Genomic DNA, 228,212 nt, shown 5'->3' on the forward strand with positions numbered 1-228,212 from the left:
TGACCCTCTCCGAACGCTGGCTGACCGTCCCCGAGCTCGTGGAAATGTTCAGCACGAGCCCCGGACGGATCCACCGACTCTTCGAGCAGAAGACCCTCCTCGCCGCCCGTGTCGGCGGTGTGCTGCGGGTGCCGGTCGAGTTCCTCGAGGACGGCGAGCCGATGCCCGAACTCCGCGGCACGCTCATCGTGCTCGGCGACAACGGCTTCACCGACGACGAGGCGGTGCGCTGGATGCTCACCGTCGACGACGCGATGGGCACCACGCCGATCGCGGCGCTGCGCGCCGGTCGCAAGGCCGAGGTGCGTCGCGTCGCCCAGTCGCTGCTCTAGACGCGTTCCGGTCGGACAGGAGGCCCGGTGCCAGCTGGCACCGGGCCTCCTGTCCGCCCCGCATGTGCGACGCGCCAGCGGCGCGCGGCGCCAGCGCCGGGCGAGCCTGCGAGGCCGGTGGATCGAGAGGTGTCTAGGACGACCGGCGGCTGACCGTGTCGGCCAGGGACGCGAGCTGCTCGCGTGCCGACGGCGTCAGCGGCGACGCGTCGAGCGCCGCCTTGGCACGCTGTACGTGCCGATCGATCGACCGTTCCACGGCGGCCACGGCGCCGGACTCGGTGAGGGTCGCCCGGAGCATCCGCACCTGCTCCTCGTCGAGGTCCGGGTCGCCGAGGAGCTCGTCCAGGAGCTGCCGCGGCCCACTCGCCAGGGTCTTGCGCGCAGAGGCGATGAGGACGGTGCGCTTGCCCTCGCGCAGGTCGTCGCCCGCGGGCTTCCCGGTGACCTCGGGGTCACCGAACACGCCGAGCATGTCGTCGCGCAGCTGGTAGGCCACGCCGAGGGGGAGTCCGAAGGCGCGGAGGCCCTCGAGCTGGGAGTCACTCGCGCCGGCGACCAGGGCACCGATGACCAGGGGTGCCTCGATCGAGTACTTCGCCGACTTGAAGACGATGACGCGCTGGGCGCGGAGCAGGTGCTCGGACTCGTCGATGACGGGCCAGGCGGTCTCCTCGTGCACGTCGAGGTACTGCCCCGCCGTGACGTCGAGGCGCATCGCGTGGAACTCCTGGCGGACGATGCGGGCCCGCACCGGGTCGAGGAGCGCGAGGCCCTCGTCGAAGACGGAGTCGCTCAGCGAGAGCAGCAGGTCGCCGAGGAGCAGCGCCGAGTTCGTGCCGTACTGCCCGCGGTCGCCGACGAAACCGGACTCCTCGTGCAGGGACTCGAAGCGGCGGTGCGCGGCCGGACGCCCACGACGGGTGTCCGAGCGGTCCATGATGTCGTCGTGCACCAGGGCGGCGGCGTGGAAGACCTCGAGCGCGGCGGCGACCGTGACGATCGCTTCGGCGGTGGTCTGCCGGGACCCCTCGGCCAGCGGGTCGAACGAACCGGAACGGCCCGCCACCGACTGCCATCCCCAGTAGCAGAACAGGGCCCGGAAGCGCTTGCCGCCGGACAACAGGTCTCGGGCGTACCGGTCGAACGGCGCGAGGTCGGGGCTGATCGCGAGGAGCCGCTCACGCTGCTCGTCGAGTGCCCGGTCGATACGCGCCGATACGAGGTCCACTAATCGCGTACTCTCAGCCACGATCCCTACCCTAGTGGAGTGGTCGAGGCATAGAATCGGTCCACCCAACCCGCGTTTTTCAACCCCGCGTCGATCCCAGGAACAGAGGGAACCAAGATGCCGCTCTCGGAACAGGAGCAGCGCCTTCTCGAAGAGATGGAGCGCAGCCTCTACCAGAACGATTCCGATTTCGTGGCTCGTGTCACACGTCGACAGGGTCGTCCGACGTACACAGCCATCACCCTCGGGGTCCTCGGCGCACTCGCCGGGATCGCCGTCGTCATCGTCGGCCTGGTCATCAAGGCGCCGCTGCTGGGCATCCTCGGCTTCGTCGTGATGCTCGCCGGTGTCCTGTTCGCGCTGCGCCCGGGCATGCGTGCCCCGAAGGCGAAGCCCGCTCGGCCGGGCAAGCCCGCATCCGGTGGCTCGGCGCGTCCGTCTGCCAGTGGTGGTGGTGGTGGTGGCGGGTCCTTCATGGACCGCATGAACGACCGCTGGGACAAGCGGAACGACCAGGGTCAGTAGCTGACCGGAGCCGGTCGGGCTCCCTCCACACTCCTCCACGGGGTCGGCCTTCGGGCCGGCCCCGTTTCGTGTTCCCGGGGGCGGGCGGGTTCGGGCCGGGGCCGGGGTCGGGGCCGGGGCCGCGGGGCGGAGCCGGAGCCGCGGGGTGTGCGCGCGAGGTGTGCGTGCGGGTGGTCACGACATGCCGTGCGCAGGTCGCCGGGGGGTCACGAACTGTCGGCTGGGGGGCGCGCGAGCGACGGTTCGTGACCACTCGGCGTCGCGGCGGCGGCACGTCGCGACCACACGCCGACCGGCGGCCGGGCGTGGTGGAGCCGACCGTGCGACCGCGGCGCGCCCCGACGTGCTCCACCGGCTGCGAAAGTCCTCCACTTTCCTCCACGCCCGCTCCTGCCGCCCGGAACCGCATGGATCCGGGCTTTTCGGGCTGCATCTGCGGGATGCATTCCTGGGCGCATGCCCCCAGTAGGGGTGTCGAGGGCCGAAAAGGGTGCGGAATCCTGGTCCGGGGGAGGGGAGTGGAGTAAAGTGGGGCTTGCAACGGTCCGGTGGAGCGGAGGGGAGGCCCGACGTGCTGCTCGGTACTCATGCCCCGAAGCTCGACGAGAAGGGTCGCGTGATCCTCCCCGCCAAGTTCCGGGACGAACTGTCCGGCGGGCTCGTCATGACCCGCGGCCAGGAACGCTGCGTCGTGGTCTTCAGCGCCCGGACGTTCGAGGAACTCCACGAGCGCATCCGGACCGCTCCGATGACGTCGAAGCGCACCCGGGACTACATGCGCCTGTTCCTCTCGGGGGCCAGCGCGGAACAGCCCGACAAGCAGAACCGCGTGACGATCCCGCAGAACCTCCGCGAGTACGCGGGGCTCGAGCGGGACCTCACGGTCATCGGCAGCGGTGACCGTGCCGAGATCTGGTCCACCCCCGCGTGGGAGGCCTACTACGCCGAAGCCGAAGAGGCATTCGCCGACAACGACGAGGAGGTGATCCCGGGGATCTTCTGATCCGCGGATCGGGACTCCCAGCCGTGAAGCCCTGACATCACTTCCCCGGTGTCAGGTCGCATGGATGGGGATCCGGACCCACGGCCCAGGAGACGAGGGGCTGCACATGGCCGACAACGACAACGAGACGCCACGCTTCCCGCACACGCCGGTGATGCTCCAGCGCATCGTCGACCTCTTCACGCCGACGCTCGAGGGCCCGGGCAAGGTCGTCGTCGACGCCACGCTCGGCATGGGTGGTCACTCCGAGGGCCTGCTCGAGCGGTTCCCGGAGCTCACGCTCATCGGACTCGACCGCGACACCGACGCCCTCGGCATCGCGGGGGACCGTCTGTCCCGCTTCGGTGACCGCGTCCGGCTCGTGCACACCGTGTACGACGGCATCGTCGACGCCATCCAGGGCGAGGGCTTCACGAAGGTCGACGGCGTGCTGTTCGACCTCGGTGTGAGTTCGCTGCAGCTCGACCGGGCCGAGCGCGGGTTCGCGTACAGCCAGGACGCCCCGCTCGACATGCGGATGGACCGGACCGAGGGGCAGACCGCCGCCGACGTCCTGGCCACCTACGACGAGGGCGAACTGCGTCGCATCTTCCAGCGCTACGGCGAGGAGAAGCTCGCCGGCCGCTACGCACGAGCCATCGTGGAGCGGCGGGCGACGAAGCCGTTCGAGATGTCCGGCGACCTGGTCCAGGTGCTGCACGACGCGACCCCGGTCGCCGTCCAGCGCCAGGGGCACCCGGCCAAGCGCGTCTTCCAGGCGCTCCGCATCGAGGTGAACGCCGAACTGAGCGTGCTCGAGCGGGCGATCCCGGCGGCCCTCGACGCCATCGCGGTCGGTGGCCGCATCGTCGTCGAGTCCTACCAGTCCCTCGAGGACCGAATCGTCAAGCGGGCCCTGGTGGAGCGCACGAAGTCGAGCGCCCCCGCCGACCTGCCGGTGGAGCTGCCCGAGCACGCCCCCACCTTCTCCCTGATCGTCAAGGGCGCTGAGCTGGCCGACGAGGCCGAACGCGCCGCCAACCCCCGAGCAACCCCCGTGCGACTGCGCGCGGCCGAGCGGATCCGGAACTGACATGAGCACGAACCTCGCACTCGTCGACCCTGCGGTCGTCCCGTCGCGGGCCCCGCGCCCCGACCGTCAGCACCGCCCCGAGCTGGTCGAGGTCACCCCCACCGCGGCCCAGCGCCGGGCCCGTCCCCGCATCGGGTACGCCGTCGTGGCCGTCGCCGCGCTCGGGATCCTGCTGCTGGCCCAGCTCGGCATCAGCATGGTGCTCAGCCAGGGCGCCTACACGCTCAACTCGCTGTCGACGGAGCAGACCAACCTGTCCCGCACGCAGCAGTCCCTGTCCGAGGAACTCCGGGTGCTGGACTCGCCGCAGAACCTGGCCCGCAACGCGCAGGCGCTCGGGATGATCGCGAACTCCACGCCGGTGTACCTGGACCCGAAGACCGGCCGGGTGTACGGCACGCCGACCCCGGCGAAGCCCGACGAGGCAACCGCGTCCACCGAGAACCAGGTGCCGAACTCCCTGCTGAACGACGTGCCGCTGGCCACCCAGCCGGGCGCCACGTCGACGAGCAAGGAGACGGGCAACACCGGCGACCCCGCCGCAGGCAGTGCCGCCGCAGGCAGCACCGCCGCTGACACGTCCGCACCTGCCGCGTCTGAGAAGACCAGCGGCGCCAGCGCGTCGGACCAGGGGACGGCGAAGTCGTCCGTAGAGTCCGACGCGAACCCGCTCCAGGCACCCTCCACCCGGTGACCGGCGGGTCCGCCGCACCCTCAGCACCGCCCGGGAAGGACCGCACCGCGTGACGAAGACGATCCGCAACCGACGCCTGCGCTACAGCATCGTGATGCTCGCCGTGATCGCCCTGGTCGGGGTGTTCGTGGTCCGGCTCGTCGACATCCAGGTCGTCCAGGCATCGGTGCTGAACGAGGCGTCGGCCCAGAAGCGCAGCATCCCCGTGACGATCTACGGCACCCGTGGCGCGATCGTGGACCGCAACGGCACCGAACTCGCCGACAGCGTGACCCGGTACAACATCACGACCTCGCCGCGCCTGGTCAAGCAGTTCAAGGGCAAGCTCGGCGGCACCCGCATCAAGGACGTCAGCGTCAGCACCGCACTCGACGCCCTGGCGAAGGCCTCCGGCGGCGACGTCGCGACCATGCGGAAGAACATCGCCGCGAACCCGAAGTCCGACTTCGCGTACCTGATCAAGGGCCTCGACGTCCGGCACTACGAGGCCGTGGTCGACCTCGGCATCCCGTGGATCTACAAGGAGCAGCAGGCGTCGCGGGTCTACCCGACGGCTGCGACGACGGGCAACCTGACCGGGTTCATGGGGACCGACGGCGCCCAGGCCGGCCTGGAGTACGCCTACGACCAGTGCCTGGCCGGCACCAACGGCTCGGAGACCTACGAGCGTGGCGAGGACGGCGTCCAGCTGCCCGGCAGCACCGTGACCACGAAGAAGGCCAAGGACGGCGGCACGCTCGAGACGACGATCGACAGCGACCTGCAGTACATGGCGCAGCAGACCATCGCGTCCGCCGCCAAGACCCTGCAGGCGGAGTCCGCGACGGCCACCGTCACGAGCGTCAAGACGGGCGAGTTGCTGGCGGTCGCCGACTACCCGACCGTGGACCCGAACGACGTCGACGCCACGACCGACAAGGGTGCCTTCGGCTCCCGGGCCCTGACGGCGTCGTACGAGCCGGGTTCCACGATCAAGGCCGCGATCGCCGCCGCGCTGATCGACCAGGGCAAGTCGACTCCCACCGACCAGGCCGTCGTGCCGTACTCGCGCACGTTCCCCTGGGGCGGCACGATCCACGACTCGGAGTTCCACCCCACCGAGAACCTGACGCTGACCGGAATCCTGCAGAACTCGTCGAACGTCGGCATCACCGAGCTCGGGGCACGGCTGACGGCCCAGCAGCGCTTCGACTACATGAAGAAGTTCGGGCTGTTCGAGCCGGAGACGGCCATCGACTACCCGGGCCAGCCCTCGATGGACTACGGCACGAGCCCGAACTGGGACCAGCAGACGAACATCAACTCGATGTTCGGCCAGGGCATCTCGACGACGGCCGTGCAGGTCGCGAGCGTGTTCCAGACGATCGCGAACGACGGCGTCCGGATCCCGCTGCACTTCGTCAAGGGCTGCACCACGGCCGACGGCAAGACGATCGACGCGCCCGACGTGCAGAAGCAGCGCGTCGTGTCCGCAGCCGCCGCCACGCAGGTCACCGACATGCTGCAGAGCGTCGTCACGGGCGGCACGCTGGTGGGCATGAAGCCGATCTCCGGCTACAACATCGCCGCGAAGACCGGCACCGCCGAGGTGGCCGAGGGGTCGCAGGGCTACGGCGGTCAGCGCATCACGTCGGTGGCCGGAATGGCACCCGCCGAAGACCCCCAGTATGTTGTCACGGTGACGTTCACGAAGCCGCAGACCAACAAGTGGTCCAGCGGAGCGGCTCCGGCGTTCCGCACACTCATGTCCCAGGTGCTCGAGAAGTACCGAGTAGCCCCCTCCGCGTCCGAGGCGAAGCTCTACCCGTCCACGTGGTGAGGAAGAAGGAACACTTGTCCGCACGGATCCCCCCGGTCCTCCGACCCGAACACCCGACCCCGAGGGCCGTCGCCGAACTCGCGAACGCGTTCGGTCTGCGTGTCGTCGGCTCGGTCGACACCCTCGAGACCACCGGCGTCACGCTGAGTGCCACCGAGGTGCAGCCGGGTGACCTGTTCGTCGGCGTGCACGGCGCGAACCGGCACGGCGCCCAGTTCGCGACCGAGGCCGCCGAGCGCGGCGCGGTCGCCGTCCTGACCGACCAGGACGGCGTCGCACTCGTCGAGCCGTCCGGCCTGCCGGTGCTCGTCGTCGACGATCCCCGCGCAGCCCTGGGCGACGTCGCCGCGTGGGTCTACCGCACCCACCCCGACGAGGCCACCGACCTGCCGCAGCTGTTCGCCGTCACCGGCACGAACGGCAAGACGAGCACGTCCTACATCCTCGAGGGCATCCTCAAGCAGCTCGGCCTGGTGACCGGCCTGAGCTCCACCGCCGAGCGCCACATCGGCTCGCTCAGCGTGACGAGCCGCCTGACCACGCCCGAGGCCAGCGAGATGCACGCGCTCCTCGCCCGCATGCGCGAGAGCGAGGTCCGCGCCGTCGCCGTCGAGGTCAGTGCCCAGGCCCTCAGCCGTCACCGCGTCGACGGCATCGTCTTCGACGTCGCGGCCTTCACGAACCTGTCGCACGACCACCTCGACGACTACGCCGACATGGAGGAGTACTACCAGGCGAAGCTCCCGCTGTTCCAGCCCGAGCACGCCCGCCGCGGCGTCGTCTCGCTGGACACCGACTGGGGCCACCGCGTGGTGCAGGACTCCCGCATCCCGGTCACCACCATCACGGTGCACCCCGACGTCGAGGCCGAGTGGCACGTCGACATCGTCGAGGCACACGCCGCCTACACCGAGTTCCGCCTGACGGGTCCCGAGGGTCGCGAGCTCACGACCCGTGTGCCCCTGATCGGCTGGCACATGGCCGCGAACGCCGCACTGGCGATCGTCATGCTGGTCGAGGGCGGCTTCGAGCTCGGTGCCATCGCGCACGCGCTCGAGAGCAACCACCGCCGTTACCCCGACGAGGACGGATCGGGCGACCGTGAGCGTGACGGTGCGTCCGAGCGCGTCTCCGCCATCGAGTGCTACCTGCCCGGTCGCACCGAGCGGGTCTCCGGCGAGCACGGGCCGAGCGTCTACGTCGACTTCGGCCACAGCGCCGACGCCTTCGAGAACACGCTCGCCGCGGTCCGGCAGTTCACCGCCGGCAAGGTGCTGATGCTGTTCGGCGCCGACGGTGACCGCGACACCACGAAGCGTGGCGACATGGCCCGCGTGGCCGCCGCCGGCAGCGACATCCTCGTCGTCACCGACCACCACCCCCGCTTCGAGGACGCCGCGTCGATCCGGAAGACCCTGGTCGACGCCGCACGCGCCGCCTACCCGGACCACGAGATCCACGAGGTCAGCCCGCCCGAGGCCGCGATCCGCACCGCGGTGGGCCTGCTCGGTGAAGGGGACTCGATCCTCTGGGCCGGCCCGGGCCACCAGGACTACCGCGACATCCAGGGTGTCCGAACGCCGTACTCCGCCCGCGACGAGGCCCGTGCGGCCCTCCGCGAGGCCGGCTGGGAGCCGAACTCCGGTCCGGCGGAGGACGTCCGATGATCGCCATGACCCTCGCCGAGATCGCCACCGCGGTCAGCGGCGAGCTGATCGGCGGCGCCCAGGCAACCGACGTCGCCGAGCCCGGCGACCTGGTCGTCGAGGGCTCGGTCGAGACCGACTCCCGCCTGGTCCGTCCCGGCAGCGTCTTCTTCGCCCTGCCCGGCGAGGTCACCGACGGCCGGCGCTTCGTGCCCGCCGCGGTCGACGCCGGTGCCGCCCTGGTGATCACGCCGGAGCGTGTCGACACCACCGCGCCGCAGATCGTCGTCACGGACGGCTACGAGGCCCTCGCTGCGCTCGCGCACGAGGTCGTCACCCGTGTCCGCATGAGCACCGCGGACCGCGTCGACGCCGACGGTCGCCCGGCACCCCTGCGGGTCGTCGGCATCACCGGCTCGAACGGCAAGACGAGCACGAAGAACATGCTCCGCACGATCCTCGAGCAGCACGGCGCGACGATCGCACCCGAGGGCTCGTTCAACAACCACGTCGGCGCACCGATCTCGATGCTCCGCGTCACGTACGACACCCGGTACCTGGTGGTCGAGATGGGCGCGAGCGGCGTCGGCCACATCGCCAAGCTCGTGTCGATCGCCGAGCCCGACCTCGGTGTCGTCCTCAAGGTGGGCCTCGCGCACGCCGGCGAGTTCGGCGGCATCGAGGCGACGCAGCGCGCGAAGTCCGAGATGGTCACCGATCTGCCCGAGACCGCCACGGCCCTGCTCAACGTCGACGACGACCGCGTCGCGTCGATGCGCGACCTGACGGCCGCGCGCGTGGTGGGCTTCGGCACGTCGGCCGAGGCCGACTACCGCATCACCGGCATCGAGACGGACCGCAGCGGCACCCGCTTCACCCTCACCGTTCCTCCCGTCCGCCCCGAAGGCGACCGTCCGACGGACGCAACCCTGTCTGGAGGCCCGGATCACGTCGACGTGCGCCTCGCGATCCTGGGTGAGCACCACGCGATGAACGCGTCCGCCGCGCTCACCGTCGCCCACCTGTGGGGCGTCCCGCTCGCCGACGGCGCCGCGGCGCTCGCGTCGATGACGCGCGCCGAGCGCTGGCGCATGGAGCTGCTCCAGGGCGGCCCCGAGGGCGTCACCGTGATCAACGACGCGTACAACGCGTCGCCCGACTCCACCGCGGCGGCGCTGCGGACCCTGGCGCAGATCGTGCGCCCGGGCGAGCGGACCGTCGCCGTGCTCGGTGAGATGGCCGAGCTCGGTGAGTTCTCCGTCGAGGAGCACGACCGCATCGGTCGGCTCGTCGTCCGCCTCGGCATCGGACAGCTCGTGGTCGTCGGCCGCGGCGCGATGCCCATCCACCAGGCCGCCACCCTCGAGGGATCGTGGGACGGCGAGTCCGTGTACATCGAGGACGTCGACGACGCCGTCCGTGCCATGCAGGAGATGCTCCGCCCCGGCGACGTCGTCCTCGTCAAGTCCTCGAAGTCTGCCGAACTGCGATTCCTCGGCGACCGCCTCGGAGGTGTCACCGAATGATCGCGCTCCTCATCGCCGGCGCCACGTCGCTGGTGTTCACGTTGCTGCTCACCCCGTTCTTCATCAAGCTCTTCCACCGTCTCGGGTGGGGGCAGTTCATCCGTGACGACGGCCCACAGTCCCACCACACCAAGCGCGGCACCGCCACGATGGGTGGCATCGTCCTCATCATCGGTGCGGTGATCGGGTACTTCGTGGGCCACCTGATCGGAGGCGACTCGATCACGCTGTCCGGCCTGCTCGTGCTGTTCCTGATGGTCGGGCTCGGGTTCGTCGGCTTCATCGACGACTTCCTCAAGGTCCGGCGTCAGCGGAGCCTCGGGCTCGGTGGCTGGGCGAAGATCCTCGGCCAGGTCATCGTCGGCGTCATCTTCGCCACGATCGCACTGGTCGTACCCACGTCGAACGGCAAGCCCCCGGCATCCACGATGATCTCGGCCGTCCGCGACGTGCCGTGGCTCGACTTCATGGCGCTCGGCACCGTCATCGGCACGGTGCTGTTCCTCGGCTGGATCGTCCTGCTGACGGTGTCCACGTCGAACGGCGTGAACGTCGCCGACGGCCTCGACGGCCTGGCGACGGGATCGAGCATCCTGGCGATCGGCTCGTACGTCATCATCGGTTTCTGGCAGTCGAACCAGATCTGCGGCGGGACCCGGCTCGACTCGGACACCGCACACGCCTGCTACACCGTCGCGAACCCGCTCGACCTCGCCGTGGTCGCGGCCGCGGTCTGCGGTGGGCTCATCGGGTTCCTCTGGTACAACACCTCGCCGGCACAGATCTTCCTCGGCGACACCGGTTCGCTCGGCCTCGGTGGTGCCCTGGCCGGCCTCGCGATCCTCAGCCGCACCGAGCTGCTGCTGGTCCTCATCGGTGGCCTGTTCTTCATCGTCACCGGTTCGGTCATCCTGCAGCGTGCGTACTTCAAGATCACCCACGGCAAGCGCATCTTCCTGATGAGTCCGCTGCACCACCACTTCGAACTGAAGGGGTGGGCCGAGGTGACGGTCGTCGTCCGCTTCTGGATCATCGCCGGACTCTTCGTCGCGGCGGGGGTCGGGCTCTTCTACCTCGAATGGATCGCAAGCGTTGGTTGACCCGGTGTCCTCGTCGTCCCGTCTCGAGTCCCTCGACAGCTGGCACGCCGAAGGGTGGAAGGGGCTGAACGTCGCCGTCCTCGGCCTGGGTGCCACCGGGTTCTCGGTCGCCGACACCCTCGTCGAGCTCGGCAGCGAGGTGACGGTCTACTCGTCCGACGCCCCGGCCGACAGCGTCGAGCTGCTCGACGTCATCGGTGCGCGGTTCCTGCAGACGCCGCTCGACACCGTGCCGGACGCGCTCGTCGCGCAGGCGCCCGACGTCGTGGTCGTGTCGCCGGGGCTGCCCCCGCACAACGCCACCGTGCGGTGGTCGGTGGCGAACAGCACCGTCTGGGGCGACATCGAGCTCGCCTGGCGTGTCCGCGACAAGGTCGTCCGCGGCCCGGTCGCGGCCCCGTGGATCACGATCACCGGCACGAACGGCAAGACCACGACGACGCAGCTGACGACCGCGATGTACGAGGCCGGCGGACTGCGGGCCGTGGCGTGCGGGAACATCGGCGTGCCGGTGCTCGATGTCGTCCGCGACCCGGTCGGGTACGACGTGCTCGTCGTCGAGCTGTCGAGTCACCAGCTGCACTACATGGCGACATCCGGCGACGGTGCCGTGGTGCCCCTCGCGAGTGCCTGCCTGAACATCGCCGACGACCACCTGGAGTGGCACGGTTCCGCCGAGGCGTACCGCGCGGCGAAGGCCAAGGTCTACGAGCGCACCGTGATGGCGTGCGTCTACAACACCTCGGACGAGGTCACCCGGCAGATGGTGCAGGAGGCCGACGTGGTGGAGGGCTGCCGAGCGGTCGGCTTCACCCCCGGTGTCCCCGCCCCCGGTGACGTCGGCATCGTCGAGGACGTCCTGTGCGACCGGGCCTTCAACGAGGACCGCCGCAACAGCGCACTCGAGCTCTCGACGGTCGCCGACCTCGAGGCCGCCGGGCTCGCCAGCCCGCACATGACCATGAACGTCCTGGCCGCCGCTGCGCTGGCGCGTGCCGGCACCGTCCAGCCGAGCGCCATCCAGACGGCCGTCCGGGCCTTCCGTGCCGACCACCACCGCACCGAGCTCGTCGCAGAGTCCGCGGGCATCGCCTGGGTCGACGACTCCAAGGCCACGAACCCGCACGCCGCCACCGCGTCCCTGGCGTCCTTCGACACCGTCGTGTGGATCGTCGGGGGCCTGTTCAAGGGCGTCGACATCGACGGCCTGGTCGAGCGCTTCGGTCCGGACGTCCGCGCCGTCGTCGTCATCGGGACCGACCGGGCCCCGGTGCTCGAGGCATTCGCGCGACACGCGTCCGCGGTCCCCGTGCTCCAGGTCGAGACGACGGACACTGATCAGGTCATGCGCGAGGCGGTCCGGCATGCCGCATCGGTCGCGAGGCCGGGCGACACGGTCCTCCTCGCCCCGGCGGCGGCGTCGTTCGACCAGTTCGGCTCCTACGCCGACCGGGGGCAGCGTTTCGCTGCCGCGGTCAACGAACACCTGGGAGGAGAAGTCGATGGCGACGACACCGACGGATCTTCCGAACAGCCGTAACGGCCGGACCGCGTCGACCCCACGACGGACGAACGGCGCGATCGTCGCCGTCAAGAACGTCTTCGTCGCGGAGTCCAGCACCTTCTACACGATCCTCGGCGTCACGCTGTTCCTCGTCGTCTTCGGCGTCGTCATGGTGCTGTCCTCGTCGAGCGTCGAGGAGTACGCGGCGACCCACGACTTCTTCGGGGCGGCTTCCCGCCAGGGCCTGTACGCCGTGCTCGGCGTGCCGCTCATGCTCATCGCGAGCCGGGTCCCGACCAGGATCTGGCGGAAGTGGGCGATGCGGCTGCTCGGCGCGGCGCTCGTGCTGCAGCTGCTCGTGTTCACCCCGCTCGGTCTCGACATCCAGGGCAACCGGAACTGGATCAAGCTCGGGTCGTTCACCGCGCAGCCGTCCGAGGTCGTCAAGCTCGGCCTGGTGCTCGGCATCGGCGCGATCCTCTACGTCAAGCGGGAGAAGCTCGACGACTGGAAAGAGGTCTTCATCCCGATCGGGATCGCCTCGATGCTGTCGCTCGGGCTCGTGGTCCTGGGTGGCGACCAGGGCACGGCGATGGTCATGCTCATCCTGGTCTTCGGCGCCCTGTACATCGGCGGTGTCCGCGCCCGGCACCTGCTCGTCGGCCTGGCCGCGTTCGCCGTGATGCTGCCCTTCGTCACGATGGCGTCGGCCTCGCGGTCGACGCGCATCAGCGCATGGCTCTCCGGGTGCACCGACTCCAGCCAGTACCAGGACATCTGCTGGCAGCCCGTGCACGGCATGTGGGCGCTCGCGTCCGGCGGGGTGTTCGGCGTGGGCCTCGGCAACTCGAAGGCCAAGTGGTCGTGGCTGCCCGAGGCGGACAACGACTACATCTTCGCGATCATCGGCGAGGAGCTCGGCCTGATCGGTGCCGTCGTGGTGCTGAGCCTGTTCGTCGTGCTCGCCGTCGGCATGATCAAGATCATCCGGCAGTCCCGCGACCCCTTCGTCAAGACGGTCACCGGCGGCATCCTCGCGTGGATCATCGGCCAGGCACTCATCAACATCGCGGTCGTGCTCGGCCTGCTGCCGGTGCTCGGTGTGCCCCTGCCACTCATCTCGGCCGGTGGTTCGGCCCTCATCATGACCCTGGTGGCGATCGGCGTCGTGCTCTCCTTCGCCCGCGACCTGCCCGGCAAGAACGACCCCGGCCTGACGAACGCCCCACTCGGCCGGACCTCCACGAACGGATCACTGCGGTGAGCAAGTACCTCTTCGCCGGCGGCGGCACCGCCGGCCACGTCAACCCCCTGCTCGCGGTCGCCGACCGGCTGACCGAGCAGGAGCCCGGCGCCGAGGTCCTCGTGCTGGGCACCGCCGAGGGCCTGGAGTCCCGCCTCGTCCCGATGCGCGGCTACGAGCTGCTGACGATCCCGCGCCTGCCGTTCCCGCGGAAGCTGAACAGTGCGGCCCTGCGCTTCCCGCAGCGCTTCGCGGCGGCGGTCAAGCGGACCGAGCAGATCATCCGCGACCACGAGATCGAGGTGGTGCTCGGTGTGGGTGGCTACGCGGCCGCTCCGGCGTACATCGCCGCCCGCCGCACCGGCACCCCGATCGTCGTGCACGAGCAGAACGCGAAGCCCGGGCTGGCGAACCGCCTCGCCGCGTTCCTCACCGAGCACGTCGGCCTGACCTTCTCGAACACGCGCCTGCGCCACGGCCGCGTCGTGGGCATGCCGCTCCGTCGCGAGATCGAGTCACTCGACCGCCGTGCCTCCCGTGCCGAGGGGCTCGCCGAGTTCGGGCTGGACCCGGACCGGCCGGTCCTGCTCGTCACCGGTGGATCCTCGGGCGCGCGGAGCATCAACCGGACGATCAACCAGACGGCCGCCGCGATCGTCGGTGCCGGCTGGCAGGTCCTGCACGTCGTGGGCGCCGCGTCGGACATCGGCCCGAGCGACCTCGAGGGCTACCACGTGCTGCCGTACTGCGACCGGATGGACCTGGCCTACGCGGCGAGCGACTTCGTCGTGTCGCGCGCCGGCGCCGGCATGGTCTGCGAGCTCACGGCCGTCGGACTGCCGAGCGTGCTCGTGCCGTACCCGGTGGGCAACGGCGAGCAGCGTCACAACGCGAAGGACGTCGTCGACGCCGGGGGAGCCGTCCTGGTGGCCGACGGGGAATTCGACCGCGACTGGGTGACGTTCCAGTTGCTGAGCATCCTGCAGGACCGCTCCCGCATCGCGGACATGACCGTGCGGGCGGGCAGCGTGGGCCACCGCGACGGCGCCGACCGGATGACGGACCTGGTCCTCGACGCCGCGAAGGCGGCCCCCAGCACCACGGAGGAACGATGACCATCAAGCCGGACCTGACCCAGCCGATCCCGGACGACCTCGGCACGGTGCACTTCGTCGGCATCGGCGGCTCGGGCATGAGCGGGATCGCCCGGATGTTCCTCGCGGCCGGCCACCGCGTGACCGGCAGTGACTCCCGCGAGACGGAGACCACCGGCACGATGCGCGACCTCGGTGCGACGGTGCACATCGGGCACGACGCCGCGAACGTCGGCGAGGCGGACAGCATCGTCGTCACGAGCGCACTGTGGCCGGACAACCCCGAGCTCCTCGAGGCCCAGCGCCGCGGCCTGCCGGTCCTGCACCGGTCGCAGGCCCTCGCCGCCCTGATCGCCGAGCACCGCCTGGTCGCGGTCGCCGGTGCGCACGGCAAGACCACCTCGACCGGCATGATCGTCACCGCCATGGTCGAGCTCGGTCTCGACCCGAGCTTCGTCAACGGCGGCGTCATCCAGTCCCTCGGCACCAGCTCGGCCCCGGGGTCCAGCGACCTGTTCGTCGTCGAGGCCGACGAGTCCGACGGCTCGTTCCTGCTCTACGACGTCGCGGTGGCCCTCGTCACGAACGTCGACGCCGACCACCTGGACCACTACGGCAGCGAGGAGGCCTTCACCGAGGCCTTCGTCGAGTTCGCCGCGAAGGCGAGCCAGCGCGTCGTCATCTCGAGCGACGACGCCGGTGCGAAGACGGTCACGGCCGGCATCCGCCAGCGCCCGGACGCCCCCGAGATCGTCACCTTCGGCGAGGCCGGCGACGCGGACGTCCGCATCGAGGGCATCACCGAGTCCGCCGGCGTCGAGGTCGACTTCCGCGCGGAGGGTCAGGCGTACCACCTGACCCTCCGCGTGCCCGGCCGGCACAACGCGATCAACGCCGTCGGTGCCTTCGCGGTGCTGACCGGTCTCGGCGTCGCCCCGGTCGACGCGATCCGCGGGCTCGAGGCGTTCGGCGGCACCCAGCGCCGCTTCGAGCTGCACGGGGTCGAGCGCGGGGTCTCGGTCTACGACGACTACGCGCACCACCCGACCGAGGTGGCCGCCGCGCTCAAGGCCGCCCGCAACGTGGTCGGGGACGGCCGCATCATCGCGATCCACCAGCCGCACCTGTACTCCCGCACCCGTCTGATGGCCGGCGACTTCGCCAAGGTGTACGAGGAACTCGCCGACCACACGGTCGTGCTCGACGTCTACGGCGCCCGCGAGGACCCGGAGCCCGGCGTGACCGGTGCCCTGGTGCAGGAGCGCTTCGCCGACCAGTCGCGCGTCGAGTTCCTGCCCGACTGGGACGACGCTGCGGCCCGTGCGGCCGCGGTCGCCCGGGACGGCGACATCATCATGACGCTCAGCTGCGGCGACGTGTACCGGATCATCCCGCAGGTGCTCGACGCCCTGGGCACCGACGGAGCGTCGTCCCGGTGAAGCGCCCCGAGGGGTTCGACGAGGGGGACGCCCGCCAGGACGCCCCGGCCGAGGCTGCGGAAGCGCCCCGGCAGCGTCGTGGTCCCTCGAAGCCGCGGCTGCCGTTCCGCGGCCGCGTCGCCGACGACCGGGAGGCCCGTCCCGCGTCCGACGAGTCGGCTGCGGCCGTCGAGACCCCCGCCCCCACCACCCCGGGCAGCACTCCGGCACCCGGTGCCTCCGGCACGCGCCCCCCAGCGGTCGGTGAGCCCCCGAGTGTCGGGGCGCGACGGCCGTCCGTGGGCGCACATCCGACCACCGATGCCGCCGACTCGACGCGCGACCGCGTCGGCGCCCTCGCGGGCGCGGCCGGCCGCCGCGTCGGCGCCGGCTTCGGGGCCGTCGCCGACCGCCTGCGCGAGTACACACCGGACGAGGACCACCGCGACCCGCGCCCCGACGCGGGCAACGCGCCCCGAGGAGACGGGGCGCGACGACCGTCCGGGGGCGCGGCAGGCAGTGCACGCGACCACGACGCGACCGTGACCGACGTCCTCGACGCGAGCGGTGCCTCCCGGACGGAACAGCACGCCGAGGCGCCCATCGGGGCGCGGGTGCGCGCCGCGGAGACCGCCCGCGAGGCGCGCATCGCGAAGCGTCGCCGTCGCCTGCTCGAGCGTGCCGAGGTCCGCCGGTTCACCCGGCGCAGCCGGCACCGTCGCGCCGCCTGGATCACGGCGGCGAGCGTCGTCCTGGTGCTCGGGGTCTCGATCCTGGTCGCGGTGTTCTCGCCGCTGATGGCGCTCCGCACGATCGAGGTCAAGGGGACCAACCGCGTCGACGAGACGGCCCTGCGCCAGGCGCTGTCCGACCAGATCGGCACCCCCTGGCCCGGCTCGACTTCGACGCGATCAAGCGCGACGTCGCCGGGTTCCCGCTGATCGAGAGCTACGTGACCGAAGAGGCGCCGCCGCACACGCTCGTCGTCACGGTCACCGAGCGCACGCCGGTGGTCGCCGTGCGGTCCGGCAGCACGTTCGACCTCGTCGACCCCGCCGGCATCGTCGTGCAGTCGTCGCCGAAGCGTCCGGCGACGATGCCGCTCGCCGACATCGCCCGTGCACGCCTGGGCTCCTCGAGCTTCCGCACGATGACCGAGGTCGTGCTGGCGTTGCCGTCGACGGTCCGGTCCCAGGTCACCCGCGTCGCCGGGTCCACCGCCGACGACGTCACCCTGACCCTCAAGGACGGCTCGACCGTCGTGTGGGGGAGCCCGGACGACTCGGACGCGAAGGCCGCGCTGCTCGCCGCGTTGGTCAAGGACCACGAGGCGCGGAACCCGGGCGTCGTCGTCGAGTACGACGTGTCGGCACCGGACAACGGCGTGATCCGCGCGAAGGACTGAATTGCCGGACCTGATCGGCGACACGCGGCGTGGCGGGGCGACAGTGCGCCGAACGCACCCGTAGCGTCGAAGCCAGCACCACATCTACCAGCATTGCCCCTGAACTTCAAGTAGAGGTTGAGGGTTCTACCGGAGGCCTGACTGACGTGACCACGAACCACAACTACCTCGCCGTCATCAAGGTCGTCGGTGTCGGCGGCGGCGGCGTCAACGCCGTCAACCGCATGATCGAGCTCGGTCTCCGTGGGGTCGAGTTCATCGCGATCAACACCGACGCCCAGGCACTGCTGCTCAGCGACGCCGACGTCAAGCTCGACGTCGGCCGCGAGATCACCCGCGGGCTCGGCGCCGGCGCGGACCCCGAGGTCGGCCGTCGTGCCGCCGAGGACCACGCCGAGGAGATCGAAGAGGCCCTGGCCGGCGCCGACATGGTGTTCGTCACCGCGGGCGAGGGCGGCGGCACCGGCACCGGTGGTGCTCCGGTCGTCGCGCGCATCGCGAAGTCCATCGGCGCACTGACCATCGGTGTCGTCACGAAGCCGTTCAGCTTCGAGGGCAAGCGCCGGCAGTCCCAGGCCGAGAACGGCGTCGCTGGCCTCAAGGACGAGGTCGACACGCTCATCGTCGTGCCGAACGACCGCCTGCTCGAGATCAGCGACCGCGGCATCTCCATGGTCGAGGCGTTCGCCACGGCCGACCAGGTGCTCCTGGCCGGCGTGCAGGGCATCACCGACCTCATCACCACCCCCGGCCTGATCAACCTCGACTTCGCCGACGTGAAGAGCGTCATGCAGGGTGCGGGTTCCGCGCTCATGGGCATCGGTTCGTCGCGCGGTGCCGACCGTGCGATCAAGGCGGCCGAGCTCGCCGTCGCGTCGCCGCTGCTCGAGGCCTCGATCGACGGTGCGCACGGCGTGCTGCTCTCGATCCAGGGCGGCTCGAACCTCGGCATCTTCGAGATCAACGACGCCGCTCGTCTGGTGCAGGAAGCCGTGCACCCCGAGGCGAACATCATCTTCGGTGCGGTCATCGACGACACCCTGGGTGACGAGGTCCGTGTCACCGTCATCGCCGCGGGCTTCGACGGTGGCGAGCCGGCGCAGCAGCAGAAGGAGCGTCGCTCCAGCTACGTCGACCCGGAGTCGAGTGTCTCGGCACCCGTCGCCGCTTCGACCGGCGCGATCGAGGACTCCACCACGTCGAGCCCGTCCTGGGCCTCGCAGGAACACCAGCCGCCGGTGCAGCGCGCCGCCGACCCGGCGTTCGACGACGACGACGAGCTCGACGTCCCCGACTTCCTGAAGTAACCCGCCCGTGGTAGCCGACACGCGCCTCCAGACCTCGTCTCACGACGACGGACTGGAGGCGCGCGTTGCGTCCGTCCGGAGGGGCATCGCCGACGCAGCGCGCGCCGCAGGGCGCTCGGCCGACGAACTCACGCTGATCGTCGTCACGAAGTACCACCCGGCGTCCCTCGTGCGCGAGCTCGCCGCACTCGGCGTGACGGACGTGGGGGAGAACCGCCACCAAGAGGCACAGGCCAAGGCTGCGGAACTCGCCGACCTCGACCTGACCTGGCACTTCATCGGGCAGCTGCAGTCGAAGAAGGCCCGGCAGGCCCGGCGGTACGCCCACGTCGTGCAGTCGCTCGACCGCGGATCCGTCGTCGACGCGTTCGCCCCGACCGAGGCCGAGCCGGAACCGCCGGTCATCGACGGGTTCGTGCAGGTGAACCTGACCGACGACCCCGGCCGTGGTGGGGTGCAGCCGGACGACGTCGAGGCGATGGTGGAGCGCGTGCTGGCCACCGGGACGATCCGGTTGCGGGGCGTGATGGCCGTCGCACCCCTCGACGAGGAACCCCGTGCAGCCTTCGCCCGGCTCCGTTCGATCTCCGAGCGGGTCGTGGCGCTCGAGCCCGGTGCCACCGACATCTCGGCCGGCATGAGCGGGGACTACGCCGAGGCGATCCTCGAGGGCGCGACACACCTGCGGATCGGCACCGCAATCACGGGAAACCGGCCGCTCGCACCCTAGCCTCGTTGCAGGGCACCACGAGCACGAACCCCGGAGGAACCATGGCCAACCCGCTGAAGAAGACGATGGTCTACCTCGGCCTCGCCGACGAGGAACTCGACTACGAGGACGAGCAGCAGGCCGAGCCCGCGCGCCAGCAGGCAGCCCCTGCTCGCCAGGCCGCAGCGGCTGCTCCGGCGGCCGCCGAACCGCAGGAGACCCCCGCCGCGGCAGCAGCCCCGGTGGCCGTTCCCGCAGCGGCGCCGGCTCCCACCAAGACGCACACCCACCAGCGCGGCGCCCAGGTCACTCCGCTCCGCCGCTCGCACACGACCGCACAGAAGGCGACCCCGGTCCAGGAAATGAACGAGATCCTCACCGTCCACCCGCGCGAGTACAAGGACGCCCAGTCCATCGCCGAGAGCTTCCGCGACGGCATCCCCGTCATCATCAACCTCTCGCAGATGACCGAGGGTGACGCTCGACGCATGATCGACTTCGCCTCCGGTCTGTCGCTCGGGCTGTTCGGCAAGATCGAGCGCGTCACCAACAAGGTCTTCCTCCTGTCGCCGGCGCACGTCGCAGTGAGTGGTGAGCCTGCTGAGGTAGAGTCCGACATCGAGGCGAACTTCTTCGCCCAGTCCTGAGCCGTACCCGGCACACCCGCCCCTGAGCGTCGTCTGACGACGCTCGCCCGAGACGAGCGAGCCCCATCGTGTCCGTGATCCTAGGGATCATCTCCCTCGCGTTGCTCCTGTACTTCTTCGTGATGTGGGGGCGCTTCGCGCTCGACCTCGTGCAGAGCTTCAACCGCTCCTGGCGTCCGCGCGGGGGCATGCTCGTGGTGTCCGAGTTCGTCTACACGATCACGGATCCGCCCATCCGAGCGGTGCGACGGGTCCTCCCGCCGCTCCGCCTGGGGCCGGTGGCGCTCGACTTCGGCTGGACGATCGTGATGCTCGTCGTCATCATCGCCCGGTTCGTGGTCGCCGCCCTGGCACGCGGTATCTGAGCGGACTCCCGTCCGCGACACGCGCCACGCCAGGCGCGCGGCACGGTTCCGCCCCATCGTCGGTGTACGGTGGTCGGGATCGATGCCCGCTCCGGTGGCGCATCCGCACCGCACGGTACGACTGGTAAGTTCGGTCGCACCGCATGCGGTTCCACACGTTCAGCAGTTCTATTGAGGTGACGGCAATGGCTTTGACGCCGGAAGACGTAGTCAACAAGCGGTTCCAGCCGACGAAGTTCCGCGAGGGCTACGACCAGGACGAGGTCGATGACTTCCTCGACGAGGTCGTGGTCGAGCTCCGTCGCCTGACCGCGGAGAACGACGAGCTCCGCCAGCGCCTGCAGGCGGCCGAGTCGGCCCCGCAGTCGGCGCAGGCCGAGCAGCCCGCTCCTGCAGCGGAACCGGAGCCCACGCCGGCACCGGTCGAGGCAGCACCGGAGCCCGCTCCGGTCGCCGCGGCCGCTCCGGTCACGACGGTCCCCGCCGACGAGGACACCGAGGGCACCACGAACCTCCTGACCCTGGCGCGTCGCCTCCACGAGGAGCACGTGCGCGAGGGCATCGAGAAGCGCGACGCGCTCATCGCCGAGGGCACCGCCCAGGCGGCTCGCCTGGTCTCCGAGGCCGAGGCGAAGCAGCGCCAGATCATCGCCGACACCGAGAACACGAACCGTCAGCGTGTCGCGGTGCTCGAGCAGGAGCAGCGCCAGCTCGAGGGCAAGATCGACGAGCTCCGGACGTTCGAGCGCGACTACCGTGCGCAGCTCAAGAGCTACATCCAGGGGCAGCTCTCCGAGCTCGACTCCTCGGGCGAGCAGTCCGGTCTCACCCCGGCGCCGGCTTCGGCGCAGGGCTTCGGCAACTGACGTTGTCGCGACCAGCATCACGAGCGAAGGTCAGTGTCCGCGCTATCGCGGCACTGGCCTTCGCCGCTGTCGTGGTGGTGGCGTTCGACCAGGTCGCCAAGACGCTGGTCGTCGCGAACCTGCCGTACGGCACCCCCGTGCCGGTCCTGGGCGGGGCGTTGCAGTTCCTGTACGTCCGGAATCCGGGGGCCGCGTTCTCGTTCGCGGTGAACATGACCTGGGTGTTCTCGGTCATCTCGGCCGCGGTCGTCGTCGCGATCATCGTGTACTCGCGTCGCATCCGGTCGATGTGGTGGGCGATCGTGCTCGGCATGCTGCTCGGCGGTGCGCTGGGCAACCTGCTCGACCGGCTCTTCCGTGAACCCGGGTTCGGTCGGGGGCACGTGGTCGACTTCATCTCGACCCCCTGGATGATGCCGGCGATCTACAACGTCGCCGACTCCTTCATCTGCATCAGCATGGTGGTCTTCGTGCTGCTGGTGATCCTCGGGGTGAACCTCGACGGCACCCGCACGCTCTCGGCCAAGCGCCAGGCGCAGCTCGACGCGGCGGAGCCGGCCGACCCGGCGCAGCCGCTCGACGGTGGGGCCGCGTTCTCGTCGACCGACGCTGCTCTCGACGAGCCGACCCGTGCCTCCAGGCCGAACGACGCCGGCCGTCGCGACACGCTGGGCCACGACGCCACGTGACCGAATCGCGTTCTCTTCCCGTGCCCGACGGGCTCGCCGGTGAGCGCGTCGACGCAGCCATCGCGAAGCTCCTCGGCTTCAGCCGTTCGTTCGCGGCCGACGTCGTCGCCGCGGGCGGCGTCCGCGTCGACGGCGTCCCCGTCGACAAGTCGGACCGCCTGCACGCCGACTCATGGCTCGAGGTCGAGTGGACCCCGAAGGAGCCGCCGCGCATCGTGCCGGCAGCCGTGCCGGGCATGACGATCGTGCACGACGACGAGGACATCGTCGTCGTGGACAAGCCCGTCGGGGTCGCCGCGCACCCCTCGCCGGGGTGGGACGGGCCGACCGTGCCCGGGGGCCTCGCCGCCGCCGGGTTCACCATCGCGACCTCCGGGGCCGCCGAACGCGCCGGGATCGTGCACCGGCTGGACGTCGGGACCTCGGGCCTGATGGTCGTCGCGAAGACCGAGCTGGCGTACACACACCTCAAGCGGGCGTTCAAGGAGCGCACGGTCGAGAAGGTCTACCACGCGCTCGCGCAGGGCCACCCCGACCCGACCTCCGGCACGATCGACGCCCCGATCGGTCGGCACCCGTCGAGCGACTGGAAGTTCGCGGTCACGTCGGAGGGCAAGCCGAGCGTCACCCACTACGAGACGCTCGAGGCCTTCCGCTCCGCGACCCTGCTCGAGGTGCACCTGGAGACCGGGCGCACGCACCAGATCCGGGTGCACATGGCCGCGACCCGCCACCCGCTCGTCGGCGACACGATGTACGGTGCCGACCCGGTGCTGGCGGCCGAGCTCGGGCTGACCCGCCAGTGGCTCGACGCCGTCCGGCTGGGCTTCGACCACCCCCGCACGGGCGAGTGGGTGTCGTTCGAGGCGCAGTACCCGGACGACCTGCAGGCAGCGCTGGAGCAGATCCGGAGCGCGTCGCTCTGACACACCCGGCCGCTCGTTCCGAGGGGTCACGACGTGTCGGCTGCGGAGCCGTCAGGCGACGCCTGCTGCACACGCGGCGGCGCGCATGCGGCGTGTCCTGGCCCCTCGGCGGCGCGCGCCGCGTGTGTCGCGATCCGATGCCGGTCTGGAGGCGCGGTGCGGGCCCGCCCCGAGCCTCCCGTCCGCCCCGCCCGGCCGCTTTCGCCGCGGGGTCACGAAGTGTGGGCTGCGGAGTCGCCAGGCGACGCCTGCTGCACCCGCGGCGGCGCGCGTGCGGCGTGTCCTGCCCGCTCGGCGGCGCGCGCCGCGCGTGTCGCGATCCGATGCCGGTCTGGAGGCGCGGTGCGGGCCCGCCCCGAGCCTCCCGTCCGCCCCGCCCGGTCTCTTTCGCCGAGGGGTCGCGAACTGTCGGCTGCGGAGCCGTCAGGCGACGCCTTCTGCACCCGCGGCGGCCCGCGTGCGGCGTGTCATGCCCGCTCGGCGGCGCGCGCCGCGCGTGTCGCGATCCGATGCCGGTCTGGAGGCGCGGTGCGGCCCCGCCCCGAGCGTCCCGTCCGCCACGACGCGCGCGGGAATGTGGGCGGCCGCAGTTAGGCTGTTCCCACCCCGCAGCACACCGTACGAACCGGAGGTTCCGTGTCGGATTCCGACTCCTTCGTCCACCTGCACGTGCACAGCGAGTACTCGATGCTCGACGGCGCCGCCAGGCTCTCCGACCTCGTGGCGGAGACCGCCGCGCAGGGGATGCCCGCCGTGGCGGTGACCGACCACGGCAACATGTTCGGCGCCTTCGAGTTCTGGAAGGCCGCCAAGGCCGGTGGCGTCAAGCCCATCATCGGGACCGAGGCGTACATCACGCCCCGCACGCACCGCTCCGACAAGACCCGTGTCCGCTGGGGTGACGGCGGCGGCGACGACGTGTCCGGTGCGGGCTCGTACACGCACATGACGATGTTCGCCGAGAACACCACCGGCATGCACAACCTGTTCCGGTTGTCGTCCAAGGCGTCGCTCGAGGGCTACTACTTCAAGCCCCGCATGGACATCGAGCTCCTGCAGGAGTACCACCAGGGCATCATCGCCACGACGGGCTGCCCCTCGGGGGAGATCCAGACGCGCCTGCGCCTCGGCCAGTACGACGAAGCGGTGCAGGCCGCCGCCGACTACCGCGACATCTTCGGCAAGGAGAACTACTTCGCCGAGGTCATGGACCACGGGCTCGAGATCGAGCGCCGGATCATGAGCGACCTGATCCGCCTGGCGAAGGACCTCGACATCCCGCTGGTCGGCACGAACGACCTGCACTACACGCACGCCCACGACGCCAAGTCGCACGCGGCACTGCTCTGCGTGCAGTCCGGTTCGACCCTGAACGACCCGAACCGCTTCAAGTTCGATGCCGACGAGTTCTACCTGAAGACCCCGGCGCAGATGCGACACGTCTTCCGCGACAACCTCGAGGCCTGTGACAACACGCTGCTCATCGCCGAACGCTGCAACGTCGAGTTCGACACCTCGGCGAACTACATGCCGAAGTTCCCGGTGCCCGAGGGCGAGACCGAGCACTCCTGGTTCGAGAAAGAGGTCGCGAAGGGGCTGGAGTACCGGTACCCGGGCGGCATCTCGAAAGAGGTCCAGGACCGCGCCGACTACGAGGTCGGCATCATCAACCAGATGGGGTTCCCTGGCTACTTCCTGGTGGTCGCGGACTTCATCAACTGGTCCAAGAACAACGGCATCCGCGTCGGTCCGGGGCGTGGCTCCGGTGCCGGCTCGATGGTGGCGTACGCGATGCGCATCACCGACCTCGATCCGATCCGGCACGGTCTGATCTTCGAGCGGTTCCTCAACCCGGACCGCGTCTCGATGCCCGACTTCGACGTCGACTTCGACGACCGGCGCCGCGGTGAGGCGATCAAGTACGTCACCGAGAAGTACGGGTCGGAGCGCGTGGCGCAGATCGTCACGTACGGCACGATCAAGGCGAAGCAGGCGCTCAAGGACTCCTCGCGCGTCCTCGGGTTCCCGTTCGGCATGGGCGAGAAGCTCACCAAGGCGATGCCACCGCCCGTGATGGGCAAGGACATCCCGCTCACCGGGATCTTCGACAAGGACCACCCGCGCTACAAGGAAGCCGTCGACGTCCGCACCGTGGTCGAGACCGACCCCGAGGCGAAGACCGTCTTCGACACCGCACTCGGGCTCGAGGGGCTGAAGCGCCAGTGGGGCGTGCACGCGGCCGGCGTCATCATGTCGAGCGACCCGCTGATCGACATCATCCCGATCATGAAGCGGGAGCAGGACGGCCAGATCGTCACGCAGTTCGACTACCCGGCAGCGGAGTCGCTCGGCCTGATCAAGATGGACTTCCTGGGGCTCCGCAACCTCACGATCATCAGTGACGCCCTCGACAACATCAAGACGAACCGGGGGACCGAGCTCGACCTCGAGAACATGGGGCTCGAGGACCCCGAGGCGTACGCGCTCCTGCAGCGCGGTGACACCCTCGGCGTGTTCCAGCTCGACGGCGGGCCCATGCGCGGCCTGCTGCGGCTGATGAAGCCCGACAACTTCGAGGACATCTCCGCGCTCATCGCCCTGTACCGTCCGGGGCCCATGGGTGCGAACTCGCACACGAACTACGCGCTCCGCAAGAACGGCGAGCAGCCGATCACGCCGATCCACCCGGAGCTCGAAGAGCCCCTGAAGGACATCATCGGCACGACCTACGGCCTGATCATCTACCAGGAGCAGGTCATGGCCATCGCGCAGAAGGTCGCCGGGTTCTCCCTCGGCCAGGCGGACATCCTCCGCCGCGCGATGGGCAAGAAGAAGAAGTCCGAGCTCGACAAGCAGTACGCGGGCTTCCAGCAGGGCATGAAGGACAACGGCTACTCCGACGCGGCGATCAAGACGCTGTGGGACATCCTGCTGCCCTTCTCCGACTACGCGTTCAACAAGGCGCACTCGGCGGCCTACGGTGTGGTGTCCTTCTGGACCGCGTACCTCAAGGCGCACTACCCGGCCGAGTACATGGCGGCCCTGCTGACCTCGGTCGGTGACGCCCGCGACAAGCTCGCCCTGTACCTGAACGAGTGCCGGCGCATGGGCATCAAGGTCATGCCGCCGGACGTCAACGAGTCGATCGGCTTCTTCGCCGCAGTCGGTGACGACATCCGCTTCGGCATGGGCGCCATCCGCAACGTCGGGTTCAACGTGGTCGACGACATCGTCAAGGCCCGGACCGAGAAGGGTGCGTTCGAGTCCTTCCACGACTTCCTGCGCAAGATCCCGATCTCGTCGGCGAACAAGCGCACGGTCGAGTCGCTCATCAAGGCCGGTGCGTTCGACGAGTTCGGGGACACCCGCCGTGCCCTGGTGGAGATCCACGAGGGCGCCGTCGAGGGCGCGGTGAAGGTCAAGCGTGACGAGGCCCACGGCAACGTCGGGTTCGACTTCGACTCGCTCTTCGCCGAGGCCGCCGAGGACACTCCGAGCGCCGCGGTGTCCCAGGTGCCGGACCGGCCGGAGTGGTCCAAGCGCGACAAGCTGGCGTTCGAGCGGGACATGCTCGGGCTCTACGTGTCCGACCACCCGCTCGCCGGGCTCGAGATCGAACTCGCGAAGCACCAGTCGATCACCATCGCCGACCTGCTGACCGCCGACGACTCGATCGAGGGTGAGACGGTCACCGTCGCCGGCCTGCTGACGAGCGTGCAGCACCGGGTGGCGAAGACGAGCGGCAACCCGTACGGCATCGTCGACATCGAGGACTTCGGCGGGCAGATCGGGGTGATGTTCCTGGGCAAGACGTACCAGGAGTTCGGCCCGTCCCTGGTGGCCGACTCGATCGTCGTCCTGCGCGGCCGCGTCAACGTCCGCGACGACGGCAAGGCCCTGCACGCGGTGAGCATGTTCCAGCCGAACGTCGGCGACGCGATGGGTTCCGGCCCGCTCACCCTGTCACTGCCCGAACGGCAGGCCACGACGACCACGGTGACGGAACTCGCCGCCGTGCTCGGCCGTCACCAGGGCGACACCGAGGTCCGGCTGAAGCTGCTGAAGGACGACGTGGCACGCACCTTCGAGCTGCCCTTCCCGGTGAACCTCACCCCGGACCTGTTCGGCGAGCTGAAGAGCCTGCTCGGACCCCGCTGCCTGGTCTAGGAGCGTCGACCATGGCCGGTCCGCCGCTGCCGCCGGGCCCGGACGTGCTGCGGGCGTTCGGCGTGCACGACCGCCCGCTCGAGCGGCTCGGCGGCGGCCGCGGGCTGACGTGGCGCGCCGGGGACGTCGTGCTCCGGCCGTCCGGCGACCCCCTGGAGGCCCGGTGGCGGTCCGCCACGCTGGCCCGGCTCGTCCACACGGCCGGGTTCCGGACCCCGCGTCCGGTCGCCGCCGAGTCCGGGGACTGGATCATGGACGCCGGCACCGGCACCGGCACCGGCGACGGCGGGTGGGAGGCCTGGGGATGGGTCGACGGCCGGACCGACCCGACCCGCGTGGACCACGTCATCGCCGCGGGCGCTGCCTTCCACCGGGCCGTCGCGGACCTGCCGCGTCCCGAAGTCCTCGACCAGCGTGACGACCCCTGGAGCCGGGCGGACCGGATGGTCTGGGGCGACGCACCCCTGCCGGACGATCCAACGCTGGACCGCCTGGCGGCGACGTTCCAGCCGGTGACGTCCCCGTCCCAGCTCGTCCACGGTGACCTGCTCGGCAACGTGCTCTTCACGCCGGGGGAGCCACCCACGGTGTTCGACTGGGCGCCGTACTGGCGCCCGGCGGGCCTCGGTGCCGCGATCGCCGCGGTCGACGCCGTGACCTGGCACCGGGTCGCCGTCGGCCGGCTCGGCGTGCTCGGGACCGGCGTGCCGGAGTGGCCGCAGCTGCTCGTCCGTGCGCTGGCGTTCCGGATCGCCACGCTGCACCTGCTCGACGCGTGGGACACCGACCAGGTCGCCCACCACCGGCCCGTGGTCGACGCGGTCGTGCAGCACGCCGCCGGTACGCTGGAGGCCTCATGATGCAGCGAATCGACCTCCGCGGCGGCCTCCCCGCCCGTGCCGAACTCCTCCGACTCATGCCCCGTGCCGCGGGTGACGTGTCGCACGCGGTCGACGCCGCGCGCGAGTTGATCGAGGACGTCCGACACCGTGGGGCCGCGGCCCTGCGCGACCAGGCCGAGCGCTTCGACGGTGGGGCCCCCGCGAACGTGCGGGTGCCCGCCGCCGAGATCACCGCCGCGGTGGCCGGGCTCACCCCCGAGGTCCGGGCGGCCCTCGACGAGGCGATCTGCCGCGTCCGTGCCGCGAGTGCCGCGCAGATCCCCGCTCCGTCCGTGACGACCCTGGCCGACGGCGCCGAGGTCCACCAGCGCTGGCAGCCGATGCGCCGTGTCGGGCTCTACGTGCCCGGCGGCAAGGCCGTCTACCCGTCCAGCGTCGTGATGAACGTGGTCGCCGCCCAGGTCGCGGGCGTGCCCTCGATCGCCCTCGTGTCGCCGCCGCAGCGCGACCACGGCGGCGCGGTGCACCCGACGATCCTCGCCGCGGCGGGGCTGCTCGGCATCGACGAGGTCTACGCGATGGGTGGTGCCGGAGCCGTCGGCGCGCTGGCGTACGGCGTCGCCGAGCTCGACCTCGAGCCCGTCGACCTGGTCACCGGGCCGGGCAACAACTACGTCGCCGCCGCCAAGCGCCTGGTGCGCGGTGTGGTGGGCATCGACTCCGAGGCCGGGGCGACCGAGATCCTCGTGATCGCGGACGACACCGCCGACGCGGGGTTCGTGGCCGCCGACCTGATCAGCCAGGCCGAGCACGACGAGCAGGCCGGCAGCGTGCTGGTGACGACGTCCGCGGCGTTCGCCGACGCGGTGGAAGCCGCCATCCCGGAACGCACGGCGGTGCTCGGGACAGCTGCGCGCCTCCAGACCGCCCTGGACGGGCCGCAGTCCGCGATCGTCCTGGTGGACTCGCTGACCGACGCCGCGACCGTGAGCAACGCGTACGGGCCGGAACACCTGGAGATCCAGACGGTCGACGACGACGCCGTGCTGGCCGACATCGACGCCGCCGGTGCGGTGTTCGTCGGACCGAGCACGCCGGTGAGCCTGGGGGACTACCTGGCCGGGTCGAACCACGTGCTGCCGACCGGCGGCCAGGCCCGCTTCGGGTCCGGACTGTCCGCGTCGACGTTCCTGCGACCCCAGCAGATCGTCCGGTACACGCCCGAGGCCCTGGCCGAGGTGGCGCCGCACATCGTCGCCCTGTCCACCGAGGAGCAGCTCCCCGCGCACGGGGCCGCCGTGACGGAGCGCACGAACCGATAGCCTGGGGAACGACATGTTCTGCCCCTTCTGCCGCCACCCGGACTCCCGCGTCGTCGACTCACGGACGAGCGACGACGGAACCTCCATCCGCCGCCGTCGACAGTGCCCCAACTGCGGTCGACGGTTCTCGACCACCGAGACCGCATCGCTCAACGTCGTGAAGCGCAACGGCGTCACCGAGCCGTTCAGCCGCGACAAGATCGTCTCCGGTGTGCGCAAGGCGTGCCAGGGGCGCCCGGTCACCGACGGCGACCTGGCCGTCCTCGCGCAGCGCGTCGAGGAGACCGTGCGCTCCTCCGGGTCCAGCCAGATCGACGCGAACGACATCGGCCTCGCGATCCTCGCGCCCCTGCGGGAGCTCGACGAGGTCGCGTACCTGCGCTTCGCGAGCGTCTACCAGGCGTTCGACTCGCTCGAGGACTTCGAGGACGCCATCGGCCAGCTCCGTCGCGACCACCACGGGACGGCCGACAGCGCCGCCGGCTCGTCCGCACCGTCCGGCACACGCGCGTGAGCGGCATCGCCGAACGGATCGTGCGCGGCGGGTACCGCGTCGTGTTCCGCTCCGTGTTTGCGAACATGGACCCGGAACGCGCCCACCACCTGGCCTTCGCCGTCATCGCTGGGCTGCCTCGCGTGCCGTTCCTGAGCGGGGTCGTCGAGCGGTACTGCCGCCCGTCGGCAGCCGACGGCATCACCACGATGGGCATCCACTTCCCGTCGCGCTTCGGCCTGGCGGCGGGCTTCGACAAGGACGCCCGCGGCATCGCCGGGCTCGGCCTGCTCGGCTTCGGCCACGTCGAGGTCGGCACCATCACCGCAAAGCCGCAGCCCGGCAACGAGCGCCCGCGCCTGTTCCGACTGATCGGCGACCGCGCCCTGATCAACCGCATGGGCTTCAACAACCACGGCGCGGCTGCGGCCGCCCGACGTCTCGAGCGCGCCCGCCGCAACCCGGGCCGGCCCGTGATCGGCGTGAACATCGGCAAGAGCCGGGTCGTCTCGGTCGAGGACGCCATCGACGACTACCTCGAGTCCACCCGCCGCCTGGCGACGTTCGCGGACTACCTGGCGGTCAACGTCAGCTCGCCGAACACGCCCGGCCTGCGCGGACTGCAGGAACTCGACCAGCTCCGACCGCTGCTCTCCGCGGTGCGCGACGGCGCGGGGCGCACCCCGGTGCTCGTCAAGATCGCACCGGACCTGACCGACGAGCAGATCGACGCGATCGCGGGCCTGGCGGTCGAGCTCGGCCTGTCCGGCGTGATCGCGAACAACACGACCACCGCGCGCGAGGGACTGACGGCCGACCCGTCCGACGTCGAGGCGATGGGTGCCGGTGGACTCTCCGGTGCGCCGGTCGCCGCGCGTTCGCTCGAGGTCCTGCGTCGGGTCCGCGCCGCCGTGCCGGCGGACTTCTGCGTCATCGCCGTCGGTGGCGTGACCACCGAGCAGGACGTGCAGGACCGCATCGACGCCGGGGCGACGCTGGTGCAGGGCTACACGGCGTTCCTCTACGAGGGGCCGACCTGGGCAGCGCGCATCAACCGGCTGCGCCGACGTCGGCTGCGTCGCGCCGCGCGCTAGTCGCGACCACCATCCGGACGGGAGGCCCGTGGCGACGCCGCCACGGGCCTCCCGTCCGTCCTGGGGCGCGCCTGCGCATCGGGTGAGCAGAACACGCCGTGGCTCGCCAGTCGACCCGTCGTGTTCTGCTCACTCGATCACCGATGCGGAGCGGGGGAGCGGGGAACAGGGGAGCGGGAACGACGAAGCGCCGCCCGGCAGGCCGGGCGGCGCTTGGTTCGTGTGCGTGTGGCTAGAGCGTGGGGTACTCGCCGCGCCGGACCTGGGGCTTCGGCAGCCGCAGGAACCGCAGCTGCCACGCCCGCGTCAGGATGTAGAGGAACGTGCCGCGCTGGAAGTCGCCGAACTTGGTGGTGAGCTTGCGGCGGAGCGACAGCCAGAGCACCACGCAGTCGATGACGAACAGCGCCACGAACGCCCACACCAGCAGGAGCGAGTAGGACGCGACCACGGTCTGCGCGGCGGCGAACCCGACGATGAGGAACAGCACGAGCACGGGCATCATGACCTCGCCGACGTTCCAGCGGGCGTCGATCCAGTCGCGGACGAAGCGTCGCTGCTCACCGCGGTCCTTGGCCGGCAGGTAGCGCTCCTCGCCGTTGGCCATGCCGACCCGTGCGCGCTCGCGCTCGGAGTTGAGGCGTGCACGGGCTGCCTTCTTGTCGACCGGCGTGTTGCCGACGAGGGGGCGGCGGTTCGCTGCCTCTCGCTCGCGGCGGGACGGCGTCGGGCGGCCCTTGCCCTGCTCGAGGAGCTCGGCCTCGGTCGGGTTGACGGTCGTGTTGGTCTTGGGGGCTGCCTTCGCCACGGTGCGTTCCTAACGGCGGTGTGCGTGCGGGATCTCCTCTAGATTACCGGGCATGACCGACAGCCAACAGCACAGCCCCGCGACCGACCCTGCGCTCCTCGACGCCCTGCGCGAACACGTCCAGGGGGCCCTGCCCACGACGATCGCCGACCTGTCCGCCCTGGTACGCCTGCCGTCGGTCTCCTGGTCGGCCTTCGACCCGTCGAACGTGCGCGCGAGTGCCGAGGCCGTCGCGGACCTGGCGCGGTCGACCGGGGTCTTCGGCCCGGACGACGTCCGGATCGTGCGGTCGGCAGTGTCCGGCTCGACCGCCGACGTCGCCGAGGCGGACGCCGAGACCGAGCTCGGCCAGCCGGCGGTGCTCGCGGTGCGCCCGGCGCGGAACGGCAAGCCGACGGTGATGCTCTACGCCCACCACGACGTGCAGCCGCAGGGCGACGAGGCCCTGTGGGAGACCCCGCCGTTCGAGCCGACGCTCCGCGGTGACCGCCTGTACGGTCGCGGCGCCTCGGACGACAAAGCCGGCGTGATGACCCACATCGCCTCGCTCCGCGCGGTGCACGCCCAGTTCGGCGACGACCTCGACCTCGGGATCGTGCTGTTCGTCGAGGGCGAGGAGGAGTTCGGCTCCCGCTCGTTCCGCACCTTCCTGCGCGAGCAGAAGGAGCACCTGGCCGCCGACGTCATCGTCGTGGCGGACAGCGACAACTGGTCGACCGAGGTGCCGTCGATCACGGTGTCGCTGCGCGGCAACGTCACCTTCAAGCTCACCCTGACCACGCTCGAGCACGCCAGCCACAGCGGCATGTTCGGGGGAGCGGCCCCGGACGCGATGATCCCGATGGTGCGGCTGCTCGCCTCGCTGCACGACGCCGACGGGTCGGTCGCCGTCGAGGGGCTGGCCTCGTACGAAGCCGACGTGCCGGAGCGCACCGAGGACGAACTCGCCGTCGACGCCGCACTCGTTCCCGGTGTGCGCCCGATCGGTACCGGCGCCGTGCTGTCCCGCATGTGGTTCCAGCCGTCGATCACGGTGACGGGCATGGACGTGCCGAGCGTCGCGAACGCCTCGAACACCCTGCTGCCCACGGTCTCGGCACGGGTCTCGGTCCGCGTCGCCCCCGGCCAGGACGCCCGCGAGGCCGCCGCTGCCGTCGAACGGCACCTGCGCGAGCACGTCCCGTTCGGCGCACGGATGGAGGTCACCGAGCCGGACAGCGGCGACGGATTCCTCGTCGACACCGCCGGCTGGGCCGTGCAGGAGGCCCGCACGGCCATGCGCGAGGGCTGGGGTGCCGAGGCGGTCGAGCAGGGCATCGGCGGGTCGATCCCGTTCGTGTCGGACCTGGCTGCGGAGTTCCCGGACGCGCAGATCCTGGTCACCGGCGTCGAGGACCCGGACACCCGCGCGCACAGCCCGAACGAGTCGCAGCACCTCGGCGTCCTGCACCGTGCCATCGCGTCGGAGACGATCCTGCTCGCCAGGCTCGCGACGCGCAGCTGAGGGTGCTTACAATCGAGGCCAGGCGCGGTGACCAGCACCGCCCGGAGGGAGACGCGCGATGAGCGACACCATCACCGAAGCACCGGCGACCGAGACCCCGTCGCACGGCGTCCTCCTGAGCGACGCCGCTGCCGGCAAGGTGGCGAGCCTGCTCGAACAAGAGGGCCGCGACGACCTGCGCCTGCGCCTCGCCGTCCAGCCCGGTGGCTGCTCGGGCCTGATCTACCAGCTGTACTTCGACGAGCGCATGCTCGACGGTGACGTCACCGCCGAGTTCGACGGGGTCGAGGTCGTCGTCGACAAGATGAGCGTCCCGTACCTCGACGGCGCGACGATCGACTTCGAGGACACGATCCAGAAGCAGGGCTTCACGATCGACAACCCGAACGCGCAGGGCAGCTGCGCCTGCGGTGACAGCTTCCACTGATCGCCAGCGATCCGACACGCGAGCGGGGAGCGACCGGAACGGTCGCTCCCCGCTCGCGTTCGTGTGACCGGACATGGCGCGCCGGGGCGCGGCGGAACCGGGGGGAATCGTGCCCGCCGACGTGCGGATCGAGGCCAGAACCGTGGCGTGTGTGCGCGAGCGGTGGCGAGCTGCGAGTAAGCTAGGAGTGTTCCAATCAAGCTGGGAGCCAGCCAAGCGCCGCCTTCGTGCGGCTCGCCGTCGGACACGACGGGCTGACCTTCCGAAGCTCACGTCTTTTGCGAGAGGTAACAGTGCGTTCGAATCGCCGTATACGTTGGGCGGCCGTCCCGGTGGCCGTCGGTCTGGTCATCGCACTGGCTGGCTGCACGCAGCAGCAGATGAACGGATGGCTCCCCGGCACGGAGGAGACGAAGAACGTCACCAACCACACGAGCCGCATCGTCGGCCTGTGGACCACCAGCTGGGTCGTGCTCCTCGCCGTCGGTCTGATCGTGTGGGGCCTGATCATCTGGGCCGCGATCGTCTACCGCCGCCGGAAGGGCCAGACCGGCCTGCCCGTGCAGATGCGATACAACATGCCGCTCGAGATCTTCTACACGATCGTGCCGCTGATCCTGGTGCTCGGCTTCTTCGCCTTCACCGCGAAGGACCAGGCCGCGATCGAGAAGCCCTTCGCCGACCCCGACGCCACCGTGCACGTGTACGGCAAGCGCTGGGCGTGGGACTTCAACTACATCAACAAGGACAACCCCGAAGAGAGCGTCTACTACCAGGGCATCCAGGCCCAGGAAGAAGAGAACGCCAAGGGGGCGATCGACGAGTCGCAGCTGCCGACCCTCTACCTGCCCAAGGGCAAGAAGGTCGCGATCGAGCTCTCGTCGCGCGACGTCGACCACTCCTTCTGGGTCATCGACTTCCTGTACAAGAAGGACATGCTCCCGGGCAAGACCAACTGGGAGTACTTCATCCCGGAGAAGCTCGGCACGTACCAGGGCAAGTGCGCGGAGCTCTGCGGTGAGTACCACTCGCTGATGCTCTTCCAGGTGAAGGTCGTCACGCCGGCCCAGTACGAGGCGTACCTCGGCACCCTGAAGGACCAGGGCAAGGTCGGCCTGCTCGGCAACGAGTACAACACCAACACCAACGAACCGAACAACAAGGCGCCGGTCGAGGCGTCCAGCGAGAACAAGTAGGGGCTCGTCAGATGACAACGTCACTCGTCGGCCAACCGACCCAGACCGCTTCGCCGGACTTCCAGGCGTCGAAGGTGGGCCGGAAGGGCAACATCGTCGTCCGGTGGATCACCTCCACCGACCACAAGACCATCGGGTACATGTACCTGATCGCGTCGTTCGTCTTCTTCCTGCTCGCAGGTGTGATGGCCCTCGTGATCCGTGCCCAGCTCTTCGAACCCGGCCTGCACGTGGTCGCGACGAAGGAGCAGTACAACCAGCTGTTCACGATGCACGGCACGATCATGCTGCTGATGTTCGCGACGCCGCTGTTCTCGGGCTTCGCGAACGCGATCATGCCGCTCCAGATCGGTGCGCCGGACGTCGCCTTCCCGCGACTCAACGGGTTCGCCTTCTGGCTCTACCTGTTCGGTTCGCTCATCGCGGTCGGTGGCTTCCTCACCCCGCAGGGCGCTGCCTCGTTCGGCTGGTTCGCCTACGCGCCACTGAGTGACACGACGTTCACACCAGGGCTCGGCGGGACACTCTGGGTCTTCGGCCTGGGCATGACCGGCTTCTCGACGATCCTCGGTGCGGTGAACTTCATCACCACGATCATCACGATGCGCGCCCCTGGTCTGACCATGTTCCGCATGTCGATCTTCACGTGGAACACCCTCGTGACCGCGCTCCTCGTCCTGATGGCCTTCCCGGTCCTCGCGACGGCGCTCTTCGGCCTCGGTCTCGACCGTGTGTTCAACGCCCAGATCTTCAACCCGGCCAACGGCGGGGCCCTGCTCTGGCAGCACCTGTTCTGGTTCTTCGGGCACCCCGAGGTGTACATCATCGCGCTGCCGTTCTTCGGCATCGTGTCCGAGGTCTTCCCGGTGTTCAGCCGCAAGCCGATCTTCGGCTACAAGACCCTGGTGTACGCGACCATCTCGATCGCGGCCCTGTCGGTCACGGTGTGGGCACACCACATGTACGTCACCGGTGGCGTCCTGCTCCCGTGGTTCTCGCTCATGACGATGCTCATCGCGGTCCCGACCGGCGTGAAGATCTTCAACTGGGTCGGCACGATGTGGCGCGGTTCGGTCACGTTCGAGACCCCGCTGCTCTGGGCCCTCGGGTTCCTGATCACCTTCACGTTCGGTGGTCTGACCGGTGTCATCCTGGCGTCGCCGCCGCTCGACTTCCACGTGTCCGACTCGTACTTCGTCGTCGCGCACTTCCACTACGTGGTCTTCGGCACCGTCGTGTTCGCGATGTTCTCCGGCTTCTACTTCTGGTGGCCGAAGTGGACCGGCAAGATGCTCAACGAGCGTCTCGGCAAGATCCACTTCTGGCTCCTGTTCATCGGGTTCCACACCACGTTCCTCATCCAGCACTGGCTGGGCGTCATCGGCATGCCGCGTCGGTACGCGACCTACCTGCCGAACGACGGCTTCACGTGGATGAACCAGCTGTCGACGATCGGCTCGATGATCCTCGCGATCTCGTTCCTGCCGTTCATCTTCAACGTCTACGTGACCGCTCGGAACGCACCGAAGGTCGCCGTGAACGACCCGTGGGGCTACGGCCGCTCGCTCGAGTGGGCGACCTCCTGCCCGCCGCCGCGCCACAACTTCACGTCGATCCCGCGCATCCGTTCGGAGTCCCCGGCGTTCGACCTGAACCACCCCGAGGCCGGTGTGCCGATCGGTGTCGGTCCCGCGAAGGACGCCCCCGATGCCCCGACCTACGACGCCGCGAAGGGCGAGGTGAAGTAACGCCATGCGCGCGAACACCAACCTGTTCTGGATCCTCTTCGGGTTCTTCATCCTCGCGGACGCCGCGTACACGATCTGGGCGATGCTCTACTACGGTCACCCGGAGTGGGTCGGCACCGTGGCGATCGGCCTGACGGGCATCATGTCGGCGTTCATCGCCTTCTACCTCGGCAAGGTGATGTCGTCGCAGGGCGGCGTCCTGCCCGAGGACCGCCCGGACGCCAACATCGAGGACGGCGACGCCGAACTCGGGCACTTCAGCCCCTGGTCCTGGTGGCCCATCCTGCTGGCCGCCGCGGTCGCCGTGTGCTTCCTCGGCGTGGCAGCCGGCCTCTGGATCGTCCCGATCGGTCTCGTCCTCGTGGCGATCACCCTGGTCGGCTGGGTCTACGAGTACTACCGCGGCAACTTCGGGCACTGACCCGGCGCTGCAGCGCACCTGACACTTCGGGCGGCACCAGAACGGTGCCGCCCGAAGTGCGTCCGGGCACAGATCTCCGGTTCGGATCCGGAACAAACGGGCCCGCCCGCGACTTGACTGGAGCGGACCTCCCACCACAGCGAAAGGAGTCACCTCAGGTGACCGACAAGCGCACCCTCATCATCTTCGGCGCGACGGGCGACCTCGCCTCCCGCCTGCTCCTGCCGGGCCTCGGCACGTTCCTGCAGAGCGGCCGTGCCGTCCCCGTGCAGCTGATCGGCACGGGCCGCAGCGAGCGCAGCCCCGAGAAGTGGAAGGACATCGTCACGCAGTCCTTCGCGTCGCAGGACGTCAAGGGGCCGGAGGTCGACGCGACCATCGAGTCGACGCAGTTCATCCAGGGCGACCCCACCGACCCGAAGCACCTCGAGGCGCTGTTGGCCGCGGCCGACTCCGAGCCGATCCTGTACTTCGCGCTCCCGCCGCAGATCGCCTCCGACATCTGCGAGGCGCTCCAGCACGTCGAGCTCCCCGAGGGCACGACCCTGGCCTTCGAGAAGCCCTTCGGCACCGACGTCGCGAGCGCCCAGGCCCTCAACGAGACGGTGCTCAAGCTCGTCCCCGAGGACCGCGTGCACCGCACCGACCACTTCCTCGGCCGCACCACGGTGCTGAACATCATCGGTCTGCGCTTCGCGAACCGCCTGTTCGAGCCGATCTGGAACGCCGAGAACATCGAGAAGGTCGACGTCTTCTACGACGAGACCCTCGGTCTCGAGAACCGCGCCCAGTACTACGACGAGGCCGGCGCGATGGTCGACATGATCCAGTCGCACCTGCTGCAGATCCTCGGCCTGGTCACGATGGACGCCCCGTCCGCGATCGACGCGGTCGAGTTCCGCTCGTCGCTCGCCCGGGTCCTGCGCTCCACGCGTCTGAAGGGCGACGACGCGAAGATCGCGTCCCGCCGTGCGGTCTACACGGCCGGCACCATCGACGGCAAGGAACTGCCCTCGTACCAGGAAGAGGACGGCGTCGACCCGTCGCGCCAGACGGAGACCCTCGCCGAGATCTCGGTCGAGGTCGACACCGCCCGCTGGGCCGGCGTCCCCTTCACGCTGCGCTCCGGCAAGGCCCTCGGCGCCAGCCGCAAGGAGGTGCTGATCACCTTCAAGCCGGTCACGCGCCTGCCCTCCGGCCTGAGTGGTCGCCCGAAGACCGACACGCTCCGCATCGTCCTGAACCCGGACGAGATCGAGCTGACGGTGTCGGCCAACGGTGGCGGCAACCCGTTCGAGATGGGGCAGGTCACCCTGTCGTCGTCGTTCAGCGACGGCGAGCTCACCCCGTACGGCGAGGTCCTGAACGGCATCTTCCACGACGACCCGCTGCTCTCGATCCGCGGCGACGTGGCCGAGCGCTGCTGGGAGATCGTCGAGCCGGTCGTCGCCGCCTGGAAGGCCGACGAGGTCCCGCTCGAGGAGTACCGCGCCGGTTCGCGCGGCCCGGCGGACTGGGAGTCGTCGTCCTGACGGACGCGTTCTCGACGTCCTGAACGGACGCCCTGACGGACGGGAGGCCCGGCGCCAGCTGGCACCGGGCCTCCCGTCCGTCTGTGGGTCGCGTGCAGAGCACCGCGAGACGCCGTCGTGTCGGCGAGACGCCGCCAGATCCGGCGGCGTCTCGACGTTGTCGAGGTGTGGTGCGAAGACGACGGCGTCTTCGCGGGGTGGAGCGACGCGTCAGGCGGGGGAGCCGGCTCGCTCACCCTCGCCGGTCCACGAGCGGGTGCCCCCGTCGTGCACGGACAACCGTGTGCGGTGTCCGACGGCGGCTCCCCGGGCGCGCTCGATGGCGTCGGCCGCCGACACCAGGGTGAGGTGCGACAGCACCTGCGGGGTGTTGCCGATGTGGTGGCCCGTGGCGACGTCGATCTCCTCGGAGAGCATGCCGACGTCGTTCGCGTACCCGACCAGCACGTCCATCAGGCGCTCGGCGTCGTCCACGCGGCCCGAGGCGGCGTACTGCTCCACCAGCCAGAACGAGCACGCCAGGAACGGGTGCTCAGCGCCCGACAGGCCGTCGAAGCCCGCGGTCGTGCGGTAGCGGAGCACGAGGCCGTCGTCCCCGACCCGCAGGTCCTCCTCGATCGCGCGCACCGTGCCGGTCATCCGGGGGTCGTCGGCGCGGCAGAAGCCGACCTGCGGCAGGACGAGCAGGCTGGCGTCGACCTCGCCGGTGTCGTAGTGCTGGCGGAACGATCCGCGCTCGGCGTTCCAGCCGTGCTCCTCGATCTCGGCGCGGACCGTGTCGCGCAACGTCCGCCAGCGGTCGACGGGACCCTCGAGGCCGAACTCCTCGACCGCGGCGACCCCACGGTCGAAGGCGGCCCAGATCATCACCCGTGAGTGTGTGAAGCTGCGGCGCGGACCGCGCATCTCCCAGATGCCGTTGTCCGGCTCCTGCCAGTGCTCCTCGACGTAGCCGAGCAGGGCCCGCTGCAGCGCCCACGAGTCGGCGTTCTCCTCGACCCCGAGCTCGCGGGCGTCGTGCAGCGCGGACAGGACCTCGCCGAAGACGTCGCCCTGGTACTGCGTCGAGGCACCGTTGCCGATGCGGACCGGGGTCGACCCGAGGTACCCGGGCAACTCGGGGATCTCGCGTTCGGGCAGTTCGCGTTCGCCGGCGATCCCGTACATGATCTGCACGTCCGCGGGGTCGCCCGCGATGGCCCGCAGCAGCCAGCCCCGCCAGTGCGTGGCCTCGTCCCGGTACCCGTGGGCGATGAGCGAGGCGAGCGCGAGGGACGCGTCGCGGAGCCACACGTAGCGGTAGTCCCAGTTGCGTTCGCCGCCGGGGTCCTCGGGCAGGCCCGTGGTCGCGGCGGCGACGACGCCACCCGTCTCACCGTGGGTCATCGCGCGGAGGAACACCAGCGACCGGCGGGTGGCTGCCGCGTACCGGCCGGTGGTCTTTGCGGGCGCGGTCCATCCCGTCCACCACGACAGGGTGTGGGCGAGGGCCGCGTCGACGTCGAGGGGTTCCGGCGGTTCGCGGTGCGACGGGTACCAGGTGAGCACGGTGTCGAGCACCTCGCCGTCGTGGATCGTCGTGACGGCGGTGTGCCGGTGGTCGTCGGCACGGAACCGCGGCCCGCGCACGATCACCGAGCCGGGGCCGGCCGTCGCGAGGAGCGCCGGTTCGTCGTCGTCCCCGATCTGCCGGATCCACGGCAGGGCGCGCGAGTAGTCGAACCGGATGCGCAGGGTCTGGCGCATCTCGACGGTGCCGCGGAGGCCGCGGACGCGGCGCACGATCGACGGCCGGTGCGCCCCGACGGGCATGAACTCGGTGACCTCGACCACGCCGTCGCGGGTGGTCCAGACGGTGGAGAGCACGAGCGTGTCCCCGCGGTACCGCCACCGGGCGGTGGCGTCACCGTCGACGGGGCGCAGGGTCCAGTGTCCGTGGTCCTCGGTGCCGAGCAGCGAGGCGAACGTCGACGAGCTGTCGAAGCGCGGCAGGCAGGCCCAGTCGATCGTGCCGTCCCGGCCGACCAGGGCAGCGGTCCCGGTGTCGCCGATCAGGGCGTGGTCCTCGATGCGGTTCGGCGGGGTGGGCGGTGCTTCCGGCTCGGTGCTCATGGACCGATCGAACACCCGCTGGCCGTGCGCCGCGGTCCGCGACGGGTGGCCCTGGCCGAGACCGTTGTGAGGGGTCGCTCAGGCCGGTTCGGAGGCGTCGGAATCGATGATGCCGATGCGCGCGAGCTCGCTCCAGAGCCCGGCGCCGTCCGGGGCGTAGACCCACGGCGCCGAGGAGTCGCGGGAGCGTTCCTGCGCCCGCGAACGACCACCGGCCAGGACCGCTTCGCTCGTGGACAGCTGCCGGATGGCGACGCCCGCGACGTTGTCCGGGTGCTCCCGCGAGAAGTCGCCGTAGAGGCTCTCGTCGTGCTGGCCGTCGTCGCCGACCAGGAGCCAGCGGATGTCCGGGAAGTCCTGGGCGAGCCGCCGCAGGTTCTGCTGCTTGTGCAGCTGGCCACTGCGGAAGAACCGGTCGTGGGTGGGGCCCCAGTCGGTGAGCAGCAGCGTGCCGGACGGGTACATGTTGCGCGACAGGAAGCGCTGCAGCGTCGGCGCGACGTTCCACGCCCCGGTCGACAGGTACACGGTCGGCGATCCCGGGTGCTGCGCCAGGATCCGCTCGTAGAGCACGGACATGCCGGGTACGGGGCGGCGGGCGTGCTCGGTGAGCACGAAGGAGTTCCAGGCGGCCAGCATGGGGCGGGGGAGCGAGGTGACCATCACGGTGTCGTCGATGTCGGACAGCAGCCCGAAGCGGGTGTCCGGGTGCACCACGAACACGTCGGCCTCGACGTCACGGCCGCCACCCGCCGACAGTCGCACCGTGCGCCAGCCGGGCTCGAGGTCGATCGGGACGATGGTGTCGACGACGCCGCCACGGTCGGTCTGCACCACGTGCGAGACCCCGCCGGCGGTGACGGTGACCTCGGCGTGGTCGACGGCGACGCTCGTGAAGCTCTTCCAGCCACGGACGCCGGCGTAGGAGACGTCGGAGGCGAGACCGCGGCGCGTCAGCAGCACGCGGCAGAGGATGCGGACCCATCCGGGTGCGCCGTAGCCGGTGTACGGGACCACCGTGGGGACCAGGCCGCGGCGGCGTGCACGGTGCTCGCGGAACTCCTGGACGGCGTCCTCGATGCGGGCCGCGCGGTGCAGGAGCGGCTCGGCCAACGACGGCTCGTGGGGCGTCGGGTCGGGCATGGCGTCATCCTCCCACGGGCGGCTGACGAAACCCGCGCGCTGGACAGAACTGGTGCGTCGCAACTGGTGAGTCGCAGCCACGTTCCAGGTCCGTTCTGCGAAAGTTGTCCCCGTCACGCCAACGAACCGCGCTGGAGCGCAAGAGGAGAACACGTGCTCGTCACCGAGGTAACGAACGCTCTGCCGGGGGGATCATCACTGCTCAGGAACGAGCCGGTCCAAGCCCGCAGTTCGGCGCGCCTCGCCGGCCTCCTCGACGCCGCTGCCGCGGTGATCGACGAGATCGGGTTCGAGCGGCTCACGACCGCCATGGTGGCCGAGCGCGCGGGGGCGTCGATCGGCACCGTCTACCGGTACTTCCCGGACCGCATCGCCGTGGTCGAGGCGCTCGCGATCCGCTGCACCCAGCGGCTCGCCGCCCGCTTCGTCGAGGCGCTCGACGCCAGCGGCGCCGAGACCTGGCAGGACGCCAACGACGCGCTCATCGACCTGACCGCCGAGATGTACCGCACCGAGCCCGGCTTCCGGGCGATCCGGTTCGGCGACCCGGCGGACACCGGGACCGGTGACGCGGAAGACCGCATGGGTGCGCTCGGCGCAGCCGTGGGCCAGATCATGCGCGACCGTTTCGGTCTGCCGGACGACGAGCACGTCACCCGTGCCTGGGTCGTCCTCGCCGAGTCCGGTCACGCGGTGCTGGCGCGGGCACACCGCGACCGTGAGCACCCCGACACCGAGCTGATCGAGGAGTACCGCCGGATGAACCGCACCCACCTCGAATCGGTGATCGCCGCCTCCTGACGACCCCGTCGAACCGGCGCGACACGCCGGTGACCGAACCGACCCGCCCGTGTCCTCCGAACAGGAGGCGCGGGCGTCGTCGTCCCCCGACACATCGCGCTGAACCGGTGGTGGTCCCACGATCTCCCGGTCGTCCGGAACCCGTCACGCGGCGTCGTGACCGAACCGATGTCGGCACCCCCGGGTACTCTCATCCGAAGTCGGGCTACCTCCGAACAGAAGGGCACCCCATGATCGAGTTCCGCTCGGTGCGCAAGACCTACCCGGACGGCACGACTGCGGTCGAGCACTTCGATCTGGTCATCCCGTCCCGGACCACCACCGTCTTCGTCGGATCCAGCGGCTGTGGCAAGACCACGCTGCTCCGCATGATCAACCGCATGGTCGACCCCACCTCCGGCACCGTCGAGATCGACGGGTCGGACGTCGCCGGGATCAACCCCGTCGAGCTCCGTCGCCACATCGGGTACGTCATGCAGAACTCCGGACTGCTGCCGCACCGCAAGGTCGTCGACAACATCGCGACGGTCCCGCTGCTGACCGGCGTCTCCAAGGCCGATGCCCGCAAGCGTGCCCTCGAACTCATGGACACCGTCGGACTCGACCGCGCGTTCGCAGACCGCTACCCGTCGCAGCTCTCCGGCGGCCAGCAGCAGCGCGTCGGGGTCGCCCGCGGGCTCGCCGTCGACCCGAACATCCTGCTCATGGACGAGCCGTTCGGGGCCGTCGACCCCCTGGTGCGCAACGACCTGCAGGACGAACTCATCCGGCTGCAGCGCGAGCTCGGCAAGACCGTCGTGTTCGTGACGCACGACATCGACGAGGCGTTCAAGCTCGGCGACCAGGTCGTCATCCTCAAGAAGGGCGGCGAGATCGCCCAGCAGGGGACGCCGGCCGAGATCCTCGCCGCACCCGCTGACGACTTCGTCGCGACGTTCATCGGCGCAGGCCGCGGGCGCCGTGCGCTGCGGGTCGAGCAGACCCCGACCGGTCCGATCGTCGTCGACGGCGAAGGGCGTGCAGCCGGTGTGCTGACGGGCCCCGTCGGGGTCGTCGACGCCGCCCAGGCCGTGCCCCAGTCCGACACCCGAGCAGCAGAGGCCGGAGCGTCGCACGACGCACCGGGTGCTCCGGCGCAGGGTGGGGGCACCCGGTGAAGTGGGTGCTGGCGAACCTCGACACGATCTGGGACAACACGGTCTCCCACCTCGCGATCGCGATCCCGCCGATCATCGTGGCGTTCCTGCTGTCGATCCCCATCGGGTGGCTGGTCGTCCGACTGCAGCGGCCCGGTGGGTCGCGCTTCGCGTCCGGGGTGGGGAGCAGCATCGTGACCCTCGCCGGTCTGCTGTACGCGATCCCGTCACTCGCGCTGTTCGTGGCGCTGCCGGGCATCATCGGCACCGGCCTGCAGAGCCCGATCAACGTCGTCATCGGCCTGACCCTGTACGGCCTCGCACTCATGGTGCGGTCCACGGTCGACGGGCTGACCTCGGTCGACGCCGAGACCAAGTCCGCCTCGACCGCCATGGGCTACTCGCCGGCGCAGCGCTTCTTCCGCGTGGAACTCCCGCTCGCCGGTCCGGTGCTGCTGGCCGGGCTCCGGGTCGTCGCGGTCTCCACGATCTCGCTGACCACGGTCGGCGCGGTCCTCGGGATCCCGAGCCTCGGCCTGCTCTTCACCGACGGCCTGGGTCGCGGGATCTACGAAGAGATCCTCTCCGGCATCGTCATGGTGCTCGTGCTCGCGTTCGCCATCGACGGCCTGCTGGTGCTGCTCGGGCGACTGGTGATGCCGTGGACCCGCACGAGCTCGGTGTCGCGTCGTCAGTCCCGTCGGGTCCTGCAAGCAGCGGAGGTCTCCTCGTGATCATCGGACAGGCCTTCGCGTGGGTGTTCGACCCCACGAACTACGGCGGCTACAACGGCATCCCCACGCGCGTGTGGGAGCACGTGTGGATCACCCTGCTCGCGGTGCTCATCGCGGCGGTCATCGCGGTGCCGGTCGGCTACGCGATCGGGCACACCCGCCGAGCACGCGGTGTCTCGATCGCGGTCTCCGGCGGGGTGCGTGCGCTCCCGACGCTCGGTGTGCTCTCGCTCTTCGGCCTGCTGCTCGGCATCGGGCTGCAGGCACCATTGCTCGCGCTCGTCATCCTGGCGATCCCGTCGGTGCTCGCCGGTGCCTACTCCGGCATCGAGTCCGTCGACCCGGGTGTCGTCGACGCCGCGAAGGCCCAGGGCATGACCGGGTGGCAGATCCTGTGGAAGGTCGAGATCCCACTCGGGCTCCCGCTCCTGATCGGTGGGATCCGCGCAGCGGTGCTGCAGGTCGTCGCGACCGCCACGCTCGCCGCGTACGTCGGGGCCGGTGGCCTCGGCGGCTACTTCTTCCTCGGCCTGAAGACCCAGGACTACGCCGAGATGCTCGGCGCCTCCATCCTCGTGATCGCCCTCGCGATCGCGTTCGAGATCGTGTTCGCCGTGCTGCAGCGGGCGGCGGTGCCGAAGGGCACCGCGGACCCGTCGGCCCGACAGCGTCAGGGGTCGCGAGAGCGAGCCCGCAATCCACTCCCGGAAGGAAATCCCTCGTGATCACAGCACCCAAGATCCGCGCCGGAGTCGCCGCCGCGATGGCGGTGGGCGTCGTCGCCGCCCTCGCCGGCTGCGCGTCGAGCGACCCGCTCGACAGCGGCTCCAGCAACTCGTCCGACTCGAAGACCATCGTCGTCGGCTCGCAGCAGTACTACTCGAACGAGATCATCGCCGAGCTCTACGCCCAGGTCCTCGAGAAGGACGGCTTCGATGTCAAGCGCAACTTCAACATCGGGCAGCGTGAGGTCTACATCCCGCAGCTCGAGAAGGGCGCCATCGACGTCATGCCCGAGTACAGCGGCAACCTGCTGCAGTAGCTTCGACAAGGACTCCGACGCGAAGACCGCCGACCAGATCGACGACGGACTCGACAAGGCCCTGCCGAAGGGCCTCCGCGTCCTCGACGAAGCCGAGGCGACCGACCAGGACAGCTACACCGTCACGAAGAAGTTCTCCGAGGACAACGACGTCACGAGCCTGGCCGACCTGAAGAACGTCGACGAGAAGCTCACCGTGGGTGCCAACTCCGAGAACCAGACGCGGCCGTACGGGCCGAAGGGGCTCAAGTCGGTCTACGGCGTCGACGTCGACTTCAAGGCGATCGAGGACGGCGGCGGCGCCCTGACCGTCAAGGCGCTCAAGGACGACACCGTCCAGCTGGCTGACATCTACACGGCCGACCCGAGCATCAAGGCGAACGGCTTCGTCACGCTGAAGGACCCGGAGAACCTGATCCTGCCGCAGAACGTGGTGCCGGTCGTCTCGAAGAAGGTCAACGAGAAGGCTGCCGACGCGATCGACTCGGTCAACGAGAAGCTCACGACGGATGCCCTGATCGAGCTCAACACCAAGAGCACGGCCGACAAGGAGAAGGCGTCCACCATCGCCGAGGACTGGCTCAAGGCCGAGGGTCTGCTGTAGCCACAGCTCCACGAACGAAGCGACAGGCGTCGGGTGTCCACCCGGCGCCTGTCGTCGTTTCCGGACCGGGCGAAGCGAACATCCGTGCCGCACGGTTGTGCCGTGCAGGGGCTTTGCACGTTTGTGCACGCGAGGGTTCTACAAGTTGTCGAATCGACGGACGTCGCGATAGCGTTGGGGTGTCCCAAGGGCTGTGACACCTGATGTATCCGTTCCACAGGAAGCAACTGACGTGCACGAACAGCGCGCGGCCACCCGTCTCGGAAACGCCGCATGAACGACCTCCTCGATCCGCTCCTCTTGTCGCGGTGGCAGTTCGGTCTGACGACCATCTACCACTTCCTCTTCGTCCCGTTGACGATCGGCATGGCGGCCGTGGTGGCCGTGTTCCAGACCGCCTGGTACCGCACCGGCCGCGCGCACTACCTGCAGCTCACGCGGTTCTTCGGACGGATCTTCCTCATCAACTTCGCCATGGGCGTCGTGACGGGCATCGTGCAGGAGTTCCAGTTCGGCATGAACTGGTCGAACTACTCGCGCTTCGTCGGTGACGTCTTCGGCGCACCGCTCGCGCTCGAGGGCATCCTGGCGTTCTTCTTCGAGGCGGCGTTCATCGGCATCTGGATCTTCGGTTGGGACCGCCTGCCGAAGGCCCTGCACCTGGCGAGCATCTGGTGCGTCAGCGCGGGCACGATCATGTCGGCGTACTTCATCATCGCGGCGAACGCGTTCATGCAGCACCCGGTCGGCTTCGCGATGAACGAGGCCAAGGGGCGCGCCGAGCTCACCGACATCTGGGCGGTGCTCGGCAACAAGGTCGCGCTGGCCGCGTTCCCGCACACGCTCTTCGCCTGCTTCATGGTCGCCGCGGCGGTCATCATCTCGGTCGCTGCCTACCACCTGGCCCGCAACCAGAACCTCGAGACGATGATGCCGGCGCTGAAGTTCGGCATGTGGACCATGCTCGCGGCCGGGGCGCTCACCGTCCTGACCGGCGACCAGCTCGGTCTGACCATGGTCGACACGCAGCCGATGAAGATGGCGTCGGCCGAGGCGCTGTACAACACGGCCACCGGCAAGGACGCATCGTTCTCGATCTTCACGCTGGGCACCCCCGACGGCGTCCACGAGCTGTTCTCGATCCGGGTGCCGTACCTGCTGTCGTTCCTGTCGACGCACACGTTCAACGGCACGGTCGAGGGCATCAACGACCTGCAGGCGCAGTACACCCAGGTCTACGGCCCCGGCGACTACAAGCCGATCATCTGGGTCACCTACTGGTCGTTCCGCTGGATGATCGCCCTGGGCGTCGGTGCGGTCATGGTCTCGCTCGTCGGACTCTGGCTGACCCGCAAGGGCCGGTTCCCGACGCAGCGCTGGGTGTGGCGCATCGCCACCTGGACGGCGCCGCTGCCGATGGCCGCGATGATCGTCGGCTGGGTCTTCACGGAGATGGGCCGCCAGCCGTGGCTCGTGTTCGGGCTGCTCCGGACGAAGGACGGCGTCTCCCCGAACGTGACCGGACTCGAGGTCCTCATCTCGCTGCTGGTCTTCACCGCGATCTACGGCACGCTGGCCGTCGTCGAGTTCAAGCTCATCAAGAAGGTCGCGCAAGAAGGCCCCGCCGACCCGGACGAGGTCGACGAGGAGACCGGCGAGGTCAAGCACGAAGTGACGGTCTACTAGGAATGGACGCTGCCTGATGGATCTCCCCGTTCTCTGGTTCGCGATCGTCGGCGTCTTCTTCGTCGGCTACTTCGTCCTCGACGGATTCGACTTCGGTGTCGGCATGTCCCTGCCGTTCCTCGGCAAGGACGACACCGACCGTCGGGTCCTGATCAACACCATCGGCCCGGTCTGGGACCTCAACGAGACCTGGGTCATCGTGGCCGGCGCCTGCCTGTTCGCGGCGTTCCCGGAGTGGTACGCCACGATGTTCTCCGGGTTCTACCTGGCGCTGTTGCTCATCCTCGCCGCGCTCATCGCCCGAGGGGTGTCGTTCGAGTACCGGCACCAGAACAAGCACCTCGAGTGGAAGCGCCGCTTCGACCTGATGATCATCGTCGGCAGCGCCGTGCCGTCGTTCCTGTGGGGCGTCGCGTTCGGCAACGTCGTCCGTGGCATCCCGATGGACGCCGGGCACAACTACACCGGCACGATCTTCGACCTGCTCAACCCGTTCGCGCTGCTGACCGGTGCCGCGACGCTGCTGGTGTTCTTCACCCACGGTGTCGTCTTCGTCGCGCTGAAGACCGAGGGCGACATCCGCGAACGCGCCAAGCGCCTGGCGACCCGGGCCGGCATCGTCTCGATCGTCGTCGGCGCCACGTTCCTGGTGTCGATGGCCTTCGTCCGCGCCACCCCGGCCTCGCTGGTGCTCTCCGTGGTCGCCGCCCTGGCCCTGGTGCTCGCGGTGCTCTGCAACGCCTGGGGCAAGGAGGGACGCGCCTTCACCCTGATGGCAGTCACCATCGCCGCGATCGTGCTCGCGATGTTCACGGCGATCTTCCCCGACGTGATGCCCGCTTCGAACGACGTCGCGAACAGCCTGAACGTGTACAACGCCTCGTCCGGGTCGTACACGCTGAGCGTGATGAGCTGGGTCGCGCTGATCTTCGTGCCGCTGGTCTTCGCCTACCAGGCCTGGACCTACTGGATCTTCCGCAAGCGTGTCTCCCGCGCCCAGATCACCGCGGCAGCGCACTAGGCATCCGACGATGAAGCCCCTCGACCCCCGACTCCTGCGGCTGTCCCGGACCGCGCGCGGCTTCATCGTCGCGGCCGCCGGCACGGGGGTCCTGCGCACGCTCGCGACCATCGGGATCGCGTGGGGGATCGCCGCGGCCGTCACCCTCGGGGTCGACGCCGTGCACGACGGCACGGTGCCGGCCGCGTTCGGGCAGGCGCTCGCCCTGCTCGGCGGGGCGTTCGTCCTGCGGGCAGTGGCGGCGTGGGCCACCGACGACCTGGCAGCCCGCGCCGCGGCGAAGGTGAAGAGCGAGATGCGCACGACGGTGCTCGCCCGTGCCGCCGAGCGCGGTCCGTCGTGGCTCGCCGGCCGGTCGAGCGCTGGCTTCGCCACCACGCTCGGCCCCGGACTCGACGCCCTCGACGCCTACTTCGGCCGGTACCTGCCGCAGCTCGCGCTCACCGCGATCGCGACGCCGGTGCTCCTGGTCGCGATCGGCGTGGGCGACCTGACCAGCGGGCTGATCATCCTGTTCGCCCTGCCGGTGATCCCGGTCTTCATGATCCTGATCGGCCTGGCCACGCAGTCGCTGCAGCGGAAGCAGTCGGACGCCCTCGCGAAGCTGGGTGGCGCCTTCACCGAGGCGGTCGAGGGGCTCGCCACGCTCAAGGTCTTCGGTCGTGCGCGCCGCCAGGTCGGTCGCATCGGGGCGGTCACCGACGAGTACCGCCGCGGCACGATCGGCGTGCTCCGGCTGTCGTTCGTGAGCGGCTTCGCGCTCGAGCTCGCCGCGAGCCTGTCCGTCGCACTGGTCGCCGTCTCGATCGGCATCCGCCTGGTGGACGGCTCGCTCGGCCTCGGCGCCGCGATGTTCGTGCTCGTCCTGGCACCCGAGGCCTTCGCCCCCATCCGCCAGGTCGGCGCGGACTTCCACGCCGCCCAGGACGGCGTCGAGGCGTCGGCCGCGGTGCTCGACGTCCTGGCGGACGACGCCGACGACGGTGACGCCCCGGCCCCGGCCCCGGCCCCGGCCCCGGGCCGCAGCATCCGGGTGCACAGCGGCGGGAGCGAGACCGACACCGACGGCGCCGAAGCCGCCACCGCCCTGGACGTCCGCGGGCTCACCGTCCGCCGCGCCGACGTCGTGATCGGGCCGTTCGACCTGCACGCCGAACCGGGCACCGTCGTCGTGCTCGCCGGCCCGAGCGGCTCCGGCAAGTCCAGCATCATCGCCGCACTCCGCGGTGTCCTGCCCCACGACGGCACCGTCACCGTGCCCGGCCCGGCCAGCGCATCCGTCGCCGAGCGCACCACCTGGGCCGACCAGCGGCCACGTCTCGTGCGCGGGACGATCGCCGAGAACGTCGCGCTCAGCGCGACCCCGGACGACGCCGACGTGCGCACCGCGCTGGGCGACGCGGGGCTGGGACTCGACCCGGGCCTCCCGGTCGGCGCCGGTGGCAGCGGACTGTCCGGCGGCCAGGCGCAGCGCGTCGCCGTCGCCCGCGCGCTGTACCGCGTACGCCGCGCCGCCACACCCCTCGTGCTGCTCGACGAGCCGACGTCCGCACTGGACGCCGAGGCCGAGGCGCGCGTCGTCGCCGCCGTCCGTGGCCTGGCGGCCGGCGGCGCCGTCGTCGTGGTCGCCAGCCACCGACCGGCGGTCGTCGCCGCGGCCGACGTCCGCGTCGACATCGCGGTCGGCGGATCCGTGACGGTCCGCAGGGGGGTGCGCGCATGAGCCGGGAGGCCCGTGGCGGCTCCGTCCTGCGGCTCGCGATGCCGCACGGGTCGGGTTGGGCGAAGGCGGTCGCCGCCGGCTCGCTCAGCGCCGTCTGCGCCGTCGCGCTCCTCGCCGCCAGTGGCTACCTGATCACCCGCGCCGCCGAGCACCCGCCGATCCTGTACCTGACGCTCGTGATGGTCGGCGTGCGTGCGTTCGCGCTGGGGCGCGCCGTGCTGCGCTACGTCGACCGGCTCGCCGGGCACGACGCCTCGTTCCGGCAACTGGCCGTGGTGCGGACCGAGATGTACCGGCGGCTCGCGTCGATCGCGCCCGCCGGGCTCGGCCGCACCGGTCGCGGAGACCTCATGACGCGCCTGGTGACCGACACCGACCGGCTGCAGGACCTGCCGATCCGCGTCGTCGGCCCGCTCGTGTCCGCCGGGGTCGTCGCGGTGCTGTCGGTCGTCGCCGTGGCGCTCGTGTCGGTGCCGGCCGCGCTCGTGCTCGTCCTCGCGCTGGCGGTCGCTGCCCTGGTCGGCACGATCGTCACCCGGTCGATCGCCGAGCGCTCGGACCGCGAGACCGCCGCCGATCGTGGTCGTGTCGCCGACCTCGTGCTCGACACCGTCCGCACGCTCGACGTCTTCGCCGCCTACGGCACGCTCGACGAACGGCTCGCGCACATCGCCCGGCTCGATGCCGGCGTCACCCGGGCCGTCCGGCGCCGCGGCACGGTCGAGTCGCTCGTCGGTGCCCTGGTCGGACTGGTCGGTGGCGGTGCGGTGATCGGGATCCTCGCCGTCGGTGCCCCTGCCGTCGTGTCGGGTGCGCTCGACGGTCCGCTCTGGGCCCTGGCGGTCTTCGTGCCGCTCGCGCTCTTCGAGGTCGTCGGGACCGTCCCGCTCGCCGTCCTGACGCTCCGCCGGGTGCGTGCTGCCGCCGACCGGGTCGAGCAGGTGGTGCCCGCCGAGGTGCCCGCCGGCATCGTCCCCGAGCCCGACGAGGACGCCGACCCGGCGTCGCTCGTGGTCGAGGGGTCGGTCACGCTCGCCGTGCAGGACCTGACCGTCCACTGGCCCGGCGCCGCCGAGCCGGCGGTCGACGGGGTCTCGTTCACGCTCACCCCCGGCGAGGTCGTCGTCCTGCAGGGGCCGAGCGGCGCCGGCAAGTCCACGCTCGTCGACGCGCTCGTCCGGTTCGTGGAGCACGACGGCTCCTACACGCTCGACGGCGTCGAGGCGCGGGCGATGCACCCCGACGCCGTGCGGGCCCGTGTCGGCCTGATCGAACAGGACCCGTTCGTGTTCGACCAGTCGGTGCGGCAGAACCTGCTCTTCGCCCGCGAGACCGCCACCGACGACGAGCTCCTCGCCGTGCTCGACCGGGTCGGCCTGGGGGACTGGGTCGTCCGACGGGGTGGGCTCGACGCCTCGGTCGGGGAACGCGGCGTGCTCGTGTCCGGCGGGCAGGCGCACCGGCTCGCCCTGGCCCGAGCGCTGCTGCACGCGTTCCCGGTGCTGGTGCTCGACGAACCGACCGCCGACGTCGACCCCGACCTCGGCGACTCGGTGCTTCGCGACCTCGTCACCACCGCCCGCGCAGCGGGTCGGTCGGTCGTCATCGTGTCGCACGTCCCGGTGGCGCCGGACCTGGTCGACCGCACCCTGCGGATGCGGGACGGACGCCTGCTCGCCGGGTGAGCCGAGGGGCGGACGCGGGACGGGCCTCCCGGCTTGTATCGTTGACGACCGTGACCACCGACCAGCACGCCGAGGACCCGAACGCCTACGACTTCCGTCGTATCCAGGAGAAGTGGCAGCCCCGCTGGGAAGCGCTCGGGCTCTTCACCACGGACCTCGACGACACCCGTCCGCGCAAGTACATCCTCGAGATGTTCCCGTACCCGTCCGGCGACCTGCACATGGGGCACGCCGAGAACTGGGCGCTCGGTGACTTCGTTGCGCGCTACTGGCGCCAGCAGGGCTTCAACGTGCTGCACCCGATCGGATGGGACTCGTTCGGGCTGCCCGCCGAGAACGCGGCGATCAAGCGCGGGGTGGACCCGAAGGACTGGACCTACGCGAACATCGAGCAGCAGAAGGCGTCCTTCAAGCGCTACGCGCCGTCGTTCGACTGGACCACCGAGATCCACACCTCGGACCCCGAGTACTACAAGTGGAACCAGTGGCTGTTCCTGAAGATGTACGAGAAGGGCCTGGCCTACCGCAAGGACAGCTGGGTCAACTGGGACCCGGTGGACCAGACCGTGCTCGCGAACGAGCAGGTCCTCGCCGACGGCACCTCGGACCGCTCCGGCGCCGTCGTCGTCAAGAAGAAGCTCACGCAGTGGTACTTCAAGATCACCGAGTACGCCGACCGGCTGCTCGACGACCTGAACCAGCTCGAGGGGCGGTGGCCGGCGAAGGTCATCGCGCAGCAGCGCAACTGGATCGGACGCTCGGTCGGCGCGGACGTCGACTTCGTGATCGAGGGCCGTGACGAGCCCGTCACGGTCTTCACCACCCGCCCGGACACGATCCACGGGGCCACGTTCCTGGTCGTCGCACCGGACTCCGACCTGGCGGCTGAGCTGGTCGCCGACCCGTCGGTGCCGTCCTCCGTCCGTGACGACTTCGACGCCTACCTGACGGCGACACAGAAGACGTCCGAGATCGACCGGCAGAACGCCGACCGCCCGAAGACCGGTGTGCCGCTCGGCCGTTCCGCGGTCCACCCGCTGACGGGGGAGCGCCTGCCGATCTGGGCCGCCGACTACGTGCTCGCCGACTACGGGCACGGCGCCGTGATGGCCGTGCCCGCACACGACCAGCGCGACCTCGACTTCGCGCGGGCGTTCGACCTGCCCGTCAAGGTCGTCGTCGACACCAACGCCGCCGTCACCGGCGCGATCCCGGTCATCCCCGAGGGTGCGACGCTCGACGACTTCGACGTGCCGACCCTCGACCCGGTCGCCACCGGCGAAGCGCTGACCGGCCAGGGCCGGATGATCAACTCCGGGCCGCTCGACGGCATGTCGAAGCAGCACGCCATCACCGCGGCCATCGCCCTGCTCGAGGAGCGCGGCACCGGCCGTGCCGCCAAGACCTACCGCCTGCGCGACTGGCTCATCTCGCGCCAGCGTTTCTGGGGCACCCCGATCCCGATCATCCACGGCGCCGACGGCACGGAGCACCCGGTGCCCGAGGACCAGCTGCCGATCGTGTTGCCCGACACCGAGGGCCTCGACCTCAAGCCGAAGGGCACCTCGCCCCTCGGCGGCGCGACCGACTGGGTGAACGTCCCGAACCCCGTCGACGGCACCCCGGCCCTCCGCGACACCGACACGATGGACACCTTCGTCGACTCGTCGTGGTACTTCCTGCGGTTCCTGTCGGCGCAGGACGACACCCAGGCGTTCGACCCGGCTGCCGCGCGGCGCTGGGCCCCGGTCGACCAGTACATCGGCGGCATCGAGCACGCGATCCTGCACCTGCTCTACGCCCGCTTCGTCACGAAGGTCCTGTTCGACCTCGGGTACCTCGACTTCACCGAGCCGTTCTCGGCGCTCCTCAACCAGGGCATGGTGCTGTCCGGCGGCTCGAAGATGTCGAAGTCGAAGGGTGGCGTCTCGCTCGGTGACGAGCTCGACGCGAACGGCGTCGACGCGATCCGCCTCGTGATGGGCTTCGCCGGTCCGCCCGAGGACGACATCAACTGGGAGGACGTCTCCCCGTCCGCGTCGGCACGGTTCCTGGCGCGCGCGTACCGGCTGGCGCTCGACGTCACGTCGTCGCGCGACGCCGTGTGGGCCGACGGCGACCGGGCACTCCGCCAGGTCACCCACCGGTTCCTCGCCGACGCCCCCGGCATGATGGAGGCGTTCAAGTTCAACGTCGTGATCGCACGACTGATGGACCTGGTGAACGTCACCCGCAAGGCGATCGACAGCGGCCCCGGCGCCGGTGACCCCGCCGTGCGTGAGGCCGTCGAGACCATCGCCCTCGCGTTGAGCGTCTTCGCGCCGTACACCGGCGAAGAGATGTGGGAGCGGCTGGGCTACGAGGCCACCGTCGCCACGTACGGCTGGCGGAAGGCCGACCCGACGCTGCTCGTGCAGGAGACCCTGACGGCCGTCGTGCAGGTCAACGGCAAGGTGCGTGACTCGTTCGAGGTGTCGAAGTCGATCGAGGCGGACGAGCTCGAGCAGCTGGCGCGGTCCTCGGCGAACGTGCAGCGGTACATCGGTGACCGCGAGATCGTGAAGGTGATCGTCCGGGCTCCGAAGCTCGTGAACATCGCCATCAAGGGGTAGCGACCGTCGCTGGCATCGTCCCTCACAGCGGGGGCGTTCGCGGCACCCGTCCACGGGTGCGACCTCCGGAGCCCGGCCGACGCGCCGGGCTCCGTAGCGTTCGGGGCATGTCGTCCCCGTCGCCCTCCGGACCCTGGTGGTCCCGCCTTGCGCTGTCACCACGGGCAGCCGTGGTGTTGGCGGCGGTCGTGGTGGTGGTCGCCGTCGTCGTGGTGCTCGTCGGGGCGCTGGTGTCGGGTGGCGGCGAGGGGACCGGGGGAACCGGTGGGGTCGTCGTGCGTGGGGCGCCGACGGCCAGCGCGGGTGGGGCGTCAGGCGCGCCGTCACCGTCTGCCGGTGCGTCTGCCGGTGCTGCTCCGTCCGCTCCTGGTGCCGGGCGCGTCGTGGTGCACGTGCTCGGTGCGGTGCGGCGGAGCGGTGTGGTCGAGCTGCCGGCAGCGAGTCGTGTCGGTGACGCCGTCCGACGTGCCGGTGGGGCGACGGACGACGCCGACCTCGACCGCCTGAACCTGGCCCGGGTGCTGACGGACGGCGAGCGGTTGTACGTGCCGCGGGTCGGCCAGCAGGAGGTGCCCGAGGCGCTCGGACCGGTGACGGGAGGTGGCACCGCCGGGTCAGCAGGCGACACCGACGCCGCCACCGGGGCTGGCGAGACCGGGGCCGAGGGGTCGGTCGTCGATCTGAACACCGCCGACCAGGCCGCCCTCGAGACCCTGCCCGGCATCGGCCCCGGGCTGGCCGGACGGATCATCGCCTGGCGGGACGAGCACGGTCGGTTCGGCTCGGTCGAGGACCTGCTCGACGTCAGCGGGATCGGTGACGTGCGGTTCGCCGAGCTGCGCGATCGCGTGCGGGTCTGAGGCGCGCGTGCAGCTCGCACCGAGCGCGATCGACCTGCGGGTCGCGGCGCCCGTCGCCGTCGTGTGGATCCTGACCGCCCTGCTCACCGGAGCGCCCCACGTCGCCCCGGTGGTCGCCGGGGTCGCCGTGCTCGTGACCGGTGTGAGCGGCATCGCGCTCCGCACGCGACGCTGCGGCGGGGCCGTGCGGGGCGTCGCCGGGCTGGTCCTCGTCGCCGGGGCGCTGGCCACGCTGCTCGCGGTGTCGGTCACCGTGGGGGATTCCCGACGGGCCCCGGAGGGACTGCGTGCCCTCGTCGCCGGTCCGGACGCCGGGCGCGTCGAGGTCGAGGCGGTGCTGTCCCGCGACCTCGTGCCGGGGGACCGCTCCGTCACCGCCACGCTCGTGCGTGCCGACGGGCTCGACGGGCTCCGCGCGCCGGTCCGGCTCGTGCCCGACCTGCACGGTGACGCACCCGGTGCCGTGCTGGCGGCCGGGGCTCGGGTCACCGGGTCCGCCGCCGTGCAGCCCGACCAACCGGGATCGGCGACCGCCTTCGTGGCGTTCCTGCGCGGGACACCGTCATCGGAGCCCCCCACCGGGCTGCTCGGCGCCACCGACACCGCCCGACAGGCGTTCGTCCGGGCCACGGCCGACCTGCCGCAGCCGGGGGCGGCACTGCTGCGGGGGCTGGCGATCGGCGACCGTTCCGGCCTCGACCCGGGGACCGAGGCGGCGATGGAGACCTCGGCGCTGACGCACCTGACGGCGGTGTCCGGGGCGAACTGCGCCGTGGTGGTCGGGCTGGTGGTCGTCCTCGGCCGTGCCTGCGGGCTGCCGCGCGGGCTCCGGGCCGCGGTGGCCGTCGTGGTGCTCCTGGCGTTCGTCGTCCTGGTGCGGCCCGACCCCTCGATCGTCCGGGCGACGGTGATGGCGATCGTGGTGCTGGTCGTGCACCTCGCCGGCAGACCCGTGCGGGGCGTGCCGCTCATCGCACTCGCCGCGATCGGCATGCTCGTGGTGGATCCCTGGTTCGCGCGGTCGTTCGCGTTCGCCCTGTCCGTGCTCGCCACGAGCGGCATCGTGGTGCTCGGCCCACCGCTCACCGAGCTGCTGGCGCGTCGCGTGTGGCCGCCGGTCGCCGCCGCACTGGCGATCCCCGTGGCGGCCCAGGTGGCGTGCTGGCCCGTGACGATCCCACTGTCGGCAGCGCTCCCGACCTACGCGGTGCCGGCGAACCTGCTGGCGGAGCCGTTCGCGCCGGTCGTCACGGTGATCGGACTCGCCGCGTGCACCGTCGCACCGGTGTGGCCGGCGGGTGCCCAGGCGCTCGCGGCCGTCGCGTGGGTGCCCGCTGCTGCCGTCGGGGGCATCGCGCACGGGGCGGCCGCCCTGCCGCACGCCTCGGCGCCGTGGCCGGCCGGAGTGCTCGGTGTGGCAGCCGCCGTGCTGGTGTGCGGCTGCATCGCGACGGCCGTGCTGGTCCGGGGCCGGATCGGCTCCCGAATGCTGCTCGCCGCAGGGTCCGTGCTCGTGGTCGGTGTCGCAGCGGTCTCCGTCCCGGTGCTCGTGGTGCGCGGCTCCGTCCCCGGCGACTGGTCGGTGGCCGCGTGCGACGTCGGGCAGGGTGACGCCGTGCTGCTCCGCGGCGGCGACGCCGTTGCCCTCGTGGACACCGGCGACGACGAGGAACGGCTCCTGGCGTGCCTGGACCTGCTCGGGATCAGCCGGATCGACCTGCTCGTCCTGACGCACTTCGACCGCGACCACGTCGGCGCGGTGGGAGCCGTGGCGGACACGGTCGAGACCGCCCTGGTCGGACCCGTCGGCCGCGCGTCGGACGGCCGGGTGGTCGACGACCTGCTGAGTGCGGGCGTGGACGTCCGGACGGCCGACGACCGGGTCTCCGGCACCCTCGGGCCGCTCGCCTGGCGGGTCGCGTGGCCCCTGGCCGGCACCCGTGACGCCGGCAACGACGCGAGCATCGTGCTGGTCACCGGGCCGGCGGACGGCAGTGCCTGCGCCACGTGTCTGACCGGGGTCTTCCTCGGTGACCTGGGGGAGTCGTCGCAACGCCGGCTCCGGAACTCCGGGGGACTGCCGGCGGGGCCGATCGACGTCGTGAAGGTGGCGCACCACGGCTCGGCGGACCAGGACCCGCAGCTCTACCGGGGGCTCGCCGCGCGCGTCGGGCTGATCGGGGTCGGCGCGGACAACACGTACGGGCACCCGACCGCGTCGGCCCTCGACGTGCTCGATGCCGCCGGCACGCTGCCGCTCCGCACCGATCAGCGCGGAACCGTCGTGCTCGCTCGGTCCGGCGCCGACGAGGTGCGGGTGTGGACGGAACGCTCGCCGTCGGCGGCCGCCCGTAGGATCGACGGTGCACCACTCGACCCGGCACCGTCCGGGCCGGCACCACCGGAAGGACCACATGGCCGCCAAGAAGCCCGCGCGCGCCGCAGCGAAGATCGACCAGGTGCCCTGGTCGGGGATCCGTCCGGCGCCCGTCGTGCTCATCACCGGGCCCGAAGCGTTCCTCGCCGACCGCGCCCGCGGTGTGCTGAAGGACCTGCTGCAGGGCGAGGACCCCGCGCTCGAGGTGCACGACCTCGAAGCCGACCAGTACGCCCCCGGGCTGCTCGCCACCCTCGCCAGCCCGTCGCTGTTCGGCGAGCCGCGACTGGTGCAGGTGACCAACGTCGAGAAGTGCACCGACGCCTTCATCACCGAGACGATCTCGTACCTGCAGGCCCCCGCCGACGACGTCACCCTGGTGCTCCGGCACGGCGGCGGCATGCGCGGCAAGAAGCTCCTCGACACGATCCGCAGCGGCGTCGGCGGCGGGGTCGAGGTGCTCTGCGACGAGCTCAAGCGCGAGACCGACCGCATCGACTTCGTGAACGCCGAGTTCCGGGCCGCACGACGCCGGATCGCCCCGTCCGCCGTCCGTACCCTGGTGACCGCGTTCGCCGACGACCTCGCCGAACTGGCCGCGGCGTGCCGGCAGCTCCTGGCGGACGAGGCCGAGGAGATCACCGACAAGGTCGTCGACAAGTACTACGGCGGCCGCGTCGAGACGAACGCGTTCAAGGTCGCCGACATCGCGCTCGCGGGTCGGTCGGCACCGGCGATCGTCGAGCTGCGCCACGCCCTGGCCACCGGCGAAGCCCCCGTGCCGATCGTCGCCGCGTTCGCGAGCAAGATCCGCACGATGGCGAAGGTCAGCGCGTTCCGGGGCCCGAGCGGGCAGGCGGCCTCGGCGCTCGGCATGGCGCCGTGGCAGGTGCAGCGCGCACAGCGTGACGTCGCAGGCTGGAGCGAGTCCGGGTTGGCGAACGCGATCATCAGCATCGCCGAAGCGGACACCGCGGTGAAGGGCGGCTCGCGCGACGCGCACTACGCGCTCGAGGTCATGGTCCGCACCATCGCCCGACGCGGCGAGCCCCGCTGAGGCGAGTCGCGCCTCCCGGCCTTCCCGCGCCCGTCGGCCGGCGCTTCGTGAGCAGAAGGGGTCGGGTCCGCCATCGCGACCCGACCGTTTCTGCTCACGAAGCGAACCACACGCGCGCAGCGCGCACAGCGCCCCACGCACGACGAAGGCCCCGCACCAACGGTGCGGGGCCTTCGGACCAGAAGGGTCAGGGCGTCAGAGCGACGAGACCTTCTTCGCGATGGCCGACTTGCGGTTCGCGGCCTGGTTCTTGTGGATGACACCCTTGCTCACGGCCTTGTCGAGCTTCTTCGACGCCAGGGCCAGGGCCGCGACGGCCTTGTCCTTGTCACCGGCGGCGACGGCGTCGTTGGCACGACGGATGTGCGTCTTGAGCTCCGACTTGTACGCCTTGTTGCGCTCGGTGGCCTTGAGGTTGGTCTTGATGCGCTTGATCTGCGACTTGATGTTCGCCATGAATTGCTCCTGCTCGTCTCGTACGGGTGGGCGCGACCGCAGGGTAGAGGGGCCCTTGGTCGCATCGCGTTCCACCCGTGGGCGGGGAACGCGGAAGCCAGCCACCAACACTACCAGGCCGCGGGGCCGCCACCAAAGCACGAAACACCGCCGGATCGGCGGAAGCCCGCGGCCGACCGCGCCGAAACGCCGTGGCAACACGCAGCGGATAGCGTGACGGACATGCCCTCCCTCGCACCGCGCATCGACACCGTGCCCGCCTCCGGCATCCGGAGGGTCTTCGAGCAGGCGGCCCTGCTGCAGTCGAGCGGCACCGACGTCACGATGCTCGTGATCGGCGAGCCGGACGTCCCGGTGGCGCCGCACATCGGCGAGGCGGCCCGTCGTGCGTGGACCGAGGACCGCACCGGGTACACCCCGAACGGCGGGATCGCGCCGCTCCGCGAGGCCGTCCGCGACAAGCTCCGCCGTGAGAACCGGATCGAGGCCGACCTCGAGCAGATCTGGATGACGATCGGCGCGACGCAGGCGCTGTTCCAGGCGATGACGCTCACCCTGAGCCCGGGTGACGAGGTGCTCGTGCCGGACCCCGGCTACACGACGTTCACGATGAACGCCCACATCATCGGGGCGACGCCGGTGCCGTACCGGCTGGAGCCGCAGCACGGGTTCGAGCCCGACCTGCCGGCCCTCGAGGCGGGCGTCACCGAACGCACCCGGGTGCTCGTCGTGAACTCGCCGTCGAACCCGCTCGGTTCGGTGTTCGGCGAGGAGACCCTCCGTGCGCTCCTCGCCTTCGCGAAGCGGCACGACCTCTGGGTGATCAGCGACGAGGTCTACGAGTACTTCACCTACGGCACCCGCCACGTCAGCCTGGCCGCGCTCGACGAGGACGACCGCGTGTTCTCGGCGTTCTCGCTGAGCAAGACGTACGCGATGACCGGTGTCCGTGTCGGGTACCTCGTCACCCCGAAGGGCCTCGGCGCGACGATGCGGACCACGCAGGAAGCGATGATCAGCTGCGTCGCCGAACCCGACCAGTACGCGGCCCTCGCGGCGATCGTGGGGGACCACTCCGCGGTGCGCGACGCCCGGGAGCACTACCGCGCGAACCTCGAGGTCGCGAAGGAGACGCTCGACGCCGCCGGCATCCGGTACCTCGACCCGCGCGGGGCGTTCTACCTGTGGATCGACATGTCGCACGCTTCCGACGGCGACATCGCCGAGTGGGCGCTCGGGTTCCTGCAGCGTGAACGGGTCGCCGTCGCGCCGGGCAGCGCCTTCGGACGCTCCGGCGAGGGGTGGATCCGCGTCTGCCTCGCAGCCACCGCGGACGACCTGCGGCGCGGCTTGGGCGCGCTGCCGGCTCCGGCGCACGCGGCCGTCTGACGCGGTCCACACGGCGGGGAGGCCCGGTGCCGGTCGGCAGGACGGCGCACGGTGCGCGGTCCTCCACCTGGTGCTAGGATGCTCGCCCCGTGCCGCGCAGCATCCGGTCACCGGGGGGTCAACGGCGCACGGACCCGCCGACCTCGCACCGTGCGGGGTCCGGCACGCCGACGCGAGAGCGCACCGGAAGCGGATCAACCGCGCACCGTGCGTAGCGGACGCGCGCCGTGCCTCCAGGGCGGGTGAAGCGTGGGAGACTGTTGCGACCGTCCGACCCACCTGAGGAACCGTGAGCCCACAAGCATCCGCTCCGCTGGAGCCCGCAGCGACCCCGGCCGACGCGATCCGCAACTTCTGCATCATCGCGCACATCGACCACGGCAAGTCGACGCTGGCCGACCGCATGCTGTCGATCACCGGCATCGTCGAGGACCGCGCGATGCGTGCGCAGTACCTCGACCGCATGGACATCGAGCGCGAGCGCGGCATCACGATCAAGTCGCAGGCCGTCCGCATGCCGTGGGAACTCGACGGTGAGACCTTCGCGTTGAACATGATCGACACCCCCGGGCACGTCGACTTCTCGTACGAGGTCTCGCGGTCCCTGGCGGCGTGCGAGGGCGCCATCCTGCTCGTCGACGCCGCGCAGGGCATCGAGGCGCAGACGCTCGCGAACCTGTACCTGGCGCTCGAGAACGACCTCGAGATCATCCCGGTCCTCAACAAGATCGACCTGCCCGCGGCCGAGCCGGACAAGTACGCCGCCGAGCTCGCGCAGCTCATCGGTGGCAAGCCCGAGGACGTCCTCCGGGTCTCCGGCAAGACGGGCGTCGGCGTGTCCGAGCTCCTCGACCTGGTGGTCCGCCGCGTGCCGGCCCCCGTCGGCGACGCCGAGGCCGCGCCCCGCGCGATGATCTTCGACTCGGTCTACGACAGCTACCGCGGCGTCGTCACCTACGTCCGCATGATCGACGGCACCATCTCGCCCCGCGAGAAGGTCCAGATGATGTCGACCAAGTCGACGCACGAGATCCTGGAGATCGGGGTCTCGAGCCCGGAGCCGAAGCCCACCAAGGGCCTGTCGGTCGGCGAGGTCGGCTACCTGATCACCGGCGTGAAGGACGTCCGCCAGTCGAAGGTCGGCGACACCGTCACCAGCGCGCAGAAGCCCGCGACCCAGGCACTGCCCGGCTACACCGACCCGAAGCCGATGGTCTTCTCGGGCCTGTACCCGATCGACGGCAGCGACTACCCGGTGCTCCGCGAAGCGCTCGACAAGCTCAAGCTCTCCGACGCCGCACTGGTCTACGAGCCGGAGACCTCGGTCGCGCTCGGCTTCGGGTTCCGCTGCGGGTTCCTCGGGCTGCTGCACCTCGAGATCATCACCGAGCGGCTGTCCCGCGAGTTCGGCCTCGACCTCATCACCACCGCCCCGAGCGTGATCTACGAGGTCACGACCGAGGACAACGCCGTGACCGAGGTCACGAACCCCTCGGAGTTCCCGACCGGGCGCATCGTCGAGGTCCGCGAGCCGATGGTCCGCGCCGCGATCCTGGCGCCGAAGGACTACGTCGGCGCGATCATGGAGCTCTGCCAGCAGCGCCGTGGCTCCCTGCTCGGCATGGAGTACCTCGGCGAGGACCGCGTCGAGATCCGCTACGAGATGCCCCTCGGCGAGATCGTCTTCGACTTCTTCGACCAGCTGAAGAGCAAGACGCAGGGGTACGCATCGCTCGACTACGAGCCCACCGGCGACCAGGCCGCCGACCTCGTCAAGGTCGACATCCTGCTGCAGGGCGACCAGGTCGACGCGTTCAGTGCGATCGTGCACCGCGACAAGGCGTACGCCTACGGCACGCTCATGACCGAGCGGCTGCGCAAGCTCATCCCGCGCCAGCAGTTCGAGGTGCCGATCCAGGCCGCCATCGGCGCCCGCATCATCGCCCGCGAGAGCATCCGAGCCATGCGCAAGGACGTCCTGGCCAAGTGCTACGGCGGTGACATCACCCGCAAGCGCAAGCTCCTCGAGAAGCAGAAGGAGGGCAAGAAGCGCATGAAGACCATCGGTCGGGTCGAGGTCCCGCAGGAAGCCTTCATCGCGGCGCTCTCCGGCGACGTCGAAGAGAAGAAGAAGTAGCGCCGGTTCAGCCGGTGTGGCGGGCGCGGGCCCGCAGGGCGGCCAGGCCGAGAGCCGGGAGGCTCGCCGCAGCCAGTCCCGCCAGTGCGGTCCGCAGGATGGCCCAGTGGGCAGCCGCGTCGAAGTCGGTCTGTCGGCCCGAGGTGACCCCGGCGGCCACGGCGCCGACCACCATCGCGAGGGTCACCACCGCGAGGGCGAGCGGGAGCCGTCGGCCCGGGTGACGACGCACCGCGGACACCAGCGCGGCACCGAACAGCAGCACCCCGGCGCCGGCACAGCTGGCCCCGACGGCGGCGATGAGGTTCGCGGTGTCGAAGCCGGTCCACGCCTCGGGGGCGAGTGCGACGGCGGCGTACCGGGCGGGGGACGCCGCAGCCGAGGTCGTCACGTCCACCAGCACCCGGGCGGCGGCCGCCAGGCCGAACGCGACGAGCGTGAGCACGGCGAGGGCAGCGGTCCGGCGGTCGACGGACCGCGGGCGGGCGGGGGTGGTGTGGGGCACCTGCTGACGATAGCCGCGTGGCGGGCGCTTGTCGGGCCTCCAGTTCGGGGCGCACCGGCGCCGCGCCGGTCGGGCGGAGCTGAGAGGGGATCGGTTCGATCCGGGGCGGCCCGCCCAAGTAGCATGGCGGCATGAGCATCCGCGGGAGCTACCGGACCGCCCTGACGTACGGCGCGGTGGGGGCGACCCAGGCGTCGGACCTCATGACCTACCCGCCCGAGGGCTTCACCCCGGCCGAGTCGCGCGCGCGGATCGGACACGGCGACCAGCGGTTCGAGACCGCCGTGGTGCAGGCACTGACGTGGCAGATCCAGGAGCGCAGCGGCGTGCGGGTCCGCGTCGAGGAGCAGCCCGACGACGACGAGGTCCGGTACAACCCGGTGACCTTCGACGACGACGGCGTGCCGATCGCTCCGGCGTCCATCGGGACGCCCCGGGTCGAGAAGTTCGCACCGGACGGCACACCGCTGCTGACGGCGGGCACGAGCGCGACCCTGACGATCCACGCCTTCGGGCAGACCGTGCTGGCACCGGTGCGGGTCGTGTCGATCATCGACGAGCACGACCGCAAGGGCTTCGCGTACGGCACGCTCGAGGGGCATCCGCTCTCCGGCGAGGAGTCGTTCGTCGTCGAGCGCACCCAGGACGGCTCGGTGTGGCTGCAGATCCGGCAGTTCTCGCAGCCGTCGAGCGCGAAGTGGCGTTTCGTCGCGCCGTTCGTACGCCGGCAGCAGAAGGTCATGGCGGAGAAGTACCTGGCGGCACTGCGGGGCGACTAGGCGCCGGGGCGCGCCTGTCGCGCCGGGGCCGCGCCTGTCGCGCCGGGGCCGCGCCTGTCGCGCGGGGGTCGTTGCCGTCGCGCCGGGCGCGACGCGCGTGGGTCGTGGCCGTCGCGCCGGGCGCGTCCGGCCACTGCTCAGCGCAGCGGCGGGAGCGCGGCGATCGCGTCCTCGATGAGCGCCGCGTCCTGCTGGCAGTCGCGCGCGACCGTCACGGCGTTCGTGTGCCGGAGCGCGTCGACGTCGTAGATGCCGGTCGCCACGGCCAGGAACGGGATGCCGGCGGCGTCGGCTGCCTCGCCGTCACGCGGGGTGTCGCCGACGATCACCGCCCGGGTGCCGACCAGGTCGGCGGCGGCACGGTGGGTGACCCCCGCCCGATCGACCTCGGTGTCGCCGAAGTACGAGTGCTCCCAGTCGAAGCCGTCGGGGTCGAACCCGGCGCCGGTGAGCTTCACCCGGGCGCGGTACTCCGAGTTGCCGGTGAGCAGCCCGTTGCGCCACCCGAGCTCGGCGAACCGGGTCAGGAGCGCCTTCGCTCCGGGGACGGGGCTGCGGTGGTCGCCGGAGGCGTGCCGTTCGGCGGTCAGGTCGTGCAGGTGCCGACTGACCGTGGGGATAAGGGTGTCCTCGAACGCGTGGGCGCGCACGTGCTCGGCGATGAGTCCGGCGTCGGTCCGGCCGTGCTGGTGCCCCACCCGCAGGGTGAGGTCGCGGCCCACCGCCCGCTCGAGGGCCAGGTGGTAGAGGTTGCCCGGGGACGACGCGTTCATCACGAGGGTGCCGTCGATGTCCCACAAGACCGTGGTGGGGACGGGATGGTGCTCCATGGCTCCCATCATGACGGACAATGGACTCCATGCCGAGTGCTCTCCCGATCGCCGATCCAGCACCCGCGGACGGCCTGATCACGCCGTGGGCGGCAGCGGGCCCCGCCACCGGCCCCGGCGCTGCTCCCGCCGCCGGTGACGTCCCGTTCGGCGTCTACGTGCACGTCCCGTTCTGCCGTGTGCGCTGTGGCTACTGCGACTTCAACACCTACACGGCCTCCGAGCTCCGCGGCGTCCGTCGCGACGACTACGCCGGCCACGCCGTGCGCGAGATCGAGTGGGCCGCGACCGTGCTCGACCGTTCCGGCGTGCCGCGGCGCCCGGTGTCGACCGTGTTCTTCGGCGGCGGGACCCCGACCATGCTGCCGGCGTCCGACCTGGCGATGATCCTGCGGGCGATCGACGACACGTGGGGCATCCTGCCCGGGGCCGAGGTCACCACCGAGGCGAACCCAGACTCCGTCGACGCGGCGTCGCTCGAGACCCTGCGGGCTGGCGGGTTCAACCGGATCAGCTACGGGATGCAGTCCGCGGTGCCGCACGTGCTCGCCACGCTCGACCGAACGCACGACCCCCTGCGGGTCCCCGTCGTCGTCGACCTCGCGAAGCAGCAGGGGCTCGACGTCTCGCTCGACCTGATCTACTCCACGCCGGGGGAGTCGCTCGCCGACTGGCGGACCTCGCTCGACGCCGCGATCGCGTGCGAGCCCGACCACGTGTCGGCCTACTCGCTCATCGTCGAGGACGGCACCGCGATGGGCCGCATGGTCGCCCGCGGTGAGCTCCCCGCCCCCGACGACGACCTGGCCGCCGACATGTACGAGCTCGCCGACCAGGTGCTCGGTGACGCCGGCTACTCCTGGTACGAGGTGTCGAACTGGGCGCGCGGCGACGGGCACGCGAGTCGCCACAACCTGTCCTACTGGAAGGGCCACGACTGGTGGGGCGTCGGCCCCGGTGCGCACTCCGCCGTCGCCGGTACCCGCTGGTGGAACGTCAAGCACCCGGCCGCCTACGCGAACCGGGTGCTGTCGGGGGAGTCGCCGGCCGCCGGCCGCGAGACCATCGACGACGAGACGCGGTACGTCGAGCGCCTGCTGCTCGCCGCGCGGGTCCGCGGGGAGCTCGCCACGAGCGAGATCCGCCAGGAGGCCCGTGGCCGGGTCGCCGGCCTCATCGCACGCGGGCTCGTGGACGGGTCGGCCGCGGTGCGGGGACGCATCGACCTGACCCTGCAGGGTCGGCTGCTCGCCGACGCGGTGGTGCGGGAGCTGCTCGACTGAGCGGCGTGCGCACTGCTTGCTGCCGAGTGCGTGCCGCTTACTGCTTGATGAACTCGATCGAGAGCGGGTAGCGGTAGAACTGGCCCTGGTTCGCGGCGATCGCGGCCATGATGCTGAAGATCAGCGACACGATGCCCGCGGCGAAGATGATCAGGAGCCCGACCCCGAACACCGAGGTGAGGGAACCGACCACGTAGGCGATCGCCATCGTGATGTGGAAGTTCAGGGCGACCCGGGTGTGCTCGCGGATGAAGCCGCCGCGGTCGCGCAGGACCAGGTAGGCCACCAGCGGTGCGACCACGGTGAAGAAGATGCCGCCGATGTGCGTCAGCGTCGCCCAGAGGCGCTGGTCCTCGGGGCTCATCGGCTGGGGCGGGGTGTACCCGGAGGGGTACTGGGGCCCGCCGGGGTACTGGGGGCCGCCGGGCTGCTGCGGCCCGCCGGGGCCGGGGCCGTACTGGCCCCCGGGCTGCTGGGGGCCACTGGGCTGCTGGGGCCCGCCGGGCTGCTGCGGCCCGCCGGGCTGCTGCGGCCCGCCGGGCTGCTGCGGCCCGCCGGGCTGCTGGTCGGAAGGGCCGCCGGGCTGCTGTCCGTAGGTCATGGCGGAAGCGTATCGGCCGACCGCCCGGAAGTCCCGGGCCGTCAGCGGTCGGGCGTAGGATCAGCAGTCGACACGTCCGAGTGCCAGGTCGATCGGGAAGGAGACGCTCGTGGTCAGTGAACGCAGCCTCGAGGTCCTCAAGGCCATCGTGCGCGACTACGTGGCGTCGCGTGAACCCGTCGGGTCGAAGACCATCGTCGAGCGGCACGCCTTCGGGGTCAGCGCCGCGACCATCCGCAACGACATGGCCCTGCTCGAGGACGAACAGCTCATCGCGGCCCCGCACACCTCGTCCGGTCGCGTACCGACCGACAAGGGATACCGCCTCTTCGTGGACCACCTCGCCGGTGCCCGTCCGCTCTCCAGCGCGCAGCGGCACGCCATCGAGACCTTCCTCGGCGCCCCGAACGACCTCGACGAAGTCCTCGGGCGCACCGTCCGGCTGCTCAGCCAGCTCACGAACCAGGTCGCCCTGGTGCAGTACCCGTCGATGGTGCGCGCCCGCGTGCAGCACGTCGAGCTGGTGCGGCTCGGTGACGCCCGGCTGATGGTGGTGCTCATCACCGACACCGCCCGGGTCGAGCAGCGCGTGGTCGAGACCGACGTCGCGCTCGACGAGGACTCGCTCGGCGAACTCCGCACCGTGGTGAACGGCGCCACGGTGGGGCTCCTGCTGCAGGACGTCCCGACCGCACTCCGGGCCGTGCCGCAGCAGCTCCGCCCCGACGCCCAGACGCTCGGCGGGGTCGTCGTCGCCACGCTCATCGAGCAGGTCGCTGCGAACCGGCAGGACCGCCTGCTGATGGCCGGTGCGGCGAACCTGGCGAAGAGCGAGCAGGACTTCTCCGGCGGCCTCTTCCCCGTGCTCGAAGCGATCGAGGAACAAGTCACCCTGCTCCGCTTGTTCGGGGAGATGCAGGTGGACGACATCGCGGTGGCGGCCAGCATCGGCGTCGAGAACGCCGAGTACGGGCTCGACGCCACGAGCATCGTCGCCGGCGGCTACCTGGCCGGTGGCGAGGTGGCCCGACTGGGCGTCCTCGGACCGACCCGGATGGACTACGGCACGAACATGGCGGCCGTCCGGGCCGTCGCCCGGTACCTGTCCAAACTCCTGGGCGAACATTGACCAACCGACCGAACCCAACCGACTGAGGGATACGTGGCAGACCACTACGACGTCCTCGGCGTCCAGCGAGACGCCTCCGATGCCGACATCAAGAAGGCCTACCGCCGCCTGGCGCGTGAGCTCCACCCGGACGTGAACCCGGCACCCGACGCCGCCGAGCGCTTCAAGGACGTGACGCACGCGTACGACGTGCTGAGCGACCCCGAGCAGCGACGCCGGTACGACGCCGGACCGCAGGCCGACAGCCCCTTCGGAGGCGGTGCTGGCGGCTTCAGCGACATCTTCGACGCCTTCTTCGGTGGTGGCGGTGGCGGCGGACGTGGCTCCGGCCCCCGCAGCCGTGCCGAACGGGGGCAGGACGCCCTGCTCCGCATCGAGGTCGACCTCGACGAGGTCGTCTTCGGCACCCACAAGGACGTCGAGGTCGACACGGCCGTGCTGTGCGAGACCTGCCACGGCTCCTGCTGCGCACCGGGCACCAGCCCGCGCACGTGCGACATCTGCGGCGGTTCCGGGCACATCCAGCGCCAGGTCCGGTCGCTCCTCGGCAACGTCGTGACGAGCGCCCCGTGCGGCACCTGCCGCGGGTACGGCACCGTCATCCCGAGCCCCTGCCCGACCTGCCAGGGCCAGGGCCGCGTCCGCGCCCGTCGCACCGTACCGGTGGACGTCCCCGCCGGCGTCGACTCCGGACTGCGGCTGCAGATGCCGGGCCAGGGCGAGGTCGGTCCGGCCGGTGGCCCGTCCGGTGACCTGTACCTCGAGATCCGCGTGCGCCACGACGACGTCTTCAGCCGCGACGGTGACGACCTGCTGGCCACGCTCGAGGTCGGCATGACCGACGCCGTCCTCGGCACGACCACCACCATCGACGGCCTCGACGGTCCGGTCGAGCTCGAGATCCGACCCGGTGTGCAGAGCGCCGACGTCCTCGTCATCAAGGACCGCGGCATCACGAAGCTGCGCGGGAACGGCCGCGGTGACCTGCGGGTCGGCGTGCAGGTCGTCACCCCGACCAAGCTGTCCCACAAGGAACGGCAGCTGGTCGAGCAGCTGGCGAAGTCGCACAAGACGACGGCTCCGCAGCTCGCCCGGTTCCAGCAGGGCATGTTCGGCAAGCTCCGCGACCGTTTCTTCAACCACTGATGGCGTCGCTGTACCTCGTCGACTCGCTCGACGTCGTCGTCGGCGACACGGTGTCGCTCGACGGCGCCGAGGGCCGGCACGCGGTCTCCGTCGCGCGGGTCCGGGTCGGCGAGGTCCTGCGGATCGCCGACGGTCGGGGCACCGTGGTGTCCGGACCGGTCACGGCACTCGGCAAGGACACGCTGGAGCTCGCGGTCGAGACCCTCGAGCACCAGGACGCACCGCGTCCGTCGCTGACGCTGGTGCAGGCACTGGCGAAGGGCGGCCGCGACGAGATGGCCGTGCAGGCGGCGACCGAGATCGGTGTCGACCGGGTGGTGCCGTGGTCGGCTGCGCGCAGTGTCTCCCGGTGGGACGGCGCGAAGGTCGAGAAGGGTCGTGCGCGGTGGGCCGCCATCGCGCACGAGGCGGCGAAGCAGGCGATCCGTCCGCGCGTCCCTGCGGTGGCACCGCTCGCGACGACGGGCCAGCTCGTGTCGGCCCTCGGAGCAGGGACCGCACTCGTCGTGCTCGACCCCACCGCGACCGTGCGGCTCGCCACCTGGGAACCACCGACGGACGCCGAGGACATCGCGCTCGTCGTCGGACCCGAAGGCGGCATCGACGGTGCCGAGCTCGACCGGCTCGAGGCCGCCGGTGCGGTGCGTGTCCGACTCGGCGACAGCGTGCTCCGCACCTCCACCGCAGGACCGGCGGCACTCGCTGTCCTGCAGGCGCGACTGGGCCGCTGGTGAGCCGGACCCCGCCGTCGGACGCGTCCTACGATGGAGCCATGAGCACCAGCACGCCCAGCGTCTTCTCCAAGATCATCGCGCGCGAGATCCCGGCGACCATCGTCGCCGAGGACGACCGTGTCATCGCGATCGAGGACATCGCGCCCAAGGCCCCCGTCCACGTGCTCGTCGTGCCCAAGACGGAGCAGTACGCGAACGTCGCGGAGCTCGCCGCGGGGGACCCCGACCTCCTGGCCCACGTGGTCGCCACGGCGCAGCGCATCGCCGACGAGCGCGCCGACGGCCAGTTCCGACTCGTCTTCAACACCGGCGAAGCCGCCGGTCAGACCGTGTTCCACGTGCACGCGCACGTACTCGCAGGTGAACTGCAGGAAGGCACCCTTGCCGGATAACGAACCAGCACAGCCCACCGCCGCCGACGAACAGCCCGTCTCCGTCTCGCTCCAGGTCGACGGCATCGCCATGGTGCAGCTGCTCGGCCCCCAGGACCGACTGCTCAAGACCGTCGAGCGCCAGTACCCGGGTGTCCGGGTGGTCGTCCGTGGCAACGAGGTCACGCTGACCGGCCCCGAACGCGACGTCGCCCGCGCGAAGGCGCTCGTCGACGAGCTCGTCGGCATGGTCAAGCGCGGGCAGGAGATCGGCCCGTCCGACATCCCGATGTCCGCACGGATCCTCGACGACGACCGCAAGCCGTCCGACACCTTCGGCACCCCGATCGTCTCGAGCCGCGGCAAGTCCGTCCGGCCGAAGACCGACGGGCAGCGTGCCTACGTCGACGCCATCGACGAGCACACGATCACGTTCGGCATCGGCCCGGCCGGGACCGGCAAGACCTACCTGGCGATGGCGAAGGCCGTGCAGGCGCTGCAGCGGCGCGAGGTCAACAGGATCATCCTGACGCGTCCCGCGGTCGAGGCCGGCGAGCGGCTCGGCTTCCTGCCGGGCACGCTCACCGACAAGATCGACCCCTACCTGCGGCCGCTCTACGACGCCCTGAACGAGATGATGGACCCGGAGCTCGTCCCGAAGCTCCTGGCGGCCGGCACCGTCGAGGTCGCCCCGCTGGCGTACATGCGTGGTCGGACCCTGAACGACTCGTTCGTCGTGCTCGACGAGGCGCAGAACACCACGCCCGAGCAGATGAAGATGTTCCTGACCCGTCTCGGGTTCGGTTCGAAGATGGTCATCACGGGTGACATCACCCAGGTCGACCTGCCGGGCAACGTGTCCGGTCTCCGGCTCGTGACCCGCATCCTCGACCAGGTCGAGGACATCCACTTCGCCCGTCTCGGCAGCGAGGACGTGGTCCGCCACACCCTCGTCGGTCGGATCGTCGACGCCTACACGGTCTACGACGAAGAGCGGCTCGCCGAGCAGGCCGGCCAGCGCCCCGGCGGCCGCGGAACCGCTCCGGTCGGCAACCCCGACGGCGCCAACCGCGCCGAGCGTCGTGGGCGCCCGCCGCAGGACCGTGCACGGCCCCCGTACCCCCAGAACGACGCCCGAGGAGGCAACCGGTGAGCATCGAGCTCAACAACGAGTCCGGCGTCGAGGTGGACGAGGCCGCGATCCAGCGGCTCGCCGCGTTCGCCCTGGACGCCATGCACGTCCACGCCGACGCGGAGCTCGCGATCGTGCTGGTCGACGAGGGCGCGATGGAGCAGTTGCACGTGCGGTGGATGGACGAGCCCGGCCCGACGGACGTCCTGAGCTTCCCGATGGACGAACTGCGGCCCGGCACCGAGGACGACCCGACGCCGGCCGGACTGCTCGGCGACATCGTGCTCTGCCCGCAGGTGGCCGAGGAGCAGGCGAAGACCGCCGGGCACTCGAGCACCGACGAGATGCTCCTGCTCACCTGCCACGGCATCCTGCACCTGCTCGGCTTCGACCACGCCGAACCCGACGAGAAGGCCGAGATGTTCGGCATCCAGGGCGAGATCCTGACCGCGTTCGCCGCCCAGCACCGAGGGCGGTAGCCGATGGTCGTCGTCGCCGGACTCCTCGCGGTGGCGCTGGGGCTCGTCGTGCTCGGCGGGCTCCTCGCCGCGAGCGACGCCGCGCTCTCCGTGGTGTCCCGTGCCGACCTCGAGGAGATCGCCAGGGGCAACAAGCGCCGTCGGTCGATCGAGGCGATCGCGGACGACGTCGGCGCGCACGTGAACGCGCTGAACTTCTTCCGGGTGCTGGCCGAGACGGCCGCTGCTGTGCTCGTCACGATCGCGCTGGTGCGTGCCTTCGACAGCTGGTGGGTGGCGCTCGTCGTCTCCGCCGCGATCATGACCGCGGTGTCGTTCGTGCTGGTCGGGTCGAGCCCGCGGAGTGTCGGGCGGGCCCACGCCGAGCGACTCATCGGTGCCACCGGCGGCATCGTCCGCGGGGTGCGCATCGTGCTCGGACCGCTCGCCGGGCTGCTCGTCCACATCGGCGACCGGGTCACCCCCGGCCGCGGCCGGAGCGCGTCCACGGTGTCGAGCGAGGAACAGCTGCTCTCCCTGGTCGACGAGGCCACCGAGAGCAACGTGCTCGAGGACGAGGACCGCGAGCTCATCCACTCGGTGTTCGAGTTCAGCGACACCCTGGTGCGTGAGGTCATGGTGCCGCGGACGGACATGCTCACCGTCGACGGCGCGGACACCCTCGGTGTGGCCATGGAGCAGTTCCTCGCCGCCGGTGTCTCCCGCATGCCGGTCACGGGCAAGGACAGCGACGACGTGCGCGGTGTCCTGTACCTCCGCGACGTCGCGCGGTCGCTGTACGAGCGGCCGGCGTCCCGTGGTGAGCGGGTCAGCCGGCTGCTCCGCCCCGCCGAGTTCGTGCCGGAGTCGAAGCACGCCGACGACACCCTGCGGCACATGCAGCTCGCCAAGAACCACCTGGTGCTGGTGGTCGACGAGTACGGCGGAGTCGCCGGACTCGTGACCATGGAGGACCTCATCGAGGAGCTCGTCGGCGACATCTCCGACGAGTACGACCGCGCCGTCGTCGACCGCACCGAGGTCGAGCCGGGTGTGTGGCGGATCTCCGCACGACTGCCGGTCGACGAGCTCGGCGACCTGTTCGGCATCGAGCTCGACGACGACGACGTCGACACCGCCGGTGGGCTGCTCACCAAGGAGCTCGGACACCTTGCCGTGTCCGGCGAGACCGTCACCGTGTCCGGCGTCGTCCTGACCGCCGACCGTGTCGAGGGCAAGCGCCGCCACCTGATCACCGTGCTCGCCGAGCGCACCCATGCCCTGGCCGACGTCGAGGACGCCTTCGACGACGCCGAAACCACCACGACGGGAACCACGCACGCATGACCGACCCCGACACCACCCCAGCCGGCTCGGACAAGCCCTACCGCGCGGGCTTCGTCTCGTTCGTCGGCCGTCCGAACGTCGGCAAGTCGACGCTGACCAACGCCCTGGTGGGCGAGAAGGTCGCGATCACGTCGTCGAAGCCGCAGACCACCAGGCGTGCCATCCGCGGGATCGTGCACCGGCCCGACGGGCAGGTCATCATCGTGGACACGCCGGGCGTGCACCGTCCGCGCACGCTGCTCGGCGAACGGCTGAACGACCTCGTCCAGTCCACGCTGGGCGACGTCGACGTGATCGGGTTCTGCGTGCCGGCGAACGAACCCGTCGGTCCCGGCGACCGGTTCATCAACGACACGCTCGACCAGTACCCGCGCGCCAAGAAGATCGCGATCGTCACCAAGATCGACAGCACCTCGAAGGACCGCGTCGGCGAGCAGCTGCTGGCCGTCTCGAAGCTCCGCGACTGGGACGCCGTGGTGCCGACCTCGGGCACACGGGGCATGCAGCTCGAAGACCTGCTGGGCGTCGTCACGAGCCTCTTGCCCGAGTCTCCGCAGCTGTACGACTCGAGCGCGGTGACCGAGGAGACCGACGAGGAGCGCATCGGCGAACTCATCCGTGAGGCGGCGCTCGAAGGTGTCCGTGACGAGCTGCCGCACTCGCTGGCCGTCGTCATCGAGGACATCGTCGAACCCGACGAGGACGACGACGCCGACGGGCCACTGCGCATCTTCGCGAACCTGTTCGTCGAGCGCGACAGTCAGAAGGCGATCGTCATCGGGCACAAGGGCGAGCGTCTCAAGGACGTCGGCTCGCGGGCCCGCGTCGAGATCGAGTCGCTGCTCGGTGGCCGGCACGTCTACCTGAACATCCGCGTGAAGGTGGCCAAGGAGTGGCAGCGTGACCCGAAGCAGCTCGGACGCCTCGGCTTCTGATCGTCGGACCCCTGCAGCCCGGGTCATCCGGGCGAGGGACGCGCTGGTGAGCGGTCCGCCGTACCGTGGACGGGTGTTCCGTCCGATGCTCCGTGCGCAGGTCATCACCGACCTGGTGATCGCCGTGCTGCTCGGCGGCCTCGTGCTGATCGCCAGCGGGCGCGGCATCGACGGTCCGCTGTCGGTGATCACGGTCGTCGGCATGACCGCCGCCCTGGCGCTCCGTCGGTCGTCACCGGGGCTGGCACTGGCCGTGGCGTGGGTGTTCGCGGTCTTCGAGATGGTCACCCTGCAGGTGCCGGACGTCTCGAACGCGTTCATCGCCGGCGTGATGTACACCACGAGTGCGTACGGCAGCCGTCGTGTGCGGCTGGCCGGACTCGTGTCGGCGATCGTCGGTTCGGTGACCGCGGCGGCCTACCTGGGCTTCGACGACTACCAGAACCGGCTCACGTACGAGACCGCCTCGACCCCGCTGCAGGAGTCGCTGCAGGTCACGTTCTCGTTCTTCGCCGTCGTCCTGCTCCTGCTCCTGTTGCCCTGGCTCGCCGGGCTCGTGGTCCGGACCCGTCGGTCGGCGAGCATGAGCCGCGAAGCCCAGCTGCTCGCCGAGCGTGACGCCGCGCGGGCCGACCGGGCCGTGGCCGTCGAGCAGGAGCGTGTCCGGATCGCCCGCGACATGCACGACATCGTCGCCCACTCGCTCGCGGTCGTCATCGCGCAGTCCGACGGTGCCCGGTACGCGCTGAAGGCCGACCCCGCCGTCGCCGATCAAGCGCTCAGCACCATCTCGACCACCGCCCGGCGGGCGCTCGGCGACGTCCGTGAACTCCTCGGCGCGCTCCGGCACGAGCAGGGGACCGCGCCGACGCCCGAGATCGACGACATCGACCGGCTCGTCGACGAGATGCGCCAGCTCGGGCTCGACGTCCGGGTGGAGCGCGAGGGCGACCCCGGCGGGCTGCCGACCACCACGCAGCTCGCGGTGTACCGGATCGTGCAGGAGAGCCTGACGAACGCGTACAAGCACGGCGAGCCGGGCTGTCCGGTGCACGCCGCTCTGACCTACCGACCGGACACGGTCGAGATCGCCGTCGTGAACCGCCGAGCCGACGACGGTGTCCGCGGCCCGGGCACGGGCCACGGACTGGTCGGCATGCGCGAGCGCGCCGTGATGACCGGTGGCACGATGACCGCAGGAGCCCGGGGCGACGACTTCGCGGTCGCCGTCCGGATGCCGACCGTCCCGGCCAGTGGGCAGATGCCCCGCGGTCGCATCACCCCCACCGAGCAGGAGCGCAGCGCCCGATGACCACGACCCCGACCGACGATCATGCGATCCGCGTTGCCCTCGTCGACGACCAAGCGCTCTTCCGCACCGGCATCCGGATGCTCATCGACTCGCAGCCCGACCTGCGGTTCGTCGGCGAGGCCGGCGACGGGGCCGAGGGGGTCGAGCTCGTCCGCCGGACCCGCCCCGACGTGGTGCTGATGGACGTCCGGATGCCCGTGATGGACGGCATCACGGCGACCGGCCACATCGTCGAGCAGTCCGGCACCGACGGCGCGAAGGTCCTCGTGCTGACGACGTTCGACTTCGACGAGGCCGCCGCCAAGGCCATCCGTGCCGGAGCGAGCGGGTTCGTGCTCAAGGACGCCGACCCCGAGTTCCTGCTCGCCGCGGTCCGCACCGTGCACGCCGGCACCGCGGTGTTCGCCGCCTCGGCGACCCGTGAGCTCCTGCGACGGTACGACGACTCGGTCGGACGCGCCGCTGCGGTGCCCGCGGCCTTCTCCGACCTCACCCCGCGTGAGCGCGAGATCTTCGACCTGGCCGCCCGCGGCTTCAGCAACAGCGAGATCGCCCAGCACGAGTACGTCAGCGAGGCGACCGTGAAGACGCACATCTCGCGGGTCCTGACGAAGCTCGAGCTCCGCGACCGGGTCCGTCTCGTCGTCTTCGCCCACGAACACGGGCTCGTCACCAAGGCCGACTGACGCCGGGTCATCCCGACGGATGACCCCTCCACAGACAACCGAGCCGAGCGGACGATCCACAGGAGCCGTCCGAGCGACGCGTGACGGGGCCGGCGGCGGCCATCGTGGATGCATGACCACCAGCCACGCTCCGATCATCCGCCTCGACCACGTGTCCAAGCACTACGGCGACGCCGCCCGACGCGTCACCGCGCTCGACGACGTCAGCGTCGACATCGGCGCGGGGGAGTTCACCGCGGTGATGGGGCCGTCCGGGTCCGGCAAGTCGACGCTCATGCACGTCGCGGCCGGCCTCGACGCCGTGACCACCGGCCGGATCCACATCGACGGCGTCGACATCACGGCCCTGGGCGACAAGGACCTCACCGAGCTGCGCCGTCGTCGACTGGGCTTCGTCTTCCAGTCGTTCAACCTCGTCCCGACGCTCGACGTCAGCGAGAACATCCGGCTGCCGTTCCTGCTCGGTGGGCACAAGCCCTCGCGCGAGGAGACCGCCTGGATCGACCGTCTGGTCGAGATGCTCGGACTCGGCAACCGGCTGACCCACCGGCCGCACCAGCTCTCCGGCGGGCAGCAGCAGCGCGTCGCCATCGCGCGGGCCCTCGCCTCGCGACCGGCGGTGGTCGTCGCCGACGAGCCGACCGGTGCCCTCGACTCCCGCACGGGTCGCGACGTCCTGTCGATCCTGCGCGGTGCCGTGCAGGAATGGGGCCAGAGCGTCGTCATGGTCACGCACGACCCGGTGGCCGCCGCGAACGCCGACCGCATCCTGTTCCTGGCCGACGGCCGGATCGTCGCCGACCGCCCGGCGATGGACGCCGGCGCGATCTCCACCACGATGCTCGGGATGGAGGCGGCAGCGTGAACGGCGTCCGCTCCTTCGCCCCCACCGTCCTGGTTGCTGCCCTCGGCACCACGTTCGGTTCCGCCCTGGTCATCGCACCGGGCATCGTCACCGAAGCGCTCCGAGCAGCCGGCGTCGCCGACCTCGGGCCGATCAAGGCGATCCTGTCCGTGGTCGGGTGGTTGTTCCTCGGCATCGCGCTCTACGTCGGCGCGATCGTCACCGCGAACACCTGCGCCACCCTGATCGCCGGGCAGACCCGGATCATCGCGCTGCAGCGGCTCGTCGGGGCGACCGGAGCCACGCTCCGTGCGCGGATCACCCGGACCGGTCTGGTCGTCGGCGTGCTCGGCGGGGTCATCGGTGCCGTCGTCGGGACCGCACTCTCGGCACTCTTCGTCGTCGTCCTGCGGGGCAACGGTGTCCTGCCCGACACCGAGTACACGTACGTGCCGTGGGAGCTCGTCCTGCCGGTCGTTGCCGTCGTCCTCGCCACCTGGGGCGCCTTCGCCTCCGGGTCGCGTCGCGTGCTCACCGTCACCCCGCTCGAAGCGCTCTCGTCGTCCGTCGAGCCCAGCCACGACGACGTCCGGTCCGGTACCGCCCGCAAGGTCTGGGCGATCGTGCTCATGGCCGGCGGTGCGCTGCTGATGGCGCTCGGGCTCGCCGTCAGCTCGGTGTCCCCGGTCGCGGTCCTGCCGGCGGCGCTGGGCGGGTTCGTCTCCTTCGCCGGGGTCGCGGTCGGGGCGACGATCGTGATGCCGCCCGTGCTGCAGCTCATCGGGCGCATCGGCTCGCACGACCCGGTGGTCCTGCTCGCCGGGCGCAACGCGATGCGGGCGCCGGGGCGGTCCTCGCGGGCGACCATCGGGCTCGTCATCGGTGTCACCCTGCTCGTCACCTTCGCGGTGGCGCTCGGGATCATGCAGCACGTGCTCGAGACCCAGATGCGCGCGTTGAGCGAGGGGAGTGCCACACCGGCGATGATCGAGGCGCAGCGTGACCTGTTCGTGCAGATCAACGCCGTCGTCAGCGTGATCGTCGGGTTCTCCGCCGTGATCGCCGCCGTCGGGGTCGTGAACGCCCTGGCACTCGGGGTGCTCCAGCGTCGACGCGAACTCGGGCTGCTCCGCGTGCTCGGCCTGACCGGTGCCCAGGTGCGCCGGATGATCGTCACCGAGGCCGTGCAGATGGTCGTCGCGGCCGTCGTCTCGGGTCTCGCGCTCGGCACCCTGTACGGCTGGGTCGGCGGGCAGACGCTCCTCGGCTCGCTCGGGACTCCCGTGTCGCCGGTGCTCCCACCGCTGACGATCGGCATCGTGGTGGTCGGCGCGCTGGTCCTGGCGGTCGTCGCGACCATCGCCCCGGTGCGCCGCGCGATGCGCGTCCCGCCGACCGAGGCGCTCGCGGTCGACTGACCCGGCGCCCTCGGCGCACCACACGACGAGACGGGAGGCCCGGTGCCAGCTGGCACCGGGCCTCCCGTGTCGTCGTGGCGTCACGCCGACGTCCTCTGCACGGCGCGGCCACGCCGCTCACGTCCGCCGAGTGGTCTCGAACTGTCGTCTGGACGCGGTCCGGGCGACAGAACGTGACCACTCGGCGACCGACCCGCGGCATGTCGTGACCGCTCGGAGCTGCTCGGAGCCACTCGGCAACCCGCTCGGCACGCCAGCCTGCATCCCCGCTCGAGCGCGCCGAGGTCCTGCGTCACACGCTTGCGCCAGCCCGCTGCTCCGGTGCTACCGTGGGTCCCGATGTACTCCGCACTGCTCCTCCTTCGCTGCCGCGACGAGGCCTGACACTCCGGCCCACCTCGTCGCGGAGTCCGTCGTGGCCGCACTGACCAGAGCCCACGAACACCGGCTCACGAACCCGCGACGAAAGCGAAGAACGATGCAGAACACGCAGCAGCCCTCCGGGATGCCGATCCACAAGTACGTCCCCTTCCACGAGCAGATCGCCGTCGAGCTGCCGGACCGCACGTGGCCCACGAAGCGCATCGACAAGGCCCCGCGCTGGTGTGCCGTCGACCTGCGTGACGGCAACCAGGCCCTCATCGACCCGATGGACGCCGAGCGGAAGCGCGCGATGTTCGACCTCCTCGTCCGGATGGGCTACAAGGAGATCGAGGTCGGGTTCCCGAGCGCCTCGCAGACCGACTTCGACTTCGTCCGGTCGCTGATCGACGAGGGCGCGATCCCCGACGACGTCACGATCCAGGTGCTGACCCAGGCGCGTGAGCACCTCATCCAGCGCACCTACGAAGCGATCGACGGCGCGAAGCAGGCCATCGTCCACCTGTACAACTCCACGAGCATCGTCCAGCGCGAGGTCGTCTTCCGCACCGACGTGCAGGGCGTGGTGGACATCGCGGTCACCGGCGCGAAGCTGTGCAAGGCTGCCGAGGCGACGCTGCAGCACGACACGACGATCTACTACGAGTACTCGCCGGAGTCCTACACGGGCACCGAGCTCGAGGTCGCGCTGGAGATCTGCAACGCCGTGCTCGAGGTCTTCGAGCCGATGCCCGAGCGCAAGGTCATCATCAACCTGCCCGCCACCGTCGAGATGGCCACGCCGAACGTCTACGCCGACTCGATCGAGTGGATGTCGCGCCGCCTCGCCCACCGCCAGGACGTCATCCTGTCGCTGCACCCGCACAACGACCGCGGCACCGCGGTCGCCGCCGCCGAGCTCGGCTACCTGGCCGGCGCCGACCGGATCGAGGGCTGCCTGTTCGGCAACGGTGAGCGCACCGGCAACGTGGACCTGGTCGCCCTCGGGATGAACCTGTTCACGCAGGGCATCGACCCGGAGATCTCGTTCGCCGACATCGACCAGGTGAAGCGCACCGTCGAGTACTGCAACCAGCTGCCGGTGCCCGAGCGCCAGCCGTGGGCGGGTGACCTGGTGTACACGGCGTTCAGCGGCTCGCACCAGGACGCCATCAACAAGGGCTTCGAGGCGATGAAGGCGAAGGCCGCCGCCGCGGGCAAGGACATCGACGAGATCGCGTGGGCGGTGCCGTACCTGCCCGTCGACCCGAAGGACATCGGCCGGTCGTACGAGGCCGTCATCCGCGTCAACTCGCAGTCCGGCAAGGGCGGTGTGGCGTACCTGCTCAAGACCGACCACGCCCTCGACCTGCCCCGCAAGCTGCAGATCGAGTTCTCCGGCGTCGTCCAGCGGCACACCGACACCGAGGGTGGCGAGTTCTCGTCGCAGCGCATCTGGGACGTGTTCCAGGACGAGTACCTGCCCGCGTCGATCGACGACGAGAAGTGGGGCCGCTACGAGCTCACCAAGACGGCGACGTCGAGCGACTTCGAGGGCACGACCTCGCTGTCCGTGGCTCTCCGGGTCGACGAGGGCGCGGTCACGGCCGAGGCCGTCGGCACCGGTCCCATCGACGCGTTCCTGAAGGTGCTCGCCGAGCAGGGCGTCCAGGTCACCCTGTACGACTACTCCGAGCACACGATGAGCGCCTCCGGTGACGCCAAGGCCGCGTCCTACGTCGAGCTCGACGTCGACGGCGTGCGCCTGTGGGGCGTCGGCATCGACGCCGACATCTCGACGGCGTCGCTCAAGGCGATCGTGTCCGCGGTGAACCGCGCGGTGCGCGCGGGTGCCGCGGCCGGTGCCGACGCGCCGGAGCTCGTCTCCGCCTGAGACGCAACCAGACAGGAGGCTCCCCACCGGGCACGGCCTGATCGCCGCTGGCGCGTCGACCAGGTACCGGCCGGTGTGGGCCCAGGTGTGGGTCCGTCCCGCACCGCGCCTCCCGTCTGTGCGCACGTTCACTGCCTGACGCAAGACGCCGTCGTGTTGCCGAGGCGCCTCCGAAAGTCGCGGCGTCTCGACGAGTGCGCGGCGTCCGGCGAAGACGTCGGCGTCTTGTCGCAGTGCCCCCGCCCGGCACCGCACGCGGCTGTCGGCGGGGCGGGGGATACTGGGGACATGCCGCTGTACCGGGACGAGTGCGTCGTGTTGCGCACCCACAAGCTCGGTGAAGCCGACCGCATCGTCACGATGCTCTCGCGGCAGCACGGCAAGATCCGCGCGGTGGCCAAGGGCGTGCGGCGGACGGCGTCGAAGTTCGGCAGCCGGCTCGAGCCGTTCATGGTCGTGGACGCCCAGTTCTACGAGGGCCGGTCGCTCGACATCGTCACCCAGGCGGAGTCCCTCGGTGCGTACGGGGCCCAGATCGTCGCCGACTACGGCGCGTACACGGCGGCCAGCGCCATGGTCGAGACCGCCGACCGACTGAGCGAGGCCGACGCCGGGCTGCAGCAGTACCTGTTGCTCGTCGGGGCGCTCCGCTCGTTGTCCCGCGGCGAACACCAGTCCAGCGCGACCCTCGACTCGTACCTGCTCCGCGCGATGAGCATCGCAGGGTGGGCGCCCTCGTTCAGCGACTGTGCGGTGACGGGGGAGCCCGGCCCGCACTCGGCCTTCGTGGTGCAGCTCGGTGGTGTCGTCGCCGACCGTGCGGCGCCCCCGGGGACTCCCCGGCTCGACCCGGCGACGCTCGGTGTGCTCGGCTCCCTGCTGGCGGGTGACTGGGCGACGGTGGACGCCACCGACGAGCGGACGCGTTCGCGGGCCTCCGGCGTGGTCGCGGCCTACGCCCAGTGGCACCTGGAACGATCGCTCCGGTCCCTGCCGCACGTCGACCGCTCCGAGCACCCGATGCCCGTGCCCCAGACCCACGGCGGACCCGAGGCGACAGCGCGCGCGGTGGCCTCGACCCCGGCACCCGCCGTGCCCGACCCCGATCCCGCTGTCGAAGGAGCCCCCACCGCATGAGCCCACGCCGCCCCGACGACGTCGAACCGTTCCGCCCGATCGACTGGACCGGCGAGACGCCCCCGGCGATCCCGGCCCGGTTCGTGCCGGAGCACGTGGCCATCGTCATGGACGGCAACGGCCGGTGGGCGAACGGCCGCGGTCTGACGCGGATCGAGGGGCACAAGGCGGGCGAGGCGTCGTTGCTCGACGTCGTCGCGGGCGCCATCCAGATCGGCGTCGGGCACGTGTCGGCGTACGCGTTCTCGACGGAGAACTGGAAGCGCTCCCCGGAAGAGGTCCGGTTCTTGATGGGCTTCAACCGCGACGTCATCCGTCGGCGCCGCGACCAACTGCACCAGTGGGGCGTCAAGGTGCGGTGGGCCGGTCGGCGTCCGCGACTGTGGCGGAGCGTCATCGACGAGCTCGAGACCGCCGAGCGGATGACCGCGGGCAACGACGTCCTGACGCTGACGATGTGCGTGAACTACGGCGGCCGGAACGAGATCGTCGACGCGGTGCGGGGCATGGCCGAGGACGTCGCCGCCGGTCGCCTGAAGCCGAGCCAGGTCACCGAGAAGGCCCTGGCGAAGCGGCTCTACGTGCCGGAGATGCCCGACGTCGACCTGTTCCTCCGGAGCTCCGGCGAGCAGCGCACGAGCAACTTCCTGCTCTGGCAGTCCGCCTACGCCGAGATGGTGTTCCTCGACCGGCTCTGGCCGGACTTCCGCCGCACCGACCTGTGGGGTGCGATCGAGGAGTACGCCAGCCGCGACCGTCGCTACGGCGGTGCGGTCGACGCGCCGACGGCGTAGTCCGAGCCGAGGCGGACGCCGGGCCGGGGCCGAGTCTCGGATCCGCGGACAGGCTGCGCCGTCTGAGCGGCGCGGAATGTCCGCGCAGCCGAGACTCGGCTGCGCGCCACACCTCAGCCCGGCAGCGCCCCGTCGAGCAGGTGCGCCGCCGACCGCACGGCGTCCAGCGCGGCCAGCACGCTGGGGACCCGCTCGGCCCCGCGCGCCACGACGACCTCGACGCGTCGGGCCAGGTCGTCGTCCACCGGATCGATCGCGACACCCGCGGGGATGACCGTCGTCGCGAGTGCCAGCCGGGGGAGCAGCGCCACCCCGAGCCCCGCGGCGACGAGTCCCACCACCGCGGCCGCGTTGTCCGTCTCGAGCACGATGTCCGGCGTGAACCCCGCGCTCGCACACGAGGCGAGCAGGTGGCCTCGGCAGCGCGGGCAGCCCCCGATCCACCGGGCGTCGTGGTGGGACGCGAGGTCCACGACGGTGGAGCCGACGGGGCGGCGTCGTTCCGCGCCTCCCGGCTCGACCGGCGTCACCAGGGCGAGCGGATCGCGCCCGAGCGCCCGGGTGACGAGCCCGGGGTCCGGCGCCGACCCGATCTCGTCCCCGACGTAGGTGAACGTGAGGGCGACGTCGACCGCACCGCCGCGCAGCAGGTCGAGCGCCTCGGGCGGTTCGACCTCGACGTACGAGGTCGTCACGCCCGGTGCCGTCGCCGCCAGCCGGGCGAGCACGGCGGGCACGAGCGCCGAGGACGCGCTCGGGAACCCGGCGAGGCGCACCCGACCGCGGCTGAGCCCGCCGACGGCGTCCAGGTCCTCGCGCGCGGCGGTGAGTGCGGCCTGGACGTGCAGGGCGTGGTCCGCGAGCACCTGGCCGGCGTGGGTGAGTGTCGCCCCGCGTCCGCCCCGCAGCACCAGCGCGTGCCCGAGGCGTTGCTCGGCCCGGGCCACCAGCTGGCTGACGGCGGGCTGACTCGACCCGATCGCGGCGGCGGCGCGGGTGATCGACCCGCCGTCGGCCACGGCGCGCAGGACCCGGAGCAGCTGGGGATCGATCTCGTCCATCACGCAATGTTATCGGTGGCACAACGAGCCGGCCCTGGTGTGATGGGGCGGGAACCGGGACGCTGTCCGCATGGACTCCTTCCCGGCCGGCCGTGGCTACCTGGCGGCGTGCACCGCTGGCCTGCCGACCCGCGGCACCCTCGCCGCCCAGCGAGCCGACCTCGACGCGTGGTCCCGTGCGGAGACCTCACCGGCCCGGTACGGGGCCCTGGTCGAGGAAGGCCGCACGCTCTTCGCCGCGCTGGTCGGCGTCCCCGCGGAGCGCGTCGCGACCGGTTCGCAGACCTCGGTGATGGCCGCCGTCGTCGCCGACGCGCTGCCGGACGGTGCCGAGGTGGTCGTCCCCGACGGCGACTTCAGCTCGGTCGTCTTCCCGTTCCTCGCGCAGGCGCACCGCGGCATCCGGGTCCGGAGCGTCCCGCTGGACCGGCTCGCCGCCTCGGTCGGACCCGACACGGCCCTGGTCGCGTGGTCCGCGGTGCAGTCCGCCACCGGTGTGGTCACGGACCCCGACCCGGTCGTCGCCTCCGCGCGACGCGTCGGTGCCCTGACCCTCTGCGACCTCACGCAGGCCGCCGGCGTCCTGCCCGTCGACGCCGCACCGTTCGACGTGACGCTCACGCACACCTACAAGTGGCTCTGCGCACCGCGCGGCGTCGCCTTCATGACGCTCTCCGACACCGCCCTCGGTCGGCTCCGCCCGGTGCAGGCCGGCTGGTACGCGGGAGCGGACGTCTGGTCCTCCTGCTACGGCCCCGCCATGCACCTGGCCGACGACGCCCGCCGCTTCGACGTCTCCCCGGCCTGGCAGGCGTGGCCCGGCGCCGTGGCCGCGCTCGAGCACGCGGTCGCGCTCGACCAGCATGCGGTCTGGAGGCACGCCACCGGTCTCGCGGATCGGCTGTGCGACGCCCTCGGGTCGCCTCGGCAGGGCGACGGGCAGGGCGACGGGCAGGCGATCGTGACGTTCGCGGACGCCGACGGTTCGGCCCTGCGGGCCCTCACCGCCGCCGGGCTCACCGCCTCGGGGCGTGCCGGTCGGCTGCGCATCGCGTTCCACCTGTGGAACGACGAGTCGGACGTGACCGACGTCGCGGCCGCGCTCGGCGGGGTGGGGCCGACCACGTCGGCCAGGTGAGCGCGGCGGGCGGACGCGGGGCGGGCCTCCCGGCCGACGATCGCCGGTAGTCTTGCCCGGACCGTTTCCGCACCGAGCACCCAGCTCGGCGACCTCTGGAGCACCCTTTGGCACAGCCCTCCCGTCTCGACAGCGTCATCGCCCTGGCCAAGCGCCGCGGCTTCGTCTTCCAGTCGGGTGAGATCTACGGAGGCTCCCGCTCCGCGTGGGACTACGGGCCCCTCGGTGTGGAGCTCAAGGAGAACATCAAGCGCCAGTGGTGGCAGCGGTTCGTCCGCGGCCGCGGGGACATGGTCGGCCTCGACTCCGCGGTGATCCTGCCCCGCAAGGTGTGGGAGGCCTCCGGCCACGTCGCGACCTTCACCGACCCGCTGGTGGAGTGCCTGCACTGCCACCACCGGTTCCGCGAGGACCACCTGATCGAGGCGTTCGTCGCCAAGAAGGGCCGCGACCCCGAGGGCCGCATGGCCGAGATCGCCTGCCCGAACTGCGGCACCCGCGGCGAGTGGACCGAGCCCCGCGAGTTCTCCGGGATGCTCAAGACCTACCTCGGCCCGGTCGAGTCCGAAGAGGGCCTGAACTTCCTGCGCCCCGAGACCGCCCAGGGCATCTTCGTCGACTTCGCGCAGGTCGTCACGACCAGCCGTATGAAGCCCCCGTTCGGCATCGGCCAGGTCGGCAAGGCGTTCCGCAACGAGATCACGCCCGGCAACTTCATCTTCCGCACGCGGGAGTTCGAGCAGATGGAGATCGAGCACTTCGTGCCGCCGGCCGAGGCGGGGGAGCACTACGAGCAGTGGATCGCCGACTCGGTCGCGTTCTACACCGACCTCGGCATCGACCCCGAGAACCTGCGTCGCTTCGACGTGCCGGACGGCGAGCGGGCGCACTACTCCGACGCCACCGCCGACATCGAGTACCGCTTCGGCTTCACCGGCTCGGAGTGGGGCGAGCTGATGGGCGTCGCGAACCGCACCGACTTCGACCTCAACAACCACATCGAGTCGTCCGGCCAGGACCTCCGGTTCTTCGACCAGGCCGCCAACGAGAAGTACGTGCCCTACGTCATCGAGCCGTCGTTCGGCCTGACCCGTGCGCTCATGGCGTTCCTGCTCGACTCCTACCACGAGGACGAAGCGCCCAACGCGAAGGGCGGCGTCGACAAGCGCACCGTCCTGCGCCTCGACCCGCGCCTGGCCCCGGTGAAGGCCGCCGTCTTGCCGCTGTCGCGCAACGAGCAGCTCTCGCCCGTCGCCCGCGGCCTGGCCGACGACCTGCGCAAGAACTGGAACGTGGACTTCGACGACGCCGGCGCGATCGGCCGTCGCTACCGTCGCCACGACGAGATCGGCACGCCGTTCTGCATCACGGTCGACTTCGACACGCTCGAGGACAAGGCCGTCACGGTGCGCGAGCGCGACACCATGAGCCAGGAGCGCGTCTCGCTCGACCAGCTGCAGGGGTACCTCGCGCAGCGGTTGCTCGGCGCGTAGGGGTTCCGCGGCTCCGCAAGACACCGGTGTTCGTGCGTTGCACACCCGCAATCGGGTGTTCGACCTGCGAACACCGGTGTTCTGCTGCCGGCGCCGGGAATGCGCGGCGCACGAGCGCGTTGGGATCAGCATGAACGACTCCGTGAAGGTCGATGTCTGGTCGGACATCGCCTGCCCCTGGTGCTACATCGGCAAGCGCAAGTTCGAGGCCGGCGTCGCCGCGTTCGGCGCCTCGGCGGACGGCCGCCCGGTCGAGGTCGAGTACCACTCCTTCGAGCTCAGCCCGGACACCCCCGTCGACTTCGAGGGCACCGAGGCCGAGTTCCTGTCGAGCCACAAGGGCATGCCCGTCGAGCAGGCGCAGCAGATGCTCGACCAGGTCACGGCGATCGCCGCGGGCGTCGGGCTCGACTACGACTTCGAGGCGATGCACCACACCAACACCGTGAAGGCCCACCAGGTCATCCACCTCGCCAAGCAGCACGGCAAGCAGCTCGAGATGGTCGAGCGCCTGTTCACCGCCTACTTCGAGCGCGGCGAGCACGTCGGCCAGGAGTCCTCGCTGGCCGACCTGGCGGCGGAGATCGGCCTGGACCGCGACGAGGTCCTCAGCACCCTGCGCGACGACGCCCAGCTCGCCGCCGTCCGTGCCGACCAGGCCCAGGCGCAGGCCTACGGGATCAACGGCGTGCCGTTCTTCGTGATCGACGGCAAGTACGGCGTCTCCGGTGCCCAGGACCCCTCGGCGTTCGAGCAGGTGCTCCGCCAGGTGGTCGCGCTCCGCGAGACCACGCCGGAGGAGGTCGCCTCGGCGGCCGAGCGCGCTGCGGACGACGCGAGCGCGGACGTGGCGGCGACCCGATGACGGACGCGACGCGCCCCGGCCTGCTCACGCTGGTCACGGCCGGCGGTGCGCCGGTCTGCGACGGTGATTCGTGCCTGATCGACGCCGGATCGTTCGCCGGTGCCGAGGGCGACTGGACCGAGGTGCCGGACTGACGCTTCCGTCGGTCGCGCGTCGCGCGCCGGTGGTCCCGCGCCCCCGTGCGGTCGTTGCGCCCCGACCCTGCGGGGCGCGACGGCTGTGCGGGGGCGCGATCCGTCGGTCGCCAGGCCGATCAGTCGCGCTGCGGTTCTTCGTCGGTGATGTCCGCGACGGTCGCGCCGTAGGCGGCGACGAGTGCGTCCGCGTCCACGAAGGCGCTCGCGCCGTGGCGTCCGGCGCCCAGGGCGACCCTGCGTCCGACGATGCGCTCGTCGGCGTACACCGGCAGGTCACCCGTGGCGCCGATCGGCGTGATGGTCCCGCGTTCGTAGCCGGACGCGCCGAGCGCGGTGGCAGCGTCGGGCATCGAGAGCTTGTTGACCCCGACGACGGTGCGCAGCTTCTTCCAGGCGATGCTGCGCCCGCCCGGCACCAGGGCGAGCAGGAACCCGCCGTCGTGGCGCTTCACCACCAGGGTCTTGACGATGTCGCCGGGTTCGATGCCGAGCAGTTCGGCGGCCTGGTGCAGGGAGTCCGCGGCCGGGCGCTCGACCACCTCGACCGGCAGGCGGCGGGCCTGGGCGTCGGCGTCGAACCGGGTGCTGGCGTCGGTCGTCATGTGGAGAACGCTACCGGCGCGCACCGACGTGGGAAGATGGGTCAGGTATGACGATCACACAAGCACCCGCCTCGCGAGTCGGCGGCCCCCTGCGCATCGGCCCGATCGAGGTCGACGTGCCGGTCGTGCTCGCGCCGATGGCCGGGATCACGAACATGGCGTACCGCCGGCTGTGCCGCGAGTACGGCGCCGGGCTCTACGTGTGCGAGATGATCACCTCGCGGGCGCTCGTCGAACGCACCCCCGTGTCGATGCAGCTCATCCAGCACCACGAGTCCGAGACCCCGCGGTCGATCCAGCTGTACGGCGTCGAGCCGAACACCGTGGCCGAAGCGGCGTCGATCCTGGTGGGCGAGGACCGTGCCGACCACATCGACCTGAACTTCGGGTGCCCGGTGCCCAAGGTCACCCGCAAGGGCGGCGGCGCGGCCCTGCCCTGGAAGCTCGACCTGTTCCGCGAACTCGTCACCAAGACCGTGCGCGCCGCGGGCGACGTCCCCGTCACCGTCAAGATGCGCAAGGGCATCGACGAGGACCACCTGACCTACCTCGACGCCGCCCGCATCGCGCGTGACGCCGGGGTCGCCGCGGTCTCGCTGCACGCCCGCACCGCGAACGAGCACTACTCCGGGCACGCCGACTGGTCGGCGATCGCCACGCTGAAGGAGACGGTGACCGACATCCCGATCCTCGGCAACGGGGACATCTGGTCGGCCGCCGACGCCCTCCGGATGATCGACGAGACCGGCGCCGACGGCGTGGTCGTCGGGCGTGGCTGCCTCGGCCGCCCGTGGCTGTTCGGCGACCTGGCCGCGGCGTTCCGTGGCGAGGGCCTGCGCTACATGCCGTCCCTGGGCGAGGTCGCCGACGGGTTCCGCCGGCACGCCGAGCTGCTCGTCGAGTTCTTCGGCGACGAAGAGCACGCCTGCCGCGACATCCGCAAGCACGTGGCCTGGTACTTCAAGGGGTACCCGATCGGCAGCGACGTCCGGTCCGGCCTGGCGATGGCGTCGAGCCTGCAGGAGATCGACGACTTCCTCGGCCAGCTCGACCACGACGCGCCGTACCCGGGTGCCGACGCCGAGGGGCCGCGCGGTCGTGCCGGTCACCCCAAGCGCACCGCCCTGCCCGACCGCTGGCTCGAGAGCCGCGACGTCGACTCCGAGTTCCGCAAGGTCCTGGCCGCCGCCGAACTGCACCACAGCGGCGGATGAGCGCCACCGCCTCGTACGGCCCGGCCGACGCGGAGCGCTGGCTCCCCGAGGAGCACGGCAACCGCCGCTCGGACTTCGCCCGTGACCGCGCCCGACTGCTGCACTCCAGCGCGCTCCGGCGTCTGGCCGCCAAGACCCAGGTGCTCAGCCCGACCGCGGGGCTCGACTTCGCCCGCAACCGGCTGACCCACTCGCTCGAGGTCGCGCAGGTCGGTCGCGAGCTCGCCGACTCGCTCGGGCTCGACCCCGACGTGGTCGACACCGCCTGCCTGGCGCACGACATCGGACACCCGCCCTTCGGGCACAACGGCGAGACCGCGGTGAACGCCTGGGCGAGCGGCATCGGTGGGTTCGAGGGCAACGCGCAGACGCTCCGGTTGCTCACGCGGCTCGAGCCGAAGGTCTACGGCGTCCGGCCCGGCGCCGGCGCCGACGTCGACCGTCCGTTCGGGCTCAACCTGACCCGCGCATCGTTGGACGCCAGCTGCAAGTACCCGTGGCCCGCTGCGCAGGGGGTGTCGGAGTCGTCGTCCGGGCGCACCAAGTTCGGCTTCTACGACGACGACCACGACGCCTTCGAGTGGCTCCGCGCCGGTGCTCCGCGTCGTCAGCGGTGCATCGAGGCGCAGGTCATGGACCTCGCCGACGACATCGCGTACTCCGTGCACGACTTCGAGGACGCCGTCGTCGCCGGGTTCATCGACGTCGCGGCCCTGGGGGACCGCGTCGGCGAGAACGACATCGTGACCGCCATGCACGCCTGGGTCGGCGACGACCTGAGCCGCGACGAGCTGCTCGAGGCGTTCGACCGCCTGCGTGCGTTGCCCCTGTGGATGACCGCGTACGACGGCTCCCGCCGTGACGCCGCACGCCTGAAGAACCTGACGTCGCAGCTGATCGGACGCTTCGCGCGCACCGCGACGGCCGCCACCCGCGAGTCCTACGCCTCGGGGTCGCTCGTGCGCTTCGCCGCGTCGGTCGTCACCCCACCCGAGATCATCGGGGAGATCGCGGTGCTCAAGGGCATCGTCGCGGCCTTCGTGATGACCCAGGGCGACCGTCAGCCCGTGTACGAGGACCAGCGCCGCGTGCTCACCGAACTGCTCGACGCACTGGCGGCCACCGGTGCGTCCGACCTGGAGCCGGGGTTCGCCGCCGACTGGCACGCCGCGGACGACGACGCCGGCCGACTGCGCGCCGTCGTCGACCAGGTCGCGAGCCTGACCGACCAGGGCGCCTTCGCCTGGCACCGACGTCTGGTGGTGGGTGACCGTGAACCGGTCCACATCGCCGTCTGACCGGTCCGCCGACGTCGGTCCCACGAACTAGGATCGAGGGGTGGCTGGCAGGATCGCGCGGAACGACATCGACGAGGTCCGCTCGCGTGTCAACATCGCCGACGTCGTGGGCGACTACGTCACGCTGAAGCACGCGGGCGTCGGGTCGATGAAGGGCCTCTGCCCCTTCCACGACGAACGCTCCCCGTCGTTCCACGTCCGGCCCCAGGTCGGCCGCTACCACTGCTTCGGTTGTGGCGAGGACGGCGACGTCTTCAGCTTCATCATGGCGCAGGACCACACCACCTTCGCCGAGGCCGTCGAGCGCATGGCCGCGAAGATCGGCTACACCCTGCACTACGAAGAGGGCGACGGGCCGCGCACCGACTACAACACCCGCGCACGGCTGATCGCCGCGAACGAAGCCGCGCTCGAGTACTTCACGGGGCAGCTCACCACGGCTGCCGCCGACCCCGCCCGCCGGTTCCTGGGGGAGCGCGGGTTCGACCCCTCGGCCGCCCAGCACTTCGGCGTCGGCTTCGCCCCGAAGTCCTACGACATGCTCAAGGACCACCTGCGCGGGCGCGGCTTCACGATGGAAGAACTCGTCTCCGGCGGTCTCGTCAGCCAGGGCGACCGCTCGCCGTACGACCGGTTCCGCGGGCGCCTGATGTGGCCGATCCGCGACGTCACCGGAGCCACCATCGGGTTCGGCGCGCGCCGCCTGCTCGAGGACGACAAGGGCCCCAAGTACCTCAACACGCCCGAGACCCCGATCTACCACAAGAGCCAGGTGCTCTACGGGCTCGACCTCGCCCGCCGCGACATCTCGAAGCAGAAACAGGTCGTCATCGTCGAGGGCTACACCGACGTGATGGCCTGCCACGTCGCGGGCGTCACGACCGCGGTCGCCACCTGCGGCACGTCGTTCGGGGTCGACCACATCAAGGTGCTGCGGCCGATGCTCGGTGACCTGGCGGGCGCCGACCCGAACGCCAACGGCGAGGTCGTGTTCACGTTCGACCCGGACGAAGCCGGGCAGCGTGCCGCCTCGCGTGCCTTCGCGGAGGAACAGCGCTTCGCGGCGCAGACCTACGTCGCCGTCGCGCCCGGCGGACTCGACCCGTGCGACCTCCGGTTGGCGCGCGGTGACGACGCCATCCGCCGACTGGTCACGAACAAGCGCCCGATGTTCGAGTTCATGATCCGCCGCACCCTGGACGGCCACGACCTCGAGACCGTCGAGGGGCGCGTCGGTGCCCTGCGTGCGGCCGCGCCCGTGCTCGCCGGTATCCGTGACCGCTCGCTGACGCAGGGCTACGTGCGCGAACTCGCCGGGTGGCTCGGCATGGAGATCCCCGAGGTCCGTCGGTCGGTCGAGACCGCCCGACGCCGTGCGGGGTCCGGGCAGGACGACCGGTCCGCAGGCTCGGGGCGCGACGGCCGTGCCGGAACCGGCACCGACGCAGCCGACACCCCCGACGAGCCCGTCGCCGGGATCCGCTCGCTGCCGAACGACCCCATCAGCCGCATGGAGCGCGACGCCGTGATGGCGATGGTGCAGCAGCCCACGTCCGTCGGGGCACCGATGCTCGGACTCGCTGCGTCGGCCACGTTCTCGACCCCGATGCTCGCCGCGGTGCGGGACGCCGTCGTCGCGAACGTCGACGTCATCGGTGCGGGGGACTGGCTCGACCGGCTGCTCGCCGACGTGCCCGCGCCGCTGCGCACCCTGACCCACGAGCTCGCTCTCGCGCCGATCCCAGCGCGCAACGCGGAGGACCTGGCGGCGTACTGCCGGAGCATCGTCGTGGCCCTGGTCGAGCGCGACCTGCTCGCCCGCAAGGCCTCGTTGCTGGGGCAGCTGCAGCGTGCCGACCCGCACGAGCAGGCCGAGCGTCGCGCCGAGATCCAGCGGCAGCTCGTCGACATCGACGGGCAGCGGATGCGGTTGCGCGCCGACGCCGAGGCGTCCTAGCCGCTCGTCGCGCGGCTTGTGGCCGGGGTGAGCCGACGTGCCCGCGTCCGGTCGCACGACACGCCGCGCGTGCGTCGCCGGGGGCGCGTGAACTGTCGTGCGGCGGGCCCGCGGGCGGCGGTCCGTGCGGCCCCGGGGGTCCGTGCGTGGTCAGGACGTGCCGCTCGTGGTGCGTCGAGTGGTCGCAGACCGTCGGCTGGTCGGGGTCCGGCCGACGGGATGTGACCGCGCGGGGTGGGGCGGGCGGGGAGTCGTGACCGGTCGGCGGGGGTGCGGGGCGTGGTCAGGACGTGCCGCTCGTGGTGCGTCGAGTGGTCGCAGACCGTCGGCTGGTCGGGGTCCGGCAGACGGGACGTGACCGCGCGGGGTGGGGCGGGCGGGGAGTCGTGACCAGTGGGCGGGGGTGGGAGGAATCGGCGGCGCCGGGACGGGCCTCCCGGCCGGGGTGCGCGGGGTGCGCGGGGTCGCACGACACGCGCGCGTGCGTCGCCGGGGGCGCGTGAACTGTCGTGCGGCGGGCCCGCGGGCGGCGGTCCGTGCGGCCCCGGGGGGTCCGCGCGTGGTCAGGACGTGCCGTGCGTGAGGCGTCGAGTGGTCGCAGACCGTCGGCTGGGCGGGGTCCGGCCGACGGGACGTGACCGCGCGGGGCGGGGCGGGTGGCGAGTCGTGACCGGTTGGCGGGGATGCGGGGCGTGGCGGGAGGGGGACGAGCCTCCGGGCGGGGCGGGCACCTCGACGAGGTCGCGCGAACCGGTGCACGACGGACCAACAACCGGCAGTCCGTGCGACCTCGATCGCCCGAACACCCAGGTTGCACCGCGCAACTTTCGTGCGTGACGCGCCGCTCGACTCCGGCGGAATCATGCATCACGCGATCAGCCCGTGCATTACAGCGGTGTAAACAAATCGCCCCCGGTTCGTTCTGTTCCGTGACAGGGTGATACCAATGAGCGTTCCTGGCCGGGCACACAGACGTTCCACCCTCCGGCACAGGACTCTTGCAATCATGACCAGAGAGGCAGCGGACATGGCATCCGTGACCAAGTGGGGCAAGCGCGGCATCGCGCTCGGCGCCGGTGCAGCAGCGACGGCGCTGGTGCTGACCGGCTGCGCGAGCAGCAGCGTGAGTGACACCGAACTGAACGGCCTGAGCATCGGGACGACGGACAAGATCACGTCCCTCGACCCGGCCGGTTCCTACGACAACGGCTCCTTCGCCGTGCAGAACCAGGTGTTCCCGTTCCTGATGAACACACCCGTGGGGAGCCCGGACGTCGAGCCGGACATCGCCACGAAGGCGGAGTTCACGAACCCGACCACCTACGAGGTCACCCTCAAGGACGGGCTCGAGTTCGCCAACGGCAACAAGCTCACGTCGAGCGACGTGAAGTTCTCGTTCGACCGCGAACTGAAGATCAACAACGAGAACGGTCCGCAGTCGCTGCTGGCCAACCTCAAGAGCATCGACACCCCGGACGACACCACCGTGGTGTTCAACCTCGACCACGCCGACCAGACCTGGCCGCAGGTGCTCTCGAGCCCCGCGGGTCCGATCGTCGACGAGGACGTCTTCAGCGCCACGAAGCTCACCAGCGCCGACGACATCGTCAAGGGCAAGGCCTTCGCCGGGCAGTACCAGATCAGCTCCTACAAGGAGAACGACACGATCCAGTACAAGACGAACCCGAAGTACGACGGCCTGCTCGGCAAGGCGAAGACCGACGAGGTCACCGCCAGCTACTACACCAAGGAGACCGACCTCAAGCTCGCCGTGCAGAAGGGCGACGTCGACGTGGCGTACCGCTCCCTGACGCCGACCGACATCTCTGACCTGCGGGGAGACGACTCCCTCAAGGTCACCGACGGCCCCGGCGGCGAGATCCGCTACGTGGTCTTCAACTTCAAGACGCAGCCGTTCGGCACCGGGCAGGACGACGCCGACGAGGCGAAGGCCCTGGCCGTGCGTCAGGCGGCTGCCGACGTCGTCGACCGTGCCCAGCTCGCGAAGGAGGTCTACAACGACACCTTCACCCCGCTGTACTCGATGGTCCCGGACGGCCTGACCGGCGCGGTCCAGCCGTTCAAGGAGATGTACGGCGACGGCGACGGCGGCGCAGACGTGTCCAAGGCGAAGAAGACACTGTCGGACGCCGGCGTCACGGGCAAGGTGCAGCTCGACATCCAGTACGCGCCCGACCACTACGGTTCGGCGTCGGACGACGAGTACGCGCTGCTCAAGCAGCAGCTCGAGGACTCCGGCCTGTTCACCGTCAACATCCAGTCGACGGTCTACACGACCTACGCCCAGGAGCGCACCAAGGACGCCTACCCCGTCTACCAGCTCGGCTGGTTCCCGGACTTCTCCGACGCCGACAACTACCTGTCGCCGTTCTTCACCAAGGAGAACTTCGTCCAGAACCACTACGACGACCCGGAGATCCAGGACCTCATCGCGAAGGAGCAGGCCGAGTCCGACCCGGACAAGCGTGCTGACCTGATCGAGCAGGCCCAGGAACGCGAGGCCACCCAGATCTCGACGCTGCCGCTGCTGCAGGGCAAGTCCGTCGCGGTCGCCGGCAAGGACGTCAAGGGCCTGACCCTCGACGCCTCGTTCAAGTTCCGGTACGCCACCCTGAGCAAGTAGCACCAAGCCCCACGTGCAGGCCGCGGGCGTTCCCACGAGGGACGCCCGCGTGCCTGTGCAACGGCGACGAAAGGCACCCACCCCGTGACCCTCAGCACTCCCGAGGCAACGCAGGACGTGAACGGCACCGATCCCACCAAGCCACAGGCACAACGCAGTGCCAAGAACAGTGGCGGCGGACTCGGCCGGTACATCCTCGTCAGGTTCCTCCTCATCATCCCGACCGTCTTCATCCTGGTGACGCTCGTGTTCTTCCTGATGCGCGTCATCGGGAACCCGATCACCGCGTCGGTCGGCGGCCGGCTCACGCCGAGCCAGCTGCAGGAACGCCTGCACGCCGCCGGGTACGACCGACCGGTGCTCGTGCAGTACTTCGAGTACCTCGGCAACATCCTGCGCGGTGACTTCGGCACCTCGTCGACGGACAACCGTCCGATCACCGACATCATCGTCACGTACGGCGGCGCGACCGCGGAGCTCGTGTTCTACGCGCTCATCGTCGCGCTGGTGCTCGGCATCCCGCTCGGCATGCTCGCCGCGTACACCCGCGACAAGTGGCCGGACGTGCTGCTCCGTGCGCTGGCGATCCTGACCTACGCCACCCCGGTGTTCTTCGGCGGCCTGCTGCTCAAGCTCGTCTTCTCGGTGTGGCTCGACTGGTTGCCCCTGGGCGACCGCGCGTCGACCCGGGTGTCGCTCATCCTCGACGGCATCCCCGGCGCGAGCGGGATCTACATCGTCGACGCGCTCCGCACCGGCAACGCCGAGGTCATCGGTGACGTGCTCCAGCACGCCGTCCTGCCCGCGCTGACGCTCGGCCTGCTCACCGCCGGCATCTTCCTGCGCCTGGTGCGCGCGAACATGATCGGGTCGCTCGGCTCCGAGTACGTCGACGCCGCCCGGTCCCGCGGTGTGCGCGAGTCGCGCTTGGTGCGCACCCACGCGTTCCGTCCGGCGCTCGTGCCGATCATCACCGTGATGGGGCTGCAGATCGCGATGCTCCTGGGCGGCTCGGTGCTCACCGAGACGACCTTCGGGTGGCGCGGCCTGGGCTTCGAACTCAACCAGTACCTGTCGGCCCGTGACTTCGTCGCGGTGCAGGGCATCGTCGCGATGCTGGCGGTGATCGTCGCGGTGACCAACTTCATCGTCGACGTCGTCGCCGCCCTGATCGACCCGAGAGTGAGGTTCTGACGATGGCCGACACCACCCTCGTCGACCGCCACGAGCCGCTCTGGAAGCGGCTCCCGGTGGTGGTCCAGCTCCGCAAGAGCACCGGCTGGCAGCGCGCGATGCTCATCGTCGGCGTCGTCATCTGCGCCCTGTACCTGCTCGTCGCGGTGTTCGCCCCGCTCCTCGCCCCGTACGGCTTCGGCCAGCTGCAGGGCGCGGACGGCGAGAGCTTCCCCCGCACTGGCGAACCGAGCGCCGAGCACATCTGGGGCACCACGGTCGGCGGCTTCGACGTGTTCAGCCGTGTGCTCTACGGCGCCCGCACGGCCGTACTCGTCGTCATCGTCGCCGTGATCGTCTCGATCATCGTCGGCGTCCTGCTCGGCATGGTCTCCGGGTACCTGGGCGGCTGGCTCGACCGCGTCCTGGTGGTCGTGGCCGACGCCATCTACGCGTTCCCGTCGCTGCTGCTCGCGATCATCGTGTCCATCGTGATCTCCGGCGGCAACTCGAGCTACTCGGGCGGCATCATCGCCGCGGCGATCTCGATCACCGTCGTCTACGTGCCGCAGTACTTCCGCGTGGTCCGTGCCGAGGCCGTCCGGCTGAAGAACGACGCCTTCGTCGAGTCGGCGCGCGTGATGGGCACGAACCCGTGGCGCATCATGACGCGCCACGTCCTGCGGAACTCGACGCGTTCCCTGCCGCTCATCCTGACGCTCAACGCGAGCGACGCGATCCTGACCCTGGCCGGCCTCGGCTTCCTGGGGTTCGGCATCGGCCCGACGTCCGGCGCCGAGTGGGGCTACGACCTCAGCCGCGCGCTCTCCGACGTCGCGAGCGGCGTCTGGTGGACCGGGGTGTACCCGGGTGTCGCGATCGTGGTGCTCGTGCTCGGCGTGACCTTCATCGGCGAGAGCCTGAACGACATCTCCGACCCCCGCCTGCGTGCACGCCGACGGCTGAAGCAGCTGGTGTCGACGAGCGACGCGCGCGGCACCGAGGCAGCGCGCGACGCGCGCCACACCCCCGACGGCAAGGCATCGCCCGACGCCGACGCAGCGCCCGACACGCGGAACGACACGGAAGGGACGGGCGCATGACCCCGACCACCCGCCTGCAACCGGGCGACACCACCACCGAACCCGTCGTCGTCGTCGACGACCTGACGGTCACCTTCGCGACCGACGGCGGCGCCGTCGACGCGGTCAAGGGCGTCAGCCTCGACGTCCGCCCCGGCGAGGTCCTCGCCCTGGTCGGCGAGTCCGGCTCCGGCAAGTCCGTCACGGCCCGCAGCATGCTGCGGCTCATGCCGGAGACGGCGACACTCGGCGGCGCGGTGCTGCTCGACGGCACCGACGTGGTGAGCGTCGGCGCGCAGAAGCTCCGCAGCCTGCGCGGAACGGCCGGGGCGATGGTGTTCCAGGAGCCGTCGACCGCGCTCAACCCGGTCTTCACCGTCGGGTGGCAGATCGCCGAGGGGCTCCGTGCCCACGGCGGCGTGTCCAGGAAGGAAGCACGGGCGAAGGCCATCGACTACCTCGGTCGCGTCGGGATCCCCGACCCCGAGACCCGCGTCGACCACTACCCGCACCAGTTCTCCGGTGGGCAGAAGCAGCGCGTGGTGATCGCGAGCGCCCTTGCCCTGGAGCCGAGCGTCATCATCGCCGACGAGCCCACGACCGCGCTCGACGTCACGGTGCAGGCCGAGATCCTCGACCTGCTGCGCCGGTGCCGCGACGAGTTCGGCACGGCGATCGTCGTCATCACGCACAACATGGGCGTCGTCGCCGACCTGGCCGACCGCGTCGCCGTGATGTACCAGGGCGAGATCGTCGAGGAGGCGACGGCGACGGCGCTCTTCGCGACGCCGCAGGCCGACTACACCAAGCGGCTGCTCGCAGCGGTGCCGCGGCTCGAAGCGTCGACCGGGGTGGCCCGGCGTGCCGCGATCTCCGAGGACGTCACGCCCCTGGTCGAGGCGAAGGGGCTCGAGATCGAGTACCCCGGCCGGCTCGGCTCGCCGGCGTTCAAGGCCGTCAAGGGCGTCGACCTGGCGATCCGTCCCGGTGAGGTCCTCGGCCTGGTGGGGGAGTCCGGTTCGGGCAAGACCACCATCGGCCGCGCCATGGCCGGTCTGACGAAGGTCACGGGCGGCTCGCTCACGGTCCTCGGCGCGGAGATGCTCGGGTACCGCGAACGCGACTTCAAGCACCTGCGCAAGGACATCGGGTTCGTGTTCCAGGACCCGGCGACCTCGTTCAACCCGCTGCTGACGATCGCCGAGTGCGTCGCCGAGCCGCTGGTCGTGCACAAGGAGGTCTCGAGCCCCCGCGCCGCGCGCAAGCGGGTCGACGAGCTGCTCGAGGCCGTCCAGCTGCCGGCAGCGTACGGCGACCGCTACCCGCACGAGCTCTCCGGTGGGCAGCGCCAGCGCGCGTCGCTCGCCCGGTCGCTGGCGCTCCGGCCGAAGCTGCTCATCGCCGACGAGCCGACGAGCGCGCTCGACGTCTCGGTGCAGGCTCGGGTGCTCGAGCTCTTCCTCGAACTGCAGCAGGACCTCGGCTTCGCGTCGCTGTTCATCAGCCACGACCTCGCGGTCGTGGGCGCGCTGTCCGACCGGATCGCCGTGCTCTACCGCGGCGACCTGGTCGAGACGGGCACGACGGCCGAGGTCCTCGGCGCCCCGCAGCACCCGTACACGCAGCGACTCCTCGCGTCGCTGCCGGTGCCCGACCCAGCGGAGCAGGCGGAGCGACGGCGTACGCTGGAGCGACTGGAGAACGTCGGGTCCTGACCCGACGTGACCCACCCGGGAGGCCCGGCCGACGTCGTCGACGAACGCCGCGCCTCCAGGGTGGTCACCTCCACTGCTGTACGCACGACGGGCCTGCCAGGGCGGCCCGTCGCGAACCGTCGCCAGGGGGCGGCGTGGAAGGGGACCCATGATCGCGGTCAACGGACCGGCGGTCGTCGCGGACGACGTGTCGATCGAGTACCGGGGCGGACGCGGGGGCGAGTCCATCCGGGCCGTCGACGGCGTGAGCCTGTCGGTGCGGCAGGGGGAGATCCTCGCCCTGCTCGGCGAGTCGGGGTCGGGCAAGTCGACCTTCGCCGCCGCCATCGCCGGTCAGCTCGGATCCCACGGCGAGGGCGAGGGTGCGCTGCGTCGGCACATCGTCGGCGGCGAGCTGACCGTGCTCGGGCAGAAGACCCGGGGCCTGCGTCCCTCGTCGCGCAAGCTCGAACGGCTGAGCGGCCGGATCGGCTACCTGCCGCAGGACGGCGCGGACCGGCTCAGCCCGGACCTGACCGTCGGCGAGGCCGTGGCCGAACCGATCTACGCACGCGACCGCCGGTTCGACCGGCGTGAAGCGGGGCTCATCGTGGCTCGGCTGCTCGACGCCGTGCACCTGCCGCTCGGGACGATGCGCCTGAACACGTGGGAGCTCTCGAGCGGTCAGCGCCAGCGGGTGGCGCTGGCGAAGGCGCTCGTGCTCGAACCCCAGCTGCTGGTCGCCGACGAGCCCGCGCGCGGTGTCGACGTCCTGGTGCGGCAGTCGGTGCTCGAGGCCCTGGCGACCCTGCAGCGCGGACGACAGTTCTCCGCCGTCGTCGTGTCGAGTGACCTGCGCGAGGCCCGTGCGCTGGCCGACCGCGTCGCCGTGATGGCCGATGCCCGGCTCGTCGGGCTCGGCACCTTCGACGAGGTCCTCGACAACCCCGTCGACCCCTACGTGAAGACCCTCGCGTCGACCGCGGCGCGTGGTGTGAAGCGCCGTCCGGCGCCGACGACGGCCCGCCGCTCGTCCGCGCCGCGCCGTCCGCTCGCCGCCGGCACCGGCCCGCGCACCGACCGTCAGGAGAACGCATGAGCACCCCGACCCAGGGCCCGCGCGGCCACCGTGCCGTCGTCCCCACCTCGGGTGCGCCGCTGCCGGTCGAGGCCCCGCAGGCCGGTCCCGTCGCCGTGCTGCCCGAGCCGACCGACCTGCACGTGGACGCCGTCACCGCGGCCGGTGGGACCGTCGCGCCGCTCGACGCCGACACCCGCGGGATCGTCTGGCTCGACCCCCACGACCCGTCCGGCCTGGCCGACGCCCTGTCGTCCGTGCCCGGCGTCGGTTGGGTCCAGCTGCCGTTCGCCGGCGTCGACGCCTTCGCGCACCTGATCCAGGAGCACGGCGACCGCGTGCTGTTCACCTCGGCGAAGGGCGCCTACGCGGAGCCCGTCGCCGAGCACGCACTGGCACTGACCCTCGGCACGCTGCGGGTCCTGCAGCAGCGTGCCCGTGCGTCGTCGTGGGCGACCGAGCCCGAGGGCGTCTCGCTGTACGGGCGGAACGTCGTCGTCATCGGTGCCGGCGGGATCGCGCTCGAGTACCTCCGGCTGCTCGCGCCGTTCGACGTCGAGGCCACCGTGGTGCGTCGCTCGCCCGACCCCGTACCGGGAGCCGCTCGGACCGTCACCACCGACGAACTCGATCAGGTCCTGCCCGACGCCGACGTCGTGATGATCGCGGCGGCGATGACCTCGGGCACCGCGAAGCTCTTCGGCGAGCGGCAGTTCCGGCTCATGAAGCCGTCCGCTCGGCTCGTGAACATCGCGCGCGGCGGACTCGTCGACACCGATGCCCTGGTCGCCGCGTTGCGTGCCGGGGAGATCGCTGCGGCGGGACTCGACGTCACCGACCCGGAGCCGCTGCCCGACGGCCACCCGCTCTGGTCCGAGCCCGGCGCGGTCATCACCCCGCACCAGGCCGACACCCCGGAGATGGTCGCGCCCCTGCTCGCCGAGCGCGTCCGGCTCAACACCACCGCCTTCCTCGGGGGTGCCGGCGAGGGCTTCGTCGGCGTCGTCGACCCGGTCGCCGGGTACTGACTCCGGGCGCCCACCGCGCGGCGCGCCCGGGCGGCGTGTCCGATGCGGTGGCGGGCCTCAGGGTCCTGCTATGCTGTTACCCGTTGTTCGCACGTCATTCGCCAGCGGACAGTGATCCTCGATAGCTCAATTGGCAGAGCAGCCGGCTGTTAACCGGCAGGTTGTTGGTTCGAGTCCAACTCGGGGAGCGACAGGTCCTCACCCCTCGGGGTGAGGACCTTTTGTGTTCCCGACGGTCCGAATGCCCTCGTCGGGCCCAGCGGGGCGCGCTGCTAGCCTGGGCGGGCGCACCCAGAACCACGGAAGGCCACTGTTCGATGTCGTTGACCCACGAGTCCGCCACCGGACGTGTGACCGGTGACCGGTCCACGGGTCTGCTGGACCGGGCCAACCGCGTGCTCTCCTCCCGCACCGCGTTCGTGGTCGTGCTCGTGGCGTTCCTGCTCGTCGGCTTCCTGTTCGCCGTCACGATCCACGTCCCTGCTTCGGCGGCCCCGGACGAGCGTCGGCACATCGGCAACATCATGCTCTACGCGGCTCGCCCGTGGAACGCCGGCCCGTTCCTGCAGGACGTCGACGCGTCGAAACTGTGGCTCGGCGAGGTCACGCGCTTCCCGGCGTACCTCTACTACTACCTGATGTCGTTCCCGGCGAAGGGGACGCAGGCGCTCGGGCTCCACCTGGAACAGACCGTGATGGTGCTGCGGAGCATCGACGTCCTGGCTGCCGGCGCCGGTCTGTACGCCCTCCGTGCGATGTTCCGGAACGCCGGGGTCCCGACGGCGATCGGCCTGCTCGCCACCGTGGTGACCGCTTCCACCGGCCGCTACGCCTGGCAGGCCGCCACCATCAGTTACGACGCGCCGTCGATGGCCGCCTTCTTCCTCTTCGCCGCCGTCGCGGTCAAGGTCGCCCGTGGCGGTGGACTGCGAACGCTCGCGTGGCTGGTCGTCACCGCGATGCTGGCGCTCATGTTCAAGCTACTCCCAGGCGCCGCTCGTGCTGGCCGGAGCCTTCTTCGCCGTGCTGTTCCGGTACCGCGTCGACGGTTTCTCGTGGCTCCGGCACCCCGTGCGTCGAGCCGTCTCGGGCTTCCGCGAACGGCCGTGGCGGTCCGTCGTCCTGGTGGTGATCGGCGGCGCGTTGCTCGCCCTGGTGCTCGAGCGCTTCGGTGTGAACCTGCTCGTCTACCGGGCACTCAACCCCGACTGCGCCGAGATCCACAGCCGCGACGCGTGCATGAACTTCGGCATCTTCCGTCGGAACTACAACGCGGTCCGGACCCACGACCTCGAGGTCGCCGCCGGCACGCTCGAACCGTTCCGGCCGGTCTCCTTCCTCTGGATGTGGATCACCACCTACTTCCGGTCGCTCTTCTTCTTCTGGGGTCCGTCGCTGCCCTGGCGCCCGAACACCGCCGTCGTGCTGTTCGGCGCCGTCGCCAGCGTCGGTGCCGTGGCGATCGCGGTGACCCAGATGCGCCGGGTGCTCCGGAACGCGGCCATGTGGTGGCTGGCAGCCGTCCCCGTCGCCTACACGGTGGCGGTGCTGTGCTTCAACGCCGCGACCGCGGTGAACCTCCGGCAGGACTTCGCGTTCTCGGGCCGCTACCTGTTGCCGGTGCTGCCGATGATCGCGGCCGTGGTGCTGCTCGGTCTCGCCTCGTGGATCCGACGGCTGCACGGACGCGCGGCCACCGTGGCGTGGGTCGTCGTGATCGTGGTGGGCGTCGTGCTCTTCGTCTTCTACAACCCGATCAGCGCCTTCTTCCCGTACGCCAACTCGGCGGCCTGGTACTCGAGCTGGGCCCGCGACGTCCTGCCCCAGTGGCTCACGGGGGTGCGCTCGTGAACCGCGCCGCACGGTTCCGCGGCGTCGTCGTGGCTGCCCTGACCATCCTGTTCTTCGTCGTCATCGGCGTCGCGGCCTTCGCGCGAACCGGGGGGACCAGCGCCGGGGAACGCCAGATCGGTTCGTGCACGGTCCGCACGGCGCCCGAGCCGGGTGCCGTGACGACCTGCCCGGAACAGGACCTCGCCGGTGTGCGCTTCGCCACCGTCGACCTGCGTCTGGCCGACCTGCACGGCGCGGACCTGCGCGGTTCGGACCTGCGTGACAGCGTGCTCTACGGCGCCGACCTGCAGGGGGCGAACCTGCGCGGAGCGGACCTGCGTGGTGTCGACCTGTACAGCGCGGACCTGCGGGGGGCGGACCTGCGTGACGCCGACCTGGGCAGCGCGGACCTGACGGTCGCCGACATCAGCGGGGCGCAGATCGACGGCATCGACCTGAGCAAGGCGAAGCTGGCCGGTCTGACCGTCACGGGGACGCCACTGGAACTCGCCGACCGGACGCTGCAGAGCCCCGACGGCAAGCCGGTGACCGTGCCCATCCGGCTCGACCTGCCGCGCGGGGTGTCGTCGACGAGCTGCGTCCGACAGGACGTGCAGGCTCCGGTCGGCACCACCCAGGTGCGCTGCCGGATGAGCACCGATGCCGACCGCGGTGGTCGGCTCGACCAGCGCGCGACGATCACGGTCACCGGCCCGACACCCTGACCGACGTCGCTCGTGCGGCTGGTACCCGGCGGATGCTGTTAGCGTTCACAGGTGCCCCGTTCTCGTTCCCCTCGATCCGCCCTGCTGGGCGTCGTCGTGGCGGTGACGGCGGTGCTCACCGGCTGCAGCAGCGTCGGCCCTGACACAGATGCGTCCGAGGACCCGACGAGCTCGGACACCGGGCTGGGTTCAGGCGCGTCACCGGTCGTCTTCGCGTTCGTCTGCGGCGGGGACGGCGCTGACCGCGCGAGCTACACGACCTACGCAGCGGTGTGGGAAGCCGCGCGTGCCGACTGCTCGGCGAAGCGGCTGACCGGCTCGGTGCCGTCGAGCCAGCAGCAGTCCGCGGTGACGGCGGCGCGCGGTGACGCGACCCTGGTCGAGCTCGCGAGCGCCTGCGCGGTGCGCGACTCGGCGCCGTGGACGTCGGCGGTCGCCGACGAGCGCGGTGCCCACGTGGCCGAGGGGCTCCTGCGGTACTGCCCGGGGCACCCGGAGACCGACCGCCTGCGGGACGCGCTGGCGGCGTACCGGGGCTGACCCGGGCCTCCAGACCGACCGCCTGACCCACGACCGACCGACGGCCGCGGGACGGGCGTCAGCCCTCGGGGTGGTCGCGACCGGGCAGCCAGGACTGGCCGGGGCCGCCCCAGCTGCTCTTGCGGATCGCCTTGGCGACCTGCTTGCCGTAGGGGTGCACGAGACGGTCGGCGTAGAGCCAGCCGTCCAGGTGGTCGTACTCGTGCTGGAAGATGCGGGCCAGCCAGCCGTGCGCCTCGACCTCGAACGGGGTGCCGTGCTCGTCGGAGGCGCGCAGCAGGGCGCCCTCGGAGCGGCGGAGCGGGAAGCGCTCGCCCGGGATCGACAGGCAGCCCTCGGACTCCTCGTCCTCGTCGAGCTCCTCGACGGACTCGGGGACCGGGGGCGTGGTCCACAGGACGGGGTTCACGGCGGCGCCCCGGTGCAGCACGTCGTCGTCGTCGGTGTAGGAGTACACGAACAGGCGCTTGCCGACGCCCACCTGCGGTCCGGCCAGGCCGACGCCCGGTGCCAGGTCCATGGTCTCGAGCATGTCGGCGACGAGGGAACGGAGGTCGTCATCGAACGCGGTGACCTCGGCTGCACGCTCGTGCAGGACGGGTTCGCCGGTGATGCGGATCGGGAGAACGGCCATTCACCCAGGTTATCCGGCGGGGGACGGTAGCCTCGACGCGTGACGACGGACCTCCAGCTGCCCGACGCCGTGAGCAACCTCACGCCGTTCCAGGCGCTGATGATCCCGGTGGCCCTGGTCGGTGCCGTGTTCCTGTCGCTGGGGGCGCAGTTCCAGAGCCGTGGGGTGCAGCGGGTCGAAGCGCGTCTCGGTCGGCAGTCGAAGGGGCTGAGCGTCCGCCACGTGGTGGGGCTCGTCTCGAGCGGCTACTGGGTGCTCGGCACGCTCATGCTCGGCATCGCGGTGGTGCTGCAGCTCATCAGCATCACGTTCGCGCCGCTGATCGTCGTGCAGCCGCTGGGTGCCGTGGCGCTGGTGATCACGACGTGGTTCTCGTCGCGTGCGTCGGGGATCCCGCTCGGCCGTCGTGCTCGTCGTGCCGTGTGGACGTGCATCATCGGTGTCGGCATCTTCGTCGGGATCGCGGCGTTCGTCGGGCACGAGAGCGCGATCACCCGCCAGCAGCTCGTCACCGTGCTGGTGATCCTGGCGGTCGTGCTGGTGCTGGTGCTCGTGTCGTTCCGCCTGGTCGCCAAGCGCCGGAACGCCCTGTACTACATCGTCGGCGCCGGCGTGCTCTACGGCTTCGTGGCGACGCTGGCCAAGGTGGTGCTGAACCGGTTCGTGAACCACACCTTCGACTGGTTGACCGTGCTCGCCATCGTCGGCGTGGTCGTCGCGGCGTCGCTCGGCGGGTACTTCGTGCAGAACGCGTACTCCAGCGGCTCGGCCGACCTGGTGATCGCGGGGCTGACCGTCATCGACCCGATCGTCGCGGTCGGCATCGGCGTGATCGTGCTCGGCGAGGCAACGGGGGCGCCGTGGTTCGCGGTGGCGGGGTTCGTGGTCGCCGCGGGCATCGCCATCACCGGGGTGTTCCTGCTCGCCAAGCACCACCCCCAGACCCGGACCTGACGGCCGCGGCGCGCTCGGCGCTCGGCGCCCGGTGGTCGCGGCGCTCATCCGCGCGGCTGACGCGACCGTCGATCCTGGTGCGATAGCGTCACAGCCGACCAGCCATCGCCCACGAGAGGACGAACTCAGCCGTGTCAGGAGACGCCACCACCGCCACCGCCGGACCGACGGGTGCGACGGGCGGTCACCGACCGCTGCGCGTGCTGATCGCAGCGGACACCTTCGCCCCCGACGTCAACGGCGCCGCGACCTTCGCCGAGCAGCTCGCCGTCGGACTGGCCGAGCGCGGGCACGAGGTGCACATCGTGGCCCCGGCGTCGAGCCGCCACTACGGCACCTTCGACGAGGAGCACCACGGCGTCACCCTCGTCGTGCACCGCCTGAAGTCGTACAAGTGGCCGCTGCACCCGTGGCTGCGCTTCGTGTGGCCGTGGAGCGTCCGGAAGTGGACCGCCCCGATCCTCGACGCGGTCAAGCCCGACGTGCTGCACATCCAGTCGCACGTGGTCATCGGTCGTGGCATCGTGCACGAGGCGAACGACCGCGGCATCCGGGTCATCGCGACGAACCACTTCATGCCGGAGAACCTGCTCGAGTACACGCCGTTCGGCAAGTGGACGCTGCCCCTCGCGCTGAAGATCGCGTGGAGCGACGCCGCCAAGACCTACCGGCTGGCCGACACGATCACGACGCCGACCAACCTGGCCGCCGACTACCTGCGGAAGGCCATCGCCGGCCAGCAGGTCCTGGCGATCTCGTGCGGCATCGACGCGTCCCGCTACGTCGCGCGCGAGGGGCGCCCGGTCAACAACGACATCGTCTTCGTGGGCCGGGTCGCCCCGGAGAAGAACCTCGACGTCCTGGTCCGTGCCGTGGCGCTGCTGCCGGCCGAGCTGGCCACGACCCTGACCATCGTCGGCGACGGCGAGATGATCCCGAAGCTCACCGCACTGGCGAAGGAGCTCGGGCTCGAGGACCGCGTGCGGTTCCTGGGCTTCGTCTCGGACGAGCGCAAGCAGGAGGCCCTGACCAACGCGACGGTGTTCGCGATGCCGTCGACGGCCGAGCTGCAGAGCATCTCCTCGCTCGAGGGGATGGCGTCCGGGCTCCCCGTGGTCGCCGCCGACTCGATGGCGCTCCCGCACCTGATCGACGGCAACGGGTACCTGTTCGCCCCGGGCGACGTCGACGACCTGGCGGCGAAGCTCACGACGGTGCTCACCGCCCCGGAGTCCGACTACGTGGCGATGCGGGAACGCAGTCTGGCCATGATCGAGGCGCACGACATCAACCGCACGCTGTCGACGTTCGAGTCGCTGTATCGTGGTGAGCCGGTGGCCTGAGGGCCTCCGGCGAGGGGCGGTAGCCAAGCTGGTCAAGGCAGTCGGCTCATAACCGAACGATCCGCGGGTTCGAGTCCCGCCCGCCCTACGTGCACATGCCAAGGAAGCGCGACACGTCGCAGGACGACCACGCACCGACACCGAACGTCACCTTCGAGGTGACCCGTGGCGGTACCGGCGTGCGCGTGAACGCGTTCCGGCTGGGGTTCATGGGCGCCATCGGGGTCCTCGTCGCCCTGCTCGCCGGGTCGATCATCAACGAGCTGAGCACGGTCCTGGTCTACATCGGGGTCGCGCTGTTCCTGGCGCTCGGCATCGACCCGCTCGTGTCGTTCCTCGAGCGGATCATCCCGCGGTGGGCGGCCATCACGATCGTCGTGGTCGGGGTGCTCGGGGCCTTCGCCGGCATCGTGTTCGCGGTGGTGCCGATCCTGGTGGACCAGGCGTCGAACCTGATCCAGAACTTCCCCGAGATCGTGCAGGACATCTCGCAGCAGCAGTGGGTGCAGGACCTGTCGAAGCAGTTCGCCGGGTCGTTCGACATCGACCACGCGCTGCAGTCGCTGCAGTCCTTCGTCGAGAAGCCGGGCAACCTGCTCAGTGTCGGCGGCGGGATCCTGGCGGTCGGCAGCGGGATCCTGTCCGGTGTCACCGGGGCGCTCATCGTCATCATCCTGATGCTCTACTTCCTCGCGTCGATGCGGGGCATGAAGCGTGCGGCGTACCGGTTCGTCCCGGCGTCGCGTCGTCAGAACTTCATCGACGTGAGCGAGCAGATCACGCAGGCGGTCGGTCGCTACGTCGTCGGGCAGGTGTCCCAGGCGCTCATCAACGGCATCCTCAGCTTCTTCTTCCTGCTCATCATCGGGGCGCCGCTGCCGGTGCTGCTCGCGTCGTTCGCGTTCCTCGGTTCGCTCATCCCGCTCGTCGGCACGTTGGCCGCCGCGATCGTGATCTCGTTGCTCTGCTTCTTCGCGTCACCGGCGACCGCCCTCGCCGCGGCGATCTACTACCTGGTGTACATGCAGGTCGAGGCCTACCTGATCTCGCCGCGCATCATGTCGCGAGCAGTCCAGGTACCCGGTGCGCTCGTGGTCATCGCCGCCGTCGCGGGCGGCACCATCGGCGGTGTGCTCGGCGCGCTCGTGGCCCTGCCCGTCGCGGCGTCGGCCATCATCATCGTGCAGAAGGTCATCTACCCCCGCCAGGAACAGTCGTGACGCGCGGCGACGGCGCGACCGCCGCGGTCGCCGCCTTCGCCGAGCACGTCGACGAACGTGACCGCTGGGCGCGCAGTGCTCGCGGACCGCTCGCCCTGGTGAACGCGCAACACGTCGACCACCCGCAGCCGGTCTGGCCGGTCCCCGGCACCTGGGCTCCGGCGCCCGGCGGACTCACCGTCACGGCCGACGCGTCCGACGGCGTCGTCGTGGACGGCGTGCCGGTCGACGGGACGGTGCTGGTCGCGGGGGACACCGCCGTCGTCCCGTCCACCGTCGCGTTGCCGGACGGCTTCGCCGGCACCGTCACCAGCGACACCCTGCGTGTCTGGGACCCGTCGTCCGAGGCGATCGCCCGGTTCGCGCACATCGCCCGCTTCGCGCGGTCCGGCGACCGGGTGACGTCCGGCACGTACGTCCCGCTGGTGGACGACGGTCGGGAGGCCCGTGGCAGCGTCCGCGACGCCGCCGGCGACGCCCTGCCGGTTGCCGGACACGTCGAGACCGTCGTGGACGGCGCCACGGTGCGGTTCGTCGCTGTCCGGTCGGCCGCGTTCCGCGGAGTCGCGAGACTGCAGCTCATCGTGCAGGACGCCACGAGTGCCCTGGCCGAGGACGACCCGAGCAGCAGCTACTCGATGGGTCGGTTCCTGTACCTCGACGACCCCGGCGCCGAGTCCACGGTCGAGCTCGACTGGAACCTGCTGGTCCTGCCGCCGTGCGCGTTCTCGTACCAGTACGCCTGCCCGATCCCTCCGGAGGAGAACCGTGTCCCCGTGCCGATCACGGCGGGGGAGCGGCACCCGGTCGACGCGAGCGGTGCCGTCCTGCACTGAACCCGGTCGGGTCCTTGCCGTTCCCAGGCGTGGCGCTGCATAATGGGCGTGTCCCGTCGGGACATCACAATCGCATACCGATGGTTCCGTGGCCCCTCGGGTCAGGATCCTCCGCACCAGGTCGATGGGGAAGTCGCACCTGACGTATCGGAGGAACCGTGAACGGAACGACGACAGGAGTGCTCTACGTGCACTCCTCACCCCGCGCGCTCTGCCCGCACGTCGAATGGGCAGCAGGTCGCGCGATGAACCGCGCCGTGAACTTCTCGTGGCTCGACCAGCCCGCACAGGACGGTGCGCGTCGGACCGAGTTCACGTGGACCGGTGCGGTCGGTGCCGGTGCCGCGATCGCCTCTGCCCTGCGCGGGTGGGAGCACCTGCGGTACGAGGTCACCGAGGAGCCGACGAGCGCCTCGGACGGTGGTCGCTGGATGCACACGCCCGACCTCGGGGTGTTCTACGCGCAGACCGACGTCACGGGCAACATGGTCATCCCCGAGGACCGGGTGCGCTACGCGATGGAGGTCGCGGGCAGCAACGCCCTCGAACTGCACCGTGAGTTGCGACTGGCCCTCGGGCAGGCCTGGGACGACGAGCTCGAGCCCTTCCGCCACGCCGCCGAGGGCAACCCGGTCGTCTGGCTGCACCGCGTCGGCTGACCCGGACTCGCCACACGCCGGCGTGTCGGGTGCGCCGGACGCCGGCGTGTCGCCCGGACACCGCCACAGACTCGAGACGCCGCCGAATACGGCGGCGTCTCGTCGTTCCCAGGGCGCGGCAGCGACACGACGGCGTGTGGACGGGGGGCTGACCCGGGCACCGGAACGACGGAAGCCCGCCCCGATGACGCGGGACGGGCCTCCTGGCAGGTGCTGCCGTGACTAGACGCTGCGGAACGCGACCACGGCGTTGTGTCCGCCGAAGCCGAACGAGTTGCTGACGGCGAGCAGGTCGCCTTCGGGCAGCGCACGCGGTTCGCGGGCGACGTCCATGACGATCTCCGGGTCCTGGTCGTGCAGGTTGATCGTCGGCGGCGCGACGCGGTTGTGCAGCGCGAGGACGGTGAAGACCGCCTCGATCGCACCGGCACCACCGAGCAGGTGGCCCGTGGACGCCTTGGTGGCCGACACCACGACGTTGTCCAGGTGGTCGCCGAAGACCCGACGCATCGCGTGGTACTCGGCGACGTCCCCGACGGGGGTCGAGGTGGCGTGCGCGTTGACGTGCACGACGTCCTCGATGCTCGCGTCGGCGTGCTCGAGGGCCTGCAGGACCGCACGGGCGGCGGCGCTGCCCTCGGGGTCCGGCGCGGTGATGTGGAAGGCGTCCGAGGTGATGCCGGAGCCGGCGACCTCGGCGTAGATGGTCGCGCCGCGGGCCTCGGCGTGCTCCTTCGACTCGAGGATGAGCGCCGCGGCGCCGTCACCGAGGACGAAGCCGTCACGCGTGACGTCGTAGGGGCGCGACGCGGTCTCGGGGGAGTCGTTGCGGCGCGACAGGGCCTGCATGGCGGCGAACGCGGCCAGCGGGAGCGGGTGCAGCGCGGCCTCGGCGCCACCGGTGATGACGATGTCGGCGTCGCCGTCGGCGATGTGCCGGTAGGCCTCGGCCAGCGACTCGGTCGACGAGGCACACGCCGACAGGTAGGTGCGGGCGCCGCCACGGGCGCCGAACTCCATCTCGATGGCGGCGGCGGGACCGTTCGCCATGAGCATCGGGACCGTCATCGGCAGGACGCGACGCGGGCCCTTCTCGCGCAGGGTGTCCCAGGCGTCGAGCAGCGTGTTCACGCCACCGATGCCCGTTGCCCAGTCGACGATCAAGCGCTCGGGGACGACCGACTCGTCGTCGATGCCGGCGTCGGCCCATGCTTCGCGCGCTGCGACGAGCGACAGCTGCGACGAGGGGTCGAGGCGCTTCGACTCGGGGCGGGTGAGCTGGTCGGTGAGGAAGGTGCGCGCCTGGCCGGCGAACTCCACGGGGAGTTCGAGGTCGGCGTAGCGGGGGTCCTCGATGCGGGTGATGCCGGACTTGCCGGCGAGCAGCGCGTCCCAGGTGTCCGGGGCGGTCGCGGCGAGGGGTGAGATCGCACCGATCCCGGTGACGACGACGGTCTTCTTGGTCATGGGACGACGTGTTCTTTCGTTGGGGTGAACAAGATGAACGCCGCGGCCCGCAGGGGTCCGCGGGCCGCGGCGCTCAGGAAGCTCGTGTCAGGCCTGGGCCTTGACGATGTAGTCGACCGCGTTGCCGACGGTCTTGAGGTTCTTGACCTCTTCGTCCGGGATCTTCACGTCGAACTTCTCCTCGGCGTTGACCACGATGGTCATCATCGAGATGGAGTCGATGTCGAGGTCGTCCGTGAAGGACTTGTCGGCGGCGACGGTGTCGGTGGCGATACCGGTCTCGTCGTTGATCAGCTCGGCCAGGCCGGCGAGGACTTCTTCGTTGGACAGGGCCATGAGTGTTCTCCTTGAAGGGGGGTGTCGTTTGACCGTTGACCAGCCTAGGGCACGCGGGGTCCGGGTGCGCGGAGGCTCGTCGGGATGGGGACCGGTCGCGCGGGTGCGCGACCGGGGTGGGATCAGGGGAGGACGACCACCTGGGCGCCGAACACGAGTCCAGCGCCGAAGCCGATCTGCAGGGCGAGACCGCCCGACAGGTCCGGGTGCTCCTCGAGCAGGCGGTGCGTGGCGAGCGGGATGCTCGCGGCGGAGGTGTTGCCGGTGGTGGTGATGTCGCGGGCGATCGTCACCGTCTCGGGCAGGCCGAGCTGCTTGGCGAACTCGTCGATGATGCGGATGTTCGCCTGGTGCGGCACGAAGGCTGCGAGGTCCTCGGGGCGGACCCCGGCGGTCTCGAGCGCCTGTCGGGCGACCTTGACCATCTCCCAGACGGCCCAGCGGAACACCGTCTGGCCGGCCTGGCGCATGGTCGGGCGGGGTGCACCGGCCTCCCACTCGTTGTAGGTCGCGGTCATGCCGATGGCGTCCCACTTCGAGCCGTCCGAGCCCCAGATGGTGGGGGCGATGCCCGGGAAGTCGCTCGGGCCGATCACGGCGGCGCCGGCACCGTCCCCGAGCAGGAACGAGATCGAGCGGTCGGTCGGGTCGACGACGTCGCTGAGCTTCTCGGCCCCGACGACCAGCACGTGGTCGGCGAGCCCGGACTTGATGAACGAGTCGGCCTGGGCGATGCCGTAGGCGTACCCGGCGCAGGCGGCGCTGATGTCGTACGCGGCGGCCGGGGTGGCACCGATGCGTTCGGCGAGCAGCGACGCCATCGACGGGGTGGCGACGGTGTGCGTGACGGTGCTCACGAGCACGACGCCGATCTGGGACGGCTCGATGCCGGCCTTCTCGATCGCCTCGCGTGCGGCGGTCTCGGCGAGGTCGACGGCTTCGACGTCCTCGCCGGCACGCTTGCGGGTGATGATGCCGGTGCGCTGGCGGATCCACTCGTCGGACGAGTCGATCGGGCCGACGAGGTCGTCGTTCGGCACGACGTTCTCGCCGCGGGCGGCGCCGAACGCCAGGATCCGGGTGAACTCGTGGCCGCGGCGCTGCTGGAGCAGCGGGCGCGCGGATCCGGTCGGGAGGCCCGTGGGGGCGTCCGTCGGGGTGGTCGGGTCGGTCATGCGGTTGCGTCTGCTTCCTGGCCCGCGCGCTGCAGCAGGTCGATCGCTGCAGGCAGGTCGTCGGGGGTCTTGATGGCGACGGTCGGCGTGCCGCGGAGGCCGCGCTTCGCCAGGCCGACGAGGGCACCGGCGGGTGCGAGCTCGATGATGCCGGTCACGCCGGCGGCGGAGAAGGACTCCATGACCGCGTCCCAGTGCACGGGGTTCGCGATCTGCTGGACCATCAGGTCGACGAAGCGTCGGCCGTCGTCCACCCGGGAGCCGTCGGCGTTGGTCCAGATCGGCAGGGTCGGGTCCTGCACGGCCGCGGCGGCCGCCACCGGTGCGACCCGCTCGACGGCGGGCGCCATGTAGCGGGTGTGGAACGCGCCGGCGACGGCGAGGGGGATGACCCGGGCCTTGGCGGGCGGGGCTGCGGCGAGGGCGGCGATGGCGTCCGCGGCGCCGGCGACGACGGTCTGGCCGCCACCGTTGTGGTTCGCGGGCACCAGGCCGTGCTCGGCGAGGGCGGCGGCGACCGCATCGGCGTCGCCACCGAGGACGGCGGCCATCGAGGTCGGTTCGAGCGCTGCGGCGTCGGCCATGGCCCGGCCGCGCTCGGCGACCAGGGCGACGGCGTCGGTCGGCTCGAGGATCCCGGCGACCGCGGCGGCGGTGAACTCGCCCACCGAGTGTCCGGCGACCCCGCCCACCAGGGCACGACGGCCCTCGGCGAGCAGTGCGTCGGCGGTCACCAGGCCGGCGGCCACGATGAGGGGCTGTGCGAGCGCGGTGTCCTTGATGGTGTCCGCGTCGGAGTTCGTGCCGTGCTCGGCGAGGTCGACGCCGATCGACTCCGACCATTGCCCGACGCGTTCACGAACGGTGGCGTCCTCGAGCCAGGGGGCGAGGAAGCCGGGGGTCTGGGAGCCCTGTCCGGGCGCGACGACGACGATCACCGGACAATCCTCGCGTTCTCGCCCCACAGGGCACGTGTGGACTTCCCACACGAATCCCGGTGGGACATTGTCGGTTCTCTACGCCCCGGCGCGTCAGCGTCGGGGTGTGATGCGGCGACGGCCGGTCGCGGACTCCGACATCGCGCCGAGGATGAGCGCCGACTGCACGATCAGGGCGTCCCGGGCGTTCGTGGCGTCCCAGCCGATGATGTCGGCGACGCGGCGCAGGCGGTAGCGCACGGTGTTCGGGTGCACGAAGAGCTCCCTGGCGGTGGCCTCGAGCGAGCGGCCGGTGTCCAGGTAGCACCACAGCGTCTGCAGGAGCTCGGTCGACTGGTCCTTGAGCGGGACGTAGATGCGCTGGACCAGGGCCGAGCGGGCCAGCGGGTCACCGGCCAGGGCGCGCTCGGGGAGCAGGTCGTCGGCGAGGGCCGGACGGGGGACACCGCGCCAGGCACGCGCGACGGCGAACCCGGCCAAGGCGGCCTTCGCGCTGGTCGAGGCGTCGACGACCCCGGGGACCTCGTTGCCGAGGACCAGGTGGCCGTCGCCGAACAGCGGTTCGAGGGCCTGCGCGATGGTCGTGAAGGAGACGGGCTCCTCGCCCTCGGGCACGTCGTCACGCGGGGTGGCGCGACCGATGACCACGACGAGCCGCGATCCCTGGACCCCGACGAGCACGTCGGCGTCCATGTGCCGTGCGGTGCGACGGACCTGGTCGACCTCGAGCTGCTTCGGCGCGGTGCCGACGAGCACCGCGACCTCGCCGTGCCCGTGCCACCCGAGGGCGGCGATGCGGGACGGCAGTTCGTCGTCGTACTCGCCCGAGAGGATCGAGTCGACAACGAGGGCTTCGAGCCGGGCGTCCCACAGGCCCCGGGCCTCGGCCGCGCGGGCGTAGACGTCGGCGGCCGCGAACGCGATGTCACGGGAGTACTTGAGGATCGCCTCCTGCAGCATCTCGTCGTCGGCGGCGCGTTCCTCGACCACGGTGACGACGACGCGGATGAGCTGCAGGGTCTGCTGCAGGCTCACCGAGCGCAGGAGCTCCCGTGGGGCGGACCCGAAGACGTCGGCCGCGGCGATCCACGGCGTCGACGCAGTGCCCTCGAGCCAGCTGATGAACGACGTGATGCCGGCCTGGGCGACGAGGCCCACGGCGGAGCGGCGCCCCGGTGGCATCTCGCTGTACCAGGGGAGGGTTTCCTCGAGCCGCTTGATGGTCGCGGTGGAGAGTTCTCCGGACACCTGACGGAGCCAGGAGAGCGCACGCTCACGCGCGCTCTCCTGGCTCTCGTGGTCCGGGCGGACCGTCGTCACGGGGTGATCAGCTCTCGCCGCCCGCGCTGCCGGTGGTGCCGGCGGTCACGTCGTGCAGGCGGTACTTGTCGATCGCCTGCTGGACGAGCGCGCCGTCGACCTTGCCCTGGCGGGCGAGCTGCTGCAGCGTCCGCACGACGACCGAGGGGCCGTCGATGTGGAAGAAGCGGCGAGCGGCCGGACGGGTGTCCGAGAAACCGAAGCCGTCGGCACCGAGGGTGGCGTAGTCGGTCGGCACGAACGGACGGATCTGCTCCTGCACCAGGTGCATGAAGTCGCTCACGGCGACGACCGGTCCTTCGGTGCCGAGCAGACGCTCGGTGACGAACGGCGTGCGGGCCGGCTCGTTCGGGTTGAGGAACGCCTGCTGCTCGGCGGCCACACCGTCGCGGTACAGCTCACCCCAGCTCGTGACGCTCCACACGTCGGCCGACACGCCCCAGTCCTCGGCGAGGAGCTGCTGCGCCTCGAGGATCCACGGCACGGCGACACCGGACGCGAGCAGCTGGGCCTTGGGGCCGTCGTGCTCGCTCGGCTTGAGCAGGTACATGCCCTTGAGGATGCCCTCGACGTCGACGCCCTCGGGCTCGGCCGGCTGCACCAGCGGCTCGTTGTAGACCGTCAGGTAGTACATGACGTTCGGGTCGGCGTGCTTCGGCGAGCCGTCCTCGTTCGTGCCGTACATGCGGTCGAGGCCGGCCTTGACGATGTGGCCGATCTCGTAGCCGTACGCCGGGTCGTACGAGACGACGGCCGGGTTCGTCGTGGCGAGGAGCGGCGAGTGGCCGTCCGCGTGCTGCAGGCCTTCGCCCGTCAGCGTGGTGCGGCCGGCGGTCGCGCCGATCATGAAGCCACGGGTCATCTGGTCGCCGGCGGCCCAGATGGCGTCGCCGGTGCGCTGGAACCCGAACATCGAGTAGAAGACGTAGACCGGGATGAGCGGCTCGCCCTGCGTCGAGTACGAGGTACCGACCGCGGTGAACGCCGCCAGGGCGCCCGCCTCGTTGATGCCGACGTGGATGATCTGGCCCTGCGGGCTCTCCTTGTAGGCGAGGAGGAGTTCGCGGTCGACGGACGTGTAGTGCTGGCCGTTCGGGTTGTAGATCTTCGCCGACGGGAAGTAGGCGTCCATGCCGAACGTGCGTGCTTCGTCCGGGATGATCGGGACCACGCGGTCACCGAAGTCGGGCGAGCGCAGCAGGTCCTTCAGCAGGCGGGCGAACGCCATGGTCGTGGCGACCTCCTGCTTGCCGGAGCCCTTCTTCACGACCTGGTACTTCGAGTCGTCCGGCAGCGTGAACTGCGTGTACTTCGTGCGACGTTCCGGCACGTAGCCACCGAGCGCGCGTCGGCGCTCGTGCATGTACTGGATCGCCTCGTCGTCGTTGCCCGGGTGGTAGTACGGCGGCGTGTAGGGGTTCTCTTCCAGCTGCGCGTCGGAGATCGGGATGCGCATCTCGTCGCGGAACTGCTTGAGGTTGTCGAGCGTGAGCTTCTTCATCTGGTGGGTCGCGTTGCGGCCCTCGAAGCTCGGGCCGAGGCCGTAGCCCTTGACCGTCTTCGCCAGGATGACGGTCGGCTGGCCCTTGTGCTCGGTCGCGGCCTTGAAGGCGGCGTAGACCTTGCGGTAGTCGTGGCCACCGCGCTTGAGGTTCCAGATCTGGTCGTCGGTGTAGTCCTGGACGAGCTCGAGCGCCTTCGGGTCGCGCCCGAAGAAGTTCTCGCGCACGTAGGCACCGTTCTCGGCCTTGTACGTCTGGTAGTCGCCGTCCGGCGTCTGGTTCATCAGGTTGAGGAGCGCGCCCTCGGTGTCGCGGGCGAGCAGGTCGTCCCACTCGCGGCCCCAGACGACCTTGATGACGTTCCAGCCCGCACCGCGGAAGAACGCCTCGAGCTCCTGGATGATCTTGCCGTTGCCACGGACCGGACCGTCGAGTCGCTGCAGGTTGCAGTTGATGACGAAGTTCAGGTTGTCGAGGCCGTCGTTCGCAGCGACCTGGAGCTGGCCGCGGGACTCGACCTCGTCCATCTCGCCGTCGCCCAGGAACGCCCAGACCTGCTGGTCCATGGCGTCCTTGATGCCGCGGTCCGACAGGTACTTGGCCTGCTGCGCCTGGTAGATCGCGTTGATCGGGCCGATGCCCATCGACACGGTCGGGAACTGCCAGAAGTGCGGCATGAGGCGCGGGTGCGGGTACGACGACAGGCCGCCGCCGGCGTGCGACTTCTCCTGCCGGAACCCGTCGAGCTGGTCCTCGGACAGGCGCCCTTCCATGTAGGCGCGGGCGTACATGCCGGGGGAGGCGTGGCCCTGGAAGAAGACCTGGTCGCCACCGGAGGGGTGGTCCTGCGCGCGGAAGAAGTGGTTGTAGCCGACCTCGTACATCGCGGCGCTCGACGCGTACGTCGAGATGTGCCCGCCGACCGCGATGCCCGGACGCTGCGCGCGGTGCACCGTGATGGCCGCGTTCCAGCGGATCCAGCGGCGGTACCGGCGCTCCAGCTCTTCGTCGCCGGGGAACTCCGGCTCGTTCTCCGGCGCGATGGTGTTCACGTAGTCCGTCGTCGGGACCATCGGCACACCGAGGTGCAGTTCCTTGGACCGCTTGAGCAGGCTCAGCATGATCTCGCGACCGCGCTGGTGTCCGTGGGTCTGGACCAGCCCGTCCAGGGACTCACGCCATTCGGCGGTCTCCTGCGGATCCTGGTCGTTCGCCCCGGTGCTGTACGGGTCCTGGTCGTTCACCGTCACCCTTGACCTCGTTCGTTCTCGTGGTGGTGGACATGGTGGCTCCGGTGGTCGGGTCGCGACCGGCTGGGGCCCCGTCCACTCTAGGCCCCAGGACCGACGCTGATGCTGATGGTGACGTGCAGGTGGACGGGTGCTTGCATTCGCGTGTCGTCGGCGTAGCATGGCCGATCGTGCACACGCGATCCGCGGCGCACGGACCCGACGGGCACACCCCACGCCCGAGGAAGAAGCACACGTAGCGATGGCACTGGAGATCGGCTCACTCGCGCCGGACTTCGAGCTCCCGAACCAGTTCGGTGAGCACGTCCGACTCAGCGACTTCCGCGGCAACCGCCCGGTCGCACTCGTCTTCTTCCCGCTGGCGTTCTCGTCCGGGTGCACGAACGAGCTCTGCACCCTGCAGGACAACATCACGATGTTCCAGGACCAGCGCATCGAGCTCCTCGGCATCTCGGTCGACTCGAAGGCGACGCTGCGGTCGTTCGCCGAGACGAACGGCTACGACTTCGAGCTGCTCGCCGACTTCTGGCCGCACGGCGCGGTCTCGAAGGAGTACGGCGTGTTCCTCGAGCACAAGGGCTTCGCCACCCGCGCGACCTTCGTCATCGACGTGCAGGGCCGCATCAAGGCCTCGATCATCACCGAGCCCGGCCTGCAGCGCGACGTGGCCGAGTACAAGGCGGCCCTCGACCGGCTCGCCGCCTGCTCGGCACCCGTCCCCGTCGGCTAGCGTTCCGAATCCCTGCTGACGGACGCATCCGCGTCGACGGTCGGACAGGAGGCCCGGTGCACGCCATCGACACCGACCCGCGTGGTCGCGGGGTCGCCTCCGACGGCTACGCCCCGTACCCGGTGCGCGTCACGCCCGGCGCCTGGGGCCTGACCCGCACGGTCGTCGACACCCCGACCGGCCCCGTCGTGGTGCACCACCGCGTCGGCCCGGACCCGCTCCTGCTGCTGCACGGCATCGCCGGCTCCTGGTCGACGTGGACCCCGCTGCTGCGCGCCGCGGACGGCATCGGTGCCCGCGGACTGGTGCTCGTCGACCTGCCCGGCTGGGGGTCCTCGCCGGCCCCCGACGGTCCGTTCGGGCTCGACGCCGTCACGGCTGCCGTGACCGCGGTCCTCGGAGCACTGGACCTCGGTGCGGTCGACGTCGTCGGGCACTCCATGGGCGCGTTCGTCGGGTTGCACCTGGCCGTGGTGGCGCCCGAGCGGGTCCGGTCGCTCGCGCTGGTGTCCGGCACGACGGTCGCGACGGCCGGTGCAGCTCGGCACCCCGTCCGGGCGCTCGGCACCCTGCCGGCGTTCACCTTGCTGCGAGCCGGCCTGACGGTGACCGGTGGCGCCGCTCGTCCGCTGCTCCGGGGGATCGCCCGGATCGGCCTGCTGCCACTCGTCGCGGCGCCGGTGTTCACGCACGTGCGACGCCTGGACCCGAGCGTCCTGGCAGCCTTCGTGGACGAGCTCCGGCCGGAGCAGTTCACCGAGGCGGCACGGTCGGCGGCGGCGTACGACGTCGACCGGTGGCGCGCGATCACCTGCCCGGTGACGGCGATCGCGGGCCGCGACGACGTGTTCGCTCGCGTCTCGGACCTGGCCGCACTGCGGGCGCTCGTGCCGCAGACCCGCACGGTGCTGCTGGAGGCGTGCGGGCACTTCGCCCACGTCGAGCGTCCCGACGCGGTCGCGCACGAGCTCGGGTTCGTCTGAGCTCCTGCACGCCGGCCTGCCGCACGGTCGGCAGCCGTCAGGCGGGCACGGGGAACGTCGCCGCGACGCGGGAGCGCACCTCGGCCTGCACCGCCTGCCGCATCACGGGCGAGAACAGCGAGTGGTCGCCGGCCTCGACCCGCACGACCGACAGGGCGCCACGGCGGCCGGTGCCGGTGTAGCGACGCACGGCCTTCTGCCCGCCGAGGCGGTCGAACAGTGCGGCGTCGTCCGGGGCCACGATCACGACCACGTCGGTGCCGTGCTCGACGAGGGGGCGCACGTGCTCGACGACGCCGCCGACCCGGTCGCGTCGGGCGATGCGGTCGCGGAGGGCCTTCGGCACCAGGGCGTTGTAGCGGTGCCGGATCCAGAGCCGCGTCGGTGAGGGGGCGTCGATCGCGCGGACGGCGTCCTCGTAGCTCCCGGGGGCCGCGGGATGCCGCCGGTAGTCGTTCGGGCTGATCTCGACCACGAGGCGTGGGGCCTCCTCTGCCGAGCGGCCCGCGAGCCAGGCACCGGCGCACATGCCGACGAGCACCAGACGGTCCGAGGGTTCGCCGAGGGCGGTGACGACGGCGGACTGGTCCTCGACCCACTCCTGGGCGAACAGGAAGCTGCGCTCGTCCTCGTGCACGGCGCTGCTCTCGCCCGTGCCGCGGCGGTCGACGCGGACCACCCGAGCGCCGTCGCGTGCCAGGGCCCGAGCGAGTCCGACCTGGTAGTCGGTGGCGCCGACGCGGTGCTCCGCGGCGCCGTTGTGCAGGACGACGAGCGGGGCGTCGTGGTGCTGCGCGGACGACACGGTCTCGACGGCGAACAGCCGCTCGGGGCCCAGGCGGACGATCCGTTCCGAGACGCGGCCGTCCACGTCGAGGACCTCGTCGAGCTCGGGCGGGGCGACGGGTGCCGCAGCGGTGGGTGCCCAGGCACCGAGCCAGGCGACGGCGGTGTCGATGGCGGTGCCGGGGATCCGGGCGTGGATGCTCGTGCCGTCGAGCAGCTCCGGGCTGCCGGTGACCTCGGTCACCTCGACGCCACCGAGGGGCTTCGGCGCACGGGCACCCGGACGGACCAGGGCGACGGTCGGTCCGGTGCGCGGAGCGAACGCCAGGGCGGACAGTGCGGCGGCCTCGTCGGTGTCGACCTCGATGCCGATGAGGCTCTCGACACCGTCGACGACCCGATCGGCCCCGATGGTGATCGTCGCCAGGGCACGCTGTCGGCGGAGCCAGCCCCTGCCGGACGCCGGGGCGTCCCAGACGAGCAGGCCGTCGGTCGTCTGGGCGGCAGCGGCGGCGACGAGTGCGGCGGACGCCAGCCCGACGAACGCGACGTCCCGGATGCCCGCCGACCGGAGCAGCGCAGCGGCGTGGCGCGCGGACCGGACCTGCGCGTCGGACGTGGTGTCGGGTGCGCCGTCACCACGTCCGGACGGGTCGTAGCGCACCGAGGCGATGCCACGGGCCTCCAGGCGGTCGGCCAGCAGGCGGAGCGTGCGGTACGCGATGACGCCCTCCTGCCCGAGCGGCGGGCAGATCACGACACCGGCGCGCGCGGCGGCGGGGAGCTGGACCGCGGCGCGGATCGCCGGCGATCCGGACCAGCCGTGCAGCGTGGTCACAGTGCCAGGGCGGCGCGGGCGGACGCCGGCCAGGCGTCGAGGTCCGTGCCGTGGGCGGCGAACAGGGCGATGGTGATGCGTTCCAGGCCGAACGCGATGCAGGCGCTGTGCGCCACCTGCCCGTCCTCGGTGCGCAGGCCGAACGAGGTACCGAAGTGGTCCTCGTGCAGGTTCGCGGAGCTGATCGCGGTGGCGTCGTGGTCGGCACCGTAGACCTTCGTCACGAACTCGAACTTCAGGGCCTGCTCGACCTGGTTGCGGGCGAGCATCTGCCCGACGCGGCCGAAGAAGGGGTCGTTGGCGGGGACGACGTCGATCTCGAGCCCGAACGACTCGAGCAGGGAGCGCATCACCGGGATGCTGCCGTCGCGGTGGGCCGCTGCGGACGCGGGGGTGCCGACGTGCACGAACTCGTGCATGTGGAAGGCCTGCAGGCGCATCGGGTCGAGCGAGGGCTCCCGGCGGAAGGAGTCGCCCAGGACGTCGAGGAACCGGCCCTGCTGCGGCACGGTGTCGCCGATGAGGCCGTAGACGGGGTGGCAGACAGCGGGGGTGAGCATGAGGTCGGCCGGCTCGAGGAAGCCCTCCCAGCGCTCACCGCGCTCGCGGGCGGCGAGCAGCGCGCGGTGGGTGCGGTCGTCGCCCGTGAACCCGGAGATCGACGCGGCGAGGTCCGGGAACGACGCGATGTAGTCGGTGCGCTCGAACGACGCGAGCGGCTCGACCGGCGGGAAACGCAGGACCTCGGCGCCGAGGTGCTGCTGGCTGCGGACCGCTGCGGCGTCGACCGCGGCGGAGACGCGCTCGAAGACCCCGGTGCGGCCGTAGAGGCCGGGCGTGCCGAGGTCGAGGAGCACGCCGTCGGTGAGCAGGCGGGCGCGGAGGGCGGCGCGGGCGGCGTCGAGCGCCGTGGCGGTGTCCGTGCCGGCGGTGTCCGCGGTGTCCGCGGTGGAGGCGTCGGTGGTGTGCGTGGTGGTGTCCGTGGTGGTCACAGGATCACTCCCGTCATGATGGCCAGGTCGGCGTCGTTCCCCAGGAGACGGTCGTTGCTCACCATGACGGCGGCACCGTGGGCGTCTCGGAGGTGGCGGGCGATGCTCATCGGACCCGATGCGGCGTAGCCGGCGATCCCGACGATGCGCAGCGCCTTCGTGACGATGTCGGTGACGCGCTCGGACGCACCGATCTTCAGGGCGTTCGCGGCGAGGGCGTACGCGCTCGAGGCCAGCACGTCCGGGTCGTCGGCGGCGGCGTCGAACCGTTCGGCGGCGTGGCGCACCGAGTCGGCCAGCGCCTGCAGGTCGACCAGGAGCTCGGCGAGCCGGAGGGCACCGGGCGGGGTCGTGCCGACGGATGCCCGGGCCTGCTTGCGGACGGCGCTGCGGGCACGTTCGGCGGACGACACGGCGATGCCGAGCCAGACCGAGGCCCACAGCACGTGCGACACCGGCAGGACGGTCTGGGCGGAGATCGCGGCGTAGTCGTCGCGGAACACCCGGTCGGTCGTCGTCTCGGTGTCGAGGATCCACCCGTTGCTGCAGGTGCCGCGGAGCCCCATGGTGTCCCAGGTCGACGTCTGCGACAGGACCATCGTGTCGGTGCGGCAGATGAGCAGTCGCTGGTCCGAGGCAGGGGCGTCCGGGTCGCGTCGCGCGGTGACGAACACCGCGTCGGCCTCGGTGGCGTAGGAGATCACCGGCGCGTCCTTGCGCAGGCGGATCCGGCCGTCGTCGGTCGGCTCGATGGAGCAGGTGGAACGCCGGGCGTCGCCGCCGACGCCGCGCTCGGTCGTTGCCGACGCGACGAGTGCCCCGCCCCGGACGGCCTCGATGGTCTCGAGCACGCCGGCACCGTCGCCGCCGTGCCGCCAGAGCGCCATGACCTGGCCCTGGTGCATCGCGAACACCATGCCGGTCGCGGCACAGGCCCGACCGAGTTCGGTCGCGATCGCCGAGAGCTCGGCCACGGAGGCACCCTCGCCACCGTGCTCGGTCGGCACCGCTGCCGCGAGCAGGCCGTACTCCCGCATCGCGGCGATGGCCTCACGCGGGGGCCGGGCGTCGCGGTCGACCTCGTCGGCGAACTGCGCGGCGACCTCGGCCACCGCGCTCGCACGCTCGGCGAACCGGTCGACGACCGACGGTGCCGGCAGGACCAGCGTCACGAGGCGAGCTCCGCGGCGAGCTCCGCGGCGGCGGTGATCGACTCGACGCTCGCGAAGGTGGACCGGTTGAGCACGGAGTCGGGGAACTCGACGTCGAGCTCGGACTCCACCGCGAGCATCACGTTGACGGTCGCGTGCGAGGTCAAGCCGAGGACGTAGAGGTCGGCGGTCGACGCGACGTCCCACGCGTCGACCGTCAGCCGGCCGTGCTCGGCGAGGGCGCGGCGGACGGCCTGGTCGGTGGCCGGTCCGGCGATCGTCGCGGTGGCGCTGGAGGGGTTCGGGTCCTGTTCCATGACTGCAACCGTAAAGAGGAACAGCCCTCGGGAAACCGCCGTGCGGATGCGGGAAACCGCACCCCTGTCACGCGCCCCGGGTCACCACTCGGACAGGGCCACCGCCGTCGCCACCGCAAGCCCCCGTTCGTGCGCCAGCGAGATCGCGATCGGGCCGCACCCGATCGACTCCGCCAGCGCTGCCGCCGCCCCGGAGAGCGTGACCGTGGGGGCGCCGGCGGCGTCGAGCACGACGGCGACGTCACGCAGCGGGATCGCCTGGTCCGGGGCCGGCCGGAGCAGCTTCACCACGGCCTCCTTGCCGGCGAACCGAGCCGCCAGGCGCTCCGGGTCGTCACCGGTGTCGGCGCGCTCCCGGACGGTGAACACGCGGTCCAGGTACCGCTCGCCGTGGGCCGCGACGGCGTCGACGACGTCCTCGACCGCGGCGAGGTCGGTCCCGGTCCGGATGGTCTGCACGAGGAGCAGGGTACGCAGGAGTCCTCCACCGTGCATGCCCCGACGGGCATGGCGGACGGCAGGGGTTCGTATGATCGTCGCCAGGGACCACCGAGGGGGAACGATGGCATCACCGTGGACGGGCATCATCGAGGACGCGCGGCACTACCCGTCGCCGCACAACTCGCAACCGATCGTCGTGCGCGTCGAGGACGACCACACCGCGACCGTGTTCTACGACCTGCGACGGGGGCTGCCGGCGGAATCGTTCGGCATCCCGTTCGGGCACGTCTGCGCCGGGGTGTTCCTGGCCGGGCTCGACGTGGTGGCGCGGGCGCACGGGTTCACCGTGCAGGAACAGCTCGACCACGCCGAGATGGACTTCGGTCGGCTCGGCGCTGGTGCCGAGGACCACCTGCACCGGCTGGGCACCGTGACGTTGCGTCCGCACGTGGTCACCGCCGACGACCGGGAGGCCCTGGCCGGCTTCCTCGCCCGGCGCACCTCACGCAGGCCCTACGACTCGACCCTGGTGGACGCCACCGCGATCGAGGCCGCAGCCGCCATCGCCTCGGCGGCCGGGCAACGCTTCCGCACCACCGACGACCGTGCCACCGTCGACGAGATCGTCCGTGTCAACCAGGAGACCCTGTTCGACGACCTGCAGCACGACGCTGTGCACGACGAGATCCTGCACTGGCTGCGGTTCTCGAAGCGACAGGCAGCGGCCACCGGCGACGGACTGTCCGCCGAGACGATGCTCATGCCCGGCCCGGTGCTCCGGTTCGCCATGGAGCACCGCGGACTCTGGCAGGCACCGGGCATCGGCGGGGTCTTCCGCAGGGTGTACCTGTCCACCATGCGGGGCGTCCGACAGCTCGCCTGGCTCGAAGGGCCGTTCAGCACCCCGGCCGAGTACGTCGAGGCCGGCCGGGTGTTCATGCGCATCTGGCTCGAGTTCTCCGCACGCGGCATCGCGATGCACCCCTTCGGCACCGTGATCACCAACCCGCGGTCACACGCCGCGTTCGTGGAACGCGCGGGCGTCGACGAGTCCGACGGGCGGATGGCCTGGATGCTGTTCCGCTTCGGACACAGCGACCCACCACCCCTGGCACACCGCCGCCCCGCAGCAGCGATGACCGTCGGGGGGACCCGGTGAAGCGGGCAGCGGTGTTCACGGTGGTGTGGGTGGTCGAGACCTTCGTCGCACTGTTCATGCCCCGCGTCGGCACCCACAAGCTCCTGCTCACGCCCGGCATCGAGCCGCTCCGCTGGACCCTCGGACGCTGGCGCGCCTGGCGGACCGCGGAACGGGCCGCCAAGCGGGTCCCCGCCTACCGGGCGTTCCTGGCGGAGTCCGGACGCGCCTCCAGGCTCGACACCCGCGGCGGGATCGCCGCGGCGATCTCCGGACTGCCCGAGATGGACAAGGACACCTACGTCAAGCGCTGGAGCATCCCCGAACGCTGCATCGACGGCCGCCTGCCCCGACGCGGCGTCGTCGTCGACGAGTCCAGCGGATCGAGCGGCACCCCGACCAGCTGGGTGCGCGGCCCCGACGAACGCCAGGCCACCCGACAGCTGCTGCAGCTCGGGTTCTCCCGCACCGCCAAGGACCTGTCGAAGCAGCCGTTCGTGCTCAACGCCTTCTCGCTCGGCGCCTGGGCCACCGGGATGAACGTGACCGCCTCGCTCACCGAGTCCTCCATGATCAAGTCGATCGGCCCGGACCGCGACAAGATCGTGCAGACGATGCGCGAGTTCGGCACCGACTTCACCTACATCATCTGCAGCTACCCACCGTTCCTGAAGGCCCTCTTCGAGGACGACCGGCTCGACTGGAGCCAGTACACGATCGTCGCCGCGTTCGGGGGCGAGGGCATCAGCGAGAACATGCGCGCCCACATCGAGCAGTACGCGCAGGCCGTCCTCGGCTCCTACGGGGCGAGCGACCTCGAGATCAACCTCGGCATCGAGACACCGTTCAGCGTGCAGCTCCGCCGGGCGATCGCCGCCTCACCGGAACTCTCCGCCGCCCTGACCAAGCAGGGCGAGTACGGGGTGCTGCCGATGGTGTTCCAGTTCAACCCGTTCGGCTACCTGATCGAGACGAACGACCTCGGCGAACTCGTCGTGACCATCGCCCGCTCCGAGAACATCAGCCCCCGCATCCGGTACAACATCCACGACCGCGGACACGTGGTGCGGATGAAGGAACTCCGCTCCGTGCTGCGGGCGACGGGGCACGCGGCGCTCGCCGCCGAGGCCGAGCTCGACCTGCCGCTGCTGTTCCACTACGGCCGGTCCGACCTGTCCGTCGACTACAACGGGGCCGTCGTCGCGCCCGACGTGGTGCGGGACGTCGTGTACGGCGACCCGGAGCTGCTCGAGGCCGTCGAGAACCACCGGCTGATCAGCTACGAGGACGACCACGGGGACCGGCAGCTGCACATCGCGTTCCAGCTCGCCTCGGGTGCCGGTGGGTTCGACGCCGATGCCGCTCGCGGCGCCGTGATCGCTGAGCTCCGCCGGTTGAACAAGGACTTCTCGAACGCGATCCGCACGGCCCCGCCCGGCACACTGCCGACGGTCGCGTTCTACCCGTACCGGACGGGGCCGTTCCGTGAGGACGGCAAGAAGCTCAAGAACGAGTACGTGTGGCAGCTGCCGGCCGGCTCGGTCGAGCAGTGGGACCTCGACCTTTCGTGGGTCGCTGCGAAGGAGGACTGAAGCGAGCCGGTTCCGGCGCTAGTCGTACTGCGGCGGCCAGTCGAAGGGAGCCGGCAGGCGGGGGACCTCGCCCACGGTCGTGACGATGAGGACGACCTGCCGCAGGTCCGTCAGCTCGATCGAGCGCGGGTTGCCGATCCGTCGGTGCCCGTCGACCCACACGGTCAGTTCGCCGCGCAGGCCACCGACGTGCTCCGGGCCGAGCGAGACACCCCACTCGTCGAAGAACTGCCCGAGCGTGAACGTCTGCTTCGTCGGGGACTCGACGTGCACGATGCCCGAGGTGTCGTGCGTGTGGATCTCGGCGGCGAACTCGCGGTCGTCGGAGTGACCGATGTTCGCCGGGACGGTCACCGGTTCGTCGCCGTCCAGGATCGTCAGGTGCGAGTGCACGTGCTCGGCCAGCCGTTCGCCCCAGACGTTGTGCAGCCCGGCGGACTCCGCGCGGGCCGTCAGGTCCGTCGGGCGTGGCCACGGCGGAGCGTCACGGGTGGTCACCGCTCCGGGCGCCGCGCACCCGGACAGCAGCAGGAGTGCGGCCACCGCGACCGCGACGCTCCGCAGGTTCACCAGCGGTCGTGGACGCTCGCGCGGAACCACGTGTCGTACAGGTCGCGGACGGTGGCGTCGAGTCCCTCGATCGGCGGCAGGTCGCCGGCAGCGGCGTTCGAACGCGCCTGCTCCGGGTTGCGCGCGCCCGGGATCGCCGCCGTCACGCCGTCCTGCGCGATGATCCACGCGAGCGCTGCCTGCGGGACGGAGACGGCGTCCGGCAGGGACGCCGCGAAGGTCTGGGCGGCGCGCACGCCGTCGTCGTAGTCGACGCCGCTGAAGGTCTCGCCCTGGTCGAAGGCCTCGCCGTGGCGGTTGTAGTTGCGGTGGTCGCCCTCGGCGAACGACGTGTCGGTCGTGTACTTGCCGGAGAGCAGCCCCGAGGCCAACGGGACGCGCGCGAGGATGCCGACCCCTGCCTCCAGAGCGGCCGGCAGCACGCGGTCGAGCGGCTTGAGCCGGAACGCGTTGAGGATGATCTGGACGCTCGCGACGCCGGGCCGGGCGATCGCGGTGAGCGCCTGGTCGGCGGTCTCGACGCTGACGCCGTAGGCGGCGACCGAGCCGTCGGCGACCAGGGCGTCGAGGGCGTCGTAGACGGCGTCGTCCGCGTAGACCGGGGTCGGCGGGCAGTGCAGCTGCACGAGGTCGAGCGTGTCCTGACCGAGGTTCCGGCGGGAGCGGTCGACCCACTCGCGGAAGTTCGCGGCGACGTAGTTCTCGGGGACCTGGTCGGCGCGACGGCCCATCTTCGTGGTGATCGTCAGCGGCACGTCGGGGTTCGCGGCGCGCCACGCGCCGATGAGCTGCTCGCTCCGGCCGTCACCGTAGACGTCGGCGGTGTCGAACAGGGTGACGCCGGACTCGACGGAGGCGTCCATGACGGCGTTCGCGTCGGCTTCGGAGACCGGACCCCAGTCACCGCCGAACTGCCAGGTGCCGAGGCCGATGGGGGAGACGGAGCGGCCGGTGCGGCCGAGGGTGCGACTCTGCATGGGTCCGAGCGTAGTCAGGCGCGCACGAGCGGGGTTCAGCCGAGCGGGGTTCAGCCGAGCGGGGTTCAGCCGATCGTGGAGACGCCGCGACGCAGGAGCGCTCGCGCTGCCCGGGCACGGGGGATGACCCAGACGGCCGCCCACAGGGCCATCGCGCTCCAGAGCACGATGAGCATCGTCGTGATGAGCGTGCCGTGCTGGTCGCGCATCGACCACGTCATCGCGATCCACAGCACGCCGAGGACGACCTTGCCCCAGCCGGCGCCTTCGCGGTCGGCCTGGGCCTGCACGAGCGGGATCCACTGGTCTGCCGGCACCCCGGCGGGCACCTGGCCGTCGGCGATCCACTCGCGGACGACGATCGACCGTTCGTAGCCGCCCTCGGCGCGCCAGGCTCGGCGCTGCAGGACGACGGCGATCGCGGCTCCGGCCGCCGCGGTCGGGATGCCGACCGAGACCAGGACGGTGGTCGTCGCCTCGGTCCACGACGACAGGACCAGCATGACCAGCACGACGGCGAAGGCGGCACCCGTCACACCTGCACCGAGCAGGCGGAGCCGCCCGGCTTCGTCGAGCACACCGACTCCGACACCGTTCACGCAGGAGAGCGTACCTGCGGACATCGGGGGCCGGGTGCGTTCGTCAGCCCAGTGCCAGCAACCAGCACATGCCGGCGGCGGAGAAGGCCATCGCCCAGCTCACCAGGCTGCCGATCAGGAAGTACTCGGCCTGGTACCCGGTCGTCTCGCGGCGGATCTCGGGGAACCGGACGATCCCCTTCGCGGCGATCAGGGCGGCGACGACGGGGAAGGCGCCGGCCAACGAGAACCCGGCCAGCAGCAGCCGCTCGATCGGGCCGATCATGCGTCCGCCCTTGAGGGTGACCGTGCTGTCCGCGGCTGCGGCTGCGGCTGCGTCGGCCGCGGGTGCCTTGGCGGTGCGGCGCCAGCCGAAGCGCTTGCGGCGGGTCTGCTCGGCCGCTGCCGCCGCGTCGGGCCGTGCGTCGGACGACAGCCCCGGTGGCAGCGCCTGGGCGACGACCACGTTGGCCGAGTCGACCAGGAACAGCGCCGAGCCGACGCCGGCGACGATAGCTGCGAGCGGGACGGCTCCGACGAACGTCGGGCCGGCGTCGCGGTGCCAGTCGACCACGAAGCCGGACGCGTCCGGGCCCGGCGCCCAGAGCAGCAGCACGGCGACGGCGACCGCGAGCAGGACGGCCGGCCAGGACCCCGAGCGGCGGAGCCAGGGGAGTGGTCGATCCCGACCGCCGGGGGTTCCGCCGGAGCGCACCGGGATCGTGGTCGCGACCCACAGGGCTGCGAGGACGACCGTGACGAGCGCCGACCAGACGGCGAGGCCGAAGCCGAGCACCGCCGTCGTCGTCACGGCGGCCCAGAGCAGGACGATCACGGTGGTGGTCAGCACGCGCCGTGGTGCCGCGTCCGTCCCGGTCCGTGCGCGGACGACGTCGGCCAGCCCGACGAGGGCGAGGAGGACACCCGCGAGCATCAGCGGCCCCCGTCCCCGAGGACGCGGAGGCCCTCGACCACGGCGGCCACGCCCGACTTCTGCACGGTCTGGGACACCGCCGACGGGCTGATCCCCTCGTCCGCGGCGATCTGCGCCTGCGTCCGGCCCTGCACGAGCCCGAGTGCGATCCGGCGGGCGCGGGGTGCGAGCCGCGAGACGACGTGGTCGCGACCGAGGAAGTAGGCGTTCACGAGGCGCTCCGTCGTTCCGTGGCGGTCGTCCGCGTCGTGGTACCAGGACCGGAGGAACGCGGTCCGGCCGTCCTCGCGGCGGTGGGTCTCGTTGATGGCGTCCCGCGCCGACCACCAGCCGGGGCCGTCCTGCAGGGGGCCGCCGCCGCCGGTACCGATCGTCCGGACCTGTCCGCGGCCGATGCCGAGCCGGATCTGCACCGTCTGGGGGAGCGCGAGGGTCGCTGCCGTGGTCGCCAGCAGCGCGTCGGTGAGCGTGCCGTAGATGACCTGGAACTCGTCGCCGACGGTGGCGCGCAGGGGATCGAGGGCGGTGACGTCAGCGGTACTGTCGAACGCGCGCTCGACGTCGTGCTGGGCTGCGGAGCGGTCCGCGAGCGTGCGGGAGTCGACCAGGTCGACGATCACGGCGAACACGGGCTCGGGCTGCATGGGTTAAGCGTAGAGCTTCATATCGTCGAAAGTAAGGTTCGGGCTAAACCAGTCGGGTCGGTCGCTCGTGCACCGGGGCGGGCTGACGGCTGAAATGTCACCTTCTCGACGTGTGCCGTCGAACCTGACAGCATGGGCGGACGCTGTCGGAGGGGACGAGCAGATGGATGATGCACGACCGGGGACGGGTGTCGCAGGCGCCGGATCGACGGGGACCGCGGTGCGGCGGCAGTACGGCCCACCACCCGTGCCGCTGATCGCCTGGAGCGGTGGCCGTGCGGTGTTCGCCTTCGGGGTGCCGTTCGCTGCCGGGCTGTTGCTGGCCGGGGTGGTGCTGTTGCTCGGCGTACCGGGTGGTCGGGTCGCCCTGGTGAACGGTGCGTTCGCGGCCCTCGACGGGACCGGGGTGCCTGCGCCCCTCTTCGCCGTGGGCGCGGTCATCGCGGCGCTCGGGCTCGGTTTCGGGGTGACCGCAGCCACCGTGGTCGTGCTCGCGGCCGCAGACGATGCGGTGGCGGGGCCGCGCGACGCCTGGCGGTGGTCGGTCCACCACTGGCGGCTCGTCGTCGAGGCCGCTCTCGTCGCGTTGGTGGCGGTGGCGGTGGTGACGGCCACCGCTGTGTGGTGGCGGGCAGGTGGATGGGGCACCGTCGTGATCGTCGTGCTGCTGGCGGTCGGTGCCCTCATCGTGGCGCCGCTGCTGCTCGGCTGGGCGCTGGTCGTGGCCGGTGTGCCCCGTCGATCGGCCTACCGTCGCGCCTGGGGATCTGGTCGGGTCATCGTCCGTGGTGGGGACGAGGCGACGGCGACGCCACGTCGTGCGCTCGTCGGGGGAGCGACACTGGTGACGGTGCTCGGGGTCGGCGTCCTGCTGCTGCTGCGCCTGTTGCCGCCGTCGGCGCTCCGGAGCAGCGTCGTCGTGGCCTGGTGCTGCATCGCCGTGACCGGCCTGGTGCTGGTCGTCGTCGCGATCGCGGTGCGCGGGGCCGCAACACGGAACGACGGCGGTCGGCTCCGGTCACCGCTGACGACGGACCCGGTGGCCGGGGGACGACGGGCGCGACCTGGACTCGTCGGAGCGGGCGTGGTGGTCGTCCCGGCGGTGGTGTTCGCGGTGATCGTCTCGAGCAATCCGATCGGCGTCGTGCAGTACGACGCCGCCCCTGCGGATGCGCGCGGCCTGCTCGGCGGCGACATCGCGGACGTCGGAGGCCGGACGGCGGTCGTGAGCACGCCGTCGACACCGCCCAGCCGTCTGCGGATGTGTGGGGACGCGTCGTGCGACACCCCCCGTCGAGATGCCCGGCCTGACCGGCGGCTCCGCGATCGGGAGCGCCGGCGACGGTGGGTTGCTCACCGCCCAGTGGAAGGTGCGGTTCGACGGCGAGGAAGCGCAGCAGTACGAGCTCGAGGTCGTGCACTCACGCGCGGACCAACTCGATGTGGCACCGAAGTCGGACGGTGCCGCCTGGCCCGCGGGGAGACGGGCGGAGAAGCGTGACTCCGCCGACGAGGCGCCGGCCGTGGACCGCCCGGAAGGGCGCCGCACCACGGTCGCCGCCGTCGACATCGTGGACACCGATCAGGGGCGCGTCAGCTACTGGATGACCGACGTGGCAGTCGCGAGTTCCGGCGACCGGCCGGTCGTGGTCGGGATCGCCCGCGGCGGTGAACCGGAAGGACGCTCGCACCTGGTCGCCGTGTTCTGCGAGGACGTGTCCTGCGCCGAACACACGGTTCGGCAGGTGGCGCTGCCGTGGATCCCGCCGCTGGACCACCAGGGTGTGGACGTCGCCGTCGCGCCGGACGGCACCGCCGTGGTCTCGCTGGTGTCCGAGACCGACGCCGGTTCACCGACCTTCTCCGCCCTGCGGCTGGTGTCGTTCCGCCCGGACGGCGGCCAGCCCGTCGTCCGCGACCTGTCGCACGCGATCCCGCCGGGCAAGCCGGTGCGGGCGTGGGACGAGGCGTACGACGCGCGGGTGGCGATCGGCGGCGACGGGAACCCGGTCGTGCTCGCGCGGTCGAACGGGATCGCGACCCAACGGCTGACGTTCTGCGCGGATGCGTCGTGCTCGTCTTCGTCACACACGGACATCACGCCGAACGGGCCGACGAACCTGCTCCCGGCGTTCGTCATCGATCGATCGGGGCGGCCACTCGTCGCGGTCCGTGACGAGGAACGCGGCACCCTGGGACTCCTGTCGTGCCGTGATGCGCGGTGCACCGGTTCCGAGCAGACGACGATCGCCCGGTTCCCGCCGCTGCAGGACGCACGGTCGAGCACCGGCACCCTGGCGATCGGCCTGACCGCCGACGACACCCCGATCGTGCTGTCCGGTGGTGCGACGGACGACCGGGACGAGGACGTGCCTGGCCTCGTGATCCGGTGCGATCGACCCCGGTGCGGGACGTCGTGACGTGCCTGCTCGGTTCGACGACGATCGAGCGCTGACACTCTAGGATCGTGGTGAGGGCCTTTAGCTCAGCTGGTAGAGCGCCACGTTTACACCGTGGATGTCGTCGGTTCGATCCCGGCAGGGCCCACTCACGAGGCCGGACCAGAACGTGCTGGGGCTGCGCCACAACGCATGCAGTCCGGCTCGGGACCACGGTGCTGCAGGGTCCGTTACAGAGACCGAAGGCCACGACCGAGCGGTCGGAACTCGTATGCTCCGACCATGGGGATGAACAAGGACCAGCAGCTCGCCGCGATCGTCGGGGGTCTGGTTGCAGTGTTCGCCGGCGTCGGTGTGATCGTCGCCTTGGCAACGGGGCTCGTCGGCTCGTAGACGATCGCCGCCGCATCCACCGCGTCGCCGACCGGATCGCCGCGGTCCCGTTCTCTGCCTCGGTAGAACGTCCGGTTCCGGACCGCGCTTCCGCAGCGAGCGGTTGTCGTTCCGGCGTCCTGGCCCTCGCACTGGGGACCTTCGCCCACCCACCCTCCTGCTCCACGAGTCCGAAACATCCTCACGCAATTGATCCGAGGAGTGGACCCGTATGTCGATGACGACACTGCAGCAGACCGCGTCCGCCCCGACCGGGGTGCTCGAGTCCCCGGTCCGGCGACGGAACCCAGTGAAGGAGCAGCACGCATTCGCTCCGCCGGCGGCACCGATGCGAGTGGCTCCCGACGCCGTGGACGATCGCGCGTTCGCGATGATCGTCGGGCGGAATGCTGCTCTGCTCCGAACGATCGCCGTGCGGATCCTGCGCGGGTCCAGCGAAGCCGACGACGTCGTGCAGGAGACCTTCATCGCCGCGTGGACCCATCTCGAAGCGCTGCGCGATGCTGACGCGATCACGGCGTGGCTCGTGACCACGGTCCGACGCCGGAGCTTCGATCGGCTCCGGAGTGCTGCGACGCGGTACCGGACGCAACTCGATGAGACGGCTCCTGAATCCGTCGACAACGCCCCGGGAGCCGTCGCGGAGCGAGCATTGCTGGTCGCAGCCGCGCAGCGGGTCATCGACGGTATGGCGCCGATGCAGCGACGGTGTTGGGAGTTGCGCCATCTCGAGCGTCGGTCCTACGCCGAGATCGCCGAGGCGCTGGGTCTGCCGCACTCGACCGTGCGTGGTCACATCGCGCGTGCGCGAGCGGTGGTCGATCGGTCTCTCGTCAGCTGGCGGTGAGGCGGTGAGGCGGTGAGGCGGCGAGGTCGATCGATCAGGGTCTCCGGCCTCGCGCAGGGGTGTCACCAGCTCTCGTGCGGCGGAGACGTGCGCTCTCGGGAGTCGTCGGCGGCCAGGATCGATGCCGTCACCGCTGGCCACAGCGCATCCAGCCGCGGCCCCCACGGGGCCGCCATCACCCCGCTCGTGCGAAGCGTGCTGACCTCCGACAGGGAGACCCAGCGCCAGTCCATCACCTCGGCAGGATCCGCTCGCACCGCTGACCCACTCGGCTCCTGCACGACGAAGAGGTCCACGAGCGCCGTCTCCTCCGTGAAGCGGCCGACGCGGCGCAGCGCCTCGGGCTCGACGGTGACGTTGGTCTCCTCGAGCAGCTCTCGGCACGCAGCTGCAGGACCAGTCTCGCCTGCGAACGCGCTCCCACCGGGGAACTCCCACCCGAAGGCGAACTCCTTCGTCGGAGCCCGCTGCGTGAGCAGGACGGTTCCGTCGGCTCGGTGGACGCACACCGTGACCACCAGATGGAACGCCCCACCCGGCCAACCCGCGTCACCGCGCCGGAACGTCCCACCCGTCGGCACCCCGGCCGCGTCAACAAGATCCCACCACTCGTCCACACCGCCAGCGTAGGACGAACCGGCACGCCGAACATCGAGACGCGGTGTCGGCAGCGGATCGGCTACCGGCCGCCGGAACGACGCGCTGCTCGGGCTCGCCGTCGCTCGTCACGCCGTGCTCGCCACTCGGCGTCCTGCTGATCCTGCAGCGGGCTCCGGCCCATGCTTCCGCGAGCGGCGAGGAAGATGAGCACGACGACGACAACCAGTACGACCGGCACGAGGAACTGCAGCAACAACATCGCTCCCTCCAACTTCTGCTCACCCCAAGATAGTTGGTGTGGAGCTCGGCCAGCCGTCGCCGGCAAGACCAGCGCCCGAAGGTCGATCGGCTCGCGGGACGACGCCGCCAGCAGATCGGCGAGCGAGACGTGCTGTCGGGATGCTGGCCAGGTTCCCGAGACCCGCAGCGCTCCGCACGCGCTCGATCCCCGGACAGCGGTCCGCGACGACACGCAGCCGGAACGGCCATCGAGCGGGCTTGATCGAGAGTTCGGCCACCTCGACGACAGCATCGTCCGGCATGTCGGGGTAGTAGTTCTCGCGGAGCTGCTGCCCGAAGAGCTGCATGTCCGTCTCAGGAGGCTGGCGCGCCTGTTCTGCGGTGAGGGTGTCGAGCCGGTACTGGTGCACGGCGGTGATCGTGCCGGCCAGCGGTTCGGCAGTCGGGTGGTCGTCGAACACGAACGTCGCATCGCCGACCCGCACGGATTCGTTCCACCGGACTGTGGTGACCTTCTCGCCGCTGATGATCGCTTCGTGGTGCTTCTGGTGGAAGTGGACGGTGGACGGGTCGGAGTCGGTCATGCATCCACCTTGCCGGATGGCGATCGAAGGGCGCGGGAGTCCGACGGCGCGCTGTCCAGCGAGTGAGCCTGCAACGCTTCTCAGCGCACCTGGTCGCGTCCGGTCATACGATCGTCTCACGAGCGCAACCCCGGCAGGTCCGGCGCGAGTGCGACGACTTCCGTGACGAGACGAACGGGTTCATCGCATGCACGCAATCGTCGTCGGGGGCGGTGTCGCAGGCCTCGCCACAGCCATCGCGCTGCACCGAGCAGGGCACGTCCCGATCGTGCTCGAGCGGAGCACCGGCGCTGCAGACGACGCCGGATCCTGGTTGCAGGTGGCCAGCAACGGGGTCGGAGCGCTCCGTGCGCTCGGTCTCGGCGCCGCCGTCGCGAAGATCGGGGTCCCGACGCCGCGGTTGCAGACCTTCGACCCGAAGGGGCGGCTGACCGCGGAGCTCCCGCTCGGGCTCCAGCAGGAGGAGGGCGCGACCCGTTCGCTGCAACGAGCCGATCTCCACCGGCTCCTCCGGACCGACACGGAACAGCGGGGCATCACGATCATCCAGGGCGCCCGGGTGCTGAGCGCTGTCGACGAGGGTGACCGGGCGAGCGTGCTCACCGAGACGCTCGAGCGGTTCACCGCAGACATCGTCGTCGGCGCCGACGGCATCGGTTCCGCTGTCCGACGCACCTTCGGGAGCCACGGACCCGAGCACGGTGGCGCAACCCCGACGGATGTGCTGGCTCCCGTCGTCAACGTCGGTGGCAGTTCCTCCGGCACCGGGCTCACGGAATCCGAGACCGGTCCCGCAGGCACCCTGCAGTTCCGGTTCGGCAGGGATTGCTTCGTCTGCACGTTGCGGGTCGACGCTTCCACCGTCATGTGGTTCGCGAACCCCCGGCTCAGCGCCGTGGACGGCGGCGCCTCAGCTGCAGTCGGGATGACCGGAGCCGAGTGGGTCGCGATGCTCCCGCGTCTCGTCGGGCGGGACGTCCTGCCGACGCCTGCCCTGCTGGCGGGCTCGGCCGACGTGGACGTGTGGGCGTCGCGCACCACGCCGCGCCCGGTGCGGTGGGGATGCGGGCGGGTGGTCCTCGTCGGGGACGCGGCACACGCGATTCCTCCGACGGCGGGGCAGGGTGCTTCCCTCGCTCTCGAGGACGCCGTCATCCTCGGTTCGCTGGTGGCGAGTGGCGTGCCGGCAACGACCCTTGCGGTCCACATGCACGAGCGACACGGTCAGCGTGTGCGCGCCATCACGCGCCAAGGGGAGTTGTTGGACACGAGCAAGACGCTCGGCAGGGTGGGATCCATCGTCCGCGATCGGTTCGTCCTGCCCGGCGCAGCGTTCACGGCGCGGCGAGACCGTGGGGGACCTGCGGCGTGGATGTACCGGTTCGACCCGTCGACCTGATCCGCGACGAACCTCCGAGCAGCAGGGTGCAGTGAGCACTCCCGCCACGCACCTCGGTCAGCCGCGGTCTCGCGCCATCCCGGCCTCGGTGTTGCGGGCGCCGACGACGACACCGTGCGGTGCGGCCGCCTCGATGCGATCCAGGTCGCCGTCGGTGAGCACCACGTCGGCAGCGGCGACGTTCTCCTCGACACGCGATGCCCTCGTGGTGCCGGGAATCGGCACGGTACCGGCCCGGATCAGCCACGCGAGGGCGAGCTGCGCCGTGGTGACGCCCTTCTCGTCTGCGATGACCGTGAGTGCGTCGACGATGCGGAGGTTCGCGTCGATGGCTTCGTCGGAGAACCGGGGGAGGTTCCGTCGGGCGTCGCCGGCGGGGAGGCCGTCCTTCCTGGTGATGTTCCCGGACAGGAACCCCCGCCCGAGCGGTGAGAAGGGCACGAACCCGATGCCGAGCTCCCTGGCGGTGTCGAGGACGCCGTTGTGTTCGGCGTCACGCTCGAACAGGCTGTACTCCGACTGGATCGCGGTGATCGGGAACGTCGCGTGCGCACGGCGCAGGGTCTCGGCGGAGGTCTCCGAGACGCCGATGGCACGGGCCTTGCCGGCGGTGACGGCTTCAGCCATCGCACCGATCGTGTCTTCGATCGGCACGTTCGGGTCGGCGCGGTGCAGGTACCAGAGGTCGACGTGGTCGGTGCCGAGGTGGCTGAGGGAGCGGTCGATCGCGCGGCGGGCGTGCTCGGGGGACCCGTCGAGTCCGATCGGGGTGCCGTCGTCGGCGAAGTCGGTGGCGAACTTCGATGCGACGACCACGCGGCCCCGGTCGGCGCCGAGGACCCGGCCGAGCAGCTCCTCGTTCGCGAACGGCCCGTACGCCTCTGCCGTGTCGAACAGGGTGATCCCCGTGTCGAGTGCGCGGCGGATGGTCTCGACGGACCCGGCTTCGGTGGCACCGCCGTAGAAGGCGCTCATCCCCATGCACCCGAGCCCGAGTGCGGACGTGACGAGGCCTTGCGAGCCGAGGGGGAGTTGCTGCACGGGAGTGCTCCGTTCTTCTCCGGGGAGGACCCGGGCGACAACGACGATCCACCCTGGTGCGCAGACCATGTCAAGTGCGAGACTGCGCCCTGTGCTGCTTCCCGAGGTCCACGTCGTCGAACCGGTGACGATCGGCGTCGCGGCGGACGTGCTCGGCATCACCATCGACACGATCCGCTACTACGAGAAGGAAGGCATCGCGCCCGCGCCCGAGCGCGGTCCGGATGGATGGCGGCGGTACGACACGGCTGCGCTGCGCTGGCTCGCCGGGACGGTGATGCTCCGCGGTACGGGGATGAACGTGCGGGAGATGCGTGAGTACGCGGCCGCGTACCGAGCCGGTGCCGATGACGCCGAACGACTCGCGCTCCTCGAGCGCCACCACGCGGTCGTGCTGGATCGACAGGGGGAACTGCTCCGTCACCTGGCCGCGTTGGAACGGAAGATCGACGCGTACCGCCAGTCGATCACCGACGGGAACGTGCGACCGTCGGGCGGATCAGCTGCCTGAAGCCCTGGTCCGTTCGTCCGGCCTCCGGCCCACGTCGGGCAGCGGGCCGCGTGCCGCGGAGCAGGAGCCGGCGCACCGGGACCTCCACCGCGTCGTGCAGGACGGACGCGACGGCGAGTGCGACCACCAGGGCGAGCAGGGTCAGGAGCACGCTGGTCACGTCTCCGTCGGCCGTGCCCGGGGGTCGGAACGCCAGCACGGCGTCGATCGTCAGGAGATGGACGAGGTAGAACGCGAACGACCTGGTCCCCAGGTGCACGAGCAGTGGAGACGACAGGCCGGTGGTGCGTCCTTCGACGTCCGCCCTGGCGAGCGCGGGCAGCAGCAGCGAGAACCCCACGACCGTGCAGCCGGTCAGTGCGAAGCGCGACGTGGGGTGCAGGTCTGCGGCGAGGAGGCCCGCGACCGTCAGCAGGACGGGGACCGCGAGTCGTGGTCCGCGCCAGGCGCCCGAGCGCACCAGGGCAGCGGTGAGGACACCGAGCAGGAACTCCGGGAACCGTGCCGGTGGCCAGCTCGCCGGGACCGGAGAACCGGGCAGGTGCGGCACGAGCACCGGCGCGACCAGGACGAGGACGGCTGCCAGCGCGGCGAGGGCCGCGAGCACGGCGGGGTGCGCGGAACGGAGCAGCCGGATGAGGAACGGGAACGTCAGGTAGAAGAACGCTTCGCAGGTCAGCGACCACGACACCGGGTTCCCGGCTTGCCACCACGGGGCGTGCCAGGCGTTGACGAGCAGGACGTTCGCCACGAGGGCTGCCGGCGACGTCGTCCGGATGCCCGGCAGAAGTGTCGCTGCCACGATGATCGCGGCGAGGACGGCGACCAGGTGGAGCGGCCAGATCCGCGCGGCACGGCGGGCCCAGAAGCGCAGTGCGGCTCGCACCGGTCCCGCGGTGTCGTCGTCCGCGCGGTCCGACCAGGCCAGGACGAAGCCGGAGAGCATGAAGAACAGCGAGACGCCGGTGTCGCCGCTACCGACCACGGCACTCAGGGCCGTCTGCGCGGTCCCGTCGAAGTACCCGAGGTTCCGCACGTGGTAGGCGAACACCCCGAACGCCGCGACCCAGCGCAGGCCGGTCAACGACGGCAGGACGGGGTGCTCGAGCGCGGGGTCGGTTCTGGACATGCCCTCATCGGAACAGTCGGCACGTCAGCCGGGCGTCTGGTCGAGCGCATACGCTCCGCATACATCCGACCTGCTGTGCTGACCGGGTCCGGATCAGCCGGAGCAGCGAGAAGCGAGGAGCGACGTGCGGGTACTGGTGGTGGAGGACGAGCCGTTCCTGGCGGAGGCGATCCGCGCGGGCCTGCGGCTCGAGGCGATCGCCGCCGACACGGTGGGCGACGGGTTGGCCGCGCTCGATCAGCTGGCCGTCCACACGTACGACGTGGTCGTGCTCGACCGGGACATCCCCGGTCTGCACGGGGACGACGTCTGCGCCCGGATCGTCGCTGACCCGGAAGCACCGAGCGTCCTCATGTTGACGGCGTCGACGACACTCGCTGAGCGCGTCCACGGCCTCCAGCTCGGGGCCGACGACTACCTCGGCAAGCCCTTCGACTTCGAGGAGCTCGTGGCACGCCTCCGGGCGCTGAACCGTCGAGCACGTCGCGCGGTCGCACCGGTCCTCGAGACGGCTGGTCTCCGGCTCGATCCCTTCCGACGCGAGGCCTACCGCGACGGCCGCTACCTGCGCCTGGGGCGCAAGGAGTTCGCGGTCCTCGAGGTCCTGCTGCGTGCCGACGGCGGGTTCGTGAGTGCCGAGCAGCTGCTCGAGCAGGTGTGGGACGAGCACGCTGACCCGTTCACCAACGCGGTGCGGCTGACCATCTCGACCCTGCGGAAGAAGCTCGGCAGTCCCGACGCCATCCGGACGCTGCCCGGTGTCGGGTACGCGGTCGCGCCGGGTCCAGTGCACGAGGGTCCGGAAGCATGAGGATCGCCGCGCTGCGCCGTCTGTCGATCCGGGCGCGCCTCACCCTGACGTACACGGCGCTGATCCTGCTGACCGGTGCCGTCATGCTCGCGGTCGTCTTCGCAGTCCTCGCCATCGTGCCCGGCTACGCGTTCACGGCGGGCCCGTTCCCCTACGGATCGACCCACGACGTGTACGAGATCACCGGCCGCGACGACGTCCTGCGCCTCTTCGTCATCGTCTCGGTCCCGGCGTTGCTCGTGGTCGGGGGCATCGGTGGTGTCGTCAGTTGGCTCGTCGCGGGCAGACTCCTCCGCCCGCTGCGCGACATCATCACGACCGCCGACCGGCTCGGTGCCGGCACGCTGGACGCCCGGGTGGACGTCTCGGGTCCACCGGACGAGATCCGCGACGTCGGTGCGACGCTGAACCGGATGCTCGACCGCCTGGAGACCGCCTTCGTCAGCCGGTCGCGGTTCGCGGCGAACGCCTCGCACGAACTCCGGACGCCGCTCGCCACGATGAAGACGATGCTGCAGGTCGCCCTCCGCGCACCCGACGGGCCGGACCGGACGCAGACCCTCGAACGGCTGCTCGTCACCACGGACCAGATGATCCGCATGACGACGGCGCTGCTCGACCTGGCACGGGGGGACGAGCCCATCGACGCACGCCCGGTGTCGCTCCGCGACGAGGTCGCGGCCGCGCTGCTGGCGGTGGACGCAGAACGCCTCGCCCGGCGGATCGTCGTGTCGGTGCAGCTCGACGACGTCGTCGTGCTGGGCAACCGACCCCTGCTCGGGCAACTCGTCGGCAACCTGATCCGCAACGCCGTGGTCCACAACGTCTCCGGCGGGAGCCTACGGGTGGTGCTCGACGCTCGGTCCTCCGAGCTCCGGGTCGAGAACGACGGCGAGGTGATCCCGACCGACGAGGCGCACGAGTTGACGGAGCCGTTCCGACGACGCCACCGCACGCGGACGGACGGGAGCGGGCACGGGCTCGGCCTGCCGCTCGTCGCGATGATCGCGGCCGTCCACGGTGCGGAGCTGACCCTGACGGCGCGAGCTGTCGGCGGGTTGACCGCTTCGACCCGCTTCCCGGATCGGCAGCCACCAGATCCGGCAGGACCCAGCCGATCGGCACCCCGGGTCCTCGGCGATCACCCCGGCGTCCGGTAGCGTCAGCGCCATGACCGAGACGCAACGACGCAGTCTGCTCGAACGGCTGATCGGCAAGCCCCTGCCGTGGCTCGTCTGGGGGTGGGCGGTGATCGCCCTGGTCTGGCTGGTGCTGGCCGTCGTGGAGCCGTCCCGGTTCCACACCGAGATGGCGGTCCTCTGGGGCATCCTCGTCGCCGTGCAGATCGGCTCGGTGCTCGTTGTCCGTGCGCACAGCCGCAAGCGTGCTCGGGACGCAGGGAAGGACTCGTGACCGGTCCAGGGCCGGGGCGACCAGCGCGATGAACCCGACCGAGGACGCCGACGCCGATGCCGAACGTGCGCGGTTGGAACGCATCGCCTGGGGAGCCGCGTCCACGCCGGCCGACGCGGCCGACGCGCGGAGTGCCCTCGCCGCTCGCTCCGGCGCCGATCTGCACAACGCCGACCCGCACAGCGCCGACCGCGCACCCGGAGCCGACGCGCACGGAACGCGAACCGCCGACCGCGCACCCGCAGCCGACGCGCACGGAACGCGAACCGCCGACCGCGGAACGGATGCGGACGACCGCGGCAGGGGCCTCCTGGCCGGTGTCCGCCAGCGAGCCGGTCGCATCCGACGCTCCGACCACCGCGTCCTCTGGACCCTCGGCGCAGCCGCCGCCGTGATCGGTTTCGTCGCGGGGACCGGGGTCGGACTGTCGCTGGGGGCGCGCCCCGTCGACCCCACGACCACCGTCACGCCGCCAGCCGGGGCGGTGACGATCGACCGGCGGTTCGAGCAGCCGCAGACCGTCGCCGACCGGCCGCCAGCGGGGATCGCCACGCCGATGGAACGCTCGAGCACCCGTCTGGTGTTCACGAACCGATCGCTGTCGGGCGACGACGCGGCGACACCGTGGAACGTCTGGGCCGGGGTCGGTCGGGACGGTTCGACGATCTGCCTCGTCGCGTCGGCCGACCAACTCGAGGGCACGAGCGCCTGCTGGCCGCGCGGAGCGGCGCTGCACGGACGGGTGTCGCTGTCGGCGACGGCGCTCAGCGGGACGCTGACGGTCCGTCTGGTCGGCGGCGGGGTCCGGGCATCGGTGACGACCGGCGCCGAACCGATGTACACCGCCGGTCCGGTCGGCTGATACGCGAGCCCGAGCGGCGCGCCGTCGATCGGACCCGTAGGCTCCGAGTCGGACCGACCGGTGCACGGGGCGCACGGCGGGATCCGAGGGGGAACCACATGTCCATCACATCCAGGATGACCACGGCGGGGACAGCGGCGGCGATCGTCGCGCTCGCACTCTCCGGCTGCGCCGGCACCGGCACGACGGCGCCGGGGACGCAGCGGGCCGCCCCGCAGTCGTCGACGCCCACGCAGACACCGACGCCGACACCGTCGGCTGCACCCACCGTCGACGCTGCCACGAAGGACCTGTCGTTCGAGGACGGCGCCGCGCTCTCGTCGAGCACCCTGCCCGCGTTCGGGCTCGAGGTCTCGGCACTCGACGGCTGGGAGCAGACCGGCGAGGACCAGACCAGCGGGTCCAGGGAGTACACGAACGCCGACGGCTCCGTGGCGACCATCACGCAGCAGCGGCTGACCGACCTCGACCCGACGATCGGGGACCGCGCCGCCACCGAGCAGCTGTTCACCGCGGCGGGTCTCCCGGGCGACCGGCTCGAGGAACAGCTGCTGCCGACGATGACCGGTGGGACCGCGCAGTTCCTGTCGATCGCCGGGCACAACACGGACGGTTCGTGGTCGGCGACGGTCGCGCGCGCCTTCGCGAAGCCCGGGGCCGCGCTCATCGTGAAGGTCCGGACGACGTCGCAGGAAGCGCTCCGCCCGGACCTGCACGACATCCTGGTCAACGCGAAGGTGGTCGTCGCCTAGGACCGGAACCGGAACCGGAACCGGTGCGACGGGTCGCCGCGACGGGTCCCTATGCTGAGTCCTCGTGCGCCGCTCCCTTCGACTGCTGACCGTCCTCGTGATCGTCTTCGTGTTCGCCGCCGGGCTCCTGGGGTCGGTGGTGTTCGTCCAGCGCGTGCTGGCGGATCCGGGCAGTGACGTTGCGTGGGTCGGTGTCGTCCGGAGTCTTGCTCTCCTGGTGATCGGGGTCGTGCTGACGCTGCGTGGGCGGCGTGCCCTGCCCGCCCTCGGCGAAGCGATGACCCTGCACGCGGCGGTCGGCCCGGTCCGGCCGCTCACGATCGTGGTGTGGGCCTTCCTCGGTGCCACCATCTACTCGACCCTGCGCGGCTGGACGGTGATCGTCCCCGTCGCGGCCGTCGTCGGTGCGGTCGTCGTCGGGTTGCCGTTCGTCGACCGCCTCCTGGACCGGGTGCTCGCCCGGCAGGCGGCGCAAGCCGACGCCGAAGCCGCGACACCGGTCGCTCCGGTCGCACCCGCCGGGACCGCCGCCGACGCGTGAGACAGCAAGCGAGACGGCACGCGGGACGGACGTGAGACGGTCACGAGACGAGACGGGAGGCCCAGTGCCAGCTGGCACCGGGCCTCCCGTCTCGTCGTCGACGCGGCCTGACCGCCCCTGCCGACCCCCACGGGTCGGCTCGCGTCAGCGCTCCGCGCGCCCGGCGAACCGGTACCGGAACCCGGGCACACCGTCCGCGGTGACGACCACGTCGTAGTAGCCCCACTCGTCGAGCGGCCAGTGCATCGTCTTGTGCCCGGACCCACGGACGTGCGCGGTCTCGCGGTGCTCGACGAAGTCGTTGGCCACGAGTTCGAAGCGGAGTTCGCCCGTGCCGGTGTTCTCGAGCAGGAGCTGCAGGGTTCGCCGGCCGCGGGTGTCCCGGACGACGGAGACGTGCGGGACACCACCGGTCGCCCGGCCGCCGACCGTGACGGTCCCGGCGAAGCGCCGGAGGAACCGGTCGGGTCCGTAGACGCTGACGTCGTACGCGCCGCCGGTCGTCGTGGTGTCCCACACCCAGTCGGCGCTCGCTCCCACGGGGACGGTCTTCGGGTGGGCGGCGAACGGCATCGCGGTGTTCGGGTACACCAGGAAGTTGACGCCCTGGCGGCCGTCGTTCGCGAGCGCCACGGTGACCCGACCGGTGCGGTGGTCGACGGTCGCGTCCGCGTGCTGTCGGTAGGGCAGGGGCCGACGGCGGACGGTGCCGGGCTCCTGGACGGGCACCGTCTGCGCGCCGATCGCGGGTTCCTCGATGGGCGGCTTGGCCTGGTCGGCGTCGGCGGCAGCGACCAGCGCGCGGGTCTGCTCGATGCCGGGGACGACGTCGGCGCCCGGGATGCTCGGGTCGGGGGCACTGAAGTCGAAGCAGCTGGTCAGGTCGCCGGAGACTGTCCGTCGCCAGTCGGAGATGTTCGGCTCGCGGACCCCCGTGACGTGTTCGAGGAACTGGATCACGGAGGTGTGGTCCGCCACCTGCGAGTTGACCCACCCGCCACGGCTCCAGGGGGACACCACGGTCATCGGCACGCGGGCACCCATGCCGATGGGCAGGCCGTCGACGTACTCGTCCGGGGTGCCCGGTTCGGCGAACGGGGGGACGACGTGGTCGAAGTACCCGTCGTTCTCGTCGTAGTTGACGAGCAGGACGGTCGAGGCCCAGGTGTCCGGGTTGCTGAAGAGTGCCTGCACCACGGCGTTCGTGTAGTGGGCGCCGTAGTCCGGGCTGGCCGCGGGGTGCTCGCTCCAGCCGTAGGGGGCGACGACGTACGACACGGTGGGCAGGCTGTTGGTCGCGCAGTCCTGCCCGAACTGGCTGAGCAGGTGGGTGACGTCGAGGCCCTTGCCGGAGTTCGGCTTCCACCCGTCGTGCAGCCCGGCACGCGCGGCGAGCTCCTGCTGGGCGGGGTCCGAGGATGCGAGGGCGCGGTGGTACTGCTCGAACAGCCAGAGCGGGTTGTCGCCGTAGTCGCCGACGTAGGGGTCGGCGGAGCTGTCGCCGACCTCGTCGTTGGCGTAGGTCTTCCAGGTGACCCCGGCAGCCTGCAGCCGTTCCGCGTAGGTGGTCCAGGCGAACACCGGTTCGTAGTCCGCCGGGTTGTCGGTCGCCGGTCCGCCCTGGGTGCCGCGGGGGTCGATCGTGCCGGACCACTGGTACAGGCGGTTCGGCGTCGTCGGCCCGTTGAGCGAGCAGTGGTAGTCGTCGCAGACCGTGAAGGCGCCGGCGAGTGCGCGCTGGTAGGGGATGTCCTCGCTCGTGAAGTAGCCCATCGTCTGGGCGCTCTTCGCGTCGACCCACCGGTTCCAGGCCCCGCCGTTCCACGCGGTGTGCCCGCCACCCCAGGAGTGGTCGAGGCCGTCGGCGTTCTGCGCGTTGAACCGCGTGGTGTCGAGCCGGAACGGCAGCATGGCGCCGCCGTCGGTGCGGGCCGCTGCCGGCTGGTGGAAGACGTCGTGTCCGGTCGGCAGCTCGAGCGCCTGCTTGTCGGAGAACCCTCGGACCCCGGGCATCGTGCCGTAGTAGTGGTCGAAGGACCGGTTCTCCTGCATGAGCACGACGACGTGCTTGACGTCGGCGATCGTGCCGGTGGGGACGGCACGGGCGGTCGCGGCGCTGGCACGGTCGGCCGCGCCCGGTCCGAACGCGGAGCCTGCGGCGACGCCGGCCATGATCGCGGCCGCGCCGCCGACCAGGACCGTGCGGCGGCTCAGACCGGGGCGGACCGCTGCGGTGTACGCGGCGTCCGGGGTCAGCGGTGGTGCGGCGTCCAGGCTGACGTCGGGTGCGCCGTGTTCGGGCTTCCTCGTGCTCATCGCGGGCCTTCCAGATCGGTGGGGAGTGCGGGCGCTGCGGGGGAAGAGCACCCGTCAGCATGACAACGAGGTGCGCTGAACCGTGCCTGGCCCGGTCGTGGCAGCGGGGTGAACGCGTCCGGTGGAATCGGGATCGACCTGTCCAGGTGCGCCGTGGCAGGACCCTGTCATCTCAGGGTGGCTGCCACCAGAACTCCGACGCACCTGGACAGGTGGAGCTGGGGCGGGGGAGGATCACGGGGTGCGACCACTGTTCCGGGACCTCGCCGAGGACCTCGCCGACCGGGTGCTCCGCGGTGAGTTCGACGCCACCGGGCTCCTGCCGGGCGAGCACGACCTGGCCGCCGACTACGGGGTGGCGCGCGGCACCGTGCGGAATGCCCTCGGTCTGCTCCGCGACCGGCAGGTGCTGACGGCGCGTCCGGGGTCCCGTTGGCGTGTCCGGACCGCGACGCTCGGCCACGACGCCGGCGCGCTCGAGTCGTTCGGTCAGCTGGCTCGGGCCAGGGGACACGAGCCGGGTGGTCGGGTGGTGGCGGTCGAGGAGCGCCCCGCCACGATGAGCGAGCGGCGGTTGTTCCACGCCGCGCCCGACGAGCCCGTCCTGCACGTCGCGCGGGTGCGCTCCCTGGACGGCGTCGACGTCATGCTCGAGCGCACCGCCTACGCGCCGTGGGTCGCCGCGGTCATCCGGACGATCCCGGGCGGGCAGACGTCGGTGTCCGCGACCCTGCAGGACCGGTTCGGCATCCGGGTCGGCTCCGCCGTCACCACCGTGGACGCGCTGCTGGCGGACGACGCCGACGCCGCGCTCCTCGGGGTCCGGCCCGGGGCGGCGCTCCTGCAGGTCCGCCGGTCGAGCACCGCCGAGGACGGCCGACCGCTCGAGGCCGGCGACGACCGGTACGTCGCCGGGACGGTGCCGCTCCGGATCCGGACGGCGTCCGCAGCGGCACCGCGGGTCGGCGCCGGGCCCGACGACGCGGGATGAGACGGACAGGAGGCGCGGTGCCAGCCGGCACCGTGCCTCCTGTCCGTCTCCGTGCAGCCCCACGACGTGGGCCGGCAGGCGGGGTCAGCGTCGCTGGGTGCCGCCCGCGGTGGCCGCGGCGACGGCCGCCGCCAGCCCGGCCTCGATGACGTCGACGGGGTCCGGCAGGGCCGCGATCGACGCCGCCACCTGCTGGCTGCGGGCGCGGTGGGTCGACGTGCTGAGGACCTCGAGGACGGCCCGACGGATCGCCCGAGGCCGTGGTGTCCCGGAACGCAGGTTCCGCCCGCACCCGGCCCAGGCCACCCGGGCGGCGACCTCCGGCTTGTCCTCGGTCGACCCGGCCACCACGAGCGGGACGCCGTGCGCGAGGGCGCGCTGCACCCCGCCGAACCCACCGTTCGTCACGACGACGCTGCACCGCGGCAGCAGCTGGTCGTAGGGCAGGAAGGTCGCCACCCGGGCGTTCGCGGGCAGGGCGGTGCCGAGTGCGCGCTCGAGCTGGTCGACCGGGCGGCCTCCCGTGGTCGCGACGACGAGGACGTCCTCGTCCGCCAGGGCGCGCAGGGTCGGCGCGAGGAGCCGGCCGAGGTCGACGGTGTCGATGGTCCCCTGGGTGACGAGCACCACCGGGGTGTCGGTGTCCAGGTCGTCCCACCACGCGGGCAGGTCGGCCGCGGAGGTCGGCGCGGAACGGGCCACGACCGGACCGACGAACCGGACCGTGTCCGGGAGCTCGCGGCGCGGGTACTCGAGCTCCCGGACGCTCATCTGGAACAGGGTGTCGAACGCGCGGTACGCGAAGTCGAAGGTGTCGATCGTCGACGGCGGTGCCCCCACCTCGGCGAGCACGGCGTCCACCGCGCGACGCAGCGGCCGGGTGAGGACGGGGTGGAGCGCCGCTGTGAGCAGTCGGTTGCGCGCGCGAGCCACCGGCCCGCGACCCGGGGGGAGCGCAGTGCCGAAGGGTGCCGCGTCGACGCTGGTGAGCGTCACCGGGGTGGTCGCGATCCCGAGCACGGGCAGACGCTCCGCGGGCGGCAGGGCCAGGTACGGCGCGAGCCCGGTGAACGACGCTTCGCCGAGCACCGCGTCGAAGCGCCCCGCTGCCAGCAGCGCCGTCAGCTCCCGGTACTGCGACGGGATCGCCCGGACGAACATGGCGATGATGCCCTCGCGGACGACCGCGATCCCGCGTGCCGCACTGGCGTCGGCGAGCCGCTCCTGCAGGTCGGCGTCGTCGAAGTCGACGTCGGCCGGCAGCGCAGCGAACCGGAGCCCCGCGCCGACGACGAGCTCGCGGTACTTGGTGCCGGTCAGCACGGTGATGTCGTGGCCGCGCACCGCGAGGGCACGTCCGACGTCGACGAGGGGCGCGAGGTGGCCGTAGACGGGCGGTGAACAGAGCAGGTACGAGGACACGGGGCCGCTTTTCGACGCTGGGGATGACCGGACGCTCGGAGCGTAGGTGCGGCGAGCACGCGCGTGGCGCGGCACGGACTGGGAATGGGTGAGAGTCCTCGAGCATCCGCACCGGGGCGTTAGGGTCGCTGCATGACCACACCCGCGGGGGCGAGTTCGGGCAACGGCTACTGGCGCGGCCAGATCTGGGCGACGGCCCTGCTCGGCGTCGGGATGGTGGCGTGCAGCGTCGTGCTCTTCCTGGCGGATCCCGACGAACCGGGACGCGGGCTCCTGACCGCGTTCGGCGGCCTGCTCTTCCTCACCACGTTCGGCTGGGCGGTCGACGCGGCGACCCGATCGGACCCCCGACAGCGCGCGCTCTTCGCGTGGGCCGTCGCCCAGCACGAGGCCGCGGGGCACGGCAACGACGTCCTCGCGCTGGCCGATGCCGCCCGTGCCCGCGACGGTGCGCTCGACGCCGAGCGGATCCGGGCACTGCAGGCGCTCCGGCCCGACAACCCGTACCCGGGCGGCCCGCTCGACGACGGCGCCGACAGCGTGGGCGGCGAGCCGGTCGACGCCGGCGCGAACCGGCTCGGCATCGCCCTGCTCGCGCTGTTCTTCGCCCTGACCGGCCTGTACTGCAGCTGCTGGCCGTCGGTGTTCGTGCTCGGGTGGCCGTTCCAGTTCATCGCGTCGATCCTGGCCGTGGTCGCGATCGTGCGGCCGGGTCGCGGGCGACGGCTCGGCGTCGTCGCGGCGATCGTCTCGGTGCTCGGCACCCTGGTGACGGTCGGCGTGCTCGTGTGGGGCGTGGTCGAGGGGGTCGGCAGCTAGCTGCCCGCGGTCGCGCGTGCGGCCCGCGACGTGCGCGGTGGCGGACGGGAGGCGCGGTGCCGGCCGGTGTCGCGCCTCCCGTCCGTCGTCACGCGGTCCACGGCGTGGGCTGGCGCAGCGCGCCGCTGCGGTGCCGGGACCCAGCAGGATCCTCAGCGCGTCGTCGCCGTTCGCCGGCGGACGAGGGGGTCCGTGCGCGAGGATCCAGGGGTGTCTCGTCGTGCGGCTGCTGTCCGGACCACCGTGGTGGTCGCGACCCTGCTGGTCGGTGTCGCCTTCGTCACCGCTCCGTGGCTCGGGATCGGGCGAGCGCCGGTGCTCGCCGCCGTGCTGCCGGCACGTTCCCTCGTGACCGTGGGGCTGGCCGCCGTCGGCCTCGCGCTGCTGCTCGTCGCCGTCGCCGTGCGTCGCGTGCGACTCGTTGCCGCGTCGGTCGGTGTGGTCGTGCTCGTCGTCGCCGTGGCCAACACGGCCGTCCTCGGCGCGCGGGGGTGGGACGTCGGGGCCGTCAGCGGTGCGGGTGACTCGCTCCGGGTGTTCGAGTGGAACACCAACGGGGGACTCGTCGGTCCGCAGGGTGTCGCCCGGGCGGCGCTGTCCGCACGGGCGGACGTCGTCGTGCTGCCCGACGCGGGGGACCGACGCGCTGCCGCCGCGGTGGCGCGTTCGATGGGCGAGCACGGTCGGCCGGTGCGGCTGTTCATGCGCCGGCAGGGCGCGCAGGTGGCGGTGCTCGTCCGCGCCGACCTGGCCTCCGGAGCGTCGATGCGTCCCGGTGTCGACCCGGTGAAGACGATGACGGTGTCCGGACCGTCGATCCCGACGATCGTCGCGGTGCACGCCCCGCAGCCGGTGCTGCCCGGCGGTCTGGCGGGCTGGCGGACCGATCTACGGTGGATCGGTGAGCAGTGCGGCCGCGGCGCGGACGTCATCGTGTCGGGGGACTTCAACGGATCGGTCGACAGCTTCGACGGCGGCCGCCTCGGGTCGTGCCGGGACGCCGCGTCGGCCGTGCACGCCGCGGCACTCGGCACGTGGCCGACGTGGCTCGATCCGCGGCTGGCGATGCCGATCGACCACACCCTGGTCGGTCCGTCGGCCGGTCCGTCGGCCGGTGTCGTCCGGTCGTGGAGCGTGCTGACGGCCGAGGACCACTCGGGTGCCCGGCACCGGCCCACCCTGACGGTCGTCACGCGCACCTGAGGCGGACCACGGCCCGGTTTCGGCGTGCGGGGCCGTTCTTCGGCGTGCGCGGCCTTGTTCCGGCCTGTTTCGGCGTTCGCGGGGCCCTGTTCCGGCCCGTTTCGGCGTGCGTGGGGCGCGTCAGGTGGGAACAGGCTCGCAACGTCGTCGAAACACGCGCACGGTGGGGTGGGTGCATGGACGTCACCACCACGGATCGTGCCCCCGCTCGCTGGTACCAGTCGCTGTTCGTGCAGATCGCGATCGGCGTCGCCCTCGGCATCGCGGTCGGGGTCTGCTTCCCGGCCGCGGCGCCGGTGCTCAACGTCGTCGGGCAGGGGTTCATCCGCCTGATCGAGATGGTGATCGCGCCGCTCGTCTTCATCGTCGTGGTGACCGGCATCGTGCACGTCGGCGACCTGCGGTCGGTGGGACGGATCGCCGGCAAGGCGATGGTCTACTTCCTGCTCGCGTCGTCGTGTGCGCTCGTGTTCGGTCTGCTGGTCGGCAACCTCGTGCGCCCCGGCGCCGGCCTGCGGATCGACCCGTCGTCGCTCGACGCCTCGGCCGTGGCGGCGAAGACCGCGGGCGGCACGGCTCCGGACGCCGGCACCTTCATCCTCGACCTCATCCCGTCGAGCGTCGTGAACGCGTTCGCGACGAACGACATCCTGCAGGTGCTCGTCTTCGCGGTGTTCGTCGGCGCGGCCATCGCCGCGATCGGGAGCGAGCGTGCGCGGCCGCTGGTCCGGGGGCTCGACCTGTGCCTCGAGGTCGTCTACCGGATCCTGGGCTGGGTCATGCGCCTGTCGCCGCTCGGTGCGTTCGGCGCGATGGCGTACGTGGTGGGGCAGTACGGCGTCGACACCCTGGGGTCGTACGGACTCCTCATCGCCGCCTGCTACGGCGCCGCCGCGGTGTTCATCGTGGCGTTGCTCGTCGGTGGGCGGCTGCTGTCCGGGGTGCCGATCTGGCGGTTCGTGTGGCACACCCGGGCCGAGTTCGGGCTGGCCCTCGGCACCGCGTCGACCGAGGCCGTGCTGCCGCGGATGATCACCCGGCTCACCGAGGTCGGCGTCTCACGGAGCGTCGCCGGGCTCGTCGTGCCGACGGGGTACTCGTTCAACCTGGACGGGGCAGCGATCTACCTGTCGATCTCGCTGCTGTTCCTGACGCAGGCGTTCGGGGTGCCGTTGACGCTCGAGCAGCAGGTCGCCGCGCTCGGGGTGCTGCTGCTGACGTCGAAGGGCATGGCCGGGGTGCCGGGGTCGTCGTTCCTGGCGCTGTCCGCGACGGCGACGAGTCTCGGGCTGTTCCCGGTCGCGGGCGTCGCGCTGCTGCTCGGCGCCGACCGGATCATGGACGCGATGCGGGTGAGCGTGAACCTGCTCGGCAACTGCGTCGCGACGCTGGTGGTGGCGCGGTGGCAGGGTGCGCTCGACCGTGAGCGGGTGGACGCGGTGCTGCGGCCCGGGCGCGGGGTCCGGCCGTCGTCGGAGCCGGAGTCTGCTGCGGGTGGTGCGGGTGCTGCGGGTGCGGCCGCGGTGACGGCGACGGCGCGGGTTCGGTGAGGGGCCGCGGCGCGGTCAGCGGTCGAGGACGGCGCGCTGCTGGTCGTACTGCTGGCGGGTCCGGTGTCCGCCCATCTTGCGCACGACTGCGCCCGAGGGGTCACGGGTGATGCGCCACCAGATCGCGGTGCAGAGCGACGTGGTCGGCAGGATCGTCCCGAGTCCGATCAGGAGCTGTCTGCCGAGATCCGTTCGCCAGGGCAGCCCGGACAGCTCGAGCACCGTGATGACGATCGCGCCCACGACGAGGTTGATCAGACTGCTCCAGAGCTTCCGCACGGTGCGCTGACGTGCCGCGTCGAGTTCCGGCAGCTGCGCCAGCGGGAGCGTCGAACCGATGTGCTCACGCGGTTCGCCGCCGACGATGACGGCGGCCGGGCCCGGGGCTGCAGCAGCGGCGTCGGTGTCCGTGGCGGGGCGCCACACCAGGTAGTCCAGGTGCTCCACGTCGTCGTCGATGCGGAACCATCCGCCTTCGAAGTCGCCGGCAGCGGCGTCGGGATCGGCGTGGGGAGTGGTCGTGGTCACGTCGGTCATCTTGGCAGCAACCGGTGCCGCTGCGGCACCACCGCTTCGGGGGTGGAACGGAGGCGACGGTCGCGGGGCCGGTGGTGCGTTCTGCTGGCAGGATGGTCCCGACACCACGGGGGCGGGGCGGACATGAGCACGGAACAGCAGGACTGGCGCGACCACGGGACGGGCCCGACGACGGGACGGGGCAACGCGATCGCCATCGCGCTCGTGTTGCCGGTGCTGCTCGTCGTGAGTTGGGTGGTCCAGATCGGGGCGTACCTGGAGCGTGACTTCGGGTCGATGGACGACCGGCTCGGCCCAGGGGGCGTGCTGACCCGGCTGGTGATCGGGGCCGCGCTGGCCGTGGGGATCCCGGCGGTGGTGCTCGTCGTGCAGGTCCGGGCTCGCCGGCGCGAACGGCGGCACTCGCTGGCCGCCGTGGTCGCGGCGATCGTCGTGCTGGTCATCGCCGTGCCGTGGAACGGTCTGGTCCTGACGTCACAGGTGCGGAGCATGGCCGCCGACGCCCGGCAGAGGGCGCAGCCGGCGACCGCCGCCGAGCGGCACTTCGCCGACGGCGACGCCGGGGCCACACTCGAACGGATCGGGGACCGCACCGTGCGGATCCTCGGCGGCGACCGGAAGTCCGCCTACCGCGATGGTGAGCGAGCCGGTGGTGCGTACAGCGAGGAGTGCAAGCTGTCGAACGCCCACCAGGGGGTGCGGTGGACGTACTGGTACGCCCCGGGGGAGTACACCGACGCCGACGGCAAGGAGCTCCTGCCCGAGGACCACACGATGATCGAGGGTGCGAACCGCGACGTGGACCGCGTCCGCTCGTACTGGGAGTCCGAGGGCATCGGTGCCCGCTCCGAGGCGGACCTGGTCCCCGACCAGATCTCACCCACAGCCGACTGGCTCGAGAGCACCTCGTCGTACACGCGGCCCGGTCCGGACGTCGACTTCCGCACGATCTGCCTGGTGCGCTGAGGGCTCATGCCGTGGTGGGGCCTCCGGGCTGTGAGCGGGTTCGCTCTGTGTCGTCGTTTTCGCGGCGGTCGGTGTCGGGCTCAGTCGCGCGCGTCCCAGCGCTGGCTACAGGTTGGGTGCGGGCCTGGACCGCCTCGCGGTGACTGGTTCAGTGTGACGGCCGAGAGCCCGGTAGATGGTGGTGGGGCTGACGCGGAGGACGTCGCCGATCTGCGCGACGGTCATCGCTTGCTGCTCGTCGAGCCGGCGCGCGGTGCGCACCTGGTCCACGGAGAGCCGCGACGGACGGCCACCGGTCCGGCCGCGGGCTCGGGCGGCGGCACGGCCGGCGTTCGTGCGTTCCTTGCTGAGGTCCCGTTCGAACTCCGCCAGTGCGGCGAAGACGTGGAACACGAGCCGCCCGCCGGGCGAGGTGGTGTCGATGGTCTCCTGCAGCGAGCGGAGCCCGCTGCCGCGCTCAGCGAGGGCGTGCAGGTGGTCGATGAGGTGCCGGATGGAGCGACCTTGCCGATCGAGCCGCCAGACGACGAGGGTGTCGCCGGCGCGGAGCTGGTCGAGGAGCTTGTCGAGCTCGGGCGGGTGTCGGAGCGAGCCGGAGATGGTGTCGACGAACACGCGGCAGCAGCCGACGGCGTTGAGCACATCGATCTGCAGCGACGCGTCCTGGTCGGTGGTGGACACGCGCGCGTACCCGAGGAGGTGACCCGTGAGGAGAACGGAGCGAAACTCGACCGACCGACCGGCGCGGTAGCGGCACGTGGATGCAGGAACTGGGTTTCGCTCCAAGACACGCCGGTCTGAGCCACGCTCCGACCTGCTCAAGCTCCGGTGCAGCGGAATCGGAGGTGTTTGTTACGTGGGTCGCGCTCGCGCGGCGAGCCGGAGTGCTTGCACGGAACGGAAGTGTTGTTCCGAGCGATGGCGGCCGTTGGCGGGAGACGGATGTGGTGCTGCGATGACCGGGAGGAGTCGGGGGTGCTCGTCCAGGGTGAGGTGTCGCATGACGCCGTCGAGGGCGACGGCCCCGTACGTGACGATCGCAGTGAGAGCGGGCAGCGCCGCGAGCAGTGTGGCAAGGGCATGCCGCCCCTCGTCGACGTCCGCGAGTCGCACGCGGTCGGGCAGTTCCCATGGGATGAGGTTCCAGCGGACGTACTCGCCGCGTGCGAGCCCTGACTCGATACGGGCTGCTCGGAACGCGGCCGCGGTCGGGCCCGGGTTGTCCTCGCTGCAGATGGCTGCGTGCGCTGCGGCGATGGTCTGGGGGCCGGGCGACTGCATCAGGACCAGGACGCGGCTGGATCTGCCGCCGGATCGTGGGTCGAAGCTCGGGACGAACCGTCGGCTGCCGTCGGGCGCGGTCCGCCACGTCTCCGCAAGACCGTTCAGCGATCGAACGTCAGCGAGTTCCTCGGGGGTACTCATGACGGCTGTGGCGGTGCCAGCAGGGTGCCACGGATGACGGATCCGTGAAAGGTGCGAAGGGCAACGGTGATCCATGCGGCGACGAGGCCGGCGTAGTAGATGACGGCGAGGACGGCAACGACGGTCAGGCCTGAGTGCAGGGCGAGCCCGTTGAGTCCGGTGACGCAGGTGCCGACGGGGAACGTGAACGACCACCAGGTCAGGCTGAACGGCAGGTGTTCGCGGGCGGTCCGGACGGTGACCGCGAGGGCGATGACGGTCCACAGCAGCGCGAAGCCGAGCATCGCGAACCCGTACACCAGCGCCACGACGAGGAGCGCGTGGGCGGTGGATGCGTCGACGACGGTGGGTGCGTTCGATGCGAGGAGGTTCACCGCCGTGATGGATTGTCCGACGGGTCCGAGGACGATCCACAGGGTCGGCACCATGCCGGCGGCCCCGACCTTGTGGTGCGCGAGCCGGTTCCAGATCAGCGTGATCACGACCAGCGACGTCACGAGACTGAGCCCGAAGAAGCCGTAGCAGGACCACAGCAGCGTCTCCCGCGCCTGTCCGGCGGGAGCGTACGGCAGCAGCAGGGCGCCGGTGGAGGCGGACACCATCGGCGGGACGATGGGCATCAGCCAGCCGCCGAACGCGGAGTCGGGCTTGTTCTCGTGGCGGATGAACGCCAGGTACGGCACCAGGACTGCCGTGAGCAGCCCTCCGATGGTGCCGATGGTCCACAGGACCCAGTCGATGGTGACGGCGGCGGGCAGGCCGACCCAGTCCTTGCCGAGCAGGAGTGTCCCGGCGCCGACGGTGAGGAACGCCATCGGTGGTGCGCCGTAGAAGTGGGAGATGACCGGGTTGAGGTGGTGCCTGGCTGCGGTGCTCCGGTAGCGGATCCAGTGCAGCACCGTCGCGATCGTGAGGGCGACGAGGAGCACCGCGGCGATCGCCCACACGACCGTCGCCGCGATGCGCAGACCGGGGAACTGCAGTGGGAGTGACGCAGCTGCGACAGCGACGATCCCAGTGCCCATGATTGATGCGAACCAGTTCGGTGTGAGATTCGACACGATCAGGCCTGGCCGCTCCAGGTCACGGAACAACGTCGTCTGCGGCCGTTGGGGCAGCTGGCTACCGTTCGCGGGTGCAGGGTCGGTGCGGAGCGTTGTCATGGGCCAAGCCTGCGCGAATCCTGCCTCTGGCGGTACCGGGAACCTCTTGGCGGGGCACAATCGTTGGTTGTGGCACTACGGCGACTCACGGACCGAACGTTCGACCTCGACACACTCGACGCGCTCGCATGCGTCGCCGAGACCGGCTCCTTCTCCGCTGCCGCTGGAGCGCTCGGCGTCACGCAACAGGCAGTGTCTGCTCGGATCCGGGTCGCCGAGCGCATGGTCGGCCACTTGTTGGTGCACCGCTCGACCACGGGGTCGGTGCTGACCGAGACCGGCCGGCTCGTCGTCGGGCTGGCCGGACCGGTCCTCGACGGGTCTCGCCACCTCGAGGCAGGAGTGGCTGCGCTGCGGGCTCCCACGGGTTCGCTCGTCGTCGCAGCGTCACAGACGATCGCGGAGCTGCTGCTGCCGGGCTGGCTGCTCGAATTCCGACGCCGTGAACCCGACGTGCGGGTGCGTTTGATCGCGGGCAACTCCGCCGCGGTGACGGACCTCGTGCAGTCGGGTGGCGCGAACCTCGGGTTCACGGAAACCCCGGTGACGGCGGCAGGTGTGTCCGCGCAGGTGATCGCGGACGATGAGCTCGCGGTCGTCGTTGCGCCGGACCATCCCTGGGCTCGGTCGACCGGGATCAGTGCGGAGGTCCTGGCGGCGACGGCTCTGCTCCTGCGGGAAGAAGGTTCCGGGACTCGCGCGACCCTCGCCGCATGGCTCAGGGAGGCCGGTTTGAACATGTCGGTTCCGGCCGCGGTGCTGGAGACCACGAGCATCATCCGGGCGAACGCGCAGGCTGGGATTGCACCGGCGGTGATGAGCCTTCGCACGGTCGCCGCCGACATCAACGACGGGTCGCTGGTGCGGGTCCCGCTCTCTGGAGCGCCACTTGCCCGGCCGTTGCGGGCGATCTGGTCGGGAGAGCCCCAGCCAGCTGTTTCTGCTTTCCTGCGCGTCGCCCACGAGGTGACCGGTCGGGGTCAGCGCAGCCCGTAGGGCAGCTCCGGATTGTTCTCCGCGATCTCGGTGAGCCGGTTGTACTTCGCGACGCGTTCTCCGCGGGCGGGGGCGCCTGACTTGATCTGCCCGGTTCCGGTGCCGACGACGAGGTCCGCGATGAACGTGTCGGTGGTCTCTCCGGACCGGTGCGACACCATGCTCCGCATCCCGAGCGAGCGTGCGACGCCGATCGCGTCGAGGGTCTGGGAGACGGTGCCGATCTGGTTCGGCTTGATGAGCGCTGCGTTCGAGAGCCCGTCCTTCCCGCCGTCGCGGATGCGCTGTGGATCGGTGACGTAGAGATCGTCGCCGACGATCTGGAGCATGCCGCCGAGCGCGGACGACATCGCCTTCCAGCCGCCGTGGTCATCTTCGGAGAAGCCGTCTTCGATGCTCCGGATCGGATACCGGCTGGTGAGGTCGCGGTAGTAGTCGACCATGCCTGCGCGGTCGAGACGGCGATCCACGACCCGATAGCTACCGTCGCCGAGCGCGAACTCGTTCGCCGCCGGGTCGAGTGCGATCGCGACGGTGTCGACGCCGGGCTCGTAGCCAGCGGCACTGATCGCGGCGACGAGGAGGTCGAGGGCCTCCTCGGGCGCGGCGATCGATGGGGCGAAGCCGCCTTCGTCCCCGAGACCGAGACTGCCGAACCGTTCCCGGACCAGTGCCGCCAGTGCGTGGTACACGTCCGACCCGATCCGAACCGCGTCGGTCATGGTGTCGGCGTTCACCGGGGCGATCATGAACTCCTGGAAGTCGAGCGCGTTCGCTGCGTGCGCTCCGCCGTTGAGCACGTTGAAGTGCGGGACGGGCAGGCGGGGCGTGCTGCCGGTGACGTCTGCGATCCAACGCCAGAGCGGCAGCTCCGCTGCGGCGGCGAGAGCGCGTGCCAGGGCGATCGAGGTCGCGACGACACTGTTCGCACCGAGCCGGCGGTAGTTCGGGGTGCCGTCGAGGGCAGCGAGGGCGGCGTCGACCTGCCCGATCGAGGTCCACGACTGACCGGTGATCATCGGTGCGACGTCCGTCGCGATGAGGTGCAGCGCCTGGCTCACGTCGCGGCCGCCGTAGCTGCTGCCGCCGTCGCGAAGCTCGACAGCCTCATGCGCGCCGGTCGATGCGCCTGCGGGGGCGTCACCGGTGACGACGGTGCCGTCCTCGAGCTCGAGACGCACCTGGATCGTCGGGCAGCCGCGGGAGTCGAGGATCCGGGAGCCGTGCAGGCTGCTGATGGTGACGGGGCGGCTGGTGTGGGTCACGTACTCGCCCTGATGGTGGGTGGTGTGGTGGACGTTGCTGATGTAGTCGTTCATGGCGGTTGTCGCCTTTCGGGTTGGTCGTGCTGGTGTGGGCCGCGGGGAGGCGGAGGGACGACCTCCTGGCGATCACTGGGCGCCAGTTGCCTCCCCACGGCGGTTCAGGGCGCCCACTGGATGGTGCGCGGGTGCGCGGGTGACGGTCAGGGGTGCGGGGTGAACCGTTCCTGTGCGGAGCGGATGATGGCTTCGGCGTCGACACGGTTCGCCCACCCGTTGGTGGTGACGTGCTTGCCGTGCTCGATCTCCTTGTAGTGGGCGAAGAAGTGCTCGATCTCCGCCAAGACCGGCTCGGCGACGTCGGAGATGTCCTGGACGTGGTCGAAGCGGACGTCTCCGGCGGGGACGGCGAGGATCTTGTCATCGCCGCCGTTCTCGTCGACCATGCGGAGCATCCCGACCGGGCGGACGTCGACGACGACGCCGGGGAACGTGGGCCGGGGCAGCAGCACGAGTGCGTCGAGGGGGTCGCCGTCATCGCCGAGCGTGTCGTCGATCGAGCCGTAGTCCTGCGGGAACACCATGCTGGTGAACACCGCCCGGTCCAGGCGGATCCGTCCGGTGGCGTGGTCGACCTCGTACTTGTTGCCGCTGCCGCGGGGGATCTCGATCGTGATGTCGAAGTGCATGAGCTGTTCTTCTCCCAGTCGGATGGTCAAGTGAGGGTGCCGAGGGTGACGCCCCCGGCGGCTGCGGCGACGGAGACGACGAGCATCCCGAGCCCGTTCACGGCAGCCGCGGTGGTGCGGCCGGTGCGTGCGAGGCGGACGGTCTCGAAGCTGGCGGTGCTGAACGTGGTGTAGCCACCCATGAGCCCGGTTCCGAGCAGCGCGACGGGGGTAGCGCCGAGGTGACCGGCGGCGCCGGTGATCAAGCCCAGCAGGAACGAGCCGGTGATGTTGATCGTCAGCGTCCCGACCGGGAGCCGGAACTGCCGACCCCGGTTGATCGCACCGTCCACGAAGAACCGTGCGGCCGCGCCGACGCCGCCAGCGACAGCGACGCTGAGGAATGCCAGGGCGCTCATGATGTGGCTCCGTTCGGTCGGACCAAGCCCGCGATCGCGAGGCCGCTCCCGGTGGCGATCGCGCCGGCCAGGACCGTCAGGAGCCCGTACCCGGTGCCGGACAACCCGCGGCCGGCGAGGAACAACACCGCGGTGCTGGTCGCGAGGGTGCTGTAGGTGGTGAACCCGCCGAGGACACCGGTTCCCAGAAGCAGGCGCAGTGCCCGGCGGCGCCCTTCGTCAGGTCCGCGATGCGCGAGGTGTTCCAGCAGCACACCGAGTAGGAGCGCGCCGGCGATGTTGATCCAGAAGATCGCCCAGGACACCCCGTGCTGAGCGGGGAACGCGGTGCTGAGTCCGTCACGTGCGGCGGTACCGATGGCGCCGCCGAGTGCGACGACACCGAGGTACCGCCACCGCAGATGCACTGGCCTGGCGATACGTTCCGGGTCATCGGCGTCGATGTCCGGGTCGGGCGGGAGCTGCCCATCGGGCAGGTCCGTGTCCGTTCGGGAGGTCATGTTCCACCTTCCGCAGCGACCGCTGCCGCTGCTGCTCGTGCTGCCGGATGCAGGTACTCCCCACCCCGCGGACAGAACCCACCGTCGCCGTCGAACCGGTAGACCAGGGGTTCGCCCGTGGGGAGGTTCAGGTCCGCGAGCTCACCGTCGGTCAGGCCGTCCATGCAGGCACACAGTGCCCGCAATGAGTTGCCGTGCGCGACGACGAGCACTGTCTGCCCGTCGCGGAGTGCCGGGGTGATTCGGTCCGACAGGACGGGTCGGACCCGGAGGATGACGTCGGACAGTGTCTCGGTTCGACGAACTGCCGCCCACGGCAGTCCACGAAGCGCCGGCGTCCGCCGGAGCGCCAACCACGCGCGGATCGACATGCGTGGCGGCCGACCCGTGCGGGTCCGGCGAACAGCGAAGAACTGCTCCGCCCCCAACGCCGCTTGCGCACTCTGCTTGGACATGCCGGTGAGTGCGCCGTAGTTCCGCTCGTTCAACCGCCACGACGACTCGATCGGCGCATCACGTCCGACGACGTCGGTGACGAGCTCCGCCGTGTGGAGCGCCCGCTCGGGCGTCGACGTGAGCACGAGGTCCGGTCGGATGCCCGCATGCAGGAGCAGCAACCCAGCCCGATTCGCTTCGGTGGTGCCCTGTTCGGTCAGCGCGACGTCTCGCAAGCCGGTGAAGGTGCCGGCATCGTTCGCAGTGCTCTGTCCGTGGCGGAGCAGAACAAGCTGGCCGGTCACGGGGTGTCCCACGGCAGCGGGGCATCGAACCCGACCGGATCAACGGGCACCACGAGCACTGAACGGTGCTGTCGATGGGTCAGCCGTGCCGCGACCGACCCCGTGAAGAACTCCGCGATTCGACCCGCTCCCGTCCTGGCCCCGACGACCAGCATCGCCGCGTCGCGGTCTTCGGCCACCTGCGACAATGCCCGGCTCGGATCCCCGACACCGGCAACGAACGTGACGTCGACGCCGTAGGTCGTTGCGGCAGCACGTACTGCCACCTCGTCACTGTCAGACAAGCCCTGCGGTGTCGTGTCAGCAGTGTCAGGGTCGATCGGTTCCGCCATCACCGACCCGTCCGAGCGCGTACCGGCATCGATGAGCGACGCATCCACGCTGACGCACACCAGCGTCGTACCGAAGCGCCGCGCGATGGACGACGCAACCTCGATCACCGCCGGCGCGAGGCCGGGTAGGACACCGACGACGACCGGTCCGGTACCTATTGGTGCTGTCATGACACTCCCTACCTCAGGCGCGCAGAAACGCGACCAGCTGAGATAGGGACTGTTGTCGACAACTGTCGAGGTTGGGTCCGGCAAGCCCCACTACCGGGTCCGAAGACACCACCAGTATGCACCCGAACCCCTCGTCACGCGAGCCGTCTCGCGCACCCGTGACGTCCCGACACCGAAGGAAGCGATTCCGACGACACGGAGCGAAGCTGCCCACAGACGGATTCCGGGGGGGGGGCTGGCGCAGATCTCGGAGTGTCCGGTGGACGATCGGTCATCGAACACCGGAGTGGACCAGCAGAATCGAGTCATGACGACCCCTCCTGCTGATCTCTCTTGGATCGGTTTCACCAACCAGCAGCGCGACCTTCTCGAGACGCTGCACTTCATCGGCAACAACGGGTGGGATCGCAACGGCCAGAGCGACGAGATGATGCCGCGGCTGTTGGAACAAGCGGCCGCCGCAGACCTGTCGCTCGCGCGCATCAAGGAGGCCATGGCCGCGGTCGGGCACTCTCGGAATGAGCTGCACCAGCTCGATCGATGGGAGTCCAAGCGAACCACCGGCAAGTTCGGGCGCTGATCGTCCCGCAGACCGATCGGTGGCCGGGCAGCGGCTCGACGGCAGCGGGATCTAGAGTGCGAACTGTGCTCGTTCCGTACGATCCGTCCTGGCCACACCAATTCGAGGCTGCCGCTGAGGAGATCCAGAAGCTGGGGAACAGTGTTTGGCTCGTCGAGCACATCGGCTCGACCTCTGTTCCTGGTCTGGCCGCGAAGCCAATCATCGATCTTGCAGTCCGGGTCTGCGACGGCGCGGACTTCGAGGCCCACCGCCAGCGCTTGGAAGCTGGCGGATGGGAACTTGGAAGCAGCGTGCGTTCCCATCCCGTGATGGTCTTCGAGCGCGACGGGCGAAGACTTCGTATCGCGCACTTCTTCACGGCAGACGAATGGGAGCACAACAACCAGCGCATCTTGCGGGATTGGCTCCTCAACCACCCCGAGGACATGAGGCGTTACGAGGCGGCGAAAGTTGCTGCCGTAGAGGGAGCTCAGCAGCGCGGAGCTTCGTATAACGCAGCCAAGACGGCAGTCATCCAGTCCATCGTTGATCGTGCCCGAGCTGACCGAGGTCTTCCTTCCGTACCGGTCTACGACAAATAGTGGTGTGTCTGGCGGGCGGCAGAACGTGCCCGTAAGGCGGTGGTTCACCGCTCCATGACAGTTGCCGCCTTCGACAGCCTCTGTTGTCTACTGCCGCCTGACCGGGGGTGTTGCCGCATGCCTGTCCCGCAAAAATGCCCGGTGAAGGGGCGCCAAACGCACCACAGCGGCGACCTCGCTGGCAGCGACGGCGTCAGGGCTGGGAGCGGGGACCGGGCTCATCGCAAAGGCGTCGTAGTGGTTGCTGACGGGCTCCACGTTCTGCCCTCGCGCCGTGTGAGGGTCGAATCGGGGACTCTCGGACCCAACCTGTTGGCCCGGTGCAACGAGCGGGCCGAGCGGAAGGGGAGTGCATCCTTCCGAAGGACGGGCGAGACGCCGTCCTCACACGTGTCTGGTGCGCCGAGCATCGGGCTGATCGGCGCTCGTCACCGCGGTGCGCGCTCACCCACCGACCAGGCGCTCGACGGCGTCCAGCACGACGGCCGGGGTCTCGCCGGCAGCGATCTCGGATCGGATCCGTTCGGCGGCGACGCGGAACGCCGGCTCGGTCAGGAGCCGCGACGCGGTGGTGCGGATGTCCTCCGCGGTCGCCGTCGCGGCGTCGAGGACGAGTCCGGCGCCCAGGGCCTCGACGCAGCCGCCGTTCGGCAACTGGTCCGCACCGAGCGGCAGGACCAGCAGGGGCACCCCGTGCGCGAGCGCCCCGGTCACCGATCCGGATCCGCCGTGGTTCACGACCAGGTCCACGAGCCCGAGCACCGAGTCCTGCGGCACGTACTGCTCGACCCGGATCGTCCCCGGACCCGCCGGCACCGGGAAGGTCGTCGGGTCGACCCAGGGTCCGGTCGTCACGAGGATCCGCGCAGGCAGGGCGGCGAGCGCGTCGATCAGCCGAGCGAACAGGTCGCCGGACTTCGTGTTGAACTCGGTGCCGAGCGTGACGTACACGCGGGGTCCGTCGCCGGCGGCCAACCACGCCGCGGCGTCCGACAGGGGTGACGACCAGGTGTCCGGTCGCATCCGGATCACCGGGCCCCGCAGCTCGCGCCCGGATCGCATCGACGCCGGGAACGGGATGACGGTGAGCGCGCCGCCGAGCATGTGCTGCTCCGGGTCGGGCCCGAGTCCCGCGCGTCGACGGAGCGCCTCGAGCGGCTCTCGCACCGCTTCGCGCCAGGTCCCGCCGGCCGAGGCGAAGGCCAGGACCACCACGCACGGCACCCCGGCTCGTTCGGCGGCGGTCATCGCGCCGAAGTCGAACTCCCCGCAGACCACGAGGTCAGCGGTCCACCGTGTGACCAGTCGTCCGACGTCGACGACGGCACCGGCGGCCGCGTCCCCCAGGAACACCTGGGGGACGCGGGTGAGCACCGTGCTCGGGTCGATCGGGGTCAGGGTGCCGGTGCCCGGCCTGCTCGCCGGCAGCTCCACGTCCCGCGGTTGCCGGTGCGAGAAGCCGGTCTGTTCGAGGACTGCCTCGCGTGCGCCGCTCAGGGCCGTCCGGTGTCCGGCAGCGCTGGCCGCGCGGGCGAGCGGCAGCATCGGTGCGAGGTGTCCGCGCCCCCGCGGGAACGAGAACACGATGCGCAGGGGTTCCGGAGCACCGTAGCCGGGCCGGCCGTTCGCAGCAGACACCACAGGGCTCCGATCGTCGTGCGGGCTGCCTGCCCGCTTCGTCAGACAACCGTATGGCGAACGGCGGTCGTGCTCCATGAACCCTTGGTCAGCCTCGCGGGGCGCTCACGCGCCGACCGTGCTCACTTGCCGGCGGCCTCGTTGTAGGACTCGATCTGCTTGCCGGCCTGCTGTTCGGCGTCCTGCATCGTCGACTCGACGTCGGCACCCTCGACGATGCGGTTGAAGGCTCCGATGACGGTGGCACGGACCGTCGGGAACGCGCCGGTGATGCAGCCGGCCGCTGCGACGCTCGTGGGGTCGTCGGTGAGCTGCTGGTACATGGTGGCGATGTTCGGGTCGGACAGGGAGCGCTTGCCGACGGTGGTCTTCGCGGAGTCGGTGTTCATCGCGACGTAGCCGGTCGCCTTCGCCCACTCGGCCTGCACGTCGGGACTCTGGAGCCACTTGGCGAACGTGTACGACGCCTTCTGCTCGGCGGTCGAGTGGCCCTTGCCGGAGATCCACAGGGCGTTGCCGCCGATGACCTGGCCGGCGTCGTCGGAGTCCGACGTGGTGGGGAACCGGGCGACGACCGACTTGGAGCCGTCCGGGTCGACGGTCGTGTACGCGCCGGACGAGGTCAGCAGCATCCCGACCTTGTCGCTCGAGAACGCCGAGTTCTGCACGGTCGAGTCGGTGCCGGGGTTCAGGGCGGCGCCGTCCTGGTACAGCTTCTGCAGCGTGCTCATGAACTGCACCTGGGTGTCCGAGGTGAGCGAGACGCCGGTGACGGGCTTGCCCTTCCGGCCGTTGTCCGGCGTGCAGAACGGCTGGCCGCCCGAGGCACTCAGTTCCTCGAGCATCCACGAGTCGCCCATGTTCATGCTCATGCCGTAGCCACCGGTCGCGGCGTGGATCTTCTCGGCCCAGGTCGCGACCTGGGCCAGCGTCTTCGGCGGCTTCGCAGCGTCGAGGCCGGCCTTCGCGACGAGTGCCTTGTTCAGGTAGAGCACGGGCATCGAGACCGAGAACGGCATCGCCGCGAGCGACTTGCCGTCGCTGTAGTAGGTCGAGACGGCCGGTGCCATCGTGTCGGTCCTCGACGTCGAGCCGCTCACCGTCGCGGGGGACACCGTCTGGCCGGAGTCGATCATGAAGCCGGTCGACACGTCGTTCATCATGAGCAGGTCGGGCGTGGAGCCGGACTGCACCGCCGCCGTGTACTTCGTCTGGACGGCCGCGTAGTCGCCCTGGAACGACGACTTGACGGTGATGTGCTGGTCGTTCTGCTTGTTGAAGCGTGCGACGAGGGCGTCGAGTTCGGTCGCCGCCGGACCGGACATGGCGTGCCAGAAGTCGACGGTGACGGGGCCGGAGCGCTCCGACGCCGAGCTCGACGTGGAGCATCCGGTCAGGGCGAGGACGGCGACGGCGCCGGTGGCGAGTGCGGTGAGGGCGGTGGAACGACGAGTGGGCATGGTGCGTCCTTCGGGTGCGGGGCGGGCGGGGATCGGGAAGGGGAACGTGTGCGTCGTCACTTGAGTGCGCCGGCGGTGAGGCCGCCGGCGAGGAACCGCTGGGCGACGAGGACCAGGACGAGGACAGGGAGGGTCACCATGGCGGCGCCGGCCAGGACCACGCCGATGTCGGCGGCCTCGGCGTCGGACAGCTGGGCGATGCCGACCTGCACGGTGCGGTGCTCGGGCGAGTTGGTGACGAGGAGCGGCCAGAAGAACCCGTTCCACGCGGCCGTCGCGCTCACGAGCGTGACCGAGACGAGCGTCGGGCGGGTGAGCGGCAGCAGCATGGACCGGATGAACCGGAAGTGCCCGGCGCCGTCGAGGACCGCGGCTTCCCGCAGCTCGTCGGGGAAGCTCAGGAACGCCTGGCGGAACAGGAAGATCGTCAGCGCCGAGGCCACGAACGGCAGGAAGACGACCAGGAGCGTGTCGATGAGGTGCCAGGACGCCACGGTCAGGTAGTTCGCGATCAGGGTCGTCTCGCCGGGGATCATCAGGCTGGCGAGCAGGACGAGGAACAGGGCACGGGTGCCGCGGAGCCGGCAGAACACGAGCGCGTAGGCGGTCATGATGCCGATGACGACCTGCAGCACCGTCTGGGCGAGGGTGACGACGACGCTGTTCAGGAACTGCGCTCCGAGCGGGACGACCTGCGTGGCGCGGACGATGTTGTCGAGCGTCAGGTGGATCGGGACGAGACCGGCGAGGCCCTGGTCCAGGTACCGGGTCGGGGTGAGTGCGCCCTCGAACACGTAGTACAGGGGGAAGCAGACGACGACGACCGCGATGACGAGCCAGGCGTAGACGAAGGCGCTCCGGAGCCGGCGGACGGTGACGGGGCGCATCAGTAGTTCACCCGCTTCTCGAGCACGCCGAACTGCACGATCGACAGCCCCAGGACCAGCAGGAACAGCACGACCCCGAGCGCGGCGGCGAGGCCGAAGTTCGCACTGCCCGACCCGAACGCCTGCTGGTAGATGGCGTAGACGAGGGTCTTCGACGAGTCGGCTGGACCGCCACCGGTCAGGATCTGGATCTGTCCGAAGGTCGTCAGCGCCTCGACGGTGCCGGTCACGACCACGAAGAAGAGCGTCGGGGTGACGAGCGGCAACGAGATCGACCACAGGGTCCGGACGGGGCCGGCCCCGTCGAGGTGCGCGGCCTCGATGACGTCCTGGTCGATGGCGCCGAACGCTCCGAGCAGGAGCAGCACGGTGAACCCGAGCGACCCCCAGATCGTGACGACGATGACGCTCGCCAGGGCCCACTGCGTGCTCGTCAGGAACGGGACGGGTGCTCCGCCGAACTGCGTGATCACCGTGTTCAACAGCCCGTTGCCGGGAGCGAGCATCGCCGCGAACGCGACGGACCCGGCCGACACGGAGACGACCATCGGCGCGGTCAGGAGTGCTCGGAACACCGGCAGACCGCGGAGCTTCACGGTGAGCGGCACGACGACGAGCAGCCCGAACACGATCCGCCCGGCGACCACGCCGACACAGAAGACGGCCGTGGTCAGCATCGTCCGTCCGAACGCGGGGTCGGTGAACGTGCGGACGTAGTTCTGCAGCCCGACCGAGCCGGCCGGCTGGCCGAAGATGTCGGTGCCCTGGGTGCTGAGGACCAGGACGCGGCCGAGCGGGTAGAAGACGAAGACCGCGAACGCGAGCAGCGCCGGTGCGAGGAGCACCAGACCGAGCCGTCGGTCGGAGCGCAACGACGACCGGGCCGACCGGGCCGCCCGGGCTGGACGCCGCGACTGCGGCGGCCGGGGCGATCCCGCGGTACGCGGGGGACCGGCGAGCAGGCCGGACGTGACGGGGACCGTCATGGGGCGGACACCTCCGAGTAGGGAACGTTCCCTATCCGGGAACGACTCCACTCTGCGGCGGGTGCCGGAGACGGGTCAAGGCGCGTCGATCACCCGCCGTCACCCGTTCACGCGGCGTTCAACCCCTCCGTCGGCGGAGAGCCGCCGTTCACCGTTCGCACCCACCCGTTCACCTGCGGTTCGGGCCGACGACCGGCGTGGTTCGCCGTCCAGGGGCCTCGACGTCGTACAACCGGGGACCATGCGAACCGTTCCTGCTCCCCAGACGCTCCGGGTGATCGCCGAGGATGCCGCGCGTGCCGTCGCGCCCGACCTCCTCGCCGTGTTCCGCGCCCCGATGACGATCAGCACGAAGCGCGATGCGCACGACGTGGTGACACTGCACGACCGCGCGGCCGAAGAGGCGATCACCGCGGTGCTCACCGCGGCGGTGCCGGGTTCCGTCGTGCTCGGCGAAGAAGGCGGCACCACCGGCGGCCCCGGCAGCGCCGACACCACCGGCAGCACCGACACCACCGGCAGCGCCGACACCACCGGCAGCACCGGCAGCGCTGACACCACCGGGGACGCCGTGGTGCGGTGGATCGTCGACCCGATCGACGGCACGGCGAACTTCGCCCGCGGACTCGCGTACTGGTGCATCTCGATCGCGGCCGAGGTCGACGGCGAGGTCGTCGCGGGGGTGGTCTTCGACCCGGTCGCCGACCACGTGTTCGCGGCGGACGACGACGGAGCCTGGCTCGACGGTGCGCCGATGCACTCGTCGTCCGGCCCCGACGACGCCGCGACGGTGCTGACGAGCTTCCCGGTGCAGCAGGACCTCGACCTGCTCGGCGAGGCCGCGGCGTTCGACCTGCTGCGTGACCTGACGGTGCGGTACCGCCACCACCACAGCCTCGGCAGCGGCGCACTCAACCTGGTGCACGTCGCCGCGGGGTGGTCGGACGCCACGATGGGCTTCGCCACGCACCCCTGGGACGTCGCCGCCGGGGCACTGGTGCTCGAGCGGGCCGGTGGGTGGTTCCGGGGCTTCCGCGGGGGCGAGCCCGTCGACCGTGCGCACCTGGCCGACGACTACGTCGCTGCCGGTGCCGGTGGATCGCACACCGAGCTGGTCCGTCGGGTGCAGGACCTGTCGGCGATGACCTCCACGGACGCTGCAGCCGCCGACCCGACCGCCCGCTGAGCCGCACCGCCCACTGGACCGATCCGCCGCCGGCCGCGCCGTCGACGGCGTCGCGGTGCTCAGCCGACCTGGTGCCCGGCGACCGCCCGTCCCGTCGACCCCCGCTGCAGCAGGCGCGTCGGCAGGACCTCGTGGCGGTCACCGCGTCGCCCGCGCAGCCGTTCGACGACGAGCTCCACCGCCCGCGCGCCCATCCGGACCCGCGGCTGGTCGACGCTCGTCAGGTCGAGCCGGTCGCCGAGACCGGTGCCGTCGAACCCGGTCACCGCCGCCATCCGGGGGAGCGCGAGTCCCGCGCCGTCGGCGATCGCCACGAGCCGCGCCGCGGTCGCGTCGTTCGTCGCGACGAACGCCGTCACCCCGTCGCCCAGGTGCCGGGCGATCCGCGCCGGGTCCGCCGCCAGGGCATCGACGTCGTCGACACGGTGGTCACCGGGCCGGCCGAGCTGCGCCGAGACCGTGGCGTGCGCGACGGCACGACGGGTCGTCGAGGGGTGGTCCGACTCCGCCACGAAACACGTGCGCCGGTGCCCGAGTGCGGCGAGGTGGAGCACCAGGTGGCGCATGCCCGATTCCTCGTCGGCGCGCACGGTGTCGAGTCCGAGTCCGGCGAGACCCGACCCGCTCGAGCCGAGGACCGCGACCGGCAGGTCGCGCGCGACCGCAGCGAGCCGTGCCGGGGCGACCCGGCTGCTCAGGACCGCGACCCCGAGGACGCCGTCGGCCGACCCGCGGGAGGCGTGCAGGGCCTCCAGGCCGTCGGCCAGCCGGGCGGCGTCACGGAACCCGTCCACGACGCGGAGCGCGAACCCCAGGGTCTCGGCGGTCGCGCGTGCGCTCCGGAGGGCGTCGTCGTGGAACGGGTTCGCGGCTTCGGTGACCAGCACGCCGAGCACGAGCGGCGCGCCCTGCGCGCGTCGCCGGGCGAGCGTGCCGACCGGGAGGCCCAGCTCGTCCGCCGTCCGCACCGCGAGTTCCCGACGTGGTCGCGACACACCGTCGTCGCCCCGCAGGGCGAGTGACACGAGCGATCGCGAGACAGCGCAGCGCTCGGCGACGTCGCGGAGGGTGGAGGCCACGGTCAGGCGAGCTTCCAGGTGTGGACGTGCTCCCAGGTCATCGTCTGCCACCAGCGGCCGGACCAGTCCGGGCTCGCGGTGCGGTAGAGCACGACGGTGTCGCCGCGGAACCCGGTCGGCACGTCGACGTCGAGTTCGTGGATGTACGCGCCCACCTCGTCGTGCAGGTCCGGGCGGACGTACAGGTCGTGCGAGGCGAGCGAGAGGTGCGCGCGGTACTGCTCCGGGTCGTAGTCGTTCGACGGCGGGACCTGCATCGGCTGCCGGAAGGGGGCGACCACGGCATCGATGTCGGCGGCGAGTCGGACGAAGTCGTCGTTGTGCGAGCCTTCGGGCCGGGTCGCGACGTCGTAGACGAACCCGATGCCCTGCTCGCGGACGCCGGCGTTGTGGACGTCGAACGCCGGGCGTGCGTCGAGCAGCGCCGTGACGGCCGCGATGACCTGGTCCTCGTTGCTGCCGAACGGCTGGCTGCCGACGAGCGTGGCGTGCGGCGGGAAGGCGCCGGCGGACACCAGGCCGTACTGCGCGCGGAGCTGGTCGGTGACGACCGTGACGGCGCGGCAGGTGCGGGCGTCCGGGCGCAGGTAGATGCCGTGGCGGTAGGGGTCGCTCGGGTCGCGCGGCAGTTTGGCGGTGACGTTCTGGGGCATGGGTCCGTCCGGGGTCGGTCGATGGGGAACGTTCCCGATCGTCGGGAACGTTCCCCATGATCGACCGGAGCGGCCCGGATCTCACCCGTCGGCCCGTGACGGGACGGTGAACGATCGGTGTCGGCGACGCCGGGTCAGACGCGTGCGGCGGTCCGGCCCGGCACCAGGGTGCCGTCGACGGCGTTGTGGGCGACACCCGTCGAACGGCCGTCGATCTGGTCGACCACGTCGTCGACGGACAGGCGGCCGATCAAGCCGAGCGGCTGTCGCCACGAGGTGATGCCGAGCAGCTCGGTGGCGAGCGGCGCGACCCCGTCGTAGCCCGTGACCGACAGGTCGTCTGGTGCACGGAGACCACGGCGGCGCATCGACTCGAGCACACCGACGGCCCAGCGGTCGCTCGGTGCCATGACCGCCGTCACGCCGCCGGCGCCGAGGACCTGCTCGAGGAACGAGTCGAGGTCCTCGGGGTCCGCGCCGTGGTCCTCGGAGCGGATCCGGAGCACCTCGGCGCCGCGCGCACGGAGCCGGCGCACCATCGCGTCGGTGCGGGCCGACTGCGTCAGGGACCCGGACGGTGTGACCGTCAGCACGGCGACGCGACGGTGCCCCAGGTCGGCGACGTGGTCGGCGAGGCCGCGACCGCCGCCGCGCTCGTCGCAGTAGGCGCTGCTCACCGCCGGGTCCGTCTCGGGGCGTCCGGAGACCACCGTCGGGATGCGTCGGGCGAACGGCAGGACGTCGTCGATGGGCAACGCGCCGCTGCAGACGATGAGCCCCTCGACGCGCAGGGACACCAGGGTCTCGAGCGCCCGGCGTTCCTCGCTGACCGGGAACGACCCCGCGCCGGTGGCGGTGACGACGCGGTACCCGCGCGCGGCGGCCTGCAGCTGGAACGCGGTGAGCAGGTGCCCGTAGAACGGGGTCGAGGCATCACGGACGAACGCCCCGAGCGTGTGCGTGCGGTGTGCCGACATGCCGCGGGCGTTCGCGTTCGCCACGTAGCCCAGGTCGAGTGCCGCCCGCTTGACGCGTTCGGTCGTCGACGGCGCCACCCCGTACGAGCCCGCGAGGGCACGGGAGACGACCGACTTCGACACGCCGGCCAGGGCTGCGACGTCGTGGATGGTCGGGACTGCCGGGTGTCCGGTCACCGCGGGCACCGTCGTTCAGAGGACTGCACGAGTGTCACGGTAGCCGGACGGACGCCCGGAGCGGGCGACGGTGGTGGTGAACAGTTGGTCACGCCGACCGCCCGGGGGAGTCCGAGCGGTCGGCGTGGGTGGCCGGTGGTGGCGGCCGGTGGCGGTGGCGGTGTCGGGTCAGCGGTGCGTCGCCGGTCGACGGACCGTCAGGCGGTACTCCTTCTTCGTGGTGCCGTCCTGCGCGGTGACCGTGATGCGTGCGGTCCGGCCGGAGACGTGCACGGTGGCGACCGCGTTCGGGTTCGTCGTGTGCACGTGGACGTCGGCGGCCCGGAGCGTCCGGACCGGCGCCGTCACCGTCGCACCCTGCGACGAGGCGGCGGCGGGCAGGTGGACGCGCACGCCCGCGACCGTGATCGAGGAGACGGTGGCGTCGCTCGACACGAGGAACCGCTGGCGCAGTGCGGCGGCCTCGTGCCCCGTCACGCCGATGGTGTCGCGCAGGTACGCGTCCATCCCACCGAAGTCGGTGGCGATGTCCTGCTCGAAGGTGCCCTGCAGCAGCTGCGGGGTGGCCCAGGTGACCCCGAGCTGCGTGTTCGAGAGCAGGTAGTCGTGCAGGATGTCGGCGCTGTCCACGCCGAGGACCCGGTCGAGCAGGTCCACCACGGTGCCGGTTCGGTCCATGCCGTGCGAGCAGTGGATGAGCACCGTGCCGCTGGTGTGCGAGGCGAGGATCCGGAGCACGCGGCGGTAGGCGGTGATCATCGACCCGGGGGTCGCCGGGTCGACGTGGCCCTTGTCGACCAGGTCGTGGTACATCGCCGTGTCGTCGCTGTAGTCGCCGTCCGCGCCGAACATCGAGATGTCGACGTGCCGCGCGCCGGGGATCGCGACGTCGGGCTTCGCGGCGATCTGGGACGACGTCCGCAGGTCGACGACGAGGTCGACGTGGTACTCGTCAGCCAGGGTCGTGGCCCCGGCCGCGGTGATCTTGTCGAGCGACTCGGAACGGATCAGCCGCGGAGCGTTCACGGTCTGACCGGACCGGCCGTGCACCGCGGCGAGCTCGCGACCGTTGACCAGTCCGGGGACGTCGGTGATCGGGTGGTCCGCGGCGGTGAACGCGGGCTGGAGTGCGGTGTCGGCGTGGGCGGCCGTGACGGAGAACGCGGCGGAGGCGACGACGGCAAGGCCGGCGAGTGCGGTCGCGGCCACACGGGCGGTGCGCTGGGAGTGGGTGAGGGGGGAGCGGTGGAGCGGGGGCACGGGGCATCCTCGATCTGATCAGGACCCGGGGGTCGCGGGGATCCGGACGCGGTGACGTCCGGATCCCCGCAGGATCGCGAGGTGGGTGGTCGGCCGAGTGGCTGCGAGGTGACCGGGGTGTGTCCGGGTCATGAGGCAGCGCTCAGTCGCCGAGACGGCCGCGGCCGGGTGCACCACCCGGTCGCAGCCGGCTCAGGACGCCGGGGCCAGCCGGTACCGGAACAGCTCGGTGAGCACCTGCTGCACGGGCGTGTAGAGCAGCACCGTCGTGCTCGTCGTGCTCGTCGTGCTCGTCGTGCCCGTCGTCGAACTGCCCGAGATGATCCCGTACAGCCGGTTCGTGGCGCTGATCACCGGTCCGCCGGCGTCACCCGGCTCGATGCCCATGCCGGCATCGGTGCGTGCGGCGGCGAGGTGCTGCGCGCCGGCGCGGCTCGCTGTCGGCACCCGTGTGGCCGTCCAGGAGCAGAGCACCCCGCTCGCCGCCCCGCTGGTGCAGAAGGGATCGGCGTCGGGCTGGCCGGTGCCGGTGACGGCGGCACGTGCCGGGTCGCCGTCGACACGGGTGAAGACACGACCGGATGCTCGCGGCGTGTACGTCGAGACGGACGGGTCGCAGGACCCGGCGGCCGCCCGGACGCGCGTGCACGCCAGGGGTGGGATGACCGCGAGCTCGACGTCGGAGTCCGCGGACTGCCAGACCACGCTGCCGACGGCCGCGCCGTCGAGCCGCACCGGCGCCTGCAGCGGCGCGCAGCGCTTCGCCAGCACGACCCACCTGGTCGCCCGCTGGTACGCGGTGACCTGGCTCCGGAAGCCCTTGGCGGTCAGGACCGCCCCGACCGTGCAGGTGCTGCCGGGGACCCCGACCTGGGTGCCGGCGATGATCGGTGCCGCGGTGCGGTCCGGGTCGCTCGTGGCAGCCGAGGCCGGTGCGGTGCCGGCGAGGGCGATGCCGACGGCGGCCGCGACGGACAGGGCGACGGCCAGGGTGCGGACGCGCACCGCTTGCGTGTGACGGAACACGGTTCAGCCGAGCCGGCGGGTGCCGTTGACGCGTCCGATCACGGACAGGGTGTCCGGGTCGGCGAGGCGGGCGTGCCAGTGCAGCGTCGTCGTGCCGCGCGGCAGGTCGGGGAACGCCGCGGTGAAGCGGTAGTGCCCGCTGGCGCTGACCATGTCGTCCCCGCTCGTGACCTCGGCGATGTGCTTGCTGAACAGGCCGCGGGGCTTGCCCGGTGCGTCGTAGTAGACGATGACCAGGGTGCCGGGCTTGCCGGCGCCGGCGAAGGTGGTGCCGGTGAAGCTCGTCCGGTCTGGTCCGCCGTGGGTCTTCGCGGTGAACGCCACGGCTGCAGACCGGGTCGGGGCGTGGGCGGTGTGCGTGGTGTGCGGGATCGTGGCGGCCCCGGCCTGCGCGGGGACCAGGGCGCCGGCGGCGAGTGCTCCGCCGAGGGCGACGCCGGCGATGAGCGCGGTCAGCCGCCGGGACGCCGGCTTGCGGGCGGTGGACGGGGTGGGACGCATGGGGACTCCTCGGTTCGGCTCGGGTCGACTCGGTGTGCGTGAACGCTAACAATGGGCCAGACGATCGTCTAGCGAATGCCGGAAGCTGAGTGGATCAGAGGCAAACCGTCCGGACGGCGTGCTCCCCTCGTGCTGTCAGACGTTCGTATGATGACCCGAGACCCGAACGAGGAGTGCGATGAACCAGCGGCAGCAGGCGAAGACCCGGACCCGCGAGCAGATCATCGAGGCCGCGGCGGCGGTGTTCGCGAGCCACGGCTACGCGGGGACGTCGTTCGCCCGGGTGGCCGCCGCCATGGACCGCCCGAAGTCGGCGATCGGCTACCACGTCTTCTCGTCCAAGCACGAGCTCGCCTTCGCGGTCATCGAGCGGCAGCAGGCCCGCTGGGCGGTGATCGACTCGCTGATCACGCAACCCGAGGGCCTCGAGCACCTGCTCGTCATGCTGACGTCCGCCTGTTCCGATGCCATCCGGTGTCCGGTGGCTGCCGGGGCCATCCGTCTGAGTCACGAACTCCGCGGCGCGGGAGAGGTGATCCCGCGGGTCTTCACGTGGGACGACTACGTCCGCCGGCACCTGTCGGCTTCGAGCGGGGGTGTCGGCCCCGCCACCGATCCCGAGTGGGCTCGTGCGGCGGACCTCGTGCTGACGTCGACCTTCGGGGTGATGTGGGCCCGGACGAGTGCACGACTGACCCGTGACACCGAGGGGCAGCTCCGGGACCTGTGGGCGGCACTGTTCACCGGGCTCGGACTGCCCGGCGTGCACGGCTTGCTCGAACAGGTGGAGCCCGTGCGGGTCGGCGGACACCCGGCCACCCCGGGGGACTGACCCCGCAGGGCTCGCCCCTCGCGAGGGGCCCCGGCGGACTGCTGGTCCACCGGGGCGCCGGGCCTACTTCTTCTGCTCGCTGCCGTCCGGGTTGACGACGTACCAGACGCCCTTGTCGCCCTGTCCCGTCACGTCGCCGGCCTTCTTGTCCCCGACGAAGGTGTAGATCGGGCGCCCGTCGATCGTGATCTGCTGCCCGCCGTCCACGCCCTTGATGGTGCCGACCGTCCCGGTGATGCCCGACACCTTCGGCTTCGTGGTCGACGCTTCGATCGCCGGCCACGCCGCCGCGCACGCACCGGTGCACGTGCTCGTGCCGGAGTCCTTGACGTCGGCGTCGAAGTAGTAGGCGGTCATGCCCTTGCCGTCGACGACGACCTTGCCGAGTGTCGTCGAAGCGACGGTCGCGTCGACCGAGGGGGACGAGTCGGTCGTCGCGGGCGCGTCGCCCTGTGCGGCGGGGGACGGCGAGGGCGACGGTGCCGCGGAGCCGGCCGTGGAGCAGCCGGCGAGTCCGAGGCTCAGGGCCAGTGCGGCACCGAGGAGGACGGAGACGGATCGGGATGACGGTGTGCGGTGGGGTGTCGACACGGGGGCTCCTCGTGGTCAGGTCTCGCCGCTGACTGCTGGCCAGACGTTCGTCTAGCGAACGTAACCGCAGTACCGAGCGGCGGCCAGCACCCTGCGCGGCCTCTCATCCGGTGGGCCGCGGATCGTGGGAGCGGCGGTCCGTGTGCTCGACCACGTGGACGCCGTCGACACGCCCGATGACGTCCAGCGACTCCGGGTCGATCAGTCGGGCGCTCCAGGACGCCTGATCGGCGTCGCGGGGCAACTCCGGCAGGACCGCGGTGAAGGCGAACCGGCCGGTCCGACCCACCGCGCTGCTGCCCGGCGCGATCTCCGCAACGCGATCGTCCCCGGTGCCGTCCCGCGGTTCGCCGTAGTGGATGACCACGACGGCGCCGGGGGTGCCCCTCCCGGCGAAGCGCACGCTCACGACTCCGCCGGTACCGACCGTCCGTGGTGGGCGGATCGCGAACCGGTGCGCGCCGCTCGTCGAGGGCGGTGCGCCGAGTGCGGCACCGAGCGCTCCCGATGCCCCGAGGCCGAGTGTCTCGGTACCCGTCGTGGTCGGTGGCGGCGCCGGCAGGGCGAGCGCGACGGCGAGCGCGGCGATCCCCGCGGCGAGGACGATCGGTGACACCCGGACCCGGTCGGTGCTGCGCGACATGGTCGGCCCCTTCGTGGACGGCGTGTGGCGGAAGTCGCCACGCCACACGCTACCGCTTGGCCAGACGATCGTCTGTTCGTCCGCGTCCGCGCCCGCGTCCGCGCCCCCGCCCGCGCCCGCGCCCCACCAGGACGCGCCACCGCCGCTGTTCCGAGATGACGACGGCGACGCACAGGACCGTGACGGCGACCGCGACCGCAGCCGGCCAGACGACCCAGGACGCGGCGATGGCTCCGACCAGGTGCGCGAGGACCGACGCGATCGTCACCACTCCCGGTACCGCGACGGGCGGGTCGCCGCCGGGGCGGTCACCCGGCGTCCCGAAGACCGCCGGCGGCACGACGAGGAGCAGGACGGCGGCGATCGCGAGCACCGGCGAACGGGGCCAGAGCGCCCAGGGCACGGCCACCCATGCGACGAGCTCCGCCGTGAACCGCAGGCCGCCACGGAGCGGGTCGTGACCGACGGGCCTCGACGCGCGCGCCGCCGTGGTGACGGTCACCGTGTCGTCGCGGCACGGAACCCGCGATCCAGGAAGTCGACCATCCACGCAGCACTCGCATCGACGTCCGTGTCCATCTGGAACCCGCCGGACGTCTCGATCGTGGCGAACCCGTGCAGGACGCTGCGGAGCACCCGGAGTGCGTGGACCTCGTCGGCGGGGTCGAGCGGGTAGTCGCGGAGCGCCGCGGCGAAGGACGCCAGGGTGCGGCCGAGCGCGACGGCCAGCGGGTCCTGGGCGTCGGTCGGCCGGACGCTGACGGCTGCCTGGTACCGCGCCGGGTGCTCCCGGACGCTCCGGCGCACGGTCTGCACCGCCGCCTCGAGCGCACTCCGGCCGCTGCGCCCCTGCATGGCGTCGCGGAGTGCGTCCCCGAGCTCGTTCGCGCCGAGGATCGCGATCCTGCGCGTGAGGTCACCGAGTCCGTCGACGTGCTTGTACAGCGACGGTGCCTTCACCCCGAGGCGGTCGGCGACGACGCTCATGCTCAGTCGGGCCAGACCGATCTCGTCGGCCAGCGTCGCCGCGGTCTCGGTGACGGTCGCCGGGTCGAGCCCCGCCCTAGGCAACGGGGCCTGCGACGGGCAAGGTGCGGGCGAGGAACGGCAGCAGCAGGGCGAGGAGTGCAGTCGGCGTCTCGGTGTGGGGGTAGTGGCCGGCGCCGTCGATGACGGCGAGCTCCCCGAGGCCGTCGGGCAGGTCGGCGAGGACGCGCTCGCCCTCGGCGCGGGGGTCGGCCCAGTCCGGATCGGCGCTGCCCTCGACGACGAGCACGGGGCACCGGACGGCACCCAGCTGCTCGCCGGCGTCGGCGGGCGACGTGCGGGTCATGGCGCGGAGGACCGCCAGCCGCTCCGGTTGCCGCAGGGTCGTCTCGATGCGGCCGCGCTCGGTCGCCCAGTCGGCGGGCTTGGCGGGGATCGCGATGTCCAGGTACGCGAGCCAGCCGGGCAGGCTGCCGCTCGTCATCACGCGTGCGAGCTGGACGGTGCCGGCGCGGTGTCGGCGGTTGCGCAGGAGCCCACCGAGGTCGACGGACTGCTTGCGCGTGAACGGTGCCAGCTCGACGATGCCGGCGACCAGGTCGGGTGCGGTGGCCGCGGCGATCGTCGCTGCGCCGCCGCTGATCGACTGCCCGACGACCACGGCCGGGCCGCCGAGGTGCCGGGTGACGGCGACCAGGTCGCGTGCGATGTCGGAGCGCTCGTACCCGGACCACCCGGTGCTCGAGTCGCCGCAACCCCGCAGGTCGACGTTCGCGACCCGGTAGCCAGCCGCGACGAGCTCCGGCACGACGAAGCGGTAGGAGTGGCGGCTGTCGCCCATCCCGTGGGCGAGGACCACGAGCGGCCCTGAGCCGGAGAGGTCGTAGGCGATCGTGCCGCCCTCGGTGTCCAGGTGTTCGAGCATGACGTGGCTCCTTCGGCTACGGGTAGTAACTCAAAGGCTAATACGCGTAGCCGGAAAGTCAAGGACTGCTCTGGTCCGCGCTCCGGGTGCTGCCATCATGGCCGGGTGCACCATGACGAGGACCACCCCCGACCGGACGTCACGACCGTCGAGATCATCGGCGGCCCAGAACCGGTCACCGTGACCCTGCACCCCGCCGACAGCGGGTGGGCTGCGGTCTTCGCGGACCACCGGCGACGCATCCTGGAGGCCCTGCCCGGCTCCGGCGCGGACGCTGCGGTCGTCGAGCACATCGGCTCCACGGCCGTCCCCGGCCTGGCGGCGAAACCCATCGTCGACATCGTGGTCGTCGTCGCCGACATCACCGCCGAGGCGACCTACCTCGACCAGCTCCTCGCGGCCGGGTACGAGCTCCGCGTGCGCGAACCCGGCCACCGCCTGGTCCGGACACCGGCTCGCGACGTGCACGTGCACGTCTACGAGCAGGGCGCGACGGCGGTCGAGGAGTACCTGCTCCTCCGCGACCACCTGCGCGTCGACGCCGACGACCGCGCGCTGTACGAGCGCACCAAGCGGGAGCTGCTCGGCCGGAGCTGGGACGACATGAACGCCTACGCCGACGCGAAGACGGCCGTCATCACGGCGATCAAGGAGCGGGCGCGCCGGAGCCGCGCGTCCTGAGACGCGCGGCTCCGGTTCCCGCTGCCCGGTCTCAGCTCGTCGGGACGACGTCCCAGTGCTCGCGGATCAGGTTGCCGTCCACCCGGAACAGGTCGGCTGCGCCGAACGGTGCGTCGGCCTTCGCCCCGACCTGCTTCGAGAACGTCCACACCAGGTCGCCGTCGGCCAGCGAGATGACGGACTCCTGCTTCGGCAGACCCTGCGCGGCACTGCCGGCGAAGAACTGCTTGAGCGCGGCGGTGCCGTTCGCGGCGACCGAGTTGTGCTGCAGGTACGCCGGGTCGAACTTCTCGTCCAGCACGGACACGTCGTGGTCGCGGAACAGCCGGTTGTACGCGGTCACCGCGAGCACCCGGTTGTGCTCCTCCTGCCGCTCGGTCAGGTGGTGGTCACGCTTGGCGGCCGGGTACAGGTCGCTGAACATGCTGTTCGTGTTGCCGCTGGCCGGCGTGCCCGTCGGGACCGTCTGCCGGAGCGCCCACCACTCGCTGATGCGGCCGTTGCGCATGCGGAACAGGTCGACGGCGGCGTCACCGGTGCGTTCGTCCTTCGGCTTCGCGGTGATCTGCCAGTGCACGGCCACCAGGTCGGCGTCACCGGCGATGTGCTTGATCACGGCGTGGGCACCGGGGACCCGGGCGCGGTCGGCGGTGAACTCGGCGAGCAGTGCAGCCGGACCCGAGGCGCTCTTCGCACCGTGGGCGACGGCACCCGATGCCACGGCGGTCCGGGCGGCAGCGCGTGCCGTCGCCGAGGCGGGGGAGCGGAAGGCGCACCGGAACAGGTGCCGGACGGTGGCCTCGTTGCGCTGCTCGGCGCGACGGTCGAGCCGCGAGACGGCCGTGCCGCCCTCGGTGGTCCGCGCCGCGCGGGACACCGTGTGGTGCGCGGAGGTCGTGGTGGTGGAGGTGTGGAGGGGTGCCGCCACGGCCGGGCCGGCCACGAGCGACACGGCGATGGCGACCGGAGCTGCCACCGCACACGCCTTGGCGATGATGGGGAGAAGTGATGTCGTCTGCACGGCAGAACGATGGAACCGGTCCCTGGGGGCCGCCGCGCGCCCTGGAGCCGTCGCGTGCTGCGACCGTGACCGACTTCTCAGGCGCGGTGCGGGCCTCCCGGGTGGTCTGCGAACACCCTGCCAGGGTGACCCGCTCCCGCTGGTGATCGACGAGCCGGACCTGTGCGACGGCTCACGCGCACTGTCAGCCGATCCCTACGCTCCGGGTTCGTCGATGGCCAGACGGAGCTCGGCGAGGACGGGCAGCGCGGCGCGCAGCGCGTCGACCCCGTCCGGGCCCAGGCGTTCGAGCGCGCCGACCAGGACGTGCTCGGCCGAGGCGTCGTAGACCCGGAGCCGCTCGGACGCGAGCTCGGTCAGGGCGATCTCGGTGCTGCGGCCGTCGCCGGTGGCGAGCCGCCGGTGGACGAGCCCGCCGCGCTCCATCGCGGTGACGAGGTTGCTGACCGTGGAGCGGGCGAGGCCGAGGGACCGGCCGAGCGCCGTCGGCGTGAGCCACCCGGCCTCGTCGAGGCGTCGCAGCACCTCGATCTGGGCGTCGGGCAGTTCCGGCAGCGCACCGTCACGGCGTGACGCGTTCAGCAGGGTGCGGCGGAACGGGCCGACCTGGTCGCTGAGCCGCCGAGCGATGTCCCGGAGTCCTGCGGTGTCGTGCTCGCTGCCCATGTCCTCAGCTTAGGTCCTCGAAAAAGGTTTGCAACAAAACTATGTTTGGCGCAGGATGGGTGCATGACGATCACCACCTCAGTCGCACAGCCCGTCCCGTCGCAGGACCTCTCCGGCATCGTCGGACACCGGTTCATCTACACGTACGCCAACGGCTGGCAGTACGAGATGTACGTCAAGAACGCCACCACCATCGACTACCGCATCCACTCCGGCATGGTCGGCGGGCGCTGGGTCAAGGACCAGCAGGTCGACCTCGTGGTGCTCACCGCCGGCGTCTACAAGGTGTCGTGGAACGAGCCGACCGGCACGAGCGTCGTCGTGACCGTGGTGCCGGGGGAGCGCGTGCTGCACGGCACGATCTTCTTCCCGCACTGGGTCGAGGAGGACGGCAGCAAGACCGTGCTGTTCCAGAACGACCACCTGGACCGGATGCGCGAGTACCGCGACGCCGGCCCCACCTACCCGATCTACGTCGTCCCCGAGTTCGCCCACATCACCCTGTTCGAGTTCGTCGGCCAGGACGACGAGACCGTCGTCGACACCGCGCCCGCCGACCTGCCGGCCGGGTTCGCCGACCGGAGCAACTGAGCGTGACTGCGGAACGTCCGCTGGAGCGTGCCCTGACGAGCATCCGGCTCGAGCACCGGGGCGGGGCGCTCCGGGGGTGGGAGTACCGCCCGGCGTCGGTGCCCGCGGCTGCCGGCGGCTCGGTGCTGTTCGTGCACGGGTTCGGTGACTCGTCGATCGGTCCGCGCCAGCTCTTCGTGCAGGCCGCGACCGCCCTGACCGACACCGGTCTGACGGTCCGCTCCTACGACCGTCTCGGGCACGGCACGAGCGACGGACGCTTCGCGGACATCTCGATCGGCGACGAGGTCGAGCAGGTCGTCACGATGATCCGGGCGTTCTCGGCCGACCAGGGGGCACCGATCCACGTCGTCGCCCACAGCCTGGGCGCCGTCGAGTCGGCGATGGCGGCGGCGAGGGTCCCCGACCTGGTGCGGAGCCTGACCCTGTGGTCGCCGGCCGGGGTCGTGGTCGACGACATCGCCGTGCACGACACCATCCAGGGGCAGCCGCTCGCGCCCGTCCGCGACCGCGGCTGGTTCGACTTCGGTGGGACCGCCCTCGGGCGCGGGTTCGTCGACGAGGTCCGGGACGGACTCGACGTCTACGCCCAGGCACGCGGGTACGACGGGCCGGTCGACGTGCTGCACGGCACCGCCGACGAGATCGTCCCGGTCGAGTACGGTCGGCGCTACGGCGAACTGCTCAGCGGGGCGACGTTCACCGCGGTCGAGGGTGCGGACCACGTCTGGTCGTCGGTCCCGTGGCGCGAGCAGCTCGTCGACCGCCTGCTCGAGCGCGTCAGGGAGCGGTCCGGGCGATGAGGTCCTGCACCCGCGCACGCACGTCGTCGCGGATCGGCCGGACGGCGTCGAGGTCGAGCCCTGCGGGGTCCGGGAGCTCCCAGTCCTCGTAGCGCTTGCCGGGGAACACCGGGCAGGCGTCCCCGCAGCCCATCGTGATGACGACGTCGGCGGCACGGACGGCATCGGTGCGGAGCAGGGCCGGCTGCTCGCCCCGGATGTCGATGCCCTCCTCGAGCATCGCCTCGACGACCACGGGGTTGAGCTGGTCGGCCGGTTCGGAGCCGGCGCTCCGGACGTCGACGCGGTCACCGGCCAGGTGCTGCAGGAAGCCGGCGGCCATCTGGGAACGGCCGGCGTTGTGGACGCAGACGAACAGGACGGTGGGCATGCGGGGTGCTCCGATCAGAGGACGACGGCGCCGAGCAGGCCGGCTCCGATGACGACGGCCCACGGGGGAGCGGACCAGCGGGTGAGGGCGGTGAAGGCAGCCACGGCGAGCGCCAGTGCGGGTGCCGAGCGGACCCCCTCGGTGATGACCGGGTCCCAGAGCGCTGCGGCGAGGAGCCCGACGACCCCCGCGTTCACGCCGGCGAGCACGCGTCGGGCCCACGGCAGGGCGCGGAGCACGTGCCAGAACGGCAGTGCGCCGATGACCAGGAGCGCGGCGGGCAGGAAGATCGCGACGAGTGCGACGGTTGCGCCGAGGACCCCGCCGGGGCTGCCGTGGGCGACGGCGCCGAGGTACGCGGCGAAGGTGAACAGCGGCCCGGGTACGGCCTGTGCGGCGCCGTACCCGGCCAGGAAGTCGGCGTGCCCCACCAGGTGTGTGGCCACGGTCTGCGACTCGAGCAGCGGCAGGACGACGTGGCCGCCGCCGAAGACGAGCGAGCCCGCCTGCGCGAAGACCCCGAACAGGCGCACGGCACCGGTGCCGTTCGCGGCGATCGGGGCCGCGACGAGCAGGGCGGCGAACGCGACGAGCGCCGACACCGCGACCCAGCGGGGGAGCCGGACGGCGCCGCCCGTGTCAGTGGCGCCTGCATCCACGCCCACGGCGACGACGCCGCGGAGCCACACGGCGCCGACCACACCGCACACCGCGATCACCGCGACCTGCGGCCCCGGGCCGGGGACGAGCAGCACCACGATCGCGGCTGCGGCAGCGACGGTCGCCCGTCGGCGGTCCGGCGTGAGCGAGCGCGCCATGCCGAGCACCGCCTGCGCCACCACCGCGGCTGCGGCGGCCTGCAGCCCGAGCAGCCACCCGGCGCCGGCCAGGTCGGGCGTGCCGGACACGAGCAGGGCGAACGCGACGAGCAGCACCGCGGACGGCAGCGTGAACCCGCACCAGGCGGCGAGGAGTCCGAGCAGCCCGGCGCGCTGCAGGCCGAGTGCCATCCCGACCTGGCTCGACGCCGGCCCGGGCAGGAACTGGCAGAGCGCGACGAGGTCGGCGTAGGCGTCGTCGCCCAGCCACCGCCGACGCACCACGAAGGTTTCTCGGAAGTACCCGAGGTGCGCGACCGGCCCGCCGAACGAGGTCAGCCCGAGCCGCAGGAACACCAGGAACACCGAGGCAGCGGACGATCGCAGGGGCTCGGGGCTCGTCGTCACCCGCCCATCTTGACGACGGCAGATGGTTCAGTCAACATTGAACTGATGAACATGCGGCAGCAGGACCTCGAGCAGCGCGCGGCGCAGCACGCGGCCCTCGGCGACGTCGCACGCCTGGCGGTCGTCGACCTGCTCGCGGCCTCCGACGCCAGCCCGAGCGAGGTCCGGGCCGCCCTCGGCCTGTCCGGCCCGCTCCTCGCGCACCACCTGCGCGTCCTCGAGCAGGCCGGCCTGGTCACGCGGCGCCGCTCCGACGGCGACGGCCGTCGCAGCTACCTGCACCTCGAGCCGAGCGGTGTCCCGCACGGGGCGGCGGCGGTGCCGGGTCCGGTGTCGCGCGTGCTGTTCGTCTGCACCGGCAACTCCGCGCGCTCCCCGCTGGCCGCGGGCGTCTGGGCGCAGGTCAGCGAGATCGGTTCCCTGTCCGGCGGGACGCGTCCCGCCCCCGCCATCGCCCCCGGCGCGGTCGCCGTCGGTGCGCGCCACGGCCTCGACCTCGGCGACCACGTCCCGCGGTCCTTCCACGACGTCCTCGCCGACGGCGACCTGGTCGTCACGGTCTGCGACCGTGCGCACGAGTCGATCGACGACGGTGACAGCCTGCACTGGTCACTGCCGAACCCCTCGCGCACCGGCACGCCGGAGGCGTACGAGGCCACCTACGCGGACCTGCGGTCCCGCGCCACGGCGCTCGCTGCGCGCCTCGCCGCCTGACGCGGCCCCACGAACGGAACGCCCCGATGAGATCCCCCCTCCTCATCGGGGCGTTCTCCCTGTGCCGTGGTCGGCACGCACCGCCGGGCGGGAGGCTCGGGGCGGGCCCGCACCGTGCCTCCCGTCCGTCCCGTGGCGGCCCCACGGCCGAGCGCGTCGCCGCGGGGACCGCGCGCTCCGGGACGGTGCGCTCAGGGACCGCAGTGATCCGCGACGAGCCCGAGGACCTGCTCGGTGTGGCGTTCCGCCGTCGCGAGTCGGGCGTGCTCGATCGCGGCGTCGGTGTGCGGTCGCAGCAGGTCCCGGTCCGAGGCGAGTTCGATGATCGTCGTGGCGAGCCCGAACGCGGTCTCGTCGTCCGTCAGGACGGCGGCGGATCCGAACTCGCTCGCCAGACGGATGTCGGAGACGATGACCGGACGGTGGTCGCGGAACGCCTCGAGCGCGGTCATCGGCTGGCCGTCGTGCTCGAGCGAGCAGATGACCGCTGCGTGCCCGCAGAGCAGCAGGTCGTGGACGCCCTGCAGGGACAGGCGGCCGTGCACGCGCACCGACACCGGCGTGCGCGTCGGAGGGACGGTCCCGCCGGCGACGTCGACCCGGACCGCGTGCGCCCCCAACCGGATCTCGACCAGCCGGATCGCGTTGAACAGCACGTCGAGGCGCTTGTCCGGCGTGAACCGCGACGCCCAGACGAGCCGGAGCGGGCCGAGCTCCGGCGGTGGCGGCGGTGTCACCGTGCGGTTCCCGATGGCGTTGGGCACGACGTGCACCTCGTCCAGGCCGGCGGCACGCAGGACTCCCGCCTGTCGGGTGGTCGAGGTGACGACGACGTCGGCGGCCGCGGAGACGGCGACGGCCATCCTGCGGCGCGCGTCCTCCATGGGGTGGCCGCCGACGCGGTGCCGGCCGGTCCGGAGCCCGGTCACGACGCGGTGGGCACGACGTGCCAGGGGCGCGAACGCCGCGGCGGTCCGCCCGCGGATCGGAGCGGAACCGTGCACGGTGTGGATCGTCGGCAGCCCGAGCGAGCGCGCCGTGGTCAGGGCTGCGGCGGCGAGACCGAAGTCCGAGTGGGTGACGACGAGACCGATCCGTTCCTCGAGCATCACCGTGCCGAGGTGCCGACGCACCCGCACCGAGTTGCGGACCACCGGCAGGTCCGCCCCCGGGACGCTGATCGACGGCTCGACCTCGAGCAGGCGCACACCGGACTTCCGCAGGTCGGCGGTGTCGCTCGTCGGGGGAGTCGCCACCCAGACGACGTGTCCGGACGCGGCGAACGCCTTCGCCTGCTGGACCAGGGCGGCTCGTTCGCCGCGCATCGCCGACAGCGGGAAGTCGCTCACGAGCAGGACGGTGACCTTCGCAGCTGCCACGTCAGCTGCCGGTCCCGATCAGGGGTGTGGTCTGACGAGGGGTGCGCATGCGGTCTCTCACGGTTCGCGGCAGGACGGGGTGTTCGGAACCGTAGGGGTTCAGAAGACGATCGTCTAGTGAACTCGCCCACCGGCTGAGCGCCCCTTCACGACACCCCGGGCGGACGTCCAGCCGCCGGTGCGCCACCGGATTCGGACCAGACGGCGTCCTCGCACCGTCGCGGCGACTACCGCCGGGAACGGCCGGCCCCGATCGCGGGGCAGCCACCGGCCAGGGGACGACGGGGGACACCATGCAGCAGCGCACCACCACCACGCTCGCGACGCTCACCGCGACGATCGCGCTGGCGGTGACGCTCAGCGGGTGCACGGTGACGACGTCGACTTCGACCGCTTCGTCCTCGCGGACCGTCACGCCGGAGGCCTTCGAACAGGTCGTCGTCGACGCGCTGGCGGACATCTCGGACGCGACGCCCGAGGTCGACTGCGGCGAGGACGACATCGCGATCGAGGACGGCGCCGAGGTGCACTGCGACGTGAACACCGCGGGCTACGACGTGGTCTACGACTCGGTGTCCACCATCAGCACCGACGGGGGCGACGAATACCACGTGGACGTGGAGGTGGCCGACCAGCCCAAGGGCTGACCGGCCACGGCAGGGTGTCCGGCGGCTAGCGGTCGGACGCCTCGACGACGCAGCTCTCGACCTGCTGGGCGGCCTCGGAGTCGTCGGCGAACGGCGTCGGCGCGTCCGAGGTGGTGGTCGACTCGTCGGCCACGGCCTGCTTCGCGACGTCGTTCACGGCGTACAGCGGACCGTCGAAGCCGTCGGCCGTGGGGTCGGCGGTGGTCGCCCAGACGGTGATCTCGTCGTCGTTCGAGTCGTTGCTGTCCGCCGGGACGATCGCCGCACCGAGGTACCAGCCGCCGTCGCCCTCCTGGACGTTCGCGAACTCGGTGGTGTCGTGCGACCCGACCGCCTCGTCGATCATGTCGACGGTGGCACTCGCGGCAACGTCGCACTGCGCCGACTGGGACTTCTGCTCGGAGCCGGGCACCTTGCCGACGGGGTCGATGTTCTGCGCTCCGCCGGGGTCGCAGGCGGTGAGCAGCAGGGCTACGGTGGCGGCGCCGAACAGCGCCGTGACGGTCTTCGCTCGCGTGGACATGGGCCAGAACGTAGGCCGCTCGCGGTGGGCGACGGTTCAGGGGGAGCGTCCCCCGACACCGGTCACCCGGCACCGACCGGCCGGGCGCCGCGTACCCCGTTCTGTCCGCGAAGATGTGTGCGTGGCCCGACGGCGGCCTACCGTGGCACCGGATCAGGGAACCGTCACCGCGGCGGATGCTCCTCTTCACCAGGGAGCAACGTTGAAGTACGTGAACTACGCGGGCACCGTCCGTGTCCTGACGAGCGACTCGATCGCCGAAGCGGTGATCCGGTACGCGGCCGCGCTGCACCAGAGCCGACTGAGCGACGTCGTGTCGATCCCCACCGCCGACGACTTCGGGGTGGCGAGCACCGTCGAGGTGTTGCTGGCCCCGGGTGTCCCGGTCGCGGTGGAGCCCGCACCCGACGACGACCTCGAACCCGAGGGCGAAGCGTTCCTGCTCGAGGTCGCGCGCCGCACCGAAGCGGTGCTCGCCGTGGACACGAGCGCCGAGCCGCCGGACTTCGGGCGCTAGTCCAGCGGTCCACCTCCCCGCGCCCGCAGGCCCTGCTAGGCCACGGGCCCCTCGGTCAGGTCCGACCGGGTGTCCGCGTGGATCACCTCGTCGTGCTCGAACGTCAGTGCGGCGGCACGCAACCGCTCGACGAAGTCCGCGTCCTCGCGCTCGAGCTCGTCCTCGTCGGCATCGGCGACGACGAGCTGGCTCGACGGGCCGATGAGCACCTTGGTGGTCGTCATGGTGCCGTCCGCCGCCACCGAGGGGATCGCGACGGTGTCCGCCCGGTTGCCGCCGGCCAGGGCCGCGGCGTACTCGATCACCGCATCGGCCACGTCGTCGCTCGTCAGGATCGTCGAGCGGTCGTACTGGATCTGCTTCATGTGGCGACCTCCTGGAGCACAGCAAACAGTGCCCTCGCTGGTCGCCGTACAGGAACCCGGCGCGTCGCTCGTTGCGCGGACGCCGAGATCTCGGGAGGATCGTCACGTGCCCGAGACGATGCACCGCCTGCTGCGGGAGATCCAGACCGTCGAGCCGTCGGTCGCGGCCGAGGCCCTGGCTCGGACGCACACCACGCACGACCTGTCGGTCGAGCCGACGGACGCCGAGTTCGTCTTCGAGGAACGGATCCGCGGGACGTCGCTGCTGTCGCTCGAGTCCACCCGCTGCACGGGCGACCTGCGCGGAGCGATCGAGCCGGGCAGCGAGATGATGATCGTCTGGATGAAGTCGGGCGTCGCGCAGCTCGACGGCGAGCCGGTGCAGATCGGCCGCCCGATGCTGTTCCGGCAGGGCCCGCAGCGCTTCCGGTGGATCGACTGCAACAAGGACGTCCTGCGCATCGACCGCGCGATCGTCGAGCAGGTCGCAGCGGAGCGTGGCGACTGGGCCCCGGGCCCGCTCGAGTTCCGTCCGCGGCACGTCCCCGAGGGCGCACCGCTGGCGGCCTGGTGGCTGATGGTCCGGTCCGTCGCGCAGGAAGTCCTGGCCGGGCCGGAGACCGTGCCGGTCGAGCGTGAGCGAGAGCTCGCCCGCTTCGCGGCCGGTGGTCTGCTCACCGCCATCCCGCACTGGCCCGTCGGCCAGCACGAACCGGTCGTGGCCGCCACGGCCCGGTTCGCCCGAGCCGAGACGTTCCTGCTCGAGCACGCCACCGAACCGATCAGCGTCGACGACGTCGCCGAGGCCGCCGGCCTGAGCGTGCGCGGCGTGCAGGCGGCGTTCCAGCGCCACCACGGCATCACCCCGACGATGTACCTGCGCCGGATCCGGCTGCTGCTCGCGCGCGAACAGCTCGAGTCCGGAGACGGCCGGAGCGTCGCCGAGATCGCCCGTGCCACCGGGTTCGCCCACCTGGGCCGGTTCGCGGGGAGCTACCGCGAGGAGTTCGGCGAGCTGCCCCGGCAGACGGCGTCCACCGCCCGCGACGGCGCACGCGCGTAGCCGAGCCGGCGCGTGGCCGCCGAGCGGCGCGGCCCCGCAAGAATCCCGCAACCGCCCGTCGTCCGGCCGGTCGCCGACGGTCGTCGTCCTACGGTGGCGCTGCACGGACACGCAGCCACGACGACTGGAGACCCCATGGCCGGCTCAGCAGCACCACCCGTCCCGACCTCGGCACCCGCTCCGGCGGTTGCTGCCCCGTCGACGTTCGGTCGGCGGCTCGTCGAGGACGCCGCACACGCCAGGGAACACCTGCTCTTCACCGCCGTGCTCGGGTCGGCGCTGCTGCCGCGGATCGTGCGGCGGCTCCTGCTGCTCGTCGCCGGGGCCCGCGCGGAGTCCGGTGTGGGCGCCGGGTTCTCGCTGACGGGCGATCCCAGGCACCTGACGATCGGCCGGGGCGTGTTCTGCAACCGGAACGTCACCGTCGAGGCCGTGGCACCCGTGACGATCGGTGCGAACACCGCGATCGGCATGCAGGTGCTCATCATGACGAGCCACCACGACATCGACGCCGACGGCCGGTGGAACGACGTCCCGACGGGCCGCCCGGTCCTCATCGAGGAGCACGTCTGGATCGGCGGTCGGGCAACGATCCTGCCGGGGGCCCACATCGAGCACGACGTGGTGGTCGCAGCCGGCGCCGTGGTGGTCGGCCGCCTGGCGGCGCACGGCGTCTACGCCGGCGTCCCCGCCAAGCGGATCCGTGCGCTCGCCCCGTCCGCGCGGCCGCCGGTGGTGGACCCGGCCGGCTGACGGACAGGAGGCCCGTGGCGGCGCCGCCTGGCGCCTCCAGGCCGGTGTCGGTGCCGGTCCGGACACGCCGGCGTCACGTCGAGACGCCGGCGTGTCGTCGAGACGCCGCCCCGTCGTCGAGACGCCGCCGGAAACGGAGGCGTCTCGACGACCCGGCGGCGCCGAACGACGACGCCGGCGTCGTTGGACCGCTCAGCGGCGCGACGAGGTGAGCGGCACCGAGCCCACCCGAGCGGGGATCGGCCACCGAGGCACCCAGCAGCGCACCTGCTCGGCGTACCGGCGGAAGTCGTCGCCGAACCGCTCGTCGAGGTCGGCTTCCTCGAGCGGTCGGACGATGCAGTTCCACACGACGGAACCCGCGACCGCGTAGACGACGACCAGCCACGACGACAGCAGCAGGCCGACGGCGACGCCCTGGGTGATGCCGGCCAGGGCCATCGGGTTCCGCACCGAACGGTACGGCCCCGCGACGACCAGGCGGTTCGCCGTCGCCGAGGGCAGCGGGGTGCCGCCGCCCTTCGTCGACATGGCCGCCGCCGACGCGATGCCGAGTGCGCTCGCCAGCAGGAGCACGACCACCCCGAGGACGGTCGAGGCGCTCACCAGGGGAACGGGCGGGTCCGGGTGCAGGCCCCATCGGTGCTCCGCGAACGCGATGACCAGGGGGAACACCCCGAGGAACAGACCCCAGAACACGACGATCTGCAGCACGGTCGCGGCGACGTGCCGGGACCGCGGGGCGTCGGCGTCGGCGGTGCGGATCCGCAGCGGGCCGCTCGTCACCCACTCGGTCGGGATCCGTCCGAGCAGCACGAGACCGAGCGCGAGCACCGAGCCGATCGTGGCCGCGAGCATGATCAGCACGCCCCAGCCGGCCTCGCCGGTGGCCGTTGCCCAGACGGCGAGCGCGCAGAGCACCACGGCGGTCCATCCCGTCGTGACGACCGCGGCGGCCCGGACACCGGCGGCGGCGAGGGCCGAGGCCACGACGAACAACGGGACGTCGAGGACGGCGACGAGCACCGGGTCGAGCGAACCGAGCGTGGTGGTCCGGACCCACGGCAGCGTGGCGACGGCGATCCACCAGGCCGCTCCGCCGACGGCTTGCAGCGCGTAGTACCGCCGGCCCCAGGACATGGGTGCACGGTAGCAGTGCCGGCGACGGCGACTGCGGCCGCGACAGGCCGTGCCTGGCGGGCCTGGCGGGCCGGGTGTCTGGGCCGGGCCGTGCGTGCCGTCGCCGGGTGCCGGCTCAGCCGGTGTGGTTGATCTGTCCGAGCCAGCGGCCGAAGGACGGGGTGCGCTCGTCGCGCAGCTTCGGCAGGACGGTCGTCTGCAGGCACGTCCGCTCGTCGGTGACGATCCGGGTGCCGGTGCTCTCGTGGAGGTCGACGCTCATGGTGGGCTCCTTCGTGGTCAGTGGAGAGTTCGACACCGCGCGGGGTCGTTCCATTCCCATCTGACCCGGCCCGCACTGCGCAGTCGTCCAGGACCGACGGGTTGTCTCGACCGCATGAGCGAGCACGACGACGAGCAGACCCGGGCCGACTTCGACGACGCGGTGAACATGACCGCCACCGAGTTGCGGAGGTGGCTCGACACCGACGAGTCGAAGTCCGTCGGGCAGAAGCCCTCCGGCGGCGGCGAGTCGACCGGGCACGAGAGCGGTCGGCACATCATCCGCATCCTCCAGAAGCACAAGGCCGACCGCACCGACGACGACCTGGCGCACATGCGGAAGGTCGTCGGCTACGTCGCCCGGCACGCGGAGCAGCGCCCCGACGGCGACGTGCACGACACCCCGTGGCGGTACTCGCTCATGAACTGGGGACACGACCCGGAGAAGCACTGACGGCATCGGGCAGAATGGGTGGCGTGAACGAGACGGGCATGCCGCGCTTCCGACGGATCTGGTCGACCGTGCAGGTCGGTGTCCTCGCGATCGCCGTCGTGTTCTGCGTCGTGATGCTCGTGATCGGGCAGGGCAAGCTCGACCGGGTGTACGCGGTCGCCGCGGTGTTCTTCGGACTCGCCCTGGTCGGGCACAGCACCTACCTGTGGCTCGTCGCCCGGGCGAACCGTCGTCCCTGACACGCTCCTGCCGCGGCGCGACCCCGACTAGGCGTTCTGGTGGACCCGCAGCCAGTCGACGGTCATCTGCTGCGGGAACTGCGTCGAGTCGTCGGGCGACCCGGGCCACGTGCCGCCGACCGCGACGTTGAGGATGACGAAGAACGGCTTGTCGAAGACCCACGGGTTCGATCCCACGTCGTCGCGGGTGAGGGTCCGGTACGCGACACCGTCGACCGTCCAGGTGATCGAACCGGGGCGCCAGTCGACCCCGTACACGTGGAAGTCGTCGGCGAACGCTGCGCCGGACGGAGCCGTGTACGACGCCGAGATGCCCTGGGCACCGGAGTACCCGGGCCCGTGCACCGTGCCGTGCACGATCCCCGGCTCGTACCCGACGTTCTCCATGACGTCGATCTCCCCGCACGCGGGCCAGCCGACCTGCCCGATGTCCGCGCCGAGCATCCAGAACGCCGGCCAGATGCCCTGCCCCCGAGGGATCCGGATCCGCGCCTCGATGCGGCCGTACTGCGCGGTGGAGGTGCCCTCGGACTTCAGCCGGGCCGAGGTGTACGAGCCGTCGGCTTCGCGCTGTGCGGTGATGACGAGGTTGCCCGCGCCGTCGAGCGCCGCGTTCCGCCGCGAGTCCGTGTAGGTCTCCAGTTCGGCGTTGCCCCAGCCGCCGGCACCCAGGTCGTACCGCCAGACCGCCGGGTTCGGTGCACTGCCGGCCGGGCCGTCGAACTCGTCGGCGGCGAGCAGGACGGGTTCGGCAGTCGGGGCCGCAGCCCCGGTCGCCGCCTGCGCCGACCCGTCCGCGCCGATCGCCGTGACGCCGAGCGCGGTGGCGGCAGCGCCTGCGAGTCCGAGCGACACGAAGCGCCGTCGATCGATGTGCTGGTCCAAGTCGTGCTCCCTGCAGCGCGGCGGTGGTGTGGTCGTCGGATCATGCACCATCGGGGCGCGTCTGACCAGGGTCTGACCGTGTTCGGTCCACACCGCGCACACCGCGCACACCGCGGCCGGCGCTGACGGACCCGTCAGCCGAAGCGCAGTGCCAGCGGCACGAGCAACCCGGCGACCCAGACGAGCACCATCACGAGGGCGCCGATCGCGATGAACCGTCGGCGGCGCCGCAGCTTCGGGCTCCGCTCCTCGCCCCACATCTGCGCACGCACGAGCACCCGGTTCGCCTGCTCGACGACCTTCCGCACCTCGGGGTCGTCGACGTCGAGGGCACCAGAGCGGGCGTGTTCGGCGATGACCGCGGCTTCGTCGACGGTCAGGTCGTCCTTGCGCATGCTCCATCTTCGCACCGTGCCCAGGGGTACGGCCCGGCTGTGCGGGAACGGACCGACGACGGGTACCAAGGACGCATGGGACATCGGTACCGCGGGAAGATCGTCGTCATCACCGGAGCATCGAGCGGCATCGGGAGGGCCGCCGCACACGAGTTCGCCCGGCAGGGCGCCACACTCGTGCTCGCCGCGCGCGGGCACGACTCGCTCGAGGCTGCCGCCGCCGAGTGCCGGAAGCTCGGCGCCGAGGCGATCGCGATCCCGACGGACGTCGCCGACGAGCGCCAGGTCAAGGACCTCATCGGCACCGTCACGACGCGCTTCGGTCGCATCGACGTCTTCGTCGGCAACGCGGCGCTGTTCGTCTACGGCCTGTTCGAGCAGACCCCCACCGAGGCGTTCAAGCGCGTCGTCGACACGAACCTCTACGGGCACCTCAACGCCATCACGCACCTGCTGCCGCACTGGAAGCAGCGCGGGAAGGGCACCTACGTGCTCGTCGGGTCGATCCAGTCGCTGCTGTCCGCCCCGTACCAGTCGGCGTACGTGACGAGCAAGCACGCGGCGCTCGGCCTGGTCGACGTGCTCGGCGACGAGTTCGCGGGCACCGGCATCAGGTTCACCGCCCTGCTGCCGTCCACGATCGACACCCCGATCTACCAGAACGGCGCCAACTACACCGGCAAGAACTCGCACCCGCTGCCGCCCACCGTCTCGGTCGAGCGTGCCGGCCGTGCCGTGGTGCACGCCGCCGTGCACCCCAAGCGCTACCGCTTCGTCGGGCGACTGCAGGCATCGCTCGTGCCGCTGCAGTACGTGTTCCCGGGCCTGTTCCACAAGATCACGAAGCCGATGGTGGAGACGTTCGCGCTCCGCGGCAAGGGCGCCCCGACCGACGGCAACCTCTACGCCCCCGCCGACGCCGCGAACGCGACGGACGGCGGCTGGGTCGCGAAGCGACGGCGCGTCACGCGCCCGGTGCTGTGGGCCGGAGCGCTCGTGGCGATCGCGGCCGTCGCCCTGGGCCGACGCCGCTGACGGACTGGAGGCCCGGTGCCAGCTGGCACCGGGCCTCCAGTCCGCTCGTGCGTGCGCCCGGTCTCGCCAGGTACCGCAGCCGTTCTGGGAAGGAACGGGCGGCTAGAAGAGCTTCGCGCTCGCGCGCCGGGCACCCTCGCCCAGCGACTCGAGCTTCGCCGCGGCGATCTGCGGGTGCACCCGTCCGCCCAGGCCACAGTCGGTGCTGGCGATGACACGCTCGCGTCCGACGACCGAGGCGAACCGCTCGATGCGCTGCGCAACCAGGTCGGGGTGCTCGACGACGTTCGTGGCGTGGCTGACGACCCCTGGGACGATGACCTTGCCGTCGGGCAGCGTGACGTCCTGCCAGAGCGCCCACTCGTGCTCGTGGCGGGCGTTCGCCGCCTCGAACGAGTACGCGCCGGCGTCGATCTCGAGCATCAGGTCGACGATGTGCCGGAGCTCGATGTCGGTGGTGTGCGGGCCGTGCCAGGACCCCCAGCACAGGTGGAAGCGCACCCGGCTCGTGTCGAGGCCGCGGAGCGCGTGGTTGAGCGCCTCGACGCGGATGCGGGTGAAGGCCCGGTAGTCCTCGATGCTCGGCTCGGGGTTGATCTGGTCCCAGTTCTCGGCGATCGAGGGGTCGTCGATCTGCAGCACGAGGCCGGCGTCGAGGACCGTCGTGTACTCCTCGCGCAGAGCATCGGCCCAGGCCCAGATGTGTTCTTCCTCGGTCGCGTAGTACTCGTTCGCGATGCGGGCGGCCGAACCGGGGGAGAGTGCCGTGATGAAGCCGTTGTCCGCGCCGGCGGCCTCGACCGCGTGTTTGAGGTTCGCGGCGTCGGTGGTCGCGGCCTCGTGTCCGGTGTAGGTGATCGGGCCGGTGGTGGTCGGGAACGCGGTGGCGTTCTTGCCGGTGCCGATGCCCGACTCGGGGTCCGTGTAGGCGTCGTGGAAGATCGTCCAGTCGCGGCGGTCCGGGAAGCTCGTCAGCCGGATGTTCCCCGGGGTGGACCGGACCGGCTGCTGCGAGAAGATGTTCTCGTCGGTCAGGCTCAGGCCGCTGACGCGCTGGAACGAGTAGCCCCACCAGGCGCCGTAGTCGACGCTGTTCGACATCGCCTTGCCGAACTCGCCGTCGCCGGGCTGCGTGATGCCGAGCGCGGTCTGCCGTGCGACGACGTCGTCGACGGCCGCGCTCGTCAGGGCTCGGACCTCGTCGGTGGTCTCGAGCGTGAAGCCGTCGGCGGCGACGGGCCGCGCGGCGTTCGCGGCGATGAGCTCCGGGGTGCGGGGGAGTGATCCAGCGGTGGTGGCCTGGATGCGGTCGGTGTTCTCGAAGGGCATGCGCTGCCTTCCTCTCGATGGGTGCGGACTGTCGGGAGTCGGGGGCCGCGCGCGAGGCTTCGCGGTGCGCTGCAGTGCCACTCTGCCACGAGGGATCGGGCCCGTTACGTTCCGCGACTGTGGATGCGTGCGGACGTCGAACGACATGGCCGACGTCGTCCGACACCGACTCGGTCGCTCGTTGCGCGCGCGGACGGTTGCAGGCGCGTGCGAACGACAGGGTCGATGTCGTGCGACGTCGACGGTGTCGTTCCGCATCGCGCCGCCCGCGCCGCCCGCGCCGCCCGCGCCGCCCGCGCCGCCCGCGCCGCCGCGCATCGCGCCGCCAGCCCCGCCGCCCTCCCCGCCGCGCCCACCGACGCACGACGACACGATCGTCGCGCCGCCGGGCCGCCCGTCGTACGGTCGACCCATGAGCACGACGAACCCGACCACCCCGGCCGCTCCGACCTTCGCCGGAGCGTGGACCGCCTGGCACGACGACCACGAACAGGCCCGGGCGAGCGAACACGGGTTCCTCGCGATCACCAGCATCCGTTGGCTCACCGCCACGCCGGAACGCTTCGAGGACGCACCCGGCAGCTGGTCGACGGACGAGGACGGCCCGGTGGTCGCACTGGCCGAGGACGAGACGATCGAGGTCGACGGGCAGCACGTCAGCGGGACGCACCGGTTCGGCCCGCTGCCGGAGCGCTCGAGCACGAACGTGGTGTGGCGCGACGGCGACGAGACCGTGGTGATCGAGGTCGCCCGGCGCGGCGGCAGCGACCTGCTGCGCCCGCGACACCCGTCGAACCCGACCCGCGTCGGCTACCACGGCACTCCGGCGTACGCCCCCGCTGAACGCTTCGTCGTGGACGCGCACTTCGAGCCGTTCGACAGCCCGCGCGAGGTCACCGTGGGCAGCGTCGTCGACGGCCTGCTGCACGTGTACGAGGCCCCCGGAACCCTGACGTTCGACCTCGACGGGCCGCGGTCGCTCCTGGCGTTCAACGGGTACGACGGCGGCCTGCACGTGCTGTTCACCGACCGCACGAGCGGGGTCACGACGTACGCGGCCAACCGGAGCCTCGACGTCGCCGCTCCGGATGCCGACGGTGCCACCCACATCGACTTCAACCGGGCGACGAACCTGCCGTGCGCGTACACCCCGCACGCGACCTGCCCGCTGCCGCCCGCCGAGAACCGGCTCGACGTCGCGATCGAGGCAGGCGAACAACGCCCCGCAGCCTGACCGCGGAGCAGGCACGGCCCGACGAGCACGCACGGCCCGCACCGGCGCAGCCGACCCGTCCGGGAGAATGGGGGAGCCATGCCACGACCCACTTCCCGCATCCCGCTCAACACCCTCGCCGTCCCGTTCGGCCTCGCCGGCTTCGCCGAGACGTGGTCGTACGCCGCCCCCGTGCTGCACCTGCCCACCGTGGTGCCGCAGGTGTTCTGGGCGATCGCGGCCGTCGCGTGGGTGTGGCTGCTCGGGGCGCACGCCGTCCGGGGCGCACGCGTCGGCGAACGGCTCGTCGACCAGCTCCGCCACCCGGCCCAGGGGCCGATCGCCGCGCTCGTCCCCGCGACCGCGATGCTGCTCGGCGTCGACCTGGCGCGGTTCGCCCCCGTCGCCGGGCAGGTCGTCGTGCTCGCCGCCGTGGCCACCGCTGCCGGGTTCGCCGCCTGGCTGCTGAGCACCTGGTTCGAGGGCCGGCTCGCCCTGGAGTCCGTGCACGGCGGCTACCTGCTGCCGACCGTCGCCGCGGCCCTGGTCGCCTCGGTCGCCACGCACGAGGTCGGCGTCGGCTGGCTGTCCTGGCCGGCCCTCGGCGTCGGCGTGTTCTTCTGGGGGGTGATGACCGGCCTGCTGCTCATCCGGCTCGCGTTCCGACCGGCGCTGCCCGGGCCGCTCGTGCCGACGATGGCGATCCTCGTCGCACCACCGGCGGTCGCCACCCTGTCGCTGTTCGCGCTCACCGACGGTGCGGTCACCCTGCCCGTGCAGGCAGTCGCCGGGCTCGGTGTCCTGATGGTGCTCGTGCAGCTGGCCCTGCTGCCGCGGTACGTCCGACTGGGGTTCTCGCTCGGGTTCTGGTCGTTCGTGTTCCCGGCCGCCGCGGTCGCCACCGCATCGGTCGAGTGGTTCCGGGCACTCGCACTGCCGTCCGCCTGGATCCCCACCGCCGCGTTGCTGGCGCTGCTGAGCGTGCTCGTCGCGGTCGTCGGTGCCCGCTCCATCGGCCTCGCCGTGCACCACCTGCTCGGACAGGCCGAGCGGACCCTGCACGACGCCGACGACGAGGACGCCGCCCCCGGCCCCGTGACGGGCGCGACGCGCGTGGTCTGACGAGCGGGGCGGTCGGGCCTCGCAGGCGGCGGACGGGAGGCCCGTGGCGGCCCCGCCCCGCGCCTCCCGTCAGGCCGCGGGGACGCGTCTCCAGCCGCTGGTCGCCCGCCAGGCGGGCGCGTCGAAGCGGAAGACGCTGCCCATGCCGGGCCGGTCGAGGGCGCGCGTGATCGGGACGCCGCGCAGGTGGGCCAGGAGCAGCGCGCCGACCGCACCGTGCGACACGATCGTGACGTCGCCGGCGGCGCAGTGCCGGCGGACGGCCGCGACGATGCGCTCCTGGGCGGCGATGGCTCGCTCCCAGCCGCGGACCGACTGCTCGGGTGCGGCGAAGAACGCGTCGACGACGGCCTCGAACTCGGACGGCGGCAGGTAGCCGGTCGCGCTCCGGTCGATCTCGCCCAGCAGCGGGTCGCGCTCGACCGGCAGTCCGACGGCGCTGGCGAGCAGGTCGGCTGTCTCGACGGCCTTGCGCTCGGTGCTCGAGACGATCCGCCGGGAGCCTGGCGTCCACGCGAACCGGTGCGCAGCCGTGGCCCGTGCGCGGCCCTCGTGCGACAGCCCCCACGACTCGATCGGGACCGCGGGGTCGACGACCACTTCAGCGTGGGTCAGGAACGACGAGACCATCCGGCGATCCTCGCACGGTGCGCGCCCGCCCGCCCCTGGCCCGGTCTGGTGCGAGGTTGCCCGCTCCGTGCCGCCCTGTTCCGCCGCACCGAGAGGGCAACCTCGCACCGAACGATGCCGCCGCGCCGCCGCGCCGCGCCGCACCGAGCGCCGCCGCACGTCACACGGCGACACCGTCGGTCACGTTCCGCAACACCGCTTCGCGGCCCGGCCGAACCGTCCTAGCGTCGCCCCATGACCGTGCCCGACCGCATCACCCTCGTCACCGCGCTGCAGGGCGCCGGCTGGCACCCCGCCGCCTGGCGCGCCGCCGGCTCGGCAGCACAGCGCCTCACGAGCCTCCGCCACTGGCGCGACGTCGTCGTCGAGCAGGACCGGCTCGGCATCGACGCCGTCACCCTCGAGGACTCCTTCACCGCCGGCCCCACCGACCCCGACGGCGACCTCGACACGTCGACCGTCGTCGGCCGCCTCGATGCCCTCCTGGTCGCGAACGCGGTCGCCCCGGCGACCCGCGCGATCGGTCTGGTGCCGACCGTCTCGGTGACGCACACCGAACCGTTCCACGTCGCCACGGGCCTCCAGACCCTCGACCACGTCTCGCTGGGGCGGGCCGGGTGGCGGATCCAGGTGAGTCCGACGACCCGTGAGGCCGCGCTGTTCGGTCGCCGCCCCGGCGGCGACGACGCGGCCACGTTGTTCGACGAGGCGCGCGAGGCTGCCGAGGTCGTCTCCCGCCTCTGGGACAGCTGGGACGACGACGCGATCATCCGCGACGTCACGACCGGTCGCTTCATCGACCGCGACCGCATCCACAACGCGGGGTTCTCCGGCTCGTTCGTGTCGGTGCACGGCGCGTCGATCGTGCCGCGGTCGCCGCAGGGGCGGCCGCCGGTGTTCGCGCTCGCGCACCGGGCCGACGCGGCGGCGTTCGCCGTGGACGCCGCTGACGTCGTGCTGGTCACGCCCGGCTTCGACGGTCTGGAGGAAGGTGCTGCGCTGGCACTCGTCCGTGCCGCCGAGCAGGTGGCCGGGTCCGACCTCCGTCGTCCGGTCCTCGCGGACCTCGCGGTGCTCATCGGGTCGTCCCCGGCCGCCGCCGCCGACGACCTCGCCGCGCTCGACGCGGCAGCGGGCGCCCCCTACGCCGTCGGCTCCGGGTCGGACACGTCCGTGCTCGCGACGACGGTGCCGGACCTGGTGAGACGCATCGGGGACCTGCAGGATCTCGGCTACGCCGGCGTGCGGCTCCGACCACTGCGCATCCCGGTCGACTCGACCGCCATCGCACGGCAGCTCGTCCCGGCGCTCGTCACCGCGGGGCTGCGCGCCGACGTGGCGTCCCGTCCCACCGCCGACCTGCGCACGCGGCTCGGCATCGCCCCGGCGGTCAGCCGGTACGCGCGTCCTGCCGTCACCGGTGCCGGTTCCGTCTCCTCTGGGGTCTCAGCATGAGCGCCAAGCGTCAGGTCCACCTCGCCGCCCACTTCCCGGGCGTCAACAACACCACGGTCTGGAGTGACGACCGCGCCGAGAGCCAGATCGCGTTCTCGTCGTTCGAGCACTTCGCCCGGAACGCCGAGCGGGGGTGCTTCGACTTCCTGTTCCTCGCCGAGGGGCTGCGGCTGCGCGAGCAGAAGGGACGCATCCACGACCTCGACGTCGTCGGGCGCCCGAACACGCTCGCGATCCTCGCCGCGCTGGCCGGCGTCACCGACCACATCGGGCTCGTCGGCACGCTGCAGACCACCTTCAACGAGCCCGTCGAACTCGCGAAGCAGCTCGCCACGCTCGACCACCTGACGGACGGCCGTGCGGGCTGGAACGTCGTGACGAGCTCGGACGCGTTCCATGGCGCGAACTTCCGCCGGGGCGGGTTCCTCGACCACGCCGACCGGTACACGCGGGCCGCGGAGTTCGTGGAGCTGTCGCGCGAGCTCTGGGACTCGTGGGAGTCGGACGCGATCGTGGCAAACGGGTCGGGCGCCGCCGGGGCGCTGGCCGCCGGCGTCTTCGCCGACCGCTCCCGCATCCACGACGTCGACCACCACGGCCCGCAGTTCGACGTGACCGGTACGTTCCCGGTCCCGCGCAGCCCTCAGCTACACCCGGTGATCGTGCAGGCCGGCGACTCCGACGAGGGCCGCGACCTCGCCGCCGGGCACGCCGAGGTCATCTTCTCGCTGCACACCGAGTTCGACGACGCGCAGGCGTTCCACCGCGACGTGACCGAGCGACTCGAACGGGTCGGCCGGTCGAAGGACGAGCTGCTGATCCTGCCCGGCGCGACCTTCGTGCTCGGCGACACGGCGGACGAGGCCGAGGAGCGTTCCCGTGCGATCCGCCGCGCCCAGGTCAGCCCGGCGACGGCGATCGCGTTCCTCGAGCAGGTGTGGAACCGTGACCTGTCGTCGTACGACGTCGACGGGCCGTTGCCCTCGGTCGAGCCGGACCTGGAGGGGGCCGACATCACCCGTGGCCGTGTCCGTCACAGCCGCGATGTGCCCGCGCTGGTGCAGTCGTGGCGCGACCTCGCCGCGGCCGAACACCTGTCGATCCGTGACCTGGTCATCCGGGTCTCGACCCGCGGCGGGTTCGTCGGGACGCCCGCACACATCGCCGCCGAGATCGACCGGTACGTGCAGGAGCGCGCCACCGACGGCTTCGTGGTCGTGCCGCACACCAACCCGTACGGCCTCGACGAGTTCGTCGACCGGGTCGTCCCGCTGCTGCAGGAGCGCGGCGTCTACCGGCAGTCGTACGACGAGGGCGCGACGCTCCGCCAGACCCTGGGCCTGCCCGGACGGGTCCTCGACCGGCAGCGGGTGCTCGCATGAGCCGGGTCCCGCTCTCCGTCCTCGACCTCGTGCCGGTGAGCAGCGGGTCGACCCCCGCCGAGGCCCTGGCGAACACGGTCGACCTGGCCGTCGCCGCGGAACGTGCCGGGTACGCCCGCTACTGGCTCGCCGAGCACCACCTCAACCCCGGTGTCGCCGGCAGTGCGCCGACCGTCGTCATCGGTGCGGTCGCCGCAGCCACCTCGACCATGCGGGTCGGCAGCGCCGCGACCCTGGTCGGCAACGTCCGCGGGCTGCAGATCGCCGAGACCTTCGGCACGCTCGCCGCGCTGTACGGGCCGCGCATCGACCTCGGGCTCGGCCGCTCAGGAGCACCAGCACCGGGCACGCCGAAGCCACCCTCGCTCGTCCCGAGGACCGACCAGGTCGTCGACGGCCTGCTCGTCCCGGCCCCGTTCGAGTTCCGCATCGCGCCCGGCAGCCGGTTCGCGCTGCAGGGGGAGCTGCTCGGACGGGTGCCGGGCGACGTCGACCGGTTCGCGGGCGAACTCGACCTGATCCGCGGGTTGTTCGCCGGCACGTGGTCGCGGGACGGCGGGGTGGTCGAGGCGCCCCCTGCCGCGGGCGCCGAGATCGAGCTGTGGATCCACGGGTCCACCGGCGGCGAGAGCGCCCGGACCGCCGGCGCGCTCGGCCTGCCCTACGGCGCGAACTACCACACGTCGCCGGGCACGGTCCTGGCGTCCGTGCAGGCGTACCGCGATGCCTTCCGCCCCGGCGTGCTGGACGCCCCGCACGTCATCGTGTCGGCCGACGTCCTCGTGGCGCCGACCTCGGCCGAAGCGGACGAACTCGGGCTCGGGTACGCCCAGTGGGTGCACTCGATCCGTTCCGGCGTCGGGGCGATCGAGTACCCGACGCCGTCCGAGGCCCGGCAGCGCCCGCTCGCAGCCGACGCTGCAGCCACCGTTGCCGATCGGCTCGCGACGCGGTTCGTGGGCGATGCCGCGCGCGTCGCCGACCGCCTCGAGGTGCTCCGTCGCGCCACCGGTGCCGACGAACTGCTCGTCACCACGATCACGCACGACCACGACGCCCGGGTGCGCTCGTACGAGCTGCTCGCCGCGGAGTGGGCCGCGCGCGCCGCCCTGCCTGAGCCGGCGGCCGCCGCGCGCTGACCGACGCGGAACGGCTCCGTCGCTGTCGTCCGACAGCGACGGAGCCGTTCTTGTGCGCAGCGCACGGTGCGGAACCGGGCACGGGATGCGTAGTCGGGCACGGTGCGGCCTGGAGGCGCGGTGCCGGGCCGCCGCGTGCCTCCCGTCCGCACCGTGCCGCCTTCGCGGGCCGGCGCGGTGTTGGCCGCTGGGTGCGGGCGTGCAAGCTCGCACGGTGCGGCCAACCGGGCACGGGATGCGGAACCGGGCGCGGTGCAGCCTTCGCACGCGACGCTTGCTCGTCAGCTGTTGTCGAGCGGCAGAACCTCGGGGTTCACCTCGGACGTCTTCACGGCCTCGTTCGACAGGTTGTAGGCCGCGAGCCACTTCGCGTAGGTACCGTCCTCGATGAGTTCGTCGATCGCTGCCGCGACGGGCTTCGCGATGCCGCTGCCCTGCTTCGTCGTCGCGGCGATGAGCCCCTGCAGTGACGAGCCGGCGCCGGAGTACGTGCCCGCGGTCTTCGTCGGCTTCGCGGTGCTCTTGCTCTGCGTGTTCTGGTAGGCGATCGTCGGGTTCGGACCGAAGTACGCGTCGATCTTGCCCGAGTCGAGCGCGAGCCTCACCGCGTTGCCGTCCGGGTAGTAGCTTGATCGTGAAGTCCTTGCCCTCGGACCGGAGCTCCTTCTGCCACTCGAGCAGGATGTTCTCCTGGTTGGTGCCGGAACTGACGGACAGGGTCTTCCCGGCGAGCACGGACGGGTCGCCGTCGAACCGCAGCGAGCTCGAGGCCAGCACCTGGAACGCCAGGTTGTCCTGCCGGTACGAGGCGAAGTCGTACTTCTCCTTGCGCTGCTCGGTGACCGTGACGTTCGAGAAGCCGGCGTCGTACTTGCCGCTGTCGATGCCGACGAACAGGTTGTCCCACGTGGCGTTCTGCACGTCCGCGCGCAGCCCGAGCTTCGCGGCGACGAGCCGTCCGAGGTCGGGCTCCGAGCCGGTGATCGTCTTCTGGTCGTCACCGGTGAAGGCGAGCGGTGGGAACCCGGCGGGCAGGGCACCCACGCCGATCGTCAGCGTGCCGGACTTCCGGACGGCGGCAGGGAGCGCGTCGTGCAGCGTCGTGTCCTCGGTGACCTCGAGGGTCGTCTCCTTCGCGGCACCGTTCGAGGCGGCGCCGATGGTGACGGAGCCGTCGGGTGCGCCGCTCGTGTCGGCGGGAGCGCCCGCGGAGCACCCGGCGAGGGCGACGACGACGCCGGCAGCGAGGACGAGGAAGCCGGCGCGGTTGCGCCAGCGGGACGGGGCGATCGTGGACATGGTTCTCCTTGGGGGGCGTGCGGGGATCAGGGGTCAGCGGACGCGGGACAGGAAGTCGCGCGTGCGGGTGTGCTGCGGGTGGTCGAGCACCTGGGCCGGCGGCCCCTGCTCGACGACCCGCCCGTGGTCGAGGAACACGACGTGGTCGGCGACCTCGCGGGCGAAGGCGATCTCGTGCGTGACGATGACGAGCGTGGTGCCCGTGTCCGCCAACCCCCGGATGACCCCGAGCACCTCCCCGACGAGCTCCGGGTCGAGTGCCGAGGTCGGTTCGTCGAGCAGGACGACCGACGGCTCGAGCGCCAGCGCCCGCGCGATGGCCACACGCTGCTGCTGCCCGCCGGAGAGCTGCCGCGGCCGGGTGTCGCCACGGTCGCCGAGTCCGACGCGCTCGAGCAGGGCCGCCGCGCGGTCGCGCGCCACGGCACGGGGGACCCCGGCGGCGATCGGCCCCTCGGCCACGTTCTCGAGCGCGGTCAAGTGCGGGAACAGGTTGAAGTGCTGGAACACGAAGCCGATCCGCGACCGCTGCCGCAGGATGTGCCGCTCGGGCAGCTCCTTCCAGCGCGGCACCCCGTCGCGCCCGGTCCGGAGACGGACGCCGATCGTCTCGCCGCCGACGGTGACGACGCCGCGGTCGAGCGGTTCGAGGTGGTTGATCGCCCGGAGCAGCGTGGACTTGCCCGAACCGGAGGGGCCGAGGACGACGGTCACGCTGCCGGACGGCAGCGACAGGTCGACGCCGTCGACGACGACCGTGTCGCCGAACGCCTTGACGGCTCCGTGGATGCTGATCGCTGCGCTCATCAGATGGTCCTGTCGTCGACGGTGGAAGCGGGGCCGGACGCGACCACGCGCGCGGCGGAGGCGGACTGCCGGGGGCGATCCGGGCCTCCAGGCCGTCCCGACCCGCGTCCGGAACCGCGACGCACGGCGGCCCGCACCCGCTGGAACGGCGTGGGCGGCAACGTCCGGACCGAACCTCGGGCGGTCCACCGCTCGACGTAGTACTGGACGATCGAGACCGCGCTGGTGAGCACGAGGTACCAGATCGTGGCGACGACGAGCAGCGGGATGATGTCCGTCGGGTAGGTGCTCGACAGGTTCTGCACCACGCCGAACAGGTCGAGCAGCGAGACGTAGAACAGCAGTGACGAGGCCTTCAGCAGTCCGACGACCTGGTTCACGAACGCCGGGACGATCGACCGCAGCGCCTGCGGCAGGATCACCCGCACGAACTGCCGGCGACGGGGGAGCCCGAGTGCCTGTGCGGCCTCGTGCTGCCCGTGGTCGACGGCGAGCACCCCGGCGCGGACGATCTCGGACGCGTAGGCGATCTCACTGAGGCTCAGCCCGATGACCCCGATCGCCAGGTCCCCGAGCACGTTGGCGGTCGGCACCTCGAACTGCGGCCCGAAGGGGATCCCGATGCCGATCGTCGGGTACAGCGACCCGAGGTTGTACAGGAAGACGAGCACCAGGATGAGCGGCACCGACCGGAACAGCCACACGTACCCCCACGCCAGCCCGGACAGCACCGGGTTGTGCGACAGCCGGGCGATCGCCACCACCACACCGCCGGCGAAGCTGATCACGGCGCTCAGCGCCGTCGCGGTGAGCGTCAGCTGCAGGCCCGTCAGCACCGCCGGACTGAACAGCCACTTGCCGACGGCGGGCCAGCCCCACTGCTCGTTCGTGAACAACGTCTCGCCGAAGTTCAGCAGCACGACGAGCACAAGGGCGGCGGCGATCCACCGCGCGGGGTGCCGCAACGGCACGACGCGCCGGTCGAGTGCGGCGCGTCCGGCCGCGTCGATGGTCGCGGTCTCCGGTCTGGAGGCGCGGCTCGCCCCGGTCGTCCGGCCCGCGTCGTCGACGCTGGTCGCGTCCCACTGCGGGGCCCTGGTGGTGTCGGTCATGTCGCGACCGTAGGAGGCCTGCGCGGCACCCACAACGCCTCGCGCAACACCTCGCCACGCGGCGCAACACGGTGCCATCCGGCGCAACACCGTGCCATCCGGCGCAACGCGGCGTCACGGATCGGGGTGATCGGTGATGTTCCGCGGCTGTCGGAGACGTCGGTGGTTGTCGGTGGTCGTTCCTAGCGTGGTGGCGTGGCCGAACCCGTCGATGCGTGGTGGCGCCGCCGACAGTGGTCGCGCGGCGAAGCGGTGCCGTACGCCGTCGGACAGTTCCGCGCCGACTGGGCGCCGTACCCGGTGCTCATCCGGCAGTACCACCCCGACTGGAACCACGGCGTCGTCCTGACCCAGGTCCCCCCGGCGGCCGAGGTCCTGCTTACCTGGGAGTGCGACGTCGGGCACGTCTTCGTGGCGACCCCGTCCGAACAGCGGTCCCGTCCGGGCCGTGAGCGCCGCCGCTCCGTGTGGTGCCCCGAGTGCGCGGTGCAGGCGCAGCCGCAGCGGTGGCCGGTGCTGCCGTCGGACTGGCCGCAGGCCGTGCCGGTGCCGCAGCGGGTCGTCCGGAGTGCCGGACGACAGACGCTGCCCGCGGCTCCGGTGCGCGGGGTCCCGGCCGGCGCCGTCGCGTCGAGCCGTTCCCGGTCCCGTCGGCCCGTCGCCGGGTCGGCCGGTGGGGCGCCACGGCGGAGCGCCCAGTCCGTTCCCCGCACGATCTGCCCGAAGACCCCGCGGCTGCCGTCGGGTGAGTCGTTCACGAGCGTCTGCGCCCCGGCGACGGCCTCGGCGGTCGAGGCCGAGCTCCGGGGCATGCTGTCCGAGCGGTTCGCGTTCACCTACGACCACTCCGCGATCCGGCTCGACCGCCCGTTCTTCGACCACGTCGAGGCCTGGCCCGACATCATCCTGCCCGAGCTCCGCGTCGCCATCGAGTACGACTCCACCGGGCGGCACGGGCTCGAGCACGTCGGCCCGCGGCAGGAGACCGACCGGAAGAAGGACCGCGCCGTCCGCGCTGTGGGGTGGGAGGTCGTCCGCATCCGCACCGGACGGCTGCCGGCGCTCGGCCCGCACGACCTGCAGGTGTCGGGCATCTCCGGCCGCACCGTCGATCGCCTGGCGGACACCCTGCGTGATCTCCGGGGCGCCCTGTTCGTCGACGCGTACGCCCGGTGACGCCGTCGATCGGGGTACACGCACGACCCGGCGGGGTACGGCCCGGCTGGGAGCGGCCGCAAGGGACGGGTAGGCATACATGGTGACCACCGTCTTCTGTCTCCACGCCCTCGGCGCGAGTTCCGAGGAGTTCGCGCTGCTGCGCGCCGAACTCGTCGGCGACCTCGACCTGATCGGCATCGACCTGCCCGGCTTCGGCCGCAGCCCGGCGTCGTCCGGCACCACCGTCGAGGAGATGGCCGTCCTGGTGGAGCGCGCGATCGGCGCGAGCGGCTCGACCGAATGGGTACTCCTCGGGCACTCGATGGGCGGCAAGGTCGCCACGGTGGTCGCCGACCGGACGATCTCCGGTGCGAACGGTCTGTTCGGCCTGCGTGCCGTGGTGCTCCTCGCCGCGTCCCCGCTCGCCCCGGAGCCGATGGACGAGGACCGCCGCCGGTCCATGCTGTCGTGGGCGGCCGACGGCCCGATCAGCGCCGACGACGCCGAGGAGTTCGTCGCCGCGAACACGGCGTCGGCCCTCGCACCGTCGCGGCACACGGCGGCGGTGCGGGACGTCGAGCGGACCGACCCCGAGGCCTGGCGGGACTGGCTGACCCGCGGCAGCCGTGAAGACTGGTCCGACGCGGCGCCGAACCCGGTGCCCGCCCTCGTGCTCGCCGGTGCCGAGGACGGCGACCTCGATGCCGACGCCCAGCGCCGCCTGACCGTGCCGCACTGGCCGAACAACGAGCTCCACGTCGTCGACGGCGCCGCCCACCTGCTGCCGTGGGAGCAGCCCGAGGCCGTGGCCGCGCGCATCCGCGACTTCTGGCAACGCCGGGTCGCTGGGTCACCGGTCGTCCCCGTGGAGCACGCCCGCGTGATCGCCTCGCCGCGGGTCAGCGCCCGCACCCGGGGCCTGCTCGCCGCTCGTGCCCTGCCCGATGACCCGGCGGCCGCACCGCAGGCCCTCACCCCGACGCAGCTGGACACCCTCCGCGCGGTCGCCAGGATCGTCGTCCCGCAGCCCGGTTCCGACCAGGTCGACCTGGCGCTGCGGGTCGACGCGCAGCTCGCCGCCGGGCTCGGCGACGGCTGGCGACCCGACGGGCTGCCGGTGGACGCCGAGGCTTACCGTGCCGCGCTCGACGTCCTCGCCGCACCCGCCCGCGATGGTGCGCTCGACCAGGCGCTCGAGGCCGTGGCGGTCGGTCGGTACCGCGCCGACGGTGGCCTCGACGCCGAACAGCTGCGTGCGTGGTTCGAGGACGCCAGCGTCGACCTGGTGAAGCACTGGCTCGCGCACCCCGCCACCATGGCCGCCATCGACTTCGACGGCTACGCGAACGGTGGCGACGGCGTCCGCAAGCAGGGCTTCCGACTGTTCGCGGCGGGGGAGCGCGAGGCCTGGGAGCCCGAGGCCCCCGCACCCCACACCACGATCGACACCGCACCGACGACCGGAGCTGCACGATGAGACTCGACGGACAACGCACGTACGGCACGGACGACGTCGTCGACGTGGTGGTGGTCGGTACCGGAGCCGGCGGAGCCCCGCTCCTCGCATCGCTGGCCCGCCGTGGCCTGACGGTCGTCGCGCTCGAGGCCGGCCGCAACACCGAGCCGGGCGACCACGTGCCGGACGAGGTCGCCGCCCCCGGTGACATCAACTGGATGGACGAGCGGCTGAGCGGTGGCGGAGCCCCGACGGCCTTCGGTCCGAACAACAGCGGGACGGGTGTCGGCGGTTCGACGCTGCACTGGGGCGCGTTCACCCCGCGGCCGAGCGCCCACGACCTGCGGCTCCGCACCGAGAGCGGCGAAGGGCAGGACTGGCCGATCAGCCACGCCGAGCTCACCGGGTGGATCGAGCAGGTCGAGCACGACGTCGGTGTCGCCGGTCCCGAGCACTACCCGTGGGACCCGTCCCGCCGCTACCGGATGCGCCCGCCGGCCCGGAACGCTTCTTCGGACATGATGATGCGCGGCACCGCTGCCGCAGGGATCACCGCGACCGATGCCCCGGTCGGGCTGACCACCGAGGACCGCCACCAGGAGCACCACGGGCTGCGCCAGGCCTGCGTGTCCTGCGGGTCGTGCCACCAGGGGTGCCGCAACGGTGCGAAGGTGTCGATGGACACGACCTACCTGCCGGCGGCCGTGGCCTTCGGTGCCGAGATCCGACCGGAGTCCTTCGTGCACGGCATCGAGCTCGACCCGACTGGACGTGTCGAGGCGGTCGTGTACACCGCGGGTGGGCGCGAGCACCGCCAGCGCTGCCGGTCCCTGGTCCTGGCCGCGGGCGGTGTCGAGACCCCGCGGCTGCTGCTGCACACCGGTGTCGCGAACGGCAGCGGGCAGGTCGGTCGCAACTTCACCGCGCACGGAGCCACCCAGGTGTGGGCGCGGTTCGACGAGTCGATGCGTTCGTACCGCGGGTATCCGTCGTCGATCATCACCGAGGACTTCGTGCGGCCGGCGGACGCCGACTTCGCCGGCGGCTACCTCATCCAGAGCCTGGGCGCGCAGCCGCAGACCTTCGCCACCTCGCTGGTCCGGGGCGGCGGACTCCGCGGCGCAGAACTCGTCCGGGCGCTGCACGACTACCCGTTCTCGGCCGGCGTCGGCATCAACGCCGAGTGCCTGCCGTACGACGACAACCGGCTCGAGCTCTCCGACGAACTCGACGAGCACGGCGTCCCGCGTGCGCGGGTCTCGTTCACCCCGGGCTCCAACGAGGAAGCGATCCGCCGCCACGCGGTCCGCACGATGACGACCATCGTCGAGGCTGCCGGCGGCAAGGACGTCCGGGTGCTCGAACGCACGGCGCACACCATCGGCACCGCGCGGATGGGCACGGACCGCGAGCGCTCCGTCGTCGACCAGGACGGCCGCTCATGGGACGTCCCGAACCTGTGGATCGCCGACAACTCGGTGTTCCCGAGCGCGGTCATCGCGAACCCGGCGCTGACGATCATGGCGCTCTCGCTCCGCACCGCCGACCGCATGCTGCAGGCCGCCTGAGCAGGAGCCCCGACCGGCTGCGCACGCGCCCAGACCGCCCGTCGCGGCTCAGCCCCGCAAGGCGAGCGCCTCGCTCGTCCACCGGGCGTGCAGGTCCCACGGGTCGTCGACTCCGGCGGCGACGATGTCCACGTGGGCGAGCAGTTCCGGCGTCACCCGGAACCACTCGGTACCCGGGTACCGGCTGGCCGCGAACGTGGCGTGCCGCCGGCGCTCGAGCGTCCGGTCACCGAGCTCGAACGCCAGCAGGTCCTGGTGCGGGATGGCCGCGAGCCGCTGCCGGGGGTTCATCGTCGTGCCGATCTTGATGCGGTCACCGAAGTCGTCGCGCATGCGCAGGTAGTAGACGACGTCGACCCGTGGAGGAGCCAGATCGCCGTCGGGTACCTCGCCCCACCGCCACTCGCATCGGGCGCACACCGCACCGGAGGGGTAGCGCACCCCGATCCGGGACGCGCACACCGGACACGGGCCGGGCAGGGCGTCCTCGACGCCGGGGTGCTCGGCGGCGAGGTCGGCGACCAACGCGACGTGCGCGCCGCACAGGGGGACGCCCGCGAGTCCGTCCGCGAGGACGCCTGCGCAACCCGGGACGCAGCACGACGAGGTGACCATGCGCCGAACGCTAGCCGGACCCACCGACGTGCCCCGGCCCTCCCGGCCGTTGCTCGCGCCGGGCGTCCCTGGTCGAATCGGGCGTACCGACCTAGAACGGGCACGCAGGCCCGCCGTCAGTCGGTGAAGATCACCCCGACCGGCTCGCGCTTCTCCTCCTGGAACTCGTCCTCGCCACGACCGAGCGCCCAGTACGCCGACAACGACATCTCGCGCTTCTCCAGCCCCCAGTCGTCCTGCAGCAGTCGACGGATCGCCTTCATCGCGGTCCGCTCGCCGTGCGCGAAGACCTGGACCGGCCGGGAGGCACGCGGCAGCCCGCGGGCCGTCTCCAGCAGGAGCGTGCCCGGCTGTGCGCCGGTGGCGTCCCGGTGCAGCCACCGCAGGTCGACCCCGGCCGGGTGCCGGAGGTCCTGCTCGTCCGCGGGCCCGGCCACCTCGACCAGGGCGACCCCGGTGGCGGTGTCGGGCATCGACTCGAGTGCGGCCCCGATCGCGGGCAGGGCGCTGTCGTCACCGAGCAGCACGTGCGTGAAGGCCGGGTCGGTGGTCGGTGCGTAGCCGCCGCCGGGTCCGGACAGGGCGATCCGGTCGCCGGGCTGCGCGGACGCTGCCCAGGGACCGGCGAGGCCCGCGTCGCCGTGCACGACGAAGTCGATCGCGATCGTCCGCGTGGTGTGGTCGACGGCGCGCACGGTGTAGGTGCGGCGGGCGGGGCGGTCGTGCTTCGGCAGGGTCTCGCGCAGGGCCTCGAGGTCGTACGGCGGCACGAGCCCCAGCGACGGCTTCGCGAGCAGGAGCTTCACGTACTTGTCGGTGGCGGCGAGGCGGTCGGGGTCGGCCTGGGCGACGAAGTCCTCGAACGCCGAGCCGCCCAGGTGCACGCGCACCATGTGGGGCGAGAGTCGCTCGGTGCGGTCGACGACGAAGACGTGCTGCTGGCGTTTGGGTTTCGAGCTCATCGTGGGGGAGCTTCCTCTCGGAGGTTCGGCGTCACCTGGGTGATCCCTGCTTGACGCGCGCATCAGTAAGGTTAGCCTTACCTCATGGACTCGACCGTCATCCCGTTCTCCGAGCTGCTGCGGCGACGCACGCGGCGCTCGCACGGTGCCTCGGCCACGAGCGGCTTCATGCAGGACCTGCTCGGCGGCGACTGCGACGTCGCCGACTACGCGGACCTGCTCGGACAGTACGCCTTCGTGTACGACGCGCTCGAGCGGGCGGCGGAGCGCATGGCTGACCACCCCGTGGCGGCGCCGTTCGTCACCGCGCAGCTCACCCGGATGCCGGCGATCCGCGCCGACCTGGAGTACCTGATCGGCCCGGACTGGTCCGAGCTGGTGTGCCCGCTGCCCGCGACGACCGCGTACGTGCGACGGCTGAACGAGGTCGCGGCCGAGTGGCCCGGCGGCTTCGTGGCACACCACTACACGCGGTACCTCGGCGACGTGTCCGGCGGGCACGTGATCGGGCAGGTGCTGGCGGAGCGGTTCGGGTTCGACACGAACGGGATCCTCTTCTACATCTTCGACCAGGTCGCCGACCCGAGCGACTTCGAGCACACCTACCGGGCCCAGCTCGACGCCGCGCCGTGGTCGGCCGACGAGCAGGACCGGGTGATCGCCGAGGTCGAGCTGGCCTACGAGCTGAACCGCGGGCTGCTCGCCGGCCTCGATGCCCGACGTGCGCCGTTCCGGCAGGAGCCGGGCGGGGCCTCCGTCCCGGCCTGACGCGGCAGCGGCAGCCCGGCACCGGGCCCGGACCCCGCCCCGCGTCCGTCCGGACGGTCGACGTCATGCGCCCCCGGGTGCCGATACGCTGCTGGGACCCGGGACCAGCCTCCCGGACGACCCGGAAAGGACTCCATGACGGCGATCGACGGATCTGCACGCCACGAGCGCGCGCGGGACGACGTCAGCGGTGCGGTCGACAGCGACCTGCGCGCCGACGTCCGGTACCTCGGCAACCTGCTCGGCCGGGTGCTGCGCGAGAACGGGGGCGACGAACTGCTCCACGACGTGGAGTCACTGCGCGCGGCCGTGATCGACGCCTACGAGGGCGACCACGCCGAGGGCGCCGCACGTGCCCAGGCGATCGTCTCGGGCATGTCGGCCGAACGCGCCGAGGCAGTGGCGCAGGCGTTCACCACCTACTTCCACCTGACGAACCTGGCCGAGGAGCACCACCGCGTGCGCGTCCTCCGGCAGCGCGGTGACGACGGCGGCGTGCCCGGGGACTCGTTCCCCGCCACGTACGCCGAGCTCGTCGCCGAGGTGGGCGAGGCCGAGGCGGCCGAGCGGCTCCGCACCCTGCGGTTCCACCCGGTGCTGACCGCCCACCCGACCGAGGCCCGCCGGCGCGCGGTCACGACGGGTGTCCGCCGCATCACGGACCTCATCGACGAGCGTGACCGTGCCCGCAACGCCACGGCCCGCGCCGAGAACGAGCGCCGCCTGCTCGAGGAGATCACGACCCTCCTGCGGACCTCGCCGCTCCGGACCACGCGGCCGACCCCGCTGGACGAGGTACGCACCGCGATGAGCGTGTTCGACCAGACCCTGTTCGAGATCGTCCCGCAGGTGTACCGCCTGCTCGACGACCGGCTGCAGGGCGACGACGCCGGCCGGGCGCCCGTGATCGCCCCCGCGTTCGTGCGCTTCGGCACCTGGATCGGCGGCGACCGCGACGGCAACCCGCACGTCACCGCCGACGTCACGCGTCAGGCCGCCGAGATCGCGGCGGAGCACATCCTGCTCGGCCTCGCCCGCGCGACGACCCGCATCGGCAGTGCCCTGACCCTCGACGCGAGCGACACCCCGGCCGACGCCGGGCTCACCGCCCTCGTCGCCGCGCAGGAGTCGCTCGACCCGGGCATCGCGGAGCGCATCGGTGTCCGCGCACCGAACGAGACGCACCGACGTGCGCTCCTGTTCGTCGCCGCGCGCATCGACGCCACCCGGACCGGCAGCACGACGCTGGCCTACGACGGGCCCGAGGCGCTGCTGGCCGACCTCCGTGTCATCCAGGCCTCGCTCATCGCCGCCGGTGCGATCCGACCGGCGAACGGTGAACTGCAGAACCTCCTCTGGCAGGTCGAGACCTTCGGGTTCCACCTGGCCGAGCTCGAGGTCCGCCAGCACTCGCAGGTGCACCGCACGGCCCTGGCCGAGATCCGCGCCGGTGGTGAACTGAGCGAGACCACGGAAGAGGTCCTCGCCGTCTTCCGCACGATCGCCGGGCTGCAGTCCCGCTACGGCGTCCGCGCGGCGAACCGGTACATCGTGTCCTTCACGCAGTCCCCGGCCGACCTGGCGAACGTGCACGAGCTCGCGGTCGCCGCGCTCGGGTCCGCCGAGGCCGCGCCGGTGCTCGACGTGATCCCGCTGTTCGAGACGTTCGCCGACCTGCACGCCAGTGTCGACATCCTCGACGAGGCCGTCCGCACCGAGGCGTTCCAGCGACGCCTCGCCGCGACCGGCCGTCGGCTCGAGGTCATGCTCGGGTACTCGGACTCGTCGAAGGACGTCGGCCCGGTGTCCGCGAACCTGGCGCTCTACGACGCCCAGGCCCGCATCGCCGACTGGGCCCGCGACAACGACATCGAGCTGACCCTGTTCCACGGCCGCGGCGGTTCGCTCGGCCGCGGTGGCGGTCCCGCGAACGAAGCCGTCCTGGCGCAGCCGCCGGGATCGATCGACGGTCGGCTGAAGCTCACCGAGCAGGGCGAGGTCATCTTCGCCCAGTACGGCGACCAGGACATCGCCGCCCGCCACCTCGAGCAGATGGCCTCGGCGACGCTCTTCGCGTCCTCGCCGTCCAACGAGGCACGGACCGCCGCCGCGGCCGCCCGCTTCGCCGACCTCGCCCAGCAGCTCGACGACGTCTCGCGCGTCGCCTTCTACGACCTGGTCAAGGCCGACGGGTTCGCGCCGTGGTTCGCCCGGGTCACCCCGATGGAGGAGATCGGCCTGCTGCCCCTCGGCTCCCGCCCGGCCCGTCGCGGGCTGTCGGTCGAGTCGCTGGAGGACCTCCGCGCCATCCCGTGGGTGTTCTCGTGGACGCAGGCGCGCATCAACCTCGCCGGCTGGTACGGGCTCGGATCGGCGCTCGAGGCCGTCGGCGACGTCGACGTGCTCCGCGCCGCCTACGCGGAGTGGCCGCTCTTCGCCGCGATGATCAAGAACGTCGAGATGTCGCTCGCGAAGACCGACGAGCACATCGCCCGCCGGTACCTCGAGCTCGCCGACCGTGACGACCTCGCCGCGAAGGTGCTCGACGAGATGGTCCGCACCCGCGACTGGGTGCTCCGCGTCTCCGGCGGCAGCGACGTGCTCGAGGACCGACCCGTCCTGGCCCGCGCCGTGCGCCTGCGCAGCCCGTACGTCGACGCCCTGTCGCACCTGCAGCTCCGCGCGCTGCGCGCCATCCGCACGTCCGGCAGCACGGACCCGACGGACGCCGACCACCGGCTCCTGCTGCTCACCGTGAACGGGATCGCCGCCGGCCTGCAGAACACGGGCTGACGCCCCCACCCCACGGACAGGAGGCCCGGTGCCAGCTGGCACCGGGCCTCCTGTCCGTCTCCGCGCACGTCCCGAGCCGCGCCCCCGAGCGGCCACGAAGTGTCGGCCGCGCGGTCGCCGCGCGACGGAACGCGACCGCTCGGCGTCTCGCGCCGCTGCCCTCGCCGAGGGGTCGCGACACGTCGGGTGGTCCCGGCCGAGTGGTCACGAAGCGTCGGCCGCGCGGTCGCCGGGCGACGGTACGCGACCACTCGGCGGACGTGAGCGGGGTGTCGTGACCGCTCGCGCTTCGCGCCGCTGCCCTCGCCGAGGGGTCGCGACACGTCGGGTGGCCCCGGCCGAGTGGTCACGAAGCGTCGGCTGCGCCGTCGCCGGGCGACGGAACGCGACCGCTGGAGCTTCGCGCCGCTGCCCTCGCCGAGGGGTCACGACACGTCGGGTGGACCCGGCCGAGTGGCCACGAAGCGTCGGCTGCGCGGTCGCCGGGCGACGGAACGCGACCGCTCGGCGGACGTGAGCGGGGTGTCGTGACCGCTCGCGCTTCGCGCCGCTGCCCTCGCCGAGGGGTCGCGACACGTCGGGTGGCCCCGGCCGAGTGGTCACGAAGCGTCGGCTGCGCCGTCGCCGGGCGACGGAGCGCGACCGCTCGGCGGACGTGAGCGGGGTGTCGTGGCCGCTCGCGGCGGCGGACGGGAGGCCCGTGGCGGGCCGGCACCGGGCCTCCCGTCCGTCCGCGTGCACGTCGCGGGCCCGCGATCCGTGAGCAGCAACGGTCGCGTCCGGCACCGCGACCCGACAGTTGCTGCTCACGAAGTGCCCTGTCGAATCGATTCGGGGACGCGTAGCGTGTCCGAGGTGACGACGGAGCGCATGCCGAGACCGACGACGACCGTGCTGCCCCCGATCGTGCCGCTGGCGCTCATCGTCGGGGTCTCGCCCTTCGCGACCGACATGTACATCCCGGCGCTCCCGGCCATCGCGCGGGACCTCGGGACGACCCCCGGCGCCGTGCAGCTGTCGCTCACGGCGTTCCTCGTCGCGTTCGCGGTGGGTCAGCTGCTGGTCGGCCCGGTGAGCGACGGGATCGGTCGTCGGCCGATGCTCGTCGCCGGGACCGCCCTGTTCGCCCTGGCGTCGGTCGGCTGCGCACTCGCCCCGGACGTCGTGACGCTGGTGGTGGCCCGCGTGGCGCAGGGACTCGCCGGTGCGGCCGGTGCTGTCGCGGGGCGGGCGATGGTGTCCGACGTGACGAGCGGTACCCGGATGGCGAAGGTGTTCGGCACCCTCGCGGCCATCAACGCGATCGGCCCCGTGGTCGCCCCGCTGGCCGGGGGAGCGGTGCTGACGATCGGCACGTGGCGGCTCATGTTCGTCGTGCTGGCGGTGCTCGGTGCCGTGTTCTTCGTGGCTGTGGTGCTGCGCTTCCGCGAGACCCTGCCGCCGGAGCGTCGCGGTGGCGTCGGGTTCGCGGCGAACGGGCAGCGCATCCGCGAACTCCTGGCGATCCCGCGCTTCCGGGCGTACGTGTTGAGCGGGGTGCTGTCGACGGTCGGGTTCTTCGCGTACATCGCGACGAGCTCGTTCGTGTTCCAGTCGGAGTACGGGTTCTCCGAAGGGCTGTACACGCTCGTCTTCGCCACGAACGCGTCGATGATGATCATCACCACGCTGCTGTTCGGCCGGCTCGTCGGGCGGGTCACCGAGGATGCCCTGCTGACCCTGGGCCTGGTCGTCGGGACCCTCGGTGCCACGGCCGTGGTGGTGTCGGCGCTCCTCGACCTCGGGCCGGTGCCGGTGTGGTGCGCACTCGCGGTCGTGACGGCCGCGTGGGGCTTCGTCCTGCCGGCTGCGATGACCCGGACGCAGCACGTCGGCTCGGCGCACCCGGGCACCGCGGCCGCGCTGCAGGGTGGGCTGACCTTCGGCATCGGTGGCCTCGGCACCCCGCTCGCCGGCGCCCTCGGCGGGACCGCGCTGGCCATGGGCGGGGTCATGGCGGCGCTGATGGCTGCGGCCGTCGTGGTGCAGGTGACGGCGACGCGGCGAAACCGGTCCCACACCTGAGGGTCTGAGCCGGTAGGTTGCTGGTTGCAAGGCGCACCGATCTGAGGAGACCCACCGAGATGGACATCGTCGTACACGAGGCGGAGACCGACACCGCCGTGCTGGAGTGCAGTGGCCGGCTCAACATGGTCTCCGCACCCACGTTCCGCGAGACCGTCGCCCAGATCGTCGGCAACGGGCGGTCGCGGCTCGTCGTCGAGCTCTCCGGCGTCGAGTTCATGGACTCCTCCGGCCTCGGCGCACTGGTCGGCAGCCTGAAGACCGCGCGACAGGCCGGCGGCGACCTCCGCATCGCGGCACCGTCGGAACAGGTGCAGATGGTGCTCAAGCTCTCCAACATCGACAAGATCCTGCGGACGTACCCCGACGGGGACGCCGCGGTGACCGACTGGTGATGACCGCCCCCGTCGCCGAGCACATGCTCGCACTGGCGTGCCCGCCGGACGACGTGTCCGCCGTGCACGAGTTCCTGGCGGGCGTGTGGCAGCACGAGCCGACCGTCTCCGCCGAGGACCGCATGGCCCTCGAGCTCGCACTCGTCGAACTCACCTCGAACGTCATCGAGCACGGCGCGCGTGCGGACGGTGTCTCGTGCGAACTCCGGCTCCAGGTCGGCAACGAGCGTGTCCAGGCGCTGCTCTCCGACGACGGGGTCGCCGCCACCGTGGACCCCGATGCCGCCGTGCTGCCGGACGACTTCGCCGAAGGTGGCCGCGGGCTGGCCCTCGTCCGCATGGTCGTCGACGACCTGCGGTACGAGCGCGTCGCGGACCGGAACCGCTGGACGGTCCTGCGGTCGCGGCACTGACCAGGACCAGCACCAGCAGCAGCACCGCTCATCCGCACAGCGCACTGCGCGGGCCGCAAACCGCAATGACGCGGAGACGATTGACGCGTTTCCCGGACACCGTGTCACGATTCGCCCGATGACTGTCGACCCTGATCCCCGGATCCGGTTCGAGACGTCCGGCGCCGGACTCGACGCGGCCGTGCAACTGTACGAAGAGGCCTACGGGAGTTCGGGGTTCTCGGCGTCCCGGACCGGTCGTCCGTTCGCGTACCGGTTCCAGGTCGTGGGCGACGACGCGATGACCTTCCGCTCCACCCGGTTCGACGGGCGGATGCGCGGCGAGGTCGAGGTCCCCGACGAGTACGTCGTGATGTGGACCTCGGACGGTGGCGGCCGCGTGGACGTCGGTCGGCAGGAGGTCGACTTCGCACCGGGGACGCCCCGGGTGTTCCCGTCGCGACGCCCCTTCGTGTTCGACCTGCAGGACGTCCGGCAGAGCCTGGTGCAGTTCGACCGCACGTACCTCGAAGGCCTCGCCGCCGAGGTGCACGGCACCCGGCCAGGCCCCCTGGTGTTCGACCACACCGCGGCGCCCCGGCCCCAGGACCTCCGCGCGTGGAACGCCCAGGTGCAGCGTGCGGCAGCCGTGGTGCTCGGTCAGGCGCCACTCACCGGCCTCGCCCTCGCCGAGACGGTGCGCGAGACCGCGCTGGCCTTCCTCGACACCTTCCCGCACGAGTCCATCGCCCCCGACGTCACACTGCCGCAGGGTGCAACCGGGCGCGTCCGCGAGGCCGTCGAGTTCATGCACGCCTTCGCACACACCCCGATCACGACGACCGACGTCGCCGAGCACGTCGGACTGAGCGTCCGGGGGTTGCAGCAGGCCTTCCAGCGGCAGGTCGGCACGGCACCGAACGCCATGCTCCGGGGCATCCGCCTGGACCGCGTGCACGAGGAGCTCCGACGCGGGTCCGCCGGTGACCTGACGGTGGCGAGCGTGGCACTGCGCTGGGGCTTCGCGCACCTCGGCCGGTTCTCGGCGGCGTACGCCTCGCGCTTCGGACAGTACCCGCGTGACACGCTGCAGCAGCCGCGGGGAGCGGTGCCGCACGCCTGACCGGGGCAGGACGCCCCGCGTCACACTCCGGCTCGGTGCGTCGCCGGTTCGCTACGCTGCCCGGATGAGCGGACCGCGACCGTGGGTGGTCATCCCGGGCATCTGGAACTCGGACCCCGACCACTGGCAGTCCGTCTGGGAGCGCAACCGGCAGCACGACGAGCGCGAGCGGCACGACCAGCGTGATCAGCAGACCCGCCGCGCCGTCCGCATCGCCCCCGACTCGTGGAGCGCCCCCGTCGCGGACGACTGGCGCGCCGCGATCTCGACGGCCGTCGCCGCGTGCAGCGAACCCCCGGTGCTCGTCGCCCACAGCCTCGGCGTCCTGGCCGCGGCCGACTGGCTCGCCACCACGACGACCGCACCTGCCCTGGTCGCCGGTGCCTTCCTGGTCGCACCGCCCGATCCGCTCGGCGACGCGTTCCCGGCCGAGGCATCGGGCTTCGCGCCGCCGCGTCCGGTGCCCCCGGAACAGCAGGTCCCGACGCACCTGGTCGTGAGCGACGACGACCCCTACTGCGGTGTATCCCGAGCCCTCGAGTTCGCCGCCGCGATGCGCGCGGACGTCGTCCGTGTTGGTGCCCTGGGGCACGTGAACGTCGCCAGCGGTGTCGGCGGCTGGCCGGCCGGCCGGGAGCTGCTGCGAACCTTCGAGGACGGCCTCCGACGGACGCGGTGACGGCGCGCCGCGACACGCCGCTCACTTCCGACCCGATATGGCAGGCGGTGCAGCGACACACCGCGGATGTCCCGCATTTCGGCCCGCGCGATATTTATCCTTCGGACATGGAGACCCAGTCCGGCGCACGCACCCCGCTCGTGGACCCGTTCGGCCGCGAGCTCGAGGAGTGGCTCCGCGACGCCCCGGCCACCCGCGCGCCGTACGTGCCGGACCTCGTCGTCCCGCCGGTCACCGGCCCCGTGCAGCGCCCCGGCTTCGTCGCGGACAGCACGACCACCACCGACGAGACGCTGGCTGCCGTCGCCGTCGCCGTCACCGCACCGGTCGACGCGACGACCGACTCGGCTCCCGTCGCGGCCCCGGCCTTCCGCCGCGACCGTGCCCGCCACGCCGCCGTCTGCGCCCCGTCGTTCCCCGAGCCGCCGGAGCGCCTGGCCCTGCGCATCGAGGACCTGGCCGTCGAGGTCTCGCGGTCCACGGGTCGCAGCACCATCGAACGCATCGTCCTGCTCGAGGACGAGGTCCGCCGCCGTGACGAGGACCTCGCGCGGCTCGCCGCGTGGGAGGCCACCGTCGCCGGCTCCGACGACCCCGAGGTGACGGCCGCCCGCGCCTTCGCCCACACCGTCTTCTCCGACCTGCTCGCCGACGCCGCCGCCGAGGCGGACCGCCGCGACCGTGCCGCAGCCCGTCGCGCAGCGACCGCGCCGGTGGCGCTCGTGACCCGGCCCGCGCGCCTCCCGGCGCGCGCAGCGCAGGACGCAACAGCAGTACACGACGCAACTGCAGCACAGGACGCGACCGCACCACAGGACGCGACCACAGCGCAGGACCCGACACCCACCCGGGAACCCGCCCCGGTCGTGGAACTCGTCGTCCCGGAACGCGACGAACCCGTCCGACCGGTGCTGGGCCTCCCGGCCGTGTCGCCGGTGTCCGCGTCCACGCGACCCACCCCGCTCGTCCTGCCCGCCACGGGCCCGACGGTCATCGACCGCGCGGCCTTCGCCGCCGCCCTCACGGCGCACCAGGGCACCACCGCGAGCACGCCGGTCGTCCTACCGGACGCCGTCGCCGCACCCGTCGTCCCGGCTCCGGTCGCGGACGCCGCCGACGCGGCGGTCACCACGACGCCGGGCCCGGCCGGCTGGTGGACGCGACTCGTCGAGCGTCTGCTCGGCCTGCTCGGTCGTCGCTGACCGTCCTCGGTCCGGCCCTCGTCCGGTTGCACCGGCTCCGGTTGCACCGGCTCCGGTCGCACCGGATCCGGCTGCACTGCCTCCGGTTGCACCGCCTGGAGGCCCGGATCACCCCACACGGTCCGGCTGCCCGTGGCGGGGCGGTCGCCTCGGTAGACTGACGGGATGCCGACGCTCCGCGAACTCCAGGCCGTGATCGAGGACCTGTGGCCCGCCGCCGGTGCCGAGTCGTGGGATGCCGTCGGGCTCGTCGCGGGTGACCCGGACGCCACCGTCGAGCACGTGCACCTCGCCGTCGACGCGGTCCCCGCCACCGCCCGTGAGGCCGTGGAGCTCGGCGCCGGGCTCCTCCTGACGCACCACCCGCTGCTGCTCCGCGGGGTGACGACGATCGCCGAGTCCACCTACAAGGGCAGCGTCCTCGCGACCCTCGTGCGCGGCGGCAGCGCCCTGCTCGCGGCACACACCAACGCCGATGTCGTGACGACCGGCACCTCGGCCGTCCTCGCAGACCGCCTCGGGCTGACCGCGCAGCGCCCGCTCGACGTCGGAGCCGACCCTGACACCGGCATCGGTCGCGTCGGTGTCCTGCCCGCGGCGACCACCCTCGGCGCGCTCGCCCGGAAGCTCGTCGACATGCTGCCGCCCACCGCGACCGGGGTCCGCGTCTCCGGCGACTTCGACCAGCCCGTCCACACCGTGGCGCTCTGCGCCGGTGCCGGCGACTCCCTGCTCGGGCATCCGGCGGTCCTGGACGCCGACGTCTACCTCACGAGCGACCTCCGGCACCACCCGGCGTCCGAGTTCCGCGAACAGGCACTGCTCGGCGGCGGACCCGCGCTCATCGACACCTCGCACTGGGCCACCGAGTGGCTCTGGCTCGACGTCGCGGCAGAGCAGCTCCGCGCCCACGCCGGGGTCCGCGTCACCGTGAGCGACCTCCGTACCGACCCGTGGGACTTCGCCGTCCTGCCGGCCGCCGAACCCACCACCCCCACAGAAGGAGCCTGACCATGAAGGCAGCACCCGAGGACCAGGTCATCCTCCTCGACGTCCAGCGTCTCGACAACGACGTCACCCGCATCGCGCACCGCATCACGTCGCTGCAGAAGGGCGACCGGCTGACAGAGCTGAGCAAGCAGGCCGCGGGCCTCCGCAGCGAACTCGTCGCCGCCACGGGCGAGGTCGAGGACGCCGAGCGCGACCTCGCCCGTCTGGAGTCCGACACCGCGGTCGCGCAGGCCCGTGTCGAGCGCGACACCACGATGCTGCAGAACGTCGCGAACGCGAAGGACGCCGCCGGACTGCAGAGCGAGCTCGACTCGCTGCAGCGGCGCATCGGGGGGCTCGAGACCGCCGAGCTCGAGATCATGGAGAACCTCGACGGGCTCCGTGCCCGGGTCGGCGACATCGAGGGCAAGCTGGCCGAGGTGGAGTCCGCTCGCAGCGGTCTGGTCGCCGAGCGCGACGCCGAGATCGCCCGGCTGAACGCCGACCGCGAGTCCGCCGAGCAGGCCCGCGCCGACGTCGCCGCGAAGGTGCCGGCCGAGCTGCTCGCCCTGTACGACCGGCAGCGTGCTCGCTACGGCTTCGGCGCCTCGCTGCTGCAGGGTGGCGTGTCGACGGCCTCGGGCGTGGCGCTCAACAACTCCGACCTGCAGACCATCCGCCGGGCTGCGCCCGACGACGTGGTGCTGTGCCCCGACAGCGACGCGATCCTGGTGCGGACGGCCGAGTCCGGGCTGTAGACGCGAGCGACGTCCGGAGCGGAGGCGCGGTGCCGGCTGGTGCCGCGCCTCCGGTCCGTCGTGGGCTGGTCGCAACGCGTCGCCTGCGGCGGTGCCGGCCGACGGTTGTCGACCACGCGGCGAAGCTGGGCGGGGAGTCGTGACCGCCCGTGCCGCCCGACGGGAGGTTCGTGGTTGCGCCGCGCCGCGCCTCCGGTCCGTCGTGGGCTGGTCGCAACGCGTCGCTCGCGTTGCGCCGGTCGGTCAGGAAGTGTCGGCTGCGGCGGTGCCGGCCGACGGTTGGTGACCACGCGGCGAACCTGAACGGGGAGTCGTGACCCCGTGCGCCGCCCGGCGGGGGGCCCGTGGCGGCGCCGCGCCGCGCCTCCGGTCCGTCGTGGGCTGGTCGCAACGCGTCGCTCGCGTTGCGCCGGTCGGTCAGGAAGTGTCGGCTGCGGCGGTGCCGGCCGACGGTTGGTGACCACGCGGCGAACCTAAGCGGGGAGTCGTGACCGCCCGTGCCGCCCGGCGGGAGGCTCGTGGTTGCGCCGCGCCGCGCCTCCGGTCCGTCGTGGGCTCATCGCAACGCGTCGCTCGCGTTGCGCCGGTCGGTCAGGAAGTGTCGGCTGCGGCGGTGCCGGCCGACGGTTGGTGACCACGCGGCGAACCTGAGCGGGGAGTCGTGACCGCCCGTGCCGCCCGGCGGGAGGCTCGTGGTTGCGCCGCGCCGCGCCTCCGGTCCGTCGTGGGCTGGTCGCAACGCGTCGCTCGCGTTGCGCCGACTGGTCACAAAGTGTCGGCTGCGGCGGTGCCGGCCGACGGTTGGTGACCACGCGGCGAACCTGAGCGGGGAGTCGTGACCGCGCGCGCCGAGCGCGCCGAGCGCGCGCCGGCCAACACGGCACCGAGAAGGGGCGAATGGGCCGGCCGTACGCCGGGTTCTGTCCCGCCGCTTGCACGGCGGTGACGGCCATCTCTCTCGGACCGACGTTGCCGTCGGCCTCCAGCGGTCTACCCGAGGACTCGGCGAGCAGCCTCAACGTCCTCTGTCTGACCTTGCTCCGGGCGAGGTTTACCGAGCGGATCCGGTCACCCGGACCCCTGGTGGTCTCTTACACCACCGTTTCACCCTTACCGACGTTGCCGCCGGCGGTCTGCTTTCTGTGGCACTGTCTCGCGGATTGCTCCGGGTGGGTGTTACCCACCGCCCTGCTCTGTGGAGCCCGGACGTTCCTCGGCGCTCCCGGGGGAGCGACGCGACCGTCTCACCGACCCATTCGCTGGTGCGAGTCTACCCGGGTCCGCGGCGCCCGTCGCGGTGCCCGACGCCGCCCGACGCAGGACGTGCGCGCGACCTGCGCGCGTCGCTGATGAGAACGGGCGTCCCTGGTCGGAAGTTGCGACCGGGTACGCCCGTTTCGACCAGGTACGCCCGCGACGGGCCCAGCGCTACCGACTCCGCGCGGCCAGGGTCGCGGCGCCGATGATGCCGGCGTTGTTGCGGAGCGTCGCGGGGATGATGTCCGCCTGCAGATCGAGCAGCGGGAGGAACTCCTCGTACTGCTTCGAGACCCCGCCGCCGACGACGAAGAGTTCGGGGGAGAGCAGCGCCTCGAGCGTCGAGTAGTACTTCTGCAGGCGCTTCGCCCAGTGCTTCCACGACAGGTCGTCGCGCTCCTTGGCGGCGAACGAGGCGCGGGACTCGGCGTCGTGCCCCTCGATCTCCAGGTGGCCGAACTCGGAGTTGACGATGAGCACGCCGTCGTTGATGAGCGCGGTGCCGATGCCGGTGCCGAGCGTCGTCACGATGACCAGGCCGTCCTTGCCCTTGGCCGCACCGAACTGCTGCTCGGCGAACCCGGCGGCGTCGGCGTCGTTGACGAAGTGGATGGAGCGGCCGAGTTCCTTCTCGAACAGCGCCTCGGCCTCGAAGCCGATCCACTTCTTCGACACGTTCGCGGCGGACATCGTCTTGCCGTCCCGCACGATCGCCGGGAAGCAGACCCCGACGGGGACGTCGTCACCGGGGGCGAGCTCACCGATGATCTCCTTGACCACCGCCGTGATGTCCTGGGGCTTCCCGCCCTCGGGCGTGGCCTTCTTGATGCGGTCCGTGGTGAGGGCACCGGACGCGACGTCGACGATCGCGCCCTTGATGCCCGTACCACCGATGTCGACGCCGACTGCGAGGGAGGTCATGAGGTTGTCGTGCCTTTCGGTTGCCTGCCGGAGGTGTCCGGTCAGGAGACGGTGAGGAGCTCCGCGCCGCGTTCGGTGACGACGAGGGTGTGCTCGAACTGCGCGGTCCACGACTTGTCGCGGGTCGACACGGTCCAGCCGTCGGACCAGATGTCGGCTTCGATGCCGCCGAGTGTGAGCATGGGCTCGATGGTGAACACCATGCCGGGTTCGATCACCGTGTCGTACTGCGGTGCGTCGTGGTGGGGGATGATCAGGCCGGAGTGGAAGGCCCGACCGACGCCGTGTCCGGTGTAGTCGCGGACGACGCCGTAGCCGAAGCGCTTCGCGTACGCCTCGATGGCACGACCGATGACGTTGACCTGGCGACCGGGGGCGACGGCCTTGATGCCGCGCTCGAGGGCGAGGCGCGTGCGGGTCACGAGGTCCTCGACCTCCTGCGACGCCTGGCCGACGACGAACGTCCGGTTCGTGTCGCCGTGCATGCCGTCCTTGTAGGCGGTGATGTCGATGTTGACGAGGTCGCCCTCCTGCAGGACGGTGTCGTCGGGGATGCCGTGGCAGATGACCTCGTTGAGGCTCGAGCAGAGCGACTTCGGGTAGCCGCGGTACCCGAGCGTGGAGGGGTAGGCACCGTGCGCGACGACGAACTCGTGCCCGATGCGGTCGAGCTCGTCGGTGGTCACGCCAGGGCGGATCGCCTGCCCGACGGCGTCGATGGCCCGCGACGCGATGCGTCCGGCGACCCGGATGCGCTCGACCTCGTCGGGCGTGTAGGTGTCACCGAGGCCGTGCTCGTGCGGCTCGACCTTCCCGACGTACTCCGGACGCTCGATGTCCTTCGGGACGGCGCGGTGCGGGGAGATCCGGCCGGCGGTCAGGTGTCCGTGTTCGTCCCGGGGCATGGCGACCACTCTAGCCGCGGCGCGACGCGCCGAGCGCAACGGCTGCACGGTGCGGCCTGGCTGGGTGGACGCGACCGCCTGGAGGCCCGGTGCCGGTCCGCCGGACCGGCACCGGGCCTCCAGGGCGTCACGTGGGTACGGTGGGCGGCATGAGCGACGAACGCATCGAGTCCCAGTGGTGGTTCAACGACAAGACCGGCCAGGTCGAGCAGGGTCCCCAGTCGCCGCAGCGCGACCGGATCGGCCCGTTCGAGTCGCGCGAGGAGGCGCAGCACGCGCTCGACCGCATCGCCGCGAACAACGAGAAGTGGGACGCCGAGGACCGCTGAGCACCGCGGTCGGCGGCCTGTCGGCACCCTGGTGACGGCGCGTCGCACGGCCCCGCGCACACCGCCGGACCACTAGCCTGGGACGAGGCCCGCCAGCGGCCACCCGATACACGGAAAGGTCGTGCATGGACAAGCAGACGGACTTCGTGCTCCGCACCATCGAGGAGCGCGGGATCAAGTTCATCCGACTCTGGTTCACGGACGTCATCGGGACGCTGAAGTCGGTGGCGATCGCCCCGGCCGAGGTCGAGGGCGCGTTCGCCGAGGGCATCGGGTTCGACGGCTCCGCGATCGAGGGCCTCACCCGTTCGTACGAGGCCGACGTCCTGGCACACCCGGACCCCTCGACGTTCCAGATCCTGCCGTGGCGCGGCGAGATCGACCCCACCGCGCGGATGTTCTGCGACATCACGACGCCGGACGGGCAGCCCGCCGTGGCCGACCCCCGCAACGTGCTGAAGCGCACCCTGGCGCGGGCGAGCGACCGCGGGTTCACGTTCTACACGCACCCCGAGATCGAGTTCTACCTGCTGAAGAGCCGCGAGTGGAAGGACGGCGGCCCGCAGCCCGTCGACCAGGCCGGCTACTTCGACAACGTCCCCGGTGGCAGCGCGCACGACTTCCGCCGTCGGTCCGTCCGCATGCTCGAGGACCTCGGCATCTCGGTCGAGTTCTCGCACCACGAGGCCGGCCCCGGGCAGAACGAGATCGACCTCCGCTACGCCGACGCACTGACGATGGCGGACAACATCATGACGTTCCGCACCGTGGTGAAGGAAGTGGCGATCGAGCAGGGCGTCTACGCGACGTTCATGCCGAAGCCGATCTCCGGCCAGCCCGGCTCCGGCATGCACACCCACGTCTCGTTGTTCGAGGGCGACCAGAACGCCTTCTACGAGGCGGGCGGCCAGTACCAGCTGTCGCAGACGGCCAAGCACTTCATCGCCGGTGTGCTGAAGCACGCGCCGGAGATCACCGCGGTGACGAACCAGTTCGTCAACTCGTACAAGCGGCTCTGGGGCGGCGACGAGGCCCCGTCCTTCGTGACCTGGGGACACAACAACCGTTCGGCCCTGGTGCGCGTGCCGCTCTACAAGCCGAACAAGGGCCAGTCCGCACGCATCGAGTACCGCGGCATCGACTCGGCGGCGAACCCGTACCTGGCGTACTCGCTGCTGCTCGCCGCCGGCCTCAAGGGCATCGAGGAGGAGTACGAGCTCCCCGCCGAGGCCGAGCACGACGTCTGGAGCCTCAGCGACTCGGAGCGGAAGGCCCTCGGGTACAGCCAGCTGCCGTCGAGCCTCGACCACGCCCTGAGCCTCATGGAGGACTCCGAGCTGGTCGCCGAGACCCTCGGCGAGCAGGTGTTCAACTTCGTGCTGCTCAACAAGCGGCAGGAGTGGAAACGCTACCGCGACCAGGTCACCCCGTTCGAGCTCGACACCAACCTCGGCGCGCTCTAGAACCGAGCGCCCTGACCCCTCGGGAGCACGTTCCACATGACCGGTCGGACGACGACGTCACGTTCGGAGCTGGCCCGTCTGGGGTTCGCCGAGCTGTCGGAGAGCCTGGAGCGCGCTGGAGACCTGGAGGCCCGGTTCGGCCCCGACGTGCCGCTGCCGGTCGCGGGGTCTGCCGCGCTCTGGGGCGGTACCGCTGATCCCGACGGCGCCCTGCGGATGCTCGAGCGGCTGCTCGAGCGGGCACCGGACGAGCTACGCCCCGTCCTGACGGACGACGCGGCGACCGCGCGCCTGATCCACCTGCTCGGCGCGTCGATCGGCCTCGGGGAGTTCCTGCACCGACGGCCCGCCGAACTCGACCTGCTGCTCGAGCCGGTCGCCGAACCGTGGTCGCAGGAGCGGTACACGGCGT

220 protein-coding genes, 3 tRNA genes, 1 other RNA gene and 3 pseudogenes (2 of these 227 cut by a window edge) are annotated in these 228,212 nt (G+C 71.6%); 147 read left to right on the forward strand and 80 right to left on the reverse strand.

All coding sequences use genetic code 11. The annotated features are described in order from the left end of the window. A protein-coding gene (locus MXD64_RS07130) for an Rv2175c family DNA-binding protein (RefSeq protein WP_263137330.1) crosses the window boundary here: on the forward strand, positions 1-332 show its 3' portion. 25 nt of this gene lie to the left of the window's left edge; the window shows 332 of its 357 coding nt (coding positions 26-357); its start codon lies off the left edge, out of view; it ends in the stop codon at positions 330-332. Positions 333-465: 133 nt separating this feature from the next. On the opposite strand, the gene MXD64_RS07135 is transcribed toward MXD64_RS07130, so the two are convergent. After that, entirely contained in the window at positions 466-1,584 is a 1,119-nt protein-coding gene (locus MXD64_RS07135; protein WP_031259426.1) for a polyprenyl synthetase family protein, read from the reverse strand. Positions 1,585-1,680: 96 nt separating this feature from the next. Here MXD64_RS07135 and MXD64_RS07140 point away from each other — a divergent pair, with 96 nt between their 5' ends. The 26 genes from MXD64_RS07140 (at position 1,681) to MXD64_RS07265 (ending at position 31,039) form a co-directional block, all read left to right on the forward strand. Next, complete coding sequence (locus MXD64_RS07140; RefSeq protein ID WP_263137331.1) at positions 1,681-2,088, forward strand: DUF3040 domain-containing protein; 408 nt, start codon at positions 1,681-1,683, stop codon at positions 2,086-2,088. 571 nt (positions 2,089-2,659) lie between these two features. Continuing rightward, positions 2,660-3,091 (forward strand): division/cell wall cluster transcriptional repressor MraZ, encoded by a 432-nt coding sequence (gene mraZ / locus MXD64_RS07145; protein WP_017886616.1) that lies wholly within the window; start codon positions 2,660-2,662, stop codon positions 3,089-3,091. Positions 3,092-3,197: 106 nt separating this feature from the next. Then, a complete protein-coding gene (gene rsmH, locus MXD64_RS07150) occupies positions 3,198-4,163 on the forward strand; it encodes a 16S rRNA (cytosine(1402)-N(4))-methyltransferase RsmH (RefSeq protein WP_017886617.1) in 966 nt (321 codons plus the stop codon). A gap of 1 nt (position 4,164) precedes the next feature. After that, positions 4,165-4,857 (forward strand): hypothetical protein, encoded by a 693-nt coding sequence (locus tag MXD64_RS07155; protein WP_017886618.1) that lies wholly within the window; start codon positions 4,165-4,167, stop codon positions 4,855-4,857. A 49-nt stretch (positions 4,858-4,906) separates the two neighbouring features. After that, positions 4,907-6,676, forward strand: coding sequence for a peptidoglycan D,D-transpeptidase FtsI family protein (locus MXD64_RS07160; RefSeq protein ID WP_017886619.1), 1,770 nt, complete (start codon positions 4,907-4,909; stop codon positions 6,674-6,676). Between the two features lie 14 nt (positions 6,677-6,690). Then, entirely contained in the window at positions 6,691-8,343 is a 1,653-nt protein-coding gene (locus MXD64_RS07165) for a Mur ligase family protein (protein WP_017886620.1), read from the forward strand. Continuing rightward, on the forward strand, positions 8,340-9,848 hold the full coding sequence (locus tag MXD64_RS07170; RefSeq protein ID WP_017886621.1) for a UDP-N-acetylmuramoyl-tripeptide--D-alanyl-D-alanine ligase: 1,509 nt from the start codon (positions 8,340-8,342) through the stop codon (positions 9,846-9,848). The genes MXD64_RS07165 and MXD64_RS07170 overlap by 4 nt, the downstream gene beginning before the upstream one ends. Further along, positions 9,845-10,948 carry a phospho-N-acetylmuramoyl-pentapeptide-transferase gene (mraY, locus tag MXD64_RS07175; protein ID WP_017886622.1) on the forward strand — a complete coding sequence of 368 codons (1,104 nt, stop codon included), beginning with the start codon at positions 9,845-9,847 and terminating at the stop codon, positions 10,946-10,948. Before MXD64_RS07170 ends, mraY begins: the two co-directional genes overlap by 4 nt. A 4-nt stretch (positions 10,949-10,952) precedes the next feature. Then, entirely contained in the window at positions 10,953-12,488 is a 1,536-nt protein-coding gene (murD, locus tag MXD64_RS07180) for a UDP-N-acetylmuramoyl-L-alanine--D-glutamate ligase (protein ID WP_017886623.1), read from the forward strand. Further along, positions 12,451-13,716, forward strand: a complete 1,266-nt coding sequence (gene ftsW / locus MXD64_RS07185; RefSeq protein ID WP_017886624.1) for a putative lipid II flippase FtsW — start codon at positions 12,451-12,453, stop codon at positions 13,714-13,716. Before murD ends, ftsW begins: the two co-directional genes overlap by 38 nt. Continuing rightward, positions 13,713-14,810, forward strand: a complete 1,098-nt coding sequence (gene murG / locus MXD64_RS07190) for an undecaprenyldiphospho-muramoylpentapeptide beta-N-acetylglucosaminyltransferase (RefSeq protein ID WP_263137332.1) — start codon at positions 13,713-13,715, stop codon at positions 14,808-14,810. The genes ftsW and murG overlap by 4 nt, the downstream gene beginning before the upstream one ends. Further along, positions 14,807-16,228, forward strand: a complete 1,422-nt coding sequence (gene murC, locus MXD64_RS07195) for a UDP-N-acetylmuramate--L-alanine ligase (protein WP_263137333.1) — start codon at positions 14,807-14,809, stop codon at positions 16,226-16,228. The genes murG and murC overlap by 4 nt, the downstream gene beginning before the upstream one ends. Beyond that, positions 16,225-17,148 (forward strand): hypothetical protein, encoded by a 924-nt coding sequence (locus MXD64_RS07200; protein ID WP_263137334.1) that lies wholly within the window; start codon positions 16,225-16,227, stop codon positions 17,146-17,148. The genes murC and MXD64_RS07200 overlap by 4 nt, the downstream gene beginning before the upstream one ends. A gap of 11 nt (positions 17,149-17,159) precedes the next feature. Further along, on the forward strand, positions 17,160-17,612 hold the full coding sequence (locus MXD64_RS07205) for a cell division protein FtsQ/DivIB (RefSeq protein WP_263137335.1): 453 nt from the start codon (positions 17,160-17,162) through the stop codon (positions 17,610-17,612). A 146-nt stretch (positions 17,613-17,758) separates the two neighbouring features. Continuing rightward, positions 17,759-18,919 carry a cell division protein FtsZ gene (ftsZ, locus tag MXD64_RS07210; protein WP_017886628.1) on the forward strand — a complete coding sequence of 387 codons (1,161 nt, stop codon included), beginning with the start codon at positions 17,759-17,761 and terminating at the stop codon, positions 18,917-18,919. 7 nt (positions 18,920-18,926) lie between these two features. Further along, positions 18,927-19,649: a YggS family pyridoxal phosphate-dependent enzyme gene (locus tag MXD64_RS07215; protein WP_263137336.1), complete on the forward strand. Its 723-nt coding sequence runs from the start codon at positions 18,927-18,929 to the stop codon at positions 19,647-19,649. A gap of 41 nt (positions 19,650-19,690) precedes the next feature. Beyond that, complete coding sequence (locus MXD64_RS07220) at positions 19,691-20,275, forward strand: cell division protein SepF (RefSeq protein ID WP_056068260.1); 585 nt, start codon at positions 19,691-19,693, stop codon at positions 20,273-20,275. 68 nt (positions 20,276-20,343) lie between these two features. After that, positions 20,344-20,640 carry a YggT family protein gene (locus MXD64_RS07225; protein WP_017886631.1) on the forward strand — a complete coding sequence of 99 codons (297 nt, stop codon included), beginning with the start codon at positions 20,344-20,346 and terminating at the stop codon, positions 20,638-20,640. A gap of 185 nt (positions 20,641-20,825) precedes the next feature. After that, positions 20,826-21,506: a DivIVA domain-containing protein gene (locus MXD64_RS07230; RefSeq protein WP_031259434.1), complete on the forward strand. Its 681-nt coding sequence runs from the start codon at positions 20,826-20,828 to the stop codon at positions 21,504-21,506. Between the two features lie 2 nt (positions 21,507-21,508). Beyond that, complete coding sequence (gene lspA, locus MXD64_RS07235) at positions 21,509-22,195, forward strand: signal peptidase II (protein ID WP_240048603.1); 687 nt, start codon at positions 21,509-21,511, stop codon at positions 22,193-22,195. Beyond that, entirely contained in the window at positions 22,192-23,121 is a 930-nt protein-coding gene (locus MXD64_RS07240; RefSeq protein WP_031259437.1) for an RluA family pseudouridine synthase, read from the forward strand. Before lspA ends, MXD64_RS07240 begins: the two co-directional genes overlap by 4 nt. A 687-nt stretch (positions 23,122-23,808) precedes the next feature. Then, the gene (gene dnaE / locus MXD64_RS07245; protein WP_042537439.1) at positions 23,809-27,288 is read left to right on the forward strand and encodes a DNA polymerase III subunit alpha; all 3,480 of its coding nucleotides are present in this window, start codon (positions 23,809-23,811) and stop codon (positions 27,286-27,288) included. A gap of 11 nt (positions 27,289-27,299) precedes the next feature. Then, on the forward strand, positions 27,300-28,148 hold the full coding sequence (locus tag MXD64_RS07250; RefSeq protein WP_071251370.1) for a hypothetical protein: 849 nt from the start codon (positions 27,300-27,302) through the stop codon (positions 28,146-28,148). After that, the gene (gene hisD, locus MXD64_RS07255) at positions 28,145-29,452 is read left to right on the forward strand and encodes a histidinol dehydrogenase (RefSeq protein WP_263137337.1); all 1,308 of its coding nucleotides are present in this window, start codon (positions 28,145-28,147) and stop codon (positions 29,450-29,452) included. The genes MXD64_RS07250 and hisD overlap by 4 nt, the downstream gene beginning before the upstream one ends. Positions 29,453-29,465: 13 nt before the next feature. Then, entirely contained in the window at positions 29,466-29,966 is a 501-nt protein-coding gene (gene nrdR, locus MXD64_RS07260) for a transcriptional regulator NrdR (RefSeq protein WP_017886638.1), read from the forward strand. Beyond that, positions 29,963-31,039 carry a quinone-dependent dihydroorotate dehydrogenase gene (locus MXD64_RS07265; RefSeq protein WP_082046807.1) on the forward strand — a complete coding sequence of 359 codons (1,077 nt, stop codon included), beginning with the start codon at positions 29,963-29,965 and terminating at the stop codon, positions 31,037-31,039. The genes nrdR and MXD64_RS07265 overlap by 4 nt, the downstream gene beginning before the upstream one ends. A gap of 232 nt (positions 31,040-31,271) precedes the next feature. Here the strand turns inward: MXD64_RS07265 and MXD64_RS07270 are convergent, their stop codons facing one another. After that, positions 31,272-31,847, reverse strand: a complete 576-nt coding sequence (locus MXD64_RS07270; protein WP_017886640.1) for a DUF3043 domain-containing protein — start codon at positions 31,845-31,847, stop codon at positions 31,272-31,274. Positions 31,848-31,899: 52 nt separating this feature from the next. Between MXD64_RS07270 and MXD64_RS07275 the strand changes: the two genes are divergently transcribed. The 6 genes from MXD64_RS07275 (at position 31,900) to MXD64_RS07300 (ending at position 38,675) form a co-directional block, all read left to right on the forward strand. After that, positions 31,900-33,351, forward strand: a complete 1,452-nt coding sequence (locus tag MXD64_RS07275) for a dipeptidase (RefSeq protein ID WP_017886641.1) — start codon at positions 31,900-31,902, stop codon at positions 33,349-33,351. A 58-nt stretch (positions 33,352-33,409) separates the two neighbouring features. Beyond that, positions 33,410-33,778, forward strand: a complete 369-nt coding sequence (locus tag MXD64_RS07280) for a HesB/IscA family protein (RefSeq protein WP_017886642.1) — start codon at positions 33,410-33,412, stop codon at positions 33,776-33,778. Positions 33,779-34,071: 293 nt separating this feature from the next. Continuing rightward, the gene (gene ctaC, locus MXD64_RS07285; protein ID WP_031259441.1) at positions 34,072-34,974 is read left to right on the forward strand and encodes an aa3-type cytochrome oxidase subunit II; all 903 of its coding nucleotides are present in this window, start codon (positions 34,072-34,074) and stop codon (positions 34,972-34,974) included. Between the two features lie 11 nt (positions 34,975-34,985). Next, entirely contained in the window at positions 34,986-36,722 is a 1,737-nt protein-coding gene (gene ctaD, locus MXD64_RS07290) for an aa3-type cytochrome oxidase subunit I (protein WP_017886644.1), read from the forward strand. A 4-nt stretch (positions 36,723-36,726) separates the two neighbouring features. Next, positions 36,727-37,143, forward strand: a complete 417-nt coding sequence (locus tag MXD64_RS07295; RefSeq protein ID WP_017886645.1) for a cytochrome c oxidase subunit 4 — start codon at positions 36,727-36,729, stop codon at positions 37,141-37,143. Between the two features lie 158 nt (positions 37,144-37,301). Continuing rightward, the gene (locus MXD64_RS07300; RefSeq protein ID WP_017886646.1) at positions 37,302-38,675 is read left to right on the forward strand and encodes a glucose-6-phosphate dehydrogenase; all 1,374 of its coding nucleotides are present in this window, start codon (positions 37,302-37,304) and stop codon (positions 38,673-38,675) included. 210 nt (positions 38,676-38,885) lie between these two features. Here the strand turns inward: MXD64_RS07300 and MXD64_RS07305 are convergent, their stop codons facing one another. Together MXD64_RS07305 and MXD64_RS07310 are read right to left on the reverse strand one after the other, a co-directional pair. Beyond that, a complete protein-coding gene (locus MXD64_RS07305) occupies positions 38,886-40,787 on the reverse strand; it encodes a glycoside hydrolase family 15 protein (RefSeq protein ID WP_214585300.1) in 1,902 nt (633 codons plus the stop codon). Between the two features lie 78 nt (positions 40,788-40,865). Next, a complete protein-coding gene (locus MXD64_RS07310) occupies positions 40,866-41,930 on the reverse strand; it encodes an App1 family protein (protein ID WP_042537314.1) in 1,065 nt (354 codons plus the stop codon). A gap of 270 nt (positions 41,931-42,200) precedes the next feature. On the opposite strand from MXD64_RS07310, the gene MXD64_RS07315 reads away from it, so the two are divergent. From MXD64_RS07315 to holA, 14 genes and pseudogenes are all read left to right on the forward strand, one after another. After that, the gene (locus tag MXD64_RS07315; protein WP_214585299.1) at positions 42,201-42,731 is read left to right on the forward strand and encodes a TetR/AcrR family transcriptional regulator; all 531 of its coding nucleotides are present in this window, start codon (positions 42,201-42,203) and stop codon (positions 42,729-42,731) included. Positions 42,732-42,961: 230 nt separating this feature from the next. Beyond that, positions 42,962-43,888 carry an ABC transporter ATP-binding protein gene (locus tag MXD64_RS07320; protein ID WP_017886650.1) on the forward strand — a complete coding sequence of 309 codons (927 nt, stop codon included), beginning with the start codon at positions 42,962-42,964 and terminating at the stop codon, positions 43,886-43,888. Continuing rightward, positions 43,885-44,601 carry an ABC transporter permease gene (locus tag MXD64_RS07325; RefSeq protein ID WP_017886651.1) on the forward strand — a complete coding sequence of 239 codons (717 nt, stop codon included), beginning with the start codon at positions 43,885-43,887 and terminating at the stop codon, positions 44,599-44,601. Before MXD64_RS07320 ends, MXD64_RS07325 begins: the two co-directional genes overlap by 4 nt. Continuing rightward, the gene (locus MXD64_RS07330) at positions 44,598-45,326 is read left to right on the forward strand and encodes an ABC transporter permease (protein WP_017886652.1); all 729 of its coding nucleotides are present in this window, start codon (positions 44,598-44,600) and stop codon (positions 45,324-45,326) included. The genes MXD64_RS07325 and MXD64_RS07330 overlap by 4 nt, the downstream gene beginning before the upstream one ends. Continuing rightward, entirely contained in the window at positions 45,323-45,643 is a 321-nt protein-coding gene (locus MXD64_RS17750; RefSeq protein ID WP_317629855.1) for a glycine betaine ABC transporter substrate-binding protein, read from the forward strand. The genes MXD64_RS07330 and MXD64_RS17750 overlap by 4 nt, the downstream gene beginning before the upstream one ends. Then, positions 45,567-46,247, forward strand: coding sequence for an ABC transporter substrate-binding protein (locus MXD64_RS07335; protein WP_317629856.1), 681 nt, complete (start codon positions 45,567-45,569; stop codon positions 46,245-46,247). Before MXD64_RS17750 ends, MXD64_RS07335 begins: the two co-directional genes overlap by 77 nt. Positions 46,248-46,520: 273 nt before the next feature. After that, the gene (locus MXD64_RS07340) at positions 46,521-47,933 is read left to right on the forward strand and encodes a cytochrome ubiquinol oxidase subunit I (protein WP_017886654.1); all 1,413 of its coding nucleotides are present in this window, start codon (positions 46,521-46,523) and stop codon (positions 47,931-47,933) included. A gap of 16 nt (positions 47,934-47,949) precedes the next feature. Further along, positions 47,950-48,954, forward strand: a complete 1,005-nt coding sequence (gene cydB, locus MXD64_RS07345) for a cytochrome d ubiquinol oxidase subunit II (RefSeq protein WP_263137339.1) — start codon at positions 47,950-47,952, stop codon at positions 48,952-48,954. A gap of 10 nt (positions 48,955-48,964) precedes the next feature. Next, entirely contained in the window at positions 48,965-50,677 is a 1,713-nt protein-coding gene (gene cydD / locus MXD64_RS07350; protein WP_263137340.1) for a thiol reductant ABC exporter subunit CydD, read from the forward strand. After that, positions 50,674-52,362 carry a thiol reductant ABC exporter subunit CydC gene (gene cydC, locus MXD64_RS07355; RefSeq protein WP_214519538.1) on the forward strand — a complete coding sequence of 563 codons (1,689 nt, stop codon included), beginning with the start codon at positions 50,674-50,676 and terminating at the stop codon, positions 52,360-52,362. The genes cydD and cydC overlap by 4 nt, the downstream gene beginning before the upstream one ends. A gap of 50 nt (positions 52,363-52,412) precedes the next feature. Then, on the forward strand, positions 52,413-54,974 hold the full coding sequence (leuS, locus tag MXD64_RS07360; protein WP_159556481.1) for a leucine--tRNA ligase: 2,562 nt from the start codon (positions 52,413-52,415) through the stop codon (positions 54,972-54,974). Positions 54,975-55,081: 107 nt separating this feature from the next. Next, the gene (locus MXD64_RS07365; RefSeq protein WP_159556479.1) at positions 55,082-55,834 is read left to right on the forward strand and encodes a ComEA family DNA-binding protein; all 753 of its coding nucleotides are present in this window, start codon (positions 55,082-55,084) and stop codon (positions 55,832-55,834) included. A 718-nt stretch (positions 55,835-56,552) separates the two neighbouring features. Beyond that, a pseudogene (locus tag MXD64_RS17840) lies at positions 56,553-57,896 on the forward strand (ComEC/Rec2 family competence protein); the annotation flags it as partial. Between the two features lie 352 nt (positions 57,897-58,248). Continuing rightward, on the forward strand, positions 58,249-59,268 hold the full coding sequence (gene holA / locus MXD64_RS07375; RefSeq protein WP_017886661.1) for a DNA polymerase III subunit delta: 1,020 nt from the start codon (positions 58,249-58,251) through the stop codon (positions 59,266-59,268). A gap of 195 nt (positions 59,269-59,463) precedes the next feature. Here holA and rpsT read toward each other — a convergent pair whose 3' ends face one another. Then, a complete protein-coding gene (gene rpsT / locus MXD64_RS07380; protein WP_017886662.1) occupies positions 59,464-59,724 on the reverse strand; it encodes a 30S ribosomal protein S20 in 261 nt (86 codons plus the stop codon). 222 nt (positions 59,725-59,946) lie between these two features. Here rpsT and MXD64_RS07385 point away from each other — a divergent pair, with 222 nt between their 5' ends. Further along, positions 59,947-61,113, forward strand: a complete 1,167-nt coding sequence (locus MXD64_RS07385) for a pyridoxal phosphate-dependent aminotransferase (RefSeq protein ID WP_263137342.1) — start codon at positions 59,947-59,949, stop codon at positions 61,111-61,113. A 289-nt stretch (positions 61,114-61,402) separates the two neighbouring features. Continuing rightward, positions 61,403-63,250 (forward strand): translation elongation factor 4, encoded by a 1,848-nt coding sequence (lepA, locus tag MXD64_RS07390; RefSeq protein ID WP_056068283.1) that lies wholly within the window; start codon positions 61,403-61,405, stop codon positions 63,248-63,250. 7 nt (positions 63,251-63,257) lie between these two features. Here lepA and MXD64_RS07395 read toward each other — a convergent pair whose 3' ends face one another. Beyond that, positions 63,258-63,755 carry a hypothetical protein gene (locus tag MXD64_RS07395; RefSeq protein ID WP_214519541.1) on the reverse strand — a complete coding sequence of 166 codons (498 nt, stop codon included), beginning with the start codon at positions 63,753-63,755 and terminating at the stop codon, positions 63,258-63,260. 131 nt (positions 63,756-63,886) lie between these two features. Between MXD64_RS07395 and MXD64_RS07400 the strand changes: the two genes are divergently transcribed. Next, positions 63,887-64,534 carry a DUF1990 family protein gene (locus MXD64_RS07400; protein ID WP_017886666.1) on the forward strand — a complete coding sequence of 216 codons (648 nt, stop codon included), beginning with the start codon at positions 63,887-63,889 and terminating at the stop codon, positions 64,532-64,534. Between the two features lie 137 nt (positions 64,535-64,671). Here MXD64_RS07400 and MXD64_RS07405 read toward each other — a convergent pair whose 3' ends face one another. Beyond that, a complete protein-coding gene (locus tag MXD64_RS07405) occupies positions 64,672-65,364 on the reverse strand; it encodes an HAD family hydrolase (protein WP_071251394.1) in 693 nt (230 codons plus the stop codon). A 29-nt stretch (positions 65,365-65,393) separates the two neighbouring features. On the opposite strand from MXD64_RS07405, the gene hemW reads away from it, so the two are divergent. Further along, a complete protein-coding gene (hemW, locus tag MXD64_RS07410; RefSeq protein WP_031259452.1) occupies positions 65,394-66,647 on the forward strand; it encodes a radical SAM family heme chaperone HemW in 1,254 nt (417 codons plus the stop codon). 37 nt (positions 66,648-66,684) lie between these two features. Here hemW and MXD64_RS17755 read toward each other — a convergent pair whose 3' ends face one another. Further along, positions 66,685-67,248 carry a DUF4870 domain-containing protein gene (locus tag MXD64_RS17755; protein WP_307858773.1) on the reverse strand — a complete coding sequence of 188 codons (564 nt, stop codon included), beginning with the start codon at positions 67,246-67,248 and terminating at the stop codon, positions 66,685-66,687. Positions 67,249-67,357: 109 nt separating this feature from the next. Between MXD64_RS17755 and hrcA the strand changes: the two genes are divergently transcribed. The 15 genes from hrcA (at position 67,358) to MXD64_RS07490 (ending at position 82,945) form a co-directional block, all read left to right on the forward strand. Then, positions 67,358-68,377, forward strand: a complete 1,020-nt coding sequence (gene hrcA, locus MXD64_RS07420; protein ID WP_017886670.1) for a heat-inducible transcriptional repressor HrcA — start codon at positions 67,358-67,360, stop codon at positions 68,375-68,377. A gap of 33 nt (positions 68,378-68,410) precedes the next feature. Next, on the forward strand, positions 68,411-69,523 hold the full coding sequence (gene dnaJ / locus MXD64_RS07425; RefSeq protein ID WP_017886671.1) for a molecular chaperone DnaJ: 1,113 nt from the start codon (positions 68,411-68,413) through the stop codon (positions 69,521-69,523). Continuing rightward, positions 69,523-70,257, forward strand: a complete 735-nt coding sequence (locus MXD64_RS07430; RefSeq protein ID WP_263137343.1) for a 16S rRNA (uracil(1498)-N(3))-methyltransferase — start codon at positions 69,523-69,525, stop codon at positions 70,255-70,257. The genes dnaJ and MXD64_RS07430 overlap by 1 nt, the downstream gene beginning before the upstream one ends. A 38-nt stretch (positions 70,258-70,295) precedes the next feature. Beyond that, positions 70,296-70,649, forward strand: coding sequence for a histidine triad nucleotide-binding protein (locus MXD64_RS07435; RefSeq protein ID WP_017886673.1), 354 nt, complete (start codon positions 70,296-70,298; stop codon positions 70,647-70,649). Next, positions 70,639-71,781, forward strand: coding sequence for a PhoH family protein (locus MXD64_RS07440; protein WP_042540165.1), 1,143 nt, complete (start codon positions 70,639-70,641; stop codon positions 71,779-71,781). The genes MXD64_RS07435 and MXD64_RS07440 overlap by 11 nt, the downstream gene beginning before the upstream one ends. Next, positions 71,778-72,239, forward strand: a complete 462-nt coding sequence (ybeY, locus tag MXD64_RS07445; RefSeq protein WP_017886675.1) for an rRNA maturation RNase YbeY — start codon at positions 71,778-71,780, stop codon at positions 72,237-72,239. The genes MXD64_RS07440 and ybeY overlap by 4 nt, the downstream gene beginning before the upstream one ends. Before the next feature lie 3 nt (positions 72,240-72,242). After that, entirely contained in the window at positions 72,243-73,565 is a 1,323-nt protein-coding gene (locus tag MXD64_RS07450) for a hemolysin family protein (RefSeq protein ID WP_017886676.1), read from the forward strand. Next, positions 73,562-74,500 (forward strand): GTPase Era, encoded by a 939-nt coding sequence (gene era / locus MXD64_RS07455; protein WP_042540163.1) that lies wholly within the window; start codon positions 73,562-73,564, stop codon positions 74,498-74,500. The genes MXD64_RS07450 and era overlap by 4 nt, the downstream gene beginning before the upstream one ends. A 73-nt stretch (positions 74,501-74,573) precedes the next feature. Continuing rightward, positions 74,574-75,812: a sensor histidine kinase gene (locus MXD64_RS07460; RefSeq protein WP_194590603.1), complete on the forward strand. Its 1,239-nt coding sequence runs from the start codon at positions 74,574-74,576 to the stop codon at positions 75,810-75,812. Further along, positions 75,809-76,498 carry a response regulator gene (locus MXD64_RS07465; protein ID WP_056068296.1) on the forward strand — a complete coding sequence of 230 codons (690 nt, stop codon included), beginning with the start codon at positions 75,809-75,811 and terminating at the stop codon, positions 76,496-76,498. Before MXD64_RS07460 ends, MXD64_RS07465 begins: the two co-directional genes overlap by 4 nt. Positions 76,499-76,610: 112 nt before the next feature. Further along, positions 76,611-77,363 carry an ABC transporter ATP-binding protein gene (locus tag MXD64_RS07470; RefSeq protein ID WP_017886680.1) on the forward strand — a complete coding sequence of 251 codons (753 nt, stop codon included), beginning with the start codon at positions 76,611-76,613 and terminating at the stop codon, positions 77,361-77,363. After that, complete coding sequence (locus MXD64_RS07475; protein WP_017886681.1) at positions 77,360-78,760, forward strand: ABC transporter permease; 1,401 nt, start codon at positions 77,360-77,362, stop codon at positions 78,758-78,760. The genes MXD64_RS07470 and MXD64_RS07475 overlap by 4 nt, the downstream gene beginning before the upstream one ends. 478 nt (positions 78,761-79,238) lie before the next feature. After that, on the forward strand, positions 79,239-81,014 hold the full coding sequence (leuA, locus tag MXD64_RS07480; protein ID WP_263137344.1) for a 2-isopropylmalate synthase: 1,776 nt from the start codon (positions 79,239-79,241) through the stop codon (positions 81,012-81,014). Between the two features lie 288 nt (positions 81,015-81,302). After that, positions 81,303-82,151: a DNA repair protein RecO gene (recO, locus tag MXD64_RS07485; RefSeq protein WP_042540155.1), complete on the forward strand. Its 849-nt coding sequence runs from the start codon at positions 81,303-81,305 to the stop codon at positions 82,149-82,151. Next, positions 82,148-82,945, forward strand: coding sequence for an isoprenyl transferase (locus MXD64_RS07490; RefSeq protein WP_017886684.1), 798 nt, complete (start codon positions 82,148-82,150; stop codon positions 82,943-82,945). The genes recO and MXD64_RS07490 overlap by 4 nt, the downstream gene beginning before the upstream one ends. 113 nt (positions 82,946-83,058) lie before the next feature. Here MXD64_RS07490 and MXD64_RS07495 read toward each other — a convergent pair whose 3' ends face one another. Further along, on the reverse strand, positions 83,059-84,006 hold the full coding sequence (locus MXD64_RS07495; RefSeq protein ID WP_056068302.1) for a LysR family transcriptional regulator: 948 nt from the start codon (positions 84,004-84,006) through the stop codon (positions 83,059-83,061). A gap of 70 nt (positions 84,007-84,076) precedes the next feature. Between MXD64_RS07495 and MXD64_RS07500 the strand changes: the two genes are divergently transcribed. The 4 genes from MXD64_RS07500 (at position 84,077) to MXD64_RS07515 (ending at position 87,636) form a co-directional block, all read left to right on the forward strand. Beyond that, positions 84,077-85,144 (forward strand): aminotransferase class V-fold PLP-dependent enzyme, encoded by a 1,068-nt coding sequence (locus MXD64_RS07500; RefSeq protein WP_056068304.1) that lies wholly within the window; start codon positions 84,077-84,079, stop codon positions 85,142-85,144. A gap of 107 nt (positions 85,145-85,251) precedes the next feature. Continuing rightward, a complete protein-coding gene (locus tag MXD64_RS07505) occupies positions 85,252-86,637 on the forward strand; it encodes a glycine--tRNA ligase (RefSeq protein ID WP_263137345.1) in 1,386 nt (461 codons plus the stop codon). 130 nt (positions 86,638-86,767) lie between these two features. Continuing rightward, positions 86,768-87,502 carry a DsbA family oxidoreductase gene (locus tag MXD64_RS07510; RefSeq protein ID WP_263137346.1) on the forward strand — a complete coding sequence of 245 codons (735 nt, stop codon included), beginning with the start codon at positions 86,768-86,770 and terminating at the stop codon, positions 87,500-87,502. Next, the gene (locus MXD64_RS07515; protein WP_262117451.1) at positions 87,499-87,636 is read left to right on the forward strand and encodes a hypothetical protein; all 138 of its coding nucleotides are present in this window, start codon (positions 87,499-87,501) and stop codon (positions 87,634-87,636) included. The genes MXD64_RS07510 and MXD64_RS07515 overlap by 4 nt, the downstream gene beginning before the upstream one ends. A gap of 119 nt (positions 87,637-87,755) precedes the next feature. Here MXD64_RS07515 and MXD64_RS07520 read toward each other — a convergent pair whose 3' ends face one another. Beyond that, on the reverse strand, positions 87,756-88,241 hold the full coding sequence (locus MXD64_RS07520) for an aminoacyl-tRNA deacylase (protein ID WP_071251408.1): 486 nt from the start codon (positions 88,239-88,241) through the stop codon (positions 87,756-87,758). 47 nt (positions 88,242-88,288) lie between these two features. On the opposite strand from MXD64_RS07520, the gene dusB reads away from it, so the two are divergent. The 13 genes from dusB to MXD64_RS07585 all read left to right on the forward strand — a co-directional run bounded on the left by dusB (position 88,289) and on the right by MXD64_RS07585 (position 104,507). Beyond that, entirely contained in the window at positions 88,289-89,455 is a 1,167-nt protein-coding gene (dusB, locus tag MXD64_RS07525) for a tRNA dihydrouridine synthase DusB (protein WP_017886691.1), read from the forward strand. Next, positions 89,452-90,753, forward strand: a complete 1,302-nt coding sequence (locus MXD64_RS07530) for a deoxyguanosinetriphosphate triphosphohydrolase (RefSeq protein ID WP_071251410.1) — start codon at positions 89,452-89,454, stop codon at positions 90,751-90,753. Before dusB ends, MXD64_RS07530 begins: the two co-directional genes overlap by 4 nt. A gap of 40 nt (positions 90,754-90,793) precedes the next feature. Then, positions 90,794-92,710: a DNA primase gene (dnaG, locus tag MXD64_RS07535; protein WP_017886693.1), complete on the forward strand. Its 1,917-nt coding sequence runs from the start codon at positions 90,794-90,796 to the stop codon at positions 92,708-92,710. A gap of 1,027 nt (positions 92,711-93,737) precedes the next feature. After that, positions 93,738-95,354, forward strand: coding sequence for an ABC transporter substrate-binding protein (locus MXD64_RS07540; RefSeq protein ID WP_017886694.1), 1,617 nt, complete (start codon positions 93,738-93,740; stop codon positions 95,352-95,354). Positions 95,355-95,471: 117 nt separating this feature from the next. Next, a complete protein-coding gene (locus tag MXD64_RS07545; protein WP_082046916.1) occupies positions 95,472-96,548 on the forward strand; it encodes an ABC transporter permease in 1,077 nt (358 codons plus the stop codon). Between the two features lie 2 nt (positions 96,549-96,550). Next, on the forward strand, positions 96,551-97,630 hold the full coding sequence (locus tag MXD64_RS07550; protein ID WP_042539014.1) for an ABC transporter permease: 1,080 nt from the start codon (positions 96,551-96,553) through the stop codon (positions 97,628-97,630). Beyond that, positions 97,627-99,324 (forward strand): ABC transporter ATP-binding protein, encoded by a 1,698-nt coding sequence (locus MXD64_RS07555; RefSeq protein ID WP_017886697.1) that lies wholly within the window; start codon positions 97,627-97,629, stop codon positions 99,322-99,324. Before MXD64_RS07550 ends, MXD64_RS07555 begins: the two co-directional genes overlap by 4 nt. Before the next feature lie 148 nt (positions 99,325-99,472). Further along, entirely contained in the window at positions 99,473-100,402 is a 930-nt protein-coding gene (locus MXD64_RS07560) for an ATP-binding cassette domain-containing protein (protein WP_017886698.1), read from the forward strand. Next, positions 100,399-101,409, forward strand: a complete 1,011-nt coding sequence (locus tag MXD64_RS07565; RefSeq protein ID WP_017886699.1) for a D-isomer specific 2-hydroxyacid dehydrogenase family protein — start codon at positions 100,399-100,401, stop codon at positions 101,407-101,409. Before MXD64_RS07560 ends, MXD64_RS07565 begins: the two co-directional genes overlap by 4 nt. 115 nt (positions 101,410-101,524) lie before the next feature. Then, positions 101,525-101,597 (forward strand) — tRNA-Asn (locus MXD64_RS07570). An 811-nt stretch (positions 101,598-102,408) separates the two neighbouring features. Further along, a complete protein-coding gene (locus tag MXD64_RS07575; protein WP_263137347.1) occupies positions 102,409-103,260 on the forward strand; it encodes a hypothetical protein in 852 nt (283 codons plus the stop codon). Continuing rightward, positions 103,257-103,967: a pentapeptide repeat-containing protein gene (locus MXD64_RS07580; protein WP_262117457.1), complete on the forward strand. Its 711-nt coding sequence runs from the start codon at positions 103,257-103,259 to the stop codon at positions 103,965-103,967. The genes MXD64_RS07575 and MXD64_RS07580 overlap by 4 nt, the downstream gene beginning before the upstream one ends. A gap of 51 nt (positions 103,968-104,018) precedes the next feature. Next, positions 104,019-104,507, forward strand: coding sequence for a hypothetical protein (locus MXD64_RS07585; RefSeq protein ID WP_139179706.1), 489 nt, complete (start codon positions 104,019-104,021; stop codon positions 104,505-104,507). A 58-nt stretch (positions 104,508-104,565) separates the two neighbouring features. Here MXD64_RS07585 and def read toward each other — a convergent pair whose 3' ends face one another. Further along, complete coding sequence (def, locus tag MXD64_RS07590) at positions 104,566-105,141, reverse strand: peptide deformylase (RefSeq protein WP_017886703.1); 576 nt, start codon at positions 105,139-105,141, stop codon at positions 104,566-104,568. 39 nt (positions 105,142-105,180) lie between these two features. Here def and MXD64_RS07595 point away from each other — a divergent pair, with 39 nt between their 5' ends. From MXD64_RS07595 to MXD64_RS07620, 6 genes are all read left to right on the forward strand, one after another. Then, positions 105,181-106,095, forward strand: coding sequence for a hypothetical protein (locus MXD64_RS07595; protein WP_017886704.1), 915 nt, complete (start codon positions 105,181-105,183; stop codon positions 106,093-106,095). A gap of 131 nt (positions 106,096-106,226) precedes the next feature. Continuing rightward, the gene (locus tag MXD64_RS07600) at positions 106,227-107,438 is read left to right on the forward strand and encodes a glycosyltransferase (protein ID WP_056068311.1); all 1,212 of its coding nucleotides are present in this window, start codon (positions 106,227-106,229) and stop codon (positions 107,436-107,438) included. A gap of 13 nt (positions 107,439-107,451) precedes the next feature. Then, a tRNA-Ile gene (locus tag MXD64_RS07605) sits at positions 107,452-107,526 on the forward strand. A gap of 7 nt (positions 107,527-107,533) precedes the next feature. Next, positions 107,534-108,658, forward strand: coding sequence for an AI-2E family transporter (locus MXD64_RS07610; RefSeq protein ID WP_263137348.1), 1,125 nt, complete (start codon positions 107,534-107,536; stop codon positions 108,656-108,658). Then, positions 108,655-109,494, forward strand: a complete 840-nt coding sequence (locus MXD64_RS07615; RefSeq protein WP_263137349.1) for a DUF1684 domain-containing protein — start codon at positions 108,655-108,657, stop codon at positions 109,492-109,494. The genes MXD64_RS07610 and MXD64_RS07615 overlap by 4 nt, the downstream gene beginning before the upstream one ends. Positions 109,495-109,652: 158 nt before the next feature. Further along, on the forward strand, positions 109,653-110,153 hold the full coding sequence (locus MXD64_RS07620; protein ID WP_031259468.1) for a DUF3145 domain-containing protein: 501 nt from the start codon (positions 109,653-109,655) through the stop codon (positions 110,151-110,153). Between the two features lie 222 nt (positions 110,154-110,375). On the opposite strand, the gene MXD64_RS07625 is transcribed toward MXD64_RS07620, so the two are convergent. From MXD64_RS07625 to aceE, 6 genes are all read right to left on the reverse strand, one after another. Further along, a complete protein-coding gene (locus MXD64_RS07625; protein ID WP_017886709.1) occupies positions 110,376-111,620 on the reverse strand; it encodes a beta-ketoacyl-[acyl-carrier-protein] synthase family protein in 1,245 nt (414 codons plus the stop codon). An 87-nt stretch (positions 111,621-111,707) separates the two neighbouring features. Further along, positions 111,708-111,956 (reverse strand): acyl carrier protein, encoded by a 249-nt coding sequence (locus MXD64_RS07630; protein ID WP_017886710.1) that lies wholly within the window; start codon positions 111,954-111,956, stop codon positions 111,708-111,710. Positions 111,957-112,078: 122 nt separating this feature from the next. Beyond that, positions 112,079-113,131, reverse strand: a complete 1,053-nt coding sequence (locus tag MXD64_RS07635; protein WP_017886711.1) for a beta-ketoacyl-ACP synthase III — start codon at positions 113,129-113,131, stop codon at positions 112,079-112,081. Then, entirely contained in the window at positions 113,128-114,069 is a 942-nt protein-coding gene (locus tag MXD64_RS07640; protein ID WP_159556448.1) for an ACP S-malonyltransferase, read from the reverse strand. Before MXD64_RS07640 ends, MXD64_RS07635 begins: the two co-directional genes overlap by 4 nt. A 93-nt stretch (positions 114,070-114,162) precedes the next feature. Continuing rightward, positions 114,163-115,389: a PucR family transcriptional regulator gene (locus MXD64_RS07645; RefSeq protein WP_056068318.1), complete on the reverse strand. Its 1,227-nt coding sequence runs from the start codon at positions 115,387-115,389 to the stop codon at positions 114,163-114,165. A gap of 7 nt (positions 115,390-115,396) precedes the next feature. Continuing rightward, positions 115,397-118,141: a pyruvate dehydrogenase (acetyl-transferring), homodimeric type gene (aceE, locus tag MXD64_RS07650; protein ID WP_263137350.1), complete on the reverse strand. Its 2,745-nt coding sequence runs from the start codon at positions 118,139-118,141 to the stop codon at positions 115,397-115,399. A gap of 241 nt (positions 118,142-118,382) precedes the next feature. Between aceE and MXD64_RS07655 the strand changes: the two genes are divergently transcribed. Next, on the forward strand, positions 118,383-118,871 hold the full coding sequence (locus tag MXD64_RS07655) for a peroxiredoxin (protein WP_017886715.1): 489 nt from the start codon (positions 118,383-118,385) through the stop codon (positions 118,869-118,871). Positions 118,872-118,927: 56 nt separating this feature from the next. Then, positions 118,928-119,854 (forward strand): alpha/beta fold hydrolase, encoded by a 927-nt coding sequence (locus tag MXD64_RS07660; protein ID WP_259552375.1) that lies wholly within the window; start codon positions 118,928-118,930, stop codon positions 119,852-119,854. Positions 119,855-119,891: 37 nt separating this feature from the next. Here the strand turns inward: MXD64_RS07660 and MXD64_RS07665 are convergent, their stop codons facing one another. The 5 genes from MXD64_RS07665 to MXD64_RS07685 all read right to left on the reverse strand — a co-directional run bounded on the left by MXD64_RS07665 (position 119,892) and on the right by MXD64_RS07685 (position 124,397). Beyond that, positions 119,892-121,478, reverse strand: coding sequence for an alpha/beta hydrolase (locus tag MXD64_RS07665; protein ID WP_262117460.1), 1,587 nt, complete (start codon positions 121,476-121,478; stop codon positions 119,892-119,894). Further along, positions 121,475-122,470: an amino acid--[acyl-carrier-protein] ligase gene (locus MXD64_RS07670; RefSeq protein WP_263137351.1), complete on the reverse strand. Its 996-nt coding sequence runs from the start codon at positions 122,468-122,470 to the stop codon at positions 121,475-121,477. Before MXD64_RS07670 ends, MXD64_RS07665 begins: the two co-directional genes overlap by 4 nt. After that, positions 122,467-123,642 (reverse strand): acyl-CoA dehydrogenase family protein, encoded by a 1,176-nt coding sequence (locus MXD64_RS07675; protein WP_056068324.1) that lies wholly within the window; start codon positions 123,640-123,642, stop codon positions 122,467-122,469. Before MXD64_RS07675 ends, MXD64_RS07670 begins: the two co-directional genes overlap by 4 nt. After that, a complete protein-coding gene (locus MXD64_RS07680; RefSeq protein WP_056068325.1) occupies positions 123,639-123,938 on the reverse strand; it encodes an acyl carrier protein in 300 nt (99 codons plus the stop codon). Before MXD64_RS07680 ends, MXD64_RS07675 begins: the two co-directional genes overlap by 4 nt. An 81-nt stretch (positions 123,939-124,019) precedes the next feature. Then, positions 124,020-124,397, reverse strand: a complete 378-nt coding sequence (locus MXD64_RS07685) for a holo-ACP synthase (protein WP_175470742.1) — start codon at positions 124,395-124,397, stop codon at positions 124,020-124,022. A 103-nt stretch (positions 124,398-124,500) separates the two neighbouring features. Between MXD64_RS07685 and MXD64_RS07690 the strand changes: the two genes are divergently transcribed. Further along, a complete protein-coding gene (locus MXD64_RS07690; RefSeq protein WP_071251441.1) occupies positions 124,501-125,538 on the forward strand; it encodes a hypothetical protein in 1,038 nt (345 codons plus the stop codon). Next, a complete protein-coding gene (locus tag MXD64_RS07695; RefSeq protein WP_263137352.1) occupies positions 125,535-127,109 on the forward strand; it encodes a phenylacetate--CoA ligase family protein in 1,575 nt (524 codons plus the stop codon). Before MXD64_RS07690 ends, MXD64_RS07695 begins: the two co-directional genes overlap by 4 nt. An 18-nt stretch (positions 127,110-127,127) precedes the next feature. On the opposite strand, the gene MXD64_RS07700 is transcribed toward MXD64_RS07695, so the two are convergent. The 5 genes from MXD64_RS07700 to MXD64_RS07720 all read right to left on the reverse strand — a co-directional run bounded on the left by MXD64_RS07700 (position 127,128) and on the right by MXD64_RS07720 (position 130,812). After that, positions 127,128-127,679 (reverse strand): hypothetical protein, encoded by a 552-nt coding sequence (locus MXD64_RS07700; RefSeq protein WP_052481782.1) that lies wholly within the window; start codon positions 127,677-127,679, stop codon positions 127,128-127,130. Next, positions 127,676-128,656, reverse strand: a complete 981-nt coding sequence (locus MXD64_RS07705) for an aldo/keto reductase (RefSeq protein ID WP_071251443.1) — start codon at positions 128,654-128,656, stop codon at positions 127,676-127,678. Before MXD64_RS07705 ends, MXD64_RS07700 begins: the two co-directional genes overlap by 4 nt. A gap of 65 nt (positions 128,657-128,721) precedes the next feature. Further along, positions 128,722-129,255: a hypothetical protein gene (locus MXD64_RS07710; protein WP_071251445.1), complete on the reverse strand. Its 534-nt coding sequence runs from the start codon at positions 129,253-129,255 to the stop codon at positions 128,722-128,724. A 43-nt stretch (positions 129,256-129,298) separates the two neighbouring features. After that, the gene (locus tag MXD64_RS07715) at positions 129,299-130,168 is read right to left on the reverse strand and encodes a hypothetical protein (RefSeq protein WP_263137353.1); all 870 of its coding nucleotides are present in this window, start codon (positions 130,166-130,168) and stop codon (positions 129,299-129,301) included. After that, positions 130,168-130,812, reverse strand: a complete 645-nt coding sequence (locus tag MXD64_RS07720) for a SatD family protein (protein ID WP_159556430.1) — start codon at positions 130,810-130,812, stop codon at positions 130,168-130,170. The genes MXD64_RS07715 and MXD64_RS07720 overlap by 1 nt, the downstream gene beginning before the upstream one ends. A 163-nt stretch (positions 130,813-130,975) precedes the next feature. On the opposite strand from MXD64_RS07720, the gene MXD64_RS07725 reads away from it, so the two are divergent. The 4 genes from MXD64_RS07725 to MXD64_RS07740 all read left to right on the forward strand — a co-directional run bounded on the left by MXD64_RS07725 (position 130,976) and on the right by MXD64_RS07740 (position 134,451). Continuing rightward, complete coding sequence (locus tag MXD64_RS07725; protein ID WP_263137354.1) at positions 130,976-132,313, forward strand: hypothetical protein; 1,338 nt, start codon at positions 130,976-130,978, stop codon at positions 132,311-132,313. 22 nt (positions 132,314-132,335) lie between these two features. Then, on the forward strand, positions 132,336-133,232 hold the full coding sequence (locus MXD64_RS07730; protein WP_263137355.1) for a hypothetical protein: 897 nt from the start codon (positions 132,336-132,338) through the stop codon (positions 133,230-133,232). Positions 133,233-133,286: 54 nt separating this feature from the next. Continuing rightward, positions 133,287-133,359 (forward strand) — tRNA-Val (locus tag MXD64_RS07735). 456 nt (positions 133,360-133,815) lie between these two features. Then, the gene (locus tag MXD64_RS07740; protein ID WP_263137356.1) at positions 133,816-134,451 is read left to right on the forward strand and encodes an RNA polymerase sigma factor; all 636 of its coding nucleotides are present in this window, start codon (positions 133,816-133,818) and stop codon (positions 134,449-134,451) included. Between the two features lie 62 nt (positions 134,452-134,513). On the opposite strand, the gene MXD64_RS07745 is transcribed toward MXD64_RS07740, so the two are convergent. Both MXD64_RS07745 and MXD64_RS07750 read right to left on the reverse strand, forming a co-directional pair. Beyond that, positions 134,514-135,068 (reverse strand): NUDIX domain-containing protein, encoded by a 555-nt coding sequence (locus MXD64_RS07745; RefSeq protein WP_263137357.1) that lies wholly within the window; start codon positions 135,066-135,068, stop codon positions 134,514-134,516. Between the two features lie 261 nt (positions 135,069-135,329). Next, positions 135,330-135,875, reverse strand: coding sequence for an ASCH domain-containing protein (locus tag MXD64_RS07750; RefSeq protein ID WP_263137358.1), 546 nt, complete (start codon positions 135,873-135,875; stop codon positions 135,330-135,332). 187 nt (positions 135,876-136,062) lie between these two features. On the opposite strand from MXD64_RS07750, the gene MXD64_RS07755 reads away from it, so the two are divergent. Further along, complete coding sequence (locus MXD64_RS07755; RefSeq protein ID WP_263137360.1) at positions 136,063-137,274, forward strand: FAD-dependent oxidoreductase; 1,212 nt, start codon at positions 136,063-136,065, stop codon at positions 137,272-137,274. A 57-nt stretch (positions 137,275-137,331) separates the two neighbouring features. Here the strand turns inward: MXD64_RS07755 and MXD64_RS07760 are convergent, their stop codons facing one another. Then, on the reverse strand, positions 137,332-138,315 hold the full coding sequence (locus tag MXD64_RS07760; protein ID WP_017885717.1) for an aldo/keto reductase: 984 nt from the start codon (positions 138,313-138,315) through the stop codon (positions 137,332-137,334). Between the two features lie 91 nt (positions 138,316-138,406). On the opposite strand from MXD64_RS07760, the gene MXD64_RS07765 reads away from it, so the two are divergent. Then, positions 138,407-138,826: a MerR family transcriptional regulator gene (locus tag MXD64_RS07765; protein ID WP_052481778.1), complete on the forward strand. Its 420-nt coding sequence runs from the start codon at positions 138,407-138,409 to the stop codon at positions 138,824-138,826. Here MXD64_RS07765 and MXD64_RS07770 read toward each other — a convergent pair. Then, positions 138,783-139,955, reverse strand: a complete 1,173-nt coding sequence (locus MXD64_RS07770) for an acyltransferase family protein (protein ID WP_214519645.1) — start codon at positions 139,953-139,955, stop codon at positions 138,783-138,785. The genes MXD64_RS07765 and MXD64_RS07770 overlap by 44 nt on opposite strands. A gap of 124 nt (positions 139,956-140,079) precedes the next feature. Between MXD64_RS07770 and MXD64_RS07775 the strand changes: the two genes are divergently transcribed. From MXD64_RS07775 to MXD64_RS07800, 6 genes are all read left to right on the forward strand, one after another. Beyond that, positions 140,080-140,766 (forward strand): response regulator transcription factor, encoded by a 687-nt coding sequence (locus MXD64_RS07775; protein ID WP_040418670.1) that lies wholly within the window; start codon positions 140,080-140,082, stop codon positions 140,764-140,766. Continuing rightward, a complete protein-coding gene (locus MXD64_RS07780) occupies positions 140,763-141,926 on the forward strand; it encodes a sensor histidine kinase (protein ID WP_017885713.1) in 1,164 nt (387 codons plus the stop codon). Before MXD64_RS07775 ends, MXD64_RS07780 begins: the two co-directional genes overlap by 4 nt. 10 nt (positions 141,927-141,936) lie before the next feature. Then, positions 141,937-142,179: a hypothetical protein gene (locus tag MXD64_RS07785; protein WP_017885712.1), complete on the forward strand. Its 243-nt coding sequence runs from the start codon at positions 141,937-141,939 to the stop codon at positions 142,177-142,179. 28 nt (positions 142,180-142,207) lie between these two features. Beyond that, positions 142,208-143,041: a hypothetical protein gene (locus MXD64_RS07790; protein WP_263137361.1), complete on the forward strand. Its 834-nt coding sequence runs from the start codon at positions 142,208-142,210 to the stop codon at positions 143,039-143,041. 98 nt (positions 143,042-143,139) lie between these two features. Then, positions 143,140-143,793 (forward strand): hypothetical protein, encoded by a 654-nt coding sequence (locus MXD64_RS07795; RefSeq protein WP_152427135.1) that lies wholly within the window; start codon positions 143,140-143,142, stop codon positions 143,791-143,793. A gap of 64 nt (positions 143,794-143,857) precedes the next feature. Beyond that, the gene (locus MXD64_RS07800; RefSeq protein ID WP_263137362.1) at positions 143,858-144,334 is read left to right on the forward strand and encodes a hypothetical protein; all 477 of its coding nucleotides are present in this window, start codon (positions 143,858-143,860) and stop codon (positions 144,332-144,334) included. 144 nt (positions 144,335-144,478) lie between these two features. On the opposite strand, the gene MXD64_RS07805 is transcribed toward MXD64_RS07800, so the two are convergent. After that, a complete protein-coding gene (locus MXD64_RS07805; protein WP_194590570.1) occupies positions 144,479-146,650 on the reverse strand; it encodes a phosphocholine-specific phospholipase C in 2,172 nt (723 codons plus the stop codon). A 241-nt stretch (positions 146,651-146,891) separates the two neighbouring features. Between MXD64_RS07805 and MXD64_RS07810 the strand changes: the two genes are divergently transcribed. Then, positions 146,892-147,641: a GntR family transcriptional regulator gene (locus MXD64_RS07810; protein ID WP_017885707.1), complete on the forward strand. Its 750-nt coding sequence runs from the start codon at positions 146,892-146,894 to the stop codon at positions 147,639-147,641. An 84-nt stretch (positions 147,642-147,725) separates the two neighbouring features. Here MXD64_RS07810 and MXD64_RS07815 read toward each other — a convergent pair whose 3' ends face one another. Then, entirely contained in the window at positions 147,726-149,063 is a 1,338-nt protein-coding gene (locus tag MXD64_RS07815) for a nucleotide disphospho-sugar-binding domain-containing protein (protein ID WP_263137363.1), read from the reverse strand. A gap of 132 nt (positions 149,064-149,195) precedes the next feature. Here MXD64_RS07815 and MXD64_RS07820 point away from each other — a divergent pair, with 132 nt between their 5' ends. From MXD64_RS07820 to MXD64_RS07830, 3 genes are all read left to right on the forward strand, one after another. After that, positions 149,196-149,882, forward strand: a complete 687-nt coding sequence (locus MXD64_RS07820) for a hypothetical protein (protein WP_263137364.1) — start codon at positions 149,196-149,198, stop codon at positions 149,880-149,882. 210 nt (positions 149,883-150,092) lie between these two features. Beyond that, positions 150,093-151,085: an endonuclease/exonuclease/phosphatase family protein gene (locus MXD64_RS07825; RefSeq protein ID WP_139179711.1), complete on the forward strand. Its 993-nt coding sequence runs from the start codon at positions 150,093-150,095 to the stop codon at positions 151,083-151,085. A 176-nt stretch (positions 151,086-151,261) separates the two neighbouring features. Further along, entirely contained in the window at positions 151,262-152,635 is a 1,374-nt protein-coding gene (locus MXD64_RS07830) for a C4-dicarboxylate transporter DctA (protein ID WP_017885703.1), read from the forward strand. A 15-nt stretch (positions 152,636-152,650) separates the two neighbouring features. On the opposite strand, the gene MXD64_RS07835 is transcribed toward MXD64_RS07830, so the two are convergent. Further along, complete coding sequence (locus tag MXD64_RS07835; RefSeq protein WP_139179712.1) at positions 152,651-153,163, reverse strand: hypothetical protein; 513 nt, start codon at positions 153,161-153,163, stop codon at positions 152,651-152,653. A 132-nt stretch (positions 153,164-153,295) separates the two neighbouring features. On the opposite strand from MXD64_RS07835, the gene MXD64_RS07840 reads away from it, so the two are divergent. Next, positions 153,296-154,138 (forward strand): hypothetical protein, encoded by an 843-nt coding sequence (locus MXD64_RS07840; RefSeq protein WP_017885701.1) that lies wholly within the window; start codon positions 153,296-153,298, stop codon positions 154,136-154,138. Positions 154,139-154,243: 105 nt separating this feature from the next. Here MXD64_RS07840 and MXD64_RS07845 read toward each other — a convergent pair. The 3 genes and pseudogenes from MXD64_RS07845 to MXD64_RS07855 all read right to left on the reverse strand — a co-directional run. Continuing rightward, a pseudogene (locus MXD64_RS07845) lies at positions 154,244-154,834 on the reverse strand (recombinase family protein); the annotation flags it as partial. 156 nt (positions 154,835-154,990) lie between these two features. Next, positions 154,991-155,563 (reverse strand): uracil-DNA glycosylase, encoded by a 573-nt coding sequence (locus MXD64_RS07850; RefSeq protein WP_042538953.1) that lies wholly within the window; start codon positions 155,561-155,563, stop codon positions 154,991-154,993. Beyond that, positions 155,560-156,588, reverse strand: a complete 1,029-nt coding sequence (locus tag MXD64_RS07855; RefSeq protein WP_017885698.1) for a TDT family transporter — start codon at positions 156,586-156,588, stop codon at positions 155,560-155,562. Before MXD64_RS07855 ends, MXD64_RS07850 begins: the two co-directional genes overlap by 4 nt. A 207-nt stretch (positions 156,589-156,795) precedes the next feature. Here MXD64_RS07855 and MXD64_RS07860 point away from each other — a divergent pair, with 207 nt between their 5' ends. After that, entirely contained in the window at positions 156,796-157,722 is a 927-nt protein-coding gene (locus tag MXD64_RS07860) for a LysR family transcriptional regulator (protein ID WP_263137443.1), read from the forward strand. Here the strand turns inward: MXD64_RS07860 and eno are convergent. From eno to MXD64_RS07890, 6 genes are all read right to left on the reverse strand, one after another. Continuing rightward, entirely contained in the window at positions 157,707-159,041 is a 1,335-nt protein-coding gene (gene eno, locus MXD64_RS07865) for a phosphopyruvate hydratase (RefSeq protein ID WP_263137367.1), read from the reverse strand. The two genes, MXD64_RS07860 and eno, sit on opposite strands and share 16 nt — an antisense overlap. 146 nt (positions 159,042-159,187) lie before the next feature. Then, positions 159,188-159,673, reverse strand: coding sequence for an inorganic diphosphatase (locus tag MXD64_RS07870; RefSeq protein ID WP_263137369.1), 486 nt, complete (start codon positions 159,671-159,673; stop codon positions 159,188-159,190). A gap of 26 nt (positions 159,674-159,699) precedes the next feature. Beyond that, positions 159,700-160,071, reverse strand: coding sequence for a fluoride efflux transporter FluC (locus MXD64_RS07875; RefSeq protein WP_017885694.1), 372 nt, complete (start codon positions 160,069-160,071; stop codon positions 159,700-159,702). Beyond that, positions 160,068-160,478, reverse strand: coding sequence for a CrcB family protein (locus MXD64_RS07880; protein WP_017885693.1), 411 nt, complete (start codon positions 160,476-160,478; stop codon positions 160,068-160,070). Before MXD64_RS07880 ends, MXD64_RS07875 begins: the two co-directional genes overlap by 4 nt. An 89-nt stretch (positions 160,479-160,567) precedes the next feature. Continuing rightward, on the reverse strand, positions 160,568-161,323 hold the full coding sequence (locus MXD64_RS07885) for a 2,3-diphosphoglycerate-dependent phosphoglycerate mutase (RefSeq protein WP_263137372.1): 756 nt from the start codon (positions 161,321-161,323) through the stop codon (positions 160,568-160,570). After that, on the reverse strand, positions 161,308-161,814 hold the full coding sequence (locus MXD64_RS07890) for a universal stress protein (protein WP_263137374.1): 507 nt from the start codon (positions 161,812-161,814) through the stop codon (positions 161,308-161,310). Before MXD64_RS07890 ends, MXD64_RS07885 begins: the two co-directional genes overlap by 16 nt. Positions 161,815-162,121: 307 nt before the next feature. On the opposite strand from MXD64_RS07890, the gene MXD64_RS07895 reads away from it, so the two are divergent. Continuing rightward, a complete protein-coding gene (locus MXD64_RS07895) occupies positions 162,122-162,394 on the forward strand; it encodes a hypothetical protein (protein WP_139179685.1) in 273 nt (90 codons plus the stop codon). A 65-nt stretch (positions 162,395-162,459) separates the two neighbouring features. Next, entirely contained in the window at positions 162,460-162,978 is a 519-nt protein-coding gene (locus tag MXD64_RS07900) for a GrpB family protein (protein WP_197068688.1), read from the forward strand. A gap of 444 nt (positions 162,979-163,422) precedes the next feature. On the opposite strand, the gene MXD64_RS07905 is transcribed toward MXD64_RS07900, so the two are convergent. The 4 genes from MXD64_RS07905 to MXD64_RS07920 form a co-directional block, all read right to left on the reverse strand. Further along, positions 163,423-164,616 (reverse strand): glycosyltransferase, encoded by a 1,194-nt coding sequence (locus MXD64_RS07905; RefSeq protein WP_263137375.1) that lies wholly within the window; start codon positions 164,614-164,616, stop codon positions 163,423-163,425. Between the two features lie 122 nt (positions 164,617-164,738). Then, positions 164,739-166,076: an ABC transporter substrate-binding protein gene (locus tag MXD64_RS07910; RefSeq protein WP_263137377.1), complete on the reverse strand. Its 1,338-nt coding sequence runs from the start codon at positions 166,074-166,076 to the stop codon at positions 164,739-164,741. Positions 166,077-166,132: 56 nt separating this feature from the next. Continuing rightward, positions 166,133-166,963 (reverse strand): carbohydrate ABC transporter permease, encoded by an 831-nt coding sequence (locus MXD64_RS07915; protein ID WP_017885687.1) that lies wholly within the window; start codon positions 166,961-166,963, stop codon positions 166,133-166,135. Next, positions 166,963-167,949, reverse strand: coding sequence for a carbohydrate ABC transporter permease (locus MXD64_RS07920; RefSeq protein WP_017885686.1), 987 nt, complete (start codon positions 167,947-167,949; stop codon positions 166,963-166,965). The genes MXD64_RS07915 and MXD64_RS07920 overlap by 1 nt, the downstream gene beginning before the upstream one ends. 241 nt (positions 167,950-168,190) lie before the next feature. On the opposite strand from MXD64_RS07920, the gene MXD64_RS07925 reads away from it, so the two are divergent. Further along, complete coding sequence (locus MXD64_RS07925) at positions 168,191-169,135, forward strand: inositol monophosphatase family protein (protein WP_259552411.1); 945 nt, start codon at positions 168,191-168,193, stop codon at positions 169,133-169,135. A gap of 59 nt (positions 169,136-169,194) precedes the next feature. Here MXD64_RS07925 and MXD64_RS07930 read toward each other — a convergent pair whose 3' ends face one another. The 6 genes from MXD64_RS07930 to MXD64_RS07955 all read right to left on the reverse strand — a co-directional run bounded on the left by MXD64_RS07930 (position 169,195) and on the right by MXD64_RS07955 (position 174,808). After that, positions 169,195-170,214 (reverse strand): LacI family DNA-binding transcriptional regulator, encoded by a 1,020-nt coding sequence (locus MXD64_RS07930; RefSeq protein WP_259552412.1) that lies wholly within the window; start codon positions 170,212-170,214, stop codon positions 169,195-169,197. 2 nt (positions 170,215-170,216) lie between these two features. Next, on the reverse strand, positions 170,217-170,867 hold the full coding sequence (locus tag MXD64_RS07935) for a 2'-5' RNA ligase family protein (protein ID WP_263137378.1): 651 nt from the start codon (positions 170,865-170,867) through the stop codon (positions 170,217-170,219). A 134-nt stretch (positions 170,868-171,001) separates the two neighbouring features. Then, complete coding sequence (locus MXD64_RS07940; RefSeq protein WP_017885682.1) at positions 171,002-172,021, reverse strand: LacI family DNA-binding transcriptional regulator; 1,020 nt, start codon at positions 172,019-172,021, stop codon at positions 171,002-171,004. A gap of 168 nt (positions 172,022-172,189) precedes the next feature. Next, the gene (locus tag MXD64_RS07945; RefSeq protein ID WP_263137379.1) at positions 172,190-173,281 is read right to left on the reverse strand and encodes a tyrosine-protein phosphatase; all 1,092 of its coding nucleotides are present in this window, start codon (positions 173,279-173,281) and stop codon (positions 172,190-172,192) included. Between the two features lie 192 nt (positions 173,282-173,473). Next, positions 173,474-174,286, reverse strand: a complete 813-nt coding sequence (locus MXD64_RS07950) for a trypsin-like serine protease (protein WP_263137380.1) — start codon at positions 174,284-174,286, stop codon at positions 173,474-173,476. Between the two features lie 24 nt (positions 174,287-174,310). Then, positions 174,311-174,808 (reverse strand): hypothetical protein, encoded by a 498-nt coding sequence (locus tag MXD64_RS07955; protein WP_042541053.1) that lies wholly within the window; start codon positions 174,806-174,808, stop codon positions 174,311-174,313. A gap of 178 nt (positions 174,809-174,986) precedes the next feature. Here MXD64_RS07955 and MXD64_RS07960 point away from each other — a divergent pair, with 178 nt between their 5' ends. Continuing rightward, entirely contained in the window at positions 174,987-175,640 is a 654-nt protein-coding gene (locus MXD64_RS07960; protein WP_017885678.1) for a helix-turn-helix domain-containing protein, read from the forward strand. 63 nt (positions 175,641-175,703) lie between these two features. Here the strand turns inward: MXD64_RS07960 and MXD64_RS07965 are convergent, their stop codons facing one another. The 5 genes from MXD64_RS07965 to MXD64_RS07985 form a co-directional block, all read right to left on the reverse strand. Further along, positions 175,704-176,231 carry a COG4315 family predicted lipoprotein gene (locus tag MXD64_RS07965; RefSeq protein WP_263137381.1) on the reverse strand — a complete coding sequence of 176 codons (528 nt, stop codon included), beginning with the start codon at positions 176,229-176,231 and terminating at the stop codon, positions 175,704-175,706. 103 nt (positions 176,232-176,334) lie between these two features. Then, positions 176,335-176,874: a hypothetical protein gene (locus MXD64_RS07970; protein ID WP_139179683.1), complete on the reverse strand. Its 540-nt coding sequence runs from the start codon at positions 176,872-176,874 to the stop codon at positions 176,335-176,337. 49 nt (positions 176,875-176,923) lie between these two features. Beyond that, on the reverse strand, positions 176,924-177,376 hold the full coding sequence (locus tag MXD64_RS07975; protein WP_159555971.1) for a hypothetical protein: 453 nt from the start codon (positions 177,374-177,376) through the stop codon (positions 176,924-176,926). Further along, positions 177,373-177,945, reverse strand: a complete 573-nt coding sequence (locus MXD64_RS07980; RefSeq protein WP_056068389.1) for a TetR/AcrR family transcriptional regulator — start codon at positions 177,943-177,945, stop codon at positions 177,373-177,375. Before MXD64_RS07980 ends, MXD64_RS07975 begins: the two co-directional genes overlap by 4 nt. Continuing rightward, entirely contained in the window at positions 177,938-178,786 is an 849-nt protein-coding gene (locus MXD64_RS07985) for an alpha/beta fold hydrolase (RefSeq protein WP_017885673.1), read from the reverse strand. Before MXD64_RS07985 ends, MXD64_RS07980 begins: the two co-directional genes overlap by 8 nt. Positions 178,787-178,891: 105 nt before the next feature. Between MXD64_RS07985 and MXD64_RS07990 the strand changes: the two genes are divergently transcribed. Further along, a complete protein-coding gene (locus MXD64_RS07990) occupies positions 178,892-179,467 on the forward strand; it encodes a GrpB family protein (protein ID WP_017885672.1) in 576 nt (191 codons plus the stop codon). Between the two features lie 31 nt (positions 179,468-179,498). Here MXD64_RS07990 and MXD64_RS07995 read toward each other — a convergent pair whose 3' ends face one another. After that, a complete protein-coding gene (locus MXD64_RS07995; RefSeq protein WP_017885671.1) occupies positions 179,499-180,443 on the reverse strand; it encodes a nuclear transport factor 2 family protein in 945 nt (314 codons plus the stop codon). A 240-nt stretch (positions 180,444-180,683) separates the two neighbouring features. Then, entirely contained in the window at positions 180,684-181,154 is a 471-nt protein-coding gene (locus MXD64_RS08000) for a MarR family winged helix-turn-helix transcriptional regulator (RefSeq protein WP_017885670.1), read from the reverse strand. Positions 181,155-181,217: 63 nt separating this feature from the next. Between MXD64_RS08000 and MXD64_RS08005 the strand changes: the two genes are divergently transcribed. Further along, positions 181,218-181,745, forward strand: a complete 528-nt coding sequence (locus MXD64_RS08005; protein WP_017885669.1) for a phenolic acid decarboxylase — start codon at positions 181,218-181,220, stop codon at positions 181,743-181,745. 2 nt (positions 181,746-181,747) lie between these two features. Then, the gene (locus MXD64_RS08010) at positions 181,748-182,548 is read left to right on the forward strand and encodes an alpha/beta hydrolase (RefSeq protein WP_263137382.1); all 801 of its coding nucleotides are present in this window, start codon (positions 181,748-181,750) and stop codon (positions 182,546-182,548) included. Here MXD64_RS08010 and MXD64_RS08015 read toward each other — a convergent pair. Both MXD64_RS08015 and chrA read right to left on the reverse strand, forming a co-directional pair. Then, entirely contained in the window at positions 182,526-182,918 is a 393-nt protein-coding gene (locus tag MXD64_RS08015; RefSeq protein WP_017885667.1) for an arsenate reductase ArsC, read from the reverse strand. The genes MXD64_RS08010 and MXD64_RS08015 overlap by 23 nt on opposite strands. Before the next feature lie 14 nt (positions 182,919-182,932). Then, positions 182,933-184,144, reverse strand: coding sequence for a chromate efflux transporter (chrA, locus tag MXD64_RS08020; RefSeq protein WP_056068397.1), 1,212 nt, complete (start codon positions 184,142-184,144; stop codon positions 182,933-182,935). Positions 184,145-184,189: 45 nt separating this feature from the next. Here chrA and MXD64_RS08025 point away from each other — a divergent pair, with 45 nt between their 5' ends. Then, positions 184,190-184,858, forward strand: a complete 669-nt coding sequence (locus tag MXD64_RS08025; protein WP_159555975.1) for an arsenate reductase/protein-tyrosine-phosphatase family protein — start codon at positions 184,190-184,192, stop codon at positions 184,856-184,858. Between the two features lie 191 nt (positions 184,859-185,049). Here MXD64_RS08025 and MXD64_RS08030 read toward each other — a convergent pair whose 3' ends face one another. Beyond that, the gene (locus MXD64_RS08030; protein WP_017885664.1) at positions 185,050-186,237 is read right to left on the reverse strand and encodes a glycosyltransferase; all 1,188 of its coding nucleotides are present in this window, start codon (positions 186,235-186,237) and stop codon (positions 185,050-185,052) included. A gap of 293 nt (positions 186,238-186,530) precedes the next feature. Here MXD64_RS08030 and MXD64_RS08035 point away from each other — a divergent pair, with 293 nt between their 5' ends. Further along, positions 186,531-186,884 carry a hypothetical protein gene (locus MXD64_RS08035; protein ID WP_017885663.1) on the forward strand — a complete coding sequence of 118 codons (354 nt, stop codon included), beginning with the start codon at positions 186,531-186,533 and terminating at the stop codon, positions 186,882-186,884. Between the two features lie 25 nt (positions 186,885-186,909). Here MXD64_RS08035 and MXD64_RS08040 read toward each other — a convergent pair whose 3' ends face one another. Next, entirely contained in the window at positions 186,910-187,407 is a 498-nt protein-coding gene (locus tag MXD64_RS08040) for a hypothetical protein (RefSeq protein ID WP_017885662.1), read from the reverse strand. A gap of 202 nt (positions 187,408-187,609) precedes the next feature. Here MXD64_RS08040 and MXD64_RS08045 point away from each other — a divergent pair, with 202 nt between their 5' ends. Further along, the gene (locus MXD64_RS08045) at positions 187,610-187,924 is read left to right on the forward strand and encodes a hypothetical protein (RefSeq protein ID WP_152427129.1); all 315 of its coding nucleotides are present in this window, start codon (positions 187,610-187,612) and stop codon (positions 187,922-187,924) included. Positions 187,925-187,959: 35 nt separating this feature from the next. On the opposite strand, the gene MXD64_RS08050 is transcribed toward MXD64_RS08045, so the two are convergent. Continuing rightward, entirely contained in the window at positions 187,960-188,289 is a 330-nt protein-coding gene (locus tag MXD64_RS08050; protein WP_017885660.1) for a hypothetical protein, read from the reverse strand. Positions 188,290-188,395: 106 nt separating this feature from the next. Here MXD64_RS08050 and MXD64_RS08055 point away from each other — a divergent pair, with 106 nt between their 5' ends. Together MXD64_RS08055 and MXD64_RS08060 are read left to right on the forward strand one after the other, a co-directional pair. Then, positions 188,396-189,352 carry an AraC family transcriptional regulator gene (locus MXD64_RS08055; RefSeq protein WP_017885659.1) on the forward strand — a complete coding sequence of 319 codons (957 nt, stop codon included), beginning with the start codon at positions 188,396-188,398 and terminating at the stop codon, positions 189,350-189,352. Positions 189,353-189,487: 135 nt separating this feature from the next. Further along, positions 189,488-190,105 (forward strand): acyltransferase, encoded by a 618-nt coding sequence (locus MXD64_RS08060; protein ID WP_052481956.1) that lies wholly within the window; start codon positions 189,488-189,490, stop codon positions 190,103-190,105. Positions 190,106-190,297: 192 nt separating this feature from the next. Here the strand turns inward: MXD64_RS08060 and MXD64_RS08065 are convergent, their stop codons facing one another. Both MXD64_RS08065 and MXD64_RS08070 read right to left on the reverse strand, forming a co-directional pair. Further along, a complete protein-coding gene (locus MXD64_RS08065) occupies positions 190,298-191,245 on the reverse strand; it encodes a methyltransferase family protein (protein WP_056068402.1) in 948 nt (315 codons plus the stop codon). Positions 191,246-191,360: 115 nt separating this feature from the next. Beyond that, positions 191,361-191,507, reverse strand: coding sequence for a hypothetical protein (locus MXD64_RS08070; protein ID WP_263137383.1), 147 nt, complete (start codon positions 191,505-191,507; stop codon positions 191,361-191,363). 114 nt (positions 191,508-191,621) lie between these two features. On the opposite strand from MXD64_RS08070, the gene MXD64_RS08075 reads away from it, so the two are divergent. Next, positions 191,622-191,960: a DUF3140 domain-containing protein gene (locus MXD64_RS08075; RefSeq protein WP_017885655.1), complete on the forward strand. Its 339-nt coding sequence runs from the start codon at positions 191,622-191,624 to the stop codon at positions 191,958-191,960. Positions 191,961-191,983: 23 nt separating this feature from the next. Next, positions 191,984-192,199, forward strand: coding sequence for a hypothetical protein (locus tag MXD64_RS08080; protein ID WP_139179681.1), 216 nt, complete (start codon positions 191,984-191,986; stop codon positions 192,197-192,199). A 27-nt stretch (positions 192,200-192,226) separates the two neighbouring features. Here the strand turns inward: MXD64_RS08080 and MXD64_RS08085 are convergent, their stop codons facing one another. Both MXD64_RS08085 and MXD64_RS08090 read right to left on the reverse strand, forming a co-directional pair. Continuing rightward, the gene (locus MXD64_RS08085; protein WP_263137384.1) at positions 192,227-193,084 is read right to left on the reverse strand and encodes a glycoside hydrolase family 16 protein; all 858 of its coding nucleotides are present in this window, start codon (positions 193,082-193,084) and stop codon (positions 192,227-192,229) included. A 134-nt stretch (positions 193,085-193,218) separates the two neighbouring features. Beyond that, complete coding sequence (locus MXD64_RS08090) at positions 193,219-193,479, reverse strand: hypothetical protein (protein WP_017885652.1); 261 nt, start codon at positions 193,477-193,479, stop codon at positions 193,219-193,221. A gap of 75 nt (positions 193,480-193,554) precedes the next feature. Between MXD64_RS08090 and MXD64_RS08095 the strand changes: the two genes are divergently transcribed. Further along, the gene (locus MXD64_RS08095) at positions 193,555-194,514 is read left to right on the forward strand and encodes an SDR family NAD(P)-dependent oxidoreductase (protein WP_263137385.1); all 960 of its coding nucleotides are present in this window, start codon (positions 193,555-193,557) and stop codon (positions 194,512-194,514) included. 102 nt (positions 194,515-194,616) lie between these two features. Here MXD64_RS08095 and MXD64_RS08100 read toward each other — a convergent pair whose 3' ends face one another. Further along, on the reverse strand, positions 194,617-195,843 hold the full coding sequence (locus tag MXD64_RS08100; protein ID WP_263137386.1) for a cobalamin-independent methionine synthase II family protein: 1,227 nt from the start codon (positions 195,841-195,843) through the stop codon (positions 194,617-194,619). Positions 195,844-196,255: 412 nt separating this feature from the next. On the opposite strand from MXD64_RS08100, the gene MXD64_RS08105 reads away from it, so the two are divergent. Both MXD64_RS08105 and MXD64_RS08110 read left to right on the forward strand, forming a co-directional pair. Then, on the forward strand, positions 196,256-197,077 hold the full coding sequence (locus MXD64_RS08105; protein WP_250895211.1) for a DUF1684 domain-containing protein: 822 nt from the start codon (positions 196,256-196,258) through the stop codon (positions 197,075-197,077). Positions 197,078-197,155: 78 nt separating this feature from the next. After that, the gene (locus MXD64_RS08110) at positions 197,156-198,178 is read left to right on the forward strand and encodes a transporter (protein WP_214562138.1); all 1,023 of its coding nucleotides are present in this window, start codon (positions 197,156-197,158) and stop codon (positions 198,176-198,178) included. 69 nt (positions 198,179-198,247) lie between these two features. Here MXD64_RS08110 and MXD64_RS08115 read toward each other — a convergent pair whose 3' ends face one another. Beyond that, the gene (locus MXD64_RS08115; protein ID WP_263137387.1) at positions 198,248-198,808 is read right to left on the reverse strand and encodes a histidine phosphatase family protein; all 561 of its coding nucleotides are present in this window, start codon (positions 198,806-198,808) and stop codon (positions 198,248-198,250) included. 234 nt (positions 198,809-199,042) lie between these two features. On the opposite strand from MXD64_RS08115, the gene MXD64_RS08120 reads away from it, so the two are divergent. From MXD64_RS08120 to MXD64_RS08130, 3 genes are read left to right on the forward strand one after another with little or no spacing between them, the layout of a single operon-like run. After that, the gene (locus MXD64_RS08120; protein WP_263137388.1) at positions 199,043-200,263 is read left to right on the forward strand and encodes an LLM class flavin-dependent oxidoreductase; all 1,221 of its coding nucleotides are present in this window, start codon (positions 199,043-199,045) and stop codon (positions 200,261-200,263) included. Beyond that, positions 200,260-201,645, forward strand: a complete 1,386-nt coding sequence (locus MXD64_RS08125; RefSeq protein WP_263137389.1) for an NtaA/DmoA family FMN-dependent monooxygenase — start codon at positions 200,260-200,262, stop codon at positions 201,643-201,645. Before MXD64_RS08120 ends, MXD64_RS08125 begins: the two co-directional genes overlap by 4 nt. Continuing rightward, positions 201,642-202,784, forward strand: a complete 1,143-nt coding sequence (locus MXD64_RS08130; RefSeq protein WP_017885644.1) for an LLM class flavin-dependent oxidoreductase — start codon at positions 201,642-201,644, stop codon at positions 202,782-202,784. The genes MXD64_RS08125 and MXD64_RS08130 overlap by 4 nt, the downstream gene beginning before the upstream one ends. Positions 202,785-203,065: 281 nt before the next feature. On the opposite strand, the gene MXD64_RS08135 is transcribed toward MXD64_RS08130, so the two are convergent. From MXD64_RS08135 to MXD64_RS08145, 4 genes and pseudogenes are all read right to left on the reverse strand, one after another. Further along, positions 203,066-203,389, reverse strand: a complete 324-nt coding sequence (locus tag MXD64_RS08135; protein WP_263137390.1) for a transporter substrate-binding domain-containing protein — start codon at positions 203,387-203,389, stop codon at positions 203,066-203,068. Between the two features lie 214 nt (positions 203,390-203,603). After that, positions 203,604-204,083 (reverse strand): annotated as a pseudogene (locus MXD64_RS17845) (transporter substrate-binding domain-containing protein); the annotation flags it as partial. 33 nt (positions 204,084-204,116) lie between these two features. Beyond that, positions 204,117-204,890 carry an amino acid ABC transporter ATP-binding protein gene (locus MXD64_RS08140; RefSeq protein ID WP_214524980.1) on the reverse strand — a complete coding sequence of 258 codons (774 nt, stop codon included), beginning with the start codon at positions 204,888-204,890 and terminating at the stop codon, positions 204,117-204,119. Continuing rightward, complete coding sequence (locus MXD64_RS08145; protein ID WP_263137391.1) at positions 204,890-206,002, reverse strand: amino acid ABC transporter permease; 1,113 nt, start codon at positions 206,000-206,002, stop codon at positions 204,890-204,892. The genes MXD64_RS08140 and MXD64_RS08145 overlap by 1 nt, the downstream gene beginning before the upstream one ends. Positions 206,003-206,197: 195 nt before the next feature. Here MXD64_RS08145 and MXD64_RS08150 point away from each other — a divergent pair, with 195 nt between their 5' ends. The 3 genes from MXD64_RS08150 (at position 206,198) to MXD64_RS08160 (ending at position 210,184) form a co-directional block, all read left to right on the forward strand. Beyond that, positions 206,198-207,178 (forward strand): hypothetical protein, encoded by a 981-nt coding sequence (locus MXD64_RS08150; protein ID WP_017885640.1) that lies wholly within the window; start codon positions 206,198-206,200, stop codon positions 207,176-207,178. An 82-nt stretch (positions 207,179-207,260) separates the two neighbouring features. Beyond that, positions 207,261-208,637, forward strand: a complete 1,377-nt coding sequence (locus MXD64_RS08155) for an alpha/beta fold hydrolase (protein ID WP_162242999.1) — start codon at positions 207,261-207,263, stop codon at positions 208,635-208,637. Continuing rightward, positions 208,634-210,184 (forward strand): GMC family oxidoreductase, encoded by a 1,551-nt coding sequence (locus MXD64_RS08160; protein ID WP_263137392.1) that lies wholly within the window; start codon positions 208,634-208,636, stop codon positions 210,182-210,184. Before MXD64_RS08155 ends, MXD64_RS08160 begins: the two co-directional genes overlap by 4 nt. Positions 210,185-210,232: 48 nt before the next feature. Here the strand turns inward: MXD64_RS08160 and MXD64_RS08165 are convergent, their stop codons facing one another. Together MXD64_RS08165 and MXD64_RS08170 are read right to left on the reverse strand one after the other, a co-directional pair. Continuing rightward, positions 210,233-210,799, reverse strand: coding sequence for a GIY-YIG nuclease family protein (locus tag MXD64_RS08165; RefSeq protein ID WP_194590542.1), 567 nt, complete (start codon positions 210,797-210,799; stop codon positions 210,233-210,235). A gap of 116 nt (positions 210,800-210,915) precedes the next feature. Then, positions 210,916-211,761 (reverse strand): siderophore-interacting protein, encoded by an 846-nt coding sequence (locus tag MXD64_RS08170; RefSeq protein WP_159555986.1) that lies wholly within the window; start codon positions 211,759-211,761, stop codon positions 210,916-210,918. A gap of 84 nt (positions 211,762-211,845) precedes the next feature. Here MXD64_RS08170 and MXD64_RS08175 point away from each other — a divergent pair, with 84 nt between their 5' ends. The 10 genes from MXD64_RS08175 (at position 211,846) to MXD64_RS08220 (ending at position 222,925) form a co-directional block, all read left to right on the forward strand. Further along, entirely contained in the window at positions 211,846-212,529 is a 684-nt protein-coding gene (locus tag MXD64_RS08175) for a biliverdin-producing heme oxygenase (protein ID WP_263137393.1), read from the forward strand. Between the two features lie 135 nt (positions 212,530-212,664). Next, on the forward strand, positions 212,665-215,322 hold the full coding sequence (locus MXD64_RS08180; protein WP_042537011.1) for a phosphoenolpyruvate carboxylase: 2,658 nt from the start codon (positions 212,665-212,667) through the stop codon (positions 215,320-215,322). Between the two features lie 855 nt (positions 215,323-216,177). After that, a complete protein-coding gene (locus tag MXD64_RS08185) occupies positions 216,178-217,386 on the forward strand; it encodes a multidrug effflux MFS transporter (RefSeq protein WP_235517477.1) in 1,209 nt (402 codons plus the stop codon). Positions 217,387-217,445: 59 nt separating this feature from the next. Beyond that, positions 217,446-217,781, forward strand: coding sequence for an STAS domain-containing protein (locus MXD64_RS08190; protein WP_017886068.1), 336 nt, complete (start codon positions 217,446-217,448; stop codon positions 217,779-217,781). Beyond that, positions 217,781-218,194 (forward strand): ATP-binding protein, encoded by a 414-nt coding sequence (locus tag MXD64_RS08195; RefSeq protein WP_017886069.1) that lies wholly within the window; start codon positions 217,781-217,783, stop codon positions 218,192-218,194. The genes MXD64_RS08190 and MXD64_RS08195 overlap by 1 nt, the downstream gene beginning before the upstream one ends. A 118-nt stretch (positions 218,195-218,312) precedes the next feature. Beyond that, positions 218,313-219,296 carry a helix-turn-helix transcriptional regulator gene (locus MXD64_RS08200; RefSeq protein ID WP_056068438.1) on the forward strand — a complete coding sequence of 328 codons (984 nt, stop codon included), beginning with the start codon at positions 218,313-218,315 and terminating at the stop codon, positions 219,294-219,296. Between the two features lie 64 nt (positions 219,297-219,360). Further along, positions 219,361-219,975 carry an RBBP9/YdeN family alpha/beta hydrolase gene (locus MXD64_RS08205; RefSeq protein ID WP_259552448.1) on the forward strand — a complete coding sequence of 205 codons (615 nt, stop codon included), beginning with the start codon at positions 219,361-219,363 and terminating at the stop codon, positions 219,973-219,975. Positions 219,976-220,082: 107 nt separating this feature from the next. Then, positions 220,083-221,177 carry a hypothetical protein gene (locus MXD64_RS08210; protein WP_263137394.1) on the forward strand — a complete coding sequence of 365 codons (1,095 nt, stop codon included), beginning with the start codon at positions 220,083-220,085 and terminating at the stop codon, positions 221,175-221,177. Between the two features lie 165 nt (positions 221,178-221,342). Next, positions 221,343-222,188 carry a Nif3-like dinuclear metal center hexameric protein gene (locus MXD64_RS08215; RefSeq protein WP_214562124.1) on the forward strand — a complete coding sequence of 282 codons (846 nt, stop codon included), beginning with the start codon at positions 221,343-221,345 and terminating at the stop codon, positions 222,186-222,188. Between the two features lie 2 nt (positions 222,189-222,190). Next, positions 222,191-222,925 carry a zinc ribbon domain-containing protein gene (locus MXD64_RS08220; protein ID WP_259552454.1) on the forward strand — a complete coding sequence of 245 codons (735 nt, stop codon included), beginning with the start codon at positions 222,191-222,193 and terminating at the stop codon, positions 222,923-222,925. A gap of 894 nt (positions 222,926-223,819) precedes the next feature. Here MXD64_RS08220 and rnpB read toward each other — a convergent pair. The 3 genes from rnpB to map all read right to left on the reverse strand — a co-directional run bounded on the left by rnpB (position 223,820) and on the right by map (position 226,008). Then, positions 223,820-224,180, reverse strand: an RNA gene (gene rnpB / locus MXD64_RS08225) — RNase P RNA component class A. 173 nt (positions 224,181-224,353) lie between these two features. Then, positions 224,354-225,103, reverse strand: a complete 750-nt coding sequence (gene ppgK / locus MXD64_RS08230) for a polyphosphate--glucose phosphotransferase (protein WP_042537019.1) — start codon at positions 225,101-225,103, stop codon at positions 224,354-224,356. A 41-nt stretch (positions 225,104-225,144) separates the two neighbouring features. Then, positions 225,145-226,008: a type I methionyl aminopeptidase gene (gene map / locus MXD64_RS08235; protein ID WP_263137395.1), complete on the reverse strand. Its 864-nt coding sequence runs from the start codon at positions 226,006-226,008 to the stop codon at positions 225,145-225,147. Positions 226,009-226,157: 149 nt separating this feature from the next. Between map and MXD64_RS08240 the strand changes: the two genes are divergently transcribed. The 3 genes from MXD64_RS08240 to MXD64_RS08250 all read left to right on the forward strand — a co-directional run. After that, positions 226,158-226,337: an SPOR domain-containing protein gene (locus tag MXD64_RS08240; protein ID WP_017886076.1), complete on the forward strand. Its 180-nt coding sequence runs from the start codon at positions 226,158-226,160 to the stop codon at positions 226,335-226,337. Positions 226,338-226,462: 125 nt separating this feature from the next. After that, complete coding sequence (gene glnA, locus MXD64_RS08245; RefSeq protein WP_071251070.1) at positions 226,463-227,800, forward strand: type I glutamate--ammonia ligase; 1,338 nt, start codon at positions 226,463-226,465, stop codon at positions 227,798-227,800. Between the two features lie 36 nt (positions 227,801-227,836). Further along, positions 227,837-228,212: the 5' portion of a bifunctional [glutamine synthetase] adenylyltransferase/[glutamine synthetase]-adenylyl-L-tyrosine phosphorylase gene (locus MXD64_RS08250; protein ID WP_263137396.1), read on the forward strand. The gene runs 2,576 nt beyond the window's last position; 376 of the gene's 2,952 nt are visible here — the first part of the coding sequence; it begins with the start codon at positions 227,837-227,839; the stop codon falls past the right edge of the window.

It is taken from the genome of Curtobacterium sp. Arg-1, assembly GCF_025643395.1.
Lineage (GTDB): Bacteria > Actinomycetota > Actinomycetes > Actinomycetales > Microbacteriaceae > Curtobacterium > Curtobacterium poinsettiae.

What these genes read in the sequence shown, in the direction of transcription:
- MXD64_RS08040 (WP_017885662.1), bottom strand. Translation starts at nt 187,407, where the DNA reads ATGTCCACGCGAGCGAAGACCGTCACGGCGCTGTTCGGCGCCGCCACC.
- MXD64_RS07515 (WP_262117451.1), top strand. Translation starts at nt 87,499, where the DNA reads ATGACGGACGCGACGCGCCCCGGCCTGCTCACGCTGGTCACGGCCGGC.
- MXD64_RS07550 (WP_042539014.1), top strand. Translation starts at nt 96,551, where the DNA reads ATGGCCGACACCACCCTCGTCGACCGCCACGAGCCGCTCTGGAAGCGG.
- MXD64_RS07895 (WP_139179685.1), top strand. Translation starts at nt 162,122, where the DNA reads ATGACGACCCCTCCTGCTGATCTCTCTTGGATCGGTTTCACCAACCAG.
- MXD64_RS07530 (WP_071251410.1), top strand. Translation starts at nt 89,452, where the DNA reads ATGAGCGCCACCGCCTCGTACGGCCCGGCCGACGCGGAGCGCTGGCTC.
- MXD64_RS07170 (WP_017886621.1), top strand. Translation starts at nt 8,340, where the DNA reads ATGATCGCCATGACCCTCGCCGAGATCGCCACCGCGGTCAGCGGCGAG.
- MXD64_RS08070 (WP_263137383.1), bottom strand. Translation starts at nt 191,507, where the DNA reads ATGAGCGTCGACCTCCACGAGAGCACCGGCACCCGGATCGTCACCGAC.
- MXD64_RS07365 (WP_159556479.1), top strand. Translation starts at nt 55,082, where the DNA reads ATGTCGTCCCCGTCGCCCTCCGGACCCTGGTGGTCCCGCCTTGCGCTG.
- cydC (WP_214519538.1), top strand. Translation starts at nt 50,674, where the DNA reads ATGAGCCGGGAGGCCCGTGGCGGCTCCGTCCTGCGGCTCGCGATGCCG.
- era (WP_042540163.1), top strand. Translation starts at nt 73,562, where the DNA reads ATGACCGACCCCGACACCACCCCAGCCGGCTCGGACAAGCCCTACCGC.
- MXD64_RS07540 (WP_017886694.1), top strand. Translation starts at nt 93,738, where the DNA reads ATGGCATCCGTGACCAAGTGGGGCAAGCGCGGCATCGCGCTCGGCGCC.
- MXD64_RS07740 (WP_263137356.1), top strand. Translation starts at nt 133,816, where the DNA reads ATGTCGATGACGACACTGCAGCAGACCGCGTCCGCCCCGACCGGGGTG.
- MXD64_RS07565 (WP_017886699.1), top strand. Translation starts at nt 100,399, where the DNA reads ATGAGCACCCCGACCCAGGGCCCGCGCGGCCACCGTGCCGTCGTCCCC.
- recO (WP_042540155.1), top strand. Translation starts at nt 81,303, where the DNA reads ATGCCGCTGTACCGGGACGAGTGCGTCGTGTTGCGCACCCACAAGCTC.
- MXD64_RS08050 (WP_017885660.1), bottom strand. Translation starts at nt 188,289, where the DNA reads ATGAAGCAGATCCAGTACGACCGCTCGACGATCCTGACGAGCGACGAC.
- MXD64_RS07850 (WP_042538953.1), bottom strand. Translation starts at nt 155,563, where the DNA reads ATGAGTACCCCCGAGGAACTCGCTGACGTTCGATCGCTGAACGGTCTT.
- MXD64_RS08160 (WP_263137392.1), top strand. Translation starts at nt 208,634, where the DNA reads ATGAGACTCGACGGACAACGCACGTACGGCACGGACGACGTCGTCGAC.
- MXD64_RS07305 (WP_214585300.1), bottom strand. Translation starts at nt 40,787, where the DNA reads ATGAGCACCGAGCCGGAAGCACCGCCCACCCCGCCGAACCGCATCGAG.
- MXD64_RS07680 (WP_056068325.1), bottom strand. Translation starts at nt 123,938, where the DNA reads ATGGAACAGGACCCGAACCCCTCCAGCGCCACCGCGACGATCGCCGGA.
- MXD64_RS07435 (WP_017886673.1), top strand. Translation starts at nt 70,296, where the DNA reads ATGAGCACCAGCACGCCCAGCGTCTTCTCCAAGATCATCGCGCGCGAG.
- ppgK (WP_042537019.1), bottom strand. Translation starts at nt 225,103, where the DNA reads ATGACCTCCCTCGCAGTCGGCGTCGACATCGGTGGTACGGGCATCAAG.
- murC (WP_263137333.1), top strand. Translation starts at nt 14,807, where the DNA reads ATGACCATCAAGCCGGACCTGACCCAGCCGATCCCGGACGACCTCGGC.
- MXD64_RS08100 (WP_263137386.1), bottom strand. Translation starts at nt 195,843, where the DNA reads ATGCCCTTCGAGAACACCGACCGCATCCAGGCCACCACCGCTGGATCA.
- MXD64_RS08125 (WP_263137389.1), top strand. Translation starts at nt 200,260, where the DNA reads ATGAGCGCCAAGCGTCAGGTCCACCTCGCCGCCCACTTCCCGGGCGTC.
- MXD64_RS07820 (WP_263137364.1), top strand. Translation starts at nt 149,196, where the DNA reads ATGACCACACCCGCGGGGGCGAGTTCGGGCAACGGCTACTGGCGCGGC.
- MXD64_RS08065 (WP_056068402.1), bottom strand. Translation starts at nt 191,245, where the DNA reads ATGTCCTGGGGCCGGCGGTACTACGCGCTGCAAGCCGTCGGCGGAGCG.
- MXD64_RS07310 (WP_042537314.1), bottom strand. Translation starts at nt 41,930, where the DNA reads ATGCCCGACCCGACGCCCCACGAGCCGTCGTTGGCCGAGCCGCTCCTG.
- MXD64_RS07140 (WP_263137331.1), top strand. Translation starts at nt 1,681, where the DNA reads ATGCCGCTCTCGGAACAGGAGCAGCGCCTTCTCGAAGAGATGGAGCGC.
- ftsW (WP_017886624.1), top strand. Translation starts at nt 12,451, where the DNA reads ATGGCGACGACACCGACGGATCTTCCGAACAGCCGTAACGGCCGGACC.
- MXD64_RS07320 (WP_017886650.1), top strand. Translation starts at nt 42,962, where the DNA reads ATGATCGAGTTCCGCTCGGTGCGCAAGACCTACCCGGACGGCACGACT.
- MXD64_RS08075 (WP_017885655.1), top strand. Translation starts at nt 191,622, where the DNA reads ATGAGCGAGCACGACGACGAGCAGACCCGGGCCGACTTCGACGACGCG.
- MXD64_RS07795 (WP_152427135.1), top strand. Translation starts at nt 143,140, where the DNA reads ATGTCCATCACATCCAGGATGACCACGGCGGGGACAGCGGCGGCGATC.
- rpsT (WP_017886662.1), bottom strand. Translation starts at nt 59,724, where the DNA reads ATGGCGAACATCAAGTCGCAGATCAAGCGCATCAAGACCAACCTCAAG.
- MXD64_RS08175 (WP_263137393.1), top strand. Translation starts at nt 211,846, where the DNA reads ATGGACTCGACCGTCATCCCGTTCTCCGAGCTGCTGCGGCGACGCACG.
- MXD64_RS07985 (WP_017885673.1), bottom strand. Translation starts at nt 178,786, where the DNA reads ATGCTCGAACACCTGGACACCGAGGGCGGCACGATCGCCTACGACCTC.
- MXD64_RS07430 (WP_263137343.1), top strand. Translation starts at nt 69,523, where the DNA reads ATGGCGTCGCTGTACCTCGTCGACTCGCTCGACGTCGTCGTCGGCGAC.
- MXD64_RS07250 (WP_071251370.1), top strand. Translation starts at nt 27,300, where the DNA reads ATGGCCGGTCCGCCGCTGCCGCCGGGCCCGGACGTGCTGCGGGCGTTC.
- hemW (WP_031259452.1), top strand. Translation starts at nt 65,394, where the DNA reads ATGCCGAGTGCTCTCCCGATCGCCGATCCAGCACCCGCGGACGGCCTG.
- MXD64_RS08035 (WP_017885663.1), top strand. Translation starts at nt 186,531, where the DNA reads ATGCAGCAGCGCACCACCACCACGCTCGCGACGCTCACCGCGACGATC.
- def (WP_017886703.1), bottom strand. Translation starts at nt 105,141, where the DNA reads ATGGCCGTTCTCCCGATCCGCATCACCGGCGAACCCGTCCTGCACGAG.
- MXD64_RS07750 (WP_263137358.1), bottom strand. Translation starts at nt 135,875, where the DNA reads ATGACCGACTCCGACCCGTCCACCGTCCACTTCCACCAGAAGCACCAC.
- MXD64_RS07610 (WP_263137348.1), top strand. Translation starts at nt 107,534, where the DNA reads ATGCCAAGGAAGCGCGACACGTCGCAGGACGACCACGCACCGACACCG.
- MXD64_RS08090 (WP_017885652.1), bottom strand. Translation starts at nt 193,479, where the DNA reads ATGCGCAAGGACGACCTGACCGTCGACGAAGCCGCGGTCATCGCCGAA.
- MXD64_RS07275 (WP_017886641.1), top strand. Translation starts at nt 31,900, where the DNA reads ATGACCGACAGCCAACAGCACAGCCCCGCGACCGACCCTGCGCTCCTC.
- MXD64_RS07780 (WP_017885713.1), top strand. Translation starts at nt 140,763, where the DNA reads ATGAGGATCGCCGCGCTGCGCCGTCTGTCGATCCGGGCGCGCCTCACC.
- MXD64_RS07910 (WP_263137377.1), bottom strand. Translation starts at nt 166,076, where the DNA reads ATGCCCACTCGTCGTTCCACCGCCCTCACCGCACTCGCCACCGGCGCC.
- MXD64_RS07715 (WP_263137353.1), bottom strand. Translation starts at nt 130,168, where the DNA reads ATGCTCGCGGGTGTCCTCCTCGCCCTCGTCGGGCTGGCCGACGTCGTC.
- MXD64_RS07840 (WP_017885701.1), top strand. Translation starts at nt 153,296, where the DNA reads ATGAGCACGGAACAGCAGGACTGGCGCGACCACGGGACGGGCCCGACG.
- MXD64_RS07450 (WP_017886676.1), top strand. Translation starts at nt 72,243, where the DNA reads ATGGTCGTCGTCGCCGGACTCCTCGCGGTGGCGCTGGGGCTCGTCGTG.
- MXD64_RS07230 (WP_031259434.1), top strand. Translation starts at nt 20,826, where the DNA reads ATGGCTTTGACGCCGGAAGACGTAGTCAACAAGCGGTTCCAGCCGACG.
- MXD64_RS07220 (WP_056068260.1), top strand. Translation starts at nt 19,691, where the DNA reads ATGGCCAACCCGCTGAAGAAGACGATGGTCTACCTCGGCCTCGCCGAC.
- cydB (WP_263137339.1), top strand. Translation starts at nt 47,950, where the DNA reads ATGGATCTCCCCGTTCTCTGGTTCGCGATCGTCGGCGTCTTCTTCGTC.
- MXD64_RS08110 (WP_214562138.1), top strand. Translation starts at nt 197,156, where the DNA reads ATGCCACGACCCACTTCCCGCATCCCGCTCAACACCCTCGCCGTCCCG.
- MXD64_RS07655 (WP_017886715.1), top strand. Translation starts at nt 118,383, where the DNA reads ATGGCACTGGAGATCGGCTCACTCGCGCCGGACTTCGAGCTCCCGAAC.
- MXD64_RS08180 (WP_042537011.1), top strand. Translation starts at nt 212,665, where the DNA reads ATGACGGCGATCGACGGATCTGCACGCCACGAGCGCGCGCGGGACGAC.
- MXD64_RS07855 (WP_017885698.1), bottom strand. Translation starts at nt 156,588, where the DNA reads ATGGGCACTGGGATCGTCGCTGTCGCAGCTGCGTCACTCCCACTGCAG.
- MXD64_RS07495 (WP_056068302.1), bottom strand. Translation starts at nt 84,006, where the DNA reads ATGGACGAGATCGATCCCCAGCTGCTCCGGGTCCTGCGCGCCGTGGCC.
- MXD64_RS07955 (WP_042541053.1), bottom strand. Translation starts at nt 174,808, where the DNA reads ATGCGTCCCACCCCGTCCACCGCCCGCAAGCCGGCGTCCCGGCGGCTG.
- MXD64_RS07555 (WP_017886697.1), top strand. Translation starts at nt 97,627, where the DNA reads ATGACCCCGACCACCCGCCTGCAACCGGGCGACACCACCACCGAACCC.
- MXD64_RS07465 (WP_056068296.1), top strand. Translation starts at nt 75,809, where the DNA reads ATGACCACGACCCCGACCGACGATCATGCGATCCGCGTTGCCCTCGTC.
- MXD64_RS07340 (WP_017886654.1), top strand. Translation starts at nt 46,521, where the DNA reads ATGAACGACCTCCTCGATCCGCTCCTCTTGTCGCGGTGGCAGTTCGGT.
- MXD64_RS07915 (WP_017885687.1), bottom strand. Translation starts at nt 166,963, where the DNA reads ATGCGCCCCGTCACCGTCCGCCGGCTCCGGAGCGCCTTCGTCTACGCC.
- MXD64_RS07630 (WP_017886710.1), bottom strand. Translation starts at nt 111,956, where the DNA reads ATGGCCCTGTCCAACGAAGAAGTCCTCGCCGGCCTGGCCGAGCTGATC.
- MXD64_RS07295 (WP_017886645.1), top strand. Translation starts at nt 36,727, where the DNA reads ATGCGCGCGAACACCAACCTGTTCTGGATCCTCTTCGGGTTCTTCATC.
- MXD64_RS07970 (WP_139179683.1), bottom strand. Translation starts at nt 176,874, where the DNA reads ATGTCGCGCAGCACCGACCGGGTCCGGGTGTCACCGATCGTCCTCGCC.
- MXD64_RS07890 (WP_263137374.1), bottom strand. Translation starts at nt 161,814, where the DNA reads ATGACAGCACCAATAGGTACCGGACCGGTCGTCGTCGGTGTCCTACCC.
- MXD64_RS08190 (WP_017886068.1), top strand. Translation starts at nt 217,446, where the DNA reads ATGGACATCGTCGTACACGAGGCGGAGACCGACACCGCCGTGCTGGAG.
- glnA (WP_071251070.1), top strand. Translation starts at nt 226,463, where the DNA reads ATGGACAAGCAGACGGACTTCGTGCTCCGCACCATCGAGGAGCGCGGG.
- eno (WP_263137367.1), bottom strand. Translation starts at nt 159,041, where the DNA reads ATGAACGACTACATCAGCAACGTCCACCACACCACCCACCATCAGGGC.
- MXD64_RS08170 (WP_159555986.1), bottom strand. Translation starts at nt 211,761, where the DNA reads ATGAGCTCGAAACCCAAACGCCAGCAGCACGTCTTCGTCGTCGACCGC.
- MXD64_RS08060 (WP_052481956.1), top strand. Translation starts at nt 189,488, where the DNA reads ATGGCCGGCTCAGCAGCACCACCCGTCCCGACCTCGGCACCCGCTCCG.
- MXD64_RS07470 (WP_017886680.1), top strand. Translation starts at nt 76,611, where the DNA reads ATGACCACCAGCCACGCTCCGATCATCCGCCTCGACCACGTGTCCAAG.
- MXD64_RS08000 (WP_017885670.1), bottom strand. Translation starts at nt 181,154, where the DNA reads ATGGGCAGCGAGCACGACACCGCAGGACTCCGGGACATCGCTCGGCGG.
- MXD64_RS08130 (WP_017885644.1), top strand. Translation starts at nt 201,642, where the DNA reads ATGAGCCGGGTCCCGCTCTCCGTCCTCGACCTCGTGCCGGTGAGCAGC.
- MXD64_RS08200 (WP_056068438.1), top strand. Translation starts at nt 218,313, where the DNA reads ATGACTGTCGACCCTGATCCCCGGATCCGGTTCGAGACGTCCGGCGCC.
- MXD64_RS07830 (WP_017885703.1), top strand. Translation starts at nt 151,262, where the DNA reads ATGGACGTCACCACCACGGATCGTGCCCCCGCTCGCTGGTACCAGTCG.
- MXD64_RS07280 (WP_017886642.1), top strand. Translation starts at nt 33,410, where the DNA reads ATGAGCGACACCATCACCGAAGCACCGGCGACCGAGACCCCGTCGCAC.
- MXD64_RS07490 (WP_017886684.1), top strand. Translation starts at nt 82,148, where the DNA reads ATGAGCCCACGCCGCCCCGACGACGTCGAACCGTTCCGCCCGATCGAC.
- MXD64_RS07690 (WP_071251441.1), top strand. Translation starts at nt 124,501, where the DNA reads ATGGCATCACCGTGGACGGGCATCATCGAGGACGCGCGGCACTACCCG.
- MXD64_RS08145 (WP_263137391.1), bottom strand. Translation starts at nt 206,002, where the DNA reads ATGACCGACACCACCAGGGCCCCGCAGTGGGACGCGACCAGCGTCGAC.
- MXD64_RS07875 (WP_017885694.1), bottom strand. Translation starts at nt 160,071, where the DNA reads ATGAGCGCCCTGGCATTCCTCAGCGTCGCTGTCGCTGGCGGCGTCGGC.
- MXD64_RS07385 (WP_263137342.1), top strand. Translation starts at nt 59,947, where the DNA reads ATGCCCTCCCTCGCACCGCGCATCGACACCGTGCCCGCCTCCGGCATC.
- MXD64_RS07405 (WP_071251394.1), bottom strand. Translation starts at nt 65,364, where the DNA reads ATGGAGCACCATCCCGTCCCCACCACGGTCTTGTGGGACATCGACGGC.
- MXD64_RS07785 (WP_017885712.1), top strand. Translation starts at nt 141,937, where the DNA reads ATGACCGAGACGCAACGACGCAGTCTGCTCGAACGGCTGATCGGCAAG.
- MXD64_RS07925 (WP_259552411.1), top strand. Translation starts at nt 168,191, where the DNA reads ATGCGAACCGTTCCTGCTCCCCAGACGCTCCGGGTGATCGCCGAGGAT.
- MXD64_RS07705 (WP_071251443.1), bottom strand. Translation starts at nt 128,656, where the DNA reads ATGCAGAGTCGCACCCTCGGCCGCACCGGCCGCTCCGTCTCCCCCATC.
- dusB (WP_017886691.1), top strand. Translation starts at nt 88,289, where the DNA reads ATGACGATCACACAAGCACCCGCCTCGCGAGTCGGCGGCCCCCTGCGC.
- MXD64_RS07870 (WP_263137369.1), bottom strand. Translation starts at nt 159,673, where the DNA reads ATGCACTTCGACATCACGATCGAGATCCCCCGCGGCAGCGGCAACAAG.
- MXD64_RS08115 (WP_263137387.1), bottom strand. Translation starts at nt 198,808, where the DNA reads ATGGTCTCGTCGTTCCTGACCCACGCTGAAGTGGTCGTCGACCCCGCG.
- map (WP_263137395.1), bottom strand. Translation starts at nt 226,008, where the DNA reads ATGCCCCGGGACGAACACGGACACCTGACCGCCGGCCGGATCTCCCCG.
- hisD (WP_263137337.1), top strand. Translation starts at nt 28,145, where the DNA reads ATGATGCAGCGAATCGACCTCCGCGGCGGCCTCCCCGCCCGTGCCGAA.
- MXD64_RS07635 (WP_017886711.1), bottom strand. Translation starts at nt 113,131, where the DNA reads ATGACCGACCCGACCACCCCGACGGACGCCCCCACGGGCCTCCCGACC.
- holA (WP_017886661.1), top strand. Translation starts at nt 58,249, where the DNA reads ATGGCCGCCAAGAAGCCCGCGCGCGCCGCAGCGAAGATCGACCAGGTG.
- MXD64_RS07770 (WP_214519645.1), bottom strand. Translation starts at nt 139,955, where the DNA reads ATGTCCAGAACCGACCCCGCGCTCGAGCACCCCGTCCTGCCGTCGTTG.
- MXD64_RS07720 (WP_159556430.1), bottom strand. Translation starts at nt 130,812, where the DNA reads ATGCAGCCCGAGCCCGTGTTCGCCGTGATCGTCGACCTGGTCGACTCC.
- MXD64_RS07935 (WP_263137378.1), bottom strand. Translation starts at nt 170,867, where the DNA reads ATGCCCCAGAACGTCACCGCCAAACTGCCGCGCGACCCGAGCGACCCC.
- mraY (WP_017886622.1), top strand. Translation starts at nt 9,845, where the DNA reads ATGATCGCGCTCCTCATCGCCGGCGCCACGTCGCTGGTGTTCACGTTG.
- MXD64_RS08165 (WP_194590542.1), bottom strand. Translation starts at nt 210,799, where the DNA reads ATGGTCACCTCGTCGTGCTGCGTCCCGGGTTGCGCAGGCGTCCTCGCG.
- MXD64_RS07155 (WP_017886618.1), top strand. Translation starts at nt 4,165, where the DNA reads ATGAGCACGAACCTCGCACTCGTCGACCCTGCGGTCGTCCCGTCGCGG.
- MXD64_RS08215 (WP_214562124.1), top strand. Translation starts at nt 221,343, where the DNA reads ATGCCGACGCTCCGCGAACTCCAGGCCGTGATCGAGGACCTGTGGCCC.
- leuA (WP_263137344.1), top strand. Translation starts at nt 79,239, where the DNA reads ATGCAGAACACGCAGCAGCCCTCCGGGATGCCGATCCACAAGTACGTC.
- MXD64_RS07960 (WP_017885678.1), top strand. Translation starts at nt 174,987, where the DNA reads ATGAACCAGCGGCAGCAGGCGAAGACCCGGACCCGCGAGCAGATCATC.
- MXD64_RS07755 (WP_263137360.1), top strand. Translation starts at nt 136,063, where the DNA reads ATGCACGCAATCGTCGTCGGGGGCGGTGTCGCAGGCCTCGCCACAGCC.
- MXD64_RS08095 (WP_263137385.1), top strand. Translation starts at nt 193,555, where the DNA reads ATGGGACATCGGTACCGCGGGAAGATCGTCGTCATCACCGGAGCATCG.
- MXD64_RS08140 (WP_214524980.1), bottom strand. Translation starts at nt 204,890, where the DNA reads ATGAGCGCAGCGATCAGCATCCACGGAGCCGTCAAGGCGTTCGGCGAC.
- MXD64_RS07805 (WP_194590570.1), bottom strand. Translation starts at nt 146,650, where the DNA reads ATGAGCACGAGGAAGCCCGAACACGGCGCACCCGACGTCAGCCTGGAC.
- MXD64_RS08120 (WP_263137388.1), top strand. Translation starts at nt 199,043, where the DNA reads ATGACCGTGCCCGACCGCATCACCCTCGTCACCGCGCTGCAGGGCGCC.
- ctaD (WP_017886644.1), top strand. Translation starts at nt 34,986, where the DNA reads ATGACAACGTCACTCGTCGGCCAACCGACCCAGACCGCTTCGCCGGAC.
- nrdR (WP_017886638.1), top strand. Translation starts at nt 29,466, where the DNA reads ATGTTCTGCCCCTTCTGCCGCCACCCGGACTCCCGCGTCGTCGACTCA.
- MXD64_RS07560 (WP_017886698.1), top strand. Translation starts at nt 99,473, where the DNA reads ATGATCGCGGTCAACGGACCGGCGGTCGTCGCGGACGACGTGTCGATC.
- MXD64_RS08025 (WP_159555975.1), top strand. Translation starts at nt 184,190, where the DNA reads ATGAACATGCGGCAGCAGGACCTCGAGCAGCGCGCGGCGCAGCACGCG.
- cydD (WP_263137340.1), top strand. Translation starts at nt 48,965, where the DNA reads ATGAAGCCCCTCGACCCCCGACTCCTGCGGCTGTCCCGGACCGCGCGC.
- MXD64_RS08005 (WP_017885669.1), top strand. Translation starts at nt 181,218, where the DNA reads ATGACGATCACCACCTCAGTCGCACAGCCCGTCCCGTCGCAGGACCTC.
- MXD64_RS08105 (WP_250895211.1), top strand. Translation starts at nt 196,256, where the DNA reads ATGAGCACGACGAACCCGACCACCCCGGCCGCTCCGACCTTCGCCGGA.
- MXD64_RS07625 (WP_017886709.1), bottom strand. Translation starts at nt 111,620, where the DNA reads ATGACCAAGAAGACCGTCGTCGTCACCGGGATCGGTGCGATCTCACCC.
- rsmH (WP_017886617.1), top strand. Translation starts at nt 3,198, where the DNA reads ATGGCCGACAACGACAACGAGACGCCACGCTTCCCGCACACGCCGGTG.
- MXD64_RS07500 (WP_056068304.1), top strand. Translation starts at nt 84,077, where the DNA reads ATGGACTCCTTCCCGGCCGGCCGTGGCTACCTGGCGGCGTGCACCGCT.
- MXD64_RS07510 (WP_263137346.1), top strand. Translation starts at nt 86,768, where the DNA reads ATGAACGACTCCGTGAAGGTCGATGTCTGGTCGGACATCGCCTGCCCC.
- MXD64_RS08015 (WP_017885667.1), bottom strand. Translation starts at nt 182,918, where the DNA reads ATGCCCACCGTCCTGTTCGTCTGCGTCCACAACGCCGGCCGTTCCCAG.
- MXD64_RS08210 (WP_263137394.1), top strand. Translation starts at nt 220,083, where the DNA reads ATGGAGACCCAGTCCGGCGCACGCACCCCGCTCGTGGACCCGTTCGGC.
- MXD64_RS08240 (WP_017886076.1), top strand. Translation starts at nt 226,158, where the DNA reads ATGAGCGACGAACGCATCGAGTCCCAGTGGTGGTTCAACGACAAGACC.
- MXD64_RS07400 (WP_017886666.1), top strand. Translation starts at nt 63,887, where the DNA reads ATGAGCATCCGCGGGAGCTACCGGACCGCCCTGACGTACGGCGCGGTG.
- MXD64_RS08205 (WP_259552448.1), top strand. Translation starts at nt 219,361, where the DNA reads ATGAGCGGACCGCGACCGTGGGTGGTCATCCCGGGCATCTGGAACTCG.
- MXD64_RS08195 (WP_017886069.1), top strand. Translation starts at nt 217,781, where the DNA reads ATGACCGCCCCCGTCGCCGAGCACATGCTCGCACTGGCGTGCCCGCCG.
- MXD64_RS17755 (WP_307858773.1), bottom strand. Translation starts at nt 67,248, where the DNA reads ATGACCTACGGACAGCAGCCCGGCGGCCCTTCCGACCAGCAGCCCGGC.
- MXD64_RS07920 (WP_017885686.1), bottom strand. Translation starts at nt 167,949, where the DNA reads ATGACGGTCCCCGTCACGTCCGGCCTGCTCGCCGGTCCCCCGCGTACC.
- dnaE (WP_042537439.1), top strand. Translation starts at nt 23,809, where the DNA reads ATGCTCGACGGCGCCGCCAGGCTCTCCGACCTCGTGGCGGAGACCGCC.
- MXD64_RS07790 (WP_263137361.1), top strand. Translation starts at nt 142,208, where the DNA reads ATGAACCCGACCGAGGACGCCGACGCCGATGCCGAACGTGCGCGGTTG.
- MXD64_RS07520 (WP_071251408.1), bottom strand. Translation starts at nt 88,241, where the DNA reads ATGACGACCGACGCCAGCACCCGGTTCGACGCCGACGCCCAGGCCCGC.
- MXD64_RS08220 (WP_259552454.1), top strand. Translation starts at nt 222,191, where the DNA reads ATGAAGGCAGCACCCGAGGACCAGGTCATCCTCCTCGACGTCCAGCGT.
- MXD64_RS07725 (WP_263137354.1), top strand. Translation starts at nt 130,976, where the DNA reads ATGGATGATGCACGACCGGGGACGGGTGTCGCAGGCGCCGGATCGACG.